The organism is Ruegeria sp. BG11, from assembly GCF_056538565.1.
The window spans coordinates 1-219,470 of record NZ_JBQFTH010000010.1 but is presented as its reverse complement, the minus strand read 5'-3'; the positions used below and the strand labels follow the sequence as shown (position 1 = coordinate 219,470).

Here is a 219,470-nt window from a genome sequence, read left to right as displayed (position 1 = left end):
CAAACTGAAGTAGCTGAAAAGGTCAAAGCAAGGTCCAACATCCATTCATCCCCCGAATTTCATTGCGTATCTCGGCCATCAGACTTTTCAGGCTAGGAATCGCATTCAACTGTTAACGAATACGGTTGAACACGCGGAAAACAGGCCGTTAACATTCGGTTCACGAATGGAGATTCGCAACCCAGCCGGGTCTGACGTCGCATCACCTTTGAGGCGATCCTGAGCGGCCCATTGTTTAGTGTGCAGCCTAATCTGACTGGTCCAAGTTGATTGATAGTGCATCATCGGCCTGTGATTCATCGCTACGATGGTTTAGGGCGCTGGCGGGCGATAGCCCAAATTCACTTTGGGGGCGTTTTGTGTTGTAGTGTCTCCTCCATTGTTCGATCAGGATTTGTGCTTTGCGCAGGTTGTAAAGATTTTGCCGTTGAGTAGCTCGTCCCTGACACGGCCATTGAAGCTTTCGCAGTATCCGTTCCGCCATGGGCTCCCAAATTCAACGTAAGCCGTTCGGGCGCCGAGGTCAGCAAAGGTGACAGTGCCAGGCCTGAATTCGAACTCACAGGATCTAAGTTCCGAGGGGTCTTAGTGCCCTTGTTTGTCTATCCCGAGACTGGCGTTTGGCGATATCGGTGTCGAAAACAGGTCAAAGGAACCCCGCCGCGTACGCAGCAGCAAGCGCGACCAAAATTTTTTCTAGACGGCCCACTTTTTTATCTGAATCCTCTTGAACCCTGCCAGCAACAATCGTAGACAGCCGCTCACCGATGGGGTGTAGCCAAGTGGTAAGGCAGCGGTTTTTGGTACCGTGTATCGTAGGTTCGAATCCTACCACCCCAGCCACCTTTTACAGAAATGCGAATTACCCATAAGCGTGCAAATTTCACTCGGTTCGTGCAAATCGATGTCAATAAGTTTGTCTACTCACACCGTTTCGAAGATTAACCATCATCTGTGCATTTCTATTGAAAGCGGAGAATACTAGTTTCCCTTAGAAAATTGCTGCTGGCTTTTTGTATCGAGCCACGGGTGATTGATGCAAAGGCCGCTTCTAAGGTTCGCTCCAGATTTGTTGATTCCGTTTCCAGATCTTCTCGCCAATTAGGCAATCATAGTCTGAGGGTGAGATGTATTGCGCCTTCATAACTTCTCCTATTGCTGGCGCTGACCCAATTTCCAGAACCAATTTTCGTCGTACGGCTTTCGCAAAGCCTTGCCAGTCAAGCACCGGGATTACGAATGAACTAGGTCCGCCCGTCACTCAGTTCTGGTAGTAGACATCAAGATCGTCGAGGTGCCACTGACTCCCCATACCTTCACGGGTCATCAGCGGTAATCCATTTAATGTGATCGACTTCGACAACACTGCCTCACGGGCTTGCAAAACCGGGCGACCCTGATTGTTAGGCCCGTCGCCAGATACGTCGATAACTTTACGCAGACCTTCGAATTCGTTCCCTTCGATCATCCTCGCCCCGAAGATCAAGGCCTCAGAGATTGAAGTGCGGCGCAAGGCGGGATCGAAACGCGTGGTCAGAACACTCGCAAAATCATCCAGATCAGTGCGCGTTTCTAACAGCTTCCACTCAACAACAACGTCTTGTGTTCCCGCCCACTCGACGTATGTCAAAGCCACCCGTTGCAAAGGTCCCGACTGAACAGCGGCGAAGACTTCATCCGACATCAATGCTGCGGCGTAACCCTGCCGCTGAATCTCGAGTTCTCGCTCATTCATCGACCTTGAAACATCGACAAGAAGGGCCAGTTCCAGATCGACTTCAGTTTTCTCAGATGCGAAAGGAGTTGCCGAGAGAGAGGCGATTGCGACAATTGTCAGGAGCAAGTTACGTAGCATCAGGTTAGGGGCGGCGCGATGCGCTGTTAAGTCAAGCTTCAAGTGGTTGATCAAGTTTTTGTGGAAAAAAATTCTACAACAAGACGGCTTGGTTCAATCGTTGGGGATACGAATGCTACTTAAGCGGAGTTACTGGTTTCAGCCCCAAACCGGACATTCATAACAAGACTTTGCAGTTTCCGAGATCAGGACAAAGCGGTCGATGACGAGAAGTCTAGAGTTTTCAAATTCCGGTATCGAAAATCGAAGGGCGCAGGGCATCCTCTTACCTTCGAACAAAAAAGGTCTGGCGAAGAAAAACGTACACCGTTCAAATTGAATTCATAAAACGCTCTATCTCCACTAGGGCTTTGGGCCAGGCAGGATCATACTCTGGCATTGTATTGTTTGCTGTCTCAAGGCCGACAAAGCGCGCATTCTCGATGCCGGAGGCGAATATCCTACCTTGTTCAACACTGTGCATCCTGTCTCGATTAGAATGCATGACCAGAGCCGGACAGGTGATCCGCAGAAGTAGATCGGTTACGTCGACCCCTGCGACTAGTGGTCCAATCTTGAGCCAATCCTGATGGTCCATTGCCACTTTCATAAATTCTGCATAAGTGCGCTGGTCATGCGGACTTGCGGTTGGGGCAAATGATTGGGCCATCAAGTCTCTTGCAGAAGGGTATTCATCGTTCCAGCCTTCAAGACTCATATCCATCACTGCTTGCCCAAGCGCGGCAATTCCGGGCTGTGAACGCACCGCGAGTCCTTGTGCAAATCCACCGAGCAGAACCAACCCCGAAACACGGTCAGGATTATGTGCGGCAAAAGCCGCCGCAATGGTTGCCCCAAAAGAAATGCCAAACAATGGAACTTTTTCGATCCCGGCTGCGTCCAGTACGGCCTCAACATCTTCGACGATTCGATTCAAAGACACATCCTGCACGCCCCGCTGGGACAAGCCATTGTTTCTACCATCAAACCGATAAAGGCAGTGATTTTCAGAAAGCATCGGCAACCACCCGGCGATGGTGTTCATCGTCCAATCGTATTCCAGATGCCTTAGCCAGTTTGGTGTGACCAGTAACTTTCTACCGCTTCCAGTGGATGTCCAGGCAAGCGTTGTACCGTCTTTTGATTTTGCAAAGCGGACGTCTTGAGAGTTAGCCAGCAGCTTGTTCTTTGCGCGTCTTTTGTCACCATCTAAATCAATAGAGTAGGCTTCCACTGGATTTGGAATTCCCTTCAACCGTATCGAGTTTTCTGGTCGCAAAGCAACCGCCAGCGAAGTTCCCGCGACTTCAGCAGCTGTCTTGCTGACGAAACAACTTCCAATATGTGCGCTGGACTGAAGGCGCGACGCAACATTCACGGCCTCTCCGAACAAGTCTGTGCCATTTGGCATTACGTCGCCAACGTGGAGACCTCCTCGAAGTGTTACGTCTTCATATCTCATCTGATTGAAAATCTGGCTGGCAGCATTAATTGCGTCTGTGGCTGCAACAAACTCAACCAAAGCACCATCTCCCATCAGCTTGAATATTCGTCCTTTGTTTTCATGGACCAACGGTCTGATCACATCGTTCAAATTGCGTTGTAGAGTGTTCAGCGTTGTCTCAGCATCCTCTGACATGCGCTTGGTATATTCGACGACATCGAGGCTTAGGATCGCAGCAATTTTCCGCTTCATCAGTCGATGTGATCCTTTTAGCTAAACCAATTCCTCTGAACCAAAATTAACAGACGAAAAGATTTTTGTGACCAAAACTTGTGCCTGGGCATTTTGCTAAACCTGCAAGTTCCCAAACTGGAGTCGAAAGATATTGACTGAACAAACTATCTTATCGGTTGGCGAAACCTAGAATTAAGGTGAAATAGTTAGCGCGTTTCGCGTTTCGCACAAAGGTTTACTTTGCAATATCCATTCTGAAAGTGTCAGCCCGTTGCTCTATTCATCTGTGACCGGGCGCAGCCCAAAGCAGACATGCCCGCTGCGTATGCTGAGCGGATAGTGGACGTTCTCGGCACCTTTCATCCAGATCCGCAATAGGAGCCAAATTGGTGTTTGTATTCGCTCGAATAGGGCGTATGAGGTACGTCAAGCGCGAATTCTGGGACATAAGTTGCGGGTTCGATGCGTATTTTACCCAAACTTTCTGCGCTGTCGCTGATCAAAATAGTTAAAGTGAAGCTTAAAGTGAAATAGCTGAATTTGGGGAGTCGTGTTTTGAGTCTCGTCTACCTGTGGGCATTTCTGGCCACGCTTGCCCAGATCACATTGGCTCTTGGCGTCACTATGCACGCCGTTTTGAAAAAGCGAGATACTCGTGCCGCAATCGGCTGGTCAGCGCTTGCTTGGCTTGCGCCGTTTGTGGGTTCGTTGGCCTATATCCTCTTGGGCGTTAATCGCATCCACCGGGCCGGAACGCGGATGGGCCTATCAGATATTATCCGTCAAATTCCCAGTTTCTCGCTCTCGGAAAGCGAGAGGGTTTTGTTTGAAGAGGCCAATGCTCAACTTCCTAACATTGCCGGGTTAGCCCGCGCAGGGGAAGGTCTTAGCGCAAAGCCGCTTCTGCCAGGAAACACGGTTCATTGTCTGCGGGACGGTGACGAGGCCTATCCGGATATGATTGCGGCTATTGATGCCGCCAAGTTTTCCGTTGGCTTGCTGAGCTATATTTTTGACAGCGACCGAGCTGGAGAGAAGTTCCTGAATGCTCTTGTTAGCGCCAAGGACCGAGACGTGGAGGTGCGCGTTCTTATCGACTGCGTTGGCGCGCGCTACAGTAAGGAGAACATGGTCACTCGATTGAAAGAGGTCGGGGTTGAAGCAGCGAGCTTTCTTCCCACAAGTGGGTTCTCCTCACGCCGCTTCTCAAATTTGAGAAACCACAGAAAAATCCTTGTTGTAGATGGCTGCATAGGATTCACAGGCGGAACCAATATTCGCGAAGCTCATTGCCTGAACCTCAATCCTGAGGGACCAACACAATGCCTGCACTTCAAGTTTGAGGGGCCGGTGGTAAGCCACTTTAAGCAAGTATTCGTTACGGACTGGGCCTTCACCACAGGTGAGCAGTTGAGTGGCCCGGCATGGTTTCCTGAGCTTGTGCGCCATGGCACAGTCTGGTCGCGGGGGATTTCGCACGGACCAGACGAGGATTTCGAGACGCTCAGTAAACTCATTTTTGCGGCGCTGTCGGCCGCGCGAGAACGCGCACGCATTGTTAGCCCTTACTTCTTGCCGGATTCTCGTCTTATAGAAGCCCTTTCAGTGGCGGCCCTCCGTGGCATCAAGGTTGAAGTCTACCTCCCTTCCGACAACAACGTGAAGATTGTCGAGTGGGCGGCCATGGGTCAGATCGGGCAAATTTTGGAACATGGTTGCCGTGTTTTCTTTACCAAGCCACCGTTCGATCATACGAAACTCATGCTCGTGGACGATGTCTGGGCTCTTGTTGGGAGCACAAATTGGGATCCCAGAAGCCTGCGATTGAATTTTGAGTTCAATGTTGAATGCTATCACCGAAAGCTGTCGGAAGAGCTCCATGCTATCCTGGACTCAAAAGCACTTGGCGCTCGGGAAATTAAACTTGAAGAGATCAATGATCTCCCGCTTTGGGCCAGATTGCGCAACGGGCTGGCGCGGTTACTCTCTCCCTATCTGTAGCAGGCAAAGCTTAGTTTGCCCCCAGATGCATTTCTGGAGGAGTTTGGTTCAAAAGAAGATCTACGTTTAACCAAACAAGAATTCGCGAATTGCCGAGTTGCGATCTCAGTCGCTCTGCGTTGTTTCTGGTGCTGCAGGTGCGACACGCGTGGGTCCGTCAGAGCGCGTAAACAAGTAGAACAACAACGCAACGAATACCAAAGCGGCGAAAACGACCACTCCAGACATTCCTAAGAGAGGAGCACGATGGCGCGAACCTTTGTTGTCGGGATCAGTGTTGTTGGCAGACATTGTATCTCTGGCCTCCAATGTGATCACCAACACTATCATTTTCAGTGCCTACAAACAAATTGAACTTCAAAAGAGCCCTCTACCCAGCTTTGCGCCGAATGGCAGATCATCAGCGGCAATTGGCATTTTTTAACAACTTTTGTGCCGTTGCATTCTTGGTATGGCATTTATTATCGGCGCAATAGTTACCGTCTTTCTTGTGGCTTGGGGCGCCATGCCTTGGTGGCGGGCACCGGGCCGCAATCGCAATGAAGACGACGACAAATAGCTTTGTCGATCACTTTAATACGGAAACAGTATCGGCGCGATTGTCACGGCGGCTATTCCGGTCAGCATGGTCAGCGGTAAACCAAGTTTTAGAAAATCGGAAAAACTGTAGCCTCCAGGTGCAACAACCAAGGTGACCACGGGCGTTGAAATGGGCGTAGAAAAGGAAGCCGACGCAGCAATCAACACGCACAGCGCCACCGGATAGGGTGAAATTCCAAGTGCTTCAGCCGCAGATATCGCAATGGGCGCCACGAGTACGGCGGACGCCGTATTGGAAAGAACCAAACCCAGCAAAGCGGTCAACACGAAGATGGCAGACATTACCGCTCGCGGGCTGGCATCGCCGACAAGGTACAGCAGCTGATCGACAATTATGTCGGATCCACCAGTAACTTGCAGAGCGTCCGCCAAGGGTAGCATCCCCGCAATAAGAACGAGGCTTGGAAGCTTGACGGCGCGATAGGCGTCCTCGGCAGATAGCGTGCGAAACACAACTGCTGCGACGGCGGCTATCAGTACCGCGGCGGTGATCGAAACAAGCTCAAACAAAGTGGCGGCGATCATTGCGGACATAATAAAAATCGCGGTCCAGAACCCTGAGGCCGCAGGTGGTATGGATTGCCGTTCCTGTGGAAATGACAGCAGAACGAGCGAGTCGTGCCGTTTGACGGCCCGATCCAACGCGTCCCAAGGTCCGGCGATCAGTAGTCGATCCCCGGATTGCAACGTTGCCTCCGATACATCCTCGACAGGTTCGCCATCTCTGACCAACGCGACGGTCTCGACGTCGTTCACCTCTATGCCGAGTCCATTGCTCACAGGTTTGCCAATCAAAGGGGACTCTGGATGAACCAAAACATCGGAAAACCCGATCTCTTCAATCCATGCTTCGATCGATTTTGCAGGGTCGATGCGCTCAGAAAAATCAGATCGCTGCACGAGGGTTTTTAGCGTCTCCTCCGGGCCGCGCACTAAGATGCGATCCCCGCGTAGCAACTCCATCCCAGTGCGGAACATTGCAGGGATGAGCCTACCTATTGCACCTAACCGCAGCCGGATCACTATATTGGCCTCGGCTCCGATCATCGCGGCGACGTCTTCCGCAGGAACTTTCTTGGCGACCACAAGAGTCTCAGACAGCTTATGGAGATCAAAAGACTGCCACATCCCGGCAAGGGTTGTCCCGGTCGTCGTCAAGTCCTCTTCCTGGGCTTCCGTGGCTGACCGAAGACGATGCCGGCCCCAAAACAGGATGAAAACAACGGCAACCAAAAGAACGAGTGCGCCGATCAGGAAAAAGGAAAACAGACCCAAAGGCTGATAGCCCTGAGCAACCAGTTAATCGCTGACGACCAGATTTGGCGGTGTGGCGATTAGGGTCAGCATGCCGCTGATCAAAGCGGCAAAAGACATCGGCATCAGAAGCCGCGCCTTGTCGTTTCCGGTCTGTTGGGAAATACGCAGAATGATTGGAATAAAAATAGCGACAACTGCCGTCGAACTCATGACGCTTCCCAAAAGGGCGGTGCTAACCATTATCAGGATCAGAAGATTAGTCTCTCGGCTGCCACCGTAGCGCATGATTGCGTCACCAACCGCGCGTGCCACACCGGTTCTGTCCAGCATTTCCCCCAGCACCAGAAGGCACGCCACAAGGATAACCACGCTGTTTCCGAAGCCCGAGAGGCTTTCCCCGATTGTCAGCGTGCCGCTCAAGGCAAGTGCGATGACCACTATCAAGGCGACAAAGTCATAGCGAACCCGATTGCTTGCCATCAGCACACCAGCGACGGCAATCAACACAAAGACAAAACCGGCCTCATTGGTCATTGCTTTATCCTCTTGAAACAACAGGCCGGCAATCGAGCCGGGTAAAGTTCAATTGGCTGCGTCAGCCATATCTACGCCTGCTTGCCGCAGCAATTCAAATTTCACAGCTGTTGCACTGACCTGTCGATAAAAGGCTATCAGCTGCCGGGTCGGGCCCTGGAGACGCGTCAAACCTACGGTGGCTGCGACGACCGTACCGACATCCGTGTTACCCTCCAAGACCTGCCAACCACCCACGACGAGAACCCCCACTGTCCCGGCGCCGTTAATGGCGCTGAGTACAAATTTCGAAGACAGCTTCCAGACGAATATCCGAGAGCGGGTATCGTAGATCTCGTCAAATTTAGGATTGATCTCTGCGGCCGAGCAATCAGGGTCAACAAGCCAGTTGGTGGCTTTGCGCAATGTGTGAACCCTGTCTGACACAAGGCAGTTCACGCGCATCTGGACGAAAAGGACAATAAAAACCTGAGGGATAATCATACCAATTGCAATCAGTCCCAGAGAGGGTTGATTGGCCGCAATATACCCGACAATCACAACTAGGGTTCCGGCCTGTACGATTGGTTCAGACAGAGCGCTACCAGAGAACTTTCCAACTTGTTCGGCTTCGGCCGACACCATTGTGGCCTTGGCACCATAGGCAACTTTCTCGGCCCCTGCGGGGATTTCGCGCGACAGATTGCAAATGCGCTTGCGCAGTTTGCGGATCATGTCTTCGCCCAGAACGCTCGATAGGTAACCCAGCACCCATTTCAGCGCCAGGCTCAGGATGATCACTCCACCCATTGCAACGCCGAGCCACAGCAATCCTGCGGGGCTAATGTTCTTTTCGGTCAGACCGTTCACGATTTCCTTTTGATAGTTCAGAGGAAACGCCGCTAGAGCGGCAATAGCCAGCGACAGAAGGATGTTGACCACCTGACGCTGTCCCGTTGTTCTCCAAATGGATCTATAAAATTCAATCACTTCACGTTCCCCTAACTTTCTTGCGGCACCCGTGCTGAACGATGCAGGTGTTGTAAACGCACTGTAACACTCAATTCCATTCGCATAAAAAGATGCGTCACCAATCAGCGGGCGCGATGAATTTCGAAGCCGCGAATTCTTGAAAGATCAACCGCTTTGACTTGATTTTGTGAATATAGGGACGGCCACTGATCCCCAGTTCTGACCTCGCGCAGCCTTGCCAACTGCTGTGCACGTTCACCACTCTAAACCCTAAGTGCGGATTCCGGAGCGCGCGCCTCTCCCACCCGTATATTTGATTTTTTGCATATTTTTCCATACACTGCGTCGCTAGTTTTAGTGTTTGGGGGAGCAGTCATGAGAACTCATTTTGAACCCACGATATTGTTGTATGCTGCAACAGCCTTAGCGCTTTCATTGGGAACGCAAGCCGCTGGCTTCGAAGGCGAAGTGCCTCCGGATACTGCGGTTCCTACGCAAACATATTCTCCTTTTGTTGATCGCGCTTATCCCGATCAGGTTCTCTTCGGTGATTTACATTTCCACACAGAAATCTCGTTCGACGCAGGGCTTGTCGGGACGTCCTTGAATATCCACGACGCCTTCCGCGTGGCGCGAGGGGAGCGGATAACTTCAAATACCGGACAACCTGTACAGCTCATCAGGCCACTCGATTTCCTCGCGATTACTGAACACGCGGAGATGTTGGGACTTGCAACCGCCGTTCGTGCAGCTGACCCTCGGCTTTTGGCTGACGATTGGGGTCGCTTGACCTACGAAAGGTTCAATTCTGGGCAAGAAGGTCGGATGGAAGCGTTTGCTGATATCATCGAAATCGCTTCAATCGAAGGGCGAGACCCGACCGCTGGATTGGATTTGGACGGTGACCTCTGGCAACAAATCGTAGAAACGGTCGACGAATACTACGAACCCGGCGTCTTTACATCGCTTGCGGGTTACGAATGGACATCCACACCGCGCGGAGACAACCTGCACCGCGTCGTGATCTTCGGAGATGGGGCCGACAAGACCAGCCGCACACGCCCATATACCTATTTTGAAAGCGAAGATCCCGAGCCGCTTTGGGACTATCTGGCTGCTTATGAGGAAGCGACGGGCGGAAGCGCCATTTCCGTTCCGCATAACGGGAATGTATCCAACGGAATAATGTTCGCACCCACCAAGTTTGACGGAACGCCCATGGACGCAGAATACGCCGCCAAACGTATTCGTTGGGAGCCGATGCATGAGGTGACCCAGATCAAGGGTGATGAGGAAACCCACCCATTCCTGTCACCTGATGATGAGTTCGCGGATTTCGAAACCTGGGACGTTGCGAATATCTCTGGAACAGTCGCAAAGAAACCTGAAATGCTGCGCTATGAATATGGGCGCTCCGCTTTGAAGGTCGGGCTTGAAGTTCAGCGGGAGACGGGCGTGAACCCGTTCAAGTTCGGCTTCTACGGTACGACGGACACGCACACCGCGCTCCCGACCACGCGGGAGGACAACTACTTTGGTAAGTACCAGCACACAGAGCCTTCGGCGAACCGTCACAACTTCGATGTAATCCCTGCCGAAGACCCGGCATTGCGTATCATTACGGCCCAAGAGTCGGCTGCGGGTCTTACGGCTGTATGGGCTCGAGAAAACACGCGTGAAGAAGTCCACGGTGCGATCAAGCGCAAGGAAGCCTACGCTACAACCGGGCCGAGAATGCGAGTCCGCGTCTTTGGCGGCTGGGGTTTCGATGCCGACGATCTGTACGCCTCGGATTTTGTGTCCAATGGATATCAGAACGGCGTGCCAATGGGCGGTGACTTGAAGAACGCGCCTGATGGGGTATCTCCCGGCTTCCTGATCCGTGCGCTGCGCGATCCGGATGGCGCGAACCTCGACCGTGTCCAAATCATCAAAGGCTGGATTGATGAAAGTGGCGAAACTCATGAGCGGATTTTTGACGCGGCCGTGTCCGATGGACGAGAAATTGGAGGGGATGGTCGCGCCCGCGAACCAGTGGGCTCGACGGTAGACATTGAAAACGCGACATACAGCAACTCAATCGGCTCCGTGGAACTCGCCGCGTATTGGCAAGACCCAGATTTTGATCCGGACAACAATGCGTTTTACTACGTGAGAGTGATCGAAATTCCAAAGCCACGTTGGACGACTATTGACGCAGCTTTCTATGATATCCCGTTGCCTGAAGCTGTCCCGGCAGAAGTCCAAGACCGTGCTTACACGTCACCGATATGGTATAGCGCCGAATAGTTGACTTAGTTTAGATGGCAAACCACTCATGGTTCGCTTAGACCGCCAGGGGTTTTACTAGGATTCAACCCTATTGGATGAGATGCCCCCATATCGCGAGTGCGCCCGCCTCTCGCTTTGGTGGATAGAACGAACGACTGGTCTGATGAAGGTGCGTCGGCGTATTTGAACCTGTAGCTACAACTGCTGTTGACCGCACGCTGAACTTTTCAAAGTCTGCTTTCTGCGTCTTGCCGGCATTAATGCACGGTGCAGCAATTTGCACCTTGGGCTCGATGCAGTCATTCGCCGCCATTCGGTCGAATGGCTACTATGCGCGCGATTATTGGCCGAAGCTAGGACATCACCTTGACCAACTCAATTTTGGTTGTTCTGAAAAAGCCTGGACAGCTAAGGTGGCACCGCGACAAAGCTAAACTCATAGCTTTCGCAAATATGCCCAAGAGACAAATCCCTTTAGACCACGCGCACGTTGCAAGGACACACGGCACCAACGGGTGTCGCCGGTCTGTTCGCAACTGTGAACTCGTAAAGCGGTTCCATTTGGAAGGCCCACTATCACGTTGAACCCTATTCCCGGTCCTGCACGCAATTTGAGCATGTCTCCGTCTTCAACGCCAAAAACCTCGTACTGTCCAAGAGAAGCTGCCGTTGCGGAATGAGTTAAGACAATGGTGCCTAGAAAAAACGCCACTAAGGGCAAGAAGATTGCACTTCGCATAACGTTAACCTGCCTGTTTCCTCAACTGCGATCTTAGCGCCTCTGATCATCAAGCGTAACTCCCTAACCAAAGAATGCGCACGTTCAAACCGACCATTGAACTAAGATTCTTGAGTATGCCTAAGGTCAGGTTTGGGCTCGCTCCTGCCGGTACTGCGTCATTGATGAGCGTCTGCCCGCATTACTGACATAATACAGTCGGGATACTTCGCGACGGCGAAACGTATCTCGCCCGCAAAAAGCAAAGGTTGGCCGGAGTCATCTCAACATCCGCTTTCGGAGCAATAGGGAGTCCTCGAAAAAGTCTTCGAGATGCAATGCTCGCGAAAGTCCGTCAAATCTGGGATGTCCTGGTATAGTTTAAATATTTACGGCATGTTCTGGCACTTGCAGTGGTGTTGTTCTTTGTTCTAGATTTGGGCGCCTATGCTTCCTGATTTTACGCTTGCATGCTTATGCTTCATGCGTTGCACGATTATGGTGTCTCGTTAATCTCGATTATCATTAAGATGATGTTTTAAATAGATATTTTAGAACAACATATGCAAGAAAATGCTGATTCGTGCACGCTTATGCTCAATCTTCAAAAAGCCAGGAAAATAAGGGGCGATAGAGCCCCCGGAAGATTCGATGTGTCACGGCATTCGGAAATTTTGACACATGCTGTGACACAGCCAGCCAGTAATCGACCCGGCGGTCGGTTGCTCTAACCCCGTTACCATGCTGGCCCCTACCTCATACGCCGCGGTCGTATTTATTGTTTCCGAAAACGCCTGCCAAAAAATCTATCAAACCAGTTCCTTTACCTGTCGCTGCGAACCGACCTCCCGCTCGACGCCGTGAAGCACGCAGCCGCGTTGCTCACCGTCCTCGAGCAGATGGAGAAAACACACGTGGACGCACTGATTAAAAATTCGCTGAAACCCGAGACCGCCAAAGCCGTTTCAGTGAGTTGGCCGATTGGCTGGAGATCCGACAGGTGGATCATGGTCGATGCGCTCCGTATCATCCTCAAACTCAGGGGAAGATCGAGCGCTGGCAACAGACCTTCAAAAACCGCATCTTGCTGGAAAATTACTACCTGCTCGGTGATCTAACGCAGCAGGTCGATGCCTTTTTCGATCATTACAATCACCGGCGCTATCACGAGAACCTGCAAAACCTAACCCCGGCCGATGTCTGCTTAGGGCGCTGCCAGACCATTCTGAAACAGCGATAAAAGATCAAACTGAAGACCATCGAAACCCGACGATTGCTTCACCGCAAATCCGCCGCATTATCACAACAATCAAATGAGCCAGATCCTTTCTTAGATCACGCCACCATCTGTCCCAAAATCCCTGACGACCGAAAGTAGCCAACATGGTTCGGAAGCGGCAATTTCCCCAGTACTACGAACTCTGGTTTTCGGCTTTTTACCGAGATCGCAGTATAAGTGTGCTCGGTAAATCCATGGCTTTGGCCGTTCCAAAAGTTGGCTACAAACCCGGTAAAACCCGATCAAGTTAACCTAATAAGGTTCCAAGGCTAAGATGTCACCAAAAACGGAGAAAGCGTCTCATCTGGCTGATAAACCTTCACCCATCCGGCAGCTGATATCGGGTTCGCCATGTCCAGAACCTGACCGAGATCCAGAAACGATATCGGCAAATTTGTGGCATCGAAGAGCTTGCCTAAGTCATGAAGATAGAGCCCAAGCATTGCGCTGAATACCGCAGATTGCGTAATAACCAGAACCTTCTCGCCTGCGGTAAGCATTTGCGAGATTCCCTGTGCGGTCAGATACAGTGTGGGAAGCCACGACAACAAAAGCTTATTTCCGGAAATCTGATAAACGGTCTGCGCGATGTCGCGGCCCGTAGCGGTCCGAATGTTTTGCAGATGCGGAGGAACGACATATACGATTCTGTCGAATTGGTACGTGCAACGCTCGATCATCGCGGCCAATTTGCCGCTTTGAAATGTTAGCTTTGGAAATCCGCCATCCATAAAGCGCCCCGATGTCATCCCTAGGCCGCGCTCCATGAACGCCAGCAGTCCACCGATTGCACCGCGCCCGATGATACGATCTTCTTCGCTCAAGGTTTCAAACCCATCCAGAATCTCGCGATGTGTCAGCATGCCATTGTTCAGGCTGAAACCAAAATCAATGGTATCAAAGCGGATGTTCTGGTCAGTGATCGTGGCGCAAGATCTCATACCTTCAATCAGCGCCTGCGTAAAGCACGTGTTAATATATATCCGTCTGTAGTGACCCGGAGCAATTGGGCGCCCGATTTCTTCTGGTTTTTTACGCCATCCGATCCTTAAAATCTGCTCCCAGAACCCGTGATTTATCTTGATGAAATATGGGTTCTTACCCTCCGACCGGACGTTTTCAATCGGCAAGATTTCCAGTTTCTCATCTACATAAGATGCAAAATCGCGGCTTAGGATTTCACGGCAGTATTTTCGAACTGGGGCACGCAGCTTCGAGCGGGTCAACCTGTTCATAAACAAGCGGCGGAACCGGCTGTTTGCGAGATGGTCCATTTGAACAGCGAGGAGCATGTCTTCCACAGCGTCTGAGAAGTTCTCCAGTGACTCCGGGGTCAAGGATTCGGGGCACTTAAAAGCCGCGCCTGTAGCCGCGTTCGAAAAGTCAGCGAACAAGTCATCGTTCATTTATTTATACACCCGAAAAGCAAAAAACCGTGCTTTCCAACCAGAGTTAGAGACAACTTACCCGAGGCAATTTATGCAAGAATCCGTCGAAGGTCCGACACTATTTCCTGATCAGTCAAACCGGCAACATCCGAATGCGTCGGAATGTTGATCAGGTGCCGGTATAGATCAGTAGCAACAGGTGTCGCTGCAACGGGTTGATAATATTTGCCAAAAGTAACGTGCTGGGCACGGGCAAGCGCTCCGAGAGCAAACGGACGGTCCGCCAGATATGCACGGCTCATGCAGGGTGTCGTATCATTCATTGGCAACAATGGTTTCAGACCTGCGCGGTCGGCAAGTTGATCAATGCGGTGCCCTTGAGTGATATAGTTCGGATGCCAGCTCTCGGCTGTCTCCAGCCGGTCCAATAAGAAGGCGCAGGAAATGTCAGATATCTTGGCGTTATTCAGCCATGCGGATGGCGGGTTGGGCAGATCCCCGTAGTCAAATAGGGTATAAAGGCTCTCTGCGCGCTCACGCGGTACAATTGCCAAGCCGCCCTCTCCAACGCCATATGGTTTGGTGTGGTGTAAACTGATTGCCTGCCATGGCCAGTTCGGCATGGAGGTCCCAAAACCAGCGGAATTGTCCAGAAGCAGGTGTTTGCCGGACGATTTTGCGCGTTCGATGAATGGCTCGAACATTTCAGGTCCTGCGCTTCCGAACGGATTGACGACAACCATTCCGTCCCAGTCCTGATCGTTTCGGGAATTTACCTGATCAAGATCTAAAAGGCCGCATTCATTGCAATCCAGCACTGTGGCAGAAGAAAAAAAGCCACGGCCAAGGTTGCGAAAGCTGAAAGATGACACCACCCATTGCAGTCTTCGACCTGCATCTTGTTCCAATAGCCTGGCTTGCGCTTCAAGTGCCAGCCCGCCGTTTGCGCAGGGGATCGCGACGACGTCGGAGGGCAAATTGCTATGGGCGGTCGCCGCGTTTTGGAACGACCGATAAACCGGCCCGCGATTGGCCCAGTGGTTTTGATCCGCACTCGCCTTAAGCAGATTTGCAACGCGATCATAATCCGGGGTTTTGTTTTCGATAAACTTTAACAATTGCTCACGCCCGCCCTTGTTTGCTGCCTGTTAATGTTTCACAAGAATACCCGCCGTACTCGTAGATTTGAGTGGTGAAGGCCCGAAACTTGTGCAAAAAGCACCGACAGTCAAGGCTTTTACTTAGAGTTACGCGATGAGCAGAAAATTTCTGATTTTTTCAGGACACAACGACCGAGCCGCAATCGCACTATGCCGTTATTTCGATGAAAACGGGTTGGATTTTGTTGTCGCTGCGCGTCCGGAAGCAGACGCGATAAGAAATAGCCGGTACCGCACCCGGATCGTCTTCACGCGACAAACGTTAGCCGTCGACTTGCAGCTATTTGCCAACATTTCCAGAGCCGTCGGAGGTGCGGATTTGATCTATTGCCCGACGACTGAATTTATCAACCTGTTTCTCCTGGAAAACCGTCAAGAGGCTGAAGCGCTGGGGTATATCCTTCCACTGCCAGATGCCGGTCTCTACCTAGAAATAACCAACAAGAAATCGGCGGGCGATTTCTTTCAAAGCGTGCCCGGCATTACGGTACCGCAAGAGATCGCAATGGATCAGGCAACCGCGCCATGTGTTCTTAAGCCACGTGAAAACAAGCGAGACGGCAAAATTCTCTACCCCCGCATCTGCAGAAATGACGTCGAACTGGAGCAGGCCCGCCCCTCTCACGACCCGACCGTGTATTTTGCGCAAAAGTATGTGGAGGGCGCAAGCCTCTACCTATGTGGCTGCATTGACTGTAACGGAGTTTTTGACTGCTTTTGGCAACGCAATCTCGGCCAACAACCAAATGGCAAATCAATCGTTCTGGCACGGGAAGAGTCGGAAGTTCCTGACGACCTGTTCGATTTGCAAGCTGCGCTTTTGACCCGCTTGAAACAGGCGGGATATTTTGGACCTTTCATGGTCGAAATCAAGCGCAATGGAAAAACCAACTATTTTGTTGAACTAAACCCGCGTTTCTGGGGGCCGCTGCAGCTATCACTTGATGTTTGCCCGGGAATTCTGGAGCGTTTCGTTCAGCTGTCCTTGCCCCAATTTGAAAGTTCCAGTTCCCGAAAGACCGATAACCCTTGCTATTACGCCTGGAAGGGGGGAATGGCCGAATGGGACGCGCTGGAAAGCGCCCTGGACGTGAACGAAGCAATAGCGAGGCAAGATGCGTGGGATGTATTCGAAAGAAAGGACTATGCGGATGCCAGACTCAGTTGACAAACTGTTTGCCGATTTGAATGCGGTGTCAAAACATTCTCACTACCAGGCACTGCATCCCATGATTCATGCGCAGTTCGATGTCCCCGACAGCTATAAGCCTCGCAAGCTGCTTGAGGCGAAACGCGATGATTTTGTGCGCAGTCATGTTTCCTTTGATGGGGCGAAGGTCGTTGATATCGGCGCTAATACCGGCTATTTTACGCTGGCCGCAATTGACCACGGCGCCTCACATGTGGATGCTCTTGAAGGCAACGCACGGCACGCGACATTTTTGCACCGCTGTGCCAAGGCGCTGGGGCTGTCCGAAAAAATCACCGTAACCAATCGATACGTCAACTTCAGTCCCTATGACTTGTCGGACTATGACGTAGCCCTTTGTTACAACGTTCTACATCATCTGGGCGACGATTTCCAATCCGGAACCGCCAAGCAAGACGCGCTCCATGAGATGGGTCAGGCGCTTAGAAACGTGGTTTCTCATAGTAAAACGACAGTATTTCAAATGGGATTTAACTGGAAAGGCGACCGCGCACTGCCCTTGACCACGCATGGCACCAAACGCGAAATCTTAGATTTCGTTACCTTAAGTCTGGATGGAATACCTTTGGATATGACCGTCGGTCTCTATGACCCTCAGACCGAAGCCTATCAAGCGCAGAACGACAACAATTTTGCCCGTTTGGATGCCCTTGGTGAGTTTGCAAACCGTCCACTGTTTATCATCAAAGCGATCTGAGTCCTTACGGCGTGTGAGCCCGGTCCGGCCCAATAGCTCATAGGCACATCGAGGTAATGAGATGAGAACCCCGCTATGAACACTGTCGATACATCTGCGACGTGCAAAATACTGGTGCCCGTGTATCGGTCGCTTACGCAGTTCGAGACCCGGATCGTCCGCCATAACCTTAGCCTGGTCTCAGGTTTCAAGGCCGCAATCATTGGTCCGTCAAGCAAGGCAAATCTACTTTCCGACACGGCCAAGGAGCTGTCTGGCACGCTCAGCAATGAAGTCGACGTAGAGTGTTTTGATGATCGCTTTTTTAAAGACGTCCACGCTTATAGCTGGCTACTTCTCAAAGATGAGTTCTATGAACGCTTTAATACCGAGGATTTCATTTTGATCTGCCAGACCGATGCGTTTTTATTTTCCGACAATCTGAAACACTGGTTGGGAGCCGGCTTTGATTTCGTTGGCGCACCGGTGTTCAAGGGCAAAGGTAAGCCCGAGTTTCCGCCGCAATTTTCTGGCATGATGAATGGCGGTTTGTCATTGCGGCACGTCGCAGGTGCGCGAAATGCCTTGAAACAGATATTGCTTTGCAAAAGCACCTCGCGAACAAGGTTGCTTGGCAAGCTTGGCCTGATGCGCATCGCAAATTTTGTCACCGGATTACTGGGCCGAACCATCGTTGTTGTACCCAAAAGGCCGTACGAAGATGTTGTCTGGACAGGGGAAATTGCCAAAGCGGTACCGGCTTTTTTCATGCCGCCTCCTGAAACAGCTCTTAAATTCGCGTTCGAATGCCTGCCGCAGTACCTGTTCAAGGAAAACGGCGAAGCGCTGCCTTTCGGGTGCCATGCGTTTGAGGTTTACGAACCGTTATTCTGGCGCGAACATTTCCCGGAATGGGCCCGCGAGGGGTTGGCCGAAACCAAAAAACAAAGCGGTTGAACGCGGCGCATTGTTGGACAAACAGCGTACAGTGCGATTGCCAACACGAGAGGCACTGATATAAAGAGTTCAAAAACATGCCGATACCGGAGAAGCAGATGTCAGGCCACACAGACCTTACACAGGCAGCTTGGCTGGAAAGCGACTTCAGCTATGATCAGACTCTGAACCTCTGGACACTGAAGGCGCGCGCTGGGGAATTTGGATATTCTGACGGCGATATAAACGAAGAATACCTGCTCGACACAATAAGGTCTGCCAAGGATCGTTCGGTCCTATCGGCGGAATTGTCACGCGGCATGAAGGACTGGCCGTCCGTTTACCACCTGCATCATCAACGCTGTAACGTCTTCCGCGCGATAACCCAGCATCTGGACGGGCCAATTCTAGAGATCGGAGCTGGTTGCGGTGTTCTGACCCGATTCCTCGGGGAACAGGGGTACCCGCTCTATGCGCTGGAAGGCAGCAATCGCAGGGCGACGATTACCGGTGAACGGTGCCGGGATCTGGAGAATGTACGGGTCATCAACGCAAACTTTCAGGATTTCAAACCTGATATTAGATTCAAGACCATCACTCTCATCGGTGTTCTGGAATATGCAAGGGTGTATTTTTCCGACGGCAGCGATACAGACCCGGTCGATCAAATGCTGCGCTCGGTATCAACCATACTAGAGCCCGACGGCGTTTTGATCATCGCTATCGAAAACCAACTGGGGCTAAAATATTTCGCTGGCTATCCCGAAGATCATTATGGCAAATCGATGTTTGGTGTCGAAGATCGCTATACCGACGATACGATCGTAACCTTCGGACGAGCAGAACTCAAAAACAGGATCGTGCAAGCTGGGCTAACTGAAGTTGAATTCGCCTACCCGTTCCCGGATTATAAATTTCCCCAGGCGGTATTGTTCGAACCGGCGCTCTCCTTGCCGGTTGCTACTCAGTTTGCGCCAATGGTTGCCGGAGCAAATGCCTCGGACCGGCAAAAGCCAATTGTTCAGAACTTCTCGATGCCCGGCGCAGTCAAATCAGTTATGAAAAACGGGTTGGGCGCCGATATGGCCAATTCCTTCATAGTGATTGCGTCAAAATCAGATGATACCATCCGGAAACCAGAAGATGCGCTGGCCATTTATTACGGCAATGGCAATCGTAAGAACGAATACTTGAAATCGGCAAAGGTATTTCAGGGTCCTGAAGGCTTGCGCATCGAGCGCAGTTTGCTGACCGATGTGCCGCAAGATCAAGAGCTTGATTTTAACCATGTCCTTGAGGATGAGGGTTTCGCCGAGGGAACACTATGGTCGGATGAATTTCAGAAAATCTTTCTCGACGAAGACTGGAAAATCGGAGATCTGGCAACTTGGGCGCAGGTCTGGGCTGCTGCGTTGCTGTCAGCAGCGGGAAAGGATGGCGAAGTCCTGACAGACAAGGATGAAGAGCTTCCCGGAAGGCTTCTGGATGCGTTGCCGAGAAACCTTGTTGTTGAGGCAGATGGGTCGACCAAGTTCTTCGACCTTGAATGGCAATCAAAAACGCCGCTGAGATTTGGGTTTCTTTTTGCGCGCGGGCTGACAGATTCACTAAGAAACTTGGAACTTGTGTCCCACAGCAGCCAGCCGACGGAAATTCTTGAAATCGTTGTTTTGGTCGCCAAGCATCTCGGCCTGGAATACACAAGATTCGAACTTGAAACGTATTTGGCACGCGAGAAGGAATTTCAGAACGCTGTATCCAGGTACCCGGTTGTTGAAAGCCGCCTACACTTCCTCCCAACCCGACCTTCAGAAAAGAAAATAATCAATCAGATTCGCCGTCGCCGCAAATGGTTTCGGAACAAGTTCAAGGTATCCTTGTTTTTTGGAAAACTTACCGGGCGCGGCAGGCATTGACCTGCCCCCCGAGGCTCTCTTATTCATAACGAGAGTCTACAGGTTTGGTTTCGTATTCTCTGTCGTCGGTTTGGGCGAACGCGCCGGGCGCTGAGCCGTCACATTGCTCAAGCGTCCGGCGTGTTACGGCGGACGTCTGGTTTCCGAGAGATGAGTATGGCTTGACCATTGCCGGGTGAGGCATAGCAGAGCAATGTCCTTAGAGGGTTGTAGTAGTCGTATCGCCAGAGCGCCAATTTGCGGCGGGCGTCACCCAGACTGTCGAACGTCTCCTCGTTCAGAAGTTTATCCAGCAAGCTGCCAATGAATGACTTGATGAAGGCATTCTGCTGGGGCTTGCAAGGATCTATGTAGTGCCAGTCCAAGCCGTTGTCGTTGGCTCATTTCAGGATCGCTCGGCTGGTGAACTCGGTTCCATTGTCACTGACAATGCTGGCCGGTTTGCCATGGAGCCGTACAAGCGCGTCCAGTTCTAGCGTAACACGGTCACCTGAGATGCAGGAGGCGGCCGTCAAACCCATGTTCTCGCGGCAGCAATCATCCTTTGCCGACAGAATACTGAACCTCCGCGATGCCTCGAAGGCGTCGGACAGGAAGTCCAAAGACCAGCGCTCGCCCGGCCTCAGCGCCTCAGGCATCGGTGTCCTCGAGCCACACGCCCGTTTCCGGCCCCGTCATCTTTACGCCCAGCCTCGCCTCTGTGTGAAACCAATATAGCTTTTTGTGGTTCACTGCGCACTCTTCGCGTTCCAGCATCATGTTGATCCGGTGAAAGGCAAACCGACTCCGCTAGGCAGCAATAGCCTTCATCTCTTTGCGTATCTCTGGGTCGGCAGGCGGACGGTCGGGCCTGACGGTTTTGGGACCGAAACCAAAGATCTTGCAGGCCCGATGTTGCGAGATGTCGTGATCCCGCATTTCTGGAAGCGTTGCATCCTGCCGTTCGCTTGATGTCGCCAGATCGTTCCCAGCCGGTCCTTCAAAACGACATTGCTCAACATGGTGTCCGCCCACAACCGCTTGAGCTTGGCGTTCTCATCTTCCAGCACCTTCAGCTCGGCAGCATCAGGCACTTCCATACCCCCACACATCGATTTGAACATGTAGAACGTGCCCTGGTTGAGACCGTCCTTGCAAAACATCTCGATCGTCGGCATCCTGGCTTCTTGGTCCTTGATCATCCCGACAATCTGTGCCTTGGTAAAATGGCTCTTTCGCATCCGTTTGTTCCTTCAAAAGGTTGAGCAAACTCTACATCAGATTGAGGGAAATTTCGGGGGCAGGTCAGTCTTTAAAGCAACCGAGTGGGGACTAGCTTTTCAACGGGTGCGACACGGCAATCTGTCGCTCCATAAAAAGAAGGTAGTTCGATACGAAATTCTTGGTCAGTATACCGTGCCGCTGTGATACACGCGCTCTAAGAAAGAAGGTATTTCATGTGCGGATAAGTAATGTCAGATGGAGCGCCACACCTGATGCACCAAGCAATTGAGACCCAAATCAGCGACCATTTTTGCCCAAAGACAAGATCTTTTTCGCCCAAGTATCAAATCACCCTTGTTTTCATAGGGGCGGGAACGCGTCTGTTTTTCTCAGCGGACGCTTAATAAGTCAGCATCAAAAATTCGAAGGTATTGACGTGCGCCCAATAATGGGGCTGTTTCATTCTATGGCGACACCGCAACATATCTTCCTCATACAGTTTTTCTGATCGGCCCCAGTTAGGGCCGACCGTTGGCTGCTTCTCAAATCTTTTCTCCTTGGCACGTTGTCGGTCGGTTTGTCTCACTTGATAGATGAGAGAACAGCTATGAGGACCGTCAAAATTTTACTCGTCACTGATCCCAACTTAGAAAACGGTGCTCTTACGCACAGGTTTACTGAATACCTGAAAAATTGTGCGAATCGCGACTGGCCAAAGAACTCGTTGGAGATGATGAACTCTTGGCTGATCTAGGCGGAGGTGATTTCGATGAAGTCGCTTGCGAGTTATCGGATGGCGCCTTGCCAACTTGGGATGATAGGCGACGTTTCAAAAATCGAGTTCAGTGCATTCTACAAGGCAGAGCTGAAGCCTTAGGGCATGGGCATCTCTCTGAGAAAGAAATCCAGCGACTTCGTACAGTCAATATGGGCGTTGAAAACAAGGATGAATTCTATCGACTTTGGGTCTCAATTGCTTAGCGCATCAAACCCGTTATGAACCGCAAGGTAATGAGACCCATTTCGTCAGTATTGTCGCCCATACGCAAGGTCATTTGCGCCCACAAAAAGAAACTCTTGGGTTTGTAGGTGAGAAAAGGCGCCGGGTCTTTGATCGCTGAGACCTTTTTTAGTGCGAGTTGGGAGGTATACACCAAAATCTCGCGAGGTTTGTACCAACATCGGAACATTGGCCAGTTGCACGGATCGCATCTGCAAGCGTCATTCCCTGACGGACAAGCACATCAACTTGCCGCAGCTTCTGAACTATTTCCTCTTGCTTGTGTCTCTTGTTCGACATTCGCGGTCCACCGTTTCTCAAACAGAACGGTGGACCAAATCAAACGAAGCACTCCATCACGTTAATTGTTGAAGAACTCTGCCACTGCATCGGTCGACGCATTCACGGCCTCGGGCTTGTAGTAAAAGTCTACGTGGCTGAATTCATCAAACGCCAGCTCTTTGTGGTCATTGGTCAGTTTCTCGACAAATGCGGTCGAGCAGATCGCTGTGGAGGCATTTGTGCCGTAGATGGTCAGCGAGGGCTGCACGATTTTGTCCGCATAGGCTTCACAAATTGAGAACAAAGACTGCATGGGCTGATCAGCAATGTGCATGTTGGTATAGTTGGGAACTGCAACCGGCCCCTTAGCACCATCACGGCCGTAATAGTCATAGGTTTCGCCAGCCATGTCTGGGTAGGCGGCCGCTTCCGTGAACTCTTCACGAGACATTTCGTCGTTCAAGCCGAACGGTGCAACGTAGTCTGGCTCGCCGGTTTCATATTGCTTCTGCATCGAGGCATTTGCTGCGTCGATCATCTGATTGGCCATATCGCGGTTGGTACACTGGAACGCGTCCGAGGCCATCATGCCCGACACCATAGCGATTTTCTTAATACGGTGGTCTGTCACCGCTGCCGATGCGATGGTCTGACCACCCTGACAGACGCCCAGGCCATAGATTTCTTCGACGAAGGGTAGCGTACCCAGGTACGAAACCGCGTCCCAGGTGTTTTCGATCAGGCGGAAATTGTAGCGCGATTGTTTGAATTCGCCGGGCAGTGCGGGGCTATCGCCCATGCCCAGATAGTCGAAGCCGAGATAGATGAAGCCGCGTGCCGCCATTTCAGGGCCGTAGGTCGCAGGTATTTGATCCTTGACCTGCGGGAACGGGCTGGCTCCCACGATGGCCTTGTAGGTCTTGGTCTCATCAAAACCTTCGGGCAGGTAGAGATCACCGGCCAAATCCACGCCAAAAGATTTAAAGGTCACTGCGTTTTTGCCAGCGATGAAAGTTTCGGAGGTCATGGTTTGGGTCCTTTCGAGGTCGAGCAGGATTGCGCATTGCTAAAGTAAATCGCCTTGTTTACTTATGTTGAGGGGGTGAAGTTTGTAAACACAGTTTTTTACTTTTGAGGCGAAATCCGTGAAACGTACTGAAAAGAAAAGAAAAGATATCATAGATGCAGCAATCGATGAGTTTCGGGAGCAAGGATTTCTGGGGGCCAGAACGACCTCAATCGCCCAAAAAGCAAATGTTTCGAGTCGCACGCTCTACAACCACTTCGAAAGCAAAGAGGCCCTCTTCGAAGCAATCTCAGAAATCATGTTGGAGCAGAACCGGAGTATGCAGCCGGTTGCCTATGACCCAAGTCGTGACTTCGTTGAGCAGCTGAAAGACGCTCTTTGGAGGTACATCTCGATCATAACGGAAGAGACAGCAATTGGTCTAAACCGCATGGTCCTTTCAGAGCTGATCCGCGACCTCGATCGTTCTCGGAAATTCTTCACGGAGACAGAAACGCTCGACTACCCGATGACGCAGTTGATCGGCGAAGCCATGGACGCGGGCGTAATCCGAAAAGCCGATCCGGTCTTCGCGACTAACCAGCTCTTGGCACTCGTCAAAAACTTCTTTTTCTGGCCAGAGTTTTTCCTTGGTGAGAACCCGACACCCGAGGGCGTAATGGACGATTGCATTGCCATGTTTATGGCGCACTACAAACCGGGCAGTTGAACCGCTGGTGAGACGCTTTGCGCTGGTCGTCACAATGGCGAAAGAACCGAAGCCGAAGGTCACCTACTGAAAAGATCGCTTATGTTCTGACCTATTTTGAACGACTGACTGCTTCCGACATCGACGGAATAGCTCCGGTACTCAGGAGTTGCCGTATTCTTCAGTCCAGAACGGTCTTCGGAAAGTAGAATGAGACCGTCCAGTTCGGGATATCCACGATTTCACTGATACGCAGATCGCCGCAGACCGAGCAGAGCATGTAGGAATCAAGCGCTGACATCCCCGTCGTGGCCGAGATCCAGTCGACCATGCCCGCCACCGCATCGCGGGCGGCCTGCATGAGATCCTCGCCTATGCCTGTCGTCGCCTTGTAGCCGGAGGTATCGAAATGGCGTGTGACGGGGCCGTTGGTTTCAAACCGGGGATAGGGCAGGTTTTCGCCTTTGAGAAGGTCGACTTTGATGGCCACGTCCATAGGGCTTTCGATGGCCGTACCGCAAATCTCACCATCGCCTTGTGCGGCATGGGTGTCCCCCAGTGACAACATCCCACCAGCCACTTCGACCGGGAGGTAAAGCGTTGTGCCCACGCAATTGTCGCGGATGTCCAGATTGCCGCCCACACGGCGCGGAGGGACGACGGAGTGCAAGCCCGGCTCGGCCAGCGCCAGGCCGATTGTGCCGACGAACGGCTTGAGCGGTACCTTCCCGCCCGGGCCGAACAGAGCAGGGGTCATCGCGGTGGAATCATAGTTCCAGATATGAAGCGCCGCGTCGGGAAACTGATCGGTCAGCAGGCCAAAACCGGGGATGTTGGCGGTCCAACCCCAGCCCGAGGGTTTGAAATCCAGAAAGGTCACGGCAACGGTATCGCCGAGCTCGGCCCCGTTGATGTGGATCGGCCCTGTGACCGGATTGACCGCGTCGAAAGACAGCTTGCCCAGATCGGCCAGGGTCGAGGAAGCGTTCAACTGCCCGCCCGAACTGTCGATGGTTTCGACCTCAACGGTCTCGCCGGGGTCGACGCTCAGGACGGGTTCGATGGAGTTGTCCCAACCGAAATGGTGGTTGTGTTTGTGAATAGTGTGATTGCAACCCATGACTTACTCCTGTTTTTTCAGAACCAGGTCTTCGATTTCTTGATCACCCATGATCCCTCCGGGGCGCAGGGCCATAGTCAGAACGATGACCGTTCCCAGTGCAATACCCGACAGGCCCAGCACTTCGGGCAGGTCGATGCCCAGCAGGACCGGGCCGGTTTCCAGCCAGCGCACGCATTCCAACCCGAACGAGATCAAAAGCGTGCCCAGAACCGCACCTGTGACTGTCCGCATTCCTCCAAGGATCAGCATGGCGAGTGTCAGAAAGACGTGGTTGAAATAGAAGGGCCGTGCGCTGATCGTGCCAAGGAAATAAGCGTAAGCAATCCCGGCGACTGCAAGCAGGATGGCTGACAGGACCCAAGCAATCAGGCGTAACCGGCGAATGTTTACACCCATTGCGGCGGCTCCGACCTCATCATCGGCGCAAGCACGCAGCTGGATGCCCCAACGGCTTTCGCGAAACAGGCGCACGATGAACACGACGAACACGGATAAGATCACGATAGACGTCAATGAGAACACCTGCGGAATGCCGAAAAACGCTTGGTTTCCTTTGAAAATATCCGTTCGGTAAAGGAATATCGAATGCACGATGACCAGGACGGCAAGGGAAAAGATGGTCACGCCAGACCCTGTCAGGCGCACGACAAACAGCCCAACGATCAGGGCCAGAACGGCGGTGATCACAATGGCAAGCAGCGCCGAACTGACCGGGTCCAGCGAGAAGGCATTCAACCCCCAAGGCGCATCCGGCAGAGAGATGGATTTGACCGTCACCGGCGTCACGCAAATCGCGGCCACATAGGCACCGATCCCCATGAAGGCACTGTGGCTAAGGTTGGTCAGGCGCGCATTGCCCATGAACACCTGCATGGCCAGAACGACCAATAAGTTCACGTAGGCGCTGTAGACCAGTCGAAGCTGATAGCGAGAGCCGAAATAGGTCACGATCAGCCCAATCGCGATCAATACGGCGGCCAGGATCGCAGCGCCCACCAGCCCGCGTTTCTGACTGGGGTTCAGGATCATATCTTGTCCCCTTTCTCAGTCGGGGGTGACAGGATGCCATCCGGCCTCCAAACCAGAACAAGGGCTATGATTCCAAAGACAAAGGCGTCTTTCATGCCGCCATATTCCTGCGGCAGAAGGACCAGCATGGCGACCTCAATCGTGCCGAGTAGAAAGCCGCCCAGCACGGCTCCGGGCAGGCTGCCAAACCCTCCAACGACGCAGGCCACAAAGGCCTTGAGGACCGGGTTGAACCCCAGATGCGGATCGACCGATCCACGCCGCGCCATGATGAAGATACAGGCCAGCCCGGCCAGTAGGCCCGACACCATGAAGGCCACCGCAAACACTCTGTTGGATTTGACGCCGACCATGCGGACCATCTCAAAATCCAGCGAGGCGGCGCGCATGGCCAGACCCAGTGTTGTGCGTTTTAGAAACAGCATCAGTCCGACGATCACCAGCACCGTCGTCACCGCCTCGAACACCTGAAGTGAAGATACCTGAACGCCCAAAAGCTGCACGGGCCAGTCGAGGAAGTACAACGATGTCACGGCCACGGGGCGTGGTGAGACCGCAAGCAGAAACACGTTTTGCAGAATGATTGAGACACCAAAGGCGGTCAGCAGACCGGTTGTCGGGTCCGCGTATCGCACGGGTCGGAACGCCACGCGTTCAAGCAGAAGGGACATCAGGATCGTAGCGGCGATCGCTCCGCCTATGACTATTAAGGGGTTGTTCAGCGCCAGTGCGGCAAAGGCCACCATCGTGTAGCCGCCAACTGCGATCACCTCACCATGGGCAAAGTTCACCAGCCCCATGATCGAAAAGACAATCGCCAGACCGAGTGCAATCAGCGCATATTCCGCACCAAAGGCGAGCGCGTTCATCATCTGCTGGGCCACGTATTCCATGTCAGGCGATCCCCGTCAGTTCCGCCATAAGCGCGCTGCTTTGGCCCAGTGTTTCCTTGGTGCCCTCAGCCACGATCCGCCCATTGTTCAGAAGGTAGGCGTAGTCCGACAGGCGCAGCGCCTGCGTTGCGTTCTGTTCGACCAGCAGGATCGTCATGCCTTGCGCTTTTAGCTGTTCGATCATCTGGAAAATCTGGCTTACGATCTTAGGGGCCAGACCTAGGCTGGGTTCGTCCAGCAACAGAATCTTGGGTCGGGTCATCAAGGCCCGGGAAATGGCCAGCATCTGCTGCTCACCGCCCGACAAGGTGCCGGCGGGTTGATCTCTGCGTTCGCCAAGGATCGGAAAGGTCTCAAGCCAGTGGGCGATATCGGTGTCCTTGGCCGCTCGGTCAGAACGTGTGGCGCCGCCGAGCACCAGATTTTCCTCGACGCTCAGATTCGAGAATATCCGCCGCCCTTCGGGGGCCACGGACATACCCGCCTGCACTCGAGCCTCCACAGGCAGGGCCGAGATATCGGCACCTTCAAAGGTGATCCGGCCTGAGGACTTGACCACCCCCATCAGCGCCGAGATGGTCGAGGTCTTGCCCGCGCCATTGGGGCCCAGCAAGGAGACACAGCGGCCCTTCTCCACGGCGAAAGAGATGCCGTGCACGGCCTCGATCGGACCGTGAGAAACTATCAGGTTTTCAACATTCAGCATGGGATTTGAAACGGGGGCTGGAACCGCCCCCGTCATTTGGCTCAGTTCCAGTCTTTCGGTGTGTTTTCGGGAATTTCGTTCGAGATGAGAACCCGCTTGCCATCTTTATAGCCAATCACAGGTATCGTGCGCTGGGCATAGGTTTTCGTGTCCTTGAACGAAATGCTGTCGACTGTCAGCACCGGGATCGTGTCGGCTGTGCGGATCGTTTCCGCAATCACCGCCGGGTCGCTGCTGCCTGAGGTTTCGACCGCCCAGGCAACGGCCTTGACCGTGTCGGCACCGGTGGCTGGGAACAGGCCGGGCACATCGTGGCCCAACTCTTTGCAGTCCGCCATGAACTTGACCACGGCGCTTTCGTCATGGCTGGGGGCCAGCGTGGCAAAAAACACCTTGTCGAGGATTGCGGGATCATCAGCCGCGACGGCGTCCAGGGATGGATCGTCAAACCCGTCCGAGCCGACCACCCAGGCGTCGATACCAGCGCTGCGCAACTGCCGCACGAGGACACCGATATCGGGCATGATCGACGAAATATAGACGGCGTCGATCTCTTCCCCCAGTGCTTTCATGTCCGCGATCTGAGGCGACCAGTCCGATGTGCCAAAGCTGAAATTCATCTTGGCCAGCACCTTGCCGCCGCCCTCTTCGATCACTTGACCGAACCACAGCGGGGTGCGGGCAGACCAAGACCCGCCTTCGTCCGAGGTCAGCAGAACCACGTTCTTGACCCCTTCGCTAAGCGCGTGGTTGGCAGCTGCCGTTGCCGTGAACGGATCAGGCGAGACGCCGGTAAAGAAATTGTCCACGATGCCCGCGTGCATCTCGACTTGAGTGGATTGCGGCTGGAAGATGGAAACGCCGTATGGCTGAGCGATCTGCGCCACCGGGATCATCGTGTCCGAGAACGGCGTGGTCCCCAGCATCACAACACCTTCGTCGAGAAACTTCTGAGCCAGTGAGATCGCGGCCTGCGTGTCGCCAGCGGAATCCTGCACCAGGACTTCGATCTGCTTGCCACCAGCACCACCGTCGGCGTTGATCATATCCGCCATACAGCGCGCGCCCAGGTATTCGGAATAGATGGCCAGATCGCCTGTCATCGGAACGCCCAGTCCGATCTTGATCGTATCTTCGGCGACCGCGGGTAGGGCGAGGCTCATGGCGGTCAGAGTCGTAAGGGTCAACTTCTTCATACTTGTTCTCCTGTTGAAAGCCGCCTGCGTCACGCGGCACGTTCATCGGTTTCGCCAAGATAAGCGTCGATAACCTCTTGGTTCTTGGTTATTTCTTCGGGTGCGCCTTCGGCAATGATGGCGCCCATGTTCAAAACGGTGATCGTGTCGCAGAGCGACATGATGAATTTAAGATCGTGATCAATCACCAAAATCGCGCAGTCCGAATGCGCGCGTACCCAAGTCAGCGACCGACCCAGAGCTTCCGTTTCCTGTTCGTTCATCCCCGCGGCGGGTTCGTCCAGCATCAGGACACGCGGGTTCAGGGCCAGCGCGCGAACGATCTCCAGCCGCCGAAGCTGCCCATATGCCAATGACCCGGCGTTTTGGTTGAGCTTGTCCAACAGGCCGAACTCGGGGATCGCGGCGTCGACGATTTCGGCGCCGCAGCCGGAATAGCGGGCGACGTCGATGTTTTGCGCGACGCTGAGGCTTGGAAAGACCCGCAGGTTCTGAAACGTCCGCGCCACACCGCGCGCCGCGCGTTCGTGGGCGCGTAGATTGTCCAGCGGCTCACCATCCAGCGACAGACTTCCTGCTGAGTGGGTCAGCAGGCCAGAGATCAGGTTGACCAGCGTCGTCTTGCCTGCGCCATTGGGACCGATCAGGCCGCGTACCTCGCCCGGTGCGACGGACATGGTCACATCCTCAACGGCGTGGACCCCGCCAAAGGTCTTGGTGATGCCGTTAAGATCAAGCACCAGCCAATTCCTCGACCAGTTCTTTTGTAGTGACTTGTCGGCAATAACCCTTGATCGCGCGCAGAGAGCTATCGTGCCGATCCTGCGTATGGGTCAGGCAGGCATCTTCGACCTGAGTAACAAGATAGCCCAGATCACATGCGTCTCGGATGGCGCTTTCGACGCATTGATCCGTCAAAAGACCGGACAAAACAACTTGGCGAACGCCAAGGTTGCGCAGGATGTAGTCAACATGCGTGGACACAAACACCGAAGAGGACGTCTTCGGCAGCACGATCTCATCGCTTTGGGGCGCGATCTGGTCAATGACCTTTCCGTCCCAGCTGCCCTTGGGAACATGAAAACCCGTTATCTTGTAGTCCAGCGACCGGTCGCGCCCGTCGAGTGTCAGGCTTTCGATATTGGTGTACATGACCTCGACGCCGGCGGTGCGACAGGCGGCTTGTATGGCCTGCATGTTCGGGATCACGCGGGTGTCCAGCTGATCGAAAAACCAGCCGTATTTCTCATTGAATTCGGCTTCAGGCATGTCCTTGAATTCGGCGCCTTCGCGATGTGCCGAATAGTTCTGCACGTCAATGAACAACAGCGCGGATTGCGATGGGACAAGGGGAACATTGCGCGTCAAACTCACGTCTTGGTCTCCAGTATTCGGGTAAAGGCCTCGGCGAGAAGCTGCGCCCAATCCTCGACGCCTTTTGCATCGCGGATCAGGTCATTGCGGATTTCGACCAGCGAATGCGCCAGTCCGCGAGGTTCCGCGAAACGAGGTATGAACCAGTCGCTTTCACTGTCGATCTGATAGGGCTGGTTCAACGCCATGTGCAGATCGGGACGCAGGGCCGAGATATGGTCGATAGCGGCTTGTCCCGTTTTGGGGTCAACGCGCGTCAGAAATCCAGCGTGCCAGGGCCGCGTCTCACCATCGACCTGTGAGGCGAAGGAGTGGATCGACACCGCAAGCACGCGCGGCGCACGGTCCAGCATATCTTCAATGGCACCGTTCAGTGGGGCCATGATCTCGCGCTGACGCGCTGTGCGATCCGCAGCGGTCAAGTTCAGATTGGCTGGGATCTGCTCTCCAAAGCTGTTTGGCGGAATTGAATCCGGGGCTTCGATCGGGCGGTTGCAATCAATCACAAGCCGGGAATAGCGTTGCAAGATCAAAGGGGCCCGTAGCCGGTCGGCTAATTGCCGGGCCACGGCCTCGGCCCCGATGTCCCAACCGCGATGGCTGGTTTGTACCTCTTCCGAGACACCCAGATCGCCCAGCTTTTGCGGGATCGCGCGCCCGGCGTGTTCGCAGAGCAGCGCGATCTTCGCATCACTGTCACGATTGACCCATTCCACTGGGGCGGGATCCCCGGTGACCAGCAGTTCTTGGGTTACAGCTGATGTATTCATGTGGTCCACGTTAGAGAACAAGTTTTTTCAGAGTCAATCAAAAATAGATTGACTGAAATTTTTATTCCATGCGATCCATTCAGATCAGGAGGTGCCGCTTGCTTGTTAGGCAAAGAATTGAATCGAAGGCGGAGAACATGACCGCGAGCGAGCGCAAGCTGGCTGCTGCTTTGCTGAGCGACTACCCCTATGCGGGTTTGGTCACGATTCAGGAACTCGCCCGGCGGGCCGAGGTTTCGGCACCGTCTATCTCGCGGTTTGTCACCAAGATCGGACTGGGGGGCTATCAGGAATTCCAGCGTGCCCTGTTGTCGGAGTTGAAAGAAGGCCAACGCTCGCCCACCGATCTGCACGGCGAAGGCCGCAGCGTTGATGGAGGGTTCTTACGTGATTTCATCGCGCGGGCCTCGTCCCAGATGGCGCTGTCGGCAGAAGGTATCACCGAGGCGCAGTTTCAGCGCATTTGCTCGGTACTGAGCCAGCCAAAAAGCGATGTCTATATTTTGGGCGGTCGGATCAGTGATACCATCGCGCAGCACCTGTCTTTTCACCTGCGCCAAACCCGCAGCGGCGTGTATCATCTTCCGGCCAACAATGAGGTCTGGCCGGAATACCTGCTGCGGATGAAGCCTGCCGATATCCTGTTTCTCGTCGATTTTCGCCGCTACCAACCCGCGCTGGCGCGATTGGCCGCGACTGCCGCGCAGGATCGAGGGGTTCGCGTTGTCCTCATGACAGACAAATGGCTGTCTCCCATATCCCGCCATGCGGCAGAAATCTTGCCAGTTCCGATCGAAAGCGGCACGCTCTGGGATACGTACACAGCGGCCCTTGCCGTCACCGAAGCGCTGGTGACGCGTATTGCCGAAGACAACTGGGACCAAACGAAATCCCGCATCGAAGCCTGGGATGCCATGCGATCCCACAATCAGGACCCTAACCCATGATGCCCAAAACCCCCTTGATGTTTGTCGCCACCTCAGACCTTGCCGGGAAATTGCGGGGCAAGGCCTTTCCGGCGGATCAACTGAACAAGCGGTTGCAGCGCGGGGTCGGGTGGACACCCACCAACGTTCAGATCAACTGTTTTGACGGAATTGCTGAAAGCCCGTTTGGCGCGCTGGGCGATCTTCTTCTGATCCCGGACGCAACGGCCGAGGCAAAGGTCGAGCTCGGCGAAGACTCCGGCCTGCACTTTCTTATGGGCGATATCGTCACTCTGGACGGAGACCCTTGGGACTTCTGCACGCGCAGTTTGTTGAGGGCGGCGCTGGAGCGGCTGCACAAGGTCTCAGGCGCAAATTTGCTGGCTGCGTTCGAGCATGAGTTCCAGCTGAAAGATCCGCCAAGCCAAGCCAACGAAGCCTATGGTCACCGGGGTTTTGGCCTGCAGCGTGATCTGTGCGAGACCTTGATCAACGCGATTTCTCAGGTCGGTTTGAAGCCGGATTCGATCATGAAGGAATATGGGCCAAACCAATATGAGGTCGTCATCGGCCCTGAGCAGGGTGTTCGCGCGGCGGACGCGGCCATCATGGTACGCGAACTGACCTATGCGACCGCACAGGCCTATGGCGAGCGGGCCACCTATACCCCTATTCGCGATGTCGCGAGCGTTGGGAATGGGGTCCACATCCATATGAGCTTTGTGGATGATCAGGGCGCGCCGCTGACATACGCCGAAGACGGCCCCTGCGGCATGTCGGACCTGACGAGTGCCTTCGCTGCCGGAGTTCTGAAATATCTGGATGCGATCTTGGCCCTGACTGCGCCTTCGGTGATCTCGTATGAACGCCTGACACCCCATCGTTGGTCTGCGGCTTTCAACAATCTGGGTTTCCGCGACCGCGAGGCTTCCTTGCGGATTTGTCCGGTAACCGCAAAAGACCCGGCCTCGATCGCGGGGCAGTTCAACATCGAATACCGTGCGGCGGATGCCGCAGCTTCGCCTCATCTGGCGCTTGCGGCAGTTGTCATGGCTGGGACACAAGGGATCGAAGAGGGGCTACCCGCGCCCATTCCAACCGAGGAAGATCTTTCGCTGTTGGACGTCGCAGAACTGAACCAAAGGGGGCTGGTGCGCTTGCCTCAAACCTTAGAAGACGCGCTCGACCGGTTCGTTTCCAACCCGGTTGTGACCGGCTGGTTCCCCGAATGCTTTGCCGAGGTGTACCAAGCCCACAAACAATCCGAGATCGCGACAACTGCACATCTGGACACCGACGCACGCTGCCGATTGTACGAAGAAACATATTGACCTGAGCGGCTCGTCTTGCCGAAGCTCGCCCAATGCGACCTCTGGGGCGTCGCTTGGGTAATCTCGCGCCGTATGACGCGGCGCAGGCTGTTTAGCTCAGGATAGGGATGGATCATGAACCGTTCAGAAACCGATGCCATTTTGAATGTGCATAGGCTGGCTTTTGGCGAAGCGGAAGGTGAAGAAATCGCTCAACTCGCCGAAGATCTCCTTGAGCATCCGGAAACGATTTCTATCAGTGTGAGGCGTGACGGGCAGATCGCGGGCAATGTCATGTTCACCCCGTTTGTCTTCCAGGATCACCCGGACGTTAAATGCTATCTTCTGGCGCCCTGCGGTGTCTCGCCCGAACATCAAGGTCTCGGTGTTGGCAGAGAGATGATGGAGACCAGCATCAAGCACTTGAGGTCCATTGGAACAGACGCTGTCTTCGTGTTGGGCGTGCCGGCATTCTACCCCTTATTCGGGTTTGTTCCGACCGACAAAGAGACGCCATATCCGAACCTTCTGACGATCCCAGAGGCATGGATGGTGCTTGAGCTCACTGCAGGATCGGTTGAAAAGCTGGGGGGCAAGACACTCGCGATTGCGCCCTTCATGCACGCGCATCTCTGGGACACATCACAACACGCGTGAATTCCGTTTTTTTGTTCTTTCCTCAAACCGCAGCTCTGTTTCAGGTTTCCATTTCTGCTGGGCATGTCTGTTTTGTTTCTGCAAATGTCGCAAGCCTTTCAGTCAGAAATGCGCACCCGAGTAGGTTGCGCGTGTGAGGTGCTGCTGTTTGATTCTCAGGCGGCAGAGAATTGGGAAGCCGGTGCAATTCCGGCGCTGCCCCCGCAACGGTAAGGAAGGTCAGGTTCGACAGGTGACCACTGGGACGAGGATCCCGGGAAGGTGTCGAAAACCGGGCGCAAGCCCCTTTCAAGTCCGGAAACCAGCCTTGCATATATGTCAAACCGCGGGTGGCGGTGGGGGCACAAGTTTCGGACGTGATCCTCGCACGGCTCCGGACTGGCCTCTGGTGTCATCTGCCCAAGCTAAGCCGCGGGGCGCGGCAGGAGAGCCAGAAGTGAGCAACGTTCAAAGCCTGTTGGCGCGTCGAAACCCGGCCTATGCCCTTGAACAGGCGTTCTATACCGATCCAGATGTCTTTCAGGCCGATCTTGAGGCCATCCACTACCGCGACTGGCTATTTGCCATTCCGGCATGTGAGCTGGTGAAAACAGGCGACTATGTGACTTACACTGTTGGCGCATACCGCGTGATCATCGTGCGCGGCGCGGACAACCAGATCCGAGCTTTCCACAACACCTGCCGACATCGCGGGTCGATCATTTGCAAAGCGGCCAAGGGCAACTCGCCCAAACTGGTCTGCCCCTACCACCAGTGGACCTATGAGCTTGACGGCTCATTGCTATGGGCACGTGATATGGGGCCTGATTTCGACCCCAAGCAACACGGGCTAAAAACCGTTTACTGCCGGGAACTGGCCGGGCTGGTCTATATCTGTCTTGCAGATGAAGCGCCTGATTTCGACACCTTCGCCAACAAAGCACGCCCCTATCTGGAGCCGCATGATCTGGGCAACGCCAAGGTCGCCTTTGAAAGCACGATCATCGAGAACGGCAACTGGAAGCTGGTCTGGGAAAACAACCGCGAGTGCTATCACTGCGGTGGCAACCACCCCTCGCTGTGCCGGACCTTCCCTGATGATCCCTCGGTAACCGGTATCGAAGGGGGTGAAACCCCGGCTTTCATGCAAACTCACTTTGACCGTTGCGAGGCTGCAGGGATGCCGTCGCAGTTCTATCTGCATGATGACGGGCAATACCGTCTGGCTCGTATGCCGCTTAAGGAAGGGGCGGAAAGCTATACTCTAGACGGCAAATCAGCTGTGCGCCGCTTTCTTGGCAGTTCGCCTTTTGCCGATGCGGGGACGTTGCTGAAGTTCCACTATCCCAGCACGTGGAACCACTTCCTGGCCGATCACTCGATTGTATTTCGGATCACTCCGATCAGCCCGACCGAGACCGAAGTCACCACGAAATGGCTGGTCAACAAGGATGCGGTCGAAGGGGTCGACTATGACGTCAAGCGTCTGACCGAGGTCTGGATGGCCACCAATGACGAAGATCGCCGCGTGGTGGAAGACAACCAGATGGGCATCAACAGCCCGGCCTATGTGCCGGGACCGTATTCAGGGATACAGGAGTCCGGTGTTTTGCAATTCACCGATTGGTATTGCAGCACTCTGGCGCGCCACCTGACACCTGACACGATGGCGGCGGAGTGAAGCAGATGAAAGATCTGAACGCTGTTGCCTCGATCTGGCAGGATGACGAGACGCTGGAATGCGTCTCGGTCGTGCCCGAAACGCCAAACACCGCCAGCTTTACGTTCCGCGCCCCGTCCGGGGCTTTGTTTGCCTACCATCCGGGTCAGTTCCTGACGCTCGAGATTCCGGCGCCGGGGCAGCCGGGAGGCGTTGTGCATCGGACCTATACGATCTCGTCATCCCCATCTCGTCCGCGATCCATTACGATCACGGCTAAGGCGCAGCCGGACAGCGTCGGCACGCGCTGGATGCTGGACAATCTGCAGCCGGGTATGCGGATGCGGGCGATTGGCCCGGCGGGTCTGTTCACCAATGCTGAAAGCGGCGCCACCAAGTATTTGTTCATCTCGGCAGGGTCGGGCATCACTCCTATGATGTCGATGACGACCTGCATGTGGGACGAAGGCCGCGATCTGGATGTCGTCTTCATCAACTGCGCCAAACGTCCGTCCGAGATCATCTTCCGCCAACGGTTGGAGCAGATGGCAAGCCGGACGCCGGGTTTGGATTTGAAGTTTGTTGTGGAGGAAGCTGACCGCTACAGCCCCTGGACCGGCTACCAGGGTCAATTTAACCAGCTGATGCTGGGCCTCATGGCCCCAGACTATCTGGACCGTGAGGTCTATTGCTGCGGTCCCGAGCCGTTCATGCAAGCAGTCCGGGACGCTCTGTCGGGTCTTGGCTTTGATATGGACAACTATCATCAGGAGAGCTTTGGAGCCCCGGTTGAGACCGAAGCAGATCAGCCCGATCTGGACGATGTTATCCCCGACGATGACAGCGCCGCCGAGATCGTGTTTGCGACCTCGGGTGTCACCGCCAAAGTTGCCGAGACGGATACGGTTCTGGCCGCCGCACGTGCGGTCGGGTTGAACATTGCCTCGGGCTGTACGTTTGGCGTTTGCGGAACCTGCAAGGTCAAAAAGACCTCGGGTGAAGTTCACATGGTACACAATGGCGGTATCTCCGAGGATGACATAGCAGCAGGCTACATTCTGGCGTGCTGTTCAAACCCGATCGGCAAGGTCGAAGTTGAGGTGTGAACGGGAAGTCTCAGGCTGAAACTGCAGAGCGTCTACGGCCGCCTGCGGTTTCAGATTCTTAAATATTTGTATTAAAATCAGACACTTAATGTCTCCTTGCTCGCTTAAGTAAGCTTGGGTGGCACAGGTTTGCTCACGGATAGTTGATTCTATTCGGCAACATTCACGTGATTGCTCAAATTCTGTCTCTTTTCCGCCGAAATCTCCCCTGATAAAGCGGGTTGAGTACTGGGTGGGGTGTTGATAAGTGCGAGCAGGTAAATGAGAGCCGGATATAACGGTCGTGTAGCCATTTCATGGAATCAAACCGAGCTTGATGGGCTTGAGGCAGCGCCTTTGGCCTTTTTGGCGGTTGGGTCCGCATGGTCCTGGCGTGGTCAGGCGCTGGTGTTGGGCGAAGTGGCAGAGCAAAATCTTGAGCAACTGGGACATACGGGGGCGAACGCTGTGCGTACCCGCGACGCGTTCTCAGCCCCGCAAGAGATAGCGGGTGAGCATTGCGGGACGGTCACATTGACCAATGGAGCGCAACGCTTTGCGGCAGAATTGATTATCACAGATGACGAACAATGGCCGACTCTGGTGTTCAACACTGGCTGTCCGCCTCGGGATCAGGATTTTTGGATTAGCGAAGTAACGCATGCCGGTGCCGACCTGCAGAGCGTACCGCAGCCGACCACAAAGGTGGTGGCCTTTCCGGGAAAATCCGCGCCGGGTTTGTTTTCATAGGTTTGGTCACCTAGCTGGCGCTGAACCCGTTGGCCTAAAAACCCTTCAAGAAATTTGAGCAGGGCCGTCAGGACGTGTTGACTCTGACAGTTCTGCGGATATAAGCGCGGCTTCATTGGTGTTGGTGGCCCCCGCAAGGGGATGCCTGTCATGGGGGAAACCTCAAGAGGACAACGCCCTTTATAACCCGGCGCCACGCCTGGTCTGAACTGGAACTGCCCGGTCCGAGCGGAGACGCTATTTCGGCCCGCAAAGTAGGTACCGGTTTTCGGATCTAGCCAAAATGCCACTTTAAAGGAGATCAGCCGTGACCAAACGCACGTCTGCCAAGTACAAAATCGACCGCCGGATGGGCGAAAACATCTGGGGTCGCCCGAAATCCCCGATCAACCGTCGTGAATATGGCCCCGGCCAGCACGGCCAGCGCCGCAAGGGCAAACTGTCGGACTTCGGTCTGCAGCTGCGCGCCAAGCAGAAGCTGAAAGGCTACTACGGCGACCTGACCGAAAAGCAATTCCGTCGCATCTACGCCGAAGCTGAGCGTGTAAAAGGCGACACCGGTGAAAACCTGATCGGTCTGCTGGAGCGCCGTCTGGACGCCGTTGTCTACCGCGCCAAGTTCGTACCGACCGTCTTTGCTGCACGTCAGTTCGTGAACCACGGCCACGTCAAAGTGAACGGCAAGCGGGTCAACATCCCGTCCTACCGTGTCAAAGAAGGCGACGTAATTGAAGTACGTGACAAGTCCAAGCAACTGGCTGTTGTTCTGGAAGCTGTTGCTCTGGCCGAGCGTGATGTGCCTGACTACATCGACGCCGACCACTCGAAAATGACCGCGACCTTCGTACGCGCACCGGGCCTGAGCGATGTGCCTTACCCGGTCATGATGGAACCGAACCTGGTTGTCGAATTCTACGCGAAGAACTAATCTTCGCTAGTACCCCGAGACTACAAAGGCCGCGCTTTCAGCGAGGCCTTTTTAGTTTCTAAGCTATGCATTTTGACCCGATGTCCTGACGAGGCGGCACTCCGAATTTGCGCGAGTATTCCCGACTAAACTGGGTCGGGCTTTCATAGCCAACCTCAAAAGCCGCCTGCGATACACTCAGCGAACCGTGCGACAAAAGCCTTCGGGCTTCCAGTAGCCTAAGGTCTTTTTGGTATTGTAGCGGCGAGGTGGCTGTCACCGTTTTGAAATGGGCGTGAAAGGCAGAAACGCTCATTCCAGCGCTTTGTGCCAGATCGCAGATGGGCAGGGCTGTTCGAAAATCCGCGCGGATGACGTCTATCGCGCGCGCGATACGGCTGGCGGCGCTATCGCGCCACAGCATTTGCCGCAGCATGCCACCGTGATCTGCTTGCAGGAGTCGGTAGTGGATTTCACGGCTTATCATCGGTGCGAGAATTTTTGCATCGGTAGGGTTTTGACTTGCTCGAAAAAGCCGAGCCATAGCGTCGATCAGATCGGGCGAGGCTTTTGATGCGGCAAGGCTTTGGGCTGTTTCGATTTCAGTAGGTTCTGAGCCGACAGAGTCGTAGAGACCACGTAAGATGGACAAGTCCAACGAGAATATGAGGCCGACATAGGGCTTTTCCCGACTTGCTTCGGTGACGGCGGCCAAAACCGGAAGGGAATGGCTAACGATCAGGGAATCGCCTGCTCCGAAGTGAACAAGGCGATCTCCGATACGTGATTCTTTCTTCCCCTGTAGAACTAGGCAGACAATCGGTTCATACACCTGCGCTTCTATTGATTTCGTTTTGACATCATGAAGAAGGCCGAAACCGTCCAATGCGGTCGGGTAGAAAGCAGCATCTTCTGCCTGTCCGCCCACAGCTTCGCAGATTTTTTCAACTAAATCATGATGTGTCATGGTATCCCCACTGCCTCATTCAGCATATTTTGCGCAAGAGGTCAGTGCTAGCCAGAATCCTGACGGCCAGAGAATTAGGCAGATATTGAGGAGAATTCGGCAGGCGTATCGCAGTTTTCTAACCTATCTAGTGGTCAGGCTAACAATTGCGGAGAATGACCATGGCACAGACTATCCTCATAACGGGCGCGTCAACTGGTATTGGCAGAGTTACGGCCGAACTGTTTCATAGGCAGGGCTGGAACGTCATTGCCACAATGCGCAACCCCAGCAAGGAAGCCGAGTTGACGCAACTTGAGAATGTTCTGGTCACACGTCTTGACGTCACCGAGGAGGGTTCAATTGCGACAGCCGTTGCCGAGGGGATTGAACGCTTTGGTCAGATTGACGTTCTCTTGAACAACGCGGGATACGGCGCTTACGGCCCACTGGAAGCCTTCCCCATGGAGCGTATCCGGCGGCAATTCGATACCAATGTTATTGGCTTGTTGGCTGTGACAAAAGCCGTTCTACCGAATATGCGCGCAAATGGTTCGGGCTGCATTGTCAATATCTCGTCCATTGGTGGACAAATTACCTTCCCCCTTGGTACGCTCTATCATGGCACAAAATTCGCGGTTGAAGGCCTGTCAGAGTCTCTGCACTACGAGCTTGCTGCGGCAGGTATCAAGGTCAAGATTGTCGAGCCTGGTCTGATTGCCACCGATTTTGGTGGCCGTTCGTTTGATTTCGTCAATGACGAGAGCATGGCCGAATATCAACCTGTCGTGCAGGCCTTGTTCAGCGCGTGGGGCTCGGAAGACATGGCAGCGCGAACGTCGCCGCCAAGTGTGGTCGCCGATGTCATTTTGACCGCGGTGACGGACGACACTGACACTTTGCGCTATCGGGCCGGCGAAGATGCCGTTGAATACCTGGACAACCGCAAGGCTTTGGACGACGCAACTTTTATCGGCGGCATGAGAGCGATGCTTGGTTTGGCCTGAGTTCAGATCGGAAGTGGTCGCCCTTCGGCGATCGCTTCCATCGCAAAATAAGAGGTCACGCTGTCCAGCTCGACCTTCTCGATCAGGCGTTGGTAGACTTTGTCATATGAGGCCATATCCTGGGTCACGACTTTCAGTTGATAGTCATAGTCACCGCCGATCCGATGGAAATCCACAACCTCGGGGATGGTCAGAACATGGCGGCGAAACGCCTGCAGCCACTCGGCTGAATGATGTCGGGTGCGCAGCATGACGAAGACCACGAGGTTCAGCCCCAAAGTCTCGCGCGCAATGCGGGCGGTTGACCCGATCAGAACCCCGTTTTCGTTCAGCGCTTTCAACCTGCGCCAACACGCGTTCTGGGACAGCCCGACCCGATCGGCCAGCTCGCGCTGCGAAAGGGTGGCGTCTTTTTGAAGCTCTCTCAGGATGTGAGTGTCTATTTGATCTAAATTTAGGCTCATATCTAATCATATGACACAAAATTTATGATTTCTACGCAAAGAACGATAATGTTTCCACAGTTCGGATGGATCACATTGGACTTACATTAAGGAGCCAATGCTATGACCCTGTCCAAATTTCGTGCGGATCTTTGTTCCACCACTCACAATTCCCACCTGCGCGACGGGCTGATCGGAGAGAATGTTCTGATCCCGGGTCTGCAGGGGGACGTGCCGCTTGTCTATGCGGATTACGTTGCTTCGGGTCGCGCGTTGCGACAGGTCGAAGACTTTGTGGCTAATCACGTGTTGCCATTTTATGCCAACAGCCACACCGAGGCCTCCTTCTGCGGGTCTTACATGACCCGTCTGCGTCGCGAAGCGCGCGATGAGATAGCCCGCCTTGTTGGCGCGAGGGGAGAAGACGCGGTGATCTTTACCGGGTCCGGCGCCACGGCGGGACTCAACCGGTTGGTCAGTCTGCTCGGGTTGGCGGAAGCTGATCAACCGGTTGTCCTAATCGGTCCATATGAGCATCACTCGAACATCTTGCCATGGCGCGAGAGCAAGGCATTGGTGGTTGAGATTCCGGAAGCGACTGAAGGGGGCGTTGATCTGCGCGCGCTGCAGGAGGCATTGGACACGTTCGCTGATGCGGATCTGGTGATCGGGTCATTTTCAGCTGCGTCCAATGTCACGGGGATCATCACCGATCCCGATCCAGTGACGCGCTTGCTCAAGTCGTATGGCGCTTTGGCCGTTTGGGACTATGCCGGGGGCGGGCCTTACCTGCCGATGGACATGGGGCCTGCGGATGCGCGCAAAGATGCGATCGTAGTGTCTCCGCACAAGTTTCCGGGCGGGCCGGGGGCGTCGGGCGTACTGGTCGTGAACCAGAGTGTTGTCCAGCGTCGTTGTCCCAGCTGGCCGGGCGGAGGGACGGTGAGTTTCGTCTCGCCTTGGCGTCACGACTATAGCGAAATCCTGTCAACGCGAGAGGAGGCGGGAACGCCTAATGTGATCGGTGATATCCGCGCGGCACTTGCCTTCATCGTCAAGGATGTCGTCGGAACGGACGAGATCGCCCGACGCGAGGCGCAATTTAACCAAATGGCGCTGGAGGGATGGAAGGACAATCCGAACCTGACCTTGCTTGGGGTGGAAAACGCGCATCGCCTGCCGATCTTTTCCTTCCTCGTGCGCGACAACGCAGGGCAACCGGTGCATCAGCAACTGTTCACGCGGATGCTCAGCGACATATACGGCATTCAGGCGCGCGGAGGGTGCGCCTGTGCCGGGCCTTACGCACATCGGCTCCTGGGCATAGATCGAGCCGCGTCAGAGGAATTGCACGCCGCTCTGTCCGAGGGTGAAGAGATGAAAAAGCCTGGATGGGTGCGCCTGAACTTCTCGTATCTGATGCGCGAGGAAACGGTTCAGTTCATCATCGACAGCGTCAACGACCTGTCCCGCCGGACCGAAGAATTCGCACCGTTCTACAATGCCGACCCGGCGACTGCGCGCTTCAAAGCCGCATGATGGAATTGCTGCTTTTCTGAAAGCGTTGAGACAGGTATGAGAGGCCCAATAGACGGAGCCTCTCATGACCAAGATTACCCCTCAACCCGGCATTATGGACATCGCGCTGTATCAAGGCGGCCAGTCGCATGTGGCGGGTGTTGAGCATGTGATCAAGCTGAGCTCCAACGAAAACCCGTTTGGTCCCAGCCCCAAAGCGATTGAGGCGGTGCGCGACAGCGCCGCCACTTTGCATCGCTATCCCAGCACCGACCACGCCAGTCTACGCAGTGCGGTCGGTGCGCGTCATGGTCTGGACCCGGCGCGGATCATCTGCGGTGTGGGCAGTGACGAGGTTCTGCAATTCATCGCTCAGGCCTATGCAGGGCCGGGGGATGAGGTGATTTATACGGAACATGGGTTTTCCATGTATCCGATCATCGCTCGGATGGCGGGGGCCACACCGGTTATGGTGGCCGAGCGCGACCGCAAGGTCGACGTGGATGCCATTTTGGCAGCCGTAACCGCGCAGACGCGGATCGTGTTTGTCACCAATCCCGGCAATCCAACCTCGACCATGATCTCGCAGCAGGAGCTGGGGCGTTTGGCGCAGGGTCTGCCGGATAGCTGTCTGATGGTCATCGACGGGGCCTATGCCGAGTTTGTCGACGGTTTCGATGGCGGTGCGTCTCTGGTGGACGCCCATGAGAACGTGATCATGACCCGAACTTTTTCAAAGGTGTATGGGCTGGGCGGAATGCGGGTTGGCTGGGGCTATGCGCATCAGTCGATCATCGACGTGCTGAACCGGGTGCGCCAGCCGTTCAACCTGTCTTTGACCGCGCTGGCTGCGGCCGAAGCGGCCGTGAATGATGTCGAATTCCTGTCCTTCTGTCAGGCTGAAAACGCACGCCTGAGGCTTTGGTTGTCGGATGAGCTCGCCAAGATCGGCGTCCCTTCCGACCCGTCTTATACCAACTTCATCCTCGCGCGTTTTGCTGATCAGGCCGAGGCTGAGGCTTGCGATGACTACCTCAAGTCGCAGGGTTTGATTGTGCGGCGCGTTGCGGGCTACAACCTGCCAAACGCGCTGCGGATCACCGTGGGCGATGAGGAAGCCTGCTGCTGTGTCGTCGCGGCCATCACCGCATTCAAAGAGGGCGCAGCATGAGCCAGATTTACGACCGTGTTGCGCTGATCGGGCTGGGTCTGATCGCCTCCTCCATGTTCTGGGCCATCAAACGCGCTGGTCTGGCTGGTGAAGTCGCTGGCTATGCACGCTCTGAAGCCACCCGCGAGACCGCTCGCAGGATCGGCTTGTGTGACCGGGTCTGTGACACCGCGCAAGAGGCGGTCGAGGGCGCGGATCTGGTCGTCCTCTGTGTGCCGGTCGGCGCGATGGGCGCGGTCGCGCGGGACATCGCCCCAATGCTGAAGCCGGGGGCAACGGTGACGGATGTTGGATCGGTCAAACGCAGCGTGATCGAGGCCGTGTCGCCTCATATCCCCGAAGGCGTTCATTTCATTCCGGCGCACCCTTTGGCCGGGACCGAACATTCGGGGCCTGAGGCCGGGTTCGCCGAGCTATATGACAATCGCTGGTGTCTGCTGGTGCCGGTCGAAGGATCGGACCCCGAGGCCATCTCCCAGTTGCGGGCCTTGTGGGAAGGCATGGGGGCCAATGTCGATGAGATGGATGCAGATCACCATGATCTTGTTCTGGCCGTGACCTCTCATGCACCGCACCTGATTGCCTATACGATGGTCGGTGTTGCCGATGACCTGCGGCGCGTGACCGATAGTGAGGTCATCAAGTACTCGGCTGCGGGCTTTCGGGATTTCACCCGCATTGCGGCCTCGGACCCGACCATGTGGCGCGACGTGTTTCTGACGAACAAGGACGCGACGCTTGAGATTCTGGGCCGTTTCACCGAAGAGCTTTTCGCCTTGCAGCGTGCGATCCGCACCGGGGACGGAGAGCATCTGTTCGACTATTTCACCCGCACCCGTGCGATCCGGCGTGGGATTATTGATGCGGGTCAGGATACCGACGCACCGGACTTTGGCCGGGGAAAGGCAGGGTCATGAAACAGGTTTTGCGATATGCATTTGTGGCCGCGCTTTGGACCACATCCACCCAAGCCGCAGCACCCGAGCAATCGCTGTATCCAATTGCGCGCCCCAGCGCAGCAGTCGAAACTGCTGGCATCGTCGCGATCTCCAGCCGGGCCGCAACGCCTCTGACCATCCCGAACCTGCGCCCCGAAACACGGCCCGAGTCGCCTCAGTTGATCGCCGTAGCAGCGCGCCCAGCAGATTTGCCGCTGCTGGGGCCTGATACCTCTTTGATGCCCTACCTCAGACCCAAGTCATTGGAGCAGGAGGTGCTGTTCAAAAAGCGCAAGCTGCGCAAGGGGTCGGTCTGCGGTGATATCGCGATCCAAGGCAAGCCTGTCGGACGTGTCTCCAGCAAAACCAAGGCTTGCGGAGTCAAGGATGCGGTGCAGATCACCTCGGTCTCGGGAGTGACGCTGAGCCGGGCTTCTACGATGGATTGCGGCACGGCCATCGCGTTGAACAAATGGGTCGACAAAACCGTCAAGCCCACGTTCAAGCGTCGTGGTCCTGTGGTCCAGCTGCAGGTTGCCGCGCACTATGCCTGCCGGACGCGCAACAACCAGAAAGGCGCGCGGGTGTCCGAGCATGGCAAAGGCCGTGCCATCGATATTTCCGGCTTTGTCATGGCGGATGGAGAGGTCGTGACCGTCCTAAACGGATGGCGCAAGAACCCCTCACAAAAGCAACTCAAGAAGATATGGCGAGGCGCCTGCGGGCCGTTTGGCACCGTGTTGGGACCCAATTCAGACAGGTATCATCGGGACCATTTTCATCTGGATACGGCGCGGTATCGCACGGGATCTTACTGTCGCTAGCGCAGGATCAGACGTGGGGCCGGGCCAAGAGGGAGCGGCCCCAGTGCCACGAACCCGTCGCGGAAATTCAACTGCAGGTCCAGCGCGTTCGGGTTGCCGCCCAGTCCGGCCAGAAAATTGAGCGCGCGGGTCACCGGGTCAACGGCTTGATCGGGCAGGGCACCGGCTGCATTTGCCATTGCGATCATGTCACGCCAATTCTCGGCCTTGATCGCAATCTCTCCGGTTGGGATGCCCTGCGAGTCTACGTCCAGCTCACCGGCGGCAAACAGGCGCAACTCACCCCATTTGACCTCGGCCAGGTTCAGATCAATGGCGACGGGTTGAGGACGGCTGTCCTCTAGCGCGGTCCGGTCCCAAGGCTTGTCGAACGTGGTCAGCATATCCAACTGCAACGTCTCGAACCGCTGGGGAAGCGAGGTCGCGGATTGCATGAGCGCACGCAAATCCTCACCGGGGGTGAACCCGTCAATTTGCGCCGTGATCGCATAAGCTTCGGGTGCAGTGGTCTGCTCCATGATAACGCTGAGGGTACCACCGCCCGCCAGTGCCTCATTCTCTTCGCTGATCAGCCAAGGGCCAGCCGTCAGTGCCATCTTCTCAAGCACCAATGCGACACCGGGTTGTAGTTCCAACTCGGCCTTTAAAGCCTTGGCCTCGATCGTCGCGGTCTGGTCGAAATAGGATAGGCGCTGAGGCGTATCGGCAAAGCTCAGGGTTTGACGACCGGGCCAGATTGCGGGGCTTTGAAACTCGATCCAATCGGCGCTCCAGGCGGTGCCGTTGACTGGATCGGCCAGCGCCGGGTTGTTTAAGCGGGTGGTGTGATGTGTCGGGTAGCCCGCCGTTTCAACGCCTGAGAATTCGGCTTGCCAGCCGCGCGCCTGCTGGGCATCGAACCAGCTGGTGATCGCATTGCGCAGACCATAGCCCGCGATGAACCAATAGGCGCTCCATGCGATGGCGATAAAAATGAACACTCGTATCAGACGACGCATGAGCATTGGCCCTTTTTCCTGCCTCGGATTTGATGTTTATAGGCCCAAACGGGCAAGGACCAGAGCAATGACGATGTGGGTTTTCGGATATGGATCGCTACTGTGGAACCCGGGCTTTCCCGTGGCGCGCACCGAGCTTGCCATGCTGCACGGATATGCGCGCTCTTTCTGCATGAGTTCGATCCACCATCGCGGCACCGAAGATCACCCTGGCCTTGTGCTTGCGTTGGACGAACAACATGAGGCGCATTGCAAGGGATTGGCGCTGGCCGTGGAAGCTGGGCATGAGGACCGCACCCTGCAGGAACTGCGTGAGCGCGAGCTGATTTCGTCGGCCTATGTCGAAAAGATGCTGGACGTGCATTTGGACAATGGTGAGGTTGTCAATGCTGTGACCTATGTGATTGATGCAGATCACGTTCAATATTGCGGCGGCATGCCCTTGGAAGAACAGGCGCAGATCATTGCCCACGCCGTCGGCGGGCGCGGTCCCAACACGGAATATCTGTATAATACCACCGAGCATCTGGCCGAGATCGGCCTGCACGATCCCGATCTTGAGTGGTTGTCGCAACGGGTGCGCAGCATCACCGCATAAACCCTTGGCGTCATCGGCGTCTTTTCGCTAGATTCAGGCCAGAGCAGGCAGAACCAGGAATAACGCGCATGGCGCAGGCACAACAGGGCGCGAGACCGCATTTCTCGCAACCGATCAGGCAGATTCTTCTGATGCTGATCGCAATCGGCCTGTCGGGCCTCGGGGTGTTTCTGGCGCTGCCCTATGTGCTGCCGGTCTTCTTTGCCAACCCTTATCTGAACGGCTTTATCCTGCTGGTGTTCATCATCGGCGTCTTTGCCTGTTTCTATCAGGTCGCACAGCTGATTGGCTCAGTTCGCTGGATCGAGGCTTTTGTGGGCGGCGTGGTGCATGAGGACGCGCGTACCCCTCAGTTGCTTGCGCCATTGGCCTCACTGCTGCGGGAACGCGGCGCGCGCTCGCAGATTAGTTCCACCTCGACCCGGTCCATTCTGGATTCGGTTGCGGAACGGGTGGAAGAAGAGCGTGAGATCACGCGCTACATCACGAACGTTCTGATCTATCTGGGCCTGTTGGGGACATTCTTTGGCCTGGCTACAACAGTGCCCGCCATTGTCGACACCATCCGCAGCCTGAACCCGCAAGAAGGCGAAGAGGGGCTGGCCGTTTTCAACCGCTTGATGACGGGCCTTGAAGCGCAGCTGCAGGGGATGGGCGTTGCGTTTGGCTCATCCTTGCTGGGTCTTGCCGGTTCATTGATCGTGGGCCTGTTGGAGGTCTTCGCCGGTCATGGTCAGAACCGTTTCTACCGTGAGCTTGAGGAATGGCTGTCGGGCATCACTCGGGTCGGATTTGCCTCGGGCGAGGACGGTGGGGCTGAGGTCGCCGTTCTGGCGCCTGTTCTGGATGCCATGTCGGATCAGATGAACGCACTGCAGGATCTGTTCTCGGCGCAGGAGGAAGAGCGGGCCGACGTGTCCAACAAGCTTGGTCAATTGGTCACTGTCATCGGGCAAATGAACCAGCGTCAGGCGGACAACGAAGGCGTTGCCGCCGCGTTGGAGCGTGTTGCGTTGGGGCAGGACGCCTTGCTGGATCACATGCGCGAACACGGGTCGGGCGAGGGCATCGATGCAGAAAGCCGGATGCGCCTGCGGTCGATGGATGTTCAGTTGCTGCGCATCCTCGAAGAGATCTCCGCCGGTCGTCAGGACAGCATGAACGAATTCCGCAAGGATATCGAACTGCTGGTGAAGGCTCTGACCCTGCCACGCGGCGCGGTTCGAACTACGCAAGAGGGGGAATAACCCATGGCCCTCTCCCGCCGCACCGGTCAACGGTTCCAGGGCTCGGTCTGGCCCGGTTTCGTCGATGCGATGACGGGTCTGTTGATGGTTCTGACCTTCGTGCTGACCATCTTCATGGTCATCCAATTCGTCCTGCGTGAGACGATCTCGGGCCAGGAGGATGAGCTGACGACCCTCGCGGATGAAGTTGCTGCGCTGGCTGGTGCTTTAGGGTTGGAAGAGCGTGAGAACAGCCGCCTGCAAGCGCGTTTGGGGGCCTTGAATGCCACGCTGACCGAAACGGAAGATAGTCTGGCTGAGGCGCAAAGCCAGATTACCGGATTTGAGGCTCAGGTTGCGGCGCTGTTGGCTGACCAGGCGCGGGCGCAAGAGGCGATTGCGGCGCTTGAGACGCAACGGGCGGATCTTTTGGGCGAACGCGAAAGTCTGAATCAGGCCTTGGCGCAAAGCCGCGAAGAAATCGACGCCCAAGCCGAAGCTGCCCGCCTTGCTGCAGCCCGCCGTGAGGCGCTGGAGGCTCTGGTCGCAGATTTGGAACAAAGCGGTGAGGAACGCGCGGCGCAGATTGCTCAACTCGAAGATCAGCTAAATGCGGAAGAGGCTGGCAGGCTGGCGGAGGCCGCCGCTGCCGAAGCGCTGAGGGATCGCCTTCAGAACGCCGATGCGGAACTGACCGCCATGACCCTTGCGCTAGAGGCGCAGCGCAAAGAGGCTGAGGATACCCTGACCCTTTTGGCTGCTGCGAATGCTGCCCGCGCAGAACTGGAACGACAGTTTGGCGAGTTGAATGCGGAAGAGCTGGAGGCCCAGTTGCAGGCCGCTCTGGCAGCGCAGGCCGAGGCGCAGGAAGATGCAGCATCCCAGCGTTCCTTGGCCGAACAGCGCGATGCATTGCTGGCCGTGGCCCGCGAGACGCTTTCGGCGGAACAAGCGGTCTCGGAAAAGGCGCAGCGTGAGGCCGCTTTGTTGAACCAGCAAATCGCAGCATTGCGCGGACAATTGGGATCGCTGCAGGCGCTGCTGGACGACTACGTGGACCGCAATACGGCCGCTGAAATTCAGATACAGTCTCTGGGGCAGGACCTGAACGCGGCTCTAGCCCGCGCCGCATCCGAGGAACGCCGCCGCCGCCTGCTGGAAGAGGCCGAGCGTCAACGCCTCGAGGCTGAGGCCGAAGCGCTGGCCGGACAGAATGAGGAACTCGCGGCGCAGGCCGAGGATTTGCAACGCTACCGGTCGGAATTCTTCGGCCGCCTGCGCGACGTTCTGGGCGATCAGGATGGCGTGCGGATCGAAGGCGACCGGTTCGTGTTCTCCTCTGAGGTTCTGTTCGCCACAGGGTCTGCAGTGTTGTCGCTGGAAGGTCGGCAGGAGGTCGCCAAAGTCGCTGAAATCCTCCGCACAGTTGCTGCCGAAATCCCAGAAGGTCTGAACTGGGTGATCCGGGTGGATGGCCACACCGACAACGTGCCCTTGGCCGGGTCGGGTCGGTATCGCGACAACTGGGAACTGAGCCAGGGGCGGGCGCTCTCCGTCGTGCGCTATATGGTCGAAGCGCTGGGTATTCCGCCAAATCGCTTGGCCGCCAACGGGTTCGGAGAGTTCCAGCCCGTGAACCCGGAAGACACGCCCGAGGCGCGGGCGCAGAACCGACGGATTGAATTGAAACTGACCGAGCGCTGAGTTTTATCGGATCAACAGCGTGGTGGACTTTTGGCCAATGATCTTCCCGTCCCTCTCCATTGACACGATGCCAAGATAGGTCCCTGCGGGCCAACTGGTCTGTGACAACCGCCTGCCAAATGCCCGGTAAAGCTGAGCTTGTGGTTTCTCCAGAACGGCCTTTTCCCGAAACAGGTTGCCTTGTGGTCCGGTCACTTCCAGCCGAAGAATATCCCCCGCCAAGTTTCCAAACGCATGTCCGTAGAGCACCAGGGCAGAGGATGTAGTCGACAACGTTCTGGTGGCGGCAGACCCGTCCAAAACGGCTTCATAACTGGGAACTGCACCGGCAAACCCCACCGAAAGCAAGCCGCCGGGAACATAGCCTATTGGGCTGTCCCACAAGGTCGTTTCTGAGGGTCCGCATTTTGCAGCACCATGCGGCACAAACGGATCAACGGACCGCCCGTCCTTGCGCACCGAAAGGTGTACATGCGGAAACTGGGTTTTACCGCTCAGTCCGATCTCACCAAGCACGGCGCCCGCCTCGACACGATCCCCCGGCTGGATGCGGAGCGACCCTTTTCTCAGATGGCAATATTGGGTTTCCCACCCGTTTTCATGTTCGATGACAAGACCATTCCCGCATTCCCGGTCTTCAACCAGATGTGCGGCATCCGGCGTGTACCGCCGATCTTCCATCCCGTCGCGAGCACCGCGAACCACGCCAGGGGCAGCCGCCAGAACCGCCACACCGCGGCGCATCTCGGCCAGTGTCGCCAGCGCGAAGTCGGTCCCTCTGTGGCCATCATAGCTAAGCAGGCCGCAGTGAAAATCCTGTATTTCACCTTCGGGCAGGTGGTCAACGTAATTCTGAATGTGGCAGGTTTCGCCAAGCTCGCAATCAACGGGCAGGCGTAAAGAAAAATCGCTCGCCGCCTGTGAGGCAACGAGCGACAGAGCTGTGGCAAGCCACCAGCGCATTTAATCGGCGGTCAGAAGCGGGGGCTTGTTCCCCGGAATCCTTGGCTGATCGGGGCCGAGGATATCCAAGTGCAGATCGCCTTTCTTGACCGAAACTCGAACAACACCGCCCTTGGCGAGTTTGCCAAACAGCAGCTCTTCGGCCAGAGGCTTCTTGATGTGTTCCTGGATCACGCGGCCCAGAGGGCGCGCGCCCATCTTATCGTCATAGCCCTTGTCGGCCAGCCATGCGGCGGCCTTGGGCGTCAGGTCGATGGTCACGCCGCGATCCAGCAGTTGCGCCTCAAGCTGCAGAACGAACTTCTCGACCACCTGCAGGATGACCTCTTTCGGCAGCGGCGCGAACGAGATCACCGCGTCCAAACGGTTGCGGAATTCCGGCGTAAAGGTCCGCTCGATCGCGGCGGTATCTTCGCCCTCGCGACGGTCGCGGCCAAAGCCGATCGCGGCCTTTGCCTGTTCCTGCGCGCCCGCATTCGAGGTCATGATCAGGACCACGTTGCGGAAGTTCACCGTGCGGCCGTTGTGATCGGTCAGCTCGCCATGGTCCATGACCTGCAGCAGGATGTTGAACACATCCGGGTGCGCTTTTTCGATCTCATCCAGCAGCAAGACGCAGTGAGGATGCTGGTCAACGCCATCTGTCAGCAGACCGCCCTGATCAAACCCGACATAGCCGGGAGGTGCACCGATCAGACGGCTGACCGCGTGTTTCTCCATATACTCCGACATGTCAAATCGCAGCAGTTCCACGCCCAGATTATCGGCCAGCTGTTTCGCCACCTCGGTCTTACCCACACCGGTCGGACCGGCGAACAAGTAGTTGCCGATGGGCTTTTCAGGCTCCCGCAGCCCGGCGCGTGCCAGTTTGATTGCGCTGGCCAAGGCCACAATGGCGTCATCCTGTCCAAAGACCACCCGCTTGAGCGAGGCTTCGAGGTCTTTCAGAACCACCGCGTCGTCCTTGGTGACGTTCTTCGGTGGGATACGGGCAATCTTGGCGACGACGGCCTCGATTTCCTTCACACCGATTGTTTTGCGGCGCTTGCTTTCAGCTAGCAAATGCTGCGCGGCTCCGGCTTCGTCGATGACGTCGATTGCCTTGTCTGGCAATTTGCGGTCATTGATATAGCGCGCCGAGAGTTCAACAGCGGTTTTGATCGCATCCGCTGTGTATTTGATGGCGTGATGCTCTTCAAAATAGGGCTTCAGACCGCGCAGGATCTTCACGCTGTCTTCAACCGAAGGCTCGTTCACATCGATCTTTTGGAACCGACGGCTCAACGCGCGGTCTTTTTCGAAGTGTTGACGGAATTCTTTGTAGGTAGTCGAACCCATGGTGCGCAGCTTGCCCCCCTGAAGCGCTGGCTTCAGCAGGTTGGACGCGTCCATGGCCCCGCCCGACGTCGCCCCGGCACCGATAACGGTGTGGATTTCGTCGATGAACAGCACCGCATCGGGATGATCTTCCAACTCGGTCACGACCGCTTTGAGACGCTCTTCGAAATCGCCGCGGTAGCGGGTTCCGGCCAGCAGAGCGCCCATGTCGAGCGAGTAAATGGTGGTGTTCGAAAGTACATCCGGGGCTTCGCCAGCAACGATCTTATGCGCCAGGCCTTCGGCAATCGCCGTTTTACCCACGCCAGGGTCACCCACCAGCAATGGGTTGTTCTTGCGCCGGCGGCACAGCACCTGAATGCAGCGCTCGACCTCATCGGCGCGGCCGATAAGCGGGTCAACATCGCCTGCGCGCGATTTGGCGTTCAGATCGACGCAATATTTGCCCAGGGCGCTTTCTTTTTGATCTTCGTCGCTGGCAGAGGCCTGCACTTCATCTTCGACCTGATCCGCGCCCGAGACCGAGCGGCTTTCACCATAGGCCGGGTCTTTCGCGACGCCGTGCGCGATGAAATTGACCGCGTCATACCGGGTCATGTCCTGTTCCTGCAGGAAATATGCGGCGTTGCTTTCGCGTTCGGCGAAGATGGCAACCAGTACATTGGCGCCCGTGACCTCAGTCCGGCCCGAGCTTTGCACGTGAATGGCAGCGCGTTGGATGACGCGCTGGAATGCGGCGGTTGGTACGGCCTCGGACCCGTCGATATCGGTGACGAGGTTCGACAGATCCTCATCAATGAACTCGACCAATGTGCTGCGCAATTCGTCCAGATCGACGCTGCAGGCTTTCATAACCCGGATTGCATCAGGCTCTTCCAAAAGCGCCAGTAGTAGATGCTCTAACGTAGCAAACTCATGTCGCCGTTCATTCGCCGCTGCCAGAGCTGCGTGAATGGCTTGTTCCAAAGTGCTCGAGAATGAAGGCACGCGGGTGCTCCTCTGTCTTGGGTCAGAAGGGGGCAGGCTTGCGGCCGGATCCCCATCCCAACCATGTCCTCATACTATTAGAGTTTGGTTGATCGACGCCCGGCTTCAAGGGTTTTCTTTCACTTGACAGTCACATTTGTTGTGAGAGTGGCCGTGAGGATGGTCAAATAGGCATCAGAAATTGTCTTTTCTACCCCTGATCTCGGCAAAAACAGCAACTGGGTCCGCGCCTTCCATGCCCAAATGGGCCAGAATCGCCGGATCATCGGCGCGCAGGAACGGGTTGGTTGCCTTTTCCAGGCCCAGTTTCGAGGGCACCGTGGGCTGCCCTGCAGCGCGCGCGCGGTCTATATCGGCGACGCGCTGTTGTAGCGCCGTGTTGGTTGGGTCGACGGTGACGGCGAATTTGGCGTTAGACTGGGTGTACTCATGGCCCGAACAGACCAGCGTGTCATCCGGCAGCGCCGCAAGCTTGCTGAGTGAGCGCCACATCTGCTCTGGCGTGCCTTCGAATAAGCGCCCGCATCCCAGCGCCATCAGGCTATCCGCAGTGAAGACAGCGGCACTTTGCGGCATGTAATAGGCGACGTGACCCAAAGTGTGCCCCGAGACATCCATTACCTGAACTGGCTCACCTGCGATCTCAAAGTTCTCACCGTCGTTGACTTGTTGGTCGAGCGGGGGCAGGCGGTGTGCATCAGCTGCTGCTCCGATCACCTTGGCCGGGTGTTTTTCAAGAATTCCGGGCAGCCCGTCGACGTGATCCCAGTGGTGATGGGTCAGCAAGACATGGCTGAGGGCCCAGCCGCGCGCCTCCAACTCGGCCAGGATGGGCCCGGCTTCGGGTGCGTCGATCAGCGCGGTCGCGCCGCTCTGGGCATCATGCGCAAGAAACGCGTAATTATCGCTGAGACATGGGATGGTTACGATCTCAAGAGGCATGGCCTTTTGCCCTTTCGTTGCTAGACTGCGCCTCAGCTAAGCCGATTGACCGGGTGTCCGCAATGCATCTTGATGTGCAGGATCTGAGGAATTTCTACTATCGCAGCACGCTGGGCCGTGCGGCGCAGGCTGCGATTCGTGGTCGGCTGATCGACCTCTGGCCCGAGGCGAAGGGCCAGACGGTGGCCGGATTTGGCTTTGCGGTCCCTCTTCTGCGGCCCTACCTCGCCGACGCGCGGCGGGTTATCGGATTGATGCCGGGTCCTCAGGGGGTGATGCCCTGGCCTGCCGGGATGCCCAATGTCTCGGTCCTGACCGAAGAGACGCTTTGGCCGATTGAGACGGGCCACGTGGACAAGCTGGTGGTGATGCACGGGCTTGAGACCTCGGAACAGCCCAGCAAGGTGCTTGAGGAATGCTGGCGCGTGTTGGGGCCGGGGGGGAGGGCGCTTTTTGTAGTGCCGAACCGGGCGGGGCTGTGGTCGCGATCCGACCGGACACCGTTCGGATTTGGTCACCCATATTCGGCCACGCAACTTGAGAACCTTCTGCGCAGCCATCATTTCGTGCCTGAAAACCACTGTTCCGCGCTGTATCTGCCGCCCTCGTTCCGACGGTTCTGGCTGAAATCGGGTAGCCTGATCGAAAAAACCGGCCAGCGTATTCCCACCATTATGGCCGGAGGTGTGCTGATGGTTGAGGTCAGCAAGCTGATCCGCCCGCCAAGCGGTACGGTCACCAAGGACAAGGTGAAACGTCCGATCAAAGCGCTCGACGGTTTGCTGAAGCCGGCGTGACGATTCCGCGCAGTCATCGGGAAAAAATGCGGGAAAAAGGTCACAGGAATCGCAAAAACCTGCAAATCAGTAACATTTTTCAACTGCGCCAAGGGGTCCAAACGGTCGCACTTGGGTTAAGCTTATGAAAACTAACGATTTGTGGATAATTCAGTTACCGCTATCGCGTATTGCTTGGTGGAAGCACCTCTGATACATCCCCGGTGATTTTGATCCCCGCCCTTCAAGGACGGGGTATCTTCACGCCCCCGGGTCGGCTGCGCGCGCGGTTTTCGGGGCCTAAGTATCGGAAGGGTGGACGTGTCCGAACCAGCTTCGATTTCCACAGGCATCGCCGAGCGCTATGCCACCGCGATTTTCGAGATCGCAAAAGAGAACAAAGACCTTGCAGGTCTGGAATCCGGCATCAATGATCTTGCAGCTGCACTGGGCGAAAGCGCCGATCTGCGCGACCTGATCGCATCTCCGCTGGTTTCCCGCGCCGAACAGGAAAACGCCATTGCTGCTGTTGCTGACAAGATGGGCCTGAACGCCATCCTGCGCAATACGCTGGGTCTGATGGCGCAGAAGCGTCGCCTGTTTGTGGTGCCGCAGCTGGTGCAGGTCCTGCGCGATATGCTGGCTGAAGAGCGCGGCGAAGTGACCGCCGATGTCGCCTCGGCCAAGGCGCTGACCAAAACACAGATGGAAAAACTGTCCAAGACGCTGTCCGAGCGTGTGGGCAAGACCGTGACTATCAATGCGACCGTGGATGAAAGCCTCATCGGCGGTCTTGTCGTAAAAGTGGGCTCGAAAATGATCGATAGCTCGATCCGTTCGAAGCTGAACTCCCTACAGAATGCAATGAAAGAGGTCGGATAAATGGGAATCCAAGCTGCAGAGATTTCTGCAATCCTGAAGGACCAGATCAAGAATTTTGGTCAGGAAGCCGAAGTGGCCGAGATCGGCCGCGTGCTGAGCGTCGGTGACGGGATTGCCCGTGTATACGGCCTGGACAACGTGCAAGCCGGTGAGATGGTCGAATTCCCCGGTGGCATCATGGGCATGGCCCTGAACCTGGAAAGCGACAACGTCGGTGTCGTTATCTTCGGTTCTGACCGTGACATCAAAGAAGGTGACACTGTTAAGCGTACCAACTCGATCGTGGACGTTCCAATTGGTGACGAGCTGCTGGGCCGCGTTGTAGACGGTCTGGGCAATCCGCTGGACGGCAAAGGCCCGATCAACGCAACTAAGCGTGGCGTTGCAGACGTTAAAGCCCCTGGCATCATCCCGCGTAAATCGGTGCATGAGCCGATGGCAACCGGCCTGAAATCGGTCGACGCGATGATCCCGATCGGTCGTGGCCAGCGTGAGTTGATCATTGGTGACCGTCAGACCGGTAAAACTGCCGTTGCTCTGGACACCATCCTGAACCAGAAGGTTTACAACGACGCAGCGGGCGACGACGAGTCGAAGAAACTGTACTGCGTTTACGTTGCGGTTGGTCAGAAGCGTTCGACCGTTGCGCAGCTGGTGAAGAAACTGGAAGAGTCCGGCGCGATTGAATACTCGATCGTTGTTGCCGCGACCGCGTCCGACCCGGCGCCGATGCAGTTCCTGGCGCCCTACGCTGCGACTGCGATGGCCGAGTACTTCCGCGACAATGGCCGTCACGCGCTGATCATCTATGATGACCTGTCGAAACAGGCTGTGTCCTATCGTCAGATGTCGCTGCTGCTGCGCCGTCCGCCCGGACGTGAAGCGTATCCGGGTGACGTTTTCTACCTCCACTCCCGTCTGCTGGAACGTTCGGCGAAGCTGAACGAAGATTTCGGTGCAGGCTCGCTGACCGCTTTGCCGGTTATCGAAACTCAGGGTGGTGACGTTTCGGCGTTTATTCCGACCAACGTGATCTCGATCACCGACGGTCAGATCTTCCTGGAAACCGAGCTGTTCTACCAAGGTATCCGTCCTGCTGTGAACACCGGTCTGTCGGTTTCGCGTGTGGGCTCCTCGGCTCAGACCAACGCGATGAAATCGGTTGCTGGTCCGGTGAAACTGGAACTGGCTCAGTACCGCGAAATGGCTGCGTTTGCGCAGTTTGGTTCGGACCTCGACGCCGCAACTCAGCAGCTGCTGAACCGTGGTGCCCGTCTGACCGAGCTGATGAAACAGCCGCAGTACTCGCCGCTGACCAACGCGGAAATCGTCTGCGTCATCTTCGCAGGGACCAACGGTTACCTCGACAAAATCGACGTATCGGATGTTGGCCGCTATGAGGCCGGTCTGCTGGCGCATCTGCGCGGTAAGCATGCTGACCTGCTGACGTGGCTCACCGACGAAGATCCGAAGATCAAAGGTGAAGCGTCCGACAAGATCAAGGCAGCGATCGACGAATTTGCCGCGACCTTCGCATAAGAGGAGGTTCCGATGCCTAGTCTGAAGGACCTTAAAAACAGGATCGAGTCGGTCAAATCGACCCGCAAGATCACCAAGGCCATGCAGATGGTCGCGGCTGCAAAACTGCGCCGCGCCCAGGAATCTGCTGAAGCCTCGCGCCCCTATGCCGAGCGGTTCAATGCCGTGATGGCGGGGCTGGCGGCTTCGGTCGGGGGCAGCGACAGCGCCCCCAAACTGCTCCGTGGTACGGGCAGTGATGATGTCCATCTGCTGGTTGTGATGACAGCTGAACGCGGCCTGTGTGGCGGCTTCAACGCGAACATCGCCAAGCTTGCCCGCGCCAAAGCGGAAGAGCTGCGCGGCAAAGGCAAAACGGTCAAAGTTCTGACCGTTGGCAAAAAAGGCCGCGACGCGCTCAAGCGCGATCTTGGCGATTTGTTCGTAGGTCATGTCGACCTGAGCGAAGTTAAACGTATTGGCTACACCAATGCGCAAGACATCGCGAAGGACGTCCTGTCTCGCTTCGATGCGGGTGAGTTCGATGTTGCCACGATCTTCTACTCGAAGTTCGTCAACGTTGTGACCCAGATCCCTACGGCACAGCAGGTTATCCCCGCATCGTTCGAAGACGAAGCGGCAGGTGACGACAGCGGTGCAATCTTCGACTACGAGCCCAGCGAAGAGGCCATTCTGGCCGACCTGCTGCCCAAGGGGGTTGCGACCGCGATCTTCTCGGCTCTGCTCGAAAACGGAGCGTCTGAACAGGGTGCACGGATGTCCGCGATGGATAACGCGACACGCAACGCGGGTGAGATGATCGACAAGCTGACGATTCAGTTCAACCGCTCGCGTCAGGCCGTGATCACCAACGAGCTGATTGAAATTATTTCCGGCGCCGAAGCGCTGTAAGAAAACCGGAGACGAAACATGGCGAATGCAAAAGGCAAAGTCACACAGATCATCGGGGCCGTCGTCGACGTGCAGTTCGAAGATCAGTTGCCTGAAATTCTGAACGCGCTGGAAACCACCAACAACGGCAAGCGCCTGGTGTTGGAAGTTGCTCAGCACCTGGGTGAAAACACCGTCCGTACCATCGCGATGGACGCGACCGAAGGTCTGGTCCGCGGCGAAGTTGTAACCGACACTGGCGCACCGATCTCGGTTCCGGTTGGTAACGCAACTCTGGGCCGCATCCTGAACGTTGTTGGCGAACCGATTGACGAAAAAGGCCCAGTTGAAGCAACTGAAGCCCGCGCAATCCACCAGCCCGCACCCGAGTTCGACGAACAGTCGACCGAGTCGGAAATCCTGGTCACCGGCATCAAGGTTGTTGACCTGCTGGCCCCCTACGCCAAAGGCGGTAAGATCGGCCTGTTCGGCGGCGCCGGCGTTGGTAAAACCGTTCTGATCATGGAACTGATCAACAACATCGCAAAAGTGCACTCGGGCTTCTCGGTGTTTGCGGGTGTTGGTGAACGGACCCGTGAAGGGAACGACCTCTACCATGAGATGATCGAATCGAACGTTATTAAGCCTGACAACCTGTCGGAATCGCAGGTTGCGCTGGTTTACGGTCAGATGAACGAACCTCCGGGTGCGCGTGCACGTGTTGCTCTGACTGGTCTGACCCTGGCCGAGCAGTTCCGCGACCAGTCCGGTACCGACGTTCTGTTCTTCGTCGACAACATCTTCCGCTTCACGCAAGCGGGCTCCGAGGTTTCGGCTCTGCTGGGTCGTATTCCTTCGGCGGTGGGCTACCAGCCGACACTGGCGACCGACATGGGTGCTCTGCAAGAACGCATCACCTCGACCAAGTCGGGCTCGATCACCTCGGTGCAGGCGATCTACGTACCTGCGGACGACCTTACCGACCCCGCGCCGGCCACCTCGTTTGCTCACTTGGATGCGACCACCGTTCTAAACCGTGCAATCTCGGAAAAGGGTATCTACCCGGCTGTTGACCCGCTCGACTCGTCGTCGCGTCTGCTGGACCCGGCCATCGTTGGTGAAGAGCACTACGCGGTTGCGACCGACGTTCAGCAGATACTCCAGCGCTACAAGTCGCTGCAGGACATTATCGCCATCCTCGGCATGGACGAACTGTCAGAGGAAGACAAACTGACCGTTGCCCGTGCCCGTAAGATCGAGCGCTTCCTGTCGCAGCCGTTCGACGTTGCCGAAGTCTTCACCGGTTCGCCCGGCGTTCAGGTTCCTCTGGACGTGACCATCGCATCGTTCAAAGCTGTTGTGGCTGGCGAATACGATCACCTGCCCGAAGCGGCCTTTCTGATGGTTGGCGGCATCGACGAAGTGATCGCCAAAGCGGAGAAGATGGCCGCAGAAGCCGCCTAAGGAGTATCCCTGATGGCAAACACAATGCAATTCGACCTCGTCAGCCCCGAGCGGAGCCTCGCTTCGCTCGCGGCCACCGCGGTCCAGCTACCCGGCGCGGACGGGGACATGACGGCAATGCCCGATCATGCCCCTACGATCACGACGCTGCGCCCGGGCATCCTGAAGGTCGACGCGCCCGAAGGCACCAGTGAATATCTGGTGACCGGCGGGTTTGCTCAGATCAACGGTGATGGCCTGTCGGTTCTGGCCGAAAAGGCCATTCCGGTTGCCGAAGTGACCCGGTCGCATCTCGATGACTTGATCGCCGACGCGCGTGCCTCGCATGATGCGGCCAAGGAAGGCGATGATCAGTCCATCGTCGACGAAGCCGCCAAGCTGCTGGCCGATATGGAAGCCCTTGGAACGCATATGAGCTTGTAACAGGTTCACCTGCAGAAGAATTGAACGGCCTCGCTTTTGCGGGGCCGTTTTTTTGTCGTGATTGTGAGATAACTGTGGAATAAGTTCCGGTAATTACGAGTTAAAGACATAATAATATGAAGACTTTTCGCACCCATCCTATAGGTATTGACCAAGGCGAGACGGTTCTGTTCTCAGACTTTTCCAACGGCGGCGACATGTGGACAGGCAACGGCCCGCGTGAGCGTCGTTCCCCGGTGAAATTCAGCCAGTCGTTCCGGTCAGCTCCGTTGATCCAGATCGGAGTGTCTTTGTGGGATGTGGATACTTCCTCGGCTCTGCGCGCCGAGGTGCAGGCCGAAGAGATCACGGCCGAAGGGTTCACGGCTGTGTTTCGAACATGGTCCGACACGAAGATCGCGCGTATCCGCGCCTCATGGACGGCTATTGGTGAAGTTGCCCATGAGGATGATTGGGATATCTCCTAAGGCCGGTGCCATGGCCCGCAGCCCATGCGGGCCAGTGCTTTGGTCAGTCTTCGATCATGTCCACGCGTGTTGCGTGGCGGCCGCCTTCGAACTCAGCCGCCAGAAACGCATCCACGATGTCGAGCGCCTGACCTTCGCCAATGACCCGTGCGCCGATCGACAGCATGTTGGCGTTATTGTGCTGGCGGATCATCCGGGCCGAAAACGTGTCCGAGCAAACGCCACAACGGATACCTGGAACCTTGTTTGCGGCCATCATGATCCCCTGACCCGTGCCACACAGCAGAATACCCAGATTGCAATCGCCCGAGGCAACGCGTTCGGCCGCAGCCTTGCCGTGCAGAGGGTAGTGCGTGCTTTCAGGCGTGGTGGGGCCGATATCGACGACCTCCCACCCGGCTTGGGCGATATGCGCTGCAAGGGCTTGGCGCAAGTCGATGGCGGCGTGGTCGCTGGAAAGAACGACGCGTTTGGTGTCAGTCATGAGAACGCTGTCCCGCTATGTGTTGGTAGAGATAGGGCAGGGGCGTCCTAATCCGCCGCTGCTGAAAAGAAAAGGGCGGCTATCGCAAGCCGCCCTGTCAGGTCAGTCCATCTGGTACATGGATTCGTAGATCGGGGTCAGGGTCTTGTCCTCGAACAGGGACGAGACGCTGGTACCGTTCCAAATGTTCAGGATGGCCTGGGTAAAGATCGGCGCGGTCGGCACGATGCGGATGTTTTTGGCTTTCAGGATCGCATCTGTCGGCTGGATCGTGTCGGTCAGAACCAGAGATTTCATCACCGAATTCGTCACACGTTCAACCGCGGGTCCGCTCATGACGCCGTGAGTGATGTAGGAGTGGACCTCTTTCGCGCCGTTGTCCAGCAGCACCTGCGCCGCTTTGCACAGGGTGCCGGCAGTGTCGCACATGTCATCGACGATCAGGCAGATCTTGTCTTTAACATCGCCGATTACGGTCATCTCGGCCACTTCACCGGCTTTTTCTCGGCGTTTGTCGACGATCGACAGGGGGGCTTCGATCCGCTTGGCAAGTTCGCGCGCACGGGCCACGCCGCCGACGTCGGGTGATACCACCATGATCTCGTCCATATTGTCTTTGAATTGGTTTTTCACATCTAGCGCAAAGATCGGTGAGGCGTAGAGGTTGTCCACCGGGATGTCGAAAAAGCCCTGAATCTGGGCCGCGTGCAGGTCCATCGTCAGAACCCGCTCGATCCCTGCGCCGGTCAGCATGTTGGCGACCAGCTTGGCCGAGATCGGTGTGCGCGCCTTGGTGCGGCGGTCCTGACGGGCGTAGCCAAAGTAAGGGATCACGGCGGTGATGCGTTGCGCGGACGAGCGACGAAGCGCATCGGCGATGATAAGCAGCTCCATCAGGTTGTCATTCGCCGGGTTTGAGGTCGGTTGGATAATGAACATATCCTCGCCACGGACGTTTTCGAACACCTCGACGAAGATCTCGCCATCGTTGAAGCGCTCGACGCGGGCGTCGACCAGACCCTGATCAACGCCGCGATAAAGGCTCATGCGGCGCGATATGGTTTCGGCAAGCGGAAGGTTAGCGTTCCCAGCAATCAGCTTGGGTTCGTGGAGTGTCGGCATCGGCTGGAGTCCCCGGGCAGCGTTGGCAATGTGACAGATTCGTGATGTTGACACCGCTTAGCATGGCCTTACCGTTCCGCAAAGACAACGCAGCGGAGAAAGTGCAGATGACCCAGATTGACTACTATTTTGCGACAATTTCACCCTATACCTATCTGGCGGGCACACGGCTGGAGGAGATCGCAGCCAAGCATGGTGCGACGATCAATTACAAACCACTGGACATCATGGCGCTATTCGGGCGCACGGGCGGGACGCCACCAAAAGACCGGCATATTTCCCGTATTGAATACCGCGCACAGAATTTGGTGCGGGTCGCGAAAAAGTTAGGCGTACCGTTCAACCTGAAACCGGCGCATTGGCCGACCAATATGGCTCCGTCCTCTTACGCTGTGATTGCGGCGGCCAAAGATGGGTCGGGGGATGTAGGTAAACTATGCCAATCCCTGCTGCGAGCCTGTTGGGCCGAAGAGAAAGACGTAGCGCAGGACGACGTCATCCGTGACTGCCTGACGCAAGCCGGATTCGATGCCAATCTGGCCGATAGCGGTCTTTTGGTGGGGGCCGAGACCTACGCCGCCAATCTGGAAGAGGCCGTGGAGAGCGGGGCTTTCGGCGCGCCCTTCTACATCACACCTGATGGTCAGCGGTTCTGGGGGCAAGACAGCCTTGACGACCTCGACCAACATTTGGCCGAGTTGAAAGGCTGAGCCTATAGATGGGATAGAAACTGGTCGATCTGTTCATGGCTGATCGACCAGTCGCAGACCAGACGGCAGGGCAGAGGTTCTGCCTCATCCGCGCCTTCCAACTGCGCCCCCCACAGGTGATAGACCGCGCCCGCCGCATGAAGCTGGCGGTGTTTGGCGCGCGGGAAGGAGGCGAAGATCATGTTGGCCTGCGGCTCATGCAGGAAATCGGCTCCTTTCGCCCGAAGACCCTCAGCCAGACGAGCACAGTTTGCATTCGCCTGACGGGCAGATGTCAGCCAAAGATCATCGTCCAGATAGGCTGCCATCTGGGCAGACAGATACCGGTGCTTCGAGAACAAATGCGCCCCGCGTTTGCGGCGCAGCTCGAATTCCCAGGCTTTGGATTCGTCGAAGAAGATTACCGCCTCGACCCCCATCAAACCGTTCTTGGTGCCGCCAAAGCTGACCGCATCCACGCCGGCCTTCCATGTCATCTCTGCCGGTGAACATCCCAACGCGACCAGAGCGTTCGTGAACCGCGCGCCATCCAGATGCACCGGCAGGTCATACTCTTTCGCTACGGCGCAGAGCGTCTGTAATTCTTCCAGCGAATAAACCGACCCTCGCTCGGTCACTTGTGTGATGGAAACCGGTCCTCGTTGCGGTCCATGCACACCACGCGTTTCTTCTACGGAAATCGTCCGGCGCAGGGCCTCGGAGGTCATCTTGTCAGTGCCCGGCACTAGGGTCAGCTTGGCGCCACTGTAGAATTCCGGCGCATTGCATTCGTCCTCGTGGATATGCGCGACCGGAGAGCAGAAGATCGTCTCCCATGGCTTGGAGAGGGTGGCCAGTGCCAGTGAATTCGCCGCCGTTCCGGTCGCCACCAGATAAACCGCCGCGCCGGGGGCTTCGAAAATGCTGCGAAGTCGGTCCCGGACCTCATTCATTAGCGTGTCAGCCCCATAGGCCATCTGATAGCCATGATTGGCCTCGGCCAGTTTTGCCAATACCTGCGGATGGACAGGCCCAGAATTGTCAGAGGCAAAATACATCAGGTCGGCTCCTCAATGATATAGTCTTCCCACTCTTCCATGGGGGTCTCGAACTCGGACACGGTACGCCCCTGAACCGAGACGCCGACGGCATGCACAGAGTCAGCTGTGCCAGACAGCAAGGGGTGCCAATCATAGAGAGGTTTGCCCTCCCACAGCAGGCGATAGGCGCAGGTTTGGGGCAGCCAGTAGGCGTGCGAGTCGATGTTGTCCGGCGTCATGACAATGCATTCGGGCACGAACTGATGCCGGATGTCATACTGGGTGCAACGGCAGCTTTCATCGTCCAAAAGACGGCAGGCAACACAGGTCAGCGCGACCTCGCCCGTGTCTTCGTCTTCCAGCTTGTTCAGGCAACACTTGCCGCACCCATCACAGAGCGCTTCCCACTCGCGTTGGTTCATCTTGCGCAGGGGTTTGCGTTCCCAAAAGCGCGGAGACAGACCTGCGCGGTTGATCGGATCCACGCTCATCGCGCGGCCAGAATGTCGCGTGATTTCGCGCAATCGGCATCCATCTGGGCGATCAGCCCGTCCAGACCGTCGAACTTCATTTCAGGCCGGAGGAACTCGACCAATCCGACCGAGAGGGTTGCACCGTAAAGATCGCCGGAGAAATCGAAGAGGAAGGTCTCGATATTCGGGACCTCACCATTGAACATAGGCCGTACGCCAATCGACGCCGCGCCTTGGTAGGAGCCCTTGTTGGGGCCGTCCAGAACGTCCACCAGTACTGCATAGACGCCGAATTTTGGCGGGTGCAGACCCTCGATGGACATGTTTGCGGTGGGAAATCCCAGCTCGCGCCCGCGCTGCTCGCCGCCGATGACCTCGCCTTCGATGCGGTGCCAATGGCCCAGCATGGTCGCCGCATCGCCGGGGCGGCCTTCGCTGAGCGCGGTGCGGATCGCGGTCGAAGAGACGACGTTTTCGGAACGCTCCATCAAAGGGGCGATGGTCACGCCGAACCCCATTTGCTCGCCAAAGCGCACCATATCCTGCGCCGTTCCAACCCGCCCTTTGCCAAAGCAGAAATCGGCACCCACAACGATATGAGACAAGCCCAGACCGTCGCAGATCACATTGCTCGCGAATTCCTCGGGGGTCAGCCCGGCCAAAGCGGCATTGAAGGGCAGTTCGTAAAGCTTTTGCACACCCAGCTTCTCAAGCCGGTGTGCCCGCGCGTTCCCGCGCATCAATCGAAACGGAGGCGCATCGGGTGCAAAATACTCACGCGGATGCGGTTCAAACGTCAGCACGCCCAAAGGCGCGTTCGGAGCCGCATTGCGCGCCAGCTCGATAACCGACTGATGGCCGACATGGACGCCATCAAAGTTCCCGATCGCCACGCTGGCGCCGCGATCTTCTGGCTCGATATACTGGAAGTCCCGGATGATCTGCATGCGCTTTGGGTACTGTTCATCAACAGTATGTTCAAGCGTGACCTTCGAGAATTTCGGACAATTCGACCCGCTCGGATGGTGAGTGGCAGTGTGTCCTTCGGTTCAGCGATGACCGTTGCAGCGCGCCGGTCATTGCTGCATGGATTAAACCCCTCTGTGGCAAGGTGTGTGTTTACTCGCTCAGTCGAACTTACGCGATGGGGCAAGCACCATGGCTTCGCCGACCAGAACCTTCTTGCCATCGACTGCGCAGTGACAGTCCAGCTTCACGCGGCGCTTGGCAAAATCAATGTCGATCACTTTGACCTCGGCATAGACCATGTCGCCGGGGCGCACCGGAGCCAGGAACTTCAGCGACTGACCCATGTAGACCGTCCCATGACCGGGCAATTGCTCGCCAATCACGGCCGAGATCAAACCGGCCGTCAGCATCCCATGCGCAATGCGACCTTCGAAGATCGTATCGCGGGCGTAGTCATCGTCCAGATGCACAGGGTTCCGGTCAGTCGAGACCTGCGCGAACATCTCGATATCTTCATCCGTCACCACTTTGCGCAGGTGGCGGGACATGCCCATCTCGATGTCTTCAATACAGATCGTTCCGCGTGGAAGATTGTCCAACATGGTGCCCTCACTTGAATTCTGCCGAGTAATAAAAGTCTACCACCGGCCATCAGTTGGCAACTTTATTACTTCGCAACTGCAGAAAATCAAGTGAAAAATGACTAACGCAAACGCCCGATTGTATAGGTGGGATTGATCTTTTCCCTTTCTATATAGTCACTTAGGGATTCTGCGTGGGGATGGTGCGACGTTTTCGTCTCGGCCGCAGCCAACCCGCCTGAGATAAAGAGCGTATCGATTCCCTCCCCCATGCCGCCAAGGATGTCGGTATGCGGGCCGTCACCGACAGCCAGAATGTCACTGTCCGAGACATCTACGTCCATTTCCTGCATGCGACGACGCGCCAGATCATAGATTGGCGGATGGGGTTTGCCGAAATAAAGGCTCTCGCCACCCATCTCGGTATAGAGCTTCGCCAAAGCGCCCGCGCACCATTCCCTTACTTCGCCCCGATCGACCACTATGTCAGGGTTCGCACATAGCAGCTTCATGCCTTTTTGCTTGGCATAGAGGAAGTCCGGGCGATTGACGTCGGGATCCGCCATTGTGTCAAAAGGCCCGCAGCATACGATCCCCTCGGCCTGATCCAGAGGGACGCGCTCGATATGAACAGGATGGTCCAACAGCTTCAGCGGCTCAAAAAACCCCGCATCGCGTTCCCATTCGCCCATGAAATAAACCTTTTCGCCTACTGTTCCGCGGAACATGGCTGAACGTGCAGAGTCGCCGCTTGTTGCGATGGTGTCATAGGCGTCAGCGGGGACGTTGAACTGCGAAAGCTGCGCGGCGACGCCCGAGCGCGGCTTCGGAGAGTTTGTCACCAGAACAACGAAACCGCCTTTCGAGCGGTAGGTCTGCAGCGCGGCAACCGCTTCTGGATACGCAGTGATCCCATTGTGAACACAGCCCCAAAGATCGACGAAAAGTACTTTGTAACGGTCGGAGATCTCGTGGAGGGCGGAGATGATCTGGGTCATGGGATTCCCTTTGGCATGGTCTGCGGACAGCCAAGCCTATGGCAGAGCTTGGCAGGTTTTGCCAGAGGGGGCGCTGCCCCCGCCGCGGCAAGCCGCGACTCCCCCGAGGTATTTTGAAACAGAAGAAGCAGGGGATCCGCACTTCATCTGGCTAAAAATATCCCGGAGCGCGAGGCAGAGCCTCGCACAAAGAAAAAGGCGCCCGCTTGGGGCGCCTTAGAGTAAGGTCTCAGACCTTGAGGTTCGGAATGATCTGCTTTTTCCGGCTCATGATGCCGGGCAGGACCACAGCGTCGCCGTCGACCGATGCACCGAAGCTTTTCTCGGCAACGGTTTTGACCAATTCATTTGGGACCAGCAGGGTGGCTTCTTCGTTCAGGATGTCGACGACGAACAGCAGCACCTGGTCGACGCCGTCTTCTTTTGCTACGTCAACCATCGACGCGGCCAAGCTGCCCTTGCGGTCCAGAACAACGCCCGGAGCAGTGGTTTCCAGAACCGAGACACGGAACTTGGTGCCGTTAACTTCGTATTCCTTGCTATCCATGCGGATCAGTTCGGCATCCGAGAACGAGGACACATCCGATTTTGCCGCGAACATGTCCGCCGCATAGGCCGAGACATCCACACCCAGTTCTGCCGCCAGTTTCTCAGCAACTTCGCGGTCATGCGCGGTGGTGGTGGGCGAGCGGAATTCGAGCGTGTCGGACAGGATGCAGGTCAACGCCGCGCCTTTGATGGCCTCGGGCATTTTGGCGGCGTCGTCACCCATCAGGTCAACCATGATGGTCGCGGTGCAGGCCAGAGGGCGCACGGTGATATCGATCGGGCCTTTGGTTTCCAGACCGCCGACCAGTTTGTGGTGGTCGATGATGGCGCGGATGTCTGCGCTGTTGACGTTGGTGGGCAGCTCGGCCGGGTTGTTGGTGTCGACGATAACAACCGGAGCGTCCGCGTCCACATCTTCGATGATGCGCGGCTTGGGCAGGTTCCAGCGCTGCAGCATGAAGGCGGCTTCGGTGTTGGGCTCGCCCAGGAGCACGGGTTCAGCCTGCTCGCCTTTGACTTCATTCAGATACCACGACCACAGGATCGGAGAGCCGGTGGAATCGGTGTCGGGGGATTTGTGACCAAATACTAGGGTTGTCATGTCAGCGTCCTGCGGATTGGAAATTTGCGCGCCTTATAGGGCGCAAGACAGGGCTTGTCACCCGCTTGCGGGCGCATGCGACTGTTGGTCTGACATGCCGAGAAATCAGAACGGCGCGCGCGTCAGCGCGTAGCCTTCCTTTTCCAGAAGCGAAAGCAAGCCGTATGTCTGGCTGAGATGTCCGGCGCCTACCGCGATGACTGCCGTCTGATCCTGAATACGCAGGATTTGGCCCATCCAACTGTTATTGCGATCCACCAACAATTGCTGTTCGAACTGCGCCCATTCGGCGTCGTAATCTTCTTGCGACAGGCCCGAGGCCTCGAAGCCCTGTATCCGGGCCAGTTGTAGGATTTGCGCGTGCTTCTCCTCGAGATACGCATTGGCCATGGTGGCAAGGTGGTTTGCATCGGCCTGCATCGCTCCGGACAAGCGGACCAGCGAGTCGACCTGTTGTTCCAGTGAAAGCGTGTCGAACATCGCCATCAGGTCTTCGATCCGCTCCAGCGAGTGCTGGGGAATCCCGTGCGCCTCGGCCACGTCTGTCAGGCGGGCATCCATGCCATGGTTCGCATCCGGGTTCTGCATCAGGCAGGGCGGGATGCCCAGCATCATGCTCAGAAACCAGGGCCGCATTTTGGCTGCCATCCAGCTGGGAATGCCGCGCTCGGCCAAAGAAGTCGAAAGGGCCGCCCAGTCCTCGGCGCTCATCAGGTCGATCAGGGTGGGACCCTCGGTGATCATCACGGGGCTCAGGTCATTGGCCAGGCCTTGCTCGAACGCTTCCATTTTGGCCTCGGTGACCTCGAAATAGATCGCGTCTGCTTGGGCTACGATGGGTGTCAGCCGTTCGACGACCGGCCCCATCCGTGCATCGTTGGTGTGCAGTGTTCCGATCAGGTGCAGGGTCGTGTCGCCCTTGGTGGCGATCCAGTGATTGCCCTCGGGGTAGGGGACCGAGGCAAGGGATTGTTGCAGGGCGGCCTGATCCTCTTCCGACATCAAGGGCCGCAGGTCGTGACCTTCGCAGGCGGCATGTGCGGTCAGGGGCAGAAGCAATAGTCCAAAAAGGGCCATCAGGCGCATAGGCGGTCCTTCCTCGGTTGGTCAAACAGACGACATAAGATTTAGGCATCCAAATACAGCATATTCAAGGCGACCCATTTGGTATTTCGACACGAAACGCATAGCATTGGGCCATGGAGCGCGAGCAGGATCTTTATCCCCCCATCAAGGCATTGTTCGAGAGGCAGGGCTATACCGTAAAAGGTGAGGTTGGCGCAGCCGACATCATGGCGGTGCGCGACGGGTCTGAGCCGGTGATTGTCGAGTTGAAGCTGCGCTTTTCGCTGGCTTTATTCCATCAGGCCGTCGCGCGGCTCAGGATCACGGATCAGGTCTATCTGGGGGTCAGCAAGCCAACCGGACGAACCGCGCGTCGTGCTTTGCGGGACAATCTGGCGCTCTGCCGCAGGTTGGGTTTGGGCCTGATCACCGTACGCGCGGACGGAGCGGTCGAGTTGCAGTGCGATCCAGGCCCCTATGCCCCGCGCAAGAACAAGGTCAAGGCAGGCCGGATGCTGCGAGAGTTTGATCGGCTGCAAGGTGACCCGAACTCTGGCGGCGCAACGCGGCACGGCATTGTCACCGCTTATCGTCAGGATGCTTTGAAATGCGCGGCCCATCTTGCCGAACATGGCGCCTGCAAAGGGGCCGAGGTCGCGAAGTCGACGGGCGTGGCCGAGGCCACGCGGTTGATGCGCACCAATCACTACGGCTGGTTCGACAAGGTCGAAAAAGGTGTTTATGCCCTGACGGATGCGGGGCAGGAGGGCTTGAAGCACTGGGCCTATAGTTGGGACCAGCCTGATTGAGGGTCTGGGTCGAAAAAAATCCATCACAGCTTGTTGACTCGGGGATTTGCACCCCCTAGCTATGCGTCGTTATCACTCTCTACTCTTGAGTGCTAACGCCTCGCCAGTCGGCGAGGGGAGGATAGACAAACTTTGAGCCCAAGGAGCTACAAAGATGGCATTGAAACCGCTTCATGACCGTGTGCTGGTTCGCCGTACAGAAAGCGAAGAGAAAACTGCAGGCGGCCTGATCATTCCTGATAGCGCGAAAGAAAAACCCAGCGAAGGCGAAGTCGTCGCAACCGGCGAAGGCGCACGCAAGGACAGCGGCGAGCTGATCGCAATGGCGGTCAAAGCTGGCGACAAGATCCTGTTCGGCAAATGGTCGGGCACCGAGGTTCAGGTCGATGGCGAAGAGCTGCTGATGATGAAAGAAAGCGACATCATGGGGATCATCGAGTAAGCCGCTGCGCTTCACTCTGATCTTCATTTACAACTTATTTCTCAAGGAGAAACGACATGGCTGCAAAGGACGTCAAATTCGACACCGATGCCCGTAACCGCATGCTGGCAGGTGTGAACATCCTGGCCGATGCTGTTAAAGTGACCCTGGGCCCCAAAGGCCGCAACGTGGTTCTGGACAAATCCTTCGGCGCACCGCGCATCACCAAAGACGGTGTATCGGTTGCCAAGGAAATCGAACTGGAAGACAAGTTCGAAAACATGGGCGCGCAGATGGTGAAAGAAGTCGCCAGCCGCACCAATGATGAAGCCGGTGACGGCACCACCACTGCAACCGTTCTGGCTCAGTCTATCGTAAAAGAAGGTCTGAAGCAGGTTGCAGCTGGCCTGAACCCAATGGACCTGAAGCGCGGCATCGACCTGGCGACCGCTAAGGTTGTTGAGGGCATCAAGGCAGCGTCGCGTGAAGTTAAAGATTCGGCAGAAGTTGCGCAGGTTGGTACCATCTCGGCCAACGGCGAAGCTGAAATCGGCAGCCAGATCGCAGACGCGATGCAGAAGGTTGGCAACGAAGGCGTTATCACCGTTGAAGAAAACAAAGGTCTGGAAACCGAGACCGATGTTGTCGAAGGTATGCAGTTCGACCGTGGCTACCTGTCGCCTTACTTCGTGACCAACGCAGACAAGATGATCGCAGAGCTCGACGACTGCATGATCCTGCTGCACGAAAAGAAACTGTCCTCGCTGCAGCCGATGGTTCCGCTGCTCGAGCAGGTGATCCAGTCGCAAAAGCCGCTGCTGATCATTGCTGAGGATGTTGAAGGTGAAGCGCTGGCGACTCTGGTTGTCAACAAACTGCGCGGCGGCCTGAAAATTGCTGCTGTCAAAGCACCGGGCTTCGGCGATCGCCGCAAAGCCATGCTGCAGGACATCGCGATCCTGACCGGTGGTCAGGTCATCAGCGAAGATCTGGGCATGAAGCTCGAGTCCGTTACCATGGACATGCTAGGCACCGCCAAGAAGATCGAGATCACCAAAGACGAAACCACCATCGTTGACGGTGCAGGCGAGAAAGCCGAGATCGAAGCACGTGTTGCTCAGATCCGCACTCAGATCGAAGAAACCTCGTCGGACTACGACCGTGAGAAGCTGCAAGAGCGCGTTGCCAAACTGGCAGGCGGTGTTGCTGTTATCCGCGTCGGCGGCATGACCGAAGTTGAAGTGAAAGAGCGTAAGGACCGTGTGGACGATGCTCTGAACGCAACACGCGCTGCCGTTCAGGAAGGCGTTGTTGTTGGCGGTGGTGTTGCTCTGGTTCAGGCCGGTAAAGCACTGGAAACTCTGGAAGGTGCAAACGCTGACCAGAACGCCGGTATCAACATCGTTCGCAAAGCGATCGAAGCGCCGCTGCGCCAGATCGCTGAGAACGCAGGTGTTGACGGTGCGGTCGTTGCGGGCAAAGTCCGCGAATCCGGCGATGTATCGTTCGGCTTCAACGCACAGACCGAAGAATATGGCGACATGTTCTCGTTCGGCGTGATCGACCCAGCCAAAGTTGTCCGTACCGCTCTGGAAGACGCGGCCTCGGTTGCTGGTCTGCTGGTCACCACCGAAGCAATGGTTGCTGACAAGCCCGCCAAAGAAGGCGCGGTACCTGCTGGCGGCATGCCCGACATGGGCGGCATGGGCGGCATGATGTAAGTACGGCGAATTTCCGTTAGGAAATTCTGCCGACCCCGACAGGCGTTTGGCCGTAAGGCCAAGCTGCCGACAGGGAAAGCACAACTGCTCGCGAGCGGGGTCGCCTTTGGGCGGCCCCGTTTGCGTTTGGGATGCCCGCTGCGCGGTCATGCCTCCGGCGGAGGTATTTTTGAACAGAAGAAGGCTGGACGTTGCACGTAGCCGGAAAGTGAGTGTGCAAAGCGTGGCCAACGCGCTATGCGGGATTCATGAGACTTTTTCTTCTGACCTCCCTGACCATGTGCGCCTTTGCGGCCAATTCGATTCTGAACCGGCTGGCGATTGAGATCGGGGCGAGTGATCCTGCGGGGTTCGCCGTTTTCCGTGTTCTTGCGGGGGCGGTGGTTCTGGCCGTGTTGGTTCTTTTGAAAGGCGGGGTTCTGCCGCTTCGCTCACCACGTCGGATCATCGGGGCGGGGTCACTGTCTCTCTATATGATTGGCTTTTCTGTGGCATACCTGACGTTGGACGCCGGGTTGGGTGCGTTGATCCTGTTCGGTGTCGTTCAGATCACCATGTTCGCAGTCGGTGCTATGACCGGAGCGGCCCCGACGGTGCGCCAATTGGCAGGCGCAGCGGTCGCGCTGGGCGGGTTGGCCTATGTGCTTTGGCCATCGGGGATCGTTCAGGTGGACGCCTTGGGGGCTGCTCTGATGGTCGCGGCGGGGGTTGGTTGGGCTGCTTATTCCTTGGCCGGGCGGTCTGAACCAAACGCGTTGGAGGGCACGGCGGCCAATTTTGTTGTCGCATTGCCCGTCACGGCATTGGCCTTGCTAGTGGCAGGTGGTACTTGGCAGATGACTGGGTTTGGCTATTTTCTGGCGGCTCTGTCCGGAGGCGTGACCTCGGGCCTTGGCTACGCGCTGTGGTACCGCGTGTTGCCGCAGCTTGCCCCTTCGGTCGCTGCGGTCGTACAACTCAGCGTCCCTGTCATCGCAATCGTTGCCGGAATTTTGCTGTTGGGTGAGGTGGCAAGCATGCGCTTGATCATCGGCGCGGCACTGGTTTTGGGCGGGATCGCGCTGGCAGTACAGCGCAGAACCTGAGGTCACATCTTTCCCGGAACCGAATTAGGCTTTATCTGGCGGGTATGAGAATTCTGCTTGCCATATTTTTTCTCCTGCTCCCGGCCGCGGCCCAGGCGAAATGCGTGATCCTGCTGCACGGGCTGGCTCGGACCGAGGCGTCCTTCTCGGTGATGGAGCAATTGTTCGAGGTGCATGGCTACACGGTCATTCGCCCTGGTTATCCGTCGACCGATTTGGGTATTCCGGAACTGGCCGAGCAAACTCTGCCCGATGCGTTCGCCAAATGCGGGGACGACACCGCAAATGTCGTGGCGCATTCCATGGGGGGCATCCTGTTGCGCTATTGGCTGCAGGATCACGAACCAGAGAATTTGGGTCGCGTTGTCATGCTTGGACCGCCCAATCAGGGCAGTCAATTGGTGGATGAATTGGGCGCATGGGAGGTGTTCGGCTACCTCAATGGTCCGGCAGGGCTGCAGTTGGGCACAGGCCTGGAAGGTATCCCGCATCAATTGCCCGCAGTTGAGTTCGAGCTTGGGGTGATCGCGGGTGAAAATTCTCTGAACCCAGTCTTCTCGTCGATGATAGACGGGCCTGACGATGGCAAAGTGTCGATCCGGACGACCCGAGTTGAAGGTATGGCGGATCACATCGTTCTGCCTGTGACGCATACGTTCATGATGAACAATCCCCGTGTTATGGCCCAGGCACTGCACTTCATCGAGTTCGGACAGTTCGATCCGCAAATCACTTGGCTTGATGGGGTAATGGACTTAATTGACGAGATCTGTATCGGGCAGGATTGCTCGGAGCCGGACTCGGAGCGCACGGAATGACCGCATTGGAACTGACCTTGACCGGAGCAGAGGTTCTGCTGCCGGAGGCCGGGTTGTCGCGTGCCGATTTGTCAATTGCCGAAGGGGTAGTGCAGGGCGACCAGACCGGGCGACAGGTTGATCTGTCAGGCTATCTGGTTCTGCCCGGCATCATCGACCTGCATGGGGACGGGTTTGAGCGTCACATCGCCCCGCGCCGCGGTGCCATGAAGCAGATGAACGAAGGCATCCTTTCGGTCGAGGCCGAGCTTGCCGCCAACGGGATCACCACCGGCGTTCTGGCTCAGTTTTACAGCTGGGAGGGCGGGGTGCGCGGGCCGGATTTCGCCTCGCAGGTGTTCAAGGCGATTGCCGAGGTCAAGGACAGCGCCGTCACGGATCTGATCCCGCAATTGCGGTTCGAGACGCATATGCTGGACGATTATGACGGGCTGGCTGAAAAGATTGCTCATTGGCAGGTGCTTTATGTCGTCTTCAACGATCACCTGCCGCATGACCGCCTGGCCGAAGGGCGCAAACCTACGCGTCTGACGGGGCAGGCCCTGAAAGCGGGGCGCAACCCTGATGCGCATTTCCAGATGCTGCTATCCATGCATGCTCGCAGCGATGAAGTCCCAACGGCGCTGGACACGCTTTGCGCTGAGTTGATCCAAATCGGCGTGCGCTTAGGCAGCCATGATGATGCCACGTCTGAGACCCGTGCAGGATGGCGCAAACGCGGTGTTTCGATCGCTGAATTCCCCGAAACCCTCGCCGCAGCCGAAGCCGCACACGATGCCGGTGATCACATCATCCTTGGCTCACCTAACGTGGTGCGCGGAGGCTCCCATAAGGGCAACGCCAGCGCGCTGGACCTGATCGCGATGGGGCTGTGTGACGCTCTGGCCTCGGACTACCATTATCCCAGCCCGCGCCGCGCTGCGCTGATGTTGGCAAAAAGCGGGTTGCTGAATTTTGCGGAGGCCTGGGCTCTGGTCTCATCTGGCCCCGCGCGGGTTCTCGACCTGAAAGATCGCGGCACGCTGATGCCGGGTCAACGCGCCGATATTGTCATTCTGGACGCAAAAACCCACCGCGTCGCTGCCACCTTTGCTGGCGGGCGTGTCAGCCATATGTCCGGTGACATCGCGGCCAGATTTTTCGCCTGACCGCCTCATCTTCTTCTGTTCAAAAATACCTCCGCCGGAGGCATCGCGCAGAATGCGCGATTTCCCTCAGCGGGCGATCCGGTTGAAGTGACCCATCTTACGGCCCGGCTTGACCTCGGCCTTGCCGTACAGGTGCAAAGCAACGTCCCGCTCCTGCGCCAGTTCCGGCACGCGGTCCATATCGTCGCCGATCAGGTTCTCCATCACAACGTCCGAGTGCCGCTGCCCGTCGCCCAAGGGCCATCCGACCACGGCGCGAATATGCTGCTCGAACTGGTCAACGGCACAGCCATTCTGCGTCCAGTGACCCGAGTTATGCACCCGAGGCGCGATTTCGTTCACGATCAGGCCCGAGGGTGTGACGAACAATTCAACCCCCATCACGCCCACATAATCAAGAGAATTTAAAATGTTAGCCGCGAGCAGAACTGCATCCGTGCGCTGCGCCGGGCGCAGGTGGGCAGGGACCGTTGTTGTGTGCAGGATACCGTCGCGGTGGACGTTCTCACCGGGGTCAAAGCAAGCAACCTGACCATCAAGCCCGCGGGCCGCGATGATCGAGACCTCGTGCGAGAAGTCCACAAACCCCTCAAGGATCGCAGGCGCGCCCGCCATATCGGCCAGAGCAGCCTCGGCATCCTCAGGCGCGCGCAGGCGGGCCTGACCTTTGCCGTCATAGCCGAGCCGGCGGGTTTTCAGGATCGCGGGTGTGCCGATTTCCTCAATGGCCGTATTCAGGCTTGCCAGATCGGTGACGTCCGCAAAAGGTGCTGTGTTGAGGCCCAGACCTTGCAGGAAATTCTTCTCGGTCAACCGGTCTTGACTGACCCGCAGCGCCTCGCGTCCCGGTCGGATCGGCCGGTGGGCTTCGAGCAGGTCCAACGCCTCGGTCGGGATGTTCTCGAACTCGTAGGTGATGACATCGACCGAGTCGGCGAAGGCGCGCAGCGCGTCGGCGTCGTCATAGGGCGCGGTTGTCACGCGGTCGGCGACTTGAGCGGCGGGTGGGTTCGCGCCCGGCTCAAAAATATGGGTCACAAACCCCAAGCGGGAGGCAGCGACCGACAGCATCCGGCCCAATTGGCCTCCGCCCAGAATACCGATCCGGGCGCCGGGTTTCAGAGCGTCACTCATCAACAGGCTCCTCCGGGATCGAAGCTGACAGAGCCTCACGCCACGTGTCCAACCGTTCAGCCAGAGCGCTGTCCTGCAAGGCCAGAATACCAGCCGCCATCAAGCCCGCATTGGCCCCACCGGCCGAGCCGATTGCCATGGTCGCTACAGGAAATCCTTTCGGCATCTGAACGATCGAATACAGCGAGTCGACGCCCGACAAAGCCCGCGTCTGAACTGGAACACCAATAACGGGCACGCGGGTTTTCGATGCCATCATGCCGGGCAAATGCGCGGCCCCTCCGGCGCCTGCGATGATCACATGCAAACCGCGCGACGCGGCGGTCTTTCCGTAGTCCCAAAGACGATCAGGCGTGCGGTGGGCCGAAACGATGCGCTTTTCATACGCGATGCCCAATTCATCCAAGATATTGGCGGCTTCTTTCATCGTGGGCCAATCCGATTGGCTGCCCATGATGATCCCCACTTTCACATCGCTCATCTGCTTGCGTCCCTGCCGTTCGAAAGAGCGCGCACTATAGCCAAATCCGCATGCGTGGCAATGCGTCAGGCGATGATGTCGGGGGTCAGGCGATCCTCGATCAGGCGGATGATGTCTTTCAGCCGCAGTTTCTGCTTTTTCAACCGTTTGATCGTCAATTGATCCGATGTACCCGTGGCCTGCAACGCCTCGATCGCCTCATCAAGATCGCGATGCTGACGGCGAAAAACCTCCAACTCAACCCGCAGAACTTCGTCGGTTTTCATGGAAAGGTCAGTGGGCGCGTTCATTGGCGACTCGGGCTTGTTGTGATGCGTCCCCAACAAGATAGTGTGCAAGACGTTATCGCGCCAGACCTTGTGGACTTCCCGGTTTCTTCCCATATTCTATCTTGTGCGGTTGCCAAATCGGGGCCGCCCAAAACGTCGCTTTGACATAAAAGGACGAGAACACGTGTCGAAACTTACCTTGGGCTCATACCCGCATTTGTTGGGGTTCGAGCAATTGGAACGCCTTCTGGAACGATCTGCAAAGGCTGGCAATGAAGGATATCCACCCTACAACATCGAACAAACTTCGGACTATTCCTACCGCATCACTCTGGCGGTGGCCGGGTTCGCGGAAGAGGATCTGTCGATCACCATTGAGGACCGCCAACTGGTGATCCGAGGCCGTCAGCGCGACGATAGCGAGGGGCGCATCTTCCTGCATCGCGGCATCGCGGCGCGTCAATTCCAGCGCATGTTCGTGCTGGCCGACGGTGTCGAGGTGGGCGAGGCGATTATGGAGAACGGTCTGCTGCATGTGGATCTGACCCGCGCCGTGCCGGAAACCGTGGTGCAGACAATCAACATACGGAAGGGGTAAGAGCAATGAACACACCGATTGAAATCAACACCGAAGGCGATCGTATCGTCTATGTCAAAACGGTTGAGGTTGCCGATCTGCCCAGCGATCTGCGCGATCAGGCGGGTGATCTGGATCAGCTGTACGCCGTTCATGACTCAGACGGGCAGCAACTGGCGCTTGTCGCCGACCGCAAGTTGGCCTTTGTATTGGCCCGCGAGCATGATCTCTCGCCGGTGGCCGTTCACTGAACGGCCCCAGCCAAACGCGTTTGCGCGTGACATTCCGCCCGACACCAGCGAAACATGCACAAACTCTGGATTGTATCCGGGATGACATCTGCATGTAAGGAAACGCCGGATGAGCTGGTTCGATTTTGACTGGGTGGATGCATTTACCGACAAAGCCTTTGGTGGCAATGGCTGCGCCGTCATCCATAGCGCGGCCCATCTGCCGGATGAGGTCTGCATGGCCTATGTGCGCGAAACTTCTCTGGTCGAGTGTACTTTTACCGGCCCGTCGGATGTTGCCGATATCCGGGTGCGGTATTTTCTGGCCAGCCGCGAAATCCCCTTTGCAGGTCATCCGACCATCGCAACGGTCGCAGCACTTCGTTCGCGCGGTCTGGTTGAGGGTGAGTCTCTGACTTTGGAAACCGGGGCAGGCCTTGTTGCCATTCGTTTGAACGGTGATGAGATCGAGATGACACAGGTTGCCCCGGAATTTGGGGTATATGTGCCTGCTGATCTGGTCGCCAGTGCGATCTCGTTGCCCGAGGACGCGATTATTTCTCCTCCGCGATTTGTCTCTACCGGGTTGCCGTTCTGTATCACGGTGCTGCGGGATCACGAAGCGTTACGCGCGGCGCGGTTGGCCGAAGGTCCTTTGCGCGAGGTGGCAGCAAAAGCGGGATTTTCTGGTTCCGATATGGCCGAGCCGTTTTTGGTCACCTTGCAGGGGGCGACGACACAAGGGGATACGTTCTCACGCCTGCTGCTGGCACCGCCCAGCCCGCCCGAGGATCCTTTTACCGGGTCTGCCACCGGTGCAATGGCAGCCTATCTTTGGAAATACGGGCTTATGGAGAAAGACCAATTCATTGCTGAACAGGGTCACGACATGGGGCGTCCGGGGCAAGCAACGGTGACGCGTGTCGGTCCGAGCGATGTCATGACCGGGATCAAGGTGGCAGGGCAGGGCTATGTTCTGATGCGCGGACAGGTCGACTTGCCTGAGGCGGATCAATGACCCAAGCGATTGCTGTTTTACCCTACGGCCACCGTCTGGGCCCGAAACTGGCCGAGGTGCCTCTGTCCGAGCTGATCTGGCACGAGGGCTGTCCGGATCGTTTGCTGGGCAAAACAGTTGGCGACCTCGCGCCGACGGATCATCTGATCATGTATCCCAATTCAACGGTTCACTGGCGGTTGCGCCGTGGCACGAAAGCGCGGATTTCACTGGTGATGGGCGAGCCGTCGGCCATCCACGCAAAGCATGATCGACAGCTACGCCTGACATGGCGGCGGTTCTTTCGGGTGTTCACCTTTCACGACGTTCTAGTGGAAAACCTGCCCAATGCCGTTTTTCTACCCTATGGCGTGACGATGGTGCCAGACTGGCAGGAGCTACACGCTGAGAAGGTTAAATCCTGCTCGCTGATCGCCTCGGCCAAGCGAGACCTAGTGGGCCATCAGCTACGCCATGACGTCATAGATTGGATCCGAGAAACCGGGGCCGATGTGGATATCATGGGGCGCGGATACACGCCCTTCGATCAGAAATCGGACGGGCTAGCTCCTTATCGCTATTCGGTCGTGATCGAGAATGTGCGAGAGCGGAACTACTTTTCAGAGAAACTGATCGACTCGATCCTGTGCGCGACCGTTCCGATTTACTGGGGCTGCCCAAACATCGGGGATTTCATGGACACTTCGGGGATGATCCTGTGTGAGACACAGGCAGATATACAGCAAGCGATACAGTCTGCATCCGAGGAAGACTATGCCCAGCGTCTGCCCCATCTGAAAGCGATTCAGGACACGGCTGCAGATTACGGTCAGTTCGAAGAACGCGCCGTGCGCGCGCTGCGGCATGAGCTGTCCAGCGCCGCTAGCTAGATACTCATCCAAGCCATCGGTGCGATCGGGTTGTCTTTTGGTTCAATCCCGTGCCGGTCACACACCATGCTGAGAAACGATCCCCGCACCGGCAGGCCCGCAGTCTGTTGGGCCATGAATTTCTTCTGATGCCCAAAGACATGCACGGAATGTACCCCGTCTCGTTCAATAGTGGATGGGGGCACACGAGGGTCGTGTAGCTTCCAAAGCGCCTCATTCGCCAGGGGGTAGAAGGTATCGGCGGGCAGGGCGTGGATTCCCTCTCCGGTCTCACGCAGAAAATGCCCTAGCGCCTTGGGGCCGGAGCATCCCCATGGCAGCGCTTCGATCCCCCAGGTCTCACCCTCAGCGATACGCTGCTCGTTGCGTCTGCGCAGCTTGGCCCCGCGCCAGGGTTGGGTCGGGTTGGCCGAGGTGACAAATGCCAGCATCTGCGCAAGCGTCTGAGATTCTCGGGGCAGGCGGAGCACCCCATTGGGAAACTTGCCGGATTGAGAGGGGGCGAAGACAAAAGGGGACGCAAAATCGAAAGGCTTCAGACAGAGCGCATCCAGATCCACCCAGATGAAATCTGTGCGTTCCAGCAACCTCAACCTGAAAATGTCCGAAAACACCGCAACGCCCAGCCGATCTTCGGGCCGTAGATCAAAAGGGGCGGGCCACAGTATCTCGGACGCATGCCGCAGGTCGACGCCATTTGGGATGTTCGCGATGTCGTGGGCCGCATATAGGGTGAAGGAATGACCATGGTCCAGATAGGATTGAATGCACAGCGCCTCGAGCCAGCTGAGATCGGAGCCAAACCAGAAGCTGGCGATTTGAGGAAGGGGGTGCATCGTGGATTGACTGTGGCGAACTTGACTGGGCTGACTGCATCAAGGCCACGCATCTTTGTCAATCTCAGTCGTTGGTTCGCACGAAAAACGGCCCCCGGTGACCGGAGGCCGTTTCCAATCTGGTTTAGCTCAACCGTTTAGTTCGCAGCGATCAGGCCCATGCTCTCGAGCTTCAGCAGAACCTGATGAGCGCAGTTGTCCACCTCGACATTCTCCGTTTCGACGCTCAGTTCAGGGTTCTGGGGCACGTCGTAAGGGTCTGAGATGCCGGTGAACTCTTTGATCTTGCCTTCGCGCGCCAGCTTATACAGGCCCTTGCGGTCGCGGCGTTCGCATTCCTCGATGCTGGTGGCCACGTGAACCTCGCAGAAGGCACCAAACTGTTCGATCTCTTCCCGGACGGCCCGGCGCGTGGTCGCATAGGGCGCAATCGGTGCGCAGATGGCGATACCGCCGTTCTTGGTGATCTCGGACGCGACATAACCAATACGACGGATGTTCAGATCTCGGTGTTCCTTCGAGAAGCCCAACTCGGACGACAGGTTCTTGCGCACAATGTCGCCATCCAGCAGCGTCACGGGGCGGCCTCCCATCTCCATCAGCTTGACCATAAGCGCGTTGGCGATGGTGGATTTGCCCGAGCCCGAGAAGCCGGTGAAGAACACGGTAAAGCCCTGCTGGCTGCGCGGCGGTTTGGTTTTGCGCAGTTCGGCCACGACCTCGGGGAAGCTAAACCATTCGGGGATTTCTAGGCCTTCGGCCAAACGGCGGCGCAGTTCGGTGCCCGAGATGTTCAGGATCGTGACGTTGTCCTTGTCGAGGATCTCGTCATTCGGCTCGTACTGGGCGCGTTCCTGCACATAGACCATGTGCTTGAAGTCGACCATTTCAACGCCGATTTCATCTTGGTATTTGCGGAACAGATCCTGCGCGTCATAGGGGCCGTAGAAATCTTCACCATGGCTGTTCTTGCCGGGGCCAGCATGGTCGCGGCCAACAATGAAGTGGGTGCAGCCGTGGTTGGCGCGGATCAGGCCATGCCAGACGGCCTCACGCGGGCCAGCCATGCGCATCGCCAGGTTAATCAGCGACATCGAGGTGGTTGAGGCCGGGTACTTGTCCAGCACCGCCTCATAGCAGCGCACGCGGGTGAAGTGGTCCACGTCGCCCGGTTTGGTCATGCCGACAACCGGGTGGATCAACAGGTTGGCCTGCGCCTCTTTCGCGGCGCGGAAAGTCAGTTCCTGGTGGGCGCGGTGCAGCGGGTTGCGTGTCTGGAACGCAACGATGCGGCGCCAGCCCAGCTTGCGGAAATAGGCGCGCAGCTCGTTCGGAGTATCCCGGCGGCTACGGAAATCATAGTGGACGGGCTGCTGAATGCCTGTGACTGGACCGCCCAGATAAACCTTGCCCGCGACGTTATGCAGGTAGTTCACCGCCGGGTGCGCATCGTCATCGGCACCGAAAACCTTCTCGGCCTCGCGCGCCTTGTCCGGGGTCCAACGGTCGGTCACTGTCATTGTGCCGAGGATCACACCCTCTTGGTCACGCAGGGCGATGTCCTGACCCAATTGGATACTTTCGGCGAACTCTTCGTTGACGTCCAGGGCGATCGGCATCGGCCAGAGAGTCCCATCGGCCAAGCGCATATTCTCGACAACGTTGTCATAATCGGCTTCGGACAGGAACCCTTTCAGCGGATTGAAACCGCCATTCATCAGCAGTTCCAGATCGCAGATCTGGCGCGGAGAAAGGTCGTGGCTGGTCAGATCCGCTGCCTCAACCTTCAGCTTCTGGGCCGAGTCATAGGAGACGTAGAGTTCGGGAATGGGGGCGAGATTGCTTAACATTGTCATTGGAATTCTCTTGTCGATGTGATGATGCGCCAGTGTGATCTTGTCATTTGAAACGGCATGTGCCCTGCCACAGAGTCGGAGTCCACAGAGTCAGATAAAACTAAGGATGATATGAGCGGTTTTTCTTGTGATTGGAAGAATTTTCCAATTCGGCGGAAAACGGGCGATCAAAGTTCCAGTAGTCTAGCGCAAATGTGCCACAGTAAGTATGCGCGTTCCTGAAGTATGCGCGTTCCTGTTGTCTCAAGCCGTTTCCAGTTCTGAGGCGCACGGCACCGGCAGGGCTGGAACGGGCTCGGACACGCCGCGCAGATTGAAGGGCTGAATACGATCGTCCGAGATGTCCATCTCGGCGGCCTGTAGCAGCTCGGCAGACACAAGAAGCTCAACCCCCAGCGGCTTTGTTTCGGCCTCAAGGCGGCTGGCGACATTTACGGCGTCCCCGATGATGGTTTGCGCGGCATGGCCCGCCGCGCCAATTTCCCCAAGCACCAGATCGCCCAGATGCAGTCCCATGCCGATGCGTATATGCGGGCTGTCTTCGGATGAAAGCTGTCGGTTGAACTGTTCCAGCGCATGGCTGATCTCAATTGCCGCTTTCAGACCGGCGCGGGCGGATTGCTGGGGGTCGGGCTTGTCAAAAACCGCCAGCAACCCATCCCCCATATATTTGTCGACGACCCCGCCCTGAGAGGTGATCGAAGGCACAATCGCGTCAAAGAACCGGTTTAACAGGAACACGATGTCATATGGCAATTGCCCCGCGGTGCGGGCGGTAAAGCCGCGCATGTCTAGAAACAGCACGGCCAACTGACGTTCCTGTCCCTGACTTGCATGAGCCCGGTCGTGCTTGCCGTCGGGACGGAAAACACGAAAGACCTTTACCGGCTCGGTCGGGCGCATCTGACAGGCCAGGCGCGTCTGGGCCGAGGCCCCAACAGCGGCCAGACTGCGGGCTTCGATCTCGCTGGGCGGGGGCAGGTGATCTCCGCCATCCTCAACGATCACGCGGCAGGTGGTGCAGCGGCCCTTGCCGCCACACAGGGCGGCATGCGGGATGCCGTTGGCCTGAGACATCTCAAGCAGCGTCATGCCCTTCTCGGCAAAAACCTCGGGACCTCGGGCATAGGTGACCTGCACGGAATGCCGACGACGCCACAGTTTGCGGCCAAGATAGAAGGCCGCCGTGGCCCCGAGCGCGGCCCAAAACCCCGTCATGGCGTTGTCTTCGACGCGGAACATGGCCTCGAAGGCCTCGGCCGAGGGCCAGTTGTAGTGTTCGATATACTGTTCGCGCAGGAAGTCATCGGCAAAATCGGCCCAGATCCGGCGCCCTTCGGTCAGCACACCGGCCAAGGCGAAACAGGGCACAAAGACCGCAATACCGATCAGGTAGGGCAGGGTCTTGCCCCACCACCGGGTCAACCGCAGCCACATGTGCAACCCGATGCAGCCATGGACCCACACGATCAGTAACAGTAGACTTTGCATCCAAATCGCAGAGCTTGGCCACATCAGAATGATGATATAGCCCATTTCGTCATTCACATCGTAGATCTCATGCGCGTATCGCGTGTGAATGATATGGACGATCAGCTGGATCGGGATCAGCAGCCCCAGCACGATTTGCAGGGCCGAACTGAACGGCATGCGCAACGTCCGTCGCTGTATGATCGACGTTAGCGCAAGGCCCGAGTGCACGATCAACGCTAGGTAGAGAAGCGCGCTCATGGCGTCGTGGCGGGTTACGGCCTTTCGACCGTCCTGCATGCCATGCAGATAGTCGGTGTGAAACAGGCCCAGGCCGATGTTCAGAAAATGGAAGAAGGCAAAGACAAAAAGGACCAGCCCGCTGCCGATCCTAAGCCGGGTTGACCACCCGCCACGCCAAAGAGCGTTGTCCGTTGTGACCACGCGCGACCCTCATGTTTTGCACCAGTGTGAGGCCGCGCGGGGATAGGGTCAAGCCGGTGTAACCTGACCCTATGGCCCCTTAGTCCTGTTCGGCCAGAAAGCGTTCGGCATCCAGGGCAGCCATGCAGCCCATGCCTGCGCTGGTGACGGCCTGACGGTAGATGTGATCTGTCAGGTCACCGGCTGCGAAAACGCCCGGCACCGAAGTCTCGGTTGATCCCGGCTTGGTCACGACATAGCCGCCCATATGGGTTTCCAGCGTGTCCTTGACCAATTCGTTGGCCGGGGCATGGCCGATGGCGACAAAAACGCCCTTGCACGGAATTTCAGAGATCTCGCCCGTTTTCACGTTTTTGACGCGCACGCCTTCGACGCCCAAGGGCGCGTCGGTCCCGATGACCTCGTCCAGTTCATGGAACCAGAGCGGTTCGATCTTTTCATTCTTCATCAGGCGATCCTGAAGGATCTTTTCCGCCCGCAACTCGTCGCGGCGGTGGATCAGGGTCACCTTGCTGGCGAAATTGGTGAGGAACAACGCCTCTTCCACGGCGGTGTTGCCACCACCGATTACAACGATCTCTTGCCCGCGGTAGAAGAACCCGTCGCAGGTCGCGCAGGCCGAGACGCCGAAGCCTTTGAATTTCTCTTCCGACGGCAGGCCAAGCCATTTGGCCCGTGCGCCGGTTGCCAGAATGACCGCATCAGCAGTGTAAACCGTGCCGCTGTCCCCTTTTGCGGTGAACGGACGTTTCGAGACATCCAGATCGCTGATGATATCGCCGATGACCTCGCAGCCCATCGCCTTGGCGTGGTCCTGCATGCGGACCATCAGATCGGGGCCTTGTACCTCTGTGTCGCCGGGCCAGTTTTCGACCTCGGTAGTGGTTGTCAGCTGGCCGCCGGGCTCGATCCCTTGCACCAGAATGGGTTCCAGCATCGCGCGGCTTGCATAAACCCCGGCTGTATAGCCTGCGGGCCCCGACCCGATGATCAGAACCTTGGTGTGTCGTGTGTCGGCCATGGTACCCCCGCTCGAACTGCCTGAAATGGGCCTTTTGCCCGTCGCAAGGATATAGCGATGGGCGGGCAGGGCTTAAAGCCCCTTCATGAAGGGAAGCTGATATGCCTTGACGGTATGGCCCTGCGCAAATGAGCGATTTGAAAACAAAGAAAATTGCGCAGCTACGAAACATTATTGCGCGTGGGCTGGGTGCTGATATAAGAACCGAAAAATCAGGAGCGTTTTATGGTCACGACCCGGCTGGATGAAATTGATCGCAAGATTCTGGCAGAATTGCAGGCGGACGGTCGCATGACCAATGTGGAACTGGCCAAAAGGGTCGGTATCTCTGCCCCTCCGTGTCTGCGCCGCGTCCGTACGTTGGAGGAATCGGGTTATATCACCGGCTACCACGCCGAAGTGAACGCTCGCGAGCTTGGTTTCGAGGTTCAGGTCTTTGCGATGGTTGGATTGGACAGCCAGGCTGAATCGGAACTCAGCGCATTCGAGGCGCAGTGCGGACAATGGCCGCTGGTTCGCGAGTGCCACATGCTGAACGGCGAGGTCGACTTCATCCTGAAATGCGTCGCGCCCGACCTCAGCAGTTTTCAGCAGTTCCTGACCGGAGAACTACTGACCACGCCAAACGTGGCCAGCGTCAAGACATCGCTTGTTATCCGCGGCGCAAAAGACGACCCAGGCGTCCCGTTCGATGTGCTGGAAGACCGAATGAACCGCTCGGCCTAAACCACATCCGTCGTGTTTCTGTTGGGCAGGGTGGCAGCATAGCCACCACCGCCAGGGTCAAAGCCCATCCTATCAAAATCTGCATAAAGCCCCCACTCTGCAGTACTCTTTAACACTTCACGCTGATATCGCGTCGATCTCTCCGTCTCCGGCGCGCGGCATAAGCAACGGGCCAAAATCGTTCAACGATTCGATATGCGCGAAAAGGTTCAGATAGATCGACCGTAACGAATGGCTGATCATGCGAACCGCATTAGCACCTGGATGATAGGTTTCAAAGGGCAGGCCGTCTACACGGATGACCGAGTGTTTTTTCAGGCATATGTGAAACAATTCCACCGGAGTGGGCGGCATTGTTTCCACAACACCCATTCCGTCCTGAAATTCGGCCACAGGCGTCAGAATCGGTGACCCACCGTGCAGGCGCCGCAAATGGGCAGGCGTGCCAAGCAGGCGCGCGGCTGGTCCTGCGATCACACCGGACATCGGTTTCTGCATACCAAACGTATCGGCCATAATACGGGTCAGCGGACGGGTGCGCCCGCGGGAGTCCTCGCGGCCCGGTATCAGCGTCACCGAGCCCTTCCACAAAACGGTCTCAGAGGTCCCGTCCTGCGTAAGTACCGTGTCGCCGGGCAGCAGATCCTCGATTGCCATTGGCCCCTGTTCGGTTTCCACAAGCGACCCCCGTGAGAAGGCGCAAAAGGCGTCCTCGAACATCGGCAGGGCCGGTGCGATATGCCGGGTTTGCGCAATGTCTCCGTTTTTGAGCAGGGCGCTCACTTCGTAACGGCGCAGCTGGGCTTTCTGTTTTGTAGTCGGCCGCGGAGTGTCGCGGAGCAATGCCGAGGTTTCGACAGCATTTCTGGCAGCAATGGCCAGTGATTTTGGAATAGTCATAAATATTCTGTTCCTTTTAGAACCGGATCAGACGGGGCATACCCCCATGCAGGCCCATCTGTCGGTTCGGTTCTTTGTCTTGAAATAAATGGGTAAACCTTGGGCACCGGCGATGGCCGCAGCGCACAGCGAAGCAATTTCGCATTCCATTGGTCAATCCATTGACCCCCCAGACAAACTCGTACTGCGCGGGCGAAAATGCCCGCAAACACGCTCCGAACTCAGGATGCAGTTTTCTTTGCATCCCACGCACATCGGACCGGAGCACTACCCGGTGCGCGTTGACCAAATGGAACCGGCAGCTTGGTTCCGTTGGCTTTCTGTTTCAGCGTCGCGTCGCCAGACGGCGGGCAACCCTGACAGAATGGCTTGACACTCGCTTCCACGGCATGTCCAGTTTCGGATCCTGTGCGGCCTGGATGACCGCGCTGAGAAAGCGAGATTTCTGTTTCATTTTCTGGTCCTGCTCGATCGGAGGTCTGAGCCTCATTCCGTGTGTGTAGACTTAACGTGCCGCGTGTTTGCGGCAGGGATAAGGCTTAACCGGGATCAAAACCGGACAAAAATAAAGGTTGGCGGTTCCTCTGTTTGAGGTGCCAGCATTCATTTGTCGGCAAAGACAGATAACCTTCTGAGTACTGGCACAAAATTCACTACGATTCTGTGTCAGATAAACACAATAAATGTGGCGGAAAGGTGGCGGTTTTGCCTTAATTGGGCCTAATCTACAATCTGATCGCCGAAATCAACCGCCCGTAATCCGCCTCTTTGGCGTGTGTTGTCCGGCGGTATGAATAAAAGCGATGCGGATCGGAATACGTGCAATGCCGGGTCCATTCTGCCTGCCCCACACCTGCTTGGCGCAGTTTATGCAGACCAAAGGCTGGCAAATCAAATTGCATCCGATCGTCGATGCCATTGGCGAAGAACCTGCTGTTCTCCGAGGAATCCGCCATGAAAGCATCCAAAAATTCGGGGCCGACCTCGTAGGCCACCTGCGAAATGGATGGCCCGATCACGGCACGCGTGTTTTCGCGCGTGGCGCCCAATGCCTCCATCGCGTCCAATGTGGCCTCTAGTACTCCGTCCAAAGCTCCGCGCCAGCCAGCATGGGCAGCACCGATCACGTTCGAGTCAGGGTCGCAGAAAAGCACAGGCTGGCAGTCCGCGGTCAGAATTGTCAGAGCCAACCCGGGCGTGGCCGTCACAAGCGCATCCGCTTTGGGTTTGTCACCCGTAAGGGGCGCATCGACGGTCAGCACGTCGGGTGAATGAACCTGATGAATACCAACCAGCGCCTCGGGCGTGACATCCATCGCGTCAGCAACCCGTCGGCGATTCAGGGCGACGATCTCGGTCTGATCGGACGAGCCATAGCCGCAGTTCAATCCCGCGAAGACACCCGAGGATGCGCCGCCTCTACGGCTGAAAAAGCCGTGTTTTACGGGGGCCAGCATATCCGACGTGAGAATTTCCAAAGTCATGGTTCCAGTCCCGGTGGAGGCGCAGCTTGGGGCGGGTAGAGGCCCAGCACTTTGAACAGATTTCCCATTTCATCTGGATGCGTCAACCGGCGATGTGCGACCACCAGTTCATCAAGCTTGGAGCCGCCTATACCCTTGGCCAGAGCCTGTGCACGGGCGGTGATTCCCAGACGTTCCAGAAAAATACCCTGTGGTGTCAGGCGGGTATGAGCACAGCCTGCGGCCTTTGCTGCCAGCGCCAGGAGCTCAAAATCCACATGCGCGGTCAGGTCTGCCTGACCGGGGGTTTGCAGAGGGTCCACACGTTCATGCGCCTTTAAGGCCTGAAGCGTATCGCCAAGCGAGCTCCAGTCGCCATAGTCCACGATCAGCGCAGCCCCTCCGTTCTGCGCGATTCGGCTGGCGAGGGTGGTTAGAATCGGAATGGCAGTTGCACAGAGTTCGACGTGATCCCCGTCTCGCGTATCGGACAGCCGGTACTGTAGCGCTGTTTGTGGTGCGGCGGGGCCAAGGCCAAAACGCAGCGTGCCATCGGCCTCACCGATCAGTCGTTCGCGCCAAGCGGTGCCGTCGCGCAGGAACTGGCGGATGGGCAGGGCGTCAAAGAACTCATTCGCCACCAGAAACAGCGGCATGTCCGGCAACTCACCGACATTGGTGATCCACTGCGGTTTGTGATCTTTCAGGGTTGCCCTTTGCACGTCGCGGAGCGTTTCCGAGGCTTCCAGTAGAACAACCTTGGCCGCCTTATGAAAACCGGGTACCGAGCGGGTCGCCCGTAGGATATCCGCTATCAGCGTACCGCGACCCGGTCCAAGTTCGGCCAGAGCAAACATGGATGGCTGCCCCTGATCCATCCAGCTTTGCGCCAGTGACAGCCCGATCAACTCTCCGAACATCTGACTGATTTCAGGCGCGGTGGTGAAATCGCCTTGCGCACCGAACGGGTCGCGCGTTGAGTAATAGCCCAGAGTAGGGTGCAACAGGCATTCGGTCATATAGTCGGCCAGCGTCATTGGGCCGTCTTGCCGGATTCGGGCTATCAGAAGATCGTTCAGGCTCATGCCATTCGCCGGGCGCGCAGGGCGAACCACAGACCTAAGGCAATCATCGGCAGGGACAGGATTTGTCCCATTGTAAGGCCGTAGCCGCCGATATGCCACGCCAGCCCAAGCGGGTTGCCGGGTGAGACGAACTGCGCGTCGGGCTGACGGACGAACTCGACCACGAAGCGGGATGCCCCGTAGCCAGCGAGGAAAACGCCCATGATCAGACCGGGTTTGCGGAACGCGCCGCGCCGATAGGCCAGCCATAAAAGGACTGCGCCCAAAAAGACACCCTCAAGCGCGGCTTCGTATAGTTGCGAGGGGTGACGGGCACACATACCGGCCACGACGCCGGGGCAGTCCTGCGCCGCGAAGCCGGGAAAGATCACGGCCCAGGGCAGCTCGCTTGGTCGGCCCCAAAGCTCGGCGTTGATGAAATTGGCAAGCCGTCCCAGCAACAGGCCGGGCGGGACGGTATAGGCCACCAGATCGCCCAACGACAGGGTCGGAATGTTGCGGCGGCGACCATAGAGGTATGAGGCGACAATCACCCCAAGCAGCCCGCCGTGAAAGGCCATGCCGCCTTGCCAGACCTTCAGGATGTCGGCCGGATGCGACAGGTAGTAGGCCGGTTGATAAAACAGCACAAAACCCAGCCGGCCGCCCAGAATGACGCCAATAATGATCCAGGTCAGCAGGTCGTCCAACTGCTCGGGTTTCATGGGCGGTGTCTCATTGCGCCACAGAACCGGACGCCGCAGGGCCATCACGGCCAGACGCCAGGCGATCAGGATGCCGACAATATAAGCTAGCGCGTACCACCTGAGCGCGAACTCCATCCCGAACAGTGAGATCGAGAACAGCTCGGGCGACAAATCGGGGAAATTCAGAACAGCCTGCATGTGCGTCTCATTGCCCGGGGTTTGCAGGGCAAGTCAACCTTGAGCCTGCGCCAATCCTTCCCCATATAGGATACAACCGCGATTTCGGAGAAAAGCCATGCAAACCCGCAACAAGATCCTCGACGACGTTTCCCAGCTGATGACCAACGCCATGGGTGTGGCGCAGGGCGCACGCGAAGAGGCCGAGAATGCGATGAAATCGATGATCGACCGTTGGCTGGCCGACCGCGATTTCGTCACGCGTGAAGAATTCGACGCTGTGCGCGCCATGGCCCAAAAGGCCCGCGAAGAGAACGCCGCGCTTGAGGCGCGCATCGCCGCGCTTGAGGCGAAACTGGACAAATAACGCCCATTTCCAAATTTTGAAGACAAGTTTAACGCCGCGCAATCCAAGGTCGGATTGTGCGGTGTTGTGTATCATGCCGCCTTGCAGAAATTAATCAAGACAAAGCTGCATGAGACGCCAATATTTTGATCGTCGTTGCCGACTGTCCACAACTTATTGCTGTTATCCCCAAGAAATGGGGTTGCCAGACACCCTCTTGCGGCGCACCATATTTGGTACAGGCCTACGGGGGAAGCCCGGCTTGTAGAGCAGGCAACTAGCGCTGGGGCGCTGCCAGCCCCGAAATGCTAGAGAGTAGTGAGGTGGCATTATGGCCCTTTCCGAGCAGTTTCTCGAAGAAGACCTTCATCCAATCGATATTGTTGAACATCTGGCCGAACATCACGACTGGGATTTTGACCGCATTGGCGACGATCAGATTGCCATGGCTGTCGAAGGGCAGTGGCGGACCTATTCGATCACCTTGGCCTGGTCCAACTATGATGAAACGCTGCGCATGGTTTGCTCATTCGAGATGGAGCCTCCGGCGGAGCGTGAGAGTGAGCTGTATGAGCTGCTCAACAAGATGAATGATCAGTGCTGGGCGGGCGCTTTCACATACTGGGCGAACCAGAAGCTTATGGTCTATCGCTATGGCCTGGTTCTGGCGGGCGGTCAGACTGCAAGCCCTGATCAGATCGACACGATGATCAACGCCGCCGTGCTGAGCGCCGAGCGCTACTACCCGGCGATTCAGCTGGTCACCTGGGGCAATCGCGATCCGGAAGAGGCGATGCAAGTCGCCATTGCAGAGGCCTACGGCCGAGCGTAAACCTTTGCCCTGAACCGTAGAATAGGGGAGGGGCACAAATGGACATGTCGCGCGTGGCCGAGCAGGGCCTTGTGTTATTGGGTTGCGGAAAGATGGGATCCGCGATGTTGGCGGGTTGGCTGGATCACGGCCTGCCCGCCGCTTCCGTTTGGGTGATTGATCCTTACCCCTCGGACTGGCTGAAAGCGCAGGGCGTCAACATCAACACGCCACTGCCCGAATCCCCCGCAGTTGTGCTGGTGGCCGTCAAACCGCAAATGATGGGTGAGGCTCTGCCTGCGATCCAGGCCCTCGGTGGCGGTGGCAGCCTGTTCGTTTCCGTCGCGGCGGGCACCTCGATTGCCACGTTTGAGGACGTGCTGGGTGAGGGCACACCGATTGTGCGGGCAATGCCGAACACACCGGCGGCGATCCGTCAGGGTATCACGGCGATGATCGGCAACGCACATGTGTCCGGTGACGATTTGGACCTCGCGGAAAACTTGCTTTCGGCGATAGGCGAGACCGTGCGTCTGTCGGACGAGGCTCAGATAGATGCGGTCACTGGCGTCAGCGGCTCAGGCCCAGCCTATGTGTTCCACCTGATCGAAACGCTGGCCGCCGCAGGGCAGGCGCAGGGTCTGTCGCATGAGCTGGCCATGAAACTGGCGAAATCCACAGTTGCAGGCGCCGGTGCCTTGGCAATGGCCGCCGAGGAAGACCCCGCGCAACTGCGGGTCAATGTGACGTCGCCCAATGGTACGACACAGGCCGCGCTTGAAGTTCTGATGCACGAAGCCGAAGGGTTCCCAAATCTGCTGCACCGGGCCGTTAAGGCCGCGACCGACCGTTCCAAGGAGCTGGGCCGTGAGTGAGATCTCTTTCGATGACTTCTTGAAAGTCGACATCCGCGTCGGTGAGGTCATCCGCGCCGAGCCCTATCCCGAAGCCCGCAAGCCCGCCATCAAGATGTGGATCGATTTCGGCGGTGAGATTGGTAAGCGCAAAACCTCGGCCCAGATCACCGCACATTACGACCCGTCGATGCTGATCGGTAAACAGGTGATGGCTGTGGTCAACTTCCCGCCACGCCAGATCGGAAAGTTCATGTCCGAGGTTCTGGTGCTGGGTCTGCCGGATGAAAACGGAGAGATCGTCTTGATCGGCCCGGATGGCAATGTCCCCGTTGGCGGAAGGATGCACTGATGAAACTCTGGATCACGCGCCCGATGACATCGGCGGTCGAAGCACGGGCAGCCGCTGAGTTCGATGTTGAGATTCGCCCGGCAACCACTCCGCTTTCCGAGGATGAGATGGTGAGGGCGTTGCAGGACTACGACGTGGTTGTGCCCACTCTGGGCGACCTATTCTCGGCCGAAGTCTTCGCCAAAGTGCCCGAGCCGCGCTGCAAGCTGTTGGCCAATTTCGGCGTCGGCTACAATCACATCAATGTCGAGGCCGCGCGCGCCTTAGGCATCGCGGTCACCAACACGCCCGGCGCGGTCACAGATGCGACCGCCGATATCGCCATGACCTTGCTCCTCTCGACCGCGCGGCGCGCGGGTGAGGGAGAGCGTTTGGTACGGGCTGAAAACTGGCAGGGTTGGCATCCCACACAAATGCTAGGGCATCATGTCACCGGCAAGCGAGTCGGCATCGTCGGCATGGGCCGCATCGGCCAAGCCATCGCACGGCGCTGTCACTTTGGATTTGGCATGCAGGTTGCCTATCAGTCCCGCAGTGCCAAGCAGCTTGATTTTGAGGCCGAGTTCATCCCCGTTCTCTCGGCACTTGCGGCCTCGGTCGATTTTCTTGTTCTGGCCGTTCCGGGCGGGGCTGAGACACGCCATCTGATCAATGCCGCAGTGCTTGAGGCCATGAACCCCTCGGCCATTCTGGTCAACATCGCGCGGGGTGAAGTGGTGGATGAGACCGCTCTGATCAGCGCGCTGCAAGCAGGGCAGATCGCAGGAGCTGGGCTGGACGTCTACGAGTTCGAGCCGGCTGTGCCGCAGGCACTGCGCGAGATGCAGAACGTCACCTTGCTGCCGCATCTGGGTACCGCCACCGAAGAGGTGCGAACCGGCATGGGACATATGGCGTTGGACAATGTGGCCGCCTTTGTCGAAGGGCGCGACTTGCCAAACCCGGTCTAGTCGCCGACCGCCTCGCGCCAGTGTTTGCGGCAGAGCGAGACATAGGTCTCGTTCCCGCCAATCTGAACCTGAGCACCCTCGGTGATCGCGCGGCCATTGTCGTCCTGCCGAATCACCATCGTGGCCTTGCGTCCGCATTCGCAAATGGTGCGGACCTCGCGCATCTCATCGGCCAAGGCCAGTAAGGCTGCTGAGCCGGGGAAGAGTTTGCCTTGGAAATCTACCCTTAAGCCATAAGCCAGCACCGGGAGCTTCAGGTCATCCACGGCGCGGGCAAGTTGCCAGACCTGATCCTCGGACAGGAACTGGGCCTCATCCACGAAGACACAGGCGATCGGATTGGCCTTCTGGCGCGTTTCGATCATGGCAAAAACGTCATCGTCCGGCCGGAAGGTATCGGCTTCTTCGGAAATCCCGATACGCGAGGCGATCCGCCCCACACCAGCGCGCCCGTCCACGGCAGCGGTCATCAGATAGGTCTTCATGCCGCGCTCACGGTAATTGTGCGAGGCCTGCAGCAATACGGTCGATTTGCCCGCATTCATGGTCGAGTAGTTGAAATACAGTTTAGCCATGCGGCGGGTCTAAAGCGCCGACGCCAATCGAACAACCCATCAATCGATCAGAGGGAAACGACGTCGCCGTTACCATTGCAGAGGCCGAGCAGATGCTCTTTGGGGATGGAACCTTGCGCATGCAACAGCGACGCCATCGGTCAACATGTGACCAAAACGGAGTGAGGCTGAACAATATTGCCTCACGATTACTCATTACCGGCACTGAACGGCCGCCACTCACTCACAAAACCCTCGCATATCTGAGGGATAGTCAATTTATGGCATTTCAATTATGACTCGGTTATGGGAAATTTCCCTATGCTTTCCCCCAAAACGGACAGAAGGGGCGGCGCGCGCAGGTAGCAAGGGTAGAACTATGGCAGATATCGGGGCCTATCTTAAGAAACACACCGAAGCCTTGGTGAAAGATGTCGGGATCGAAGCCGCGTGCGAGATCACGGGCAAATCAAAGGCAACGCTCGGCCGCTACTATTCGGACAACTCGGAACACGCGGATCGGTTCATGCCCGTCGACGCAGTGGCGCGGCTAGAGAACGCGGCCAACTATCCGCATGTTACCTCGGCGCTGGCGGACCTGAAGAACATCACCCTGTCCTACGGGGATCGCAACACGGATTCTCCGCGTACAGGTGGCGTGAACGCGGATGTCATCGCCCTGAGCCAGCGGTTTGCCATGCTGATGACCGAGTATCAGGCGGCCATCGAAGACGGGATCATCACCGTCAATGAAGCCAAGCGCCTGCTGAAGGAAACCAGCCTTTTGCAGCAGGTTCTGATTGAGATGAAACTGCATCTCGAAGAAGAAAGCGTTAGTTGAAAATTGGCACCAACCGCCTTTAGGCGGTCGTTGTTAGAACGCGCCGATTGCACCGCCGCCTGGCAGCTACTCAAATTCAGTGTCGAACTAGGATTTCCGTTTCACAACTACGGAGCCAACCGAATAGCCAGCCCCGAACGAGCAGATTAGCCCGATATCCCCGTCCTCAAGATCGTCCGAATATTTGGAGAAGGCGATAATCGACCCGGCTGAGGAGGTGTTTGCATAGTCCTGCAGGATATTGGGTTGCTCACCCGCCTCGGGCATGCGTCCAAGGACCTTCTTGCCGATGAAATCGTTCATGGTCTTGTTGGCCTGATGCAACCACAGGCGTGTCAGGTCGTCACTGCTGATGCCTTCGGCCTCCATGTGGTCGCTTATATGCTGGCTGACCATGGGTAGTACTTCCTTGAAGACCTTGCGCCCGTTCTGCATGAACTGCATGTCGCGCCGGTCGATCATCCCATCAGGGCGCGAGCGGCGCAGAAAACCGTTGTTGTTGCGGATATTGTTCGAGAAACTGGTGGCGCAGCGGGTCGACAGGACCTCAAAATGCGGGCCTTGCGCGTCTTCGATGCGTTCGATCAAGGTGGCCGTGGCCACATCGCCGAAGATGAAATGGCAATCCCGGTCGCGCCATTCCAGATGGCCCGAGCAGATTTCGGGGTTCACAACCAATGCGGACCGAACCGAACCCGACCGCACCATATCCGCTGCCGCCTGAATGCCAAACGTGGCCGAGGAACAGGCGACATTCATGTCAAACCCAAAGCCATTGATGCCCAGAGCCTGCTGTATCTCGATGGCAATGGCCGGGTAGGCCCGTTCGTGGTTCGAGGCCGCGCAGATCACCAGATCGACATCTGCCGCCGTCCGACCAGCCTGCGCCAGTGCTTTGTTGCAGGCATCCACCGCCATTTCGGTCATGATCCCCGGCTCGTCATCGCTGCGCTGGCGCAAAGCGGGGTGCATGGTGTCGGGGTCCAACACGCCGGATTTATCCATCACATAGCGGTTTTCGATGCCGGACGCCTTGACGATGAACTCCTCGGATGAGTGCTGCATCGGCTCCATCTGCCCGGCTTCGATGGCCTGGGCGTTCTCTGCATTCACCTTGTCGGCATAGGCGTTGAAGGCTTGCACCAACTCGGCATTGGTGATGACGTTTTCGGGCGTGAAAACGCCTGTACCGGTGATTGCAGGGATATACATGGCAAGTCCTGAACGTTTTGGGTTTGCTCAAAATGCAGTCACAGGGGCATTTGATCAAGTCTTGGTTACCCGAGGGAAGCTAGGCCCGAGGATGATTCTCAACTTCAGTTATTGAATAGTTCATAATTTGAAGTATATGACCCGCAACGACGTCTCGGAGTCTCTTCAATGTCAGACAGTATTAGCGACAGGCTTAGCCGTTTGAGCCCAGAAATTCAGGCCATCATGGGCGTCTATGCGCTCTATTGGAAACTCGAAGAGACCTTCGACACTATCGAAACTGACCTGAGCCACCCGGAATGCCATATGCTGATCAAGCTAGATGAACCCAAGCGAATGGGTGTTCTGGCAGCCGATATGCTCAGCGTGCCATCCACAATTACGGCCACTGCGGATGCTCTGGAAGAAGCCGGTTATCTGGCGCGCCAGCGCGATCCCAACGATCGCCGTGCCTGGTTGCTGGTGCTGACCGAACAAGGCGAGAGCGCGCGTGACATGTTGGTGTCAGCAGCCGGAGATCTGTTTCACGAGGCCTCTGGCCTGAATGCAGAAGAAACAGCCGAGTTCGCCCGGATGGCGAGCAAGATTCGTGACAACGTACTGAAAACGGGAATTCCCGAGGGATTGAAGAAATGAAACAGCTGACTTCTCTGGGCCTTCTGTTGGCCGTTTTGGCGACGCCGCTTGTCGCGCAAGAAACCGCGAAACCGGTCAAGCTAATGCAGGTGCAGGAAACGGCTCCGGGTTTCACACGGCAGTTTTTCGGCCGCGTCGCCGCGCGTCAGACCGTTGATCTGGCCTTTCAGGTTCCAGGGCAGATTGTCGAGATGCCCGTCACCGAAGGGTTCGTCATCCCAAAGGACGGTCTGATTGCCCGTCTGGATCAGGAGCCGTTTGAACTCAGGCTGGATCGTGCTCGCCTGCAGAAAGAACAGGCTGACCGAACCGTTGCGCGCCTGTCGCGGTTGCGCGGCACGACCGCCAGCCAAGTGGCGGTCGATGATTCCGAAACCGAAGCGCAACTGGCCGCTATCGCCCTCCGCGACGCGGAATACGAGCTGGAACACGCAACGCTGACGGCGCCGTTCGACGCGCTTGTATCAAGCCGCGCAGTTGAGGCCTTTACCACCGTGTCGGCGGGGACACCGATTGTGCGCATTCACGATATGTCGGAATTGCGGATCGAGGTGGACGTCCCCGAGATCCTGTTCCAACGCTCGGGTCAGCAGGATGACATCACGATCACGGCCAAATTCCCCGTAAGCGACGAAGTTTTCCCTCTGGAAATCCGTGAGTTTGACGCCGAGACCTCGAGTGTTGGGCAGACTTTCCGCATTCAGTTCGGTCTGACCCCGCCTGAGGGGCTGCAGATTCTGCCCGGCTCGTCCGTGTCGGTAAACGTGCATGTCAGGGATGGCCGCACGGGGATCGTTCTGCCGGCGTCAGCCATCGTCGCTGGCGCGGATGGCGCGCTGGGCGTGATGGTCTTCTCTCCGGTTGGCGCAGATGAGGGCACGGTACGCCTTGCACCCGTAACCATCGAACCAACGCAGACCGGTGAAGTTCGTGTTCTAACCGGCTTGTCAGACGGTGATGAGGTTGTTGTCGCAGGTGGCTCAGCGTTGACAGACGGCCAGAGCGTGCGCCGTTTCACCGGCTTCTCGAACTAAGGGGCGGGCGGATGAGAATTGCACGCGCATCTATCGACCGGCCGCTTTACACGTGGCTGATTATACTGATCGCTTTGTTCGGGGGTATTTGGGGCTTCCTTTCGCTGGGGCGTCTAGAGGACCCGGCTTTTACAATCAAAAACGCGGTCATCGTCACGCAATACCCCGGTGCTACGGCCGAGCAAGTGGCGCTGGAAGTGTCTGAGCCTCTGGAATCGGCGATCCAGCAAATGGGCGAAGTGGATACGATCACCTCGTTGAATCAGCCGGGTCAGTCCCTGATAGAGGTTGAGATCAAATCCACCTATAACGGCAGCGAATTGCCCGCCATCTGGACCCGTCTGCGGGCCAAAGTGCGCGACGCGGCGCGGGGCCTGCCATCCGGTGTAAATCAGCCCTACGTCAATGATGGTTTCGGCGACGTGTTCGGCTTGTTCTATGCGGTAACTGCTGAAGGGTTCTCGGACGCAGAAAAGCACGAACTGGCGACCTTTCTGCGGCGTGAGCTGCTAACCGTCGATGGCGTTGCCGATGTCGAGGTTCAGGGCTTGCCGCAAGAAGCGATCTTCATCGAACCGGATCTGTCAATCTCGGTGAACCAGAACGTCCCCATCCAAGCCATCAACGAGGCGATTGCCAACGCGGATTCGGTCAACTCCTCCGGCTCAGTTCGGTCCGAGAACGACCGCACCACCATTCTGACAGCCGAAGGGTCGGATAGTGTGTCGGCCATCGCCGGGTTGTCGGTCGGCTCACAGGGGCAGGTGATCAACCTGTTTGACATGTCCAACGTTTACCGCGCCCGTCAGACCGACCCGGACATCATGATCCGTTTCGATGGAACCGAGGCCTTTACGCTGGGCATTGCCGGTTTGGCCGCCGAGAACATCGTCGAAGTCGGCAAGCGCGCGGATGCAAAATTCGCGGAACTGGATACGCAAATCCCGTTTGGCGTGGAAATTCTGCCCATCTACCAGCAACACGTGGTGGTCGAGCAAGCCTCGAACGACTTTCTTGTGAACTTGGCCATGTCGGTGATCATCGTGGTTGCGGTTCTGGGCCTTTTCATGGGCTGGCGCGCTGCCATTGTAGTCGGGACGACATTGCTGCTTACCGTGGTCGGCACGTTGCTGTTCATGGCGCTGTTCTCGATTGAGATGGAGCGGATTTCGCTAGGTGCCCTGATCATTGCGATGGGGATGCTGGTGGATAATGCCATCGTGGTGGCCGAAGGTATGCAGATCGCGATGTTGCGCGGTAAATCCTCGCGCGATGCGGCGGATGAGGTGGCGTCGAAAACGCAGATCCCACTGCTGGGCGCGACTGTCATCGGCATCATGGCCTTTGCGGGCATCGGTCTCAGCCCCGATGCGACCGGAGAGTTCCTGTTCTCGCTCTTTGCAGTTATCGGGATCTCATTACTGCTCAGCTGGGTTCTGGCAATCACAGTAACACCGATATTGGCGCATTACTTCTTCAAGCAGGGGAAAGAGGGTGAAGTTGACGCTTATGGCAGCCTTCTGTTCCGCGTTTACGGCGCGATCCTACGCTGGGCGTTGCGGTTCCGCTGGCTCGTCGTGGCCGGGCTGATCGCTGTGACGGTGGCCTGTTATGCGGGCTTTGGCCTGATGAAGCAGCAGTTCTTCCCGGACTCGAATACGCCGCTGTTCTTTGTCCACTACAAGCTGCCTCAGGGCACACCAATCTCGCGTACCTCCGCAGATATGGCCGTGGTCGAGGATTGGCTGGCGGAACGTGACGATGTGGTTTCTGTCACCACATTTGTCGGGCAGGGTGCGACCCGCTTCATGCTGACCTATAGCGCAGAGGACCCGAACCCAAGCTACGGTCACATGATCATTCGGACGGAAACGCTGGAGGATATCCCAATGCTGCAGGCCGAGCTCGAGGCCTTTGGGGTGGCTCAGTTCCCTGAAAGCGAGTTTCGTACCAAACGTCTGGTTTTTGGTCCGGGTGGAGGCACCCCGATTCAAGCCCGCTTCTCGGGTAGCGAGCCAGCCGTGCTGCGGCAGTTGGCGGACGAAGCGGTTCAACGTATGGCCGCTGCTACGCCGAACGCGCTGAACATCCATCATGACTGGCGCGAAAAAGAGCTGGCGGTGCAACCGATTTACGCAACCGAACGCGCGCAGACAGCCGGTGTTTCGCGTGAAGATATTGCGGCCACGCTGCAATTCTCGACCGACGGCATTACCGGTGGCGTCCTGCGTGAGCGTGACCGCCTGATCCCGATCATTCTGCGCCGCCCTGCAGAGGGTGACTATTCGATCGTCGATCAGGTCGTGTATTCCGATCAGTCAGGCCAATTCGTGCCCATCGAACAGATGGTGGACGGGTTCGAATACCAGTTGCTCAACACCGAGGTCCACCGGCGCAACCGGGTTCTGACAATCACCGTTGGCGCGGATATCCCACCAGATGTGACCGCAGCGCAGGTGCATTCTGAGGTGCGCGCAACGATTGAAGAGATGGACCTGCCACCCGGCTATCGTATGGAATGGGGCGGTGAGTTCGAGGACTCGGGCGATGCCCAGGAAAGCCTTGGCAGGCAATTGCCACTGAGCCTGTTGATCATGGTGCTGATCTCGGTGTTGTTGTTCAATGCGATCCGCCAGCCGGTCATCATTTGGCTTTTGGTGCCCATGTCGGTGAACGGCGTGGTCATCGGTTTGCTGGGCACCGGACTGCCGTTCACCTTTACGGCGCTTCTGGGTCTGCTCAGCCTGTCGGGCATGCTGATCAAGAATGGCATCGTTCTGGTCGAAGAGATTGACCTGGTCCGCGCAACGGGAAAACCCCTGCAAGAGTCGATCATCGAAGCATCCGTATCGCGTCTGCGACCTGTGATGCTGGCTGCGGTTACAACGATCCTTGGGATGGCCCCGTTGTTGACCGACGCGTTCTTTGTCTCGATGGCAGTCACCATCATGGGCGGGTTGGCTTTTGCCACGGTCCTGACCATGGTCGCGGCCCCGGTCTTCTACCTGCTTTTCTTCCAGCGAGATGAGAAACGGCAAGCGGTCGCTGCTTAAATGAAAAAACCCCCGGTAAACGACCGGGGGTTTTGCATGTCTCCTGGTGCTGCAGGTCAACCCTGCAGTGATTTCACCTCGACGTCACCTTCGGCCTGCGCCTTGATCGCCAACGCTGCGGCGTAGCTGGCGGCAGCGGTGGTGAAATAGGGGATCTTGTCATAGAGAGCGATTGAACGGATCGATCGGCTGTCTTCCACCGCCTGTGCGCCTTCGGTCGAGTTCATCACTAGCTGAACACCGCCGTCTTTCATCAGGTCAGTCACATCGGGGCGTCCTTCATAGACCTTGTTGACCACTTCGCAAGGTACGCCCTGCGCGTCCAGCCAGGTTTGCGTGCCGCGTGTAGCGACCAGTTCGAAGCCCTGATCGACCAGAACGCGCGCGGCCTCCAACATATCCGGCCCTTTGTCGGCATCCTTGATCGAGATGAATGCGCGGCCCGATGACGGCAACACCATTCCAGCGCCTATCTGTGCCTTTAGGAAGGCACGCGGGAAGTCGCGATCCCAGCCCATGACCTCGCCGGTCGAGCGCATTTCGGGGCCCAGAATGGTGTCGACGCCAGGGAAGCGGGCGAAGGGCAGCACGGCCTCTTTCACCGAGAACCACGGCATGTCGGGGTCGGCCAGTGTCATCTGGTCGGCGATCTTGCTGTCGTCGACTGTCTTGTAGGGTGGGCGTTTCGGGAAGTCCGCCAGTTTCTCACCTGCCATCACACGCGCTGCAATGGACGCAATCGCGCTGTCGGTGGCTTTGGCGACGAAGGGAACGGTGCGCGAGGCGCGTGGGTTTACTTCGATCAGGTAAATCTCTCCATCCTTGATCGCGAACTGGACATTCATCAGACCCACAACGTTCAACGCTTTGGCCAGTTTGAATGCCTGTTCCTTGATCTGTTCGATGATCTCTTTCGACAGTGAATAGGGCGGCAGTGAGCAGGCCGAGTCGCCCGAGTGAACACCCGCCTCTTCGATATGCTGCATAATGCCCGCAACGTGAACATCGGTGCCATCGCACAGCGCATCGACGTCCAGTTCCACCGCACCGGCCAGATAGCTGTCCAGCAGAACCGGGCTGTCGCCCGAGACCACAACAGCCTCGTTGATGTAGCGCCGCAGCTGATCCATATCGCGCACGATCTCCATCGCGCGGCCACCCAGAACATAAGAGGGGCGGATCACCAGCGGGAAGCCGATCTCTTCGGCAATCTCAAGCGCCTGTTCATCGGTCGAAGCGATGCCGTTCTTGGGCTGTTTCAAGCCCAGCTGGTTGACCAACGCCTGGAAGCGTTCGCGGTCTTCGGCCAGGTCAATCGCGTCGGGCGTGGTGCCGAGGATCGGAATGCCTTCGGCCTCAAGCGCGTTGGCCAGTTTCAACGGAGTCTGACCGCCGAACTGAACGATGACGCCGTGCAGCGTGCCGTTTTCCTGCTCTTTCGTCAGGATTTCCATGACGTGCTCAAAGGTCAGCGGCTCAAAATACAGACGGTCCGAGGTGTCATAGTCGGTCGAGACCGTCTCAGGGTTGCAGTTGACCATGATGGTCTCATAACCCGCATCGGTCAGCGCGAAACAGGCGTGACAGCAGCAATAGTCGAACTCGATACCCTGACCGATCCGGTTCGGACCACCGCCGAGGATAACAACCTTTTTGCGGTCACTCGGGCGCGCCTCGCATTCGACCTCACCCATCATCGGAGCTTCGTAGGTCGAGTACATATAAGGTGTCTGCGCTTCGAATTCAGCGGCGCAGGTGTCAATGCGTTTGAACACGGCCTTGACGCCAAGGTTCCGACGAGCGCGGCGGACGTTGTCTTCGTCACGGCCAGTCAGGTTGCCCAGACGCGCGTCCGTGAAGCCCAGCATTTTCAGTTTGCGGATGCCGTCCTCGGTAACCGGCAGGCCGTCTTTGCGGATCTGGCGCTCGGCCTCGATGATCTCGCGGATGCGGGCCAGGAACCACGGGTCGAACTTGGTGACACCGAAAATCTCGTCATCCGTCAGACCGTGACGCATCGCTTGCGCAATCGTGCGTAGACGGTCGGGAGTCTGCTGACTGATTGCTTTGATCACGGCAGCTTTGTCGTCGGCTTCTTCCCAAACACCGACATTCAGGCCGGGGATTTCGATCTCGTCAAAGCCGGTCAGGCCCGATTCCATCGAAGCCAGAGCCTTCTGCATCGATTCGTGGATCGTGCGGCCGATGGACATCGCCTCGCCCACCGATTTCATCGCGGTGGTCAGGTAGGGTTCCGAGCCCGGGAATTTCTCAAAAGCGAATTTCGGGATCTTGGTGACGACATAGTCGATGGTCGGCTCAAACGACGCCGGCGTGACCTTGGTGATGTCGTTGTCCAACTCGTCCAGCGTGTAGCCGACGGCCAGTTTCGCGGCGATCTTGGCAATCGGGAAACCGGTCGCTTTGGAGGCCAGAGCGGATGAGCGCGATACGCGCGGGTTCATCTCGATTACGACCATGCGGCCATCTTCGGGATTGATCGCCCATTGAACGTTCGAACCACCTGTTTCGACGCCAATCTCGCGTAGAACAGCGATCGAGCCGTTGCGCATTATCTGATATTCTTTGTCGGTTAGTGTCAGGGCAGGGGCCACGGTGATCGAGTCACCCGTATGCACGCCCATTGGATCGACGTTTTCAATCGAGCAGACGATGATGGCGTTGTCGGCGGTGTCGCGCACCACCTCCATCTCGTATTCTTTCCAACCCAGAAGGCTTTCATCTACGAGGATCTGATTGACGGGCGAGGCGTCCATGCCCGAACGGCAGAAATGGATATAATCCTCACGGTTATAGGCAACACCGCCGCCGGTGCCGCCTAGGGTAAACGCAGGGCGGATGATGGCTGGCAGACCGATCTCTTCCAGCTCATCCAGTGCCATTTGCACACCGGCGTCCAGATCGGTGGAGCCGTCTTCGCGCTTGGGGGCGGTCACAATGGTCGCCTTGGGGTTTTCAAGACCCAAACGGTCCATCGCCTCGCGGAACAGGGCGCGGTCTTCGGCCATTTCGATCGCGTCGCGCTTGGCGCCGATCATCTCGACACCGAACTTGTCCAGCACGCCCATCTCTTCCAACGCCAGCGAGGTATTCAGGCCGGTTTGACCACCCATAGTGGGCAGTAGGGCATCGGGGCGCTCTTTCTCGATGATCTTGGCGACCACTTCGGGGGTGATCGGCTCAATATAAGTTGCATCGGCCAGACCCGGATCGGTCATGATCGTCGCAGGGTTCGAGTTCACCAGAATGACCCGGTACCCTTCCTCGCGCAGCGCCTTACAGGCCTGAGCGCCGGAATAGTCAAACTCGCAGGCTTGTCCGATAACAATGGGGCCCGCCCCAATGATCATGATCGACTGGATGTCGGTTCTTCTCGGCATGGCCTTGTTCCTTCGATTGTCAGCGAGTCAGGGCACCGCCCCAGCGCCCAAATTGTCCTGCGTTATAGGGACCGCGCGAAAAGGTGCAAGAGGTATCGGGAACAGAGGTGAAATTGCCGCTTTCCCCCCTTTCCCTTGGCAGAGTATTCTCTATATCGCGCATCACGGCTTATGAGGATGCACTTGCGTATTCGTTTTGATCAGGGACCTGCCGGTCCGGGAACCCGGTTCGACCGGCCATCCCACATCATCCGGGCGGATGCCGCGGACGAGGTGCCACAGGCGTTGGCGGCCCTCGATGACGCGCGCGCGGCGGGCAGCTGGCTGGCGGGCTACGCCAGTTATGAACTGGGCTATGTGCTGGAACCTCGGCTGCATGGTCTACTGCCGAATGACCGCAAGCTGCCACTGTTGTGTTTCGGAGTCTATGACGCACCGGATCAAGGCGCGCTACCCAAAGCGCAAGGCGGCGTATCCGCGTTTCAGCCGCGTTGGGATGAAGCACGCTACAGTCAGGCCTTCCGGGCAGTGCATGATGCTATCGGGGCAGGGGATATCTATCAGGCGAACCTGACCTTCCCGATTGATCTGCAGGTCGATGGGGAGAGCGCGGCGCTCTACGCGGCGCTGACGTCCGGCCAACCGGTCGGCCACGGAGCACTGGTTCAACAGGACGGTCTGCCGGACATTCTAAGCCGCTCGCCCGAGCTGTTCTTCCGCACGGATGAGACTGGCCGGATCGAAACGCGGCCCATGAAGGGCACCCAACCGCGCAGCGAGGACATGGCAGAAGATGCCCGCCGCCGCAACTTCCTGTCCTCGGATGAGAAGAACCGAGCCGAGAACCTGATGATCGTTGACCTGCTGCGCAACGATATCAGCCGCGTGGCGCTGCCCGGTTCGGTTCACGTGCCCGAGCTGTTCAAGGTCGAAACCTATGCTACGGTGCATCAGATGGTCTCACTGGTGCGGGCGCAGCTGCAGGTCGGGGCCGGGCTGTCCGATATCATGACGGCTCTGTTCCCTTGTGGTTCCATCACCGGCGCGCCCAAGATCCGTGCGATGGAGATCCTGTCCGAGTTGGAGCCCTGGGCGCGTGATATCTATTGCGGAACCATCGGCTGGGCCGCGCCGGATGGCCGGTCGGAATTCAACGTCGCCATCCGCACACTGATGATGGACGATGGAAACGCCACCCTGAATGTCGGCGGCGGCGTGGTTTGGGACAGCACAGCCCCATCTGAATACGAGGAAGCCCTATGGAAAGCCCGCTTCGCCCACCAGTTGAGCCTGACTTCCGCCTGATCGAAACGCTGGGCTTTCACCTCGATCAGGGTTTCTTGCGGCGTGACAGGCATCTGAACCGCATGGCGCGCACGGCCAAGGACTTGGCGCTGCCCTTCGACCGCAACGCGGCGCTTGCGGTTTTGGCTGGCGTTGCCAGCGATGCCCCCTTGCGGTGTCGGTTGACCATGGATGTCGGCGGGGGCTTTGAGCTGACCACCGCCGCTTTGGCTCGCAATCCTGAGATCTGGCGGTTGGGGATTTCTCAGACCCGGCTAAACTCGGACGACATATGGTTGCAGCACAAAACCACGCGCCGCGAGGTCTATGATACTGCCCGAGCCTCCCTGCCGGATGGCGTTGACGAGCTGCTGTTCCTCAACGAGCGGGAGGAGCTGTGCGAAGGAACCATTACTAATCTGTTCGTTGAAATGCCGGACGGGCGCAGGCTTACTCCCCTTTTGTCCTGCGGTCTTTTACCGGGCATTCTGCGCGAGCAGCTGTTGGAGGAGGGTTGGGCCGAGGCCGTTCTAACCATGAATGATCTGAGTTCCGCCGAGGCGATATACATGGGTAATTCTCTGCGCGGCTTGATCCCAGCCAAGCTGGTGGCGTTATGAGCAACGACAGCGCGTTGGACCACCGCCCTGTGGCGATTGGGCGTCTGCGGCTTGAATTCGGCGCGTTCTTCGTTGCGGTCCCTCTGCTGATTGCAGTCCTGTTCCCGCCCAACTGGATGTTCCCGGCTTTGTTTGCATTCACTGGGCTGGGCATTGTCCTGTTGCATGCCACACCGGGCTTCCAATGGGCCGAACTTCGCTACAATTGGGCAAACTGGTCGGTCCGTGAACTGGTCGCGTTCACGACAGTTACCGCACTGTTCTGCATTGCTCTTATCTACCTGACCCGCCCGGATGCCGCCTTTTTCCTGCTGAAACACCGGCCCGAAATGCTGGCGTTCATTTGGGTCGGCTATCCGCTACTGTCTGCGCTACCGCAAGAGCTGTTGTTCCGCCCGCTGTTTTACCGCCGCTACCATGGGATCCTACCTGACGGCCACAAGGCCGACCTCCTGAACGCGGCCATCTTTTCTTTCGCCCATCTGATGTACTGGAGCTGGATCGTCGCCGTCATGACTTTTGTTGGCGGCCTGCTGTTTAGCTGGGCCTATTGCAAACGAGGGTCCTTCTTCTACGCGGTGTTGCTGCACGCGATTGCGGGGAATATCATCTTTGCCGTGGGTCTGGGCGTGTATTTCTATTCCGGCAACGTTCAAAGGCCGTTTTGACGGCGCGACCCGCCTTGACTTTCCACGCCTGACAGGGTGTATCGGCGCGACGAATTCTGCGCCCGAAGGGATATTCCATGCACGCCTATCGCAGCCATACCTGCGCCGCTCTGACCGCCGCCAATGTCGGTGAAACCGTCCGCCTGTCCGGTTGGGTGCATCGGGTCCGAGATCATGGCGGCGTGCTGTTCATAGACCTGCGCGACCATTTCGGTGTGACACAAGTTCTCTGCGATGGCGACAGCGCGGCTTTTGCCGAGCTTGAAAAAGTGCGCTCGGAATGGTGTATCCGCATCGACGGCACCGTCAAAGCGCGTGACGCAGATCTGGTGAACCCGAAACTGCCAACTGGCGAGATCGAAGTCTACGTGCGTGAACTGGAGGTTCTGGGCGCGGCCGACGAACTGCCGCTGATGGTGTTCGGCGATCAGGAATACCCCGAGGAAACCCGCCTGCGCTATCGCTACCTCGACCTGCGCCGCGAGGCGATGCAGCAGAACATGACCCTGCGCTCGGACGTTGTGGCCTCGATGCGTCGCCGCATGTGGGATCAGGGCTTCCGTGAATATCAGACGCCGATCATCACCGCCTCGTCGCCCGAAGGCGCGCGTGACTTTCTGGTGCCCTCGCGCCTGCACCCGGGCAAGTTCTATGCACTGCCGCAAGCGCCGCAGCAGTTCAAACAGCTGATCATGGTGTCGGGCTTCGACAAGTATTTCCAGATCGCGCCGTGCTTCCGTGACGAAGACCCGCGCGCGGACCGTTCGCCGACCGATTTCTACCAGTTGGACCTTGAGATGTCGTTTGTCGAACAGCAGGATGTGTTCGACACGATCCAGCCCGTTCTGACTGGCGTGTTCGAAGAGTTCGGTGGCGGCCGCAAGGTTGATCAGGAATGGCCGCAGATTTCCTACAAGGATGCGGCGCTTTGGTATGGCAGCGACAAGCCCGACCTTCGGAACCCTATTAAAATGCAAGTGGTCTCCGACCACTTCCGCGGGTCTGGCTTCGCGATTTTCGCAAAGCTGTTGGAGCAGGAAGGCACCGAAATCCGCGCCATCCCAGCGCCGACTGGCGGTAGCCGCAAGTTCTGCGACCGTATGAACGCGTTTGCACAGAAAGAGGGTCTGCCGGGGATGGGCTACATCTTCTGGCGCGATCAGGGCGAAGGGATGGAGGCCGCTGGCCCGCTGGCCAAGAACATCGGTCCCGAGCGGACCGAGGCGATCCGTCAGCAGCTGGGTCTGGGCGTCGGTGATGCCGCGTTCTTCCTGGGCGGCAAGCCGAAAGCCTTTGAAAAGGTCGCCGGCAAGGCGCGCGATGTGATCGGTGATGAGCTTGGCCTGACCGAGAAAGATCGGTTTGCCTTTGCCTGGATCGTGGATTTCCCGATCTACGAACAGGACGAGGAAACCGGCGCGATCGACTTTGAACACAACCCGTTCTCGATGCCGCAGGGCGGTATGGAAGCGCTGAACGGAAACCCGCTGGACGTGCGTGGCTATCAGTACGATCTGGCTTGTAACGGGTATGAGCTGGTCTCGGGCGCGATCCGGAACCACAAGCCGGAAATCATGCTGAAAGCCTTCGAACTGGCGGGCTATGGTGAGGACGAAGTGAAATCCCGCTTTGGTGCCCTTTTCAACGCGTTCCACTACGGCGCTCCGCCGCACGGTGGCTGTGCTGCGGGCATCGACCGGATCGTGATGCTGCTGGCGGACGAAGCCAACATCCGCGAGGTCATGATGTTCCCGATGAACCAGCGCGCCGAAGATCTGATGATGGATGCGCCGTCCGATCCGAGTTCGGATCAGTTGATGGAACTGGGGCTTCGCATCATCCCTCAGGACTAAACAACAACCGCCCGCTTTGAGCGGGCGGTTTGCGTTTGAGGGGGTGAAACAAAGCAGTTGCTGCGTATCACCTGATCGCGCCGATCATTGGGGGCAAGAATGCGTTTTTGTTTCGGTTCTGTCTCGTCACCTCAATCCCTGGATATGCCTGTGACGTTCTCAGGACGGTGGTGCCGCTCATTGCTTCAAGCAAACCTGACCTAGATCGCTTCGGGTTAAACCTGTGACACGAATACCCTGCCACGCTTTCAGCGTTCTCGGGACATTGGTGTCACTTGATGACTCAGGTGAAACCCGAAACGCTTTAGTCCAGAGGATTGGCCACCCCGACCCGTTTCGCCCGGATGGCCCGAGCCGAGCTGCGGGTCTGTCGGTACATCCACAAACACAACAAAGATGCGGTCATGAAATAGGCGGTGACCAATTCATATAGCCTCTTTCTGCTGCAATCTGTCTTGAACAATCCCCGCAACCTGCGCGGCGCGGGCGGTGATCGGCGTGCCTTCAGAGCGCGAAGCGGCAAGGTCCTTTGCCGTCTTGATCAGGACCAGATCATTGGCCTCACGCGCGACACTGCCGAGAAACTGGGCTGCATAGTCCAGCGTGCGGTGATCATTCGGTCCGGCTAGCACATCGGCGATATGGGCCAGGTCGTCCTGATAGGCGAGGGGGTCGGGATGGATCTGCTCATCCCGGACCGCGTGCAGCTCGCTGGGGCGGCGGTCTTCGGGTAGCAACTCGAGAATAGTTCTTTGAAAGAAGGCCATGGATTTGATTGGCTTGTCCAAAAAACCATCTGCCCCGGCCTGCATCGCATGTTCGCGGGTGCAGTCATTGCCTGACATGCCAAGGATTACCCCGATGCGAGGGGTGGCCTGTGTCAGTTCAGCAATCAGATCAGCGCCCGAGCCATCCGGCAGCCCCATATCCACGACGATGATCGAAGGGCGATAAATCTGCAGGTGGCTCCGGGCCGATTTTAGACAATCGGCACGCCGGATCCGCGGGCCGCTATGCAGGCACATCAAGCGGATCACGTCGCAGGAATATCGGCTGTCTTCGACAACCAGAATGGTCTGTCCTCGCAACGGTCGGGTCGCGGTGGGTGTGGCAATGGTGGTCAAGGGTCCCGAATCGTCCATGGCAGCTCTCCTATCCAGCAGATGCCTCACGCTAGGAACTTCTGGCTAACACAGGGTTAATTTTATCCTATTGAAAAGGTTAACAAAATCTTAATTACCCGTAACCGTGCCGTAAATTAACACTTGACATGTTAACTAATATGTGGTATATATGTCGCACAAAGCTTTTACAGTGTTACCACCCAAAGGAGGCCGACAATGACACTGATCACCGTCCCCATCATCGTAAAAGGCAGGGAGAATGAGACGCCTGTAGGCCGTCTCAGAGCCGCCGATTTGATGGGCATAAGTTCTCAAACTCTAGCTAACTACATTACACGTGGGGTAGGCCCGCCTGCCTATAAAATCGGTGACGCACCTAATGCGCCAGTCGTCTATTTTGAGAGTGACATCATCGCTTGGAAGAATGAGGCGATGCAGGGCATGAACAACCGCTATGGCCGAGGCCGTGCCGAGAATTTCGGCTACGTCAATCCGTTTGGAGTAGACACACGGAAGGATACCCGGTGAGCGACGCAGAAAAGATAGCACAACTTGAGCGCGCGGTGTTCAGCCTGATCAAAACCGCGGAAAACTTGCAACAGCAGCTAGACGATGCGCGCGTTTCAATGGAGCGCTTGTATAGCGCCGGGTTGGTATTAGAGGCGCGCGTAGCAACGCTCGAAGCCGCCGCTACTGTTGCCGACCTACCCCCAGCACTCAAACACTGATCACCTAATTAGGAGTCACCCAATGGAAATCAGCCAAAAGCAGCTTGACCACATCGTAGGCGCTATCAAGGGCCTCGCTACGGACCTTGAGCGGCGCACGAAAATCCTTGCTGACCTAATCGAAGGCAACACAACCCAGCATACCGAAGAACTAAAGATGCGGGATGTCGCGTTGGACTCGATCTTGGCGCACAAACGCAAGGCGGAAATCGTAATTGACCTATTCCGAGGTCTGCACAACGAGGCCAAGCAGCTACGCAACGACCTAGAGGATAGCAGAGACAAAGATGTGTCTGTCTCTGACTTGCAGTGGCTTGTCCAATTCATCCGCGAGGACAACCAACACAACCGGGCGGAAGCGGACAGGCTCGCACTACTAGAGCGCAAAGTGCAAGCTTTGGAAGAACAAAACAACAACAAAACGTAAACACCTAATTAGGAGGCCGACTATGAACTTGTTCGAAACCGCTAACCTCTTGTTCGCGCCGACGCCAAACTATGAGGCGGAAATGAGCGAGGAAGAGGGCGCACGGACCGCAGAGCCTTTGCGGATGCAAGGCGAACTTACTGACGAAGACGCTGCCGCGTTGCTGTCAGAAACCACCATCGAAACCACAAACTAAGGAGGCCGACATGCCAGTATACATGGAGCCGAACACTTTTATTAAGCGGCTAGAACACGTCCGCACACTTGTCGAAACGCTACCAAGAGACACGCTTTTATACGTGAACGATCATTTAATGTTCGGACTAGGGAAGCTGTCGCACGGTAAGTACGTCCCTTTCGATCAACACTACGCTGTGCTAGGCGGCAAAAAGCATTGGCGCGATTTAGAGGCAGAAGCGGAGCCTCTTTGCCTAGAACTACCCGACGACTTCTTTGACGAATCTGACTGGTATTTATCAGGCGACGAATGCTGGCCGGAACCTGATCACCGAGGACTGTTTAGACCCAACAGGGACCCCGGCATAAAGTCTCACTACGTTTGGTGCATTACCGACGTGCTGAGTACGGCAAAGCCCAAACCGGAAACAGGCCCGTTTGATTTAGACGCGCAAGTCCCGTTGCCATTCACCACTGGCGTTCTCTGAGTTTTTCAGCAACTGGCTCGGCGGACGCGTCGGGCCTTTTTTCCACCTAATTAGGGGCTACGATGTTCGAAATAGACGACGACGGGAATGAAAAGAAAATCGACCTCACAGAGTTCATGCTCACAGATGAACAAATGGCAGAACTAGAGGCGGGCGCTAAAGCTTTCAAAGGCAGCGCCAACACCTCACTAAAACAGAGGAACGAACAACGCGCGGCGGCTAGAACGAGAGAGGCATTTATGCAGCAAGCCGCCGCTCACAATAAAAAGAAAACAGCGGAGATTATTCCACTAGAGGCGGGTATTGACCTCGACGCACTACAGGACTGCCAAGCCAGTGACGATCTGACACCAGAAAAGAGCGTCCGTTTCCTGCATAACCGGCTGTACGCCAGAGGTTACGTCACGGTAATAGCAGGCGAGGGCGGATCATCTAAGACAACGTTTTCCATGACCACCGCTATAGCTATGGCGACAGGCACCCCAATATTCGGACTGCCCGTCGATAAATGCCGCGTCTGTTTCCTAGGAATTGAGGACGACCAAGACGCCAACTTACGGGTACTCAACGCAGGACTACAGGAACACGGCGTAAGCCTAGAAGGCACCGCTCTAGCTGTCATAGGTAAGGACCGACTTCACCGCATTCTGAAAGTACCCAAGACGCGGCCAGTGAACCTACTTGTCTGGGATGACGACACTAAAAGCTACATTCCTAATGACGTCATGGTTGCCAAGTTCCGCTTACTGTTCCAGCAATTCGACGCCGTTATAATCGACCCGCTGGCGGTACTATATGGCGGTATGGCTATCACCAACGAAGTCATGAATATCATGGCGCGAACACTAGACGAACTGGCGCAAGAGACTGACATAGCATTAGCGGAAATCTCGCACGTCAGGAAACCCACGACCTACGGTAACCGCCCAGCCTCACAGCACGACATTAAGCACGGTTCTGAATTAGTTGACGTTGCCCGCGTGGTTGTAAACGTAACAGAACCAAACGCCAACACGACAAAGAAGTGGAAAGAACGCGACCCTGACTTAGAGGGCGTCGCTATCCGCTCAGCCACCATCACCAAGAGTAACATCACCGCCACCGGATTGCTGATGTACTATCGCATCAACACACAAATTGTAGTCGCCAAGGATGGCGGCGAAAGTGAAGTACAAGCGGTGTCTCTGTTTGAGCCGCCCACGAAAGAGGACGCGGAAGAACGCGAGTATGAAAATGACTTCATTATCCGCCTAGTTGAAGTGCTGAATGAGCAATTTGTATTTGGTGCCAGCAACGCTCAGGGCCTCAAGCTGTGGAACGTGATAACTAGGCTGTATAGCGAGGACGGTAAGAAACTAACCGACACACAGGCTAAAGATATTCAAAACAGATTGATTGCTGATGAAGTGGTTATGATCGTACTAGACGAAGACCCAGACCGCCCACGCAACAAGGCGGTTAAGCGTGTGAAGCCCGGTCCTAGCCTTTCTGACGCTTTCCGCCCGGTTAAGTCCACCTAATTGGGTGGTCGTGTGCGTGAGCTGCGTGAGTGCTACGTGAGTATACTCACGCACTACTCACGCAAGAAAATCGTTTAAAATCAATGACTTACGTGAGCTGCGTGAGTAGCGCGTGAGTAAGTTCGATCTGCTAACGCTACCTCGCGCACGAACTCACGCGCTTTGCGTGAGTGCGTGAGTAGCGTATGTACCTTATACCCGGCTGTACTCACGCACGCAGCCTATCCCAATCTTTGCAAGCGGCGGTAAACCGTAACACCCCGCTCGACCGCATCTAAACCGATCAGTTTAGTTATCACCTAATCTGGGTATTTGCCTTTGTTCACAAGGGCTTACGCCAAACATTCCTATTGACATATGTATATACATATGCTATCGTCAACTTTAACGCGAGTGCAGCTAGGCCGACGGTTGCGCTCTAATGAAATCAACAGCTTACACCTAATTAGGGGGTGTGGGGCTATGGCTCGGCAAAGACGCGACAGTGCATCCCAGATTTTGCAGCGGTTGGAGTTCAATCCGCTGCAAACGATAGTGCGTCAACTCCACAAGCTTGAGAAAGAGGACCCGGACTCGAAGGAGTTGCGGGACGCATGCTTTGAACTCTTACCTTACGCTTTCGCTCGTTTGAAAACGATTGATCACGATATTGCGGTGCAAGGTGAGGTCACAGTCGTAATCGGTGGCGAGGTGCCATCACCTAATGAGGTGATTGAGGGAACAGCGGTATCACCTAATGAGGTGATCGACGATGGCTGATGTGAAAATCCACATCAACTTCCGCGACGTGCAGCGGCAAATGTACGAAGAACGTGCAAGGTTTAGCGTCCGCTGCCTTCACCGTCGCGCGGGAAAGACAATGGCCGCAATCATCGAATGCTTCATATCCTGCATGCAGTCCACAAGCGGCGACTTTCGGACATTTTATGTCGGGCCAAGCTACCGCCAAGTGAAGCGTCTAGCGTGGGATTACGCCAAGAAGTTCTCAAGCGCCGTTCCCGGCGTCCAGATCAACGAAGCGGAACTGCGCATTGACTACCCAAATGGCTCACGTCTGCAACTGTTGGGCTGTGAACAGTACGACACGCTGCGTGGGCTGTACGCGGATGCGGTAGCAATCGACGAATGCGCACAAGTGCCCGGTGCAGCTTGGACGCAGGTTATTCGCCCGATGCTGTCTGACCGCAAAGGTTGGGCAATCCTCATGGGTACGCCCAAGGGCCGACATAACTTGATGTGGGACTTTTACGACTACGCCAAGAACAGCGGTGATCCTGACTGGTCGCTGCACGTGTTCAAGGCGTCTGAAACTGGCATCCTTTCGCCTGCTGAACTCAAGTCAATGCGTAGAGAACTCAGCGATGCGGAGTATATGCAAGAGTTCGAATGCAGCTTTGATGCTGCAATCCGTGGCGCGTTCTATGCAAAAGAAATGTCAGCGCTTACGGATCGCGGGCAAGTCACGCAGGTTAAGTACGACAAGACAGCGCCCGTATACGCATCGCTAGACCTTGGGTATTCAGACCTGCTTGTTGCCCACTTCATTCAGCCAGTCGGGACAGAACATCATTTCATAGGTACGCGCGCGTACCAAGAAACCAGCATTCCAGACATGTTGAACGACTGGAAGAAACTGCCGTTCACAGTCGATACAATATGCGCGCCACATGACGCGCGTAATCATTCCCTACAAACAGGCATGACGCGTGAGGACGCGATGCGCAGCTATGGCTACGACGTGCAAGTAGCAGAGCGCGTGAAGTCTAAGCACGAGGGCATTGAGGAAGTACGTAAGCTGCTGCCTCATTGTTGGTTCGACAAGGACGAGTGCAAGACGACTGTAGAAGCCTGTTTCAACTATCACAGCGACTACGACGAGGTACGTCGCGTGATGAAACTCAGCCCGGTACACGATTGGTCAAGTCACTACGTTGACGCGATACAGACCTACGCTCTGATCCGTCCTAGTCGCACTGACTGGTCGCAGTATCCAAGCGGCGTGTCGCCGTCCAAGTCTGTGAGGTTCTAATGTCTATCAAGCAAACCAAGACAGAAGAGAAGCTACGCGCGGTCATTCAGGCTGAGATTGCCAACGGCGAGAACAGCGACCAGTCAGAGACGTACCAGAACCGCCAAGACGCGCTGGACTACTACGAGGGCAAGAAGCCAGCGCCGCATGACGCCAAATCGAACGCCGATTTTATCGTGTCCACCGACGTTGCAGACATGACGAACGCGGTACTAGCGCAACTGACGCCCATGCTGTCCACTGATGCGCTTGTCACCTTCGAGAGCAACGGCAAAGAGGACGAACAGCGCGCGAGAGCGGAGAGTAACGCAGTCAACAACGTGATTATTGAGCGCAACCAAGGGTTCATTGAACTTGAGGAAGCAATCAAGGACGCGCTGCTGATGCGTAACGCCTGCTGCAAGGTCTACGTAGAGGACGACGTAGACGTGCGTTACGTTTCCACCTCATTAGGTGGTGAACAACTGCCGCCAGAACAGATAGCGGCGTTGCTACAGCCTCAATTGCCGAATGAGGAACGCGAACTCACTGACAGCGGTGATCGCGTCAAGATCACCACAACAGTGCGGCACTTCCGCTTTGATGCAGTCCCGATTGACAACATCATCTATGAGGCGAACGCGTCGAAGTCTGACGTGCAGGCGCTGCGCTTCTTTGCTGAACGGCTGTACTATACGCGGTCTGATCTGGTGGAAATGGGACACCCTAAAGAGGTGGTTGATAAACTCCGCTACATCACTGACAGCCAGCAGCTTGTAGAGCGCAAGCGCAACGCGTCGAACCAGACAGCGAACCTTGCTCAGACCCATGACCAGCAGGTTATTGAGTGCTACGAGGTCTATCTACGCTTTGACGTTGACGGTGACGGTATCTCAGAGCGCCTACGCGTCCTGTACGCAGGCGGTGCAGGCGGCTACGTCCTAGAACATGAGGAAGTAGAGGTAACGCCCTACGCCCTTGGTACAGCGTTTATCAAGAGCCACCGCATTCAAGGCGAAAGCCTCTATGATCACCTGAAACAGACGCAGGTGTATAAGACTGAACTGCTGCGCCACTGGTTGGACAATATCGGCTACATCAGCGGCGGACGCTGGACAGTCGATCCGACCAACACTGACATGCAAGACATGCTGAATGGCGGCAAGATCATCAAAACCAAAGATGTGACGCGCCCGCCTATCCGCATTGACGAAAACGATATTGGTGCCTCAATCCTCAACGCTCTGACGTACCAAGATAAGATGCGCACAGAACGCGGCGGGGCGGCGTTGGACATGATGACAGCCGACGCGCAATTAGTGGGCGAGACCGCCTACGGTATTGAGCGCCAGTATGGGCAACGCGAACTGTTGGTTGCGTTCATGTCGCACAATCTAGCAGAGACGTTGATACGTCCTGCGTATCTGCTGATGCACCACATGATGCGCAATTTCTCCAATGCGCCTATCAACCTCAAATTCAATGGCGATTGGGTAGAGGTTGACCCATCACAGTGGCCGCAACGCATTCGCTGCAATGTCAAGGCTGGCATGTCAGCCGGTGAACGCACACACATTCAGCGCACCTTGGCGCAGATGCTGCAAATCCAGATGCAAGCAATCGGGCAAGGCATGAACGGTGTGCTTGCTGATGTGTCCACGATCTACAACACAATCCACGATTGGGCGGTGATGGCTGGCCTAGACGAGCCAGATAACTACTCAATCAACCCCAATTCTACCGCCGCCAAGGAAGCCGCGCAGCGCAACGCTAAGAGCCAGCAGGCGCAGCAACAAGCGCAGCAGCAAATCCAGCAGGCTATCTACCAGCTTGAAATGCAGAAGCTGCAACAGGCGGCAAAGGAAAGCCAAGACGAACTGGCCTACAAATACTGGTCCGACCGCCTACAGGCCGAGACCAAAGAGGCCGAAATCGTCGCTAAGGGCATCACCGACTTAGAGAAAGTCCAATTGGAGGGACAGAACCGTGAACGCATCGCACTTAACGGCGCTGCGCGAAGCACTGCCGACACTGAAACAGATAGAGGCCGAACATGAGCGAGAACAATACGAACGGTGGCTTGCTGAGCAATCCGCAGACGACGCAGAACAACTCAGACGATCCATTCAAGCGAGCCGCGCGGCCTTCCGAGCCATCTACTTCGAAATCACGCGGTCAGCAGGGACAAACGCCGCAACCGCGTCGGAGGAGTGAGGCTGAGAAACGCCAAGCCGTTACCGACCTGCTAACCGGAAAAACATCACCTAATGAGGTGGTTTCATCCAACTTGGATGAAACAGCTACCACCCAATTAGGTGATCAAGAGACCGCCACTGCCGAGGGAGTCGGCCCCCAAAGCAATGGTGACGCCAGTGAGGGCGGGGAGGGCAGTGCTGTGACCCAAGCCGCCCTTGCTGGCGAGCTATCCGTAAAGGAACTAGCGGAGACGCTAGGAACAACGCCGAAGAAGCTGTACGACAGCTTGCAAATCACCACCGGAGACGGTGAAACCCTGACGCTTGGTGAGATTAAAGATCGCATCACAACGCAGGAAGCGGCCACGCGCGAGAGCGTAGAACGTGAGACCGCGATTAGTCAGCGTGAGAGCGCAATGCTGCAAAACATGCAGCTACTCGACTCGGTTATGCACGATTTGAAGGGCAAGCTATCACCTGAAATCGTCCAAAAGCTGCAACGCCACACGTCAGAGCAAGAGGCGCGAGAGCGCGGCATGATGCTCAAGACAATGCCTGAACTGGCAGACAAGGCGCAGCTAGACACGTTCCGCAATGATGTAGCGGAATATATGCAGGCTTACGGGTTTCGACCTAATGAGTTGGTCATACGTGACCACCGGATTGCACTAGCAATCAAGGACCTCATCCAGACTAAGCGGCAACTACAAAAGCTGATGGATTTTCAGCCTGAACAGACGCCGCCTAAGACTAGGAAGCCGCAGGGCAAGCAACGTCGCCCAAATCGTTCAGCCGAGACAATCGCAAAAGGACGTTCAAGCACGAGACCGCAGGATAAGGCGGTTGCTGTGAACGCCATCTTACAAGAGGCCAAACGATAATGCCTAATCCTTCGACACATCAGAACTTTGCTTCTGTAGACTTCAACGGCACGATCCGCGAGGACGTGATGGACACAATCTGGGATATCTCAGATTTCCCGCTGCCCTTCACTGATCTGGTTGGTTCGTCCACCGCAGAAAATCACTACCACGAGTGGGTAGAAGATGAACTGGCTGATCCCAAGATGGGCGGGTTCGTTGCTGACGGTGCAGACAGCAACAAAGACGACAGCAAACTTGGCGCGCGTCTGGGCAACCACACGGGTATTCTGACGAAAGAAGTCAAAGTATCCCAAGCCGCTCAGGACGCGGATAGCATCGGTTCGATTGCATCGCTGGGCTATCAGGTGATGCAGCGCCAAAAGGAACTGCGCCGCGATTATGAGGCCAACTTTCTGGGCATCCAAGGCAACACCGCAGACAGCGGCGATGGCGTCACCGCTGGCGTTCCCGCTGGTCTGGCGACACAGTTGACCCAGGTAGATACAGGCTCAGGCGCAACAGGCGGCGGTTTCTCCGCTGGTTCGTGGACAGCCATCACCGCTGGTGCCAAGCAGGCGCTGACCGAAACGCTGGTGCGTGACGCATGTGAACAGGCATGGATGGATGGCGCAAACCCGTCTGTCATCATGTCCGTTCCGTCGGTCATTCGTGCGCTGTCTGAGTACATGTTCACATCGTCCAGCCGTATCGCCACTCTGACCCGCGAAACGCAAAACGTCGGCGAAGGCGGTGCTGCCACCGCTCTTGGCAGCGTCAATGTGTTCATCACCGACTTTGGCGTGACGCTGGACATGATCGCAAACCGTATCCAGCAAATGTACGCTGACTCGACTGGTCCTGAACTGGACGCAGCCGCTGTCTACGTGTTCGACCCGATGTACCTCGATATTTCGTGGTTGACTGGCTACACCGTTGACGAACTGGCGAAAACCGGCCTTGCCGATAAGCGCCTGATGCATGCCAACGGCACAGTATGTGCGCTTAACCGCAATGCGGGGCGTGTCCTGTTGGATATTGATCCGACAGCCGCAGTCACGACCTAAGCGCATGTAGATTGGCGGCGGGTGTAAGAGAACGCCGCCAATCACCCAATTAGGTGAAAGGGCTTCAAATGTTTGTACGCAAACCGACGAATACGAAGCTGACCGACGAAGATGCGAAACACATCAAATACGACGTAGACCGCGCCTCATTTACTGCAAAAGACGTTGCCGAGGAATTTGGGGTAAGCGACCACACAATACGTCAAATATGGAATGAGAAAACGTACCGTGACATCTAAATTTCCATGCCCATACGTTGCTCGTGGTAGTCGCTCTGCCACCAAATCCGCATTTAACGAGGGCGTTCAAGTCCCTCAAAAAGATTTTGACGAAATTGCAAAGCGCAAACCAGCGCTCAAGTCGGCCGACCGCCTAGAACGTTCTGAGGCGATGAAAAAGGAAATCCTAACAGGCGAACTAGCCAAGTACAGGAGACGCTGACATGACTGGAAAATTGGATATTGGACGCGGGGATGAATACGGCTTTTATCCCAAGCTGGCACGGCAACATGCCGAACTTGTTGCGCATCATCACCCTACACACCCTGTGCCGCATGCCATTCACGCTGGATCAGATGCGGTTGACGTCACCAGCATACCCGAAACAGGTAGCAACGGCGTGACGTGGGTTTTGAAGTTCAAGACAGGCGGCAACCAACAGACAACAGGCGCGGTTGACGGTAACGCCTCACGTGCTGACGTTATTCGCGGTTTGATTGCGCAGACCGCACAACTCACTAAGAACGGGTTGATTGGTACGGTTACGACTGACGGTAACTTTATCTACATTCCGCAAGGCGTTCTCGGTGCTGTCACCGAAGGAGTGGTTGAATCCGCTTCTGGCACTACAAACCCAGCGCCGCCGCCTGACTTTGTGCAGGGTCCGTATACCGCTAACGGCAAAGCGTTTTGGATACAGCGCGAGGGCGGCGTTTGGTACGTGTGGTTTGACGCTGCGCCAGATGGACAGCCCGACACGCGGCAGCGCTTGGACGCCTACTTGGCTGATCCTACTCATGCGCCATACGAACCCGGCATACGGACGCAAGCTGAGGCGTTGGGATGGGTAAGCTAACGCCCATCAAGCAACCACCCATCACCGCCGTGCGCAGGCCCGGTCAACTGATTGTGCCGAGAAAACCGCCGAGGAAACCTAAGCCATGAACCAGCTTATTCGCCACAGACAGCGCGTCATTTCAGCGGTACGCAAACCGGGACAGGCGCTTGTGCCAAACCGCCGAGCAACCACCCAATTAGGTGCTACATTCACGCTAGGAACAGGAGCGGCAGACCAAGGCAACGGGCAGTATCGACTGACCGGACCCGGTGCGACATTGGAAGTAGGCGTAGCTAATGCGCCCGCTGGTCTGTACGTCCTGTACTATGACGTTATCAACGCCTTTGTAGGCGGCACCCTGCACGACACACCTAAAGGCGATACGGGCTTTAGCACCGCTATCCCTACGTGCGCTGATCCAGTCACTACAGGCTTTAGACACGCACAAGGCGGCATGGTTCCAAGCGTCAACGGTCAGTATTTTGCAATGCGCCGCTATCAGCAGGTGCCGCAAAACGCGACAGGAACTAACAAGATGTTCCACTTGTCGCTGTGTAGCAGCGCCGCCGCTGGTGACTACGAAACATACGGCAACTTCAAGCTAGAGAGGTATCTATAATGTCTATTGGTGGAGAAGCCAGCGAACAGAATAGGTTCTCTGAGTCGTGGCGTAACGCTTTCAATTTCAGCCAAGGTTCTGGCGAAAGTTTCATTGACCCGAACCAACAAGGCTTTCTGGATTTCATACGCGGTGCCGCTCAGAACACCTTCAACGCTTCACAGCCGGTTGCGTCTGACCTTGTGGACAGGGTGAACACAATGGGCAATGAAGCCGTTGCTAACCTATCCGGTCTGGGCAACGCGCAACAGGTTATCGACTCGCAGCTTGAGGGCTTGCGGTCTGGCCTAGGTGAGTTGCAGCAACAAGGTCTGAACCAGATTGGCGACAACGCTGCTAATTCTGGTGCCTTTGGCGGTGCCAGACACGGCATTGCAGAGAGTGCGCTACGCGGCGAAATCGGTGACGCCTTTACACGCGGTTATGGCGACATCATTGCCAACGCATCGCGCCAGTCGATTGACGCTAACAACGCTGCCCTAGCTGGCGGCGGTCAGATGATCACTAACAACCTAGCGGGCACCTACGGCCCGTTGCAGGCGCTGGCAGGCATCATTGGCGACCCGACAATCCTACAGCGTAACGACAGTATCTCGTACGGCGAGGACGACGCCTATTCGTATGACCGGGGCAACAGCGAGAGCGCAGGCTTCGACTTCGGTTTCAAGTAAACACCTAATTAGGAGTTAGACAGATGGTTGCACCACTACTCTTAGGCATTCTGGGCGCTGGCCTTGCTAGTCAAGCGGCGGTGCATGGATACGCCATCCCCGAATACAACCGCAGACGCGGGCAGAAAGCACAAGGCATTCTGGACGATCTGCCAGAGGACGCAGGAATTGACGATAAGCGCCGCGCTCTGATGGGCGCTGGTTTGTTGAGCGTTGAGGACTTCGGAAAGCTAGGCTTTGAGGACCAAGCCAGCGAAAGAGACTTCCTTGAACAACTCAGGATCGCGCAGACCAACAACGCCGCCGCTATGGATCGCGCTATTCTGGGCGAACAAGGCGCGACTGAGCGAACGAACATTGTTCAACAGGGTCAGAATGACCGCCAAGCGTCTGACCAAACGTTTAGAGCGGAGCAGGCAGAGATTGATAGAGCGGCTGAGGCTGACGTTATCAACGCTACCAACTGGCGAGAGGCTGACGATCAATTCTGGGCCGCTGACAGCGCACTAGAAACGGCTGTAGCGCCAGTCAACGAGCGTATAAACCTGCGCAATCAGGCAATCCAAATAGCTGAGCAGCTACAGCAAGCGATGCTCACCAAAGGTACGCACAGTCCAGAGGTTAGAGCGCTACAATTCCAGTTGGATGAACTGAGCGAAATCGACTTCTATTCGTGGGTAGCGGAAACCTACGGAGACCGCGAGCCATCGCCTGAAACCCTACGGCAACTGCGCGAGGCGTATCCGACGTACACTAGCACCGACATCAGGCGCTGGCCGGAGGTCACAGAGGCGTACAACAGCCGCAACGCTACAGACGCTCAAACCGTTCAAGATCACATCGCGAAGGCTCAACGCACTGTTGACCGCCTGAACGAGAAGTTCCCCGGTCAAGGGTGGGCGTTTGAAAACCCTAACCGCTTTGTGGTCCAGCCCTACGGATCGGGCGGCACCGTTTCACCTAATGAGGTGGACCCCAACACAATAAATAGGTGACGACATGCAGACAGCACGTACCAAAGATGGCCGCTACGTTATCCGCGATGTTGGTGAGAACAACTGGACCGAGGTAACGCGCGAAGAATGGGACGCAGCTAAGCGCGGCGTAGGTTCGTCACTCCTGAGTGCCGCTAAAGATAAACTCCAAGACTACGCGGGCGGCATTGCTGAGTCATACGGCGGCGTCGGTGTCCCTAACCCTGTTGCTGACGCAATCCTACCGCCTAGAGAAAACCTAGTAGAGCGGGGCCGTGATGTACGGACAGCAAACGACCCACGCCAAGAAGCTAACCGGACAATCAATCCCGGTTCGTCTTTTGTAGGCGAGATACTGCCAGAGGTTGCGCTAGGCGCGCTAATCAGGCGTCCCGGTCTGGGTGTCGGTGTTGACGCTGGTCTAGGTGCCGCTGGTGATCCAGAGAACCCCGTAAGAGGTGCCATCATAGGCGGTGCAGCAGGCGGCGCAGGTGTTGTAGCAGGTAAGGCTATTGAAGCTATGCCCGGTGCAATGCGCGGCATGACCCTAGCAAACAGGATCAAGGAAGGCGCTAACGTGGCTGACGTGCGCGCTCAAAACCAAGCGCTGCGCGAAGCTGTAGAGGCTGGGACACCGCTGCGTGTGGTAGACAACAGCCTTAGTGCTGCCGTGAACCCAAACGCTACAGGAGAACTGACAGAGAAGGTGCTAGGCGGCGTCTACGACAGCGATTTCATGTTGGACCGCTACGGTTTCCCGACCAGCCAAGCGCAAAAGACGATCCTAGATACTGGCGACCCTGTTGCCTACAACCGCGCCCGTGCGCAAGACAACGAGAACTTTAACGAGTCACGTGCGAGGGGCGGTCTCAGAGGCCAGCTTAAGGACGCTTACGCGCCTATCGACAACTATGCAGACCTAGCGGTGATCCAGCAGGACGCGGTAAACCGTGGCGTCATGTCTGCTATGGGTAGCAACCGCGTTGCAGCCAGCACAGACAACGTAGACGAAGCGCTAGACCAAATTTCCAAGAACTACGACGAAATTGCCGTACGCGCTGGCAATATGGAAATGGGTAGCACTATGGATCGCATTGACGATCTGATTGCAGAAGCACCGCCGGGTACGGAAGTAGATACCGCCCTAAAAGAAGCAAAGGCGCGTATTGGCAGCTACTTGCAGCAGAACGAACAAGGCAACCTGTATCTGACAGCGGAGGACTTGATGAAAATCCGCAACGTCCTTGCGAAGCAGGCCAGAAACGCTTTCAAGGGCCAGCCTACAGTAGAGGTTGGCTACGGTCTGAACGACGTTGTGAACGAGTTGGACAATCGACTAGCTCAAGCGCTGGACGCTGAGGACAGGTCTCTACTGATTGAGAACCGCTCACAGTATCCCGCCGCCCTAGCTGCGCGTAACACCGCTGCGACGACCAATGACCGGGGCGACATCAATATCCGCTCATACAACAACGCCTATAAGCGCCTGATGCGCCGCAACCGCACCGCCTACCGCAATAACGAGTTTGGTAAGTTTTTGAACTCGGCAGCAGCGGCAATGTTCCGTGAAACCAGAGACAGCGGAACACCGCAGGGTGTCGCTACCATGTTCGAAGGTTTGCTAAACGCCGCTGACATTGCAGGCGTTCCCGGTGCAGGCGCTATCCGTCAAGTACGTGATGCAGTCAGATGAAGGATTTAGCGCCGCCTGAGTCGATCACCGAACACCTAATTAGGTATAAGGACGACATACTGCGCGCCATATCCTACGCGGATAACTCCTATAGCTTTGACGATATCGTGGCAGGCGTCCTGACCGGGCGTCTGCACTTCTATCCGCTTGGTAACGCATTCCTGATTACGGAAATCCAGAAGTACCCGAACTGGTCGGCCTACCACATATTCTTAGCGGGCGGCAGTTGGGCCGACATCATCGGCTTTCAGACTAAGATGCTAGAGAACGCCAAGGCGCTAGGATGCGCTAAGCTAACCCTGACCGGGCGGAAAGGCTTTGAGCGGAAACTAGCGCCGCACGGCTGGACAGCTACCCACGTCAGAATGCACATCCCTGTCTCCTGAAAAGTGTTGTCCCAGACCTGTGACAACAGAATTTGTGGGCTGAAAAGTGGTGTCTCAGACCTGCGACACCACATTTCTCTGTGCCAACTTGGCACAGTGAATCACCTAATTAGGGTGCTAATATATAACCTGTTATATGCTCTAGGTTGTATTCGAATGTATATACAACAACCTGTAGAACGGCCCGTGAGAGCCGGAAAATCCGGCCCCTCAAATCGCGCGTTCGGCATCGTAGCAGCCGTGATACGCTGGATTTTCGGGGTCTCCGTCGATCCTCGACCCCCCAGCCCGACCCCCAAAACCGGGGAGATTGGGACAAGACCGTAACATAACCAGTTATACTATAACCTGTTAGAAACTGCTGTATAAATTATACCACAGTTTTGGACTACCTAATTAGGTGATCTACCGTACCAAGTTGGTACGGTAGATGTGTCCCAAGTTGGCAGAGGTCCGTAATATTTTTACTGCCCCTACCAACAACTTGTTGGTTGCAATTAGGTTGCTTTTACCAAGTTGGTAAAAGTAGGCTTTCCGGTGTAACATGGGTGTAGCGACGCACCGTTTCCCATGCCCGGTGACCACTGACTACGCAGATTTGAGGGACCGTATAACCCGCCTCAGCTAGCCGCGAGATACCTTCATGCCGTAGATCGTGTAAGCGCAAATCCTCTAAGCCTGCCCGTCTTGCCGCTTCTCTGAATACTCGGCTGACCGTGCCTTGTAGGTAGGGAAATGGCCGCTCACCTGTCTGCGCCATCAGTATGTCATACGACTTGCCGATAAGCGGCACACGATCTACGCGAGCGTTATCGTTGGGGTCTTTGCGGTTTCTAATCGACACGACTTTTCCGCGAACGTCTCCCCATTTGATGCCGCAAGCTTCCGCGCTACGTATAGGGCATTCTACTAGAAATTCGATCACATCAAACGAAACGCGGTTCGAGCGGAAGTTCTCCCTAATTAGGTGAAGTTCACTATCCGTAATACGGCGGTCCCGCTTACGTACACGCGGCATTTGTCCAGATGTTTCCAACGCCGCTATCGCCTTGTGTATGCCTGACACATCGTAGTTCTGAAACCACGCTACGTTAGCGTAGTTGAGCGCTCCTGCTAGTGACTTGAGGTCAATTCTGCTGACACCTAAGCCGTACTTGCGGCGGTTCACTGCCCAAGATTTGACAGCGGAGGGCGTTAGCTTGTCCACGCTAAGCGTCATGTCAGATTTGAGCCGTTTTATAGATGCGGCCTTTGATCTGCTCCACTGCCCTTGGTTCTCTTTTTCATACCTATGTAAAATAGTCAGAATAGGTAGTTTCCCGCCATCGCTAGGCACATCACCTAACCTCAATTCCTGCTCTGTCTTAGCCGCCCATTCTTCCGCTTGCCTGCGTGTAGGGAATGTGCGTGACCGCCTCACCCGATTGACGCATAGCTGTGCCTCAACACCGCGCTTCACATCCTTAAACGTTGCCATTGTCAGCCCCCGTAATCGTAAATCCTACCCGTAAATATAAGCCCAGCATTACCAAATGGCTAGTGGTGCTAACCTGTTATCGTATTGTTTTTTATACCTAATTAGGTGGGGTTAGGTGATCGCTTAGTATCACAGGGTTAACGGGCAATTTGGCGCACTTGTTCTTTGACCGGTCAGCCTCCATAACCCAAGCAATGCAGGACAGAGGAGACTATCATGATTGGACGCCTGAACCACGTTGCCATCGCCGTTCCGGACCTTGAGGCCGCATCGGATCAATACCGCAATGCGCTGGGGGCCAAGGTGGGTGCGCCTCAGGATGAACCCGATCATGGTGTGACGGTTGTCTTCATCGAACTGCCCAACACCAAGATCGAGCTTCTGTACCCGCTGGGTGATGACAGCCCGATCAACGGATTTCTGGAAAAGAACCCCGCAGGAGGTATCCATCATGTCTGCTACGAGGTCGAGGATATCATCGCCGCGCGTGACCACTTGAAGGAAACCGGCGCGCGCGTTCTTGGCTCGGGTGAGCCCAAGATCGGTGCCCATGGCAAACCGGTGCTGTTCCTGCACCCCAAAGATTTTAACGGTTGCCTGGTCGAGTTGGAACAGGTGTAACGCCAGCCCGGAGGGCCTGACATGACTATCACTGCCGCTTTGGTTCTGTTTGCCGTTATCTGGTTCATGACGCTGCTGATCGTTCTGCCTATTCGTATCAAGACGCAGGGCGATCTGGGGGATATCGTTCCGGGCACCCATGCGGGTGCGCCGGAAGAGCATCACATGAAAAAGAAGATGTGGATCACCACCGGTATCTCGATCGTTCTTTGGGCGATCATCGCCGGGATCATCCTGTCGGGCGCGATTTCTGTGCGCGACTTCGACTGGTTGAACCAGCTGGAGCCGCGCTAACCTCAGGTGCCCGAAAGCTTGTGATAGATATGGGTGAACGTGGCCGCCCCTAGGATCGGGATCACAAGGTTCACCAAGGGAACGGAAAGCGGGATCGCCATCAGCGTTCCTGCAGCCCAGATTGTGGTGACGTGTTTGGCGCGTAGCTTGCGTGCCCCGTCACGACCCAAGCGGCGCATCGCCGCCAGCGTAAAATACTCTCGCCCCAGCAGAAATCCGTTCATCGCCCAGAAAATGAAGGGCGCGAAGGGCGGGAAGATCGCGTAGAGGATCAGCGCAAGAACATTGGCTAGGATCAGAACGCCCAAAAAGCCCAACCCATCCATGACGGCCTCGGATACCGGTATCCTTGGGGCTTTGGGCAGGGTTGGATAATGCTTGTCCTCGACGGCCTGCGCCACGTCTTCGAGAAAGATCGAGGTGATGGCCGAGGCGACTGGCACCATCAGGAACACCGGCAACACCAGCACTAGAAAAACACCTGAGTAGTTCAGCACGTCGTTCAGCCACGAAACCGTGCCGACAAATGGCAGTGATATCTCGTTGCCGGATAGCGAATTGATGAACCAGATCGCGCCCGCGCAGGCGAGGATCAGCAACAGGATGGTCAGCCCGATACCCCGAAACAGGACAGAGCGGAATTTTGGGTCTCCGATCTGACCCAGCGCGGCAAAAAACGCGTTGAGGATGATCATTCCGCGACCCATTCCGTCAGGGCGGCAACATCGGGCCGAGGGCGCTCGGGCGGGGCGCTGCCTTCGGTGGCGATGTGAATCAGGCCCGCGACGCTTTCATTGTCTGCCAGCCCAAATGCTTTTTGGCAGAAGGCACGGTCATGGGTCTGCCAGCCGGACAGCCAGTTGGCGCCCCATCCGGCGGCCAATGCCGCGTTCAACAGCGCCAGACAGACCGCGCCAGCCGAATAGGTCTGTTCGATGGCGGGGATTTTCTCGGACGGCTTCTGAACCTCGATCACGGCCACGGCCAGATGTCCCAAGTCGAACTGGCTGCGGGCCTTTGCGATGTCTTCGGGGCTTTTGCCCAAAGCGGTGCCGCATTCCTCGGTCAGGCTGGCCAGACGCGCCATGGCGCCTTTTTCCAGTACAATGAACCGCCACGGCTCAAGCTTGCCATGATCAGGGCTGCGCGCGGCTGCGGTCAGCAGCGGCAACAGCTCATCCCGCGTCGGAGCCGGCGCGATCAGCGTTTTTGCAGGGCGAGAGCGGCGCACCTGCAGAAATTCCAGCGCGGCGGGGTTTTTCAGGGACATATGTTAACTTCCTTTACATCAGCGGTTTGTATTTTGGTTGCCAGGGCTTGAGTTTCAAGGGGCAGGACAAGTTCGCTGGGTCTTTTCTGGCCGGACGGTGGGGCCTACGGAAAAGGGGTTTGAATGGCTACATTTGGGATATCTAAGGCATCGGCGTGTCGCCGTCCATGCACGCGCTCTGAGGGCCTTAATCCTGCGTTTCGCGAATTTGATAGACGCCTTCGGGCAGGTCCAGCGCGGCTGCGAGATCACGCACCTGTTCAGGCGACAGCGTTATTTTCTGGACCTCACCGGTGCGGGGGTCAAATTGTTCCAACGTTACACATTCCGCGAAGCTGTTGATGACGACGTCTTCGTTCAAAGGCTTGTCGCCTTCATCCACCAGAGTGATCACCGTCGAGTCGAATTCATGCTCAATCGAAAACATGAGATCAGAGTGCGCGCGACCGCCCCGCAATGCAAGTCGTTTGGGCGCGATCCGGGTATGGTCGTGCCGTCATGCGCGCGCTATGTTCCCCTTAAGGCCTGACCGCTTGAAGGAAACCTGATGCGTCGACTTATTCTTCTGGTGATTGCACTGTTTCTGGCGGCATGCAGCGCGGAAAGCCTGCGTGAGCAGTCCGTCGCCGAGTGGGAGGCCTCGGATTCGCCCGTAACGGTTGAGACCTTCCGCGAGGTGAGTCAGGCAATCGGTGACGAAGCACGCGCGCAATGTCTGCGTGCCTCTAGGGGGCAGAACTGCGACTTCCGGATTCTGGTGGACCTGAACCCAAAGGCCCCGGCCAATGCGTTTCAAACACTGGATGACAAAAACCAGCCGGTGATCATTTTTACCCGCTCGATGATTCAGTCAGCCCAGAACGCGGATGAGCTGGCCTTCGTCATGGGCCATGAGGCGGCGCATCATGTTCTGAGCCATATCGCCCGTCAAAGCGAAAACGCCAGCGCCAGTGCCGCGAAATTCGGAGACCTGGCGCGGCTTCGCGGCGGCAGCGACGCCGAGATTGAAGAGGCGCAGAAACTGGGCGCAAAAGTGGGCGTGCAGGCCTATGTCCAGACCTTTGAGCTTGAGGCCGATCAACTGGGTACCATCATTACCTACAATGCCGGATACAATCCCTTGGTCGGTGCCAAGTACTTCGATCGCATTCCGGATCCCGGTGACAAGTTCCTAAGCACACATCCACCCAACGCGCAGCGGGTGCAGATCGTTCAGCAAACAGCCCGGCAGCTTGGATTGACTCAATGACGGATGTGTTGCGGATGGGGGTCGTCCTGACGGACCGGGGCTCGAAATACGCGGTCTCGGGCGCTCATGTCGAATCGCGGGCCGAGATTGACGCGGTGCTGGACGCGCTGCGTTCGGACAAAAGCTATGCCAAGGCCACGCATAATACATGGGCGGCGGTTTTGTCGACCGGCGGGTTGAAGGCGGACGATGGCGAAAGCGGCGCTGGCATGGTGATCCTGCGTATGTTGGAGCGTGAAGGCCTGCGCAATCATGTGATCATCGTCACCCGCTGGTATGGCGGCAAGAAACTGGGCGGAGACCGCGTTCGTCGTGTTCAGGACGCCACGCGCGCCTATCTGGACCGGATCAGCGCCCCAATTTGACCTGAATCAAAGTCCGATGGTGCATGCTTGCTACCCTGTTTGCCAGCGCGACAGGGAAAGGACGCAACATGCCCAGCCTGAAATCACTGCGATTGCATGCCGGTTTGGTGGACGACATGGCAAACATGCTGGATGTCGATCTGGAGGAAGCCACGATCCGGGGCGATGTGTCCATGGACCAGCTTTCGGAGGCGGTACTGCGCTGCACCGATTGCCCCAATCCCGACAATTGCCAAACGCTGCTGGCTCAAGCGTCGTCTCTAAGCCGGACCCCTGAATACTGCCGCAACAAAGACTTGCTGCATAAACTGATGCCCTAGCGCGGGTTAGTAGGATGCCGCATCTGGGAAACATCATGACCCATTTTCGTCTGGTCCTGCGCATGGGGCAGACAACCGGCGCAGACCTTGTTCATGCGCATCGGTCCGGCAAACTCAGCCAAGAGGAATGGGCTGAGATGATCCAGTTCTGCCGGGGGTGTTCATCTGCGCAGGATTGCCCCGAATGGATGGATCGGCAGGCCGTGGGCACAGACGCACCGCAGACCTGTCCGAATCGGGCGAAATTTGCCGCGCTCAAGGCCGCGCAAACAGAACAGGCCTGAAGTCTCAGGACCTGAACTGCCTTTCAGAGCTTGGAATGCGACCCGTCGCACAGGGGTTGCTTGGACGTATGTTTACACCCACAGAAGAACACCTTTTTGCTGGCCTCAGCGGTGTATTTGACTGGCTCGAACGTGCTGCCTTTGTGGGAGCCATCGCAGAAAGGTTGCCGCTTAGACTGGCCGCAGGAGCACCAGAAATAGCTTTTCCCTTCTTCAACCTCGACAGGAATGGGCGAGTCTTGGGCGATGGTCGGCGATTGAGACATTTGGCTACTCCGTCCTTTGGCTGATGTCTGAAAAAAGTCTAGGGTTATGTTTCGAAAAAGGTAGCCTGTCTTGGCGAGTAAGTCGCAAATTGCCGGTCATGCTGGCATGGAATCGCTGCGTTTCACGGTTTTGTGATTGATTCTGTTGCCAGATTGCTTGTCAGCCCGTATTCTGGTCGTGGCCCCGAAAATTGGGCAATATCAGCAAAGTAATAAAGGAATGATGGACATGAAACTGAAGTTTGCCGCCGTTGGTGCGTTTGCTCTGATCCTGACTGCTTGTGCGCAGCAGGAAGAACCGACCCCAGTATACGTTCAGCCGAGCTATGATAAAGCTGGCACACCAAGCTGCCCGGGCGGGTATCAGCTGGCAACAACCGAAGCAGGCCAGACTGTCTGTGACCCGATACAATAAAGGTTTTGCAGGCGGCCCCAATGCGGGCCGTCTGCACATCAAACGAAGTGGATGCCGCCCTTGGGGCGGTTTTTTCTTGCCCATTGCACCGCAGGCGCCAACCCTTCAGAACGGCACGAAAGCAATCGCCCGAGGACCCATGCTCAATTTCTTTTCCCGCCTCAAGGACCGCACCAAATGGAGCTGGCAAGGATTGGCCGCTACCTGGCGGGAGGAGTATTCCTTTCGCGTCTGGGGCTATGCAAACCTGATCTCGGCGGCGCTTGCTGTGTGGCTGCCGATCAGCGGGGCCGAGCGTGGGTTGATCCTTGTCATGGGTGTTCTCGTGCTTGTGGCCGAGCTGTTCAACACGGCCATCGAACGCGCGGTTGATTATACGTCGACCGACCATCACCCGCTGGCGGGGCAGGCCAAAGATGCTGCGAGCGCGGCCGTTGCATTGACCGCGATTACCGCCGGGATTGCCTGGTCTGTGGCACTGCTCGGCCTGATCTAGGCCGCCTTAAGTATCGCTTGAAATTCTTCGGAGCGCTCAGCGAAACTTGCGATGTATATTGTGGCGCAGGCCAAAGGATCTGTGTTTCAAATGCCGCGGCCTGTGATGCTTGAGAACCAGTTTACGACGGGGGTGCAGGACGCGCTTGGCCGGTTTGACCTTGTGTTTGAGGACCGGAGCCGAGTGATGCCGGTGAACAAAGTGTTTGTTGCGTTTGTAAATCACCAGCTTGTTGCCTCCGACTGGCAATATCTTGACCGCGCCACCATGCGTGTGCTGCGCCGCCACCGGAGGCGCCAGCATCATGGCCGCTACCGCCAGCATTTTGAAATGCGATGAAATCGTCGGAAACCGAAACATGAAACCCTCCACCCAGTGTCGAGTTCAGCATCGCGGCTTTGTCGGGCAAGCGCCAATAAACTCGGCTCACGCTTGCCTCAACTGATTTGTAGATTTTAGATCATATGGTTAAGGGTGTTCAAACCCGTTTGCCCCACAAGTCATACTCACCCGCTTCATCGACCTCGACCGTCACGAGGTCTCCAGGTTTGAGGGTTTCGAAACCCTCATCAATGAACAGGTTGCCGTCAATCTCGGGCGCGTCGGCCTTGGTTCGGCAGGTCGCGGCCTCGTCGTCGACCTCGTCCACGATGACCTGAAGGGTTTGACCGACCTTGGCTTCCAGTTTGGCCTCTGAGATCGCCTGCGCTTTCTTCATGAAACGGTCCCATCGGTCCTGCTTGACCTCTGGGGCCACATGATCGGGCAGATCGTTCGAGCGCGCGCCATCGACGTTTTCGTACTGGAAACAGCCAACACGATCCAATTGCGCCTCGTCCATCCAGTCCAGCAGGGTCTGGAATTCGGCCTCGGTCTCGCCCGGGTAGCCAACAATGAAGGTCGAGCGCAAAGTGATGTCCGGGCAGATCTCGCGCCAGGCTTTGATCTCGTCGAGTGTTTTGGCGGCTGCCGCCGGACGGGCCATGCGCTTCAGCACGTCCGGGTGGGCGTGTTGAAAGGGGATATCCAGATAGGGCAGCACATTGCAGCCTGCATCCGCCATCAGCGGGATCAACTCACGCACATGCGGGTAGGGGTAGACATAGTGCAGCCGGACCCAGGCATCGAGCTGCCCCAACTCGCGCGCCAGATCTGTGATATGGCTGCGCACCTCGCGGTCCTTCCACGGGTTCACATCGTATTTCCGGTCCAACCCATAGGCCGAGGTATCCTGACTGATCACCAACAACTCGCGCACGCCGTTTTCGACCAGCTTTTCGGCCTCGCGCAGCACCGCATGGGCCGGACGGCTGGCAAGCTTGCCGCGCATGTCGGGGATGATGCAGAACTTGCACTTGTGGTTACAGCCCTCAGAGATCTTGAGATAGCTGTAGTGCCGCGGAGTCAGCTGCACAGAACTAGCAGGCAACAGGTCAACGAATGGGTCCGGATCAGGCGGCACCGCCACATGTACCGCGTCCAAAACCTGCTCGTATTGATGCGGGCCGGTGACCGCCATGATACGCGGGTGGTGTTCCCGGATATAGTCTGGCTCGGCCCCCAAACAGCCGGTCACGATGACCTTGCCGTTTTCGACCAGAGCCTCGCCGATGGCGTCCAGAGATTCGGCCTTGGCGCTGTCCAGAAATCCGCAGGTGTTCACAATCACGGCATCGGCCCCGGAATAATCGGGCGAAATGCCGTACCCTTCGGCGCGCAACCGGGTCAGGATGCGCTCGCTGTCTACCAGCGCTTTGGGGCAGCCCAATGAGACCATACCAATGGTCGGCTGGCCTGAACGCGGCGTATCGGTGATCCGGGCAGACGGGGCAAGATCGGGGCGGAGGTTTGGCGGATTGCTACTCATGCGGCCGCATATAGTTTGGATTGGTTCCCCTTGCAAATGCGACCGTGGCTTTGAATGATACCTCAAACACAAGCCCAAAAAAGGCGGAGAGCAGTTCGATGAAATGGCTGATACGTATCCTGTTCATCTTGGTGGCCGTTGTGGGCCTTGTTGTGGGCGCGCTTTTGTTGATGCCCGGCGACAAACTGGGCGCGCTTCTGGCCGAACAGGTCAAGGCGGAAACGGGGCGTGACCTGACCTTCTCGGGCGATGTCTCGATCTCATTCTGGCCGGTTCTGGGCCTTGAAACCGGGCCGGTCACCTTCGGCAATGCCGATTGGGCGGGGTCTGAGCCGATGCTGAGCGCCGAAAGCCTGTCTTTCGGTGTGGATGCGGCGGCGCTGTGGGCTGGAGAGATCCGGATCAAACGGGTCTTTGCTGACAGCCCTGTTCTGCGGCTGGAATACGCCAACGGCCGGGGCAATTGGGAACTGACTGAACCCACCTCCGCACCCAGTACCGGCGGAGGAACAGCGCCCGCGCCTCAGGCGACGCAACCGATCACGTTGGACCGACTGGAACTCAGCAATGCGCGACTGATCTTTATCGAAAACGGAGCGACCAAGTGGAATTTCCGGGACGTCAACCTCTCGGCGCAATGGCCGGATGTCTCGGCCCCGATGATAATGGAGGCCAATATGGCCGTGCCCGGTGGCACTGTTCAGGTGAATCTGAAACTGCCTGATCTTCCAGCCTTTGCCTCGGGCGGCGCGGCACCTCTGGAGCTTTCGATGACAGCACCGGGCGGGCGTATCGCCTTCAACGGGCGCGCGACCATCGAAGGAGAGATGGACGGCAAGACTGAGGTCAAGACCAGCAATACCGACGCCATGCTGGCCGCGTTCGGGCAGGCGGGGGTGGCGGTGCCCAATGGTCTGGGGCGCGTGGCAGATGTGTCGGGGCAGATGACCTATACGCGAGACGGTCGCATCTCTTTGCGAGACATGACCGCCGTGTTGGATCACAACCGGTTCGATGGCGAGGCCGATATCGTGATTTCCGACCCTCCACAGATCACAGCCCGGTTGCGGGCCGGGGATCTGGATTTTTCAACCTTCGCAGACACCGTCGAAACAGGCTCCGGGGGCGCTGGGGCGTCTGCCAGTGACGGGTGGTCGACGACGCCCATCGAAGCATCGGCGCTGGGCTTGGCAAACGGTTCGATTCGACTCACCGCGTCCTCCATCGCCGTGCCGGACATGACGCTTGGACAAAGCGACCTGACGCTGAACCTCGACCGATCGCGTGCGGTTCTGAAAATGCATCCCGCGACCCTGTTTTCCGGACAATTGAATGGACAGGTGGTGGCCAATAATCGCAACGGCCTGTCCGTCGGCGGAAACTTCAAGGCTGAAGAAATCGATGTGCAGCAGGCGCTGTCAACGCTCGGAGGGGTTGAACGGTTGACGGGAACGGCCTCGGCCTCGCTGGAGTTTCTGGGCGTGGGGCAGACCGAAGATGCGATCATGCGGTCGCTGTCCGGGAAGGGCGATATTTCGGTCGGGAAGGGCGTCATCTCCGGCTTCGACCTGAACCGGCTAATGGGGCGCGGCGAAGGGTCCGGAGGGACCACAGTGTTCAACAGCCTGACAGCCAGTTTCACGATGGATGGCGGCAATCTGACGAACAACGACCTGCTCATGTCGCTGGATAATTTCAGGGCGGATGGATCGGGGCGCGTAGGGATCGGCGCGCGCGATATCGACTATCTGTTCACGCCGGTCGCCCTGCGTGCCAACTCAGGCGAAGGCATCGCTGTGCCTGTGCGTATTGTCGGCCCGTGGAGCGACCCTTCGATCCGTCCGGACCTGACAAAGGTCATCGAGGCAGCGGCAGAGGGAAAGCTGAAAGATCTGGAAAACGACGCCAAAACCAAGGTTCTGGAAAAGGTCGGGTCAGAGCTGGACTCGACCATCACAGACACTGATCAAATCGAAGACGTGCTTAAGGACAAGCTAGAGGAGGAAGCCAAGAAAGGCTTGCTCAAGCTGTTCGGAGGGGATTGATCGGGGCGCACATCGGCGCCCCTTTCTTTTAGATCGTTTGGTCGTAGTCGCCGACGCCGGGCTCGGTCCGGATGACAGCATCGATGTCGGCAAAGATAGCCCGCATCTCTGCTTCGCTTTCGCTGCTTTCGCAGACGACAACCAAATTGGGGGTGTTCGACGAGGCCCGCACCAGACCCCAGCTGCCATTGTCCAAAATGACGCGCGCGCCGTTGACGGTGACGACCTCTTTGATTGCGCGACCCGCGAAGCTATCGCCCGCGTCGGCCTTGGCAACCAACTTGTCCACCAGACGCTGAAGGATATCGTATTTCTCGGTGTCAGCGGCATAGGGTGACATTGTCGGTGTTGACCATGTCTTGGGCAAAGCCTTGCGCAAATCGGACATGCTCTGATCCGGATTGCGGTCCATCAATTTGCAGATTTCCACCGCAACGCGCATCCCGCAGTCATATCCGCGCCCAACAGGCTCGGCGAGGAAGTAGTGGCCGGATTTCTCGAACCCTGCGAGGGCTCCGATTTCCTTGACCCGGCGTTTCATATGGCTGTGGCCGGTTTTCCAGTAATCTGCCTTGACGCCATGGGCCTGCAGTTCTGGATCGCTGGCGAACAGGCCAGTGGATTTCACGTCGGCCACGAAGGTCGCGCCGGGATGCAGCTTGGCCAGATCGCGCGCCATGATGACACCGACCTTGTCGGCAAAGATCTCTTCGCCCTCGTCATCGACCACACCGCAGCGATCGCCGTCGCCGTCAAATCCCAAGGCCAGATCGGCACCGCTGGATTTCACCGCATCCGCCATGTCATGCAGCATCTCCATGGCTTCGGGGTTCGGGTTGTAGTTCGGGAACGTGTAGTCGAGTTCGTTGTGGCTGGGCACAACCTCAACACCGATCCGCTTAAAAATCTCGGGTGCAAATGCCGAGGCAGTGCCATTACCCGTGGCGCAAACCACCTTAAGCGGGCGGGACATTTTGAAATCACCGACCAGATCGTCGATATAGGCCTCTTTAACGCCATCGACGAATTCATACGAGCCGCCCTCACGCGCCACTGTCTCGCCATTCAGCACAATGTCGTGCAGCTCGGACATCTCATCCGGGCCGTGGGTCAGCGGTCGGTCGAAACCCATTTTGACCCCGGTCCAGCCGTTTGGGTTATGGCTGGCGGTGACCATCGCCACCGCCGGAACATCCAGATGGAATTGCGCGAAATAGGCCATTGGGCTAAGGGCAGGGCCGATGTCCTTCACCTGAATACCCGCCTGCATCAGGCCGAGGATCAACGCGTTTTTGATGGCCAGAGAATAGTCGCGGTAGTCATTGCCAACCGCAATGACCGGCGCGATGCCGCGTTTGTGCATCTGAGTACCGATCCCAAGACCAAGGGCGGTCATGCCCGGCAGGTTGATCTCATCAGGGTACTTCCAGCGTGCATCATATTCGCGGAACCCGGTGGGTTTGATCATCGGGTCGCGCAGAAAGCTCCAGGTGTTTGGGGTCACCTCGGGAATGGGTTTGGTCATAACTGGTCTCAATCGTTAAATCTGAATCGGGTTCGCTTTGGCCAGCGCATCAAAACGCATCAATGTGTCAACAAGATGGGGCATCTGATCCAAAGGGATCATGTTGGGGCCATCAGACGGTGCTGTGTCTGGGTCCTGATGGGTTTCAACGAACACCGCTCCGATTCCCAGCGATACGGCGGCGCGCGCCATCACCGGCGCAAACTCGCGCTGCCCGCCCGAGGAACCACCCTTGCCACCCGGCTGTTGCACCGAATGCGTCGCGTCCATCACGACCGGATAGCCCGTCTTCGCCATTTGCGGCAGGCCCCGCATATCAGCCACCAGAGTATTGTACCCGAACGAGGTTCCACGTTCCGTTAGAAGGATATTCTGGTTCCCTGTGCTTTCGATCTTGTCGACGATGTTGCCCATTTCCCAAGGGGCGAGAAACTGGCCTTTTTTGACGTTCACGGCCTTCCCCGTTGCGCCCGCCGCCAAAAGCATATCGGTCTGGCGGCACAGAAAAGCTGGGATTTGCAGAATATCAACGGCCTCAGCCGCGATGGTGCATTGGGCTTCGGTGTGGACATCGGTCAGCACGGGAATGCCCATAGTGCTGCGAATGTCATCCAGAACCTTCAGCCCTGCATCAATCCCCATGCCGCGCTTGCCGGACAAAGAGGTTCGGTTCGCCTTGTCATAGGACGCCTTGAATACATACTGCGCCCCGGCCGCGTCGCAGGCTTCTTTCATGGCGCCCGCAATCATCTGGGCATGGTCTGCCGTCTCAAGCTGGCAGGGGCCGGCGATGATGGTCAGCGGAAGGTCGTTGCCGACCGTCAGGTCGGAGATTTTTACATGTTTCATATGTCTTACGAGGATACCTGTTCACGAAGGACCGACGCGGTAAGCGAGATCATCAGGTAGATACCAGCAAACAACAGGAAAGCCAAAATCGTATTTTCGAACTTCCTTGGATAGGTCGGATCCTGCGCCTCCACCGGGTTCACCGAAACTGTTAGGTACCGCACTTTGCGGTTCGCCTCGGACCGCGTGGTTTCCATTTGTTGCATCGCCGTTTGCAGCATCATGTCACGCGCTGCCAGATCAGCCTGCGCCATCTGGATTCGGACGCTCAGCCGCGCCAGCGAGTTTTCGCCTGCGGACGCGTCCAGCATCTCGGCGTTCAACTCGGCTAGGACAACTTCCAGGCGGGCGATATCGGCACTGACCCCGTCGACCTTGGCCTGGTTTGGTCGGCGGTTGTCTTGCAGGGCGGCCAGTTCCAGCTCTTTATCCTGAATGGCGACCTCGATCTCATTGATCCGACCGCGAAGACCGGCGATGACGTTTTCTGGGTCCAGCAAAGCACCCTGCAACTGCAACTCGATCAGCGCTTCTTGCGCCCGTCGTCTTTCATCCTGAGCGGCCTCAAACCCTTCCCGCGCATCGCGCATCTGATCCTCGCGCTTGAGGCCGGACAGGCTGTTGATCCGCTCTTCCGCGTAAGAGATCAGGCGTTGCGACAGTTCGACAGCGATTTCAGGTTCGGGGGCGGCAACTTCCATACGGACGATCCCGTCGCTTGGGTCATATCCGATGGTCACCATACGTTTATACAGCTTGTGGGTGTCTTCCAGACTGGCGTCCTGAGACAGTCTCTGGATCGGGTCGATCCATTCCTGCTTGAAGATCTGGGAAAAGCCCATGTCCCGTTCCAGACGCTCTAATGCGTCCTTGGATTCGAGAAACTCCTGGGTGGAAACCGAATCCTGCGCGGTTGCATATTGGGTTCCGCTCAACAGGCCGCCAATCGTTCCGCCTCCGCCGTCCGCTTGCAGGATCGAAAAGGCTGAATCGCTAGCGTACATCGGTGTTGCAACCCGGTAGAAATAGTACCCCACCACAAAGGTTGGCAGAAACACGAAAACTGCAAGCCGCGCGAACAACGCCGCCAGCTTTTTCTTTCGGCGGCGGGCAATATCCTTCTGGATCTGACCGATTTCGCGATCGCGCCGCTCGGCCGGGCTCATCTCAGGTCCCGGCAGGGTCTGAGGGGCCTCGCTCACCGGTTGTGGCAACTGGACGGGTGCGGTTTCCTCACCGTCCGTTTTCGCCGAAGCATTGGCCGAGGCAAGCTCCAGCAGATTGCTGCGCCGGAATGGGTCAATGCCCTTCTTGCGCAGCAGGCGTACCGCGTCATAGTCGGATGTCGCTGCCAGCCCGTGTTTGCTGGCCAGACGCCGGGCGATGCGCAATTGTCGACCGGTTAGGCCTTCGCGCTTGATATCGTCCAGCTCGGTTCCGGGCTGCGTTTCTCCCGACGAGGCCTGCGTGGCGCTGCGGATGCGCGCCATGGCGTCCGAGCGGGCCTCGGGCGAGGTGCCGGATTGCGCCCTGTGGCGCCAGTTGTATTTTCTAACCTTGGGTTTCGTAGTCATATAACTGCTTTGCCTCTTCCAAGGTTTCAAACATGCGCAGCTGGCCGTCGACCAAAACGGCCGCCTGCTTCACGAATTTCTCAAGTGTTGCGGGGCTGTGCGAAACGATGACCAGCGTCGTTGTGCGCAGCCTTTCCTGCAGGATTGAGCCGGCCTTGTGGTTGAATTCCACATCCGTTGACGCGGGCATGCCCTCATCAATCAGGTACATGTCGAAGTCCAGTGCAAGCATCAGCGCAAAGGTGAATCTAGCCTTCATGCCCGACGAATAGGTGGCGAGAGGTTGGTTGAAATACTCGCCCAGACCGCAAAGCCAGCTGCAGTAGGCTTCTACATAATCGGGGTCCATACCGTAGATTTTGGCGATAAATCGTGCGTTCTCCAATGCGGACATCTTCGAGGAGACACCGCCGGTAAACCCCATCGGGAAAGAAACCTTGCACTTGCGTCGGATGACCCCTTCATCGGGTTTTTCCAAACCTGCCATCATATTGATCAGAGTGGTTTTTCCTGTCCCGTTCGGCGCAAGCACACCAAGCGAGGTCCCGAGTTCGACACGGAACGAAGCCTGGTCGAGGATCACCTTGCGGCGCGTCCCCGTCCAGAAGGATTTACTGACATTCTCGAACTCAAGCATGCTTGGCCTGCTGCTCAATCCTTTGGTTTGATCGCTCTTTTTGGTGAGCGTTTGGATGCGAAGTCTATCGTTTCATGTTGGCTACATTATGTCGAATTATAAAACAAATGATCAATGCACCTTCGCAAAGTGCAGATCACATCGTGGCAAACATCGACACGAAAAGATGTTTTGGCGGCAAGTTCGAGGGTGGCTATCATCCTTTGATTCTCACGATTTCGGGGCAAGAAATCGGCTATGAGTGATCTGCAAAAGGAAATCTCGGCCTGTCGGCTGTGTGCGGATGCGTTCGCGCAAACCGCGACGCAGCACGCGCCGCGTCCTGTCGTCTGGTTCCGCGCTGGCACTCCGATCCTGGTTGCAGGGCAGGCTCCGGGCGCGCGGGTATATGAGTCGCGGCGGCCTTTTACAGACCCGTCGGGGGATCGCTTGCGGGATTGGTTGGGGATCGACGAGGGGATGTTTTACAATCGGGATCGTCTTTCCATTGTGCCCATGGCGTTTTGCTTTCCTGGATATGACGAGCGAAAAGCGGATCTGCCGCCTCCCGCCTTGTGCCGTAAAACCTGGCATGACCGGGTCGTTCAGGCGCTTGGGCCGGTTCCTCTGACGGTGTTGGTCGGGGGGCACGCACATAAGTACCATCTTGGGGTGCGCAGTTCAGTCACTGAGACGGTCCGCAATTGGCGGGACCACGCGCCGCACATCTTTGCCTTGCCTCATCCGTCCTGGCGCAATACGGCATGGATCAAGAAAAACCCGTGGTTCGAGACCGACCTGCTGCCGGCCTTGCGGGCTCGGGTGCAAGAGGTTCTGTATGACTGAAGCAACGGCGCTGGACACAGCGCAAACCGCGATGGAAGCCGCCCCGCAGGACGATGCCGCCCGGCTCCGCTTTTTTGAGCGGCTGGCCGATAGCGAACTGTTCCTGATGCTGACCGAAGAGGCGCAGGGCGAGAATATCTCACCCGAGCTGTTCGACGTGGCCGATGGCCGTTTCGTACTGGCGTTTGATCGCGAGGATCGGTTGGCGCAGTTTGCCGGACGTCCGGTTCCATACGCGGCGCTTTCCGGGCGTATCCTGTCTTCGATGCTGGCGGGGCAGGGGATCGGTCTGGGCCTGAACCTAGAGGTCGCGCCATCCTCGATGCTGATCCCGTCCGAGGCGCTGGGCTGGCTGGCGACAACGCTGGAACATGCGCCGGATGAGGTCGAAGAGAAACTGGCCGAGTTTTTGCCTCCGACGGGCCTACCGGAAACCTTGTTGCGAGCGTTGGATACAAAGCTGTCGACTGCGGTTGGTCTGGCGCAGGCGGCTTATCTGGTCGGAACAAAATCCGAAACCGGGGCTTCGGGCCACTTGCTTGGCTTTGTCGGGGCTTTGGACGGGGCGCAATCGGCGCTGGCTAAGGCTGCATCCGAGGCGCTGACCTTTTCGGGGATCGAAGCTGGCGCGATGGATGTTGGCTTCTTTGCTCCTGAATCCCCCGCTGCCGCGTCTTTGGCGAAGGTTGGTTTGCGGTTCGACCTGCCGCAGCCCGAAGCGCGAGACTTGACCCGGCCTGTGCCCGGTAGCGATCCCGAGAACCCGCCGATCCTGAAATAACAATGCGCGGTGCACTTTTTTGCACCGCGCCAAAGGTATTGGTGCGTCTCCAACGAAACTCGAAGAGATTTAGTCCGCCGCTGCTTCCAGCTTGTCCTGCGTGCGGGTTTCGAAGTCGCTGGCCTCATGACGTTCATGAAGCTGTGTGTGCGGCTCGCCAAACGCGCGGTTGACCATGCGGCCCCGCTTTACGGCCGGACGCGCGTCAATCGCCTTGGCCCAACGCATGACGTTTTCATAGGATTCCACATCGAGGAACTCGGCAGCATCATAAAGACGCCCAAGAACCAGCTGCCCATACCAGGGCCAGATTGCCATATCCGCGATCGAGTAATCCTCGCCTGCGATAAAGGTGTTTTCGGCCAGTTGACGGTCCAGCACGTCCAGTTGGCGCTTGGCCTCCATGGCGAAGCGGTTGATCGGGTACTCCCATTTCTCGGGCGCATAAGCGTAGAAATGGCCGAATCCGCCGCCCAGATACGGCGCGCTGCCCATCTGCCAGAACACCCAATTCATAACTTCGGTCCGCTCAGGGCCTGACGCGGGCAGGAACGCTCCGAACTTTTCAGCGAGATGGAACAAGATCGAGGCGCTTTCGAACACACGCACTGGTTCATCTCCCGACCGATCCCAGAGCGCCGGGATTTTCGAGTTCGGGTTCGCCTCGACAAAACCCGAGCTGAACTGGTCCCCTTCGCCGATATTGATCAGCCACGCATTGTATTCGGCTTCTTCGTGACCCAGCGCCAAAAGCTCCTCGAGCATGACTGTCACTTTGACGCCATTCGGTGTGGCCAACGAATAGAGCTGCATGGGGTGGCGGCCGATGGGCAAGTCCTTGTCATGGGTTGCTCCGGCGATGGGGCGGTTGATATTGGCGAAGCGTCCGCCGCTTTCGCTATCCCAGGTCCAGACTTTAGGGGGAGTGTAAGTGGATTGAACGCTCATCTGATGCCTTTCTTGCCAATCGCAGGGCTGCAAAGCCGATGCGCTAACAGCTAATGTTGCAAATCCCCGAGTCCAACCCCGCTTGACGCGGGAAACTGTAATAATTCTCTCACGAAATCTCGTTGATGGTCACACCGGCGCGAGCGGCCCTACGAAGCGCCCCAGAATCGCTTATTGTTTGTCGTGTCAGCCAAACGGCACCCCCGATACACGAAAAAGGAATGACCACATGAAACGTTTTGCCCTGTCTTTTGCTGCGGCCATGGCTCTGGCAATTCCGGCTTTTGCAGGCCCCCAATATGTCGACGGAACCGGATTCGCGGTCTCTGGCTATGATGTTGTCGCCTATCGCGGACTTGATCAGGCACCGGTGGGGACGTCGCAGCCAGAAGGTGTACGCGGCAATGCCGACATCACGGCGGAATACAATGGCGCAACCTGGGCCTTTGCATCGGAAGAAAACCGCGACAAGTTCCTTGCGAACCCGGCCTACTACGCGCCTCAGTATGACGGGCACTGCGCCTATGGCGTCTCAAAAGGCGGCAAGGTACCGGCAAACCCGAACCTGTGGCGCATCGTTGATGACAAGCTGTACCTGAACATCACCGACGTTGTTGTGGGCTTCTTCGAAGAGGACATTCCCGGCAACATCAACCTGGCCGAAGGCAACTGGCCCGGTATCGAAAGCGCAGACGCATCGACCAGCGTGATCCCGAAATTCACTTCGGAAGGTCCTGTCAGCAACTGATCGCGCAGACACAGTCGTGAAGAAAATCCAGCCCGGCTCCCCTCCACTGAGCCGGGCTTTTTCTGGCTGACTATCCAGCCAGCCAGAATTTGTCGATCATGTCCTGATTGGCTTCGAACCGAATACGAACACTCTTTGCCCCCGGAAATTTGCGTTCGCAAATGATGTCAGGAATCACCACCTCGCCCGGGCCGGCGTTGTTGGATTTGAAGCTCAGAATCTCGGTCTCGACATTCCGTCTGTTGCTCAGCAACGAGGTCGGAAGGGCGATGCGGTTCGCTCCTTCGGTGACTGGCGTTGCCACGAAAAAGGTCAGGTGGCGGCCATAGCATCCGACGGCATCGGGCACATGGTCTGATGTGGCCGGTTCGACATCTGCGTCCCGAGGCGATGGCGAACCCGCCATATGCGGCAGTGCTTGCGTCGGGTTCAGCATGGATTTGCAGGCGGCAATATCTTCGGACGGCAACTCGATCACACGTTTTTTGAGGCGTGGCCGTTTCGGCATCTGCGGACCCGATGCGCCTTTTGCGCCCAACCCTTGTTTGCGCAGAAAATCATAGGCAGTCTTAGCGCGAGAGAAGTCTTCGCAATCCCCTGGCATATGGTCGGGATGCGCCCGGAAGGCAATATTACGCCAAGCTTCGCGGATTTCGTCGGAACTGGCAGAGGGGGACAGCCCAAGGTCCGCCAGCGCGCTGTTTCGCGCTGCGATCTTATCGACAGGTTTCATACTCAAAAACACTCATTAACGTACACAAGACCAGTTTGAGCACGGTCACGATTTTGTCAAATTCTTCTCAAGATTGAACGAGTTGCGGGGGACAATGATCTGGCCGTGCAGACATTGTTCCAGCGGCAAAGCAAAATGCCCGCGCTTTCGGATGGCGCGGGCATTTGGGCTTTGTTGAGAGGGATCAGGCGACGTTTTGCAGTTCGGCTTTCGGGGTGATCCCAAGGGCGAAGCACACGTCGCGGGTCAGCTCGGGCCGGTTCAGGGTGTAGAAGTGCAGCTTGTCCACACCGCCCTCCAGCAGGTCCGAACAAAGCTCGGTGCAAAGGGCCGTGGCCAGCAGATCCTCGCGGTCATCGCGGATAGCTTTTTCAAAGGCGTGATCGACCCAATCGGGTATCCGTGTACCGCAGCGCTGGGCAAAGGCGCGCGCGCCTTTCCAGTTTTCGATCGGCAGGATGCCCGGCACGATCGGCTTGTCGATCCCGGCTTTTTCGCAGGCGTCGCGGAACCGGAAGAAGGTCTCGGCCTCGAAGAAGAACTGCGTCAGTGCCTCATCGGCGCCCGCGTCCAGCTTGGCCTTTAGCCAGTCGATATCGGCCCGCGTATCCCGTGCTTCGGGGTGAATGTCGGGATAAGCGCCAACGCGAATGCTGAACATCTCAGTTTCTGCGAGGGCCTCAATCAGTTCAACAGAGTTGGCAAAACCTTCGGGGTGAGGGACAAACCTGTCCTGACCCTTTGGCGGATCGCCTCGCAATGCGACGATGTTCTCTACACCGGCACGGGCGAAAGTGTCTGCAATATCCAGCGTTTCCTGACGCGAGGCATCGACGCAGGTCAAATGCGCCGCAACCGGCAGGCCCGATGACTTGTGCAAAGTCGCCACGGCATCGCGCGTTAGCTCGCGCGTGGTGCCGCCCGCGCCATAGGTGACCGAAACGAACCGGGGCTCCAGAGGGGCCAGCGTCTGCACCGTATCCCACAGCCGGAATGAGGCCTCCAGCGTTTTGGGTGGAAAAAACTCGAATGAGATTTCAGGTTTGGTCATCGCAGCCTCTCAGGATCAACTGAGGGTCTTGTCGCATGACACGCATTGTGAGACAAACTCATATTCCTCAAGAACAACATGAGCTTTACTTCAAATGCACATCGAATTCCGGCACCTGCGCACCATCAAGGCGATCCATGACTGTGGCGGCCTTGCACGTGCGGCCGATCAGCTGAACATCACCCAATCGGCGCTGAGCCACCAGATAAAGGGGCTGGAGGATCAAGCCGGGGTCGAATTGTTCCTGCGTCGGTCCAAGCCGATGAAGCTGTCGGCGGCGGGTCTGCGTCTGTTGCGGCTGGCCGAGCAGATTCTGCCTCAGGTCGAGGCCGCGCAGCATGAGTTCTCATCCCTGCGCGATGGCCGCACGGGTCGGATGCATATTGCGATTGAATGCCACGCCTGTTTCGAATGGCTATTTCCAGTGTTGGAGGCCTTCCGCAAGTCCTGGGGCGATGTAGACGTGGATATACGCCCCGGTTTGGCCTTTGACGCGCTGCCTGCCTTGCAAAAGGAAGAGGTTGATCTGGTCGTATCCTCCGACCCCGAAGACCTGCCGGGTGTCGAGTTCGTGGAATTGTTCGACTATAACCCGGTATTCGTCGCGGCATCTTCCCACCCGCTGGCCGAGAAAGACTTCATCGAGGCCGAGGATTTTCGCGGTCAGACCCTGATCACCTATCCCGTCGAGCGCACGCGGTTGGACGTGTTCAGCCAGTTGCTGATACCGGCGCGGGTTGAACCGGCTAGCATCCGTCAGGTCGAACTGACAGCCGTGATCCTGCTGCTTGTCGCCTCAAATCGGGGGATTTCTGTCCTGCCGGATTGGGTCGTGCGCGAGGTCAAATACAACTCAGACTACGTCACCCGCCCGCTGACAAAAGAAGGGATTACACGTCGTCTCTATGCCGCTGTCCGCACTGAGGATCTGGAAAAACCCTTTGTCCAAGAGCTGGTCAAACTGGCGCGAGACGAGGCGCGGAAGTTGCAGGCGCAGTAACGGCGTTTCGCTAAGGTCTGCTATGCGCATCATTCCTCTTGGCAAGGGCGCATTGCATCAGTATACGCGCGGTTTGACCGGACAGGAGCCTTTTCACAATGGTTGGCAGTGCAAATCTCAACATCATGATCAAAGCCGCGCGCAAGGCGGGGCGGTCTCTGGTCAAGGATTTCCGTGAAGTCGAGAACCTGCAGGTGTCGATGAAAGGCGCGGGCGATTTCGTGTCCAAGGCCGATATCGCCGCTGAAGCCATCCTGAAAGAGGAACTGCTGGGCGCGCGTCCGACCTATGGCTGGCTGGCCGAAGAGGGCGGTGCGATTGACGGCGAGGACCCGACCCGCCGTTGGATCGTCGATCCGCTGGATGGCACAACCAACTTCTTGCACGGGTTGCCGCACTGGGCGATCTCGATCGCGCTGGAACACAAAGGCAAGATCGTCGCCGGTGTGATCTACGACGCCGCCAAGGACGAGATGTTCTTTGCCGAAAAAGGCGAAGGCGCCTGGATGAACGATATGCGCATCCGCGTCTCGGGCCGTCACCGCATGATCGAGTCTGTTTTCTCGACCGGTTTGCCTTTCGGTGGTCGATCGGATCTGCCTGCCACGCTGCAGGATCTGGCGCGTTTGATGCCCACATGTGCCGGCGTGCGCCGCTGGGGCGCAGCCGCGCTCGACATGGCTTATGTGGCGGCTGGTCGCTACGAGGGCTTTTGGGAACGCCGCTTGAACGCGTGGGACTTGGCCGCCGGGATCATCATCGTGAAAGAGGCCGGTGGTCTGGTTCAGCCCTTGAACCCCGAAGGCAGCATTCTGGAAGATGGCGAGGTCATTTGCGCCAACGAGCCAATCTTTGACGGCTTTGCCAAGGTAATTCGGGGCTAAACGCTTTTACCTGCGCGGCACGCGTGGAATCCGTGATTGCGACAGCTTGTATTTCGTCTCGGGGTGAGGCGGATGGCCGTGCGTGCGGTCCCAGTACGCTGGCCCTCCGCGTTTCAGCCAGAGCGGGATGCACAGGATCAGCCCCACGACGAACCCACCGGTATGTGCCCAATAGGCGACGCCGCCTTCGTCGGGGTTGCTGGAAAGACTGCCGAAAAACTGCAGGGCCAGCCAAACCCCGAGCATCACGAAGGCTGGGATGCTAAAGACCCGGAAATAGACGATTAGGACCAGCAGAATATCCACGCGGGCTTTGGGGAAAAGCAGTAGGTACCCGCCCATCACGCCAGCAATCGCCCCGGATGCGCCGATTGTGGGCACCACCGAGTCGGGTGCGGTGATCACATGGATCAGTCCGGCTCCGATCCCGGCGACAATGTAGAACAGCAGAAAGGGCAAGTGGCCCATTTCGTCTTCCAGATTATCACCGAAAATCCAAAGAAACAGCATGTTGCCCGCCAGATGCATCCAGCCGCCATGCAGGAACATCGAGGTCACGAAGGTCTCGAATGCGAGCCCTTCGGCGCTACGGGCGGGAATGATCGCGTAGTCGAAATAGAACTGCTGCAGCACCAGTGCGTTATCCATGATCCCGAAATAGCTGACGAAGATCAGGATATTCGCCGCCATCAGGGCGTAGACAACATAGGGCGTGCGCCCCGAGGGATTGTGATCTCGGATCGGAAACATGGCGCGACGCTGGGCTTTTCCGCGCCCAGCGTCAAGGTCAGGTTATGCCGCACCACCCAACAGCGCCGCATTGCCGCCCGCTGCTGTTGTGTCGACGCAGACATGGCGTTCCGCCAGCACCCGCGTACGATCCGGCAGGCCGGGGATCAAGGGCAGGATCTCTCCGTCGCGCCGCGCCAGATGCTGTTCGATCTGATGGGCGGTTTCCTCGTCTCCCCACCACACAACGCCCGCGAAGCCGGTCAGGTTTTCCAAACGATGCAGGTCGAGCATGCCCGTCGCCTCAATCGCCGTCCCACCCAAAGCCAGAACCGCATCTGCCTGAGCGCGCGCAGCGGTCTCGCCGGGGCCAAGGCACAACAGCGGAGGCCGGGCAAATTCAGACAACCGGTTTGATTCCCCCGTAGGTCCGGGCAGGGTTTGGGTTCGAACCGGGGCCGGTTGCCCTTTCGGCGCGGGCAATTCCGCAGTTGCCTGCCATACCTCGGAAGTGCTCTGACGATCCGGAGCGCAGAACCGGGCCATGTAGTTCGGCCCACCCGCTTTGGGACCAGTGCCCGAAAGCCCCTCGCCTCCGAAGGGTTGAGATCCCACGATGGCGCCGATCTGGTTGCGGTTCACATAGACATTGCCCGCGTGGATCGCCTCGGTCACATGCTGCACCCGGTCGTCGATGCGAGTGTGCAGGCCGAAGGTCAGCCCATAGCCAGTGGCGTTGATGTCGTGTATCACCGCATCGATCTCTTGCGCTTTGAAGCGAGCAACGTGCAGAACCGGGCCGAATATCTCTCGTTCCAGATCAGCGATGCTGCCGATTTCGATCAGGGTCGGGGCAATGAATGTCCCCTCGGGCGGCGTGTTGAGTTCTTTTAGAACGCGCCCTTCTGCACGGGCTTTCGCGACGTGATCTGCGATCCCCTGACGCGCGGCTTCGTCAATTACTGGCCCGCAATCGGTTGAGATCAGCCATGGATCGCCCACCTGCAGCGCGTCCATCGCGCCTTTGAGCATGGTCAGAACATCATCGGCGATATCCTCTTGCAGATAGAGGCAGCGCAGGGCCGAGCAACGCTGACCAGCCGATTGAAACGCGCTTTCGATGATGGATTGCACCGCCTGCTCCGGCAGCGCCGTGCTATCCACGATCATCGCGTTCAAACCACCTGTCTCAGCGATGAGAGGAGTGCCGGGCCGCATGTTCTGCGCCATGGCCGACCGGATTTTCAACGCCGTCGCCGTTGACCCAGTGAACGCCACACCCGAGACGCGCGCGTCCGAGGTCAGCGCGGCCCCGACCTCTGGTCCGCCCGGCAGCAGTTGCAACACATCGCGGGGAACTCCGGCCTCGTGCAACAGCTGCACCGCGCGATGCGCGATCAGAGGCGTCTGTGGCGCGGGCTTGGCGAGGACAGCATTGCCGGTTGCCAGAGCCGCCGAAATCTGTCCGGTGAAAATCGCCAGAGGGAAGTTCCACGGGCTGATACAGGTGAAGACCCCGGCCGGTTTGGCATCGGGGATGTTCGCCGCGTAGTAGCGCAGGAAATCCACCGCTTCGCGCAGCTCGGCAACGGCATCGGGCAGGGATTTCCCCGCCTCGCGCGCCAGCAGGGCGAAAAGCTCTCCGAAATGGGCCTCATACAGGTCGGCGGCTGCGTTCAGAGCTTTGGCACGTTGCTCTGCCGGGGCTTGCCACGGGCTGGCCGAAGCCAGAGCAAGCTCAACATCTGCAGTGCTGGTCGGTGCAACTGTGCCGGGCTTGTCCTGTGGTTTGGCCGGGTTAATCACCGGCTCTTCCGCCATGGGTTTCGCGTCCTCGGACAGCAAAGGCCCCGCGCGCCAATCAGTTGCTTGGAACCGATCCCGCGCTGCGTCGATCTGATCCAGCGTCGGTGTGTGGTGCAGATCAAAGCCCTTGGAGTTGGGGCGCTCGGGCAAAAACAGCTCTGGCCCGGTGGGCAGAGGCGCGGGCGGTGTCCCAACTGCGGTGAACGGATCAGTGGCGACCTCTTCGGGAGGCACGGCCTCATCCACAATCTGGTTCACGAAGGATGAGTTCGCGCCGTTCTCCAACAGACGCCGGACCAGATAGGCCAGCAAATCGCGATGCGCCCCGACCGGCGCGTAGATACGGCAGCGGTTTTTGTGTTTGTCCAATACCAGCCCGTGCAGCGTTTCGCCCATCCCATGCAGGCGCTGGAACTCGAATGGCTGCCCCTCGGCCATGTGCAGGATGGCGCTGACGGTATGAGCGTTGTGCGTGGCAAATTGCGGATAGATCCGGTCGGTCATGCCCAGCAGCTTGCGGGCATTAGCGATATAGGACACATCCGTTGCAGCCTTGTTAGTAAAGACCGGGAAACCATCGGCACCTTCGACCTGCGCGCGCTTGATCTCGGTGTCCCAATAGGCGCCTTTGACCAGCCGCACCATCAGCTTGCGATCATGGCGTCCGGCCATTTCGTAGAGCGTATCCAGAACGAGCCCGGCGCGCGGGCCGTAAGCTTGCACGACGATGCCGAACCCATCCCAACCGGCCAAGGCGGGCTCGGCCATGACTTCCTCGATGACTTGCAGGGACAGGGACAGCCGGTCGGCCTCCTCGGCGTCCACATTCAGGCCCATGCCGGCGGCCTTGGCCAGCAGGGCCAGCGCGCGCAGGCGGGGGACAAGCTCATCCATGACCCGCGCCTCTTGCGCCAGTTCATAGCGCGGATGCAGGGCGGACAGCTTGACCGAGATGCCGGGATTGGCGCGGATGTCGTCATGGGTACACGCCTCGGCAATGGCGGCGATGGCGCGCGAATAGGACAGGTGATAGCGGGCGGCGTCGGCCTCGGTCCGGGCCGCTTCGCCCAGCATGTCGTAGGAGTAGGTGTAGCCCTTGGCCTCCATCCCGCTGGCGCGATCCATGGCCGATTGAATGGTCTCGCCCAGAACGAACTGACGCCCCATTTCCTTCATCGCGCGTCCAACGGCGGTGCGGATGACCGGCTCACCCAGCCGCTTGATCGCCCCGCGGATGGCGCTGACAGGTGAGGCTTTGCCCTCATCCAATACCTTGCCGGTCAGCATCAAGGCCCAGGTCGAGGCGTTGACCAGCGAGGATGAGGACTGTCCCAAATGTTTGCCCCAGTCCGAGGGCGCGATCTTGTCTTCGATCAGCGCATCAATCGTATCCGCATCGGGTACTCGCAGCAGCGCCTCGGCCAGACACATCAGCGCCACGCCTTCGTCGGTGGACAGGCCGTATTCGGCCAGAAACACCTCCATCATGCCGGGTGATGTGCTGGACCGGATATCGCGGACCAACTTGGCCGCCGCGTCGCAGATGGCGCGACGGTCCGCCTCGGACAGGGCGGCCTGGTCGGTCAATTCCTGCAGAACGGTCGATTGATCGGCATAGGTGTGGGTGTCGATGGATGCGCGCAGGCTGTGAGACATGGTTCCTCCAGGCGTTTTTGTTAGTGTACACGCAATTTTCCGGGACAACGGACCGAGTTGTAGCGTACATAGGTCAAATGAACTGATTTATAACGGTGTTGCGATGCAAATGGACTTTCCGAACCTCGACCGCTTTGATCGCGCGATTCTGCAGGTTCTGGCCGAAGACGGGCGCATCTCGGTCGCGGATCTGGCGCGACGGATCGGGTTGTCGAAATCGCCGACTCAGGCGCGGTTGAAGCGGCTTGAGGCCGACGGCGTGATTACAGGATACCGGGCAATGTTGGATCCGATCCGATTGGGGCTGGATCACGTGGCCTTTGTCGAGGTGCGCATGACTGACACGCGGGAAAAAGCGCTGGCCGAGTTCAATGCCGCGGTCCGCAAGATCGCGGAGATCGAGCAAGCCCATATGATCGCGTCGAATTTCGACTATCTGCTGAAGGTCCGCACCGGGTCCATGTCAGAATACCGCGCGGTGCTGGCCGAGAAGATCTCATCCCTTCCGCATGTGGCCAATACCTCGACCTTTGTTGCGATGGAGGCGGTGAAGGAAACCGGTTTGCTAGGGGGCATCGACCGCGAAACTTGACCAAAGCGGATTGTGCGTCACACTTGGTTTATGATCCGCACGTTCATAGCACCTGTCTTTGCCCTTTGGCTCACAACTCCCGCTTTTGCGCAATCCTGCCCGTCCGCGCCGGACCATTCGGCAGGGATGGGCGCGCTGATTGAACAAATTCAGCAGGCCGAGTCGCAGTCCGAAGCGCGTGGGATCTCCAACCAGATGTGGGAGTTATGGACCGACGCCCCCGATCTGCGCGCTCAGACGCTGTTGGATCGTGGCATGGCGCGGCGCGAGGCATCGGATCTTCTGGGCGCTTTGCAGGAGCTGGACGCATTGGTGGTCTACTGCCCTGACTATGCCGAAGGATACAACCAACGTGCTTTCGTCAATTTCCTGCGGCAAGACTTCCCTTCGGCCTTGGTTGATCTGGATCGGGCGTTAGAGCTATCCCCAAATCACATCGCGGCCATGAGTGGCCGGGCCCTAACGTTGCTGGGTCTGCGGAGATTGGATGAGGCCCGTTCTGCCCTGACTGCGGCCCTTGAGCTGAACCCATGGCTGTCTGAGCGCGCCTTGCTGGAACCGGGTGGCGCGCTTGAGCCGCCGGGCGAGGATATCTGACAGACCCGCCGCCCCAAGGAAATGCACCCCCGGCGTGATTTCGGTTCTTGACGCCCCCAGATGCTTGGATTACTCAACCCAAACATTGAGCGGGTATAGCTTAATGGTAAAGCCCCTGCCTTCCAAGCAGGCTATGTCGGTTCGATTCCGTCTACCCGCTCCAACTCAGCCCTACATCTCTGCGTCAAATGGCCCGGTCCTTTAGGCATTTTGCGCGCGGCTTCTTGACCCTGCGGGTCAGTATCGCCAAGAAACAGCAACTCTGCATTGAAGAAACAAGGGCCGCACATGGCGAGACAGACAGCCAGCACGACGACCGCATCCGCGCCGGGCGCTAGCGAAGAAAGAGCAGGCTCGAAAAAGCTGGGCGTCTTGGCGTCGCTCTGGCCGTTTATGAAGCCGTATCGCCTGTTGATGCTGGGGGCGACATTGGCGCTGGTCCTGACGGCTGGCATGACCCTGACATTGCCCCTGGCCGTGCGCCGCGTGGTGGACAACTTCCGCATTCAGGACGGAGAGCTGCTGGATTGGTATTTCCTGGCCGCGCTGGGCATTGCCGGTATTCTGGCCGTGGGCACAGGCATCCGCTACGCGCTTGTCACCAGGTTGGGCGAACGCGTTGTCGCCGATATCCGCAAGGCCGTCTTTGACCGCGTCATCGGTATGAGCCCCGAGTTCTACGAACGCATCATGACCGGAGAGGTCCTCAGCCGGATCACCACCGACACGACGCTGATCCAATCGGTGATCGGGTCATCTGTCTCGATTGCCCTGCGCAATCTACTGATGTTTGTCGGAGGGTTGGTGCTGATGCTGTTGACCTCGGCCAAGCTGACAGCGCTGGTTCTGCTGCTGATCCCGGTGGTTGTGGTGCCAATTCTGGTGCTGGGGCGCAGGCTCCGCGCTATCAGTCGCGAGAATCAGGACTGGATCGCGGCCTCATCGGGCAACGCGGGCGAGGCGCTGGGGGCGGTCCAGACCGTGCAGGCCTTCACCCACGAACGCGCAAGCCGCCAGCAATTCGGCGACATGACTGAGACCTCTTATGTCGTGTCACTGCGGCGTATCCAGACGCGGGCCATTCTGACGGTCATCGTCATTTTTCTGGTCTTCTCAGGCATCGTTGGAGTGCTGTGGATGGGGGCCAATGACGTGCGCAACGGGGTCATGACCGAAGGGGTTCTGATCCAGTTCGTCATCTACTCGGTCATCATGGCCGGGTCCGTCGCTGCCCTGTCCGAGATCTGGAGTGAACTTCAGCGCGCTGCAGGGGCCACTGAACGGTTGGTTGAGCTGCTAAATGCCGAAGACACCGTGACCGACCCGTCCCAAGCAAAACCGTTGCCGCAACCGGTGCGCGGAGAGATCAGGTTCGAAGAGGTCACCTTCCGCTATCCTGCGCGGCCCGATGTGGTGGCGCTGGACAAGCTCAGCCTTCAGGTCAATCCCGGCGAGACGGTTGCCTTCGTGGGTCCCTCGGGCGCGGGAAAAACAACGGTGGTTCAGTTGCTCCAGCGGTTCTACGACCCGAACTCGGGGCGCGTGATGCTGGATGGGATGGATCTGCAAAACCTGAACCGGGCAGATTTCCGCCAGCATATGGCGCTGGTCCCGCAGGATCCGGTGATTTTTGCCGCCTCGGCCCGTGACAATATCCGCTTTGGTCGTCTGGATGCCTCGGACGCCGAGGTCGAAGCCGCCGCGCGCGCCGCTGCCGCGCATGACTTCATCGCGGCACTGCCTGAAGGCTATGACAGTTTCGTTGGCGAACGGGGAGTGATGCTATCCGGTGGGCAGAAACAGCGGATCGCCATTGCCCGCGCCATTCTACGTGATGCGCCTGTTCTGTTGCTGGACGAGGCGACCTCGGCGCTGGATGCGGAAAGCGAACGGGCCGTGCAGGGCGCGGTGGATCAGATGCGTGCCGGGCGCACAACCCTGATCGTGGCTCACCGGCTGGCGACCGTGAAAAAGGCGGACCGCATTGTGGTGCTGGAGGCCGGTCGCATTGTCGCCCAGGGCACGCATGACGATCTGGTGGCGCAAGGGGGTCTTTACGCTCGGTTGGCCCGTCTTCAGTTCACTGATGGCGTCGCTGCGGAATAAAGTGACGCTCCGGCAATCGCCGTTTCGCCGTAGCGTCATTCTACATTTTCAACTTTTCCCTCGCTAAGCCCTTGCTTGCGCCGCCAAGGTTGTGATCCCATCTGAGGTAAGATCACTCCGCGTGTGGCGCGCGGGAGAATAAAACACGGGGAGGAGCCACATGGCCTTTGTTGGCAAGGAAGACAAAGCGCGTATTGAACAGGAAATGGCATGGGAGGACCGCGACCTGCCGGTGACGTTCCACCAGCTGCTATCGCGCACGGCAGAGAAATTTCCAAACCACAACGCGGTCAGTTTTCAGCTGTTTTCAGGTCCGAATGACAAGGCCGAGACGCTGACATGGTCCAACCTTCTGGGGCAGGTCAATCAGGCGGCCAATCTGTTTCGCTCGCTCGGGATCGGCGAAAACGACGTGGTGGCCTATATCCTGCCAAATTGTAACGAGACGCTGGTGACCCTGATGGGCGGTGCCGTGGCCGGTATCGTGAACCCGATCAACCCGCTGCTCGAGCCGGAACAGATCGCCGCCATTCTGCGCGAGACTGGCGCTAAGGTTGTCGTCACGCTCAAGTCCTTCCCGAAAACGGATGTGGCGCAGAAGGTGGAAGAGGCCGTGCGCCATGCGCCCAAGGTCAACACCGTTCTCGAGATTGACCTGAACCGCTATCTGACACCGCCGAAATCCTGGATCGTCCCGTTCCTGCGCCCAAAAATGGGCGACAAGGCAAAGCTCGCGCATGCGGACTATAAGAACTTCAATCAGGAATTGGCCAAACAGCCCACGACCCTGACCTTCGCAGACAGCACCGAGGACCGGGTCGCCTGCTACTTCCACACCGGCGGCACGACCGGCATGCCGAAGGTGGCGCAGCACAAATATTCGGGCCTGATCTACAATGGCTGGCTGGGCAATACGCTGTTGTTCGACGAAAACGACGTCATCATGTGCCCGCTGCCGATGTTCCACGTCTTTGCCGTGCATGTGATCTGGATGGCAGCCGTGTCCTCGGGCGCGCATGTGATTTTCCCGACACCTCAGGGATATCGCGGCGATGGCGTATTCGACAATTTCTGGAAGCTGATCGAACGTTGGAAGGTCAGTTTCATCATCACCGTGCCCACCGCGATCTCGGCCAAGATGCAACGACCCGTGGATGCTGATATTTCCTCGGTGAAAACGGCGTTCTCCGGCTCAGCCCCGCTGCCGGTCGAACTGTTCCGGCGGTTCGAAGAGGCAACAGGCGTGACTATCGTCGAAGGCTATGGCCTGACTGAGGCCACCTGCCTTGTCTCGTGCAACCCGGTGGATGGTGAGAAAAAGATCGGCTCGATCGGGATTCCCTTCCCCTACACAGATGTCAAAATCCTGCAGGACAGTCCTGACGGGCCAAAGGAATGCGCGGTGGATGAGATTGGCGAAATCTGCGTTTCAAACCCCGGTGTCTTTGCAGGCAATACCTACACCGAAACGGAAAAGAACGAGAACCTATACCACTACGACAAGTATCTGCGCACAGGCGATCTGGGGCGCTTTGACGAGGACGGGTACCTCTGGATAACTGGCCGTGCCAAGGACCTGATCATTCGTGGCGGCCACAATATTGACCCTGCCGAGATCGAAGAGGCCCTGTTGGGGCATGAGGCGGTGGCCTTCGCAGGTGCCATTGGTCAGCCGGACGCCCATTCCGGTGAGGTGCCTTGCGCATTCGTAGAACTGGTGGAGGGAGCTTCGGTGACCGAAGAGGCATTGATGGAGTTCTGTAAGGTCCATGTTCATGAGCGCGCGGCTCAGCCCAAGCACATGACAATTCTGACCGAATTGCCCAAGACCGCGGTTGGTAAGGTGTTCAAACCTGATCTGCGCAAGCACGCGATCACCCGGATCTACAATGGCGCGCTTGAGCAAGCTGGCGTTGATGCCCGTGTCGTCTCGGTCATCGACGACAAGAAGCGTGGCCTGGTCGCGCAGCTTGACGCGAACGGCACATCCGAGGACGATGTCAGCAAAGTGCTGGGCGCTTATACCCGGCCGTGGGAGTGGGCAGCCTAACCGGGAGGGAACATGGATTATGAACGTCTAATTGATGAGGAAACTTGGGCGTTCATAAGACGCACGGCTGAAAGCTATCCTGACGATGCGGTGGATCTGCCAATCGAAGACCAGCGCAAGGTTTATGACAAGATGTGTCAGGATTTTCGCCAGCCGCGACCCGAAGGGGTGGCGGTGCAGGACCTGTCCGCCAATGGCGTGCCGGTCCGCCTTTATACCGCAGGTCAACCGACACGAACCGTCGTCTATTTCCATGGCGGCGGTTTCGTCGTCGGCGGGCTGGATAGCCACGATGATGTCTGCGCCGAGATTTGCGCACAGACCGGATATCGGATTGTCGCAGTCGACTATCGCCTGTGCCCCGAAAACGTGCATCCGGCCCAGTTTCAGGACTGTTGGACTGCTACAAACTGGGCGGCGGACGAATTTGGCGACCCGATGATTCTGGCGGGTGACAGTGCAGGGGGCAATCTGGCGGCATGTGTCGCTCATCACGCGCGGGGTCGGCTAGAGACTATCTTGGGGCAGGTCTTGATCTACCCCGGGCTGGGCGGTGATACGTCCAAAGGTTCGTATATCGAACACGCGCATGCGCCGTTGTTGACGCTTCAGGATATCAAGTTCTACGAAGCAGTTAGATGCGGGGGGCCAGCCCCAAGCGGCGATCCAACTTTTGCCCCGCTTCGGGACACCGACTTCTCGAACCTGCCACCGACCGTTGTCATCACCGCGGATTGCGACCCTCTCAGGGACGATGGATCAGATTATTGCGCTGCGATCCAGTCTGCCGGAGGGCGCGCCGAGTGGATCAACGAACCCGGCCTCGTCCACGGCTATCTGCGCGCCCGAACCTCGGTCAAGCGCGCCGCGGATAGTTTTGAACGGATTTCCATCGCCATTGAGGCGCTGGGGCAGGGGATCTGGTCCTACGACTAAACGATCTGGATTCCGGATTAGAACAGGAATGCCCTGCCCAAGTTCAGGACATTCCTGTCGCCGTATGTAGCAGCGAAGTGCTTTGATCAGCTCAGGAAGGGCTTGGCCTTCATCGTGTCCGCAAGCGGCGCGCCCATACGGGTCAGGATGGTAGGGGCAAGCTGTAGCTGGTCGACCACGGAATCGGCCTCGGGGCCCTCTGCGTCGCCGAAATAATACAGTGCGGTTTCCTGTTGCAACGGGCTGCGCCCCCCGTGGTGGCCGCGTTCGTCCTGCCCGTGATCGGCCGTGACGATGACCTCATAGCCCAGCTTGCGCCAGTTCGGGATGAAGGGGGCCAGCATCTCATCCATCACGAAACAGGCGTGGTCCATTTCCTCGCAGTCGTGGAAGAAGCGATGACCCATGCTGTCCAAGGTGCAGGTGTGCAGGATGCCATAGTCCAACCCATGGCGCAGGCACAGGTTCGTCAGCGTGGCAAACAGATCGACGTCACAGGGCGTCATCTGGTTGGCCTTGCCATAGCCGGTCATGCTGTGGAACCTCCCGTGATTGATGGTCTTACTGTCCGGCTCGTCATATTCCACGTCGCGCACATAGTCGAATGGATGACGGTTGAAGAATTGTGACCAATAGCTGTGGGTGACGGCTCCGGTCACGCCTCCGGCCTCGCGGACCTGGCTGAACACGTCCTTGTGGCTTAGGCGGAAGACATTGCCGTTGCCGGTGCAACCATGCTCCTGCGGGGTTACGCCCGTGTGGATCGAAGCATAGCAACTGGCCGAGGTCGACGGCAGGACCGAGCGGAGTTTCCATACGCGGGCCTCGCCACTATCGACCCAGCCTTCGAGATTGCCGAACAACCGGCGGAAGTTGCGCCACGGGACGCCGTCCAAAATGATGAGGAGGAGTTTGCGGTCCATATTTTGACCCTTTTCGAGAGTGTTTCCGGCGACCCTAAAAGATTCGTTGCACTTGGGCTGCCTATTCCCGCCCCGAATAGCAAAATCCCGACACCTGTTCGTGACACGTGCCGGGATTTCATAGCGTTGGTTGGGGCAAGGGTCAGTTCCCTGCCGCCTCCATCTTGCGGTTGGCAACGACTTTTTCCAGCCAGCCAAGTTCCATCTCGGGGACCGAGCTGAGCAGCAGGTCAGTATAGTCGTCGAATGGCGGACTAAGCACCTGAGACTTCGAGCCATAGCGCGCGACGCGACCCTGATACATAACCGCGATGCTGTCGCTGATTGCGCGGACCGTCGCCAGATCATGGGTGATGAACAGGTAGGCCACATCCTCGATCTTCTGAAGGTCCAGCAGCAGCTTCAGGATGCCGTCAGCTACGAGCGGATCAAGGGCCGAGGTGACCTCATCACAGATGATCATCTTAGGCTTGGCCGCCAGTGACCGCGCGATACAGACACGCTGTTTCTGCCCACCGGAGAGTTCCGCCGGGTAGCGATCGATGAACTTTTCACCCAGTTCGATCTCATCCAGCAGCTCGACAACGCGTTTGCGTTTCTCGGCCCCGCGCATGTTGAAGTAGAACTCCAACGGGCGGCCGATGATCGTGCCGACGGTCTGGCGCGGGTTCATCGCTGTGTCTGCCATCTGATAGATCATCTGCAGCTCACGCAGGTCTTCGCGCGTGCGGCCCTTCAGATCCGAACTCAGTTTGCGCCCGTTGAAGGTGATCTCACCCTCACGTGCGGGCAGCAGGCCGGTGATCACACGCGCCAACGTGGACTTGCCCGACCCGGATTCGCCCACGACCGCCAAAGTCTGCCCTGGATGAAGCTCTACATTGACGTTGTGCAGAACGTCGAAGTTCAGACCCTTGTAGCGTGCGGTAATACCGTCGACCTGAAGAACCGGCTCTGCGGTCGGCTTTTTCTCTTCATGTTCGATAGAGCGGACAGAGACCAGGGCCTTGGTGTAGTCCTCCTGAGGGTTGTTGATGATCTGATCGGTATTGCCGTACTCGACAGTGTCGCCCATCCGCAGAACCATGATGTCGTCGCTGACCTGCGCCACAACGGCAAGGTCGTGGGTGATGTAGAGCGCGGCGACGCCGGTATCTGCAATGGCTTCCTTGATGGCCATCAGAACATCGATCTGGGTGGTCACGTCCAAGGCTGTGGTGGGTTCGTCGAATACCACCAGATCAGGTTCCGGACACAGGGCCAGCGCGGTCATGCAGCGTTGTAGCTGACCACCGGAAACTTGGTGCGGGTAGCGACTGCCGATATTGTCCGGATCGGGCAGGCCCAGCTTGGCGAAGAGTTCACGCGCACGGGCCTCGGCCTGTTTGCGCGTGAATTTCTTCTGCTCGACCGCCGCTTCAACGACCTGATCCATGATCCTTTTGGCAGGGTTGAACGACGCGGCAGCGGATTGTGACACATAGGTGACCTCACCCCCGCGCAGCTTGCGGATATCCCCATGAGAAGTCTTGAGGATATCGCGCCCATTTACCCAGACCTCGCCGCCGGTGATCTTCACGCCACCGCGGCCATAGGCCATCGAGGCCAGACCGATGGTGGATTTACCGGCACCGGATTCACCGATCAGCCCCAGCACCTTGCCGCGTTCGAGGTCAAAGCTGACCCCATGCACGATTTCGATGTCATGGGGCTTTTCGCCCGGAGGATAGACGGTCGCGCCGATTTTGAGGTCGCGGACCTTGAGAAGGATATCGTCGCTCATCCCCGGCCTCCTTTCAGCGATGTGGTGCGGTTCAGAACCCAGTCAGCCACAAGGTTGACTGAGATGGCCAGCGTCGCGATGGCGACGGCAGGCCACAGGGCAGCACCGATTCCATAGACGATACCGTCCTTGTTTTCCTTCACGATGCCGCCCCAGTCCGCCAACGGCGGCTGCACGCCCAGGCCCAGAAAGGACAGGGTCGAGATGAACAGAACCATGAAGATGAACCGCAGACCGAACTCGGCCACCAGAGGCGACAGAGCGTTGGGCAGGATTTCCCGGAAGATAACCCACGCGCGCCCTTCACCGCGCAGTTTCGCGGCTTCAACATAGTCCATCACGTTGATGTCCACCGCGACCGAGCGCGACAGTCGATAGGGGCGGGTTGCGTCCAGCAGGCCCATCACAAGGATCAGGATCGGAACGGTCACCGGAACGATTGCCAGAATGACCAGCGCCAGGATCAAGGTGGGGATCGACATGATCAGGTCAACAGTCCGGCTGAGTGCCTGATCCGCCCATCCGCCCAGAACGGCGGCCAGCAAACCCAGAGATGTACCGGTCAGAAAGCTGAGCAAGGTGGCTGCGGCGGCGATGAAGATCGTCGTGCGCCCGCCATAGATCATGCGGGTCAGTAGGTCCCGCCCAATATTGTCTGTACCCAGCAGATGTTCGGCGCTGGCAGGCTCCCACACATCGCCGACAACTTCTGCCATTCCATAGGGCGCAATCAGGGGGGCCGCGATGGCCACAAAGAAATAGGCGCCAGTGAACAAGAGGCCAATCAGTGCCGAAAGAGGAATGTTCTTTATCATTTCGGATGCCTCAGTCTTGGGTTGGCAAGGATCGACACGATATCGGCAACCATGTTCAAGCCGATATAGACGGCCGCGAATACGACACCACAGGCCAACACAACAGGCACGTCACGTTTGGTCACCGCATCCACCAGATATTGCCCCATGCCGGGATAGACGAATACAACCTCGACCACGACAACGCCGACAACCAGATAGGCCAGGTTCAGCATCACAACGTTTACGATCGGGGAAATCGCGTTTGGGAAAGCATGGCGTGCAATGACCTGAAAGGTGCTCAGGCCCTTAAGCTCGGCGGTTTCGATATAGGCCGATTGCATGAGGTTCAGAATGGCCGCGCGGGTCATGCGCATCATTTGCGCCAGAACCACCAGCGTCAGAACGAAGGCCGGCAGGGCAATCGCATTCAGCTTCTGCCCGAAGGTCATGGAATCGTTGATCATCGCCAGGGATGAGAACCAGCCCAGTTTAACTGAGATAAAGTAGATCACCACGTAGCCGATCAGAAACTCGGGAATTGAAACTGTCGTCAGCGTGATCGCCGAGATCAGCTTGTCGGGCCAGCGATTGCGGAACCGAACGGCCAGAAGGCCCAGGAAGATCGCCAGCGGAACAGAGACGATCGCAGCGACGCAAGCAAGGAACAATGTATTGCCGAGGCGTTTTCCGATGCTCTCGGAGATATCAAGTTTGTTGGTGAGGGATTGCCCCAGATCGCCTTGCGCGATGCCACCCAACCATTCGAAATAGCGGGTTAGGGCAGGGCGGTTCAGGCCCATCTCTTCTCGGAGGTTGGCAAGGGCCTCAGGGGTTGCGGACTGCCCCAGGACGGCTTGCGCGGCGTCTCCGGGAAGGGCTTCGGTCAGGCCAAAAATCAGAGCCGAAGCGCCGAGCAGCAGTAGGAGTCCCAGCGCAAGGCGCTGGGAAACCAGTTTGATGATAGGATGCATTATCCGTTGCCCGAGTTACACGAACCACATCTTGCGCGAGATGTTGCCGTTCATCATCTCTTGCGTCGGATCAGACTCCCAACCGTCCAGCTGGTTGCTGATGCCTTCAACAAAGTCGTTGAACATCGGGCAAATCAGGCCGCCTTCGTCGCGAACCATTTGGCCCATCTGGCTGTAGATGCCCTTGCGTTTCTCGGCGTCCAGTTCGGCGCGCGCTGCGAACAGCAAGTCGTCGAATGCCTGAACCTTGAAGCGCGTGTCGTTCCAGTCTGCGCTCGACAGATACGCGGTCGAGTACATCTGGTCCTGGACTGGACGACCACCCCAGTACGAGGCACAGAACGGCTGAACGTTCCACACTTCCGACCAGTAGCCATCATTGGGTTCGCGTTTGATTTCCAGCGGAATACCGGCTTGAGCTGCGGTTTGCTGAAACAGCGCCGCCGCATCCACAGCACCTGGGAAGGCGCCATCTGCAACACGCAGAATGATCGGCGATCCATCGTGGCCAGATTTCTTGTAGTGCTCGGCTGCTTTTTCAACGCTGAACTCACGCTGTTCGATTGTCTCATCGAACAGGGGGTAGGCCGCGTTGATCGGCATGTCGTTCCCGATCGAGCCATAGCCACGCAGAACTTTGTCCACCAGATCCGCGCGGTTGATCGCGTATTTCAGAGCCGTGCGCAGTTCGTTGTTGTCGAACGGAGCCGTGTCACAATGCATGATGAACACATAGTGGCCACGACCGGCGGTCGAATGAACAGTCAGGTTTGGTGCGCGGCCCAGCAGGTCGGCAACTTTGGGCTCGACGCGGTTTACGGCATGAACCTGACCCGATTGCAGTGCAGCTGTCCGGGCAGTTGCGTCGTTGATGACAACCACTTCGACGCTGTCAAAGTTGCCGAAATCGCTGTTCCAGTGGTTTTCGTTCTTGGTGAACAGGTGACGGACGCCGGGTTCATCAACTTCCAGCTTGTAGGGACCTGTGCCGATACCGGCTGCCGGGTTTTCCATACCACCGTCAGGCTGAATAATCAGGTGATAGTCGGCCATCAGATAGGGCAAGTCGGCGTTGGGCTCGGACAGGGTGACCTGGAAGTTGTCGCCATCGGCCTTCATCGACTCGATGCCCTTCATGATGCCCAATGCACCAGACTTGGAGTCTTCATTCGAGTGGCGCTGCATGGTTTTCAGCACGTCTTCGCTGGTCATGGTCTTGCCGTTGTGGAATTCGACCCCCTGACGCAGCTTGAAGGTCCAGACCTTCGCGTCTGCACTGCCTTCGACGCTTTCGGCAAGGCGTGGTTCGATTGTGCCGTCGGGTGCAACTTCGACCAATTGGTCGCCGAACTGTTTGCCGTTCTGGAACGGGACCGAGCTTGCATACGTCGCCGGGTCAAGCGAGTTGGTCGATTCGCCGCCCTGTAGGCCGAATTTCAGATCGCCACCCTTTTTCGGGCCGGCTGCACGGGCCGCGTCGGCAAACATCGTGCTGGCCATGGCTGCCGAAACGCCAAGAGCGGCGGCTTTGCCCATGAACTCGCGACGGGTCAGTTTGCCTGCCGTCACCTGTTTGGACATGTGAGTGAGTTGTTCGTTCATTCAGAAGCTCCCAGTTGGTTGTGTTCGCCCGTTTTCGGGCTTTTTATTGACGCGTGAGTCAACGTTGACGCATTTCAGCGGGTCGGGCAAGTGGAATTCCGTGTCGCAAATGTGCCTTGCCTGACAATACCGTGTTTATCAAAGCCGTCATAGCGCCGTGTCTTCGCGTCCTCCGCTATGACGAAAATGATCTATTGGTTGCCTTGGTCGGTATCGGGAGAATACGTCATTCTAATCCCGAATTGCGACAATCAGGTCCATGACATTGGTTCCTGTCGGCCCGGTCACCAGCAAAGCGCCTGCGTTTTCCAGGAAGGCCCCACTATCGGCGGCAGCCAGCGCCTCGTCCGCGCCTTTGGCCCAGGTGGCGCCAGAAACAACCCCGCCTGCTGCGTTGGTTGGGCCATCCGTTCCGTCGGTTCCTCCGACCACGACCGTGATATCTTCAAGGCCGGAAATCTCGTGCGCCAGTGCCAGTGCCAAAGCCTGATTGCGCCCACCCTGTCCGGGGTTTGGGGGCAGCACAACAGTCGGCTCGCCGCCGAAAACCATGACGCCTGATCCCATCTGCCGCAGCTTCTCACCGATTGCGGTGGCGACTGCCTGATAATCGTCATGCAGGGCCTCTTCATTGGCCAGCACCGACAGACCCGCATCCTCGGCCGCTTCGGCGGCTGCCGCACGGGCATGGGCGTTCGAGGCAATGATCTGCGCTTCGGCCTCGTAGGAGACCTGTTCAGGCAGCGCACCGATGCCCGAGCCGATAACGTTCAGGTCATCCCCCGGCACGTCCGAGATCGCTAGAACCGTGACCTGTCGGCCTTTGAGCCGGGACAGCAATCCTCCGCCTTTGACCTGCGAAATCTTGCGTCGTTCCGCATTCATCGCCCCGATATCAAGTCCCTCGGACAGCAGCTTTTTGTTCAACGCCTCCAGATCCTCAAGCGTTTTGCCACCTATCAAATCTTCGGCCAGCGAGGACGCGCCGCCCGACACCAACAGCAGCAAATGCGCCTCGGGCGGCATTGCTTCGACCGCGAGGCGCAGTGCCCTGCCGCCTGCAAGGCTGCGGCTGTCCGGGACTGGATGTGAGGCCTCGATTACCTCGACGCCCTCGGGCAAGTCGCGCCCATGATCGTCCTTGGTGACCACCAGCGTTGGGATATCTCCGAAATGATCCAATGCCGCTCGGGCCATCGCCGACGCGGGTTTGCCCACGGCCAATATCCGATCTGGTTTTGCAACATCGGCGAGTGCTTTTCGGGTCGCCGTGTATCCGTCTACCGCCGCGACTCCGGCTTGCCAGAGTGCGATTGCCTGTTCAGCGCGGGTCATTAATTCTCCATCCAGATTGTCACTGGCCCATCATTGACCAGCTCAACGGCCATGTCGGCCCCAAATTGCCCTGTCTCAACCGCGATTCCGCACGCGGCGAGGTTCTTGGCAAAACTGTCATAAAGGTGTTTACCGATATCCGGCGCAGCGGCCTGCGAGAATCCGGGCCGGTTACCGCTGGCCGTATCCGCAGCAAGGGTGAACTGGCTGACAACCAGAGCTGAGCCGCCAATGTCCACGACAGACCGGTTCATTTTACCGGCGTCATCCTGGAAGATTCGTAGCTTGGAGATTTTCGCAGCAAGTTTCGAGGCATTCTCTTCGCTGTCGCCCTGCATCGCGCATACGAGAATCATCAGCCCCGGTCCCGATTGACCGACAACAGCGCCATCCACCGAGACTGACGCTCTAGAGATCCGTTGTAAGACTGCGCGCATCGCTCTCCCCAAATCGCATGCGTTCAGCAGTCGGTTTAGCCGCCGGAGGCCCACTTGTCATCCAGCGTCTTGCGCGTAGTCGGGAAAACGTCTGCCTGTGTGATTTTGCTGGGCTCACCCCTGCGACGTCGCCATCACGTACCCCACGCCTGCTGCCACCAGCAGGCCGAGGACCACCGCAATGGTTATCTTGATCGCAGACCACGGTCGTTCCCCCTGCACCCGGCCAGTGCGCCCGTTGACCACAAACCGATAGGTTTGCCCGCGATACTTATAGGCAGCCATCCAGATGGGCAGCAGGATATGCTTGAACGTCACATCGCGTACATCCGTGTCCACCGCGTGAATACGCTGCCGGTCGCCACCGATGTCAAAGCGCACGTCACGCTCGATCACGCGCGCCATATGTGCCCGCGCCTCGGAATACCCATCGGGCAACTCGACCGAATACGCCTCGGCCCGGAACCCCGCCAGGTATTGCGGCTGGTAGGGTTCAAGTGCGGGCAGATCCCAGGGCTCCAACGCGTCTGTATATTTCTTGGGCAGAGAGCGTGACGCCAACACCAGAACGTCATCAAAGAACCGCGCGACACGACCGGATTTCGGGCTCCAGCGCACTTTGGCCACCTGTTGTTGCACCCGCTTCCCGTCGCGCATGACGGTGCGCGTTTCGTAGTAGACGGTGCCGCGTTCGCCGCGATAACTGGATTTGGTGTCCGCGTCGAAGGTCCAGTAGGGCACATATATGCCCTGCATTTTTCGCCCCTTGCGAGCATAGTCCTTCAGCCCGTTCGGCGCGAACCAAAGCCGACCCAGCCAATCCCCCATCGCCTTATGGGCGGACCGTTCATCCAGCGCAAAAGGCAGGACGCCTTTGGGTTTGATATGCCTGTTGACGCCTGTATCCGTCACCACAGGAGTGGCACAGAACGGACATTCCGCTGCGTGGGTATTCGGGTCGAACTCGACCTGAGCGGCACAGTTCGGACAGGACAGAACCCGCGTTTCCTCAATCTCGCTGTCGGGCAGACGGTCGGCGATGGCGGCGTCAAAATCCAGCTCGCGCAGGCTTGCGCCGCCCCATGGGCCTGAGCCAATGGGTTCGGAGTGGCCGCAATGGTCACAGGTCAACGTGCCATCGCCGGGATTGAACCGGTAGTCCGCGCCACATTGGTCGCAGGGAAAGCGGTGTTCTTCAGTCATCCGTCCGCCTGCTACTGCTTACGCACCCGGCGGAGGCGGGGGCAGGATCGTGAACAGTTGCGCCAACTCCTGCACCTCACCGGCTTTTTTCCAGCCATCCTGACCAGCGGTCCAGACATGTGTCTCGCGTGTCAGTTCTCCGTCCGTGGCCATACGCCCCATCTTGGCCTTCGAGAACGGCCCGCTGGTCTGTCCGTCCACCGCGATATGCCATACATGCTCAACGGGTGGAGGGGGCGGCGGGGCCGCATGCGCGGATGTTTGCGGGGCAGCGGGGGCGGGCGACCCCCACGGGCCGCTCGGTTGGCCCGCTGCCATGTTCGCCATCTGATTGGCCATCGCCATGCCCATTCCCATGCCAAGACCGGCACCCATGCCGCCGCCCTGACCGGTGTTGTTGGCTGCTGCCGTCATCGCCTCGGCGGCGGAATACTGGGTGAACTTGCCCAGATCACCCGCCAGTCCCATAGAGGTGCGCTTGTCCAACGCGGCCTCTACCGCAGGCGGAAGCGAGATGTTTTCGATGTAGAACTCAGGCATCTCCAGCCCATAGCCTTCCAACACGGGCGAGACTTCGGCTGCAATCAGTTTGCCCAGATCGGCCGTATTCGCGGCCATGTCGAGAACCGGAATGCCGGACCCGGCGATCACGCGGCTGAACTCTTGCACGATGATGTTGCGGACCTGAAAGCTGATCTCGTCCATGGTAAACTCACCATCGGTTCCGACGATCTCGACCAGAAATTTTGCCGGGTCTTTCACCCGTACCGTATAGGTGCCATAGGCCCGAATGCGGGTTGGTCCGAATTCCGGGTCGCGCAGCATGATCGGGTTCTTGGTGCCCCATTTCAGATCATTGAACCGCGTGGTGTTGACGAAATAGATCTCGGATTTGAATGGGGACTGAAAGCCGTGATCCCAGTGCTGTAAGGTCGTCAGGATCGGCATGTTGTTGGTCTCGAGCATATAGAGACCGGGCGTGAACACATCCGCCAGTTGCCCTTCATGGACAAACACCGCCGCCTGACCCTCGCGGACGGTCAGCTTGGCACCATACTTGATCTCGTGCCCTTCGCGTTCGAACCGCCAGACCATGGTGTCTCGGGTGTCATCGACCCAGTGAATAACGTCGATAAACTCTCCGGTCAGAAAATCGAAAATTCCCATTTGGGTTCTCCTGTCCTTGGGGTCAGAGCGGCTGCCCCATCAATTCACGCGCAATGATCCGCACCACAGGGCGGGCCTGATCGACCGTCACTCCGGGCGTAAGACGCGGATCGTAGAGCATTGTCAGTAGTTTCTCATCATGACTTGTCAGCAAGGCAAACTCGTCATCATCGTTGAAGATCGAAGGCCGCGCGCCAGGGCTGTCATTGGACAGGCCCAGCCCTTGCGCAATCTCTTCGTGAATACAGCTACGCCGCACCAGATCGGGCAGTTCCGACCGGATCAGCGTCACTGCGCGCACGTATTTGTTCGGATCGTTGCGGGTGGCCGAGGCGAACACAAAACAGTCGAAACTCGCGCGCGGGTTGGCGACTAAATCCAGAGAGGCTTGACTGATGTTGGGCACCAGTTCCTTGAGACGCGTGACAACATAGGCGCTGTCGTCTTTGCCGGCGAAAAACACGTGGAAATTGGCTTTGCGACTGACGGTCGAGATCGGATGGCCAGTCAGTTTGGCCAGCCGCGCAGCATATGATTGAACCTGATCCGCGTCACTGGTGCGGGTCGCGGGCAGGACCGAGGGTCCGAATTCGGTCTGGATACGAACAGGTCCTGACCAGCGGCTGAGTTGCCCATCCGTTTGCCGCGACCCGAGCGAGACAGTGTGATCAGGATATTCGCTGTAAAAAGCGATGGCCTCAAAGTTCCGGCTCAGGTCGTCGGCGTCATAAGGGGTGTCTGGTCCTCCGCCATCGGTACGCAACAGGCCGCGGGTAAGTAGGTCCCGTTCGATCCGTTGATAGAACCGCGCGAGGTCCTGACTGGCGGCCGAAGGTGGCACATAGGCGTTTGCCGCAGTCGGCGGGGCCGATGGCCGCACCTGCGGAACGACCGAAGAGGTCAGCGCCTCATCGCACCCCGCAAGCGCTAGAAGCCCCAGAACACCAAGGCCCGTTTTGAGACAGCTCAAAGGCAGCACGCCCAGCCCACCTTATCCCGGAACAGCCGTTCCGGCATTGTCGCCGGTCCCGTCACGCCGTGCCTTGGCGGCGGCCAGCGTGTCGCGCAATTCGGCCTCCATCTTCTGAAGCTCTTGCTCGGCAGCTGCGCGTTTGGCTTTGCCTTCGTCCGCGATCGCCAGGCTTTCATTGATCGTGCCGATCAGGTCCGCGTTGGCCTGTTTGACGGCCTCGATGTCGAACACGCCACGCTCCATCTCTTCGCGGATCATCTTGTTCGACTCACGCAGGTTGGCCGCGTTCGAGGTCAGAAGCTCGTTGGTCAGATCATTGGCGTCGCGCACGGCAGCGGCGGCTTCGGCGCTGCGCTGGATGGTGACGGCCTGCGCCAACTGGGTTTCCCACAGGGGAACCGTGTTGACCAAGGTCGAGTTGATCTTCGTCACCAGAGATTTGTCGTTCTCTTGCACCAACCGGATCGAGGGCAGTGACTGCATCGTCACCTGCCGGGTCAGTTTCAGGTCATGCACCCGGCGTTCCAGATCGTCGCGCGCGGCGCGCATGTCGCGCAGCTCCTGCGCTTTCATGACCTGCTGATCTTCGGGCGCTGCCTGAACCTCGGCCTCTTTCTCGGGGATGTCGTGGCTATCCAGCTCGGTCAGCTTTTCCTCGCCCGCGGCGATATAGAGCGCCAGTTCATCATAGAACCCCAGCGTTTTTTCATAGAGCAGGTCCAGCGATTTGATGTCTTTCAACAGAGTGTGTTCGTGAGAAAGCAAATCGTCTGTGATACGGTCGATCTGGCCCTGAACCTCTTCGTATTGCGCGGTGAACTTGGCGAAGGGTGCGGCGCGGCCCAACAATTTCTCCCACCAGCTGCGTTCGCGCCGCACGTCCAGTTCACTGACCGAGAACCCCCGGATCGTGGTGACGATGTTGCGCAGGCTGTCACCTGCGGGGCCAACATCCTTGTTGCGCACATCCGCCAGCATGGCTTGGCTGATCTCTTGCAATTCTGCCTGCGCGGACGAGCCGAAGGCGACGATCGAATTGGTGTTGCCCATGTCGATCTCATCCATGCGCTTGCGGATCTCGGCGCTGACGGGTTCATCGGCCTCTTCAAGCGAGACGACCTCGGCCTGCGGTTCGGGTAGCGCCACCGCGGTGACCTCTTGTACCAGTGTTTCGGCCTCAACCGCTTTGTTCTTGATCTCGTCGGACATAGGGGAGTTCCTCGCTCAAATATAAAGGGCCGGTCAGTCCAGCCGGACACCTTCGCGCTGCAGTCTTTCACGCAGCACGTCGATTTCGACCGTCAAATCACTACGGTCATCCAATAACATTTTGCGCGTACGCGCGGCGAAATTTTGTTCCAGATCATCCAACAGGGCGGAGTAGTCTGCCAAGGCCTGTCCGTCGCGGGTGCGGGCGTAGACATCCGCGAACTTGACGGTCGCATCACGTGCGCCCTGCAGATAGACGGTCAGATACTTCCGTGCGCCCGCCAGATCGCGCGGATCTTCTTCGACCGTGCGAAACAGATCGCGGGCGGTATCCTGAAACCGTTCGACACGCGCCTCGATCCGGCGATCTCCGGCGCGTTTGATCGCATCCGTCATCTCGGCCAGATGCTTTTCGGCATCATCGACAACGCGAGCGACACGGTCCTGCTGGAACGTGTCGACGCCCTCCATCCCCTTGTTTTTCATGGGATCCAAGCCGAAGGACACGGAATGCAGGGTCGCGGCGGCGGCGCCGAACAGGATTGGGGCTACAAGGCTTGCTTGCGCTGCGGTCTCAGCGTCCAGAAACTCGGTCCGGTAGGACGCGAGCGCTGCCCCAAGCCCGGTCAGAACGCTTGCGAAGATCTTACGAGGGAAGGCTGGGCGACGCGCGGTTCTGCGGGCGTTATAGGCGGCCTCGGCCCGCAACCCTTCGCGCAGCAAAAACGCGGCGGCTGTCAGCAGGCCGGCGGCAACAAGGCCCATGGTCATGCCAATCGCGCCATCATTCAGCGATAAAAAGACCAGAGGGATCGCGGGGATGAAAAGGATGTTTGCCCGCGCGCCTGCAGGTTCAACCCGAGCATTGTCAAACTGGCCGCGCGGCAGCGGGCTATCCGACGATTCCTGACCCTGAGGGCTGTATTTGCCGCCAAAGCGTTTGGCCATGGCTACAGACCCCCAAGCAGGCCGGTGCAGACGCCAAACAGCAGCACCAGAAGGGCCGCATAGGCCAGTTTTTGCACTCCGCTCCCGGACATTCAGCCCCCCAAATAGCAGCACTCACAGAAAATTTAGGGGATACGAGGGCTTGGCGCTAGGGGGAAGGTTATCAAACCCGCATCACTTGCGGGGTTTCTTGCCGATCGGAGGGCGTTTTCGCTGCGGTCGGGTCGCGCGTTTCGCCGTTCCTTCGGGTTTTTCACCCCCATCCAGACCCAGCTGATCGCGCATTACGCGGCGGCGGACCTCTTCAACCTCACCCGGTTTCAGGTCGCCCAGTTGGAACGGCCCGTAAGACACGCGCAGCAAGCGGTTCACGGTAAAGCCGATATCCTCCATCGCGCGGCGGATCTCGCGGTTTTTGCCTTCGCGCAGGCCGATGGTTAGCCAGGCATTCGCGCCCTGCTGACGATCAAGCGAGACGGTCATGGGCTGAAACCTTTCGCCCTCGATCACCAGACCTTTGCGCAGGGGGGCGAAATCCTCGTCCTTGGGGCGTCCATTCACCCTAACGCGGTATTTCCGCAGCCAACCGGTTGAGGGAAGCTCCAGCTTGCGTTTGATGCCGCCATCATTGGTCAGCAGCAACAGCCCTTCGGAGTTTAGATCCAACCGGCCAACAGACATCACCCGAGGCATGCCTTCGGGCAGTTCGTCAAAGATCGTCGCGCGGCCTTTTTCATCCTTGGTCGTGGTCACCAGACCGGTCGGCTTGTAATACAGCCACAGGCGTGAGGGTTCGGGTTCCGATACCGGTTTGCCGTCGACGGTGATCCTGTCTTTGCTGGTCACGTTCAGGGCAGGGCTTTTGATAGCCTTGCCGTTCACACTGACGCGGCCTGCCTCGATCATGCGTTCCGCCTCGCGCCGCGAGGCTACGCCAGCACGGGCCAGGACTTTGGCGATCCGGTCGCCGGGAGGAGGGGTGTTGCTCATGGCAGGGCCATACCCCATCCCGCCCGCTTGCGAAAGGCAGGTTTCTGAGGCAGTCAGGGGCATGGTGTTCAAATCGCATATGGACAAGGCGCTGGCCGAGGCCCGCGCGGCCGCCGAACGGGGGGAGGTTCCCGTCGGCGCGGTGATCGTCGCGTCCGACGGCCGGGTTGTTGCCTCTGCCGGGAATCGCACGCGAGAGCTGAACGACCCGACCGCCCATGCCGAGATACTGGCTCTACGCGCCGCCTGCGCCGAGGCAGGCTCAGAAAGGCTGCCCGGTCATGACCTCTATGTGACGTTGGAGCCTTGCGCGATGTGCGCCGCGGCTTTGGCCGCAGCACGCATCCGCCGCATCTACTACGGGGCGTCCGACCCGAAATCAGGTGGAGTCGCCCATGGCGCACGGGTTTTTGCGCACCCGCAGGCCCATCACAAGCCAGAGGTCTATGATGGCATCGCAGCCGACGAGGCGGCCGACCTGCTCAGGCGCTTTTTCGCGAGCCAACGTGACTACTAGGGTTTAACCACCATCTCACGCGGGATATCGGCCAGCGGTTGGCCGCCCTCCGGCGTCACGACAAAGCTCTCGGTTATCGCAAGCCCCCAGTCCGGAGTCCACAGCCCCGGCATCAAGTGAAACGTCATATTTTCCTGCAATACCGTGGTGTCGCCGGGACGTAGGCTCATCGTGCGCTCTCCCCAGTCGGGCGGGTAGCTGAGGCCGATGGGATAGCCGGTGCGGTTGGCTTTTTCATATCCGGCGCGGGCGAAACTCTCATAGACGCAGGTAGCGATTTCCTCGCATGTGGTGCTGGGACGAGCGGCTGCCATAGTGGCCTCAATCGCCGTCAGAACAGCCGCTTCGGCCCGGCGGATGTCATCCGGCGGGCCGCCCAAAAACAGACTGCGGCTGGCGGGACAGTGATAGCGTCGGTAGCAGCCTGAGATTTCGAAATAGGTGGCCTCTCCGCGCACTAAGGGCCTATCATTCCAGGTGATATGCGAGGCCGATGCCTCGCGCCCGGAGGGTGCGATCGGCACAATCGCCGGGTAGTCGCCCGCCAAACCGGGCAGGCCAGCAATGCCTGCCGCCTGCACTTGGGCGACCAGTTGGTTCTTGGGCAGGCCTTCGCAAAACGCCTCGCGCAGCACCCCATGCATATGCGCTGTCAACTGACCCGCCTTGCGCATCATGTCGATCTCGGCGTCGCTTTTGACCGCACGTTGCCAGTTCACCAGACCCGTGGCGTCGATCATCTCGCCAAAGGCGCGCTCAAGAATGCGGTGGCTGGCGGCGGAGTAGTAGTAATTGTCCAACTCGACACCCAGCCCTCGGGTCCAGTCTCGGTCGCGCAGCGCGAGAACCAAAGCGTCGACCGGATGGTGGTCGGGATGCTGAACGTGCTCTTCCGGCCAGTCCAACAAGTCGGACCGGTCAAGCCAGGTGGTCTGCGCGGCACCGGCCTTGTCCTGCGTGCGTCCCCACCAAAGCGGCGCGCCTTGTGCAGGCAGGATCACCATCTGCGGGACGTAGAAGCTCCAGCCGTCATACCCGGTGAGCCAAGCCATGTTGGACGGATCGGTCACCAGTAGGGTCTCAATCCCGCGCGCGTTCATCGCCGCGCGGGTCTTGCTCAAGCGGTCTGCGTATTCCTGCGCGCTAAAATCTGACGCCGGCATCAGAGGGCGATCGCTTTCATGACTTCAGGCTCGATCACGTCCACACCGGGCAGGCCGTCGATCAGTGTCTGCGCGGATTGCTCAAGAATGGGGAAAGTTTTGTAGTGGCAGGGAATCACCGTTTTGAAATCGAAGTACCGTTTGGCGGCATAGGCGGTGGCTTTCATATCCATGGTGAAATGTCCGCCCGCGGACAGAATGCCGATATCGGGTTTGTAGTAGTCCCCCATCCAATCCATATCCGCCATGACATCGGTATCGCCCGAGACATAGAGCATACGCCCCTCGGCTGCGATCATGAATCCGACCTCACTGCCGCCGGTGCGCAGCCCGTCCGGGGTCGAGAAGGTCGAGCTGTGCGAGGCAGGCACCATCGTGACCTTGATGCCGTTCAGATTGACCGTTCCACCTTTGTTGAAGCCGATGGTCTCGATCCCTTCGGCCTCTGCCCAATAGCCCATGAGGTCGTATTGGCCGACCACCGGTACCTTCAGGTGTTTGGCCAAAGGCAGGATGTCGACGACATGGTCGAAATGCGTGTGGGTCAGAAGGATATGCGTGGCACCTTCAACGGCTGCATCATGCTGATCCTCGGGCAGAGACGGGTTGCCGGTCAGCCATGGGTCGACCAGCAGCACCTGACCTTCGGTTTCAATGCGAAAGCTGCCGTGGCCCAACCAAATGATGTTCATGAGAAATCCTCCTGCGATGCCTATTGGCATCACACTAGCATCCGTTATGTAAAAGTTCATGGATTGGTTTCAGGAAATTGATGGGTATTGCGAACGCCTTACCCCCGCCTATTGGGCCGAGCCGATCAACGTGGTGACCAACGCCGCGTTCCTGATCGCAGCTTTCATCATGTGGCGCAGGGTGCGCGGGCAGGGGATGCCTCTGGCCATGCTGCTGGTGTTGATTCTCGCCACGATTGGGATCGGCAGCTATCTGTTTCACACCCACGCGCAGGTCTGGGCGGCGTTGGCCGATGTCGCGCCGATCCTTCTGTATATTCTGGTCTATATCTTTGCGATCAATCGGGACGTCTGGCAGATGCGACCGCTGCCCGCCGCGATAGTGACCGCGCTTTTCATCCCCTATGCCGCCGCAACCCTGCCTTTGTTTCAATTGGTTCCGGGGTTGGGGGGCTCCGCCGCATACGCGCCAGTGCCGTTGCTGATTCTGATCTATGCCTTCCTGCTGCGCCATCGCACGCCGGAAACGGCTCGAGGGTTAGCGATTGGTGCGTTTATCCTGATCGCCTCGATCACCTTCCGCGCTTTGGATGAGCCGTTGTGCATGCAGCTTCCGCTGGGCACGCATTTCATGTGGCACATCCTGAACGCGACCATGCTGGGCTGGATGATCGAGGTCTATCGCAGGCACCTGACCCGCGCATCTCAGTCCTGAAACGCAGCAGCCAGGTTTTCGGGCAGATCGAACTCTTGCAGAACCCGCGCGCGGCCCTCGGCTGACATCTTCCGGGCGGTCTTTTCGACAATGCTCTGGATCTTTTCGGCCGAGTGTTTTGCGGCGAAAGGCGCGAAATACCATTTCAGGAACACAAAGCAGATGACATCCTCAAGCGCCTGAACCTCATTATCGCGCTTGATGCCTTGTTTACGCAGCATGCGCCCGGTCGCGTCGACGTCGTCCGCGTCGTATCCAGCCTGTTCCATCAGGCCCATGACAACCTCAGCGTGATGGACACCTTGCGCCTTGCGCCAGGCCAGATATCCGGCACGACCTTCGGGGTATTCACTGCGCGCCAGCTTCCAGCGTTCAACATGCTGCCCACGGGCGGCAATCTGCAACATGTCCGAGGCGTCAGGGAACAGCCTGTCCATCTCGGCGCTCATGTGCTGGCCATAGATCAGCTCGACCGGTTGGCCGTCTTCGATGTTGGGGTCTTGCCTGTTGGCCGCATCAATCGCGTCCAGAACGGCTTGCTTGCGCGCGCTCATCTTCTGCTCCGTTGGTTCTTGCCGAACCAACCTTACGGTTCGACGCATCGCTCGGTCTACCGTAGCGGGTCGCGTCGAAAAGAGCAGTAGTTAATTGTAGCCAACCGGGCCGGGCACTAATCGCCCGACCCGGGGCAGGGGGTCTATCACTTGTTCGTCTTGACCTGATCCTGGCTGACAACCTCGGGGGCAGGTGTGGGGAAGGTCAGATCAGGTGTCAGGGTATTCATTGTTGGGCCAAAAGCCTGTGCTTGCGACGCTACAACAGTGGTGGCCACTACAAATGCAATCAGGAAGGGTTTCATGTCTCTACTCCGGGTTTTGGCTGTGTCGTGTAATAGAAATGAACAGTTCAGTTTAGTTTTTCAAGAGTAAAAATGAACTAAACGGTTTACTTTTTTGCATGGGAGGTATGCAAAATGGAAAATAGGTCATGTCAGATGATGCCAGGGCAGACCTTATCGCGCTCTTGCGACCCGGACCCCGGACGGGTAAATGCCCCCTAACGCATATGAGGTTTTCCGATGTCGATTGACCAAAGCACCGCCGCCAAGGTGGCCAAACTGGCCCGGATCAAGGTCGAGGATGACGCGCTGCCCGCGCTGGCGTCCGAGTTCAACACCATCCTTGGGTTCATCGAGCAACTGAACGAAGTGGATGTCGAAGGCGTCGAGCCGATGGTCTCGGTCGAGCCGATGTGCTTGAAACGTCGTGAGGATGTGGTCACCGACGGAAACCAGCAGGACAAGGTTCTGGCCAACGCCCCCGACGCCCGCGAAGGCTTTTTCGCAGTCCCCAAAGTGGTGGAGTAAGACATGAGCGATCTGAACAAACTGGGCCTGGCCGAGGCCCGCGATGCGCTGCGCAAGGGTGACGTGACCTCGGTCGAGCTGACCGAATCCTGCCTGAAGGCCATTGATGACGCCGATGCGCTGAACGCTTTTGTCCACAAAACGCCCGAGATCGCGCTGGAGCGCGCCAAGGCTGCAGATGAGCGGATCAAGGGCGGCGATGCGCCGTCGATGTGCGGTCTGCCGATCGGCATCAAGGATCTGTTCTGCACCAAGGGCGTGCCCTCGCAGGCGGCATCCAAAATTCTGGAAGGCTTCAAGCCCGAATACGAATCCACCGTGTCTCAGCAACTGGCCGATGCCGGTGCTGTCATGCTGGGCAAACTGAACATGGACGAATTCGCCATGGGCTCGTCCAACGAAACCTCGGTCTACGGCAACGCAGTCAGCCCGTGGCGTCGCGGCAATGACGACGCGCAGCTGACACCGGGCGGTTCGTCGGGTGGTTCGGCTTCTGCTGTGGCGGCGGACCTTTGCCTGGCCGCAACAGGCACCGATACCGGCGGCTCGATCCGTCAGCCTGCCGCCTTTGTTGGCATCACCGGTATCAAGCCGACCTATGGCCGTTGCTCGCGCTGGGGCATCGTCGCGTTTGCCTCCTCGCTGGATCAGGCCGGTCCGATGACCAAGAATGTCCGCGACGCGGCGATCATGCTGGAAACCATGTGTGGCCATGACGCCAAGGATTCCACCAGCGCCGAACTGGCTGTCCCGAATTTCGAGGCGATGCTGACCGGTGATATCAAAGGCAAGAAGATCGGTATCCCGAAAGAGTACCGCATGGACGGCATGCCTGCCGAGATCGAAAAGCTCTGGGCCAATGGCGCCGCGATGCTGAAAGACGCGGGCGCCGAAATCGTGGATATCTCGCTGCCGCATACCAAATACGCGCTGCCAGCCTACTACGTGATTGCGCCTGCCGAGGCGTCCTCGAACCTCGCCCGCTATGATGGCGTGCGCTATGGCCGCCGCGCGCAGCTGTCTCAGGGTGACGGTATCACCGAGATGTACGAGAAAACCCGCGCCGAGGGCTTCGGTCACGAAGTGCAGCGCCGTGTGATGGTGGGCACCTACGTACTGTCGGCGGGCTTCTACGACGCCTACTACAACCGCGCCCGCAAGGTCCGGACCCTGATCAAGAAGGATTTCGAGGATGTCTTCGCGGCAGGCGTCGACGCGATTCTGACCCCGGCCACCCCGTCCGCATCCTTCGGACTGGGCGAGATGACTGAGGCCGACCCCGTTCAAATGTACTTGAACGACGTCTTCACCGTGACTGTGAACCTTGCCGGTCTGCCGGGGATCTCGGTGCCTGCAGGGCTCGATAAACAAGGGCTGCCGCTGGGTCTGCAACTGATCGGTCGGCCCTGGGAAGAAGGCGATCTGCTCAATACCGCCTATGCGTTGGAAAACGCCGCTGGTTTTGTGGCAAAACCGTCGAAATGGTGGTAAGCCTCGGGCCTGAAAGACATCAGACACGGAGGCGCAGCATGCGCTCTTTGCCCCTCATCGCGGCGATCTCGCTGATCGCCGCCTGTGATACGGTCACACCGATTGGCGGAACCGGTTTCAACACGCCCGAGTATCAGGCCCAGCGTGAGGCTCAACTGTCCGGGCAGGGGAACGTCGTAAACCCACTGCTTGCCCCGGTGGATGTTTCGGAGCAGGCCCTAGGTGCACAGGGTTCGGCGTCGAACCTGCCAGTTGCGACCGGTGCCAATGCCGATATTGCCAATCAGACGGCGGCGGCTTTGGCCAGCACTTCGGCGCAGCCAAAGGTCACTCCCGTGCCCAACAATACCGGTATCTCCGATGAACAGGATTTCGGAGCCGTGTCCGAGCGCCGCAGCATCGAATCCGACGCTGCCCGTATCGAACAGAACCGCCAGACCTACGAAGTGGTCGCCCCCACGGTCGTTCCTGAGCGCGGCAGCGACGGCCAGCCCAACATCGTGCAATACGCGCTCAGCACATCCAACCCGGTGGGCACCCAACTTTACAGCCGCGCGGGGTTCAACCTGCAGGCCAAAGCACAGCGCAACTGCGCGCAATTCCCCTCGCCAGATCAGGCCCAGATCGCCTTCCTGTCGAACGGAGGGCCACAACGCGACCGCAAAGGACTGGACCCGGATGGCGACGGCTATGCCTGCAGCTGGGACCCGAGCCCGTTCCGCAGTGCCATCAACAACTAAGCCTGCGCCGATCTGGCACCCATCCCCGAATTTCGGCCCTCGCCGCGACGGCCTGACGCCGACGCTGATTGTCCTGCACTACACCGCGATGGATAGCGCTCAGGCTGCGCTGGAGCGCCTCTGTGACCCACAAGCCGAGGTATCGGCGCATTACCTGATTGGTTCTGACGGTATGCTCTGGCAGATGGTGCGCGAAGAGGACCGTGCATGGCACGCCGGTGCGGGCGAGTGGCACGGTCAGACCGACATCAACTCGCGCTCCATCGGGATCGAACTGGATAACACCGGAGCACACCCTTTCTCGAATTTGCAATTGGCAACACTGGAAACCCTCCTGCCTCAGATCATGTCGCGCTGGGCGATTCCGCCCGAGGGCGTGATTGGCCATTCTGACATGGCCCCCGGCCGAAAAAGCGACCCCGGATCAAAGTTCGACTGGCAGCGGCTCGAACGTCAGGGTTTGGCCGCCGCACGCGGAACCCAAACCGCCCCGGCAGACATCACGTGCGACAACTTCCGCACACTGGCCCGCGCCGCAGGTTTCACTGCCGATGTCCCGAACGAGACGCTTCTGGCTGCCATCCGCCTTCGATACCGCCCTTGGGGCACCGGTCCGCTCTCCCCAGCCGATTTCAAGGCACTCAGCCCGGCCCCACGCACAACCTGATCCGCTCTTCATCTGGCCAAAAATATCCCGGGGATGAATTGGCTGCAGGCCAAGAAGGGGCTGGCCCCTTCCTCCGTCCCGTCCACTCTTGACGCGACCGAGAACACAGCATACCCAACCCTCTGCGCGGAGGGCCGGATGGCCGCTGGGGTCGCAAGACCCGAGAGGAAAGTCCGGACTCCACAAGGCAACGGTGCCGGGTAACGCCCGGGCGGGGCAACCCGACGGAAAGCGCCACAGAAATCAGACCGCCTGCGGCTTCGGTCAAAGGTAAGGGTGAAACGGTGGGGTAAGAGCCCACCGCGCCGCTGGCAACAGCGGCGGCACGGCAAGCCCCACCGGGAGCAATGCCAAATAGGGTCCCCGCGCGGGATGGTCGGCGTCTGCCGATACCACCGCTAAGCGCGTCTTGGCCGAGAGGGACCGGGTTGGCAGCTTGAGCCGCGCAGCAATGCGCGGCCTAGAGGAATGGTCATCGAAGGGGGCGACCCTGGAACAAGATCCGGCTTACAGGCCCTCCGCGCATATCCTATTGTCAGTTTCCGGGCGGCGTATAGGCCCCGACCAGTTTCGCAGCTTTCTTCTGAACCGCCACGAAGTCCTTGGCTTTCCAAGCCCTTACGGTTTCTATATTGGATACAGCGCCCGAGGCGGCGACCGCCATGCCCACCGCAACTGCGTCCGTCTCGTCTGGTGCTTCGCTGATGACCACCACGTCGTTATCCCCCGTGGTGATGTAGAAGGCCAAAAGCTTGGCACCGACCTTCTTCAACAGCGCTTTGACGGCGTCCGTCCGATCGGATGGTTTGCCGACCATCCCCTTCGCGCCTTTCTGTGAATAGGATGCATAGGTGATAAAAATAGACATGGATGCCTCCTGACTGAAGTTGAGGGACCTTTGATTGGGCCGGTCCTTTGGCCTGAAATCCGATCCGAGGCGTGCGCTAAGGCACGGCCACCAGCCAGACGCCAAGAATGATCAGCGTCGCACCGGTTGCAGGCACCAGCCACATGGCGCGCGGCATCAGCTTCTCCAACGCGACGTAAACGGCGACGCCGACGATCCAGTAGAGGTTCATCACTCCACCTACGAACAGCAGCAGCATCAGGGCCCAGCAGCAGCCGAGACAATAAGCTCCGTGCAGCGCGCCGGTGCGGAATGCGCCATGGGCGTAGGGTCTGTTGTGATCGGCTAAAAAACGCGCCGGACTACGGCAGTGGCGCAGACAGGCGGTTTTGAGGCTGGACAGTTGGTACAGCCCCGCTGCGATCATAACACACCCGGCCGCCGTCCGAGAGCGGATGGTCATCATCGGGCCATCGGACAGGCCAACAACTTCCAGCAGCCATTGTGCGCCGGTCGCCAGCACACTGAAGAAAGCCCAGGCCACCAGATAACCGGCCAGAAAAAACAGGCTTAGCCGCGCCGTATTGTCCTTATCCGGCCCGACCCGTTTCAAAGCCATGAACAGCAGAACAGTGGGGGCGGCGCTGGGCGTCATCATCGCGATCATCATCACCCACCACATTAGGAAGATCAGCACGGCATAAGCTGCCGTCCAATGCACCTCGGTCGCCATCTGCATTGGGTTGCCAATCGGGCGGGCCATCCGGGTCATGTCCACAGCGGTCATGTTCATGCCGATCCCGGCAATCGTGTACCACGAGGCGGCTAGAATGATCAGCGCGACACAGACCAGAACAACGCCACGGTCATGCCGAAGCACCCGATCGACCAAATGGCTCGGTGGTGGGGATTCAGTCATTGGACACCCTGCCTAAGCGCCCAGAACCCCATGTCCCGAGATGTTGAGATGCGCCAGATGCGCGTGGGTCGCATCAAAGGCCAGGCTGATCGCCGCGCCCGTGGTCTGGGCTGAGCCCGAGGCCGCCTCGGCGGTGCGATATTCGAACCCGTTGGGCAGATGGAACGCCGCTCGATGCGGATCGCCTGTTACGATATTGGGGATCGGTCTGACTTTCACATCGAACACACCGGTCACTTTCGCATAGCCGGTCCGATCCTCGCGGCTCCAGTTCAGTTCGATCGGAACGAACAGAGTTTCGTGTTTCTTGGGTGCCATCGCGCTGAACACGTACCACATGGTCGCCATTTCATCGGTGTCTTCGCCGGACATGATCGCCTGCAACGCAACGCGCTGATCGGCAGAGGCGCTTTCGTCGATGATCAACTGCATCTGGCCATTGCCTTCATGGATTGGGCCGGGCCAGTGATACACGCCTGCTGCCCGCACACCGGCAAGATCTGTGTCGCCGTAGTGGCCGGATTCAATATCGAACACGACGACGGCTTCGCAATTGCCATGGGTGGGTAGAACACTGAACTGGCATGGGCAGCCGAAGTTGCAGTTACAATTGGCCAGTTCTTCGGCCTGCAGTTTCCATTCTGTCATGATTAACCCCCAAACACGCTTAAACGTAATCTGCCGTTTTAGGGTCGAGCCTGATATGGATGCCTCGAAGGCCGGGCTTGGCGCCGGCTTTTGGGTCTTCCGAATTGCGCGACCATATCACGAAAGCGTGATTGCGCCAAATCCGGTGCAAGCGTGCAACTCAGCTTTTGTGCACCTCACTTGCGGAATCCGGTTGACTCGGGCGCGCGACGGGGTAAAAGCGCACGCTCATAGGAATTCAACCGGAAGGCCCTGCCTTTTCGGACGCAGGAGATAACCATGGCGAAGCCGACGACAATCAAGATCCGCCTGAACTCGACCGCGGGCACGGGCCACTTCTACGTGACCAAGAAAAACGCGCGTACGATGACCGAGAAAATGACTATTCGTAAATACGACCCGGTCGTTCGGAAACATGTCGAGTACAAGGAAGGCAAGATCAAGTAATCTGCCGTTCCAATTGGACATTTTGAAAAGGGCTCTGAGTTGTCAGAGCCCTTTTTCTTTTTGACGCGAACGCTGGCTTCGCCGTGTGAAAGGAACAGGTCCGTTGCAGGGACGCATCAGCGCCAGGCCCCTTCGCACCTGCCGCGGCTTGCTTTTTGCATCTCGCTACCGCTACGGTTTAGCAAATCGCCACAAAATGTTGACCGTCATGAAAAAAATCTTGCTACCGACAATCGCCGTTTTGACCCTCGCGGCTTGTGAAGACCCCTTCAATCGCCAAGGTGTCGGGTTCACCGGGATTGATGGTGAACCGCGCACGGTGTCCGATGTTCCGGGAGCCGTCGCCTTCTTACCGCCAGCGACCAATGTCCCGGCCGAGCTTGCGGAATTGCCGACTGTCTCGGTCCTGTCCGACAAGGTCGGGATCGATAAGATTGCCGGTGTGGCAATCGAAAATGGCGGTCAGTCGCCTGCAAACGCGGTGGAGCTATCGGGAAGCAGCCAGAACCTGTATCTGAGCACGGTGAATGTGAACGGTACCCTATTCGGAGTCGTTCGGACTCGCTCAAACAGCACTCGGGTCGATAACTCTGTGGGGGCGGCGTTTGGCAGAGAGACCGAACGCTTTACCGGTTGCCTGCCTGCAGGCGATGTCTACAGCAAGGGCTCATCCGATCGCAGCTCAGGCTTTGCGGTGCCGTTGAACTGCAGCTGATCCGGTTGAAGATCATTTGACGTGAAAAGGGGCGGGGATTTCCCCGCCCTGTTCATTTGCACCGATCGCTATTCGTCCCAATCAAGGCTGTGTTAGCCATCCTCAAGGATGCGGGCGAGGTCGGGCCGGCGGAAGGCCGGACCTTTCAGCACTTTGCCATCTTCGCGCAGAACCGGTTTCCCATCGGCGCCCAGCTTGGACATGTTCGAGGCGTGGACTCCCTCCATCGCAGCTTGTTTGACACTGTGAAGGCCGAATTCCAGAAAGGTGCCGTCCAGCACGTATTGGATGTCGCACAGGGCATCCAGCACCTCGACCAGATTGCGATCCTCGACCGCTGTGCGCAGCTCCGCAACTTCCTCTTCGAGGATCGCCAACCGCATCTGCGCGCGCGTCTCGGGGATTGCGGGTGCGTCCACGACCGGCACGTCAAAGGCTTCGTGCCAGTCCCGAACGATGGTCAGAGTGTCCTTTGCCATCAGAAATCCCAATCTTCGTCCTCGGTCGCTACAGCCTTGCCGATGACATAGGAGGAGCCGGAGCCCGAGAAGAAATCGTGGTTCTCGCTATCCGGGCTGAGGGCAGCCAGGATAGCCGGATTCACTTCGGAAACTTCCGGTGGGAACAGGGCCTCGAATCCAAGGTTCTGCAGCGCCTTGTTAGCGTTGTAGTGGAGGAAGACTTTTACGTCCTCGGTCAGGCCGAGCTCATCATAGAGTTCCTCGGTATACTGGTTCTCGATCCCGTAAAGCTCGAACATCAAGCCAAAGGCATAGTCCTTCAACTCCTGCTGTTCGGCTTCGGACAGCGTCTCGTAGCCGCGCTGGAACTTGTAGCCGATGTAATAGCCATGCACGGCCTCATCCCGGATGATCAGGCGGATCAGGTCGGCGGTGTTGGTCAGCTTGGCGCGGCTGGACCAGTACATTGGCAGATAGAAGCCGGAATAGAACAGGAAGCTTTCCAGAAACACCGACGCGATCTTACGTTTCAGCGGATCGTTGCCCGGAGCGTATGTGTTCAGGATTACCTCGGCCTTGGCCTGCAGATGCGGGTTTTCTTCGGACCAGCGGAACGCCTCTTCGATCTCTTTGGTCGAACAGAGCGTCGAGAAGATCGAGGAATAGCTGCGCGCATGTATCGCCTCCATAAAGGCGATGTTGGTCAGTACGGCCTCTTCATGCGGAGTGACGGCATCCGGCATCAGAGCAGGGGCACCGACCGTGTTCTGAATCGTGTCCAGCAGGGTCAGGCCAGTGAAGACGCGGATGGTCAGTTGTTTTTCGTGATCCGTCAGCGTCGCCCAGCTTTGGATATCGTTTGACAGCGGCACCTTCTCGGGCAGCCAGAAGTTGACCGTCAGGCGGTTCCAGACCTCAAGGTCTTTGTCATCCTCCAGCCGGTTCCAGTTGATGGCGCGGGGGATCTTGGTTTGGATCATGTCTTTCATATCGTTTCCCCTTACAGCGAGCAGGATACGCAGCCCTGCACCTCGGTCCCTTCAAGGGCCTCCTGGCGCAGACGCACGTAATAAATGGTTTTGATACCTTTCTTCCACGCGTAGATTTGCGCGCGGTTGATATCGCGGGTCGTGGCCTCGGCCGGGAAGAACAGGGTCAGCGACAGCCCCTGATCCACATGCTCGGTCGCCGCGGCATAGGTGTCGATCAGAGCCTCGGGGCCGATCTCATAGGCATCGCGGTAGTATTCGAGGTTGTCATTGTTCATGAAAGCCGCCGGATAGTAGACGCGGCCGATCTTGCCCTCTTTGCGGATTTCGATCTTCGAGACGATGGGGTGAATCGAAGAGGTCGAGTTGTTGATATAGCTGATCGAACCGGTGGGCGGCACCGCCTGAAGGTTGCGGTTATAGAGGCCGTGTTTCACCACATCTGCCTTCAATGCTGCCCAGTCGTCGCGTGTGGGCAGGGTCATGTCATCGAACAGAGCCTTCACCCGATCGCTTTCGGGAAGCCAGTCACGGGTGGTGTATTTGTCGAAGAATGTGCCCGAGGCGTAGTCGGAGGTCTCGAACCCCTTAAACGACGCCTTGCGTTCCTGCGCCAGTTCGCAGGAGGTGCGGATCGCGTGATAGGCCACGGTCGCGAAATACACGGATGTGAACTCGATACCCTCAGGCGAGCCATAGTGGATATGTTCGCGCGCGAGGAACCCGTGCAGGTTCATCTGCCCCAGACCAATCGCGTGACTTTCATCATTGCCCCGACGCACCGACGGCACCGAGTCGATTGCCGACATTTCGGACACCGCCGTCAGCGCGCGGATCGCAGCGCCAACAGTGCGGCCCAAATCACCGCCATCCATCGTCTTGGCAATATTCAGCGAGCCGAGGTTGCAGGAGATATCCGTGCCTAGATGCGCATAGCTGAGGTCATCGTTAAATTCGGACGCTTCATTGACCTGCAAAATCTCGGAACACAGGTTCGACATGTTGATCCGGCCCGCAATGGGGTTCATCCGGTTCACCGTGTCTTCGAACATCACGTAGGGGTAACCGGATTCGAACTGAATCTCGGCGATGGTCTGGAAGAATTCACGCGCATTGACCTTGGATTTACGGATGCGCTTGTCATCGACCATCTCGTGATATTTCTCGGTTACCGAGATTTCCGAGAACGGCACGCCATAGACCTTTTCTACGTCATGGGGCGAGAACAGGTACATATCAGCGTTTTTCTTCGCCAACTCGAAAGTGATGTCGGGGATCACCACGCCAAGGCTCAGCGTTTTGATACGGATTTTCTCATCGGCGTTTTCGCGTTTGGTGTCGAGGAAGCGTATGATGTCCGGGTGGTGCGCGTTCAGATACACCGCACCCGCACCTTGCCGCGCGCCAAGCTGATTGGCGTAGGAGAAGCTGTCTTCCAGCAGTTTCATCACCGGGATCACGCCGGAGGATTGGTTCTCAATGCCCTTAATCGGTGCGCCGTGCTCGCGGATGTTGGTCAGCAGCAGCGCTACACCTCCACCGCGTTTGGACAGTTGCAGGGCCGAGTTGATGCCGCGCCCGATGCTCTCCATGTTGTCCTCAAGCCGCAGCAGGAAGCATGAGATCAACTCCCCGCGTGAGGCTTTGCCCGCGTTCAGGAAGGTGGGCGTCGCAGGCTGGAAACGGCCGTCGAGGATTTCTTCCATGAAGGACAGGGCCAGTGCCTCATCGCCGCGCGCCAGCGCCAGCGCGGTCATGACGACGCGGTCTTCATAGCGTTCCAGGAACCGCTGCCCGTCACGGGTTTTCAGCGTATATGAGGTGTAATATTTGAATGCGCCCAGAAAGGTCGGGAACCGGAACTTCTTGGCATAGGCCGCATCCCAGATCTTCCGCATGAAGTTCTTGGAATACTGGTCCAGAACAGCCTCTTCATAGTAGCCCTCGGACACCAGATATCCCAGCTTTTCATCCAGCGAGTGGAAGAACACGGTGTTCTGGTTGACGTGCTGCAGGAAATACTGCCGCGCGGCCATACGGTCGGCATCGAACCGGATCTTCCCCTCACCATCGTAGAGGTTCAGCATCGCGTTCAACGCGTGATAGTCCTGCTCGTTTACGCTGCTGTCGAGCATAGGTGTCTCCCTAGTTTTTCCAGCCCGGCGCGGACGCGGGCGATGTCGGTCTCTGTTCCGGCCAGCTCAAACGTATAGAGCAGCGGTACGTTGCATTTCTGGGCGATGATGCGACCGGCCAAAGCGTAGGTCGCACCGAAATTGCGGTTGCCTGTGCCGATCACTCCAACGATCCCGGCGCGTCTGTCCGGGTCGTTCAGAAACCGGATCACCTGTTTCGGAACCGCTCCGCGCCCTTCGCCATCGGCATAGGTGGGGCTGATCAGCACGTAGGAGTGTCCGGGGTCAGGCAACGGGTCCGTTCCATTCGGAATGCGGAAAGAAGTCAGGCCCAGCCGCGAGACAAAGCGGTGGGTGTTTCCGGATTTCGATGAGAAATAGACCAGCGCCGGGATCGGCGCGGCCATGGTTCAGGCCAGTTGGGCGATCATGTCCGGGCGGAAACCCGACCAGTGATCACTGCCCGCCACAACGACAGGGGCCTGACGATAGCCCAGCTCGGTCACATGGATCATGGCGCTGTCGTCCTGGGTCAGGTCGATGACGTCATAGGTGATGCCTTTTGCATCCAGCGCGCGGGTGGTGGCGGTGCATTGTACGCATGCGGGTTTGGAATATACGGTAATGCTCATGTCGTCCTCTGTCCTTTTAATGAATGCCGAGGACGCTGCGGGCAAAATGCCCCCTGAACACGCCCCCGAACCCTCCGTTCGCGGTTCTCTTTCTTTGCTTACGGCAGGTCTCCTGGCTCGCGGATTGATGTTCGGACTGGCCTTCCCAAAAGCACGCTTTCAGTGGCGTATTCAGCCGAACTCTCCGCTTACAGTTGCGGGGGCAGCGCCGGTTTTTCACCGGTTTCCCTCTTAGCTTTCAACAGGAATCGAAAGAACCGAAGCAACACCATATTGGGGCTGGTGGCGACATGTTGTCAATATATGGTGTGGCGAAGAAAATAAATTTCTTCGCTTGCACAACCTGTCGCGGGCGCTAGGGCGGTCTACTTTTTCCGCTTGGGCATCGCGTTGCCACCCTTCATCGCAGCCGCCCGCGCGCGGTTTTTCTTGCTGCTTGGCTTGCCTCTGGGTGGAGGCGGGCCTTTCGGACGGCGCGCGGGCTTCTTTTGCTGATCGCCCGAAGGGGCCTCATCTCGTTTGGGCCGCGTTTCGGGTTTTGGCTTCTCGGCCGGTTTTCGGCGCGGTTTTGCGGGCTGAGGCTCAGCCGCGCGGGCCGGGCGTTCGGGGCGCTTCTTGCCTTTGAAGTCGCGCTTGGGACCTTTGCGGCCACCACCGGAAAGGGCGGGCGGCGCGTCCAGTTGCACCAGGGTCTTGGTACCTTCGACCGTCATCTCCGGGCCAATGGCCTTCAGGAAACCTTCAACGCTGCTTTCGCGAATCTCGATATAGCTTTCGGTGTCGGCAATGCGGATCGCGCCGATATCGTCTTTGGTGATCTTGCCCGCCTTGCACAACATGGGCAGCAGATAGCGCGGCGATGCGTTCTCGTTGTGTCCCTCCGACAGCGAAAACCACACGCTCGGTCCTAAAGGCACGTTCGGCTTTGGCGCGGTATCTTGTGCGTCGCTCAGCTCCTCCGGGGCGGAATGCTTGCGCCCGTATTGACGCAGATAGGCCGCCGCGAGTTGCTGCGGTGAAAAGCGCGAGACCAGATCATCAACCAGTGCGCTTTCGCCCTCGGTGACATCCACGGTCCAGTCGTCCGAGCTGAACATCCGCTGCATGTCCTGCGCCTGAACCTCATCGGCCGAGGGTGCAGACCCCCAATCGGCTGTCAGCTTGGCGAATTTCAGCAGGCGTTGCGCCTTTTTGAACGATGCAGGCGGTATGACCAGCGCGCTGACGCCTTTCCGCCCGGCGCGTCCGGTTCGGCCCGAGCGGTGCAGCAGCGTTTCATGGCTGTTCGGCAGTTCCGCATGGATCACCAGATCAAGATTCGGCAGGTCGATGCCGCGCGCGGCCACATCGGTCGCCACACAGACCCGGGCGCGTCCGTCGCGCATGGCTTGCAACGCGTTCGAACGTTCGCTCTGCGTCAGCTCTCCGGACAGGGCCACGACCGAGAATCCACGATTCGACAGCCGCGCCGTCAGGCGGCTGACCATGGCGCGGGTGTTGCAGAAGATGATGGCGTTGGGGGCCTCATAGAAGCGCAGCACGTTGATGATTGCATTCTCACCATCGCGCGGGGCCACATTCATCGCGCGGTATTCGATATCGGCATGTTGTGTGCGCTCGCTGACGGTGCTGACACGCTCGGCATCGCGTTGGTAGCGGGCGGCGAGGGAGGTGATGGCGCGGGGAACCGTCGCGGAAAACAGCAGCGTCTGACGCTCAGACGGGGTTTGTTCCAGAATGAACTCAAGATCTTCGCGGAAGCCCAGGTCGAGCATTTCGTCGGCTTCGTCCAGCACTACGGCGCGCACGGCGGTCAGGTCAATCGACTCGCGCATGATATGGTCGCGGAGACGGCCCGGCGTTGCGACCACGATATGCGCGCCGCGCGCCAGCGCCCGCCGCTCGTCTCGCATATCCATGCCGCCGACACAGGACGCGATGAACGCGCCTGCATCCGCATAGAGCCATGCCAGTTCGCGTTTGACCTGCATCGCCAATTCGCGCGTTGGTGCGATGACCAGTGCCAAAGGCGCGCCCGCCGTATCGAATACATCCACGTCGCCCAGAACGGTCGGAGCGATGGCGAGGCCGAAGCCAATAGTTTTCCCCGATCCGGTCTGTGCCGAAACCAACATGTCGCGCCCTTGCAGGTCGGGCGCTGATACGGCGGTTTGGACAGGGGTCAGCGTGTCATACCCTTTGCGATCAAGGGCGTCTTGAAGTGTCTGTTTCATGGCTCGGCTCATTGGGATGCTGCGGTCACCCTCAGAGCGTCTTGTACGCGGATGATCGTTGAAGGGCTCTCCTTACCGAGTGAGACGCCGGATGTATAGAGCGGAAAGCGGGCTGTGCGATCAAACGCTGCATGAACGCTTGATGAAGGTTCCTTCAGGAAAGTTGTAACCCATCACACTCCTCCCAATCTGTTGAACACAGCCAGAGATGGCACCGATTTCAGGGAGAAAGAGACCATGACCAGATTTATGACTGCCGGAGCAGCCGCTCTGGCCACGAGCCTAGCCCTTGGCGCTGCCGCTGCCGCCGAAACCACGCCTGATCTGCGCGGTATTTGGACGGCCAGTCAGACTACAGTTTCGCCGTCGAATTCGGCTACCGGCGATGCTCCGCGATTTAACCAGTCGGAATGGGTGCTCGAAATTCAGGCTCAGAACGACAATGTGTTCTGGGGACCGAGTATGTGGCGTCGCAATGCCATGGATGACTGGACGATGTACGAGGCCACCGGTTCCATTAGCCAGGATGGCTCGGGAAAGATCGGGATCGTCGAAAGCTCGGCCGAGCCAGCGATTGGCGTAAACGCTTTGATCGACGCGCGCTACGAGGATGGGCGAATTTACGCGGATTTCCGTAGCCTGCGGACTGGAACAACCTACAGCACTGTTCTGGAACGTCAGGTGAACTGAAGCGTTTTCGGTCCGGCCGGACTGTAGGGGGTACAGACTGTCGCCTGATTTTGACTGCGACAGAATAGTAGGTAAACCGTCCGGGTCGGAACGCTTCTCAATATCGGAAAACTCGTCTCCATAGGGAGGAGGCGGACCGGACGGTGATTTCGCCGCTCGCGACATGATCCATGATATGCCGGGTTTACACGCGGTGTTCCTCGGCCCGGGGTATTCGGATCTCGCGATCCTTCAGCGCGAAGTCGCGCGCGGTGAAAAATTCGCCTTCCGGTCCAAGCTTCATTTTAGAAGTATGGCATCCTATCCGCCATATGCCGCAAGTTCTGCTGGGAGGATTTGTCCAGTCGATCTTTTGCGAACTTATCTGTTTTGCCTCCAAGACCGACTTCAGCACGGCTGGCGTTTTTAAGCGTCGGTTAAGAACCAATACCGGGCGCAAGCCTCACTCTAAATACCGTCTTGTACATGTGCTCGACAGCGCATGTTTTTAGTAGGGAACTTAGCCCCGTTTCGGTCCGAACGATTCGGTTCTGCGGACGGTGCGGCGTTGTCAGTTCCTGCAATTTGCGATCAGTTTATCGTCTGTTGCCGTTTGCACCTGCAGCAAATCGCAATATTCCGGTCAGAGTTTGGCGAAAAGAGTTTTGCAATTATAACCCTACGTGGTTGTCGAGAAATCCGGAGTTATCCACAGTACCCTCCCGGCAGATATCAACAACTTATCCCCGTCTGATTTCCATGCTGCAGTGCTATTTTCTTGCCCGATAGAGGGTGCAATGCAAGATTGGTTTCACCGCTGGAGTTCCTCGGATCAGAAGGCGGGATGCAAAGGCCAAGGGGGTCTACGCAGGAGATGTTGATCTTAGGATTGGCGTTATTTTGCAAGGACTTACCGGTGGGTGGTGCATCGAGTTGGGGCTTCTTGCCTTGGGTCGACGGATCATCTTCTCAAATGGACTTTGTGCGTCGCGGCGACTTTCGAGTTTGTGGCGGCGGCTGCGGTTCCTTCGGGGGCCGGGGCAACTGGTTCGAAGTGGTCTTAGGACAAACTTCGTCCGGGTAAGGCGTCAGGGGTTGCCCGCAAGGGCGCATGCAAAGACCGCGTCTGCGCACCTGACGCCTTTTCCCTTGCTGGCTTCATGCAGGCTACCACCCACCCCTCTTCAGAATGGGAACGGGGCTCTTTCGCATGTGCAAAAGAGCCCCGTGTTAACGTCAGATGATGCAATGCCGCGTCTATGCACCTGTTCGTACACAATACTCAGTTTAGCCCGCCGCATCAACAATATATTGCGTGCGTCATCCTGCGGCCCGCAAGATGAAGGCATGAATCAGAGGTTTTCCTGCACGTCCGAGGCTGCGTTCTGGATCGCATCGCCCGCTTTTTCGATGTCTTTACCTGCGCCTTTGGCGGTTTCACAGGCGGTCAGTGCAAACAGGCTCAGGCCAATCAGAATTGCGCGGATCATGTTTTTCTCCTTCATGCTCGATCAGGCCTTCGGTAGCAGTATCTTACTGAGGAGGCTAGCACTTATGCGGTTTACCGGGGGTCGCGCTGCGTCTACGCCTGCGGCCTGCCGGGTAAACTATTAGTGCCCTGTGTTTTCGCTGCAGAACAGCTCATATACGGTTTCCAGCATCCGACGGGGCTTGTCATCGGCCAGTCGGTAATAGATCGCTTTACCGTCGCGGCGGGGCGTCACCAGCCCCTCCAGCCGCAAGCGCGACAATTGCTGCGACACGGCGGCTTGGCGAGCGGACAACAGGGTCTCAAGCTCGGTAACAGATTTCTCGCCCGACGCCAGATGGCACAGGATCATCAGACGCCCTTCGTGGCTAATCGCCTTAAGAAAATTCGCCGCCCTCGACGCGTTTTCGACCATGTGGTCAAGCTCTGCCAAAGGGGTGTCCTGGTTTACTTGGGGTAGTGCCATCTAAACTTCGTTCCTTACTATCCCGCTGTGGGTGGAGCCAGAGATATAATTCGTTCCGGATAAGTACATCCAATTTACTTGTTTTGCACTTTTTCGCCCATATGCATGCATCAAAATACTGTGATCAAAGAAGCGGTGAACAAAAAAGCGCCGTTTTCGGCCCTGTGTGCAAGGTGAGCCAAAGACAAGGGCCGCCATATCTTGCGAACAGTTTGCAAGGTCGTTCTTGCTGGCCCCCCTTGCAGCCCCCCAATGGCGACACTAAGACTCGGGTAACTCTTGTTGGGATAATGTCCCGATCCATAGCAAAGCAGGCAGGTTCCGAATGTTCGATCCAGTAGACACCTATATGAATACGCTCGTGCCCATGGTCGTTGAGCAGACCAGCCGGGGGGAGCGCGCCTATGACATTTTCTCGCGCCTGCTCAAAGAGCGGATCATCTTCATCAACGGTCCGATTCACGACGGGATGAGCCATCTGATCGTCGCGCAGTTGTTGCATCTTGAGGCGGAAAACCCGAACAAGGAAATCTCGATCTACATCAACTCGCCCGGCGGCGTGGTGACCAGCGGTTTGTCGATTTACGACACAATGCAGTACATCAAGCCGAAATGTTCCACATTGGTCATCGGTCAGGCGGCCTCGATGGGCTCGGTTCTGCTGGCCGGCGGTGAGACGGGCATGCGCTTTTCGTTGCCCAACAGCCGGATCATGGTTCACCAGCCCAGCGGCGGATATCAGGGTCAGGCCAGCGATATCATGATCCATGCCGCCGAGACGCAGAAGCTAAAAGATCGCTTGTATGACATCTACGTACGTCACACGGGTCAGACCAAGAAGGCTGTTGAAAAGGCTCTGGATCGTGACAATTTCATGAGTCCGGAAGAGGCCAAGGATTGGGGCCACATCGACGAGATCGTCGAAAACCGTGCCAAGATGGATACGGAAGAGGCCTAAAAAACGCGTCCCGCGCGCCAAGTGCGGGGCCATTTTGAGATTGTAGCCGCCAGAGCGCTGGCCTAAGCTGCACGAACATGCGCAAGCGCGCCCCAAAGGTAGGGGCGCAGAGACGAAGCCCGAAAGGTAGATCATGGCGACGAATTCAGGCGGTGACGGCAAAAACACGCTCTACTGCAGCTTTTGTGGAAAAAGCCAGCATGAGGTGCGCAAGCTGATCGCAGGCCCGACCGTTTTCATTTGTGATGAATGCGTCGAGCTGTGCATGGACATTATTCGCGAGGAAACAAAGGCCAGCGGTCTGAAATCCTCGGACGGGGTGCCGACACCCAAGGATATCTGTGAGGTTCTGGACGATTACGTGATCGGTCAAGCCACTGCCAAGCGGGTTCTGTCGGTTGCGGTCCATAACCACTACAAGCGTCTTAACCACGCCCAGAAATCGGGCAGCGATATTGAATTGGCCAAATCGAACATCCTGCTGATCGGCCCGACGGGTTGCGGCAAGACGCTGCTGGCCCAGACACTGGCGCGTATTCTGGATGTGCCGTTCACCATGGCTGACGCGACGACGCTGACCGAAGCTGGCTATGTGGGTGAGGATGTTGAGAACATCATCCTGAAGCTGCTCCAGGCCAGCGAATACAATGTCGAACGAGCGCAGCGTGGCATCGTCTATATCGACGAGGTCGACAAGATCACGCGCAAATCCGAAAACCCGTCGATCACGCGTGACGTCTCGGGTGAGGGTGTGCAGCAGGCATTGCTGAAACTGATGGAAGGCACCGTCGCCTCGGTTCCACCTCAGGGTGGCCGTAAACATCCGCAGCAGGAGTTCCTGCAGGTTGACACCACTAATATCCTGTTCATCTGTGGCGGCGCGTTTGCCGGTCTGGATCGGATCATCGCGCAGCGCGGCAAAGGCTCGGCAATGGGCTTTGGCGCTGACGTACGCGACAATGATGAGCGTGGCGTTGGCGAAATCTTCCAGGACCTCGAGCCGGAAGATCTGCTGAAATTCGGGTTGATCCCGGAATTCGTCGGTCGTCTGCCGGTTCTGGCGACGTTGGAGGATCTGGACGAGGACGCTCTGGTGACCATCCTGACCAAACCCAAGAATGCTCTGGTCAAACAATATCAGCGTTTGTTCGAGCTGGAGGACGCGGAACTGTCCTTTACCGATGAGGCGCTGAAATCGATCGCCAAGAAAGCGATCGAGCGTAAAACCGGCGCTCGGGGGCTGCGTTCGATCCTCGAAGATATCCTGCTGGATACGATGTTCGAACTTCCGGGGCTCAAGAATGTGACCGAAGTGGTCGTAAACGAAGAGGCCGTGACCTCTGACTCTCAGCCGTTGATCATCTATGCGGATGCCGTGCCAGAGACGGCGTCAGCTGGCTAAGGGGTAAGGGGGCGCTGCCCCCGCCGCCCTTCAGGCGCCTCCCCCGTGGTATTTCCAACCAGATGAACAGGGGATCCTTTACTTCATCTGGCCATAAATATCCCGGAGCGCGAGGCAGAGCCTCGCAAAATCTCATGACATTCAAATTCTCGGAGAAATGAGCCGTGTCCGCAATCAAGCGTATCTCTTCAGGTGGTGAATTTGAGGGCAAGGTTGGCTATTGCCGAGCAGTGGTGGCCGGAGGGTGGGTTCACGTTTCCGGCACTGTTGGGCAGGGTAGTGGCGTTGTCGATCAATGCAGATCAGCATTGGACGTCATCGGGAAAGCCTTGGATGAGGCGGGCGCAGGTTTCGCCGATGTTGTTCGTGTGACCTACATGCTGCCCGACCGGACCGATTTCGAGCCTTGCTGGCCCGTGTTGTCCGAGGTTTTTGGAGCCAATCCTCCAGCCGCGACGATGATTGAATGCGGTTTGATCGACCCCAAATACCGGATCGAGATCGAAGTGACCGCTTTATTGCCGCAGTGACGCAGTCACGCGGCGGGTACTGGACCTTGGCGCGCCTTTGGGTCATACCTTCTCGGGACCGAATTGCCGGAGGCGGATCATGGGCATCCTGAACACTTTTTTGCGGGCCGTAACCTGGTGGAACGGGGCAACCCTGAACACGCAGATTTTCACCGCACGTAAAGGTGTTAAAGTTGGTGAGGACAATGAAGGCAACGTCTTCTATAGAACCGCCGATGACAGCAAACGCTGGGTAATTTTCAATGGTGAGGCTGAAGCCAGCAGGGTTGATCCAGATTGGCATGGTTGGCTTCACCGCACCTGGGATGAGCCGCCGACAGACAAACCGCTGGCGCACAAGGCCTGGGAAAAACCGCATCAGGAGAACCTGACAGGCACCGCGCTTGCTTACACCCCTGCGGGGTCATTGCGCCGGGCAAAGCCTGTTGAGCGCAAGGACTACGAGGCCTGGAGCCCGGAATAAGACGAGGCGAGCAATGTCGACCCACAACTGGACCGAAGTATTCGTCGGCGGTGCCGTCTTGGCCTGCGCCGTCGCGTTTGGTGTTTATGCCAGCCAATCCACCGGCCTGTCACAAGGCAGTGCCGGATATGAGCTTGGGGCGTCCTTCCGGTCGCTGGAAGGGGTCAATGTCGGAACCGATGTGCGCCTCGCGGGTGTCAAAATCGGGACCGTTACCGACGTGACCCTGAACCCTGAGACCTACCGCGCTGATACGACCTTTTCGGTCGCGGATGGTGTCCTCGTGCCAGATGACAGCGCCATCGTGATTTCTTCCGAAGGGCTGTTGGGGGGCAATTTTGTTGAGGTGATGCCTGGCGGTTCTCCGTTCTATTTTGAGCCCGGCGATCAAATCGAAGATACACAGGGCGCGGTCAGCCTGATCTCGTTGCTTGTGAAGTTCGTCGCCGGAGACGGCAGCGAATGATGCGCGCTCTGGCATTTGCATTGGCGCTGGCCGCGACATCCGCTATCGCTCAGCAAACGGTTCAGTCTGGACCCGGCGCGATGTTGCGCGGCTTGGATAAGGTCAACGGTCAGACCGTGGATGTTGAGCTGCAGACTGGTCAGACACAGGCTGTCTTCGGATTGGATGTCGCTTTGGGGGATTGCCGCTACCCGGTCGACAACCCGACCGGAGATGCGTTTGCTTTCGTGACCATCTGGGAACAGGGCAAGGCGGAGCAGTTGTTTGACGGTTGGATGATCGCGACCTCTCCGGCACTGAACGCCTTAGATCATTCGCGTTACGACGTTTGGGTGATCCGCTGTATCACTCCGTCGGCGGACTGAGGCACCTCGGCCGCAAACTCGGCGCTATCGCCAATCGCTTCTTCCAGCGCTTTTCTGTATTCACTGCGGGGGATTTCGATCGCACCGAGTGAGGCCAGATGGGCGGTCAGAAACTGAATGTCGAATAGCTGAAAACCGGTCTGTCGCAGGCGGTCCACTAGATAAGCCAGCGCGATTTTCGAGGCGTCGGTGCGACGTGAGAACATGCTCTCGCCAAAGAACGCAGCGCCCAGAGCCACTCCGAAAACGCCTCCAACAAGATGGTCATCCTCCCATACTTCCAGAGAATGCGCTTGGCCTGCTTTGTACACCTGTCGATACAGGTCGCGCAGCTCGGCGTTGATCCATGTGTCCGCACGATCGGCACACCCATCGACGACACCTTCAAAATCCTGATTGATCGAGATGGAAAAGCCGCATCTCCGTATCCGCCTTGCAAGGCTGCGCGAGATGTGGAAACCGTCCAGCGGGAAAACCCCGCGGAATTTGGGGTCGACCCAGAACAGGTCCGGGTCATCACGATGCTCGGCCATCGGGAAGATGCCGATCGAATAGCCATGCAGCAAAAGTTCTGGTGACAGACTCATGAGGAACATCCAAGGGCCGGGCGGCGCATGCCAACCGGCCCTGTGGGGTTAGTCGGCCATATTCTCCGCAAGCCAATGCTCCAGCCAGTGGATATTGTAGTCGCCGCTATGGATGTCCGGCTCCTGCAACAGCGCGTGAAACAGAGGCACTGTGGTGTCGATGCCGTCTACGATCAGCTCGCCCAAGGCGCGCTCCAGACGGGCCAGAGCCTCGGCGCGGTCGCGGCCCTGAACGATCAGCTTGGCAATCAGCGAGTCGTAGTAGGGCGGGATCGAATAACCATCGTAAAGCGCAGAGTCCATCCGCACGCCCAAACCACCCGGCGCGTGATAGGCCGTGATCTTACCCGGGCAGGGCGAGAAGTTGGGCAGTTTTTCTGCGTTGATCCGAACCTCGATGGCGTGGCCGTTGATCTCAAGATCATCCTGTCCGAACGACATCGGCAAGCCTGAGGCCACGCGGATTTGTTCGCGCACCAGATCGACGCCGAAGATGCCCTCGGTCACCGGGTGTTCCACCTGCAGGCGGGTGTTCATCTCGATGAAATAGAACTCGCCTTTTTCGTACAGGAACTCGATGGTGCCGGCGCCGATATAGTTGATCTTGGCCACCGCGTCGGCGCAGATTTTGCCGATCTTGGCGCGTTCTTCAGGGGTGATGCAGGGACCGGGGGCCTCTTCGAAGACCTTCTGGTGACGACGCTGTAGTGAACAGTCGCGCTCGCCCAGATGGACAGCGTTGCCTTTGCCGTCACCGAAAACCTGAATCTCGATATGGCGCGGAGTGGTGAGATACTTTTCGATATAGACTTCATCGTTGCCAAAGGCAGCCTTACCTTCGGCGCGTGCGGTCATGAAGGCGCTTTCCATTTCATCCGCGCTCATCGCGACTTTCATGCCGCGACCGCCGCCACCGGCGGTGGCTTTGATGATAACAGGGTAACCGAATTCCTCACCGATACGCTTGGCGTCTTCCAGCGTTGGAACACCACCGTCGGAGCCGGGAACGCAGGGCACACCCAGCGCCTTCATCGTGTCCTTAGCGGTGATCTTGTCACCCATGACACGGATATGTTCCGCGGTGGGGCCGATGAAGGTGATGTCGTGGTCTTCGACGATCTGCACAAACTCGGCATTCTCGGATAGGAAGCCATAGCCGGGATGGATCGCCTGCGCGCCAGTGATCTCACAGGCTGAGATGATGGCGGGGACGGAAAGATAGCTTTGCGGGCTGGGCGGGGGGCCGATGCAGACCGATTCGTCCGCCATGCGCACATGCATTGCGTCGCTGTCGGCGGTGGAGTGGACGGCGACCGTCTTAATCCCCATCTCGCGCGCGGCGCGGATGACGCGCAGGGCGATCTCGCCTCGGTTGGCAATCAGGATCTTATCGAACATGGGCCCGCCTTACTCGATGATGACCAGAGGGGTACCGAATTCCACAGCGTCGCCATCGCCGACCAGAATGCGTTTCACGGTGCCTGATTTGGGCGCGTGGATGTGGTTCATAGTTTTCATCGCTTCGACGATCAGTAGCGTGTCTCCTTCGGAAACGGACGCTCCGACCGAAACGAAGGACGGCGCGCCGGGTTCGGGCTGCATGTAAACCGTGCCGACCATGGGCGAGGTCACAGCGCCGGGATGGCTGGCCGGGTCTTCCACATCTGTGACCGGGGCTGCGGGGGCTGCAGCAGGGGCCGGCGCGGCAGCGACAGGTGCTGCGGCTGCGGCCGGAACGGCGACCTGAACCGGAGCGGCGACCGCCTGCGTTGCGCGGCTGACGCGCACGTTCAGGCTGTCTTCCTCGCCATATTCGCGTTTGACCTGCAGCTCGGTCAGGTCATTTTCGCGCAGCAGTTCGGCCAAGGCTTTGATGAACGCCACATCCGCTTCGTGTTTGGTATCTGTCATGAGTATCCTCGAAGGTTCCCCTTTGGCCCGTCTGTATCTACGCGGGCTTCGATCTGATTACGCAGGGTTATAAGCCAAGCGAGCAGCCATGAAAAGCGCCGTTTAAGCCTGAAAATAGGGGGTTTGGATGGTTTGTGACGGGCAGTTGTGCTTACAGGGGCATACCAGAGAGCTTTGCAACCAGTTCCGGCAGTTTGCGGGCGCCGAATTTTTCCAGCAGCCGGGCGCGGTAGGCCTCGATCGTGCGGTAGCTCAGGCCCAGTTCCATCCCGATTTCCTTAGCAGATAGGCCGCGGCAAGATAGGATCGCCACTTCGCGTTCACGAACGGTCAGTTCCACCAGCGGGCGCTCCTCCGAGATGTCGGAAAAGCTCCAGATTCCATGGCGAAACGGATCATCAGGTGTAAGCGAGCGTCCACGCGCGCGGCACCAGAACAGGTCTCCGTTCCTGCGGCGCATCACCCGTTCATCGGTGTAGTAGCCGGTGTCGCGCATCACCTGCAGGCTGCGTTGCCCGATTCTCTCCCAATCTGCGACCGAGGGGTAGAGGTGCAGCAAGGGCATGTTGTTATATTCGGCTTCATCCCCGCCAAAGGTGCGCGCAAATTGCAGATTGCACCGCCGGATGATGCGGTTTTCCAATTCGACAAGGCCGATGGGTGCATATTCAAAAGCTGGATCGCTCATACCCATATGGTGGCGGTAAATGCAGGAAATGAGAAGGGGCGAAGCGCGTCTGGCGGTGCTGTCGAGGACCGGAAGTTGTTAATCTTGTCAATTCAATCTGAAAACTGATGCATAACATCACGAAAATGATAGAATAAACTGAAAATACGACTAACCAGAGATAGCTACACGTGACTGAGGACCTTGATCATGCGGGATTTGCTGACCGGTAGCCGGATCCGCGAAAGACGGCAGATCTCGGGTCTGAGACAGGCAGAGCTTGCGCGTCAAGTCGGGATCTCGGCTTCTTATCTGAACCTGATCGAACACAACCGCCGCCGGATCGGGGGCAAATTGCTGGTCGATATTGCAGGGGCGCTGGCAGTTGAGCCCTCCGTGTTGACGCAAGGGATCGAAGCGACCTTGATATCGGCACTACGCGAAGCTGCAGCCGATGCAGTTGGCCAGCAAGCCGAGATTGAAACGCTAGAGGAATTTGCAGGCCGCTTTCCGGGTTGGTCCGGGGTATTGGCGCAAATGCACCGGCGTGTGGTGTCGCTGGAACGGACGGTTGCGACGCTTTCGGACCGTCTGACCCATGACCCGCATCTGGCGGCGTCGATGCACGAAGTGCTGTCCACCGCAGCGGCGATTCGGTCGACCGCAGCGATTCTGGCCGACCCGCAGGATATCGACGCCGAGTGGCAGGATCGGTTCCACCAGAACCTTCATCAGGATGCCGAACGATTGGCCGACAGCTCCAAGGCGCTGGTGACATATCTAGACGAAAGCGATACGTCGAAAGACCCGCGTGGCGTGCCGCTGGAAGAGGTCGAGGTGTTTCTTGAGGCGCGCGGCTACAGCTTTCCCGAACTCGACGCCGGCCAGGGGGCAGAGGTCATTGATCTAGAGGGTCTGAATACCTCGGCTGCACGAAACCTTGCGGGGGAATGGCTTAAGCAAAGCGAGGTTGATGCCAAGGCCATGCCGCTTGTTGCCCTCAACACCACATTGGCGGATGGTGATCCGAACCCTCTGGATCTGGCCCAGCGATTCTCAGTCGATCTGCCGACAGTTTTCCGTCGCCTTGCCAGCCTGCCCGAAGGGATGCTGAGTCAACCGGTAGGGCTGGTGATTTGCGACGGCTCGGGCAGTATCCTGTTTCTGAAGCCTGTCCCCGGCCTGTCACTGCCACGCCACGGCGAGGCCTGCCCACATTGGCCGCTGTTTTCCGCGTTGAACCGGCCGCTGGTTCCGATCAGACGGCTGGTCGCGCAACAAGGGCGGGCCGCCGCGATGTTCGAATGTCACGCTTACGCCTGGCCGCATGGCGTGTCCGGATACGACCAGGAACCCTCGTACCGCGCGGCCATGTTGATACGGCCGTTGCTCGAGACCGAACCGAACCCAGAGGCGACACGGGTCGGGCCAAGCTGCCGAATTTGCCCAAGTGGTGATTGCGGTTCTCGTCGCGAGCCGTCAATTCTAAGCGAAGGCTTTTGACAGGTTCCCGAACAACCGCTTAATCTAGCGATGACTGGTTCCGGGGTGGAGGCCAGTCATCGGGAGGATATACACAAATGAGCCGTAAGGTTCTGTTGATTGAGGATGAGCCCAACATCGCCGAGGCCATCCGGTTCTTGCTGACTCGTGAGGGGTGGCAGGTCGAGACACACGGCGATGGTGCGGATGCGCTTCAGGTCATTCAGGGCGCGCAGCCTGATCTGGTGATTCTGGACGTAATGCTGCCGGGCAAGAGTGGGATGGACATTCTGCGCGATCTGCGCGCCTTGGACGAAATGCAGGGCCTGCCGGTTCTGATGCTGACTGCGCGCGGGCAGTCCAGAGATCGTGAGATGGCCGAGAATGCGGGCGTCAGCCGTTTCATGACCAAACCGTTTTCCAACGCCGAGGTGCTGACCGCTGTACGCGATCTGCATGCGCAGGCGACGCAGTTATGACATTGCCCGAGGGTCAGGACCGCACGTCGCGCGGTGCGCGGCCCTCGTTGTTTCTGGAACGGCAAAGCTATCGCCGGCGCAGGCTGACGGATTCGGCTCGGTTGCTGCCATTTCTGGGCGGAGCGCTGCTAGTGCTGCCGCTGCTGTGGCCGGATGTCGGGTCCGAAACCGGCGGTGTGCCGCTGTCTTCAGCTATCTTCTACATATTCGCCTGCTGGATCGGTCTGATTCTGGTCAGCCTGTTTTTTGGCTTCGTCGCCCGGCGCACCGGCGCGGATGACAGTTCTGAGGTGGATGCGGGCTGATGGCAACACTGAACGTCCTGATTCTAGTCTGTCTGGGCTATGTCGTTATGCTGTTCGGCGTGGCATTTGCCGCAGACAGGATGGCGGCTGCGGGGCGGGGCAAATGGCTGCGCTCCCCTTTGATCTACACGCTGTCCCTGTCGATCTACTGCACAGCCTGGACCTTTTACGGCGCGGTTGGCAATGCGGCGCGGTCGGGGTTGGAGTTCGTGACAATCTACCTCGGGCCGACGCTGGTTATGATCAGTTGGTGGTGGGGGCTGCGCAAACTGGTGCGCGTCGGGCGCAGCCAGCGCGTGACCTCGATCGCGGACCTTTTGTCCTCGCGCTATGGCAAGTCGAACACGCTGGCGGTGTGCGTCACGATTCTGGCCGTGATCGGCGGCACGCCCTATATCGCGTTGCAATTGCAGTCGATTACCCTGTCTTTCTCGATTTTTGCCGAGGCCGACCCCTCGGGCCTCTACCGCGAAGGCTCCAGCGTGTTTTGGGTGGCGGCTGGGCTGGCGATGTTCGCGATCCTGTTCGGCACCCGCAACCTGGATGCCAATGAACGTCACCACGGCGTGGTCACCGCCATTGCGGTCGAGTCGGTGGTCAAACTGTTTGCGCTGGTTGCAGTCGGTATCTTCGTTGTCTGGGGCGTTGCCGGTGGTATTAGCCCGATGATGGAGCGGATCGACGCCTCGGAAATTGGCAAATGGCAAGTGGATGCCGGGCGCTGGACGACCTTTATTTTCCTGTCCGCTGCCGCCTTTGTCTGCTTGCCGCGCATGTTCCAGGTGATGGTGGTCGAGAATGATGACGAGGGCCATCTGCGCACCGCCGCCTGGGCCTTTCCGCTCTACCTGCTACTGATGAGCTTGTTTGTTGTCCCCATCGCCGTTGTCGGGCTTGATATGTTGCCGGAAGGGTCCAACCCGGATCTGTTCGTGCTGACCGTGCCGTTGTCGCAGGGCAAGGACGGCCTGGCGATGCTGTCCTTCATCGGAGGGTTCTCGTCAGCGACATCGATGGTGATCGTAACGGCAATGGCCCTGTCGACGATGGTGTCGAACCACGTCGTAATGCCGATTTGGCTGAACACGCATGAGAGGGTCGGGTCTGTCCCCGGAGACGTGCGCAACATCGTATTGATGGCGCGGCGTATCTCAATCGCTGCGATAATGGCGCTGGGCTATTTCTACTACAGTCTGTCTGGCGGCGGCGCGGCGCTGGCTTCGATCGGGTTGGTGGCCTTTAGCGGTATTTCGCAAATCCTGCCGGCGATGGTCGGCGGATTGTTCTGGCGCGGAGCCACCAGAACCGGTGCATTGGCAGGTTTGACCGTGGGATTTGTGCTGTGGATCTACACATTGCTTCTTCCCGGAATGGGGGCGGCATGGATGCCCGAGAGTGTGCTGTTGAATGGACCATTTGGTATTGCATGGCTGCGACCTCAGGCCCTGTTCGGGATCGAAGGTATCGACCCAATGGTGCATTCCGTGATGTGGTCGATTTCCTTGAATGCCGTGGTGTTCTGCGTCGTATCCCTGCTGAGCTTTCCCAGCCCGTTGGAGCGACTCCAGGGCGCGCAATTCGTCAATGTCTTTGACCACTCGGTCGCGCCGCGCGGTTGGACCGGGTCGGTTGCGCAAAGTGAAGACCTAATGATCATGACCCAGCGCATTCTGGGCACATCGCCCGCCCAGGAACTGTTCCAGCGCGAGGCCGAGCTTCAGGGCGGACGCTCGCCTTTGCCCGAGCCGACACCCGGATTTCTGGCCCGGCTTGAGAGGGAGCTCAGCGGCTCAGTAGGGGCGGCGACGGCACATGCGATGATCGGGCAGATCGTTGGGGGTGCCTCGGTTTCGGTTGAGGACCTTCTGGCCGTTGCTGACGAATCTGCACAATTGCTGGAATACTCCAGCCAGTTGGAAGAGAAATCTGCCGAACTTAGCCGCACGGCACGCCAATTGCGCGATGCCAACGCCAAGCTAACCCAAATATCTGAGCAGAAAGACAGTTTCCTCAGCCAGGTCAGTCATGAATTGCGCACGCCCATGACCTCAATCCGGGCGTTTTCCGAGATAATGCGCGACACCGAAGGTTTAAGTGGCGAAGAACAGACCCGCTATGCCGCCATCATTCACGATGAGGCGCTGCGCCTGACACGTCTGCTGGACGATCTGCTCGACCTCAGCGTTCTGGAGAACGGGCAGGTCAGGCTGAACCTAGGCGATGATACGTTGCGTTCAGTTCTGGATCGGTCGATCTCCAGCGCGCTGGCGGGCACGGATCAGCGGCTCGTTGTGCGGCGTAGTAAGGCATCCGAGCGTATCCACTTGCAAACTGATCTCGACCGCTTGGGGCAGGTGTTTATCAACCTCATCTCCAACGCGCGGAAATACTGTGATGCCGATGAGCCTGTTCTGACGATCTCGGCGCATGATGTGGGCGGGCAGCTGGTTGTGGACTTCATTGACAATGGCAGCGGTGTCCCGCCTGAGGCGCGGTCGATGATCTTTGAGAAATTCGCCCGGGTCGGAGGGGACAAGGCCGGCGGTGCCGGGCTGGGATTGGCGATTTGCCGCGAGATCATGCACCGCTTGGGCGGCGACATCACCTATCTGCCGGGGCAGGGCGGTGCGGCGTTCCGCGTCAGCCTGCCTTTGGCCTACCGGCAAGCGGCGCAATAGTTCGGTTTAAAGAAGTTCGTAACCTCTGCCGGGTTACACCAAGACTCACGACAAGAAATCGGATGGTACCGAAGCCATGGCACACACGGCCGGCGCCGCTTTGGCGCGCAAATTGTCAGTGGGGCAGGGGGATCTGGGGGATCGACCCCGCTCGATCCTGCGTGCGTTGCGTCTGGGCTTTGCACGGGCCGCGGGTGAGCGTTTCAACCTTCCGCTGGCTGTTATCGGGGCAAAAAAGGCAGATCGGGCGCAGGCTGGCCTTGCGGCCACGTTGGCTGAGGATTGGTTGTTGTTGAAGTTCACGGGTCCCGACGGGGTTGCTGCGGCCTGTTTGGATTTGAACTGCGTCTCGGCCATCGTTCAGACCCAAACCATTGGTGAGGTTACACTGGACGCGCCCGCCGAGCGGGGCTTTACGGATACAGATGCTGCCATGGCCGCCCCACTGGTCGAGGATGCGTTGCGCCGTGCTGTGGGTCTGGTCGATCCGGCAGATCAGCAGGGGCTGATGGGGTTTGAGTATGCCTCACGGGCGGCTGATTTGCGTGGCCTGACCTTGTCGCTGGTGGCAGACAGCTATCGCGTTTTTGACCTTACCGTGGATCTTGCAGGCGGGTTGCGTCAGGGCCAAATCACGATCGTGCTGCCCGATCCGCCCGCTCCCGACGAAGCCGACGTAGAGCTGGACGTCGATACGGGCCCTCGGCTGGAGCAGTCATCAGGCGTTGTCCGGGCCGAGCTGAACGCCGTGGTGTGCCGGATGAGGTTGCCTTTGGCGCATCTGTCCGCGCTTGAGGTGGGCAGCCTCTTGCCGCTGACCTGCGCGCGGTTGGACCGGACCGAGGTTCTGACCATCGAGCGCACCCGCGCCTCGGTCGGGCGTTTGGGGCAGTCGGGGGGGATGCGCGCGGTTCGGTTGAATGAAAATGTACCGCTGCCCGCGCTGGATGCGTTGGAGGCCGCCGAATTCATAGAAAGCCGCCCCGCCAATGTCCGGGGCGATATGGCTGACACAGGCGTAGATATCCTGTCCGACCCTCTCGATCTGGTCCCGAGCCCGTCGGGTGCCGCCCCCCTCGACGACGACCTGAGCCTTGTTGAGCCCGACCGAATGGTCGCGGAAATCTCGCAACTGGCGGGCCTCGATGGCCCGGAGGATGGGGAGGTCTGATCTAGTCTGACGTGTTGCGCAGTTGATCCAGAGTGGGCCGCAACTGCTCCAATTGGTATCCAGCGTTGGTTGTGGCCGTCAGAATCTCATCCGTACTCATCTGGTCGCATTGACCCAGAGCCCAAACGACCGAGCAACGCGTGCCGGACGCGCAATACGCCAGAACCGGGCCAGAGCAATTTTCGGCCATATCCCGCTGCCGGGCGACGTTTTCGGGTGTCATGGTCTGGTGGGTCAGTTCCAGCACCTCGTATTCCAGCCCTGCTGCGCGGACCGCGTCTCCGATCGCATCCGATTGCATGATCTCAGGGACCTCAGCATTGGGTCGGTTGCAGATAACCTTGACGAAGCCGGCCTCGGCAATGGCGGGCACGTCCTCGACGGTGATCTGCGGGGACACGGCGTAGCGGGGGGTTATTGGTCGAATCTCCATGCCAATTGATTAGGCCGCGTTGGCCGCCCTGTCCAGTTGCGCGCGCAGCCCCGGCGCCAACCGCATCCCCGCCGCCATCGCAACCAGAAAGACGGCGCTGCTGGTCCCGCCATAGGACAGTGCCGCCATGGCTGGGCCGGGGCATAGGCCGACTAAACCCCAGCCTGCGCCAAACAGGACTGAGCCGAGGATCAGCCCTCGGTCAAGTTCGGGCCGAGCAGGTGCGGGAAATGTGCCACCAGTCAACGGTTGGCGGGTCTTGGTCATGCGCCACGCGACTAACATGGGAAGAATCGCACCGCCCATGACAAAGGCCAGAGTCGGGTCCCATGCGCCGAAAATATCCAGCCAGCCCTGAACCTTTTGGGTATCCGTCATCCCCGACAGCAACAGCCCCGCGCCAAACAGCGCGCCCGATAGCAAAGCGACCAACAACCGCATCAGATCACCCCCAAACCGTGGCGGAACAGGGCCAAAACCACCGCTCCGGCACCGATGTAGATAAGGGTTGCAACAATCCCGCGCAGCGAAAACCGAGAGATGCCGCAGACCCCATGACCCGAAGTGCACCCGTTTGCCAGCCGCGTGCCGATGCCAACCAAAAGCCCGGCCACGACCAGAAGGCCTAGATTTTCCGTCAGGTGCGTTTCAGGCCGTTCGCTCATCAGACGGCTCATGATCAGCGGCATACCGATCAGCCCCAAGACAAATACCAGTTTCTCGCGCCTCGCCGGGCCGTCGATTAAACCTCCCAGAATGCCACTGGCCCCCATGATCCGGCCATTGCCAAGCAGGTAAAGCGCAGCGCCGCAGCCGATCAAGATGCCGCCACACAGGCCCCATATCCAGTCCGGGTTCATTCTATGTCCATCCTATACTGTTGGCGCGGGTCACAGCTTGTTGATCGGCAACTTCAGGAAAACATCGCCCTGTTCGTCGGCCGGGGGCATCTGGCCCGCGCGCATATTGACCTGAAGCGACGGCAGAATCAGCCGGGGTTTGGAGAGTGTCGCGTCGCGCGCATCCCGCATTTCCACAAACTCTTCGATGCTGCGACCTTGCCCGATATGGATGTTCAGCGCCTTTTGCTCGCCCACCGTGGTCTCCCACGCATACTCATCCCGCCCCGGAGCCTTGTAGTCGTGCCCCACAAAAATGCGGGTCTCATCGGGCAGAGACAGGATCTTCTGGATCGAAGCAAAAAGCACCTCGGACGAGCCGCCTGGGAAATCGCATCGTGCGGTGCCGAAGTCGGGCATGAACAAGGTGTCGCCGACAAAAGCGGCATCGCCGATCACATAGGTCAGGCAGGCCGGCGTATGACCGGGTGTGTGCAGCACATCGCCTCGCATCTGTCCGATGTGGAAACTGTCGCCCTCGCGGAAGAGGGCATCAAACTGGCTGCCATCTCGCTGGAACTCGGTCCCTTCATTGAAGATTTTGCCAAAGGTCTCCTGCACCTCGACGATGTGATGTCCGATCCCGATTTTGCCGTCCAGTTCCTGCTGCAGATATGGCGCAGCCGAGAGGTGGTCTGCATGCACATGGCTTTCCAAAATCCACTCGGTCTTAAGGTCTTTGGCGTGTACATAAGCGATGATCTGGTCGGCAGAGCTTGTCCCCGTCCGGCCCGAGGCATGATCGAAATCCAGAACGCTATCGATAATCGCACAAGCGCGGCTGCTGTCTTCGTGGACGACGTACGAGACCGTAAAGGTCTGGTCGTCGAAGAACGCTTTCACTTTTGGCTTCATGGTTTCCTCCACTTAGACGACATATAGGAAAATCAGAATGTGATACAAGAGTCAGTTCGGGTTTTGATGTCCGTCAAGGCACGACATATGAAATTTGCCTAAACTTTAACCCAGACGCGCAGATTTGCCGAACAGGCTATTTTAGCGGGCAATAAACCGCCATCGTTTCCGGTAGCATCTTCGTGTCGTATCCGCGTTACCTATATCGGGGATACTGACAATTGGGAGGATCACAATGACGACAGATAACCTCTATTTCGAAGCGCAAGAGCTAGAGCAAAAACTTCAGAACGCGTGTCTGGATACCCGATTGGCGCTGCAGCCCAGTTTCAGCAAGATCGTGGATCGCATGCGTCAGCAGGGGATGCATGTTCCGTCGCGCATGCGCCGACTTGATGCGGCCCTGTGCGAGGACGCGATGGAAGCGCGGTTTGACAATTTGCCGATCTGATCGGTCGGGTTATCCCAGCGATATGCCGAGGATGACCAGCATCAGTCCCATGACCGACAGAAACAACGCCCCAAGGTTCCAGGGCAGAACACCCTGAACAACAGCGCGCAGTTCGTCATCTGAAAGGCCCGCTTTTCGGGCCTTCATCACGCGCAGAATGCACCAGATCAGACCGACAAGCCCGGCCACTGACAGGGCGGCGCCGCCCCAGGTGATGATTTCGAACATGGTTGCCTGCCTCTGCTGGTGCCGTGTTTTTGCGCTTAGCGGATCAGGCGCCTGCCGACAAGCCCGCCCATGGGATTGGGTGCTTGCGACCCGGGCACCAGCGATGTATCCGGCACCATGCCCGATGTCTCAGCATCGCAATTCAGCCTCTGGGAGAGACCTACATGGAAGACATGACCGAAGATCAGGCCGCCGCCAACTACCGCGTGACAGCAGGCGAGCTGCGCCAGTTCATCGAACGGATCGAGCGTCTGGATGCCGAAAAGAAAGATCTGGCCGAGCAGCAGAAAGAGGTCATGGCCGAAGCGAAAGCGCGCGGCTACGACACCAAGGTCATGCGCAAACTGGTCGCTCTGCGCAAGCGCGACAAGGATGATATCGCCGAAGAAGAGGCGGTTCTCGAAATGTATAAGGAAGCTCTGGGTATGTAATGCGATGCAGCCCGTTTCAGGGCTGCAGCACCCTTACGCCCGGCATGGCGCGTAGTGCCGCGAGATCCTGTTCGTAGATCTCGGAAAACGCGCTGACCACATCGGAATTCCAACCCGAAATCTCAAGCTCTTCTTCGATCTGCGCCGGGTCGGCATGTTCATCAAACAGATGGGTCAGACTATCCCGTAGCATGTCTCGATCCTGCCACGCTATTTGTTCCAACAGTTGCGTCAGCTCTGCACGGCCCGCGTCCGTCAGCACAGAAGCAAGGAACGCGTATTCATGTTGCAGGGCCGCCTTGTCGGGTAGTCTGGCAAGCGTTCTGAGGATATCGCCCCAGATAAGCGGAGTGTCCTCATTCGCCCAGAGCGTGATCTGAACGTTCGGAGCTTTTTCTCGCAGGTCGTGGACCATGGTCAGCCAGTTCAGGTTGCTCAGGTCGGTGTTCCCCAGAACGGCTTTCCGCCGCTCTGCGGGCAGTGACATCAGCAATTTCGAGATGAAGCTCGCCGGGTTCACCAGCGCGAAACACAGCTCGATTTGATCCGCCTCTAGAACACGGTCCAGGAACGCAATCCGCTCGGCCGCATTCGGATAAAACTGCCCGTGCAGAATCGCGGCGCGTCTGGGGCCAAAAACCTTGTCGTTCGACAGGACAACGCGATCGCAGGTGTTGCGGTCGGGAAGAACCTCATTCAAACCTATCAAGACATCTGGTAGAGGCACTCCGGTCGTCATGGAATCCGAGGCGACTTTCACGAACTGCCGCCCCTGCGCGAGGCCCAGAGGGATGACCCGCTGCTGGCTTAGAACCGCGGTGTTCGCCATTAGGGTTTCGATCAACCGGTCATTGTCGGAAAAGGCCACGCCTGCGTGGATAACAACCTGCATCTTCGTCCTGTTCTTGCCGGGCTCCTTGCTCCGGTGTTACAGCCTGCGTCTTCATCGGTAAATGCCGTAGCTGACAAGCGGTTTGTTGGCTGCTGGAGTCATCGCAAATAAATCGAGGCGTGCCACCTGTCCGCAGAGGCTGGCTTGAACTACGGCTGCGCCTAATGCGGCACCCTTTTGGCAAATCCCGGCAAGATAACCTATCCAGTCAAAACCTGCCGCTCGTAAATAGGGGAGGGGGCCTCGGCCAACGGATCATCCTCGGGCGGGCAGAGCAATACCGCGAAAACAATCAGCGCCGCCAACAGTGCCGTCTTTATTTCTACCAAAGCCCTTGATTTCATCACGCGTCCCTTCGCCTTGTAAGCCTCATTACCCATTCAACGCATCAGCTCCGAATTTCCGTCGAAAGATTTTTGCAGGTTTTTGTCTTTTTCCGCTTGCAGGCTCGCGCGGGAATTTATACATCCCTCCTCACTCAACGGCGCGGGCGTAGCTCAGGGGTAGAGCATAACCTTGCCAAGGTTAGGGTCGGGCGTTCGAATCGCCTCGCCCGCTCCATTGAGTTAAGGTCTTTGGACCAACATATGTATCTGATGCGGGCGTAGCTCAGGGGTAGAGCATAACCTTGCCAAGGTTAGGGTCGGGCGTTCGAATCGCCTCGCCCGCTCCAGATACAAACCTTTCCAACTGGTTGATTTCGATTTGAACGCGGTGCCTGAGCGTCTGTGTTTGGCTGTGGCCCGGATGTCTTTCGCTACCGGGCCGATTCAGCCGCATCAAGAGTGCAGGTTCAGATCAGAACGCTTTGAACGTCATCGTGGTCAAGGATCGTTCGATGTTTGGAATCACCAGCAGGTGTTCGTTGATGAAATGGCCGACATCCTCGGTTTCGGGGATATAGAGCTTCAGCAGCAGGTCGTATTCGCCGCTGGTGGAGTAAAGCTCCGAGTGAATCTCGCGCAGGGCGATCTCTTCGGCGACCTTGTAGGTGGTGCCGGGTTTGCAGCGGATCTGGATAAAAACGCAGGTGGACATGTGCCGGGCCTTTTGACTTGAGTTTCCGGCAGGCTGGCATGGCCCGGACCTGTGTGCAATCCCCTGCAACAGTTTGTACCGATTGCGCTGCGGGCACTGGATCAACCCGCCCAACCCCGTCTATAAGCGCGCCTGTAGCAAAAGGAAATCGCCCATGCGCAGCGCAAAGATCAGCCGTCAGACCGCCGAGACCGAGATCTCGGTCGAGGTCAATCTGGACGGCACCGGCCAGTATGACAACCAGACCGGCGTTGGCTTCTTTGACCACATGCTGGATCAGCTGGCGCGTCATTCGCTGATCGACATGACGATCCGCGCCAAGGGCGACTATCACATCGACGACCACCACACGGTCGAAGACACCGGCATCGCGCTGGGTCTGGCTCTGACGCAGGCACTGGGCGACAAGAAAGGCATCCGCCGCTACGGCGAGTGTCACTTGCCCATGGACGACGCTCAGGTGCGTTGTGCGCTGGACCTGTCAGCGCGCCCGTTCCTAATCTGGAACGTGGACCTGCCAACCCAGAAGATCGGCACATTCGACACCGAGCTGGTGCGCGAGTTCTTTCAGGCGCTCAGCACCCATGGCGGCATCACGTTGCATATCGACCAGCTGCACGGTTTCAACAGCCACCACATTGCTGAGGCTGCCTTTAAGGCTGTTGCCCGCGCTCTGAGGGATGCGGTCGAAACCGACCCGCGCAAGGCGGATGCGATTCCGTCAACGAAGGGCGCGTTGTAAGCGCAACCCGAAAAGTGGGCACCGGTTTTCGGACAAGTTGCGCACAGAAAGGACTCAAATGCTCACCGCGATCATCGACTACGAGAGCGGCAACCTGCACTCGGCTGAAAAAGCATTTCAGCGTATGGCGAAAGAACAGGACGCGGGTGAGGTCGTTGTAACCTCGGACGCGGATGTCGTCGCGCGCGCGGACAGGCTGGTGCTACCCGGAGACGGAGCGTTCCCGGCCTGCGCCGCCGAGCTGCGAGGCCACAAGGGCATCTATGACGCGATGGTTGAAGCGGTCGAACAGAAAGGCCGCCCCTTCCTTGGTATCTGCGTTGGGATGCAGTTGATGGCCTCAAAAGGCCATGAATACACCGAAACCGATGGTCTGAATTGGGTCGCCGGAGACGTGCTGCGGATCGAGCCTTCAGACGCCTCGCTCAAGGTGCCGCATATGGGCTGGAACGACTTGGTTCTGGATAGCGATCACCCGGTGTTTAACGAGGTAAAATCCGGCGATCATGTCTATTTCGTCCACTCCTACCATTTCCGTGTCACGGATCCGGCGCAGCGGCTGGCTTATGTGGACTATGGGCAGGACGTCACGGCCGTGATTGGCCGCGACACGATGCTTGGGATGCAATTCCACCCCGAGAAAAGCCAGGATGTTGGCCTGCGTATGATCGGCAACTTCCTGACTTGGGCGCCCTAGGGCGTTATTGAATGCGGGTCCAGGTCTGCCCCCGGCAGACCAATCCGCCTGCGACACAGCCTTTGACCGTGAGCTGGTTCTGGCTGTCCAGCGTCATCTTAGAGTTGTAGGTCTTGTCGCGATCCGGGGCCCAGATCTTGCCGTTGTCATAGCTGCCACTGCCTTCTGCGACCATGTCCCAGATGATCTGTTTGCCCAGGTTTTCATAGTCCAGTATCTGGTCGCCATTGCCATCAAAGGCGCTGTCGATAGTACCGCAAATTGCGCTGCCGCATTCGCTGATCGACACGTGTAGGTATCCACCTGTGTCGCCGGGTTGTGTTTTCCAAAGCCCATCCGCCGGATCTGCCGCTATCGCGCCTGTGGCCAGCGATGCAAGAGCAATCGAAAGTGCAAGTTTCTTCATGATAACCTCCCTGATTTGAGTTCACTCTGGCCCGGTGTCGGGCTACGGGCAAGATTGACTTTGCGTCGCTAACCCGCTTGTGCGATACGCCGCCCGTGTAACATTCAGATAAGGCCGCCCGACATGATCCTGTATCCCGCCATCGACCTCAAAGACGGCCAGGCCGTGCGCCTGCTGCGCGGTGAAATGGACAAAGCCACCGTTTTCAACGAAGACCCGGCCGCGCAGGCCCGTGCCTTTGCGGATGCAGGGTGCGAATGGCTGCACCTCGTCGATCTGAACGGCGCTTTCGCGGGCGAGCCGGTCAACGCTGCCCCGGTCGAGGCGATCCTGAAGGCCTGCAACGTGCCCGCCCAGTTGGGTGGCGGCATCCGGGACATGGTCACCATCGAGACTTGGATCGAAAAGGGTTTGGCGCGGGTTATTCTGGGCACCGTTGCGGTCGAAAACCCCGATCTGGTGCGTGAGGCCGCAAAAGCCTTCCCCGGTAAGGTCGCAGTGGGTATCGACGCCCGCAACGGCATGGTCGCAACCAAGGGCTGGGCCGAGGAAACCGACGTGCAGGTCACGGATCTGGCCCGCAGTTTTGAGGACGCTGGCGTCGCGGCAATCATCTATACCGACATCAACCGCGACGGCGCGATGCAGGGCCCCAATATCGAAGCCACAGCCGCGCTGGCCCAAGCCGTCTCCATCCCGGTCATTGCCTCGGGTGGCGTCAGCTCATTGGACGATCTCATCGCCCTGCGCGATTGCGGAGTTGAGCTGAACGGCGCGATCTCGGGCCGGGCACTTTATGATGGCGCGATTGACCTGGCCGAGGCCATTCGCGCCCTGAGCTAAACGCCTTACTGCGCGGCAGCCGAGGTCAGTTTCTTCAACGCGCCGCGCATTTTCTCAATCACGGGAGAGTTTTCGACCTCGTCAAGTTCATCCATCGTCTCTTTTGGGTCTTCATAGGCCAGCCAAACCTGCCCGTTCGCATCCTCATAGGCCTGCACTTTTAGCGGCAGGAACAGGCCTGCACGCGGGTCGATCTGCATCGCGGGTGTCCCGAGGGCTGGGTTGCCGAAGATCAGCACCTGATTGGGCGGAATCGGCGTGCCGACTTTTTCGGCACCGGCTGCGTGGTCGATGCGCGCGAAGACCGTTGCGCCTGCGTTGCCCACAGCGGCTTCGAGTGCGTCCAGCGCCTCGGGCACAGATTTTGTGGTTTCTACTTTGATGATATCGTCAGCCATTGCGGCAACTGCTCCTGTAAAAAGGAAAGTGGTGGTCAGAATAAGGTTTCGCATCTTATTGATCTCCTGATGAATTTGGGGACAGTTTTCACAGGATTGAGAGGGGTGACAATCACAAGTCTGGCATCGGCGGGGCTTTGCCGGTAAGGGTGCGGGCAACAAAGGAAAGCGCATGCTGAAAACCCGTATCATTCCCTGTCTGGATGTCGCCGATGGCCGCGTGGTCAAAGGTGTGAATTTCGTGGGTCTGCGCGATGCAGGCGACCCTGTGGAATCCGCCAAGGCCTATGACGCCGCCAGCGCGGATGAGATCTGTTTTCTGGACATTCACGCCACGCATGAAAACCGCGGCACAATGTTCGACGTGGTTCAGCGCACGGCCGAGCAGTGTTTTGTTCCTCTGACTGTGGGTGGTGGCGTGCGTACCAAGGATGACGTGCGTGCGCTGCTGCTGGCCGGGGCGGACAAGGTCAGCTTCAACTCGGCCGCTGTCGCCAACCCGGATGTGATTGCCGAGGCGGCAGACCAGTTCGGCAGTCAATGCATCGTCTGCGCCATCGACGCCAAAACCGTCAGCCCTGGAAAATGGGAGATCTTCACCCATGGCGGCCGCAAACCCACCGGCATCGACGCGGTCGAGTTCGCGAAAACCGTGGTTGCCAAAGGTGCCGGAGAAATCCTGCTGACCTCGATGGACCGGGACGGTACCAAATCAGGGTTCAACCTGCCGCTGACCCGCGCAATCAGCGACGCGGTGGATGTGCCCGTGATCGCCTCGGGCGGGGTTGGCAATCTGGACCATCTGGTCGAAGGCGTCACCGAAGGCGGGGCGAGCGCCGTACTGGCGGCCTCGATCTTCCATTTTGGCGAATACACCATCCGCGAGGCCAAGGAACACATGGCCGCCGCCGGTATCCCGATGAGGCTGACATGAGCATCCTGCACGATCTGGCCGCCACAATCGAGGCGCGCAAAGGGGCGGACCCGGAGAGCAGCTGGACGGCAAAGCTGCTGGCCAAGGGCCCGGAAAAATGCGCCGAGAAGTTCGGCGAGGAAGCCGTTGAGGCCATCATCGAAGCCGTCAAGAACGACAAAGACGGGCTGACGGCCGAGGCCGCCGACGTGCTGTATCACCTTCTGGTCATGCTGGCCGCGCGCGACGTTGCGCTGGACGATGTGCTGTCGGAGCTGGCGCGGCGTCAGGGTCTTAGCGGTATCGCCGAAAAAGCCGCACGCCCAAAAAGTTAAGCTCTGTCTTCCGTCAACGCCGAAGCGGTTCTATGATCATGTTTCACGGTCTATCGGTCGAGGGACATCACAATGATCAGAGCTTTGGCCTGCGTTCTGGCCCTCGTGACTTTGGGCGCCTGTGCGGCCCCGCCACCGTCTACCGGAGATGAGGTGCAGAGGCTTGCTTCGGAAATCCAAAGCCTCGGCCCCGATATCGACCCGGCTGAGGCCAACCGGGCCGCCCGCATTGCGTATTCTTACACCGCGCAACTGGTGCAGGAATACGAGATCACCGATCCTCCGTTGATCCACAATGCCAAGGTCAACAAGGGCCTGCGCCCGCGTGGTTTATGCTGGCACTGGGCCGAAGATATCGAGCGGCGGTTGAAGCAAGAAAACTTCCAAACGCTGGACATGCATCGCGCCATCGCCAATGCCGACAATCCACTGCGAATCGATCACAGCACAGCCATCATCAGCGCGCGCGGCGAGTCGCTCTATGACGGCGTGGTTTTGGACCCGTGGCGCTATGGCGGGGTTCTTTTCTGGTCCCCGCTGCAGGAAGACACAAGATATGACTGGGTTCCGCGCGAGGTTGTTCTGGAAAAGCGCAGGCAAGAACAGGTGGCCCGCCTCAAACCCTACCCGGCGCAGTGACGCTATAGCTTGGAAGAAATGATGCCGGTGCTGAAGCCGCCCATGCGCAGCTCTCCGAACAGGCGCTGATATTCGATCTTGGGGCATCGATTCATCACCACATCCACGCCGCGCGCCTCAGCTTTGGCGGCGGCCTCTGCGTGTTCAACACCGATTTGCATCCAGATGGTGCGCAAGGATGGGAATACCTCCAGCGCCTCATCCACGATCGGAGGCACGGCCTCAGAGCGGCGGAAGATATCCACCATATCAACGTCTTCCGTGATATCTGACAGGGTGGCCTGCACGGTTTGACCGAAAAGTTGCTTTCCCGCATGGCCGGGATTAACCGGGATTACGGTAAAGCCTTTCAGCGACAGATAGCGGGCCACGTAGAAACTCGGCCGCACCTCGTTCATGGACACCCCGACCACGGCAACGGTCTTGGTGCGCTTCAGAAGGTATCTCAGGAACTCATCAGAATAGTCAGCCATACCGCTACCCTATGCGACGGCTGAAAAAGAAAAAAGCGCCCAAGAAACCTTGGGCGCCAGTTGATGGAACGAGGGACAGTGAAATGACCCGCGGCAGTTCCGTTCCGCGGTCACTGTGACATTTAGGCATGTTTTGGTTAAAAAAAAGAGGGCACGCGCATTTTTGTGATGACTTTTCACAAACGGCGGAAGGTTGCCTATTCTCGATACAGAATCTCAGGCCAGTTTCCTTCAGCCTGATGGATGTATTCCAACTGATCCTCACGCCACTTCCGCTCAATTTCAGGCGAAAACGTCAAGTATAGGCGCCCATCTACCACCTGCCAGGCCCCCGGATCGGTTCCCTTGAGGATGCCCTGTGCCATCGCATAGGAACAATACCCCCCGAATTGAGGGGCAAAGGCGCGCGGATTCGCCTCAAATAACGCGCGATTTTCGAGAGAGGCGAAATGCCATTCGGCTCCCTTCCACGTCACTGAAATCTCGGGGCGGCCCTGTACGGGAACGTCACCCTGAAAATAGGATACTGGGTCGTATCCCGCCATCGCAGCCCCCTCGGGCGCGAAATACACGGGCATGGGCTGCGCAATAGCGGCAGAAGCGAGAAGAGTGGCGCTCAGCGCGCCAATGAGAGCGTGGCGGATTGGCATAGGTATAACGGAATCATGGACTCAGCGTCTCAATCTGCAACGTTTTGCGCTGTGAGACACCCCAGATGACGCGGTTGTGATCACCCCGAAGCGCGAGGATCAGTCAAAGATATCCTCGATCACATCCCAGGCCTCATCCATCACGCGCGAAAACAGGGTTTTCTTCTTTTTCTTGCGCTTGGATTTCGGCGGGACGGTATGGGATACCGCATGTTTCTTGGGCGCGCTTTCGGTCACCTTGCGCTTGGGCAGCATCTTGAGGTCATGCAACGGCGCGCCGCAACTGGAACAGCTCAGCTCATGCCGCTGCTTTCCCTTCAGGACAAGCGCCGCTCGGGTCCCGCAATAACAGCAGGTGGCAATTTTCGATGGGCCAGAAATGACGCGCTCCTATCCTGTGTGCCGTGAGGCATATAGGGCAATCGCCGCCGCGTTTGAGACGTTCAAAGATCCAAAACCACCGGCTGCGTCAATTTTCACCAGTTTGTCCACGGTTTCCTTGGTCTTTTGCCGCAATCCGGGGCCTTCTGCACCCAGAACCAGCGCCACCGGACGATCACGTTGATCCCCTATGGCAGCCTCGATCGTATCCTCGGCCTCTCCATCGAGACCTAGCACCAGAAAGCCCATGCCCTGCAACTCGACAATCGCTTCGGCCAGATTGCGGACCCGCAAATAAGGCTGACGCTCCAAAGCGCCGCTTGCGGTTTTGGCCAGCGCCCCTGTCTCAGGCGCGGAATGGTGCCGAGTCCCGATCACAGCACTGGCGCCCAGCACCTCGGCCGAGCGCAGAATCGCCCCGACATTGTGCGGGTCTGTCACCCGATCCAGCAAAATCACGCGAGGGTGTTCGCGCCCTATGCAGTTTTCTGCCAACCCGCCCCATTCCAGCGGCTTGACCTCAAGGGCGGCACCCTGATGGACTGATCCCTGATCAATCGGAGCGTTGAACTTCCGTGGATCGACCATCTCGGCCTCGATCCCAGCAAAATCAATGGCTTCCGCCAGTTTGTCACGGGCATTTCGGGTCACAATCAGGCGCAATTTCTGCCGTTTCGGGTTCATCAGCGCATCGCGCACAGCGTGCAGACCAAACAGCCAAACCGTTTCCGAAGCGGCTGCTTTGCGCGCCTGTTCCTTTTCCACGACCCACTTGGGTTTCTTCATTTTATTGGCCTCCGGGCCGGGCGTTCGATTTCCTGCGTCAAAGCGGTATTTTCCTGTTGACGCTCCTTTGGTGCGCTAGTAATCACGCCTCCACGTCAGGTGCAACGCCTGACAGTGGGCGACAGGCCGCAAGGTGTGGCAGGGGACTGTAACTCCCTCGCGGAGACGCACGCCTGGTTCGATTCCAGGGTCGCCCACCACTTTCTCTAGCAGAAAATTTCGGCAAATCTATCAGTGTAGGCTGAGAAGCACTTCGATATCGCGGCGGCTCAGCCGACGTAGAAGCGCCCTGTCTTCGGCCAGCAGAGACTTACCGCTTTCGATCTGTTTCTCAAGAAACGCTGCGATTTCGCTTGTGGGCTGATAGTAGAGGTCGATCTGTTGTTTGCTCAGATCTTCAACCAGCTTCCGGAGGAGTTGTTTCTGTTTTTCCGAGTCAAGATCTTTGCGCTTGTCTTCCAGCATGGCCATTCGCTTCGTTTGTTCACAACCAAATGGTAGGGCGGTGAGAGCGTTTGACAAAGGCGTGCTTCGCGACTCCTATTGAAGTCTTAATTAGATCGGTGAGCGTGACACAGAGTCCAAAAGAAGACGGGGCGCGCTGGAAACAAAACGCGCCCCTATCTCAGGGAGGAGAAATCAATCTCGCGTTCGAAACACACCATGAACGCTAACTCGTTACAGTTTTTACTATGGCGGCTTTCGATTTTGCGTTCAGTAATGTTGTTCACATAGCACGCAAATTTTTCAGATTTTTCAAACCTGCCAACCTTTGCGGTCGTCAAGCGTACGATTAACCTTTGTTCCGAAAGGTTGAGCTTCTCAAACTGAACTGGTCGACCGTTATGTTTAGGAAACGGAGGACCACGAATGGCAAACAAGAGACCGAAGTCAGAAGAGCTTG

At 57.7% G+C, this 219,470-nt stretch carries 230 protein-coding genes, 5 tRNA genes, 1 other RNA gene, 4 pseudogenes and 2 riboswitches; of the genes and pseudogenes, 126 read left to right on the top strand and 114 right to left on the bottom strand.

Translation table 11 applies throughout. From position 1 onward, the window contains the following. Positions 1–247 precede the first annotated feature (247 nt). Positions 248–484 (bottom strand): integrase core domain-containing protein, encoded by a 237-nt coding sequence (locus ACR0JF_RS17245; RefSeq protein ID WP_480669584.1) that lies wholly within the window; start codon positions 482–484, stop codon positions 248–250. Between the two features lie 284 nt (positions 485–768). Between ACR0JF_RS17245 and ACR0JF_RS17240 the strand changes: the two genes are divergently transcribed. After that, a tRNA-Gln gene (locus ACR0JF_RS17240) sits at positions 769–843 on the top strand. A gap of 208 nt (positions 844–1,051) precedes the next feature. Here the strand turns inward: ACR0JF_RS17240 and ACR0JF_RS17235 are convergent. Together ACR0JF_RS17235 and ACR0JF_RS17230 are read right to left on the bottom strand one after the other, a co-directional pair. Next, a pseudogene (locus ACR0JF_RS17235) lies at positions 1,052–1,855 on the bottom strand (DUF1194 domain-containing protein). 310 nt (positions 1,856–2,165) lie between these two features. After that, a complete protein-coding gene (locus ACR0JF_RS17230) occupies positions 2,166–3,530 on the bottom strand; it encodes an alpha/beta fold hydrolase (protein WP_170662334.1) in 1,365 nt (454 codons plus the stop codon). 537 nt (positions 3,531–4,067) lie between these two features. Between ACR0JF_RS17230 and ACR0JF_RS17225 the strand changes: the two genes are divergently transcribed. Then, positions 4,068–5,513 carry a phospholipase D-like domain-containing protein gene (locus tag ACR0JF_RS17225; protein ID WP_480669583.1) on the top strand — a complete coding sequence of 482 codons (1,446 nt, stop codon included), beginning with the start codon at positions 4,068–4,070 and terminating at the stop codon, positions 5,511–5,513. Between the two features lie 573 nt (positions 5,514–6,086). Here the strand turns inward: ACR0JF_RS17225 and ACR0JF_RS17220 are convergent. The 3 genes and pseudogenes from ACR0JF_RS17220 to ACR0JF_RS17210 all read right to left on the bottom strand — a co-directional run bounded on the left by ACR0JF_RS17220 (position 6,087) and on the right by ACR0JF_RS17210 (position 8,825). Then, on the bottom strand, positions 6,087–7,076 hold the full coding sequence (locus ACR0JF_RS17220; RefSeq protein ID WP_480669586.1) for an SLC13 family permease: 990 nt from the start codon (positions 7,074–7,076) through the stop codon (positions 6,087–6,089). Positions 7,077–7,136: 60 nt separating this feature from the next. Then, positions 7,137–7,904, bottom strand: a pseudogene (locus tag ACR0JF_RS17215) (SLC13 family permease); the annotation flags it as partial. Between the two features lie 48 nt (positions 7,905–7,952). Then, on the bottom strand, positions 7,953–8,825 hold the full coding sequence (locus tag ACR0JF_RS17210; protein ID WP_480669582.1) for an ABC transporter transmembrane domain-containing protein: 873 nt from the start codon (positions 8,823–8,825) through the stop codon (positions 7,953–7,955). A 405-nt stretch (positions 8,826–9,230) separates the two neighbouring features. Here ACR0JF_RS17210 and ACR0JF_RS17205 point away from each other — a divergent pair, with 405 nt between their 5' ends. Continuing rightward, a complete protein-coding gene (locus tag ACR0JF_RS17205; protein ID WP_170662326.1) occupies positions 9,231–11,144 on the top strand; it encodes a DUF3604 domain-containing protein in 1,914 nt (637 codons plus the stop codon). A gap of 418 nt (positions 11,145–11,562) precedes the next feature. Here ACR0JF_RS17205 and ACR0JF_RS17200 read toward each other — a convergent pair whose 3' ends face one another. After that, positions 11,563–11,865 carry an SH3 domain-containing protein gene (locus ACR0JF_RS17200; protein ID WP_170662324.1) on the bottom strand — a complete coding sequence of 101 codons (303 nt, stop codon included), beginning with the start codon at positions 11,863–11,865 and terminating at the stop codon, positions 11,563–11,565. Between the two features lie 946 nt (positions 11,866–12,811). On the opposite strand from ACR0JF_RS17200, the pseudogene ACR0JF_RS17195 reads away from it, so the two are divergent. Further along, positions 12,812–13,084, top strand: a pseudogene (locus tag ACR0JF_RS17195) (integrase core domain-containing protein); the annotation flags it as partial. Between the two features lie 308 nt (positions 13,085–13,392). Here the strand turns inward: ACR0JF_RS17195 and ACR0JF_RS17190 are convergent. Together ACR0JF_RS17190 and ACR0JF_RS17185 are read right to left on the bottom strand one after the other, a co-directional pair. Next, entirely contained in the window at positions 13,393–14,529 is a 1,137-nt protein-coding gene (locus ACR0JF_RS17190; protein ID WP_170662320.1) for a hypothetical protein, read from the bottom strand. A gap of 71 nt (positions 14,530–14,600) precedes the next feature. Continuing rightward, positions 14,601–15,629 (bottom strand): DegT/DnrJ/EryC1/StrS family aminotransferase, encoded by a 1,029-nt coding sequence (locus ACR0JF_RS17185; RefSeq protein ID WP_480669581.1) that lies wholly within the window; start codon positions 15,627–15,629, stop codon positions 14,601–14,603. A gap of 136 nt (positions 15,630–15,765) precedes the next feature. Here ACR0JF_RS17185 and ACR0JF_RS17180 point away from each other — a divergent pair, with 136 nt between their 5' ends. The 4 genes from ACR0JF_RS17180 to ACR0JF_RS17165 all read left to right on the top strand — a co-directional run bounded on the left by ACR0JF_RS17180 (position 15,766) and on the right by ACR0JF_RS17165 (position 20,409). Then, a complete protein-coding gene (locus ACR0JF_RS17180; RefSeq protein ID WP_170662316.1) occupies positions 15,766–16,839 on the top strand; it encodes an ATP-grasp domain-containing protein in 1,074 nt (357 codons plus the stop codon). Beyond that, positions 16,823–17,578, top strand: coding sequence for a class I SAM-dependent methyltransferase (locus ACR0JF_RS17175; protein WP_480669580.1), 756 nt, complete (start codon positions 16,823–16,825; stop codon positions 17,576–17,578). The genes ACR0JF_RS17180 and ACR0JF_RS17175 overlap by 17 nt, the downstream gene beginning before the upstream one ends. Positions 17,579–17,653: 75 nt before the next feature. Beyond that, entirely contained in the window at positions 17,654–18,514 is an 861-nt protein-coding gene (locus tag ACR0JF_RS17170) for a DUF5672 family protein (protein ID WP_170662312.1), read from the top strand. 77 nt (positions 18,515–18,591) lie between these two features. Next, positions 18,592–20,409 (top strand): methyltransferase domain-containing protein, encoded by a 1,818-nt coding sequence (locus ACR0JF_RS17165; protein ID WP_170747582.1) that lies wholly within the window; start codon positions 18,592–18,594, stop codon positions 20,407–20,409. A 19-nt stretch (positions 20,410–20,428) separates the two neighbouring features. Here ACR0JF_RS17165 and ACR0JF_RS17160 read toward each other — a convergent pair. Together ACR0JF_RS17160 and ACR0JF_RS17155 are read right to left on the bottom strand one after the other, a co-directional pair. Beyond that, positions 20,429–21,629, bottom strand: a pseudogene (locus tag ACR0JF_RS17160) (IS3 family transposase). 1,344 nt (positions 21,630–22,973) lie between these two features. Next, entirely contained in the window at positions 22,974–23,921 is a 948-nt protein-coding gene (locus ACR0JF_RS17155; RefSeq protein ID WP_170662308.1) for an alpha/beta hydrolase, read from the bottom strand. A gap of 118 nt (positions 23,922–24,039) precedes the next feature. On the opposite strand from ACR0JF_RS17155, the gene ACR0JF_RS17150 reads away from it, so the two are divergent. After that, positions 24,040–24,630, top strand: coding sequence for a TetR/AcrR family transcriptional regulator (locus tag ACR0JF_RS17150; protein ID WP_170662306.1), 591 nt, complete (start codon positions 24,040–24,042; stop codon positions 24,628–24,630). A gap of 160 nt (positions 24,631–24,790) precedes the next feature. Here ACR0JF_RS17150 and ACR0JF_RS17145 read toward each other — a convergent pair whose 3' ends face one another. Genes ACR0JF_RS17145 through ACR0JF_RS17110 form a run of 8 tightly spaced genes read right to left on the bottom strand, consistent with a single transcriptional unit; the run spans position 24,791 to position 31,700 of the window. Beyond that, positions 24,791–25,729, bottom strand: a complete 939-nt coding sequence (locus ACR0JF_RS17145) for an acetamidase/formamidase family protein (RefSeq protein WP_170662304.1) — start codon at positions 25,727–25,729, stop codon at positions 24,791–24,793. Between the two features lie 3 nt (positions 25,730–25,732). After that, a complete protein-coding gene (locus ACR0JF_RS17140) occupies positions 25,733–26,761 on the bottom strand; it encodes a branched-chain amino acid ABC transporter permease (RefSeq protein WP_170662302.1) in 1,029 nt (342 codons plus the stop codon). Next, positions 26,758–27,654, bottom strand: a complete 897-nt coding sequence (locus tag ACR0JF_RS17135; RefSeq protein ID WP_170468390.1) for a branched-chain amino acid ABC transporter permease — start codon at positions 27,652–27,654, stop codon at positions 26,758–26,760. Before ACR0JF_RS17135 ends, ACR0JF_RS17140 begins: the two co-directional genes overlap by 4 nt. 1 nt (position 27,655) lies before the next feature. After that, positions 27,656–28,360, bottom strand: a complete 705-nt coding sequence (locus ACR0JF_RS17130; protein ID WP_170662300.1) for an ABC transporter ATP-binding protein — start codon at positions 28,358–28,360, stop codon at positions 27,656–27,658. Between the two features lie 41 nt (positions 28,361–28,401). Then, the gene (locus ACR0JF_RS17125) at positions 28,402–29,556 is read right to left on the bottom strand and encodes an ABC transporter substrate-binding protein (RefSeq protein ID WP_170662299.1); all 1,155 of its coding nucleotides are present in this window, start codon (positions 29,554–29,556) and stop codon (positions 28,402–28,404) included. Positions 29,557–29,585: 29 nt separating this feature from the next. Further along, the gene (locus ACR0JF_RS17120) at positions 29,586–30,296 is read right to left on the bottom strand and encodes an ABC transporter ATP-binding protein (RefSeq protein WP_170662297.1); all 711 of its coding nucleotides are present in this window, start codon (positions 30,294–30,296) and stop codon (positions 29,586–29,588) included. Next, positions 30,289–30,930, bottom strand: a complete 642-nt coding sequence (locus ACR0JF_RS17115; RefSeq protein ID WP_170662295.1) for a cysteine hydrolase family protein — start codon at positions 30,928–30,930, stop codon at positions 30,289–30,291. The genes ACR0JF_RS17120 and ACR0JF_RS17115 overlap by 8 nt, the downstream gene beginning before the upstream one ends. Continuing rightward, positions 30,927–31,700 carry an N-formylglutamate amidohydrolase gene (locus ACR0JF_RS17110; RefSeq protein WP_170662293.1) on the bottom strand — a complete coding sequence of 258 codons (774 nt, stop codon included), beginning with the start codon at positions 31,698–31,700 and terminating at the stop codon, positions 30,927–30,929. Before ACR0JF_RS17110 ends, ACR0JF_RS17115 begins: the two co-directional genes overlap by 4 nt. 68 nt (positions 31,701–31,768) lie before the next feature. Here ACR0JF_RS17110 and ACR0JF_RS17105 point away from each other — a divergent pair, with 68 nt between their 5' ends. The 7 genes from ACR0JF_RS17105 (at position 31,769) to rpsD (ending at position 38,995) form a co-directional block, all read left to right on the top strand. Beyond that, positions 31,769–32,647: a MurR/RpiR family transcriptional regulator gene (locus ACR0JF_RS17105; protein ID WP_480669579.1), complete on the top strand. Its 879-nt coding sequence runs from the start codon at positions 31,769–31,771 to the stop codon at positions 32,645–32,647. Continuing rightward, a complete protein-coding gene (locus ACR0JF_RS17100; protein ID WP_170662354.1) occupies positions 32,647–33,957 on the top strand; it encodes a glutamine synthetase family protein in 1,311 nt (436 codons plus the stop codon). The genes ACR0JF_RS17105 and ACR0JF_RS17100 overlap by 1 nt, the downstream gene beginning before the upstream one ends. A gap of 114 nt (positions 33,958–34,071) precedes the next feature. Further along, positions 34,072–34,593: a GNAT family N-acetyltransferase gene (locus ACR0JF_RS17095; protein WP_170662289.1), complete on the top strand. Its 522-nt coding sequence runs from the start codon at positions 34,072–34,074 to the stop codon at positions 34,591–34,593. Between the two features lie 119 nt (positions 34,594–34,712). Continuing rightward, positions 34,713–34,917, top strand: a riboswitch (cobalamin riboswitch). Positions 34,918–35,029: 112 nt separating this feature from the next. Continuing rightward, positions 35,030–36,253, top strand: a complete 1,224-nt coding sequence (locus ACR0JF_RS17090) for an aromatic ring-hydroxylating oxygenase subunit alpha (protein ID WP_170662287.1) — start codon at positions 35,030–35,032, stop codon at positions 36,251–36,253. A 5-nt stretch (positions 36,254–36,258) separates the two neighbouring features. Then, on the top strand, positions 36,259–37,338 hold the full coding sequence (locus tag ACR0JF_RS17085; RefSeq protein ID WP_170662285.1) for a hybrid-cluster NAD(P)-dependent oxidoreductase: 1,080 nt from the start codon (positions 36,259–36,261) through the stop codon (positions 37,336–37,338). Between the two features lie 261 nt (positions 37,339–37,599). Continuing rightward, the gene (locus ACR0JF_RS17080) at positions 37,600–38,067 is read left to right on the top strand and encodes a hypothetical protein (RefSeq protein WP_170662283.1); all 468 of its coding nucleotides are present in this window, start codon (positions 37,600–37,602) and stop codon (positions 38,065–38,067) included. 307 nt (positions 38,068–38,374) lie between these two features. Next, complete coding sequence (gene rpsD, locus ACR0JF_RS17075; protein ID WP_170325974.1) at positions 38,375–38,995, top strand: 30S ribosomal protein S4; 621 nt, start codon at positions 38,375–38,377, stop codon at positions 38,993–38,995. 58 nt (positions 38,996–39,053) lie between these two features. Here rpsD and ACR0JF_RS17070 read toward each other — a convergent pair whose 3' ends face one another. After that, positions 39,054–39,941: an AraC family transcriptional regulator gene (locus ACR0JF_RS17070; protein ID WP_170662281.1), complete on the bottom strand. Its 888-nt coding sequence runs from the start codon at positions 39,939–39,941 to the stop codon at positions 39,054–39,056. Positions 39,942–40,102: 161 nt separating this feature from the next. Here ACR0JF_RS17070 and ACR0JF_RS17065 point away from each other — a divergent pair, with 161 nt between their 5' ends. After that, complete coding sequence (locus ACR0JF_RS17065; protein ID WP_170662279.1) at positions 40,103–40,927, top strand: SDR family oxidoreductase; 825 nt, start codon at positions 40,103–40,105, stop codon at positions 40,925–40,927. Positions 40,928–40,929: 2 nt separating this feature from the next. Here ACR0JF_RS17065 and ACR0JF_RS17060 read toward each other — a convergent pair whose 3' ends face one another. Beyond that, positions 40,930–41,391 (bottom strand): Lrp/AsnC family transcriptional regulator, encoded by a 462-nt coding sequence (locus tag ACR0JF_RS17060; RefSeq protein ID WP_170662277.1) that lies wholly within the window; start codon positions 41,389–41,391, stop codon positions 40,930–40,932. Between the two features lie 102 nt (positions 41,392–41,493). On the opposite strand from ACR0JF_RS17060, the gene ACR0JF_RS17055 reads away from it, so the two are divergent. The 4 genes from ACR0JF_RS17055 (at position 41,494) to ACR0JF_RS17040 (ending at position 45,821) form a co-directional block, all read left to right on the top strand. Then, the gene (locus ACR0JF_RS17055; RefSeq protein ID WP_170662275.1) at positions 41,494–42,909 is read left to right on the top strand and encodes an aminotransferase class V-fold PLP-dependent enzyme; all 1,416 of its coding nucleotides are present in this window, start codon (positions 41,494–41,496) and stop codon (positions 42,907–42,909) included. A gap of 64 nt (positions 42,910–42,973) precedes the next feature. After that, on the top strand, positions 42,974–44,059 hold the full coding sequence (hisC, locus tag ACR0JF_RS17050) for a histidinol-phosphate transaminase (protein WP_170662273.1): 1,086 nt from the start codon (positions 42,974–42,976) through the stop codon (positions 44,057–44,059). Further along, positions 44,056–44,976: a prephenate/arogenate dehydrogenase family protein gene (locus ACR0JF_RS17045; RefSeq protein ID WP_170662271.1), complete on the top strand. Its 921-nt coding sequence runs from the start codon at positions 44,056–44,058 to the stop codon at positions 44,974–44,976. Before hisC ends, ACR0JF_RS17045 begins: the two co-directional genes overlap by 4 nt. Further along, positions 44,973–45,821 (top strand): extensin family protein, encoded by an 849-nt coding sequence (locus tag ACR0JF_RS17040; protein ID WP_170662269.1) that lies wholly within the window; start codon positions 44,973–44,975, stop codon positions 45,819–45,821. The genes ACR0JF_RS17045 and ACR0JF_RS17040 overlap by 4 nt, the downstream gene beginning before the upstream one ends. Here ACR0JF_RS17040 and ACR0JF_RS17035 read toward each other — a convergent pair. Beyond that, positions 45,818–46,825 carry a DUF2125 domain-containing protein gene (locus tag ACR0JF_RS17035; RefSeq protein ID WP_480669578.1) on the bottom strand — a complete coding sequence of 336 codons (1,008 nt, stop codon included), beginning with the start codon at positions 46,823–46,825 and terminating at the stop codon, positions 45,818–45,820. The genes ACR0JF_RS17040 and ACR0JF_RS17035 overlap by 4 nt on opposite strands. 61 nt (positions 46,826–46,886) lie before the next feature. On the opposite strand from ACR0JF_RS17035, the gene ACR0JF_RS17030 reads away from it, so the two are divergent. The 3 genes from ACR0JF_RS17030 (at position 46,887) to ACR0JF_RS17020 (ending at position 50,347) form a co-directional block, all read left to right on the top strand. Continuing rightward, a complete protein-coding gene (locus ACR0JF_RS17030; RefSeq protein ID WP_170662268.1) occupies positions 46,887–47,417 on the top strand; it encodes a gamma-glutamylcyclotransferase in 531 nt (176 codons plus the stop codon). A 68-nt stretch (positions 47,418–47,485) separates the two neighbouring features. After that, a complete protein-coding gene (locus ACR0JF_RS17025) occupies positions 47,486–48,664 on the top strand; it encodes a biopolymer transporter ExbB (RefSeq protein WP_170662266.1) in 1,179 nt (392 codons plus the stop codon). 3 nt (positions 48,665–48,667) lie between these two features. Next, complete coding sequence (locus ACR0JF_RS17020; protein WP_170662264.1) at positions 48,668–50,347, top strand: peptidoglycan -binding protein; 1,680 nt, start codon at positions 48,668–48,670, stop codon at positions 50,345–50,347. Between the two features lie 3 nt (positions 50,348–50,350). On the opposite strand, the gene ACR0JF_RS17015 is transcribed toward ACR0JF_RS17020, so the two are convergent. From ACR0JF_RS17015 to gloB, 3 genes are all read right to left on the bottom strand, one after another. Next, on the bottom strand, positions 50,351–51,310 hold the full coding sequence (locus tag ACR0JF_RS17015) for a M23 family metallopeptidase (protein ID WP_170662262.1): 960 nt from the start codon (positions 51,308–51,310) through the stop codon (positions 50,351–50,353). After that, a complete protein-coding gene (gene clpA / locus ACR0JF_RS17010; protein ID WP_170662260.1) occupies positions 51,311–53,635 on the bottom strand; it encodes an ATP-dependent Clp protease ATP-binding subunit ClpA in 2,325 nt (774 codons plus the stop codon). 174 nt (positions 53,636–53,809) lie between these two features. Beyond that, a complete protein-coding gene (gloB, locus tag ACR0JF_RS17005) occupies positions 53,810–54,577 on the bottom strand; it encodes a hydroxyacylglutathione hydrolase (protein WP_170662258.1) in 768 nt (255 codons plus the stop codon). 62 nt (positions 54,578–54,639) lie between these two features. Here gloB and ACR0JF_RS17000 point away from each other — a divergent pair, with 62 nt between their 5' ends. The 7 genes from ACR0JF_RS17000 to ACR0JF_RS16970 all read left to right on the top strand — a co-directional run bounded on the left by ACR0JF_RS17000 (position 54,640) and on the right by ACR0JF_RS16970 (position 60,998). After that, a complete protein-coding gene (locus tag ACR0JF_RS17000; RefSeq protein ID WP_170374614.1) occupies positions 54,640–55,374 on the top strand; it encodes a class I SAM-dependent methyltransferase in 735 nt (244 codons plus the stop codon). 300 nt (positions 55,375–55,674) lie between these two features. Continuing rightward, positions 55,675–56,235 (top strand): F0F1 ATP synthase subunit delta, encoded by a 561-nt coding sequence (locus ACR0JF_RS16995; protein WP_170374616.1) that lies wholly within the window; start codon positions 55,675–55,677, stop codon positions 56,233–56,235. Continuing rightward, on the top strand, positions 56,236–57,774 hold the full coding sequence (gene atpA, locus ACR0JF_RS16990; RefSeq protein ID WP_170374618.1) for a F0F1 ATP synthase subunit alpha: 1,539 nt from the start codon (positions 56,236–56,238) through the stop codon (positions 57,772–57,774). It begins immediately after the preceding gene. 12 nt (positions 57,775–57,786) lie between these two features. After that, complete coding sequence (locus ACR0JF_RS16985; RefSeq protein WP_170374620.1) at positions 57,787–58,665, top strand: F0F1 ATP synthase subunit gamma; 879 nt, start codon at positions 57,787–57,789, stop codon at positions 58,663–58,665. 18 nt (positions 58,666–58,683) lie between these two features. Continuing rightward, a complete protein-coding gene (gene atpD / locus ACR0JF_RS16980) occupies positions 58,684–60,108 on the top strand; it encodes a F0F1 ATP synthase subunit beta (protein ID WP_170460468.1) in 1,425 nt (474 codons plus the stop codon). A 12-nt stretch (positions 60,109–60,120) separates the two neighbouring features. Beyond that, the gene (locus ACR0JF_RS16975; RefSeq protein ID WP_170374624.1) at positions 60,121–60,531 is read left to right on the top strand and encodes a F0F1 ATP synthase subunit epsilon; all 411 of its coding nucleotides are present in this window, start codon (positions 60,121–60,123) and stop codon (positions 60,529–60,531) included. A 116-nt stretch (positions 60,532–60,647) separates the two neighbouring features. Next, entirely contained in the window at positions 60,648–60,998 is a 351-nt protein-coding gene (locus tag ACR0JF_RS16970) for an H-type lectin domain-containing protein (RefSeq protein WP_170374626.1), read from the top strand. Positions 60,999–61,041: 43 nt separating this feature from the next. Here ACR0JF_RS16970 and rpiB read toward each other — a convergent pair whose 3' ends face one another. Together rpiB and ACR0JF_RS16960 are read right to left on the bottom strand one after the other, a co-directional pair. Beyond that, a complete protein-coding gene (gene rpiB / locus ACR0JF_RS16965) occupies positions 61,042–61,482 on the bottom strand; it encodes a ribose 5-phosphate isomerase B (RefSeq protein WP_170662256.1) in 441 nt (146 codons plus the stop codon). Between the two features lie 102 nt (positions 61,483–61,584). Continuing rightward, positions 61,585–62,604 (bottom strand): ribose-phosphate pyrophosphokinase, encoded by a 1,020-nt coding sequence (locus ACR0JF_RS16960; protein ID WP_170637503.1) that lies wholly within the window; start codon positions 62,602–62,604, stop codon positions 61,585–61,587. 107 nt (positions 62,605–62,711) lie between these two features. On the opposite strand from ACR0JF_RS16960, the gene ACR0JF_RS16955 reads away from it, so the two are divergent. Next, positions 62,712–63,314, top strand: coding sequence for a 2-hydroxychromene-2-carboxylate isomerase (locus ACR0JF_RS16955; protein WP_170662254.1), 603 nt, complete (start codon positions 62,712–62,714; stop codon positions 63,312–63,314). Between the two features lie 2 nt (positions 63,315–63,316). On the opposite strand, the gene ACR0JF_RS16950 is transcribed toward ACR0JF_RS16955, so the two are convergent. The 7 genes from ACR0JF_RS16950 to ACR0JF_RS16920 all read right to left on the bottom strand — a co-directional run bounded on the left by ACR0JF_RS16950 (position 63,317) and on the right by ACR0JF_RS16920 (position 69,590). Beyond that, entirely contained in the window at positions 63,317–64,351 is a 1,035-nt protein-coding gene (locus tag ACR0JF_RS16950) for a beta-eliminating lyase-related protein (RefSeq protein WP_170662252.1), read from the bottom strand. Then, positions 64,351–64,824 (bottom strand): YcgN family cysteine cluster protein, encoded by a 474-nt coding sequence (locus ACR0JF_RS16945; RefSeq protein WP_170662249.1) that lies wholly within the window; start codon positions 64,822–64,824, stop codon positions 64,351–64,353. The genes ACR0JF_RS16950 and ACR0JF_RS16945 overlap by 1 nt, the downstream gene beginning before the upstream one ends. Continuing rightward, a complete protein-coding gene (locus ACR0JF_RS16940) occupies positions 64,821–65,753 on the bottom strand; it encodes a bifunctional riboflavin kinase/FAD synthetase (RefSeq protein ID WP_170662248.1) in 933 nt (310 codons plus the stop codon). The genes ACR0JF_RS16945 and ACR0JF_RS16940 overlap by 4 nt, the downstream gene beginning before the upstream one ends. Before the next feature lie 180 nt (positions 65,754–65,933). Further along, the gene (locus ACR0JF_RS16935) at positions 65,934–66,377 is read right to left on the bottom strand and encodes a MaoC family dehydratase (protein ID WP_074736482.1); all 444 of its coding nucleotides are present in this window, start codon (positions 66,375–66,377) and stop codon (positions 65,934–65,936) included. 101 nt (positions 66,378–66,478) lie between these two features. Then, on the bottom strand, positions 66,479–67,354 hold the full coding sequence (locus tag ACR0JF_RS16930) for a TIGR01459 family HAD-type hydrolase (protein WP_170662246.1): 876 nt from the start codon (positions 67,352–67,354) through the stop codon (positions 66,479–66,481). Positions 67,355–67,583: 229 nt separating this feature from the next. After that, positions 67,584–68,504, bottom strand: coding sequence for a manganese-dependent inorganic pyrophosphatase (locus ACR0JF_RS16925; protein ID WP_170662244.1), 921 nt, complete (start codon positions 68,502–68,504; stop codon positions 67,584–67,586). Between the two features lie 105 nt (positions 68,505–68,609). Continuing rightward, positions 68,610–69,590 carry a TraB/GumN family protein gene (locus tag ACR0JF_RS16920; protein WP_170662242.1) on the bottom strand — a complete coding sequence of 327 codons (981 nt, stop codon included), beginning with the start codon at positions 69,588–69,590 and terminating at the stop codon, positions 68,610–68,612. Between the two features lie 113 nt (positions 69,591–69,703). Here ACR0JF_RS16920 and ACR0JF_RS16915 point away from each other — a divergent pair, with 113 nt between their 5' ends. From ACR0JF_RS16915 to ACR0JF_RS16890, 6 genes are all read left to right on the top strand, one after another. Then, positions 69,704–70,378 carry a DUF2161 family putative PD-(D/E)XK-type phosphodiesterase gene (locus ACR0JF_RS16915; RefSeq protein WP_170662240.1) on the top strand — a complete coding sequence of 225 codons (675 nt, stop codon included), beginning with the start codon at positions 69,704–69,706 and terminating at the stop codon, positions 70,376–70,378. A gap of 154 nt (positions 70,379–70,532) precedes the next feature. Beyond that, positions 70,533–70,820 carry a co-chaperone GroES gene (gene groES / locus ACR0JF_RS16910; protein ID WP_170352338.1) on the top strand — a complete coding sequence of 96 codons (288 nt, stop codon included), beginning with the start codon at positions 70,533–70,535 and terminating at the stop codon, positions 70,818–70,820. 56 nt (positions 70,821–70,876) lie between these two features. Next, positions 70,877–72,520: a chaperonin GroEL gene (groL, locus tag ACR0JF_RS16905; protein WP_170662238.1), complete on the top strand. Its 1,644-nt coding sequence runs from the start codon at positions 70,877–70,879 to the stop codon at positions 72,518–72,520. Between the two features lie 248 nt (positions 72,521–72,768). After that, a complete protein-coding gene (locus ACR0JF_RS16900) occupies positions 72,769–73,605 on the top strand; it encodes a DMT family transporter (RefSeq protein WP_170662236.1) in 837 nt (278 codons plus the stop codon). A 44-nt stretch (positions 73,606–73,649) separates the two neighbouring features. Then, a complete protein-coding gene (locus ACR0JF_RS16895) occupies positions 73,650–74,423 on the top strand; it encodes an alpha/beta fold hydrolase (protein WP_170662234.1) in 774 nt (257 codons plus the stop codon). Further along, positions 74,420–75,571, top strand: a complete 1,152-nt coding sequence (locus ACR0JF_RS16890; RefSeq protein WP_170662232.1) for an alpha-D-ribose 1-methylphosphonate 5-triphosphate diphosphatase — start codon at positions 74,420–74,422, stop codon at positions 75,569–75,571. Before ACR0JF_RS16895 ends, ACR0JF_RS16890 begins: the two co-directional genes overlap by 4 nt. A 66-nt stretch (positions 75,572–75,637) precedes the next feature. Here ACR0JF_RS16890 and ACR0JF_RS16885 read toward each other — a convergent pair whose 3' ends face one another. The 3 genes from ACR0JF_RS16885 to ACR0JF_RS16875 all read right to left on the bottom strand — a co-directional run bounded on the left by ACR0JF_RS16885 (position 75,638) and on the right by ACR0JF_RS16875 (position 77,476). Further along, positions 75,638–76,705 carry a 5-(carboxyamino)imidazole ribonucleotide synthase gene (locus tag ACR0JF_RS16885; protein ID WP_170662230.1) on the bottom strand — a complete coding sequence of 356 codons (1,068 nt, stop codon included), beginning with the start codon at positions 76,703–76,705 and terminating at the stop codon, positions 75,638–75,640. Then, entirely contained in the window at positions 76,698–77,186 is a 489-nt protein-coding gene (gene purE / locus ACR0JF_RS16880; RefSeq protein WP_170662228.1) for a 5-(carboxyamino)imidazole ribonucleotide mutase, read from the bottom strand. Before purE ends, ACR0JF_RS16885 begins: the two co-directional genes overlap by 8 nt. Positions 77,187–77,251: 65 nt before the next feature. Beyond that, the gene (locus ACR0JF_RS16875) at positions 77,252–77,476 is read right to left on the bottom strand and encodes a YdcH family protein (protein WP_037308505.1); all 225 of its coding nucleotides are present in this window, start codon (positions 77,474–77,476) and stop codon (positions 77,252–77,254) included. A gap of 163 nt (positions 77,477–77,639) precedes the next feature. Here ACR0JF_RS16875 and ACR0JF_RS16870 point away from each other — a divergent pair, with 163 nt between their 5' ends. From ACR0JF_RS16870 to ACR0JF_RS16855, 4 genes are all read left to right on the top strand, one after another. Continuing rightward, complete coding sequence (locus ACR0JF_RS16870; RefSeq protein ID WP_170374660.1) at positions 77,640–78,053, top strand: Hsp20 family protein; 414 nt, start codon at positions 77,640–77,642, stop codon at positions 78,051–78,053. A 5-nt stretch (positions 78,054–78,058) separates the two neighbouring features. Continuing rightward, the gene (locus ACR0JF_RS16865; protein WP_170374662.1) at positions 78,059–78,283 is read left to right on the top strand and encodes a DUF1150 family protein; all 225 of its coding nucleotides are present in this window, start codon (positions 78,059–78,061) and stop codon (positions 78,281–78,283) included. Positions 78,284–78,392: 109 nt separating this feature from the next. Next, the gene (locus tag ACR0JF_RS16860; RefSeq protein WP_170662226.1) at positions 78,393–79,280 is read left to right on the top strand and encodes a PhzF family phenazine biosynthesis protein; all 888 of its coding nucleotides are present in this window, start codon (positions 78,393–78,395) and stop codon (positions 79,278–79,280) included. After that, positions 79,277–80,149 (top strand): glycosyltransferase family 10, encoded by an 873-nt coding sequence (locus ACR0JF_RS16855; RefSeq protein WP_170662224.1) that lies wholly within the window; start codon positions 79,277–79,279, stop codon positions 80,147–80,149. Before ACR0JF_RS16860 ends, ACR0JF_RS16855 begins: the two co-directional genes overlap by 4 nt. Here ACR0JF_RS16855 and ACR0JF_RS16850 read toward each other — a convergent pair. The 4 genes from ACR0JF_RS16850 to trxB form a co-directional block, all read right to left on the bottom strand. Then, positions 80,146–80,985, bottom strand: coding sequence for a hypothetical protein (locus ACR0JF_RS16850; RefSeq protein ID WP_170662222.1), 840 nt, complete (start codon positions 80,983–80,985; stop codon positions 80,146–80,148). The two genes, ACR0JF_RS16855 and ACR0JF_RS16850, sit on opposite strands and share 4 nt — an antisense overlap. Positions 80,986–81,122: 137 nt before the next feature. Further along, the gene (locus ACR0JF_RS16845; protein WP_170662220.1) at positions 81,123–82,841 is read right to left on the bottom strand and encodes a bifunctional sulfate adenylyltransferase/adenylylsulfate kinase; all 1,719 of its coding nucleotides are present in this window, start codon (positions 82,839–82,841) and stop codon (positions 81,123–81,125) included. 243 nt (positions 82,842–83,084) lie between these two features. After that, positions 83,085–84,755: an adenylate/guanylate cyclase domain-containing protein gene (locus ACR0JF_RS16840; protein ID WP_480669577.1), complete on the bottom strand. Its 1,671-nt coding sequence runs from the start codon at positions 84,753–84,755 to the stop codon at positions 83,085–83,087. Between the two features lie 79 nt (positions 84,756–84,834). Then, positions 84,835–85,776, bottom strand: coding sequence for a thioredoxin-disulfide reductase (trxB, locus tag ACR0JF_RS16835; protein ID WP_170460512.1), 942 nt, complete (start codon positions 85,774–85,776; stop codon positions 84,835–84,837). A gap of 225 nt (positions 85,777–86,001) precedes the next feature. Here trxB and ACR0JF_RS16830 point away from each other — a divergent pair, with 225 nt between their 5' ends. Then, positions 86,002–86,502: an Lrp/AsnC family transcriptional regulator gene (locus ACR0JF_RS16830; protein WP_170662217.1), complete on the top strand. Its 501-nt coding sequence runs from the start codon at positions 86,002–86,004 to the stop codon at positions 86,500–86,502. A 117-nt stretch (positions 86,503–86,619) separates the two neighbouring features. On the opposite strand, the gene ACR0JF_RS16825 is transcribed toward ACR0JF_RS16830, so the two are convergent. The 5 genes from ACR0JF_RS16825 to lgt form a co-directional block, all read right to left on the bottom strand. Further along, the gene (locus ACR0JF_RS16825) at positions 86,620–87,402 is read right to left on the bottom strand and encodes a Hint domain-containing protein (RefSeq protein ID WP_170468290.1); all 783 of its coding nucleotides are present in this window, start codon (positions 87,400–87,402) and stop codon (positions 86,620–86,622) included. Between the two features lie 325 nt (positions 87,403–87,727). After that, a complete protein-coding gene (locus tag ACR0JF_RS16820; protein WP_256439789.1) occupies positions 87,728–87,856 on the bottom strand; it encodes a hypothetical protein in 129 nt (42 codons plus the stop codon). Positions 87,857–88,127: 271 nt separating this feature from the next. Further along, entirely contained in the window at positions 88,128–88,886 is a 759-nt protein-coding gene (pgeF, locus tag ACR0JF_RS16815; protein ID WP_170662215.1) for a peptidoglycan editing factor PgeF, read from the bottom strand. Next, positions 88,883–89,950, bottom strand: a complete 1,068-nt coding sequence (locus ACR0JF_RS16810; protein ID WP_170662213.1) for an SAM-dependent methyltransferase — start codon at positions 89,948–89,950, stop codon at positions 88,883–88,885. The genes pgeF and ACR0JF_RS16810 overlap by 4 nt, the downstream gene beginning before the upstream one ends. Next, positions 89,947–90,834, bottom strand: coding sequence for a prolipoprotein diacylglyceryl transferase (gene lgt, locus ACR0JF_RS16805; RefSeq protein WP_170662211.1), 888 nt, complete (start codon positions 90,832–90,834; stop codon positions 89,947–89,949). Before lgt ends, ACR0JF_RS16810 begins: the two co-directional genes overlap by 4 nt. 97 nt (positions 90,835–90,931) lie before the next feature. Here lgt and ACR0JF_RS16800 point away from each other — a divergent pair, with 97 nt between their 5' ends. From ACR0JF_RS16800 to ACR0JF_RS16780, 5 genes are all read left to right on the top strand, one after another. After that, complete coding sequence (locus ACR0JF_RS16800) at positions 90,932–91,180, top strand: accessory factor UbiK family protein (protein WP_050604795.1); 249 nt, start codon at positions 90,932–90,934, stop codon at positions 91,178–91,180. Between the two features lie 310 nt (positions 91,181–91,490). After that, a complete protein-coding gene (locus tag ACR0JF_RS16795) occupies positions 91,491–91,991 on the top strand; it encodes a type III secretion system chaperone family protein (RefSeq protein WP_170468281.1) in 501 nt (166 codons plus the stop codon). Positions 91,992–92,029: 38 nt separating this feature from the next. Continuing rightward, a complete protein-coding gene (gene proC, locus ACR0JF_RS16790; protein ID WP_170662209.1) occupies positions 92,030–92,845 on the top strand; it encodes a pyrroline-5-carboxylate reductase in 816 nt (271 codons plus the stop codon). Then, a complete protein-coding gene (locus ACR0JF_RS16785; RefSeq protein ID WP_170662207.1) occupies positions 92,838–93,176 on the top strand; it encodes a tRNA-binding protein in 339 nt (112 codons plus the stop codon). Before proC ends, ACR0JF_RS16785 begins: the two co-directional genes overlap by 8 nt. Further along, positions 93,176–94,126 carry a 2-hydroxyacid dehydrogenase gene (locus ACR0JF_RS16780; RefSeq protein WP_170662205.1) on the top strand — a complete coding sequence of 317 codons (951 nt, stop codon included), beginning with the start codon at positions 93,176–93,178 and terminating at the stop codon, positions 94,124–94,126. Before ACR0JF_RS16785 ends, ACR0JF_RS16780 begins: the two co-directional genes overlap by 1 nt. Here ACR0JF_RS16780 and ACR0JF_RS16775 read toward each other — a convergent pair. Next, the gene (locus ACR0JF_RS16775) at positions 94,123–94,701 is read right to left on the bottom strand and encodes a thymidine kinase (RefSeq protein ID WP_170374693.1); all 579 of its coding nucleotides are present in this window, start codon (positions 94,699–94,701) and stop codon (positions 94,123–94,125) included. The genes ACR0JF_RS16780 and ACR0JF_RS16775 overlap by 4 nt on opposite strands. A 358-nt stretch (positions 94,702–95,059) precedes the next feature. On the opposite strand from ACR0JF_RS16775, the gene ACR0JF_RS16770 reads away from it, so the two are divergent. Further along, a complete protein-coding gene (locus ACR0JF_RS16770; RefSeq protein WP_170374695.1) occupies positions 95,060–95,521 on the top strand; it encodes a hypothetical protein in 462 nt (153 codons plus the stop codon). A gap of 87 nt (positions 95,522–95,608) precedes the next feature. Here ACR0JF_RS16770 and ACR0JF_RS16765 read toward each other — a convergent pair whose 3' ends face one another. Continuing rightward, positions 95,609–96,733, bottom strand: a complete 1,125-nt coding sequence (locus tag ACR0JF_RS16765; protein ID WP_170662203.1) for a beta-ketoacyl-ACP synthase III — start codon at positions 96,731–96,733, stop codon at positions 95,609–95,611. A gap of 168 nt (positions 96,734–96,901) precedes the next feature. Between ACR0JF_RS16765 and ACR0JF_RS16760 the strand changes: the two genes are divergently transcribed. The 3 genes from ACR0JF_RS16760 to ACR0JF_RS16750 are packed head-to-tail and all read left to right on the top strand — an operon-like array spanning position 96,902 to position 101,456. Then, entirely contained in the window at positions 96,902–97,369 is a 468-nt protein-coding gene (locus ACR0JF_RS16760) for a MarR family transcriptional regulator (RefSeq protein ID WP_170662201.1), read from the top strand. Then, positions 97,366–98,403, top strand: coding sequence for an efflux RND transporter periplasmic adaptor subunit (locus ACR0JF_RS16755; RefSeq protein ID WP_170662199.1), 1,038 nt, complete (start codon positions 97,366–97,368; stop codon positions 98,401–98,403). Before ACR0JF_RS16760 ends, ACR0JF_RS16755 begins: the two co-directional genes overlap by 4 nt. An 11-nt stretch (positions 98,404–98,414) precedes the next feature. Beyond that, positions 98,415–101,456, top strand: a complete 3,042-nt coding sequence (locus ACR0JF_RS16750) for an efflux RND transporter permease subunit (RefSeq protein WP_170662197.1) — start codon at positions 98,415–98,417, stop codon at positions 101,454–101,456. A 56-nt stretch (positions 101,457–101,512) separates the two neighbouring features. On the opposite strand, the gene carB is transcribed toward ACR0JF_RS16750, so the two are convergent. Next, entirely contained in the window at positions 101,513–104,857 is a 3,345-nt protein-coding gene (gene carB, locus ACR0JF_RS16745) for a carbamoyl-phosphate synthase large subunit (RefSeq protein ID WP_170662195.1), read from the bottom strand. 177 nt (positions 104,858–105,034) lie between these two features. On the opposite strand from carB, the gene ACR0JF_RS16740 reads away from it, so the two are divergent. The 4 genes from ACR0JF_RS16740 to aspS all read left to right on the top strand — a co-directional run bounded on the left by ACR0JF_RS16740 (position 105,035) and on the right by aspS (position 109,282). Continuing rightward, entirely contained in the window at positions 105,035–106,162 is a 1,128-nt protein-coding gene (locus ACR0JF_RS16740) for an aminodeoxychorismate synthase component I (protein WP_170662348.1), read from the top strand. Further along, a complete protein-coding gene (locus ACR0JF_RS16735; protein ID WP_170662193.1) occupies positions 106,117–106,761 on the top strand; it encodes an aminotransferase class IV family protein in 645 nt (214 codons plus the stop codon). Before ACR0JF_RS16740 ends, ACR0JF_RS16735 begins: the two co-directional genes overlap by 46 nt. Next, the gene (locus tag ACR0JF_RS16730; protein WP_170662191.1) at positions 106,758–107,429 is read left to right on the top strand and encodes a CPBP family intramembrane glutamic endopeptidase; all 672 of its coding nucleotides are present in this window, start codon (positions 106,758–106,760) and stop codon (positions 107,427–107,429) included. The genes ACR0JF_RS16735 and ACR0JF_RS16730 overlap by 4 nt, the downstream gene beginning before the upstream one ends. Positions 107,430–107,506: 77 nt before the next feature. Continuing rightward, positions 107,507–109,282, top strand: a complete 1,776-nt coding sequence (gene aspS, locus ACR0JF_RS16725) for an aspartate--tRNA ligase (protein ID WP_170662188.1) — start codon at positions 107,507–107,509, stop codon at positions 109,280–109,282. Positions 109,283–109,707: 425 nt separating this feature from the next. Here the strand turns inward: aspS and ACR0JF_RS16720 are convergent, their stop codons facing one another. Next, positions 109,708–110,424 carry a response regulator gene (locus tag ACR0JF_RS16720; protein WP_170662186.1) on the bottom strand — a complete coding sequence of 239 codons (717 nt, stop codon included), beginning with the start codon at positions 110,422–110,424 and terminating at the stop codon, positions 109,708–109,710. A 198-nt stretch (positions 110,425–110,622) separates the two neighbouring features. Here ACR0JF_RS16720 and ACR0JF_RS16715 point away from each other — a divergent pair, with 198 nt between their 5' ends. From ACR0JF_RS16715 to ACR0JF_RS16630, 18 genes are all read left to right on the top strand, one after another. Beyond that, on the top strand, positions 110,623–110,934 hold the full coding sequence (locus tag ACR0JF_RS16715; RefSeq protein WP_480669576.1) for a helix-turn-helix transcriptional regulator: 312 nt from the start codon (positions 110,623–110,625) through the stop codon (positions 110,932–110,934). Continuing rightward, positions 110,931–111,134, top strand: coding sequence for a hypothetical protein (locus ACR0JF_RS16710; RefSeq protein ID WP_480669575.1), 204 nt, complete (start codon positions 110,931–110,933; stop codon positions 111,132–111,134). The genes ACR0JF_RS16715 and ACR0JF_RS16710 overlap by 4 nt, the downstream gene beginning before the upstream one ends. A gap of 22 nt (positions 111,135–111,156) precedes the next feature. Then, positions 111,157–111,561: a hypothetical protein gene (locus tag ACR0JF_RS16705; RefSeq protein ID WP_480669574.1), complete on the top strand. Its 405-nt coding sequence runs from the start codon at positions 111,157–111,159 to the stop codon at positions 111,559–111,561. Between the two features lie 22 nt (positions 111,562–111,583). Then, positions 111,584–111,757 (top strand): hypothetical protein, encoded by a 174-nt coding sequence (locus ACR0JF_RS16700; RefSeq protein WP_480669573.1) that lies wholly within the window; start codon positions 111,584–111,586, stop codon positions 111,755–111,757. A gap of 10 nt (positions 111,758–111,767) precedes the next feature. Next, on the top strand, positions 111,768–112,226 hold the full coding sequence (locus tag ACR0JF_RS16695) for a hypothetical protein (protein ID WP_480669572.1): 459 nt from the start codon (positions 111,768–111,770) through the stop codon (positions 112,224–112,226). A 62-nt stretch (positions 112,227–112,288) separates the two neighbouring features. After that, on the top strand, positions 112,289–113,746 hold the full coding sequence (locus ACR0JF_RS16690) for an AAA family ATPase (RefSeq protein ID WP_480669571.1): 1,458 nt from the start codon (positions 112,289–112,291) through the stop codon (positions 113,744–113,746). A 462-nt stretch (positions 113,747–114,208) separates the two neighbouring features. Further along, positions 114,209–114,505, top strand: coding sequence for a hypothetical protein (locus ACR0JF_RS16685; protein ID WP_480669570.1), 297 nt, complete (start codon positions 114,209–114,211; stop codon positions 114,503–114,505). Next, positions 114,498–115,775, top strand: a complete 1,278-nt coding sequence (locus ACR0JF_RS16680) for a terminase large subunit domain-containing protein (RefSeq protein WP_480669569.1) — start codon at positions 114,498–114,500, stop codon at positions 115,773–115,775. The genes ACR0JF_RS16685 and ACR0JF_RS16680 overlap by 8 nt, the downstream gene beginning before the upstream one ends. Beyond that, positions 115,775–117,811 carry a portal protein gene (locus ACR0JF_RS16675; RefSeq protein ID WP_480669568.1) on the top strand — a complete coding sequence of 679 codons (2,037 nt, stop codon included), beginning with the start codon at positions 115,775–115,777 and terminating at the stop codon, positions 117,809–117,811. The genes ACR0JF_RS16680 and ACR0JF_RS16675 overlap by 1 nt, the downstream gene beginning before the upstream one ends. Then, positions 117,741–117,968, top strand: a complete 228-nt coding sequence (locus ACR0JF_RS16670; RefSeq protein WP_480669567.1) for a hypothetical protein — start codon at positions 117,741–117,743, stop codon at positions 117,966–117,968. The genes ACR0JF_RS16675 and ACR0JF_RS16670 overlap by 71 nt, the downstream gene beginning before the upstream one ends. A gap of 73 nt (positions 117,969–118,041) precedes the next feature. After that, the gene (locus tag ACR0JF_RS16665) at positions 118,042–118,830 is read left to right on the top strand and encodes a hypothetical protein (protein WP_480669566.1); all 789 of its coding nucleotides are present in this window, start codon (positions 118,042–118,044) and stop codon (positions 118,828–118,830) included. After that, positions 118,830–119,876 (top strand): SU10 major capsid protein, encoded by a 1,047-nt coding sequence (locus tag ACR0JF_RS16660; RefSeq protein ID WP_480669565.1) that lies wholly within the window; start codon positions 118,830–118,832, stop codon positions 119,874–119,876. Before ACR0JF_RS16665 ends, ACR0JF_RS16660 begins: the two co-directional genes overlap by 1 nt. 442 nt (positions 119,877–120,318) lie before the next feature. Then, positions 120,319–120,951: a hypothetical protein gene (locus ACR0JF_RS16655; RefSeq protein WP_480669564.1), complete on the top strand. Its 633-nt coding sequence runs from the start codon at positions 120,319–120,321 to the stop codon at positions 120,949–120,951. Between the two features lie 85 nt (positions 120,952–121,036). Then, on the top strand, positions 121,037–121,552 hold the full coding sequence (locus ACR0JF_RS16650; protein ID WP_480669563.1) for a hypothetical protein: 516 nt from the start codon (positions 121,037–121,039) through the stop codon (positions 121,550–121,552). After that, on the top strand, positions 121,552–122,223 hold the full coding sequence (locus ACR0JF_RS16645) for a hypothetical protein (protein ID WP_480669562.1): 672 nt from the start codon (positions 121,552–121,554) through the stop codon (positions 122,221–122,223). The genes ACR0JF_RS16650 and ACR0JF_RS16645 overlap by 1 nt, the downstream gene beginning before the upstream one ends. A 23-nt stretch (positions 122,224–122,246) precedes the next feature. Then, positions 122,247–123,218, top strand: a complete 972-nt coding sequence (locus ACR0JF_RS16640) for a hypothetical protein (protein WP_480669561.1) — start codon at positions 122,247–122,249, stop codon at positions 123,216–123,218. Positions 123,219–123,222: 4 nt separating this feature from the next. Continuing rightward, entirely contained in the window at positions 123,223–124,890 is a 1,668-nt protein-coding gene (locus ACR0JF_RS16635; protein WP_480669560.1) for a hypothetical protein, read from the top strand. Further along, positions 124,887–125,276, top strand: coding sequence for a hypothetical protein (locus tag ACR0JF_RS16630; RefSeq protein WP_480669559.1), 390 nt, complete (start codon positions 124,887–124,889; stop codon positions 125,274–125,276). Before ACR0JF_RS16635 ends, ACR0JF_RS16630 begins: the two co-directional genes overlap by 4 nt. Positions 125,277–125,784: 508 nt before the next feature. Here ACR0JF_RS16630 and ACR0JF_RS16625 read toward each other — a convergent pair. Further along, positions 125,785–126,753, bottom strand: coding sequence for a site-specific integrase (locus tag ACR0JF_RS16625; protein ID WP_480669558.1), 969 nt, complete (start codon positions 126,751–126,753; stop codon positions 125,785–125,787). Positions 126,754–126,969: 216 nt separating this feature from the next. Between ACR0JF_RS16625 and mce the strand changes: the two genes are divergently transcribed. Then, a complete protein-coding gene (gene mce, locus ACR0JF_RS16620; protein WP_170662184.1) occupies positions 126,970–127,374 on the top strand; it encodes a methylmalonyl-CoA epimerase in 405 nt (134 codons plus the stop codon). Between the two features lie 21 nt (positions 127,375–127,395). Further along, a complete protein-coding gene (locus ACR0JF_RS16615; RefSeq protein ID WP_170374730.1) occupies positions 127,396–127,668 on the top strand; it encodes a DUF1467 family protein in 273 nt (90 codons plus the stop codon). 2 nt (positions 127,669–127,670) lie between these two features. Here ACR0JF_RS16615 and ACR0JF_RS16610 read toward each other — a convergent pair whose 3' ends face one another. The 3 genes from ACR0JF_RS16610 to ACR0JF_RS16600 all read right to left on the bottom strand — a co-directional run bounded on the left by ACR0JF_RS16610 (position 127,671) and on the right by ACR0JF_RS16600 (position 129,365). Further along, positions 127,671–128,363 carry an EI24 domain-containing protein gene (locus tag ACR0JF_RS16610; RefSeq protein ID WP_170662182.1) on the bottom strand — a complete coding sequence of 231 codons (693 nt, stop codon included), beginning with the start codon at positions 128,361–128,363 and terminating at the stop codon, positions 127,671–127,673. Next, positions 128,360–128,938 (bottom strand): nitroreductase family protein, encoded by a 579-nt coding sequence (locus tag ACR0JF_RS16605; RefSeq protein ID WP_170662180.1) that lies wholly within the window; start codon positions 128,936–128,938, stop codon positions 128,360–128,362. Before ACR0JF_RS16605 ends, ACR0JF_RS16610 begins: the two co-directional genes overlap by 4 nt. A 187-nt stretch (positions 128,939–129,125) precedes the next feature. Beyond that, positions 129,126–129,365, bottom strand: coding sequence for a hypothetical protein (locus tag ACR0JF_RS16600; RefSeq protein ID WP_170460576.1), 240 nt, complete (start codon positions 129,363–129,365; stop codon positions 129,126–129,128). 120 nt (positions 129,366–129,485) lie between these two features. Here ACR0JF_RS16600 and ACR0JF_RS16595 point away from each other — a divergent pair, with 120 nt between their 5' ends. From ACR0JF_RS16595 to ACR0JF_RS16580, 4 genes are all read left to right on the top strand, one after another. Further along, positions 129,486–130,187, top strand: coding sequence for a M48 family metallopeptidase (locus ACR0JF_RS16595; protein ID WP_170662178.1), 702 nt, complete (start codon positions 129,486–129,488; stop codon positions 130,185–130,187). Next, on the top strand, positions 130,184–130,552 hold the full coding sequence (locus ACR0JF_RS16590) for a YigZ family protein (RefSeq protein WP_170662176.1): 369 nt from the start codon (positions 130,184–130,186) through the stop codon (positions 130,550–130,552). Before ACR0JF_RS16595 ends, ACR0JF_RS16590 begins: the two co-directional genes overlap by 4 nt. Positions 130,553–130,620: 68 nt before the next feature. Beyond that, positions 130,621–130,872, top strand: a complete 252-nt coding sequence (locus ACR0JF_RS16585) for a DUF6455 family protein (RefSeq protein WP_170492215.1) — start codon at positions 130,621–130,623, stop codon at positions 130,870–130,872. Between the two features lie 14 nt (positions 130,873–130,886). Next, on the top strand, positions 130,887–131,156 hold the full coding sequence (locus ACR0JF_RS16580) for a DUF6455 family protein (protein ID WP_480669557.1): 270 nt from the start codon (positions 130,887–130,889) through the stop codon (positions 131,154–131,156). Positions 131,157–131,179: 23 nt separating this feature from the next. On the opposite strand, the gene ACR0JF_RS16575 is transcribed toward ACR0JF_RS16580, so the two are convergent. After that, a complete protein-coding gene (locus ACR0JF_RS16575; protein ID WP_170374744.1) occupies positions 131,180–131,422 on the bottom strand; it encodes a CDGSH iron-sulfur domain-containing protein in 243 nt (80 codons plus the stop codon). A 229-nt stretch (positions 131,423–131,651) separates the two neighbouring features. Between ACR0JF_RS16575 and ACR0JF_RS16570 the strand changes: the two genes are divergently transcribed. Both ACR0JF_RS16570 and ACR0JF_RS16565 read left to right on the top strand, forming a co-directional pair. Next, entirely contained in the window at positions 131,652–131,837 is a 186-nt protein-coding gene (locus tag ACR0JF_RS16570; RefSeq protein WP_425085163.1) for a hypothetical protein, read from the top strand. 139 nt (positions 131,838–131,976) lie between these two features. After that, the gene (locus tag ACR0JF_RS16565; protein ID WP_170662172.1) at positions 131,977–132,333 is read left to right on the top strand and encodes a diacylglycerol kinase; all 357 of its coding nucleotides are present in this window, start codon (positions 131,977–131,979) and stop codon (positions 132,331–132,333) included. A 36-nt stretch (positions 132,334–132,369) separates the two neighbouring features. On the opposite strand, the gene ACR0JF_RS16560 is transcribed toward ACR0JF_RS16565, so the two are convergent. Next, positions 132,370–132,693, bottom strand: a complete 324-nt coding sequence (locus ACR0JF_RS16560; RefSeq protein ID WP_170747584.1) for a hypothetical protein — start codon at positions 132,691–132,693, stop codon at positions 132,370–132,372. 118 nt (positions 132,694–132,811) lie between these two features. After that, positions 132,812–134,200 carry a 30S ribosomal protein S12 methylthiotransferase RimO gene (gene rimO, locus ACR0JF_RS16555; protein WP_170662169.1) on the bottom strand — a complete coding sequence of 463 codons (1,389 nt, stop codon included), beginning with the start codon at positions 134,198–134,200 and terminating at the stop codon, positions 132,812–132,814. A gap of 98 nt (positions 134,201–134,298) precedes the next feature. Here rimO and ACR0JF_RS16550 point away from each other — a divergent pair, with 98 nt between their 5' ends. Further along, entirely contained in the window at positions 134,299–136,245 is a 1,947-nt protein-coding gene (locus ACR0JF_RS16550; RefSeq protein WP_170662167.1) for an AsmA family protein, read from the top strand. A gap of 28 nt (positions 136,246–136,273) precedes the next feature. On the opposite strand, the gene ACR0JF_RS16545 is transcribed toward ACR0JF_RS16550, so the two are convergent. The 4 genes from ACR0JF_RS16545 to ACR0JF_RS16530 are packed head-to-tail and all read right to left on the bottom strand — an operon-like array spanning position 136,274 to position 140,830. Beyond that, positions 136,274–137,770 (bottom strand): phosphomannomutase/phosphoglucomutase, encoded by a 1,497-nt coding sequence (locus tag ACR0JF_RS16545; protein ID WP_170662165.1) that lies wholly within the window; start codon positions 137,768–137,770, stop codon positions 136,274–136,276. A 15-nt stretch (positions 137,771–137,785) separates the two neighbouring features. Continuing rightward, positions 137,786–138,619, bottom strand: a complete 834-nt coding sequence (gene kdsA, locus ACR0JF_RS16540; RefSeq protein WP_170662163.1) for a 3-deoxy-8-phosphooctulonate synthase — start codon at positions 138,617–138,619, stop codon at positions 137,786–137,788. A 5-nt stretch (positions 138,620–138,624) separates the two neighbouring features. Further along, positions 138,625–140,193: a KpsE/RkpR family capsule polysaccharide export protein gene (locus ACR0JF_RS16535; protein WP_480669556.1), complete on the bottom strand. Its 1,569-nt coding sequence runs from the start codon at positions 140,191–140,193 to the stop codon at positions 138,625–138,627. Further along, positions 140,171–140,830: an ATP-binding cassette domain-containing protein gene (locus ACR0JF_RS16530; protein WP_170662159.1), complete on the bottom strand. Its 660-nt coding sequence runs from the start codon at positions 140,828–140,830 to the stop codon at positions 140,171–140,173. The genes ACR0JF_RS16535 and ACR0JF_RS16530 overlap by 23 nt, the downstream gene beginning before the upstream one ends. Before the next feature lie 237 nt (positions 140,831–141,067). Between ACR0JF_RS16530 and ACR0JF_RS16525 the strand changes: the two genes are divergently transcribed. Further along, positions 141,068–141,655, top strand: coding sequence for a uracil-DNA glycosylase family protein (locus ACR0JF_RS16525; protein WP_170662157.1), 588 nt, complete (start codon positions 141,068–141,070; stop codon positions 141,653–141,655). Beyond that, entirely contained in the window at positions 141,648–142,436 is a 789-nt protein-coding gene (locus ACR0JF_RS16520) for an SseB family protein (protein WP_170662155.1), read from the top strand. The genes ACR0JF_RS16525 and ACR0JF_RS16520 overlap by 8 nt, the downstream gene beginning before the upstream one ends. Before the next feature lie 69 nt (positions 142,437–142,505). Here the strand turns inward: ACR0JF_RS16520 and yghU are convergent, their stop codons facing one another. Next, positions 142,506–143,384, bottom strand: coding sequence for a glutathione-dependent disulfide-bond oxidoreductase (yghU, locus tag ACR0JF_RS16515; protein WP_170662153.1), 879 nt, complete (start codon positions 143,382–143,384; stop codon positions 142,506–142,508). A gap of 229 nt (positions 143,385–143,613) precedes the next feature. Between yghU and ACR0JF_RS16510 the strand changes: the two genes are divergently transcribed. Continuing rightward, on the top strand, positions 143,614–144,132 hold the full coding sequence (locus ACR0JF_RS16510) for a YHS domain-containing (seleno)protein (protein WP_170662151.1): 519 nt from the start codon (positions 143,614–143,616) through the stop codon (positions 144,130–144,132). 70 nt (positions 144,133–144,202) lie between these two features. Here the strand turns inward: ACR0JF_RS16510 and ACR0JF_RS16505 are convergent, their stop codons facing one another. Both ACR0JF_RS16505 and metF read right to left on the bottom strand, forming a co-directional pair. Continuing rightward, positions 144,203–144,865, bottom strand: coding sequence for a J domain-containing protein (locus ACR0JF_RS16505; RefSeq protein ID WP_170662149.1), 663 nt, complete (start codon positions 144,863–144,865; stop codon positions 144,203–144,205). A gap of 184 nt (positions 144,866–145,049) precedes the next feature. Continuing rightward, entirely contained in the window at positions 145,050–145,916 is an 867-nt protein-coding gene (gene metF / locus ACR0JF_RS16500; RefSeq protein ID WP_170374773.1) for a methylenetetrahydrofolate reductase [NAD(P)H], read from the bottom strand. A 94-nt stretch (positions 145,917–146,010) separates the two neighbouring features. Between metF and ACR0JF_RS16495 the strand changes: the two genes are divergently transcribed. Both ACR0JF_RS16495 and ACR0JF_RS16490 read left to right on the top strand, forming a co-directional pair. After that, entirely contained in the window at positions 146,011–146,916 is a 906-nt protein-coding gene (locus tag ACR0JF_RS16495; RefSeq protein WP_170637398.1) for a LysR family transcriptional regulator, read from the top strand. Positions 146,917–147,014: 98 nt separating this feature from the next. Continuing rightward, positions 147,015–147,800 carry an inositol monophosphatase family protein gene (locus tag ACR0JF_RS16490; RefSeq protein ID WP_170468209.1) on the top strand — a complete coding sequence of 262 codons (786 nt, stop codon included), beginning with the start codon at positions 147,015–147,017 and terminating at the stop codon, positions 147,798–147,800. 6 nt (positions 147,801–147,806) lie between these two features. Here the strand turns inward: ACR0JF_RS16490 and ACR0JF_RS16485 are convergent, their stop codons facing one another. Both ACR0JF_RS16485 and putA read right to left on the bottom strand, forming a co-directional pair. Then, a complete protein-coding gene (locus ACR0JF_RS16485; RefSeq protein ID WP_170662148.1) occupies positions 147,807–148,550 on the bottom strand; it encodes a rhomboid family intramembrane serine protease in 744 nt (247 codons plus the stop codon). A 42-nt stretch (positions 148,551–148,592) separates the two neighbouring features. Further along, positions 148,593–151,991, bottom strand: a complete 3,399-nt coding sequence (putA, locus tag ACR0JF_RS16480) for a bifunctional proline dehydrogenase/L-glutamate gamma-semialdehyde dehydrogenase PutA (protein ID WP_170662146.1) — start codon at positions 151,989–151,991, stop codon at positions 148,593–148,595. Positions 151,992–152,094: 103 nt separating this feature from the next. Between putA and ACR0JF_RS16475 the strand changes: the two genes are divergently transcribed. The 6 genes from ACR0JF_RS16475 (at position 152,095) to ACR0JF_RS16450 (ending at position 158,272) form a co-directional block, all read left to right on the top strand. After that, positions 152,095–152,583: an Lrp/AsnC ligand binding domain-containing protein gene (locus tag ACR0JF_RS16475; RefSeq protein WP_170662144.1), complete on the top strand. Its 489-nt coding sequence runs from the start codon at positions 152,095–152,097 to the stop codon at positions 152,581–152,583. A 30-nt stretch (positions 152,584–152,613) separates the two neighbouring features. Next, positions 152,614–153,180: a tetratricopeptide repeat protein gene (locus ACR0JF_RS16470; protein WP_170662142.1), complete on the top strand. Its 567-nt coding sequence runs from the start codon at positions 152,614–152,616 to the stop codon at positions 153,178–153,180. A gap of 89 nt (positions 153,181–153,269) precedes the next feature. Beyond that, positions 153,270–153,343: transfer RNA gene (locus ACR0JF_RS16465), tRNA-Gly, on the top strand. A 125-nt stretch (positions 153,344–153,468) separates the two neighbouring features. Next, positions 153,469–155,286 carry an ABC transporter transmembrane domain-containing protein gene (locus ACR0JF_RS16460; RefSeq protein WP_170662140.1) on the top strand — a complete coding sequence of 606 codons (1,818 nt, stop codon included), beginning with the start codon at positions 153,469–153,471 and terminating at the stop codon, positions 155,284–155,286. 160 nt (positions 155,287–155,446) lie between these two features. Continuing rightward, a complete protein-coding gene (locus ACR0JF_RS16455) occupies positions 155,447–157,336 on the top strand; it encodes an acyl-CoA synthetase (RefSeq protein ID WP_170662138.1) in 1,890 nt (629 codons plus the stop codon). 12 nt (positions 157,337–157,348) lie between these two features. Further along, positions 157,349–158,272 (top strand): alpha/beta hydrolase, encoded by a 924-nt coding sequence (locus ACR0JF_RS16450; protein ID WP_170662136.1) that lies wholly within the window; start codon positions 157,349–157,351, stop codon positions 158,270–158,272. 86 nt (positions 158,273–158,358) lie between these two features. On the opposite strand, the gene ACR0JF_RS16445 is transcribed toward ACR0JF_RS16450, so the two are convergent. The 13 genes from ACR0JF_RS16445 to ACR0JF_RS16385 all read right to left on the bottom strand — a co-directional run bounded on the left by ACR0JF_RS16445 (position 158,359) and on the right by ACR0JF_RS16385 (position 172,610). After that, positions 158,359–159,195 (bottom strand): alkaline phosphatase family protein, encoded by an 837-nt coding sequence (locus ACR0JF_RS16445; protein ID WP_170662134.1) that lies wholly within the window; start codon positions 159,193–159,195, stop codon positions 158,359–158,361. A gap of 142 nt (positions 159,196–159,337) precedes the next feature. Continuing rightward, positions 159,338–160,978, bottom strand: a complete 1,641-nt coding sequence (locus ACR0JF_RS16440) for an ABC transporter ATP-binding protein (protein WP_170662132.1) — start codon at positions 160,976–160,978, stop codon at positions 159,338–159,340. Next, complete coding sequence (locus ACR0JF_RS16435) at positions 160,975–161,790, bottom strand: ABC transporter permease (RefSeq protein WP_170375341.1); 816 nt, start codon at positions 161,788–161,790, stop codon at positions 160,975–160,977. The genes ACR0JF_RS16440 and ACR0JF_RS16435 overlap by 4 nt, the downstream gene beginning before the upstream one ends. Beyond that, complete coding sequence (locus tag ACR0JF_RS16430) at positions 161,790–162,746, bottom strand: ABC transporter permease (RefSeq protein ID WP_170374804.1); 957 nt, start codon at positions 162,744–162,746, stop codon at positions 161,790–161,792. The genes ACR0JF_RS16435 and ACR0JF_RS16430 overlap by 1 nt, the downstream gene beginning before the upstream one ends. 15 nt (positions 162,747–162,761) lie before the next feature. Beyond that, entirely contained in the window at positions 162,762–164,348 is a 1,587-nt protein-coding gene (locus tag ACR0JF_RS16425; protein ID WP_170662130.1) for an ABC transporter substrate-binding protein, read from the bottom strand. Between the two features lie 231 nt (positions 164,349–164,579). After that, the gene (locus ACR0JF_RS16420) at positions 164,580–165,683 is read right to left on the bottom strand and encodes a DUF4147 domain-containing protein (protein WP_170662128.1); all 1,104 of its coding nucleotides are present in this window, start codon (positions 165,681–165,683) and stop codon (positions 164,580–164,582) included. Further along, entirely contained in the window at positions 165,683–166,120 is a 438-nt protein-coding gene (gene dtd / locus ACR0JF_RS16415; protein ID WP_170662126.1) for a D-aminoacyl-tRNA deacylase, read from the bottom strand. The genes ACR0JF_RS16420 and dtd overlap by 1 nt, the downstream gene beginning before the upstream one ends. Positions 166,121–166,234: 114 nt before the next feature. Beyond that, positions 166,235–167,323 carry a TFIIB-type zinc finger domain-containing protein gene (locus ACR0JF_RS16410; protein WP_170662124.1) on the bottom strand — a complete coding sequence of 363 codons (1,089 nt, stop codon included), beginning with the start codon at positions 167,321–167,323 and terminating at the stop codon, positions 166,235–166,237. An 18-nt stretch (positions 167,324–167,341) separates the two neighbouring features. Further along, positions 167,342–168,490, bottom strand: coding sequence for an SPFH domain-containing protein (locus tag ACR0JF_RS16405; protein ID WP_170662122.1), 1,149 nt, complete (start codon positions 168,488–168,490; stop codon positions 167,342–167,344). Positions 168,491–168,512: 22 nt separating this feature from the next. Continuing rightward, positions 168,513–169,469 (bottom strand): DUF2927 domain-containing protein, encoded by a 957-nt coding sequence (locus ACR0JF_RS16400; protein WP_480669555.1) that lies wholly within the window; start codon positions 169,467–169,469, stop codon positions 168,513–168,515. A gap of 12 nt (positions 169,470–169,481) precedes the next feature. Further along, positions 169,482–170,672: a toxic anion resistance protein gene (locus ACR0JF_RS16395; RefSeq protein WP_170374831.1), complete on the bottom strand. Its 1,191-nt coding sequence runs from the start codon at positions 170,670–170,672 to the stop codon at positions 169,482–169,484. A gap of 33 nt (positions 170,673–170,705) precedes the next feature. Beyond that, positions 170,706–171,620, bottom strand: coding sequence for a 5-bromo-4-chloroindolyl phosphate hydrolysis family protein (locus ACR0JF_RS16390; RefSeq protein WP_170662120.1), 915 nt, complete (start codon positions 171,618–171,620; stop codon positions 170,706–170,708). A 174-nt stretch (positions 171,621–171,794) separates the two neighbouring features. Next, a complete protein-coding gene (locus ACR0JF_RS16385) occupies positions 171,795–172,610 on the bottom strand; it encodes a pseudouridine synthase (RefSeq protein WP_480669554.1) in 816 nt (271 codons plus the stop codon). Positions 172,611–172,671: 61 nt separating this feature from the next. Here ACR0JF_RS16385 and ACR0JF_RS16380 point away from each other — a divergent pair, with 61 nt between their 5' ends. Next, complete coding sequence (locus ACR0JF_RS16380; protein ID WP_170662116.1) at positions 172,672–173,127, top strand: nucleoside deaminase; 456 nt, start codon at positions 172,672–172,674, stop codon at positions 173,125–173,127. On the opposite strand, the gene ACR0JF_RS16375 is transcribed toward ACR0JF_RS16380, so the two are convergent. Continuing rightward, complete coding sequence (locus ACR0JF_RS16375) at positions 173,124–174,290, bottom strand: M24 family metallopeptidase (RefSeq protein ID WP_170662113.1); 1,167 nt, start codon at positions 174,288–174,290, stop codon at positions 173,124–173,126. The genes ACR0JF_RS16380 and ACR0JF_RS16375 overlap by 4 nt on opposite strands. Further along, positions 174,290–174,982: a metal-dependent hydrolase gene (locus ACR0JF_RS16370; RefSeq protein WP_170662111.1), complete on the bottom strand. Its 693-nt coding sequence runs from the start codon at positions 174,980–174,982 to the stop codon at positions 174,290–174,292. Before ACR0JF_RS16370 ends, ACR0JF_RS16375 begins: the two co-directional genes overlap by 1 nt. Positions 174,983–175,040: 58 nt before the next feature. On the opposite strand from ACR0JF_RS16370, the gene ACR0JF_RS16365 reads away from it, so the two are divergent. Then, a complete protein-coding gene (locus ACR0JF_RS16365) occupies positions 175,041–175,697 on the top strand; it encodes a ceramidase domain-containing protein (RefSeq protein ID WP_170662109.1) in 657 nt (218 codons plus the stop codon). Here ACR0JF_RS16365 and ACR0JF_RS16360 read toward each other — a convergent pair. Together ACR0JF_RS16360 and ACR0JF_RS16355 are read right to left on the bottom strand one after the other, a co-directional pair. Next, the gene (locus ACR0JF_RS16360; protein WP_170662107.1) at positions 175,688–176,251 is read right to left on the bottom strand and encodes a DUF4202 domain-containing protein; all 564 of its coding nucleotides are present in this window, start codon (positions 176,249–176,251) and stop codon (positions 175,688–175,690) included. The two genes, ACR0JF_RS16365 and ACR0JF_RS16360, sit on opposite strands and share 10 nt — an antisense overlap. 146 nt (positions 176,252–176,397) lie before the next feature. Next, positions 176,398–176,556 carry a hypothetical protein gene (locus ACR0JF_RS16355; RefSeq protein ID WP_170460730.1) on the bottom strand — a complete coding sequence of 53 codons (159 nt, stop codon included), beginning with the start codon at positions 176,554–176,556 and terminating at the stop codon, positions 176,398–176,400. 219 nt (positions 176,557–176,775) lie between these two features. On the opposite strand from ACR0JF_RS16355, the gene gatC reads away from it, so the two are divergent. From gatC to rnpB, 5 genes are all read left to right on the top strand, one after another. Next, complete coding sequence (gene gatC, locus ACR0JF_RS16350; RefSeq protein ID WP_170662105.1) at positions 176,776–177,063, top strand: Asp-tRNA(Asn)/Glu-tRNA(Gln) amidotransferase subunit GatC; 288 nt, start codon at positions 176,776–176,778, stop codon at positions 177,061–177,063. 3 nt (positions 177,064–177,066) lie between these two features. Next, complete coding sequence (gene gatA / locus ACR0JF_RS16345; protein WP_170662104.1) at positions 177,067–178,554, top strand: Asp-tRNA(Asn)/Glu-tRNA(Gln) amidotransferase subunit GatA; 1,488 nt, start codon at positions 177,067–177,069, stop codon at positions 178,552–178,554. 38 nt (positions 178,555–178,592) lie between these two features. After that, complete coding sequence (locus ACR0JF_RS16340; RefSeq protein WP_170662102.1) at positions 178,593–179,294, top strand: hypothetical protein; 702 nt, start codon at positions 178,593–178,595, stop codon at positions 179,292–179,294. Beyond that, the gene (locus tag ACR0JF_RS16335; protein ID WP_480669553.1) at positions 179,278–179,961 is read left to right on the top strand and encodes an N-acetylmuramoyl-L-alanine amidase; all 684 of its coding nucleotides are present in this window, start codon (positions 179,278–179,280) and stop codon (positions 179,959–179,961) included. The genes ACR0JF_RS16340 and ACR0JF_RS16335 overlap by 17 nt, the downstream gene beginning before the upstream one ends. A 126-nt stretch (positions 179,962–180,087) precedes the next feature. Next, an RNA gene (rnpB, locus tag ACR0JF_RS16330) (RNase P RNA component class A) lies at positions 180,088–180,487 on the top strand. A 9-nt stretch (positions 180,488–180,496) separates the two neighbouring features. On the opposite strand, the gene ACR0JF_RS16325 is transcribed toward rnpB, so the two are convergent. The 3 genes from ACR0JF_RS16325 to ACR0JF_RS16315 form a co-directional block, all read right to left on the bottom strand. Continuing rightward, positions 180,497–180,829 (bottom strand): GYD domain-containing protein, encoded by a 333-nt coding sequence (locus ACR0JF_RS16325; protein WP_170662097.1) that lies wholly within the window; start codon positions 180,827–180,829, stop codon positions 180,497–180,499. Positions 180,830–180,905: 76 nt separating this feature from the next. Beyond that, positions 180,906–181,727, bottom strand: a complete 822-nt coding sequence (locus ACR0JF_RS16320) for a DUF2182 domain-containing protein (protein WP_170662095.1) — start codon at positions 181,725–181,727, stop codon at positions 180,906–180,908. A gap of 12 nt (positions 181,728–181,739) precedes the next feature. Further along, entirely contained in the window at positions 181,740–182,375 is a 636-nt protein-coding gene (locus tag ACR0JF_RS16315) for a DUF1326 domain-containing protein (protein WP_170662093.1), read from the bottom strand. 279 nt (positions 182,376–182,654) lie between these two features. On the opposite strand from ACR0JF_RS16315, the gene rpmG reads away from it, so the two are divergent. Together rpmG and ACR0JF_RS16305 are read left to right on the top strand one after the other, a co-directional pair. After that, entirely contained in the window at positions 182,655–182,822 is a 168-nt protein-coding gene (rpmG, locus tag ACR0JF_RS16310) for a 50S ribosomal protein L33 (protein WP_037309480.1), read from the top strand. A 208-nt stretch (positions 182,823–183,030) separates the two neighbouring features. Then, a complete protein-coding gene (locus ACR0JF_RS16305) occupies positions 183,031–183,537 on the top strand; it encodes a hypothetical protein (RefSeq protein WP_170374852.1) in 507 nt (168 codons plus the stop codon). A 92-nt stretch (positions 183,538–183,629) separates the two neighbouring features. Here ACR0JF_RS16305 and ACR0JF_RS16300 read toward each other — a convergent pair whose 3' ends face one another. The 6 genes from ACR0JF_RS16300 to ACR0JF_RS16275 all read right to left on the bottom strand — a co-directional run bounded on the left by ACR0JF_RS16300 (position 183,630) and on the right by ACR0JF_RS16275 (position 189,988). Next, positions 183,630–184,016: a pyrophosphohydrolase domain-containing protein gene (locus ACR0JF_RS16300; RefSeq protein WP_480669552.1), complete on the bottom strand. Its 387-nt coding sequence runs from the start codon at positions 184,014–184,016 to the stop codon at positions 183,630–183,632. Beyond that, the gene (gene nrdF / locus ACR0JF_RS16295) at positions 184,016–184,987 is read right to left on the bottom strand and encodes a class 1b ribonucleoside-diphosphate reductase subunit beta (protein ID WP_170662089.1); all 972 of its coding nucleotides are present in this window, start codon (positions 184,985–184,987) and stop codon (positions 184,016–184,018) included. Before nrdF ends, ACR0JF_RS16300 begins: the two co-directional genes overlap by 1 nt. Positions 184,988–184,998: 11 nt before the next feature. After that, positions 184,999–187,122 (bottom strand): class 1b ribonucleoside-diphosphate reductase subunit alpha, encoded by a 2,124-nt coding sequence (gene nrdE, locus ACR0JF_RS16290; RefSeq protein WP_170662087.1) that lies wholly within the window; start codon positions 187,120–187,122, stop codon positions 184,999–185,001. Further along, the gene (nrdI, locus tag ACR0JF_RS16285; protein ID WP_170662344.1) at positions 187,104–187,517 is read right to left on the bottom strand and encodes a class Ib ribonucleoside-diphosphate reductase assembly flavoprotein NrdI; all 414 of its coding nucleotides are present in this window, start codon (positions 187,515–187,517) and stop codon (positions 187,104–187,106) included. The genes nrdE and nrdI overlap by 19 nt, the downstream gene beginning before the upstream one ends. A 15-nt stretch (positions 187,518–187,532) precedes the next feature. Beyond that, positions 187,533–187,754, bottom strand: a complete 222-nt coding sequence (nrdH, locus tag ACR0JF_RS16280) for a glutaredoxin-like protein NrdH (protein WP_170662085.1) — start codon at positions 187,752–187,754, stop codon at positions 187,533–187,535. A gap of 85 nt (positions 187,755–187,839) precedes the next feature. Then, positions 187,840–188,031, bottom strand: a riboswitch (cobalamin riboswitch). 88 nt (positions 188,032–188,119) lie between these two features. Then, complete coding sequence (locus ACR0JF_RS16275) at positions 188,120–189,988, bottom strand: DEAD/DEAH box helicase (protein WP_170662083.1); 1,869 nt, start codon at positions 189,986–189,988, stop codon at positions 188,120–188,122. 237 nt (positions 189,989–190,225) lie between these two features. Between ACR0JF_RS16275 and ACR0JF_RS16270 the strand changes: the two genes are divergently transcribed. Beyond that, entirely contained in the window at positions 190,226–190,678 is a 453-nt protein-coding gene (locus tag ACR0JF_RS16270; RefSeq protein WP_170662081.1) for a hypothetical protein, read from the top strand. Positions 190,679–192,009: 1,331 nt separating this feature from the next. Here the strand turns inward: ACR0JF_RS16270 and ACR0JF_RS16265 are convergent. Continuing rightward, entirely contained in the window at positions 192,010–192,147 is a 138-nt protein-coding gene (locus tag ACR0JF_RS16265; protein ID WP_170374868.1) for an entericidin A/B family lipoprotein, read from the bottom strand. Between the two features lie 120 nt (positions 192,148–192,267). Continuing rightward, a complete protein-coding gene (locus ACR0JF_RS16260; protein ID WP_170662079.1) occupies positions 192,268–192,612 on the bottom strand; it encodes a metalloregulator ArsR/SmtB family transcription factor in 345 nt (114 codons plus the stop codon). Positions 192,613–192,937: 325 nt separating this feature from the next. Between ACR0JF_RS16260 and ACR0JF_RS16255 the strand changes: the two genes are divergently transcribed. The 6 genes from ACR0JF_RS16255 to ACR0JF_RS16230 all read left to right on the top strand — a co-directional run bounded on the left by ACR0JF_RS16255 (position 192,938) and on the right by ACR0JF_RS16230 (position 196,796). Continuing rightward, positions 192,938–193,570 (top strand): ATP-dependent Clp protease proteolytic subunit, encoded by a 633-nt coding sequence (locus ACR0JF_RS16255; protein ID WP_170662077.1) that lies wholly within the window; start codon positions 192,938–192,940, stop codon positions 193,568–193,570. A 133-nt stretch (positions 193,571–193,703) separates the two neighbouring features. After that, positions 193,704–194,972, top strand: a complete 1,269-nt coding sequence (clpX, locus tag ACR0JF_RS16250; RefSeq protein WP_170662075.1) for an ATP-dependent Clp protease ATP-binding subunit ClpX — start codon at positions 193,704–193,706, stop codon at positions 194,970–194,972. Between the two features lie 164 nt (positions 194,973–195,136). Then, positions 195,137–195,502, top strand: coding sequence for a RidA family protein (locus ACR0JF_RS16245; protein WP_170662073.1), 366 nt, complete (start codon positions 195,137–195,139; stop codon positions 195,500–195,502). Between the two features lie 79 nt (positions 195,503–195,581). After that, entirely contained in the window at positions 195,582–195,965 is a 384-nt protein-coding gene (locus ACR0JF_RS16240) for an NADH:ubiquinone oxidoreductase subunit NDUFA12 (RefSeq protein ID WP_170662071.1), read from the top strand. Positions 195,966–195,978: 13 nt separating this feature from the next. Then, entirely contained in the window at positions 195,979–196,431 is a 453-nt protein-coding gene (gene mlaD / locus ACR0JF_RS16235) for an outer membrane lipid asymmetry maintenance protein MlaD (protein ID WP_170468107.1), read from the top strand. Then, positions 196,428–196,796, top strand: coding sequence for a DUF2155 domain-containing protein (locus tag ACR0JF_RS16230; protein ID WP_170662069.1), 369 nt, complete (start codon positions 196,428–196,430; stop codon positions 196,794–196,796). The genes mlaD and ACR0JF_RS16230 overlap by 4 nt, the downstream gene beginning before the upstream one ends. Here ACR0JF_RS16230 and aat read toward each other — a convergent pair. From aat to ACR0JF_RS16210, 4 genes are all read right to left on the bottom strand, one after another. Beyond that, complete coding sequence (gene aat, locus ACR0JF_RS16225; protein WP_170662068.1) at positions 196,751–197,383, bottom strand: leucyl/phenylalanyl-tRNA--protein transferase; 633 nt, start codon at positions 197,381–197,383, stop codon at positions 196,751–196,753. The two genes, ACR0JF_RS16230 and aat, sit on opposite strands and share 46 nt — an antisense overlap. 48 nt (positions 197,384–197,431) lie before the next feature. Beyond that, the gene (accC, locus tag ACR0JF_RS16220) at positions 197,432–198,781 is read right to left on the bottom strand and encodes an acetyl-CoA carboxylase biotin carboxylase subunit (protein ID WP_170374885.1); all 1,350 of its coding nucleotides are present in this window, start codon (positions 198,779–198,781) and stop codon (positions 197,432–197,434) included. A gap of 9 nt (positions 198,782–198,790) precedes the next feature. Continuing rightward, positions 198,791–199,294: an acetyl-CoA carboxylase biotin carboxyl carrier protein gene (accB, locus tag ACR0JF_RS16215; RefSeq protein ID WP_170662065.1), complete on the bottom strand. Its 504-nt coding sequence runs from the start codon at positions 199,292–199,294 to the stop codon at positions 198,791–198,793. A 151-nt stretch (positions 199,295–199,445) separates the two neighbouring features. Then, positions 199,446–199,982: a LuxR C-terminal-related transcriptional regulator gene (locus ACR0JF_RS16210; protein ID WP_170460784.1), complete on the bottom strand. Its 537-nt coding sequence runs from the start codon at positions 199,980–199,982 to the stop codon at positions 199,446–199,448. Positions 199,983–200,171: 189 nt separating this feature from the next. Here ACR0JF_RS16210 and ACR0JF_RS16205 point away from each other — a divergent pair, with 189 nt between their 5' ends. The 5 genes from ACR0JF_RS16205 (at position 200,172) to ACR0JF_RS16185 (ending at position 206,076) form a co-directional block, all read left to right on the top strand. Beyond that, the gene (locus ACR0JF_RS16205) at positions 200,172–201,464 is read left to right on the top strand and encodes a helix-turn-helix transcriptional regulator (protein ID WP_170662063.1); all 1,293 of its coding nucleotides are present in this window, start codon (positions 200,172–200,174) and stop codon (positions 201,462–201,464) included. A 77-nt stretch (positions 201,465–201,541) separates the two neighbouring features. Beyond that, complete coding sequence (locus ACR0JF_RS16200) at positions 201,542–201,922, top strand: response regulator (protein ID WP_170662062.1); 381 nt, start codon at positions 201,542–201,544, stop codon at positions 201,920–201,922. Then, entirely contained in the window at positions 201,919–202,227 is a 309-nt protein-coding gene (locus ACR0JF_RS16195; protein WP_170662060.1) for a hypothetical protein, read from the top strand. The genes ACR0JF_RS16200 and ACR0JF_RS16195 overlap by 4 nt, the downstream gene beginning before the upstream one ends. Continuing rightward, positions 202,227–204,905, top strand: coding sequence for an ATP-binding protein (locus tag ACR0JF_RS16190; RefSeq protein ID WP_170662058.1), 2,679 nt, complete (start codon positions 202,227–202,229; stop codon positions 204,903–204,905). Before ACR0JF_RS16195 ends, ACR0JF_RS16190 begins: the two co-directional genes overlap by 1 nt. Before the next feature lie 76 nt (positions 204,906–204,981). Further along, positions 204,982–206,076, top strand: a complete 1,095-nt coding sequence (locus ACR0JF_RS16185) for a FliM/FliN family flagellar motor C-terminal domain-containing protein (RefSeq protein WP_170662056.1) — start codon at positions 204,982–204,984, stop codon at positions 206,074–206,076. A gap of 1 nt (position 206,077) precedes the next feature. On the opposite strand, the gene ACR0JF_RS16180 is transcribed toward ACR0JF_RS16185, so the two are convergent. Genes ACR0JF_RS16180 through ACR0JF_RS16165 form a run of 4 tightly spaced genes read right to left on the bottom strand, consistent with a single transcriptional unit; the run spans position 206,078 to position 208,263 of the window. Continuing rightward, complete coding sequence (locus tag ACR0JF_RS16180) at positions 206,078–206,509, bottom strand: TIGR01244 family sulfur transferase (RefSeq protein WP_170460800.1); 432 nt, start codon at positions 206,507–206,509, stop codon at positions 206,078–206,080. Positions 206,510–206,518: 9 nt separating this feature from the next. Then, positions 206,519–206,950: a DUF6691 family protein gene (locus tag ACR0JF_RS16175; RefSeq protein WP_170662054.1), complete on the bottom strand. Its 432-nt coding sequence runs from the start codon at positions 206,948–206,950 to the stop codon at positions 206,519–206,521. After that, positions 206,950–207,369, bottom strand: coding sequence for a YeeE/YedE family protein (locus tag ACR0JF_RS16170; protein ID WP_480669551.1), 420 nt, complete (start codon positions 207,367–207,369; stop codon positions 206,950–206,952). Before ACR0JF_RS16170 ends, ACR0JF_RS16175 begins: the two co-directional genes overlap by 1 nt. A 30-nt stretch (positions 207,370–207,399) precedes the next feature. Then, positions 207,400–208,263, bottom strand: a complete 864-nt coding sequence (locus ACR0JF_RS16165; protein ID WP_170678338.1) for an MBL fold metallo-hydrolase — start codon at positions 208,261–208,263, stop codon at positions 207,400–207,402. A gap of 235 nt (positions 208,264–208,498) precedes the next feature. Between ACR0JF_RS16165 and ACR0JF_RS16160 the strand changes: the two genes are divergently transcribed. Further along, the gene (locus tag ACR0JF_RS16160) at positions 208,499–208,714 is read left to right on the top strand and encodes a hypothetical protein (RefSeq protein WP_170468079.1); all 216 of its coding nucleotides are present in this window, start codon (positions 208,499–208,501) and stop codon (positions 208,712–208,714) included. Between the two features lie 9 nt (positions 208,715–208,723). On the opposite strand, the gene ACR0JF_RS16155 is transcribed toward ACR0JF_RS16160, so the two are convergent. Further along, on the bottom strand, positions 208,724–208,942 hold the full coding sequence (locus tag ACR0JF_RS16155; RefSeq protein ID WP_170468076.1) for a hypothetical protein: 219 nt from the start codon (positions 208,940–208,942) through the stop codon (positions 208,724–208,726). 164 nt (positions 208,943–209,106) lie between these two features. Between ACR0JF_RS16155 and ACR0JF_RS16150 the strand changes: the two genes are divergently transcribed. Further along, positions 209,107–209,373, top strand: a complete 267-nt coding sequence (locus tag ACR0JF_RS16150) for a DUF2312 domain-containing protein (protein WP_170374913.1) — start codon at positions 209,107–209,109, stop codon at positions 209,371–209,373. A 16-nt stretch (positions 209,374–209,389) separates the two neighbouring features. Here the strand turns inward: ACR0JF_RS16150 and ACR0JF_RS16145 are convergent, their stop codons facing one another. Together ACR0JF_RS16145 and ACR0JF_RS16140 are read right to left on the bottom strand one after the other, a co-directional pair. Then, on the bottom strand, positions 209,390–210,265 hold the full coding sequence (locus tag ACR0JF_RS16145) for a hypothetical protein (RefSeq protein ID WP_480669550.1): 876 nt from the start codon (positions 210,263–210,265) through the stop codon (positions 209,390–209,392). 200 nt (positions 210,266–210,465) lie between these two features. Then, entirely contained in the window at positions 210,466–210,645 is a 180-nt protein-coding gene (locus ACR0JF_RS16140; protein WP_170662044.1) for a hypothetical protein, read from the bottom strand. Positions 210,646–210,751: 106 nt separating this feature from the next. Between ACR0JF_RS16140 and ACR0JF_RS16135 the strand changes: the two genes are divergently transcribed. After that, positions 210,752–210,826: transfer RNA gene (locus ACR0JF_RS16135), tRNA-Gly, on the top strand. A 37-nt stretch (positions 210,827–210,863) separates the two neighbouring features. Next, positions 210,864–210,938: transfer RNA gene (locus ACR0JF_RS16130), tRNA-Gly, on the top strand. Positions 210,939–211,063: 125 nt separating this feature from the next. Here the strand turns inward: ACR0JF_RS16130 and ACR0JF_RS16125 are convergent. Beyond that, positions 211,064–211,303: an Lrp/AsnC family transcriptional regulator gene (locus tag ACR0JF_RS16125; protein ID WP_050602861.1), complete on the bottom strand. Its 240-nt coding sequence runs from the start codon at positions 211,301–211,303 to the stop codon at positions 211,064–211,066. A gap of 154 nt (positions 211,304–211,457) precedes the next feature. On the opposite strand from ACR0JF_RS16125, the gene hisB reads away from it, so the two are divergent. Continuing rightward, positions 211,458–212,045, top strand: a complete 588-nt coding sequence (gene hisB / locus ACR0JF_RS16120) for an imidazoleglycerol-phosphate dehydratase HisB (protein WP_170662042.1) — start codon at positions 211,458–211,460, stop codon at positions 212,043–212,045. Positions 212,046–212,103: 58 nt separating this feature from the next. After that, the gene (gene hisH / locus ACR0JF_RS16115) at positions 212,104–212,742 is read left to right on the top strand and encodes an imidazole glycerol phosphate synthase subunit HisH (RefSeq protein WP_170662040.1); all 639 of its coding nucleotides are present in this window, start codon (positions 212,104–212,106) and stop codon (positions 212,740–212,742) included. Between the two features lie 4 nt (positions 212,743–212,746). Here hisH and ACR0JF_RS16110 read toward each other — a convergent pair whose 3' ends face one another. Further along, entirely contained in the window at positions 212,747–213,148 is a 402-nt protein-coding gene (locus ACR0JF_RS16110) for a DUF2147 domain-containing protein (RefSeq protein WP_170662039.1), read from the bottom strand. 123 nt (positions 213,149–213,271) lie between these two features. Between ACR0JF_RS16110 and hisA the strand changes: the two genes are divergently transcribed. Then, positions 213,272–213,991, top strand: a complete 720-nt coding sequence (hisA, locus tag ACR0JF_RS16105) for a 1-(5-phosphoribosyl)-5-[(5-phosphoribosylamino)methylideneamino]imidazole-4-carboxamide isomerase (protein WP_170662036.1) — start codon at positions 213,272–213,274, stop codon at positions 213,989–213,991. Between the two features lie 5 nt (positions 213,992–213,996). Here the strand turns inward: hisA and ACR0JF_RS16100 are convergent, their stop codons facing one another. Further along, positions 213,997–214,443 carry a DUF302 domain-containing protein gene (locus tag ACR0JF_RS16100; RefSeq protein ID WP_480669549.1) on the bottom strand — a complete coding sequence of 149 codons (447 nt, stop codon included), beginning with the start codon at positions 214,441–214,443 and terminating at the stop codon, positions 213,997–213,999. A 118-nt stretch (positions 214,444–214,561) separates the two neighbouring features. On the opposite strand from ACR0JF_RS16100, the gene hisF reads away from it, so the two are divergent. The 3 genes from hisF (at position 214,562) to ACR0JF_RS16085 (ending at position 216,276) form a co-directional block, all read left to right on the top strand. Continuing rightward, on the top strand, positions 214,562–215,323 hold the full coding sequence (hisF, locus tag ACR0JF_RS16095) for an imidazole glycerol phosphate synthase subunit HisF (RefSeq protein ID WP_170662033.1): 762 nt from the start codon (positions 214,562–214,564) through the stop codon (positions 215,321–215,323). After that, the gene (locus ACR0JF_RS16090) at positions 215,320–215,637 is read left to right on the top strand and encodes a phosphoribosyl-ATP diphosphatase (RefSeq protein WP_170374929.1); all 318 of its coding nucleotides are present in this window, start codon (positions 215,320–215,322) and stop codon (positions 215,635–215,637) included. The genes hisF and ACR0JF_RS16090 overlap by 4 nt, the downstream gene beginning before the upstream one ends. Before the next feature lie 72 nt (positions 215,638–215,709). Continuing rightward, complete coding sequence (locus ACR0JF_RS16085; protein ID WP_170468060.1) at positions 215,710–216,276, top strand: hypothetical protein; 567 nt, start codon at positions 215,710–215,712, stop codon at positions 216,274–216,276. Between the two features lie 2 nt (positions 216,277–216,278). Here the strand turns inward: ACR0JF_RS16085 and ACR0JF_RS16080 are convergent, their stop codons facing one another. From ACR0JF_RS16080 to rlmB, 4 genes are all read right to left on the bottom strand, one after another. Further along, positions 216,279–216,749, bottom strand: coding sequence for a CoA-binding protein (locus ACR0JF_RS16080; RefSeq protein ID WP_170662031.1), 471 nt, complete (start codon positions 216,747–216,749; stop codon positions 216,279–216,281). A gap of 197 nt (positions 216,750–216,946) precedes the next feature. Further along, positions 216,947–217,399 carry a YHS domain-containing (seleno)protein gene (locus tag ACR0JF_RS16075; protein WP_170480236.1) on the bottom strand — a complete coding sequence of 151 codons (453 nt, stop codon included), beginning with the start codon at positions 217,397–217,399 and terminating at the stop codon, positions 216,947–216,949. Between the two features lie 99 nt (positions 217,400–217,498). Continuing rightward, complete coding sequence (locus tag ACR0JF_RS16070) at positions 217,499–217,780, bottom strand: hypothetical protein (RefSeq protein ID WP_170637685.1); 282 nt, start codon at positions 217,778–217,780, stop codon at positions 217,499–217,501. A 9-nt stretch (positions 217,781–217,789) separates the two neighbouring features. Next, the gene (rlmB, locus tag ACR0JF_RS16065; RefSeq protein ID WP_170662029.1) at positions 217,790–218,566 is read right to left on the bottom strand and encodes a 23S rRNA (guanosine(2251)-2'-O)-methyltransferase RlmB; all 777 of its coding nucleotides are present in this window, start codon (positions 218,564–218,566) and stop codon (positions 217,790–217,792) included. A 116-nt stretch (positions 218,567–218,682) separates the two neighbouring features. Between rlmB and ACR0JF_RS16060 the strand changes: the two genes are divergently transcribed. Continuing rightward, positions 218,683–218,766, top strand: a tRNA-Tyr gene (locus tag ACR0JF_RS16060). Positions 218,767–218,797: 31 nt separating this feature from the next. Here ACR0JF_RS16060 and ACR0JF_RS16055 read toward each other — a convergent pair. Further along, entirely contained in the window at positions 218,798–219,031 is a 234-nt protein-coding gene (locus ACR0JF_RS16055) for a hypothetical protein (protein WP_170662340.1), read from the bottom strand. Positions 219,032–219,186: 155 nt separating this feature from the next. Beyond that, a partial coding sequence (locus ACR0JF_RS16050; protein WP_480669548.1) for a hypothetical protein occupies positions 219,187–219,470 on the bottom strand: 284 nt, incomplete at its 5' end.

Excerpts from the sequence above, each read along its gene's own strand:
- ACR0JF_RS16635 (WP_480669560.1), top strand. The coding sequence starts at position 123,223 with ATGCAGACAGCACGTACCAAAGATGGCCGCTACGTTATCCGCGATGTT.
- ACR0JF_RS16175 (WP_170662054.1), bottom strand. The coding sequence starts at position 206,950 with ATGCGGTTGTTGGTCGCTTTGCTATCGGGCGCGCTGTTTGGCGCGGGG.
- ACR0JF_RS16900 (WP_170662236.1), top strand. The coding sequence starts at position 72,769 with ATGAGACTTTTTCTTCTGACCTCCCTGACCATGTGCGCCTTTGCGGCC.
- ACR0JF_RS16820 (WP_256439789.1), bottom strand. The coding sequence starts at position 87,856 with ATGAAACAGAAATCTCGCTTTCTCAGCGCGGTCATCCAGGCCGCACAG.
- ACR0JF_RS16685 (WP_480669570.1), top strand. The coding sequence starts at position 114,209 with ATGGCTCGGCAAAGACGCGACAGTGCATCCCAGATTTTGCAGCGGTTG.
- ACR0JF_RS16155 (WP_170468076.1), bottom strand. The coding sequence starts at position 208,942 with ATGTTCGAAATCATCACCTGGGGCGGCGCCGCCCTGTCAGTGGCCGGG.
- nrdE (WP_170662087.1), bottom strand. The coding sequence starts at position 187,122 with ATGCTCGACAGCAGCGTAAACGAGCAGGACTATCACGCGTTGAACGCG.
- ACR0JF_RS16190 (WP_170662058.1), top strand. The coding sequence starts at position 202,227 with ATGGCAACACTGAACGTCCTGATTCTAGTCTGTCTGGGCTATGTCGTT.
- ACR0JF_RS16300 (WP_480669552.1), bottom strand. The coding sequence starts at position 184,016 with ATGGCAAAGGACACTCTGACCATCGTTCGGGACTGGCACGAAGCCTTT.
- ACR0JF_RS16885 (WP_170662230.1), bottom strand. The coding sequence starts at position 76,705 with ATGAGTGACGCTCTGAAACCCGGCGCCCGGATCGGTATTCTGGGCGGA.
- atpA (WP_170374618.1), top strand. The coding sequence starts at position 56,236 with ATGGGAATCCAAGCTGCAGAGATTTCTGCAATCCTGAAGGACCAGATC.
- ACR0JF_RS17180 (WP_170662316.1), top strand. The coding sequence starts at position 15,766 with ATGAGCAGAAAATTTCTGATTTTTTCAGGACACAACGACCGAGCCGCA.
- ACR0JF_RS16730 (WP_170662191.1), top strand. The coding sequence starts at position 106,758 with ATGAGCAACGACAGCGCGTTGGACCACCGCCCTGTGGCGATTGGGCGT.
- ACR0JF_RS17015 (WP_170662262.1), bottom strand. The coding sequence starts at position 51,310 with ATGCGCTGGTGGCTTGCCACAGCTCTGTCGCTCGTTGCCTCACAGGCG.
- ACR0JF_RS16625 (WP_480669558.1), bottom strand. The coding sequence starts at position 126,753 with ATGGCAACGTTTAAGGATGTGAAGCGCGGTGTTGAGGCACAGCTATGC.
- ACR0JF_RS16470 (WP_170662142.1), top strand. The coding sequence starts at position 152,614 with ATGATCCGCACGTTCATAGCACCTGTCTTTGCCCTTTGGCTCACAACT.
- ACR0JF_RS16230 (WP_170662069.1), top strand. The coding sequence starts at position 196,428 with ATGATGCGCGCTCTGGCATTTGCATTGGCGCTGGCCGCGACATCCGCT.
- mlaD (WP_170468107.1), top strand. The coding sequence starts at position 195,979 with ATGTCGACCCACAACTGGACCGAAGTATTCGTCGGCGGTGCCGTCTTG.
- ACR0JF_RS16110 (WP_170662039.1), bottom strand. The coding sequence starts at position 213,148 with ATGAAGAAACTTGCACTTTCGATTGCTCTTGCATCGCTGGCCACAGGC.
- ACR0JF_RS16915 (WP_170662240.1), top strand. The coding sequence starts at position 69,704 with ATGGAGCGCGAGCAGGATCTTTATCCCCCCATCAAGGCATTGTTCGAG.
- accC (WP_170374885.1), bottom strand. The coding sequence starts at position 198,781 with ATGTTCGATAAGATCCTGATTGCCAACCGAGGCGAGATCGCCCTGCGC.
- ACR0JF_RS16260 (WP_170662079.1), bottom strand. The coding sequence starts at position 192,612 with ATGGCACTACCCCAAGTAAACCAGGACACCCCTTTGGCAGAGCTTGAC.
- ACR0JF_RS16445 (WP_170662134.1), bottom strand. The coding sequence starts at position 159,195 with ATGGACCGCAAACTCCTCCTCATCATTTTGGACGGCGTCCCGTGGCGC.
- ACR0JF_RS17025 (WP_170662266.1), top strand. The coding sequence starts at position 47,486 with ATGGCGCAGGCACAACAGGGCGCGAGACCGCATTTCTCGCAACCGATC.
- yghU (WP_170662153.1), bottom strand. The coding sequence starts at position 143,384 with ATGAGCGTTCAATCCACTTACACTCCCCCTAAAGTCTGGACCTGGGAT.
- ACR0JF_RS16610 (WP_170662182.1), bottom strand. The coding sequence starts at position 128,363 with ATGATCATCCTCAACGCGTTTTTTGCCGCGCTGGGTCAGATCGGAGAC.
- ACR0JF_RS16150 (WP_170374913.1), top strand. The coding sequence starts at position 209,107 with ATGGAAGACATGACCGAAGATCAGGCCGCCGCCAACTACCGCGTGACA.
- hisH (WP_170662040.1), top strand. The coding sequence starts at position 212,104 with ATGCTCACCGCGATCATCGACTACGAGAGCGGCAACCTGCACTCGGCT.
- trxB (WP_170460512.1), bottom strand. The coding sequence starts at position 85,776 with ATGGCCGACACACGACACACCAAGGTTCTGATCATCGGGTCGGGGCCC.
- ACR0JF_RS17130 (WP_170662300.1), bottom strand. The coding sequence starts at position 28,360 with ATGCTGAATGTTGAAAACCTGATAGTTTCTCACGGTCCGATCGAGGCC.
- ACR0JF_RS17170 (WP_170662312.1), top strand. The coding sequence starts at position 17,654 with ATGAACACTGTCGATACATCTGCGACGTGCAAAATACTGGTGCCCGTG.
- ACR0JF_RS16205 (WP_170662063.1), top strand. The coding sequence starts at position 200,172 with ATGCGGGATTTGCTGACCGGTAGCCGGATCCGCGAAAGACGGCAGATC.
- ACR0JF_RS16770 (WP_170374695.1), top strand. The coding sequence starts at position 95,060 with ATGGCAGATATCGGGGCCTATCTTAAGAAACACACCGAAGCCTTGGTG.
- putA (WP_170662146.1), bottom strand. The coding sequence starts at position 151,991 with ATGTCTCACAGCCTGCGCGCATCCATCGACACCCACACCTATGCCGAT.
- ACR0JF_RS16780 (WP_170662205.1), top strand. The coding sequence starts at position 93,176 with ATGAAACTCTGGATCACGCGCCCGATGACATCGGCGGTCGAAGCACGG.
- ACR0JF_RS16510 (WP_170662151.1), top strand. The coding sequence starts at position 143,614 with ATGAAACGTTTTGCCCTGTCTTTTGCTGCGGCCATGGCTCTGGCAATT.
- ACR0JF_RS16775 (WP_170374693.1), bottom strand. The coding sequence starts at position 94,701 with ATGGCTAAACTGTATTTCAACTACTCGACCATGAATGCGGGCAAATCG.
- ACR0JF_RS16485 (WP_170662148.1), bottom strand. The coding sequence starts at position 148,550 with ATGTTTCCGATCCGAGATCACAATCCCTCGGGGCGCACGCCCTATGTT.
- ACR0JF_RS16200 (WP_170662062.1), top strand. The coding sequence starts at position 201,542 with ATGAGCCGTAAGGTTCTGTTGATTGAGGATGAGCCCAACATCGCCGAG.
- kdsA (WP_170662163.1), bottom strand. The coding sequence starts at position 138,619 with ATGAAACATGTAAAAATCTCCGACCTGACGGTCGGCAACGACCTTCCG.
- ACR0JF_RS16595 (WP_170662178.1), top strand. The coding sequence starts at position 129,486 with ATGCGTCGACTTATTCTTCTGGTGATTGCACTGTTTCTGGCGGCATGC.
- ACR0JF_RS17135 (WP_170468390.1), bottom strand. The coding sequence starts at position 27,654 with ATGGAATACGTGGCCCAGCAGATGATGAACGCGCTCGCCTTTGGTGCG.
- ACR0JF_RS17030 (WP_170662268.1), top strand. The coding sequence starts at position 46,887 with ATGACGATGTGGGTTTTCGGATATGGATCGCTACTGTGGAACCCGGGC.
- ACR0JF_RS16355 (WP_170460730.1), bottom strand. The coding sequence starts at position 176,556 with ATGAAACCCTTCCTGATTGCATTTGTAGTGGCCACCACTGTTGTAGCG.
- ACR0JF_RS16305 (WP_170374852.1), top strand. The coding sequence starts at position 183,031 with ATGAAAAAAATCTTGCTACCGACAATCGCCGTTTTGACCCTCGCGGCT.
- ACR0JF_RS16570 (WP_425085163.1), top strand. The coding sequence starts at position 131,652 with ATGAAACTGAAGTTTGCCGCCGTTGGTGCGTTTGCTCTGATCCTGACT.
- ACR0JF_RS17095 (WP_170662289.1), top strand. The coding sequence starts at position 34,072 with ATGAACCGTTCAGAAACCGATGCCATTTTGAATGTGCATAGGCTGGCT.
- ACR0JF_RS16535 (WP_480669556.1), bottom strand. The coding sequence starts at position 140,193 with ATGACTACGAAACCCAAGGTTAGAAAATACAACTGGCGCCACAGGGCG.
- ACR0JF_RS16825 (WP_170468290.1), bottom strand. The coding sequence starts at position 87,402 with ATGACTATTCCAAAATCACTGGCCATTGCTGCCAGAAATGCTGTCGAA.
- ACR0JF_RS16390 (WP_170662120.1), bottom strand. The coding sequence starts at position 171,620 with ATGGCCAAACGCTTTGGCGGCAAATACAGCCCTCAGGGTCAGGAATCG.
- ACR0JF_RS16440 (WP_170662132.1), bottom strand. The coding sequence starts at position 160,978 with ATGAGCGACGATATCCTTCTCAAGGTCCGCGACCTCAAAATCGGCGCG.
- ACR0JF_RS16550 (WP_170662167.1), top strand. The coding sequence starts at position 134,299 with ATGAAATGGCTGATACGTATCCTGTTCATCTTGGTGGCCGTTGTGGGC.
- dtd (WP_170662126.1), bottom strand. The coding sequence starts at position 166,120 with ATGCGCGCAGTCTTACAACGGATCTCTAGAGCGTCAGTCTCGGTGGAT.
- ACR0JF_RS17205 (WP_170662326.1), top strand. The coding sequence starts at position 9,231 with ATGAGAACTCATTTTGAACCCACGATATTGTTGTATGCTGCAACAGCC.
- ACR0JF_RS16640 (WP_480669561.1), top strand. The coding sequence starts at position 122,247 with ATGGTTGCACCACTACTCTTAGGCATTCTGGGCGCTGGCCTTGCTAGT.
- ACR0JF_RS16700 (WP_480669573.1), top strand. The coding sequence starts at position 111,584 with ATGAACTTGTTCGAAACCGCTAACCTCTTGTTCGCGCCGACGCCAAAC.
- ACR0JF_RS16645 (WP_480669562.1), top strand. The coding sequence starts at position 121,552 with ATGTCTATTGGTGGAGAAGCCAGCGAACAGAATAGGTTCTCTGAGTCG.
- ACR0JF_RS16495 (WP_170637398.1), top strand. The coding sequence starts at position 146,011 with ATGCACATCGAATTCCGGCACCTGCGCACCATCAAGGCGATCCATGAC.
- ACR0JF_RS16165 (WP_170678338.1), bottom strand. The coding sequence starts at position 208,263 with ATGAAGCCAAAAGTGAAAGCGTTCTTCGACGACCAGACCTTTACGGTC.
- ACR0JF_RS16765 (WP_170662203.1), bottom strand. The coding sequence starts at position 96,733 with ATGTATATCCCTGCAATCACCGGTACAGGCGTTTTCACGCCCGAAAAC.
- ACR0JF_RS17200 (WP_170662324.1), bottom strand. The coding sequence starts at position 11,865 with ATGCGAAGTGCAATCTTCTTGCCCTTAGTGGCGTTTTTTCTAGGCACC.
- ACR0JF_RS16695 (WP_480669572.1), top strand. The coding sequence starts at position 111,768 with ATGCCAGTATACATGGAGCCGAACACTTTTATTAAGCGGCTAGAACAC.
- ACR0JF_RS17080 (WP_170662283.1), top strand. The coding sequence starts at position 37,600 with ATGAGAGCCGGATATAACGGTCGTGTAGCCATTTCATGGAATCAAACC.
- ACR0JF_RS16930 (WP_170662246.1), bottom strand. The coding sequence starts at position 67,354 with ATGACCCAGATCATCTCCGCCCTCCACGAGATCTCCGACCGTTACAAA.
- ACR0JF_RS16055 (WP_170662340.1), bottom strand. The coding sequence starts at position 219,031 with ATGCTGGAAGACAAGCGCAAAGATCTTGACTCGGAAAAACAGAAACAA.
- ACR0JF_RS17040 (WP_170662269.1), top strand. The coding sequence starts at position 44,973 with ATGAAACAGGTTTTGCGATATGCATTTGTGGCCGCGCTTTGGACCACA.
- ACR0JF_RS16525 (WP_170662157.1), top strand. The coding sequence starts at position 141,068 with ATGAGTGATCTGCAAAAGGAAATCTCGGCCTGTCGGCTGTGTGCGGAT.
- ACR0JF_RS16705 (WP_480669574.1), top strand. The coding sequence starts at position 111,157 with ATGGAAATCAGCCAAAAGCAGCTTGACCACATCGTAGGCGCTATCAAG.
- aat (WP_170662068.1), bottom strand. The coding sequence starts at position 197,383 with ATGAGTCTGTCACCAGAACTTTTGCTGCATGGCTATTCGATCGGCATC.
- ACR0JF_RS17055 (WP_170662275.1), top strand. The coding sequence starts at position 41,494 with ATGACCCTGTCCAAATTTCGTGCGGATCTTTGTTCCACCACTCACAAT.
- ACR0JF_RS16530 (WP_170662159.1), bottom strand. The coding sequence starts at position 140,830 with ATGCTTGAGTTCGAGAATGTCAGTAAATCCTTCTGGACGGGGACGCGC.
- gatC (WP_170662105.1), top strand. The coding sequence starts at position 176,776 with ATGTCGATTGACCAAAGCACCGCCGCCAAGGTGGCCAAACTGGCCCGG.
- ACR0JF_RS16395 (WP_170374831.1), bottom strand. The coding sequence starts at position 170,672 with ATGTCCGACGAGATCAAGAACAAAGCGGTTGAGGCCGAAACACTGGTA.
- ACR0JF_RS16370 (WP_170662111.1), bottom strand. The coding sequence starts at position 174,982 with ATGAACATCATTTGGTTGGGCCACGGCAGCTTTCGCATTGAAACCGAA.
- hisF (WP_170662033.1), top strand. The coding sequence starts at position 214,562 with ATGCTGAAAACCCGTATCATTCCCTGTCTGGATGTCGCCGATGGCCGC.
- ACR0JF_RS16600 (WP_170460576.1), bottom strand. The coding sequence starts at position 129,365 with ATGTTTTCGATTGAGCATGAATTCGACTCGACGGTGATCACTCTGGTG.
- pgeF (WP_170662215.1), bottom strand. The coding sequence starts at position 88,886 with ATGACTTTGGAAATTCTCACGTCGGATATGCTGGCCCCCGTAAAACAC.
- ACR0JF_RS16960 (WP_170637503.1), bottom strand. The coding sequence starts at position 62,604 with ATGCCGACACTCCACGAACCCAAGCTGATTGCTGGGAACGCTAACCTT.
- ACR0JF_RS16590 (WP_170662176.1), top strand. The coding sequence starts at position 130,184 with ATGACGGATGTGTTGCGGATGGGGGTCGTCCTGACGGACCGGGGCTCG.
- ACR0JF_RS16720 (WP_170662186.1), bottom strand. The coding sequence starts at position 110,424 with ATGGACGATTCGGGACCCTTGACCACCATTGCCACACCCACCGCGACC.
- hisA (WP_170662036.1), top strand. The coding sequence starts at position 213,272 with ATGATCCTGTATCCCGCCATCGACCTCAAAGACGGCCAGGCCGTGCGC.
- ACR0JF_RS17065 (WP_170662279.1), top strand. The coding sequence starts at position 40,103 with ATGGCACAGACTATCCTCATAACGGGCGCGTCAACTGGTATTGGCAGA.
- accB (WP_170662065.1), bottom strand. The coding sequence starts at position 199,294 with ATGACAGATACCAAACACGAAGCGGATGTGGCGTTCATCAAAGCCTTG.
- rpiB (WP_170662256.1), bottom strand. The coding sequence starts at position 61,482 with ATGACTGACACCAAACGCGTCGTTCTTTCCAGCGACCACGCCGCCATC.
- ACR0JF_RS16850 (WP_170662222.1), bottom strand. The coding sequence starts at position 80,985 with ATGCACCCCCTTCCTCAAATCGCCAGCTTCTGGTTTGGCTCCGATCTC.
- ACR0JF_RS16505 (WP_170662149.1), bottom strand. The coding sequence starts at position 144,865 with ATGAAACCTGTCGATAAGATCGCAGCGCGAAACAGCGCGCTGGCGGAC.
- ACR0JF_RS16565 (WP_170662172.1), top strand. The coding sequence starts at position 131,977 with ATGCTCAATTTCTTTTCCCGCCTCAAGGACCGCACCAAATGGAGCTGG.
- ACR0JF_RS16650 (WP_480669563.1), top strand. The coding sequence starts at position 121,037 with ATGAACCAGCTTATTCGCCACAGACAGCGCGTCATTTCAGCGGTACGC.
- ACR0JF_RS16325 (WP_170662097.1), bottom strand. The coding sequence starts at position 180,829 with ATGTCTATTTTTATCACCTATGCATCCTATTCACAGAAAGGCGCGAAG.
- ACR0JF_RS17000 (WP_170374614.1), top strand. The coding sequence starts at position 54,640 with ATGCATCTTGATGTGCAGGATCTGAGGAATTTCTACTATCGCAGCACG.
- rpmG (WP_037309480.1), top strand. The coding sequence starts at position 182,655 with ATGGCGAAGCCGACGACAATCAAGATCCGCCTGAACTCGACCGCGGGC.
- ACR0JF_RS16740 (WP_170662348.1), top strand. The coding sequence starts at position 105,035 with ATGCACTTGCGTATTCGTTTTGATCAGGGACCTGCCGGTCCGGGAACC.
- ACR0JF_RS16545 (WP_170662165.1), bottom strand. The coding sequence starts at position 137,770 with ATGACCAAACCCATTCCCGAGGTGACCCCAAACACCTGGAGCTTTCTG.
- ACR0JF_RS16475 (WP_170662144.1), top strand. The coding sequence starts at position 152,095 with ATGCAAATGGACTTTCCGAACCTCGACCGCTTTGATCGCGCGATTCTG.
- ACR0JF_RS16975 (WP_170374624.1), top strand. The coding sequence starts at position 60,121 with ATGGCAAACACAATGCAATTCGACCTCGTCAGCCCCGAGCGGAGCCTC.
- ACR0JF_RS16760 (WP_170662201.1), top strand. The coding sequence starts at position 96,902 with ATGTCAGACAGTATTAGCGACAGGCTTAGCCGTTTGAGCCCAGAAATT.
- ACR0JF_RS16605 (WP_170662180.1), bottom strand. The coding sequence starts at position 128,938 with ATGTCCCTGAAAAACCCCGCCGCGCTGGAATTTCTGCAGGTGCGCCGC.
- ACR0JF_RS16895 (WP_170662234.1), top strand. The coding sequence starts at position 73,650 with ATGAGAATTCTGCTTGCCATATTTTTTCTCCTGCTCCCGGCCGCGGCC.
- ACR0JF_RS16180 (WP_170460800.1), bottom strand. The coding sequence starts at position 206,509 with ATGGAGATTCGACCAATAACCCCCCGCTACGCCGTGTCCCCGCAGATC.
- ACR0JF_RS16240 (WP_170662071.1), top strand. The coding sequence starts at position 195,582 with ATGGGCATCCTGAACACTTTTTTGCGGGCCGTAACCTGGTGGAACGGG.
- ACR0JF_RS16185 (WP_170662056.1), top strand. The coding sequence starts at position 204,982 with ATGGCACACACGGCCGGCGCCGCTTTGGCGCGCAAATTGTCAGTGGGG.
- ACR0JF_RS16320 (WP_170662095.1), bottom strand. The coding sequence starts at position 181,727 with ATGACTGAATCCCCACCACCGAGCCATTTGGTCGATCGGGTGCTTCGG.
- ACR0JF_RS17190 (WP_170662320.1), bottom strand. The coding sequence starts at position 14,529 with ATGAACGATGACTTGTTCGCTGACTTTTCGAACGCGGCTACAGGCGCG.
- ACR0JF_RS16585 (WP_170492215.1), top strand. The coding sequence starts at position 130,621 with ATGCCCAGCCTGAAATCACTGCGATTGCATGCCGGTTTGGTGGACGAC.
- ACR0JF_RS16080 (WP_170662031.1), bottom strand. The coding sequence starts at position 216,749 with ATGGCTGACTATTCTGATGAGTTCCTGAGATACCTTCTGAAGCGCACC.
- ACR0JF_RS16410 (WP_170662124.1), bottom strand. The coding sequence starts at position 167,323 with ATGACTGAAGAACACCGCTTTCCCTGCGACCAATGTGGCGCGGACTAC.
- purE (WP_170662228.1), bottom strand. The coding sequence starts at position 77,186 with ATGAGCGATGTGAAAGTGGGGATCATCATGGGCAGCCAATCGGATTGG.
- ACR0JF_RS17125 (WP_170662299.1), bottom strand. The coding sequence starts at position 29,556 with ATGAAGAAGTTGACCCTTACGACTCTGACCGCCATGAGCCTCGCCCTA.
- ACR0JF_RS16950 (WP_170662252.1), bottom strand. The coding sequence starts at position 64,351 with ATGTATTTTGCCTCTGACAATTCTGGGCCTGTCCATCCGCAGGTATTG.
- ACR0JF_RS16690 (WP_480669571.1), top strand. The coding sequence starts at position 112,289 with ATGTTCGAAATAGACGACGACGGGAATGAAAAGAAAATCGACCTCACA.
- ACR0JF_RS16715 (WP_480669576.1), top strand. The coding sequence starts at position 110,623 with ATGACACTGATCACCGTCCCCATCATCGTAAAAGGCAGGGAGAATGAG.
- ACR0JF_RS16830 (WP_170662217.1), top strand. The coding sequence starts at position 86,002 with ATGGTCACGACCCGGCTGGATGAAATTGATCGCAAGATTCTGGCAGAA.
- ACR0JF_RS16380 (WP_170662116.1), top strand. The coding sequence starts at position 172,672 with ATGGTGTTCAAATCGCATATGGACAAGGCGCTGGCCGAGGCCCGCGCG.
- ACR0JF_RS17105 (WP_480669579.1), top strand. The coding sequence starts at position 31,769 with ATGCGATCCATTCAGATCAGGAGGTGCCGCTTGCTTGTTAGGCAAAGA.
- ACR0JF_RS16455 (WP_170662138.1), top strand. The coding sequence starts at position 155,447 with ATGGCCTTTGTTGGCAAGGAAGACAAAGCGCGTATTGAACAGGAAATG.
- ACR0JF_RS16560 (WP_170747584.1), bottom strand. The coding sequence starts at position 132,693 with ATGTTTCGGTTTCCGACGATTTCATCGCATTTCAAAATGCTGGCGGTA.
- ACR0JF_RS17020 (WP_170662264.1), top strand. The coding sequence starts at position 48,668 with ATGGCCCTCTCCCGCCGCACCGGTCAACGGTTCCAGGGCTCGGTCTGG.
- ACR0JF_RS16425 (WP_170662130.1), bottom strand. The coding sequence starts at position 164,348 with ATGAACGAACAACTCACTCACATGTCCAAACAGGTGACGGCAGGCAAA.
- ACR0JF_RS17045 (WP_170662271.1), top strand. The coding sequence starts at position 44,056 with ATGAGCCAGATTTACGACCGTGTTGCGCTGATCGGGCTGGGTCTGATC.
- ACR0JF_RS16315 (WP_170662093.1), bottom strand. The coding sequence starts at position 182,375 with ATGACAGAATGGAAACTGCAGGCCGAAGAACTGGCCAATTGTAACTGC.
- ACR0JF_RS16655 (WP_480669564.1), top strand. The coding sequence starts at position 120,319 with ATGACTGGAAAATTGGATATTGGACGCGGGGATGAATACGGCTTTTAT.
- ACR0JF_RS16675 (WP_480669568.1), top strand. The coding sequence starts at position 115,775 with ATGTCTATCAAGCAAACCAAGACAGAAGAGAAGCTACGCGCGGTCATT.
- ACR0JF_RS17140 (WP_170662302.1), bottom strand. The coding sequence starts at position 26,761 with ATGATCCTGAACCCCAGTCAGAAACGCGGGCTGGTGGGCGCTGCGATC.
- metF (WP_170374773.1), bottom strand. The coding sequence starts at position 145,916 with ATGACCAAACCTGAAATCTCATTCGAGTTTTTTCCACCCAAAACGCTG.
- lgt (WP_170662211.1), bottom strand. The coding sequence starts at position 90,834 with ATGCAGGCTGTTCTGAATTTCCCCGATTTGTCGCCCGAGCTGTTCTCG.
- ACR0JF_RS16085 (WP_170468060.1), top strand. The coding sequence starts at position 215,710 with ATGATCAGAGCTTTGGCCTGCGTTCTGGCCCTCGTGACTTTGGGCGCC.
- groL (WP_170662238.1), top strand. The coding sequence starts at position 70,877 with ATGGCTGCAAAGGACGTCAAATTCGACACCGATGCCCGTAACCGCATG.
- rlmB (WP_170662029.1), bottom strand. The coding sequence starts at position 218,566 with ATGAAGAAACCCAAGTGGGTCGTGGAAAAGGAACAGGCGCGCAAAGCA.
- ACR0JF_RS16075 (WP_170480236.1), bottom strand. The coding sequence starts at position 217,399 with ATGCCAATCCGCCACGCTCTCATTGGCGCGCTGAGCGCCACTCTTCTC.
- nrdF (WP_170662089.1), bottom strand. The coding sequence starts at position 184,987 with ATGAAAGACATGATCCAAACCAAGATCCCCCGCGCCATCAACTGGAAC.
- gloB (WP_170662258.1), bottom strand. The coding sequence starts at position 54,577 with ATGCCTCTTGAGATCGTAACCATCCCATGTCTCAGCGATAATTACGCG.
- carB (WP_170662195.1), bottom strand. The coding sequence starts at position 104,857 with ATGCCGAGAAGAACCGACATCCAGTCGATCATGATCATTGGGGCGGGC.
- ACR0JF_RS17245 (WP_480669584.1), bottom strand. The coding sequence starts at position 484 with ATGGCGGAACGGATACTGCGAAAGCTTCAATGGCCGTGTCAGGGACGA.
- ACR0JF_RS17070 (WP_170662281.1), bottom strand. The coding sequence starts at position 39,941 with ATGACACATCATGATTTAGTTGAAAAAATCTGCGAAGCTGTGGGCGGA.
- ACR0JF_RS17155 (WP_170662308.1), bottom strand. The coding sequence starts at position 23,921 with ATGACCTCCGAAACTTTCATCGCTGGCAAAAACGCAGTGACCTTTAAA.
- ACR0JF_RS16865 (WP_170374662.1), top strand. The coding sequence starts at position 78,059 with ATGAACACACCGATTGAAATCAACACCGAAGGCGATCGTATCGTCTAT.
- ACR0JF_RS17230 (WP_170662334.1), bottom strand. The coding sequence starts at position 3,530 with ATGAAGCGGAAAATTGCTGCGATCCTAAGCCTCGATGTCGTCGAATAT.
- ACR0JF_RS17085 (WP_170662285.1), top strand. The coding sequence starts at position 36,259 with ATGAAAGATCTGAACGCTGTTGCCTCGATCTGGCAGGATGACGAGACG.
- ACR0JF_RS16520 (WP_170662155.1), top strand. The coding sequence starts at position 141,648 with ATGACTGAAGCAACGGCGCTGGACACAGCGCAAACCGCGATGGAAGCC.
- ACR0JF_RS16385 (WP_480669554.1), bottom strand. The coding sequence starts at position 172,610 with ATGAGCAACACCCCTCCTCCCGGCGACCGGATCGCCAAAGTCCTGGCC.
- ACR0JF_RS16420 (WP_170662128.1), bottom strand. The coding sequence starts at position 165,683 with ATGACCCGCGCTGAACAGGCAATCGCACTCTGGCAAGCCGGAGTCGCG.
- ACR0JF_RS16845 (WP_170662220.1), bottom strand. The coding sequence starts at position 82,841 with ATGACAATGTTAAGCAATCTCGCCCCCATTCCCGAACTCTACGTCTCC.
- aspS (WP_170662188.1), top strand. The coding sequence starts at position 107,507 with ATGCACGCCTATCGCAGCCATACCTGCGCCGCTCTGACCGCCGCCAAT.
- ACR0JF_RS17165 (WP_170747582.1), top strand. The coding sequence starts at position 18,592 with ATGCCGATACCGGAGAAGCAGATGTCAGGCCACACAGACCTTACACAG.
- ACR0JF_RS16735 (WP_170662193.1), top strand. The coding sequence starts at position 106,117 with ATGGAAAGCCCGCTTCGCCCACCAGTTGAGCCTGACTTCCGCCTGATC.
- ACR0JF_RS16490 (WP_170468209.1), top strand. The coding sequence starts at position 147,015 with ATGGTTGGCAGTGCAAATCTCAACATCATGATCAAAGCCGCGCGCAAG.
- ACR0JF_RS17035 (WP_480669578.1), bottom strand. The coding sequence starts at position 46,825 with ATGCTCATGCGTCGTCTGATACGAGTGTTCATTTTTATCGCCATCGCA.
- ACR0JF_RS16855 (WP_170662224.1), top strand. The coding sequence starts at position 79,277 with ATGACCCAAGCGATTGCTGTTTTACCCTACGGCCACCGTCTGGGCCCG.
- ACR0JF_RS16460 (WP_170662140.1), top strand. The coding sequence starts at position 153,469 with ATGGCGAGACAGACAGCCAGCACGACGACCGCATCCGCGCCGGGCGCT.
- gatA (WP_170662104.1), top strand. The coding sequence starts at position 177,067 with ATGAGCGATCTGAACAAACTGGGCCTGGCCGAGGCCCGCGATGCGCTG.
- ACR0JF_RS16680 (WP_480669569.1), top strand. The coding sequence starts at position 114,498 with ATGGCTGATGTGAAAATCCACATCAACTTCCGCGACGTGCAGCGGCAA.
- ACR0JF_RS16160 (WP_170468079.1), top strand. The coding sequence starts at position 208,499 with ATGACGACAGATAACCTCTATTTCGAAGCGCAAGAGCTAGAGCAAAAA.
- ACR0JF_RS16195 (WP_170662060.1), top strand. The coding sequence starts at position 201,919 with ATGACATTGCCCGAGGGTCAGGACCGCACGTCGCGCGGTGCGCGGCCC.
- ACR0JF_RS16405 (WP_170662122.1), bottom strand. The coding sequence starts at position 168,490 with ATGGGAATTTTCGATTTTCTGACCGGAGAGTTTATCGACGTTATTCAC.
- ACR0JF_RS16920 (WP_170662242.1), bottom strand. The coding sequence starts at position 69,590 with ATGCGCCTGATGGCCCTTTTTGGACTATTGCTTCTGCCCCTGACCGCA.
- ACR0JF_RS16660 (WP_480669565.1), top strand. The coding sequence starts at position 118,830 with ATGCCTAATCCTTCGACACATCAGAACTTTGCTTCTGTAGACTTCAAC.
- hisC (WP_170662273.1), top strand. The coding sequence starts at position 42,974 with ATGACCAAGATTACCCCTCAACCCGGCATTATGGACATCGCGCTGTAT.
- ACR0JF_RS16360 (WP_170662107.1), bottom strand. The coding sequence starts at position 176,251 with ATGAGCGCGCGCAAGCAAGCCGTTCTGGACGCGATTGATGCGGCCAAC.
- ACR0JF_RS16255 (WP_170662077.1), top strand. The coding sequence starts at position 192,938 with ATGTTCGATCCAGTAGACACCTATATGAATACGCTCGTGCCCATGGTC.
- ACR0JF_RS16890 (WP_170662232.1), top strand. The coding sequence starts at position 74,420 with ATGACCGCATTGGAACTGACCTTGACCGGAGCAGAGGTTCTGCTGCCG.
- ACR0JF_RS16140 (WP_170662044.1), bottom strand. The coding sequence starts at position 210,645 with ATGGGTAATGAGGCTTACAAGGCGAAGGGACGCGTGATGAAATCAAGG.
- rimO (WP_170662169.1), bottom strand. The coding sequence starts at position 134,200 with ATGAGTAGCAATCCGCCAAACCTCCGCCCCGATCTTGCCCCGTCTGCC.
- ACR0JF_RS16210 (WP_170460784.1), bottom strand. The coding sequence starts at position 199,982 with ATGAGCGATCCAGCTTTTGAATATGCACCCATCGGCCTTGTCGAATTG.
- ACR0JF_RS17220 (WP_480669586.1), bottom strand. The coding sequence starts at position 7,076 with ATGGAGTTGCTACGCGGGGATCGCATCTTAGTGCGCGGCCCGGAGGAG.
- ACR0JF_RS16450 (WP_170662136.1), top strand. The coding sequence starts at position 157,349 with ATGGATTATGAACGTCTAATTGATGAGGAAACTTGGGCGTTCATAAGA.
- proC (WP_170662209.1), top strand. The coding sequence starts at position 92,030 with ATGGACATGTCGCGCGTGGCCGAGCAGGGCCTTGTGTTATTGGGTTGC.
- ACR0JF_RS16630 (WP_480669559.1), top strand. The coding sequence starts at position 124,887 with ATGAAGGATTTAGCGCCGCCTGAGTCGATCACCGAACACCTAATTAGG.
- ACR0JF_RS16145 (WP_480669550.1), bottom strand. The coding sequence starts at position 210,265 with ATGCAGGTTGTTATCCACGCAGGCGTGGCCTTTTCCGACAATGACCGG.
- ACR0JF_RS16365 (WP_170662109.1), top strand. The coding sequence starts at position 175,041 with ATGGATTGGTTTCAGGAAATTGATGGGTATTGCGAACGCCTTACCCCC.
- groES (WP_170352338.1), top strand. The coding sequence starts at position 70,533 with ATGGCATTGAAACCGCTTCATGACCGTGTGCTGGTTCGCCGTACAGAA.
- ACR0JF_RS16940 (WP_170662248.1), bottom strand. The coding sequence starts at position 65,753 with ATGCAGATCATCCGGGACTTCCAGTATATCGAGCCAGAAGATCGCGGC.
- ACR0JF_RS17060 (WP_170662277.1), bottom strand. The coding sequence starts at position 41,391 with ATGAGCCTAAATTTAGATCAAATAGACACTCACATCCTGAGAGAGCTT.
- ACR0JF_RS16945 (WP_170662249.1), bottom strand. The coding sequence starts at position 64,824 with ATGAGCGTGGATCCGATCAACCGCGCAGGTCTGTCTCCGCGCTTTTGG.
- ACR0JF_RS16935 (WP_074736482.1), bottom strand. The coding sequence starts at position 66,377 with ATGTTGGACAATCTTCCACGCGGAACGATCTGTATTGAAGACATCGAG.
- ACR0JF_RS16265 (WP_170374868.1), bottom strand. The coding sequence starts at position 192,147 with ATGATCCGCGCAATTCTGATTGGCCTGAGCCTGTTTGCACTGACCGCC.
- ACR0JF_RS16580 (WP_480669557.1), top strand. The coding sequence starts at position 130,887 with ATGCCGCATCTGGGAAACATCATGACCCATTTTCGTCTGGTCCTGCGC.
- clpX (WP_170662075.1), top strand. The coding sequence starts at position 193,704 with ATGGCGACGAATTCAGGCGGTGACGGCAAAAACACGCTCTACTGCAGC.
- nrdH (WP_170662085.1), bottom strand. The coding sequence starts at position 187,754 with ATGAGCATTACCGTATATTCCAAACCCGCATGCGTACAATGCACCGCC.
- ACR0JF_RS16615 (WP_170374730.1), top strand. The coding sequence starts at position 127,396 with ATGACTATCACTGCCGCTTTGGTTCTGTTTGCCGTTATCTGGTTCATG.
- ACR0JF_RS16810 (WP_170662213.1), bottom strand. The coding sequence starts at position 89,950 with ATGAGCCTGAACGATCTTCTGATAGCCCGAATCCGGCAAGACGGCCCA.
- hisB (WP_170662042.1), top strand. The coding sequence starts at position 211,458 with ATGCGCAGCGCAAAGATCAGCCGTCAGACCGCCGAGACCGAGATCTCG.
- ACR0JF_RS16955 (WP_170662254.1), top strand. The coding sequence starts at position 62,712 with ATGACCCAGATTGACTACTATTTTGCGACAATTTCACCCTATACCTAT.
- ACR0JF_RS16170 (WP_480669551.1), bottom strand. The coding sequence starts at position 207,369 with ATGAACCCGGACTGGATATGGGGCCTGTGTGGCGGCATCTTGATCGGC.
- ACR0JF_RS16800 (WP_050604795.1), top strand. The coding sequence starts at position 90,932 with ATGCAAACCCGCAACAAGATCCTCGACGACGTTTCCCAGCTGATGACC.
- ACR0JF_RS16270 (WP_170662081.1), top strand. The coding sequence starts at position 190,226 with ATGACCAGATTTATGACTGCCGGAGCAGCCGCTCTGGCCACGAGCCTA.
- ACR0JF_RS17145 (WP_170662304.1), bottom strand. The coding sequence starts at position 25,729 with ATGGGTTGCAATCACACTATTCACAAACACAACCACCATTTCGGTTGG.
- ACR0JF_RS16795 (WP_170468281.1), top strand. The coding sequence starts at position 91,491 with ATGGCCCTTTCCGAGCAGTTTCTCGAAGAAGACCTTCATCCAATCGAT.
- ACR0JF_RS16430 (WP_170374804.1), bottom strand. The coding sequence starts at position 162,746 with ATGCATCCTATCATCAAACTGGTTTCCCAGCGCCTTGCGCTGGGACTC.
- ACR0JF_RS17110 (WP_170662293.1), bottom strand. The coding sequence starts at position 31,700 with ATGAATACATCAGCTGTAACCCAAGAACTGCTGGTCACCGGGGATCCC.
- ACR0JF_RS16100 (WP_480669549.1), bottom strand. The coding sequence starts at position 214,443 with ATGCGAAACCTTATTCTGACCACCACTTTCCTTTTTACAGGAGCAGTT.
- ACR0JF_RS16090 (WP_170374929.1), top strand. The coding sequence starts at position 215,320 with ATGAGCATCCTGCACGATCTGGCCGCCACAATCGAGGCGCGCAAAGGG.
- ACR0JF_RS16860 (WP_170662226.1), top strand. The coding sequence starts at position 78,393 with ATGAGCTGGTTCGATTTTGACTGGGTGGATGCATTTACCGACAAAGCC.
- ACR0JF_RS16925 (WP_170662244.1), bottom strand. The coding sequence starts at position 68,504 with ATGACAACCCTAGTATTTGGTCACAAATCCCCCGACACCGATTCCACC.
- ACR0JF_RS16575 (WP_170374744.1), bottom strand. The coding sequence starts at position 131,422 with ATGTCTCAATCGCCGACCATCGCCCAAGACTCGCCCATTCCTGTCGAG.
- ACR0JF_RS16750 (WP_170662197.1), top strand. The coding sequence starts at position 98,415 with ATGAGAATTGCACGCGCATCTATCGACCGGCCGCTTTACACGTGGCTG.
- atpD (WP_170460468.1), top strand. The coding sequence starts at position 58,684 with ATGGCGAATGCAAAAGGCAAAGTCACACAGATCATCGGGGCCGTCGTC.
- ACR0JF_RS16755 (WP_170662199.1), top strand. The coding sequence starts at position 97,366 with ATGAAACAGCTGACTTCTCTGGGCCTTCTGTTGGCCGTTTTGGCGACG.
- ACR0JF_RS16970 (WP_170374626.1), top strand. The coding sequence starts at position 60,648 with ATGAAGACTTTTCGCACCCATCCTATAGGTATTGACCAAGGCGAGACG.
- mce (WP_170662184.1), top strand. The coding sequence starts at position 126,970 with ATGATTGGACGCCTGAACCACGTTGCCATCGCCGTTCCGGACCTTGAG.
- ACR0JF_RS16275 (WP_170662083.1), bottom strand. The coding sequence starts at position 189,988 with ATGAAACAGACACTTCAAGACGCCCTTGATCGCAAAGGGTATGACACG.
- ACR0JF_RS16375 (WP_170662113.1), bottom strand. The coding sequence starts at position 174,290 with ATGCCGGCGTCAGATTTTAGCGCGCAGGAATACGCAGACCGCTTGAGC.
- ACR0JF_RS16125 (WP_050602861.1), bottom strand. The coding sequence starts at position 211,303 with ATGTCCACCTGCGTTTTTATCCAGATCCGCTGCAAACCCGGCACCACC.
- ACR0JF_RS17100 (WP_170662354.1), top strand. The coding sequence starts at position 32,647 with ATGCCCAAAACCCCCTTGATGTTTGTCGCCACCTCAGACCTTGCCGGG.
- ACR0JF_RS16875 (WP_037308505.1), bottom strand. The coding sequence starts at position 77,476 with ATGAACGCGCCCACTGACCTTTCCATGAAAACCGACGAAGTTCTGCGG.
- ACR0JF_RS17175 (WP_480669580.1), top strand. The coding sequence starts at position 16,823 with ATGCCAGACTCAGTTGACAAACTGTTTGCCGATTTGAATGCGGTGTCA.
- ACR0JF_RS16985 (WP_170374620.1), top strand. The coding sequence starts at position 57,787 with ATGCCTAGTCTGAAGGACCTTAAAAACAGGATCGAGTCGGTCAAATCG.
- ACR0JF_RS16340 (WP_170662102.1), top strand. The coding sequence starts at position 178,593 with ATGCGCTCTTTGCCCCTCATCGCGGCGATCTCGCTGATCGCCGCCTGT.